Source organism: Aeromonas sp., assembly GCF_050252055.1.
GTDB classification, from domain to species: domain Bacteria; phylum Pseudomonadota; class Gammaproteobacteria; order Enterobacterales; family Aeromonadaceae; genus Aeromonas; species Aeromonas caviae.
In genome coordinates this window covers 1-227,496 of record NZ_JBFWLQ010000007.1, presented here as the reverse complement: position 1 = coordinate 227,496, position 227,496 = coordinate 1, and the positions used below count along the sequence as shown (strand labels likewise).

Sequence of the window (227,496 nt, the reverse complement as noted above, 5' to 3'; positions counted from 1 at the left end):
GCCCCCATCGACTTTTTCAAGACCACCTCAGGGGGCTTTGTGCCCGCCCTCCTGTTTCCTCTCATTCCTCTGGCCGTGCTCGCCATGGTGGCGGGAACAGGGTGGCGCTCACTGTTTCGAACGCCGACGCGGCGGGATTGTCTCTTGATGCTGGCGATTGCCGGCATCAACATACTGGTCTCAATCGCCGTTGCCATGACCATGCAGCACCTGTTCCAGCTGAATGCAAACCCGGTCAACGCCATGCTGGCAGAGGCGTCCAATACGGCGCGCATCCTCTTTTATCTCAAGACGGCGCCCCAGCTCTTCGGCGAGGAGGTGATCTCCATCCTGCCTTTTCTGGCCATCCTCTGGTGTTGTCACCAGAAGCTCGGCCTCACCCGCAAGTCCGCCATCCTCATCGCCTGGCTATCGACTGCCCTTATCTTCGGAGCCCTGCACCTGCCCACTTATGACTGGAATTTTCTGCAATGTTTTCTGGTGATCGGCACGGCCCGCATCGTGCTGCTCAGTGGCTACATCATCACCAAAAACATCTGGGTATCGACCGGCTCACACATCATCAACGACTGGCTGCTGTTTAGCCTGATGCTGCTGCTTGGCAGCCACACAGGCACCTGATGCACGCAATACACAGGCTGGCCATGGATAGAGAGAGCCGTAGGCGTGCCCGCAGCATGGCGGCAGCCTGTTTTCGCGAACGTCTGATTACGCTTCGCTAATCAGACCTACGGCCTCCCCTCACCCTGACCCTCTCCCAAGGGGAGAGGGGATCAGCGCCTGCCAACCTGTAGCCATAGCTGTCACTCCATTTAAAAATTGCTGCGACCCTTCTCCCTTCTCCCCTTGCGGGAGAAGGGTCGGGGATGAGGGGGCCGAAAAATAAAATTACCGACCACCTTGAGGCAATTTTTTTCGCGATCGTTTGATTACGCTTCGCTAATCAGAACTACGGCCCTTCACAAAAACGGATATTAATCTAAATGCTAAAGAGTATGCTTTATTTGAAAAATATACTAACTCACTATCATTTGCCCAAGATTTTATAGTGTTATCACCATGCACATTTTTAGATCTGGCATTGTATATCTTTTTGAAATCGTTAGCATCACTCTCACCTAACGTGGACTTGATAAACTCATAACACTTACTTGAAATACTCTCTTTCCTACCATTATTCAATATATTAACCAACTTATCTTTAACATCCGTATCAATAGTCATAGATCTCACCTCATCCTTAAGATGGTCTATAGCAGTTAAAATACTATTTGATTGTTTTTTCTGTTTTCCTGACAATATCTCTATTACAGTCATTGACAGTATTAATTTTGACTTAGGGAATGGTTCAGATACCGCTAACGTTAATACCGTCAATGCTTCAAAAACATTAGCATCTGCAACATCAATTATTTCTTCACTTAAAATAGATGTCCCCAAATCACTTAGATCAACAGCTCTACCAATTTCCGCTCCATTCCAGCCTTCATTTTTACCTTCTTCATATACTAGTGGCTCATAGCTGTGAACTGCAATAAATTTTCTCGGATAAGATCTATTTAACTTTCTTGTAAACTCCCTAAGGGAAAAATCTAGACAAAACCAATCCAGATGAGGAATTTCTCTTTCAAGAAAAAACATTTTAAATTTAAAAAATTGCTCGTACATTTTTTCACAAGCCACTTCCTCTGTAGGAAAACCATGTTTCTTAAAGAGTATTACACCATCACCCATTTCCTCGACTTCAACTTTATCAAAAGTAAAGTCAAGTCCATTGATTTTCTGATTTATTATTTTTATAGCAAATGAATAAGAGTACATTAAATCATCCTTACATAAAGGGCGCTTTCGCGCCCTTCTATATTAATTACCCTTCCTGATTTTCCCCGACTGCCGGTTCTGCGCCGGCGACGGTTTCAATCTCGATACGATCCACCCGCTGCAAGCCGCGGGGCAGCTTGGCGCCGCGGCGGCCGCGCTCGCCGCGGTAGTAGTCAAGATCAGAGGGCTTGAGGGTGAGCTTGCGCTTGCCGGCAAACAGGGTCACCGACTGGCCCTGGGGGATGACGGCAGCCATCACCACAAACTCCTCCCGCGCCTTCACGCGCGCCGACGGGATGCTGATGAGCTTGTTACCCTTGCCCTTGCCGAGTACCGGCAGGGTATTGAGCGGGAACAGCAGCATGCGACCCTCGTTGGAGATGGCCATGCAGAGATCCGTGTCCGGCGCGCCTATCCTCTGGGGCGCCATGACGATGCCCCCTTCCGGCACGGTCAGCAGCGCCTTGCCGTTCTTGTTCTTAGCCGTCAGGTCATCGTATTGGCAGACGAAGCCGTAACCGGCGTCGGAGCAAATGAGATACGGCTCGCCCTCGTTACCCATCACCAGATGACGCACCTCTTCACCGGCCCCCAGCGCGAAGCGGCCGGTGAGCGGCTCGCCCTGACTGCGGGCGGAGGGCAGAGTGTGGGCCTCCAGGGAGTAGGTACGTCCCAGGGTGGAGAGGAACACCGCCTGCTGGTTGCTGCGGCCATGGGCGTGGGCGAGGTAGTTGTCCCCCGCCTTGTAGGAGAGGCCCTCCACATCCACGTCGTGGCCCTTGGCGGCGCGCACCCAGCCCTTGTCAGAGAGGATCACGGTCACCGGCTCACTCGGGGTGAGCTCCTTCTCAGTCAGTGCCACGGCGGTGGCGCGCTCCACCAGCGGGGTGCGGCGATCGTCGCCGTACTTCTCGGCATCCGCCAGGATCTCTTTCTTGAGCAATGTGCTGAGACGGCGCTCGGAACCCAGGATCAGTTCCAGCTTGTCGCGCTCTTCCGCCAGTTCATTCTGCTCGGCACGCAGCTTGAACTCTTCGAGCTTGGCCAGGTGGCGCAGTTTGAGCTCGAGGATCGCCTCGGCCTGGGTCTCGCTGATATTGAAACGCTCCATCATCACCCGGCCCGGCTCCTCCTCGGTGCGGATGATCTCGATCACCTCGTCGATGTTGAGGTAGGCAATGAGCAAGCCTTCGAGGATGTGCAGGCGAGCCAGCACCTTGTCGAGGCGATACTGCAGGCGGCGGCGCACCGTCTCGCGGCGAAAACTCAGCCACTCGGTGAGGATGGTCTTGAGGTCTTTCACCTGGGGCCGGTTGTCCAGACCCAGGATGTTGAGGTTGACCCGGTAGTTCTTCTCCAAGTCCGTGGTGGCGAACAGGTGGGCCATCAGCCCCTCCACGTCCACCCGGTTGGAGCGCGGCACGATCACCAGACGGGTCGGGTTCTCGTGGTCCGATTCATCCCGCAGATCGGTCACCATGGGCAGCTTCTTGGCCACCATCTGGGCGGCGATCTGCTCCATGATCTTGGCGCCGGAGGCCTGATGAGGCAGCGCCGTGATGACGATGTCGCCATCCTCCTCGCTCCACACCGCCCGCTGCTTGATGGAGCCCTTGCCGGTTTCGTAGATTTTGCGGATGTCGTCGCGGGGCGTGATGATCTCGGCGTTGGTCGGGTAATCCGGCCCCTGCACATGGGCCATCAGGGCATCCAGGCCGGCATTGGGGTTGTCCAGCAGTTCCACGCAGGCATGAGCCACTTCCCGCGCGTTGTGGGGCGGGATATCGGTCGCCATGCCCACCGCGATACCGGTCACCCCGTTGAGCAGGATGTGCGGCAGACGGGCAGGCAGCACCACGGGCTCCTTCATGGTGCCGTCGAAGTTCGGCGTCCACTCCACCGTGCCCTGACCCAGCTCGGAGAGCAGCAGCTCGGAGAAGCGCGACAGCCGCGCCTCGGTATAACGCATGGCGGCGAAGGATTTGGGATCGTCCGGCGCACCCCAGTTGCCCTGACCATCCACCAGCGGGTAGCGGTAGGAGAAGGGCTGGGCCATCAGCACCATGGCTTCATAACAGGCGCTGTCGCCGTGGGGGTGGTACTTACCCAGCACATCACCCACGGTACGGGCGGACTTCTTGTGCTTGGACAGCGCCGACAACCCCAGCTCGCTCATGGCGTAGATGATGCGCCGCTGCACGGGCTTGAGGCCGTCGCCGATATGCGGCAAGGCCCGATCCATGATGACGTACATGGAGTAGTTCAAGTAAGCCTGCTCGGTAAAGGTGCGCATTGGCTGGCGCTCTACCCCGTCCAGACTGAGCTCGATGGCATCACTCATGTGATTATCTCTTTCGGTTCGGGAGCTGGTTGGCGCTCTACTTCATCCAACAGACTGAGCTCGATAGCATCACTCATAAGGTTGTTCTCTTGCTATGGCGCGCCCTCAGAGGGCACGCCGGAAATGCGGGTCGGCAGGGGGCCGACGGTGAATCACAAGCCCCCCTCCCAACCTCCCCCTCCATGAGGGGGAGGAGAGGCTTGGCCCCCTCCCCTTGCGAAGGGGAGGGCCGGGGTGGGGTACTTGCGACTCGCTTTAGATGATGGCGAGGTTGCCCTTCTCTTCCAGCCATTCGCGGCGATCACCGGCGCGCTTCTTGGCCAGCAGCATGTCCATCAGTTGCAGGGTCTCGTCCCCATCTTCCCCTTCTGCCCCTCCTTCCGCGCCCATGGTGAGCTGCACCAGGCGGCGGGTGTTGGGATCCATGGTGGTTTCCCGCAACTGCTTGGGGTTCATCTCACCCAGCCCCTTGAATCGGGTCACCATCACCTTGCCCTTCTTCTTCTCGGCCTCGACCCGTTGCAGCACGCCGTTCTTCTCGTCCTCGTCGAGGGCGTAGAAGACCTCCTTGCCGATGTCGATACGATAGAGGGGCGGCATGGCCACATAGACATGGCCCTTCTCCACCAGGGCGCGGAAGTGCTTCACAAAGAGGGCGCAGAGCAGGGTGGCGATGTGCAGACCGTCCGAGTCCGCATCCGCCAGGATGCACACCTTGCCGTAGCGCAGGCCACTGAGGTCGTCGGAGTCGGGGTCGAGCCCGATCGCCACCGAGATGTCGTGCACTTCTTGCGAGGCGAGCACCTGACCGGCCTCCACCTCCCAGGTGTTCAGGATCTTGCCGCGCAGCGGCATGATGGCCTGAAACTCGCGATCCCGCGCCTGCTTGGCACTGCCGCCTGCGGAGTCACCCTCCACCAGGAAGAGCTCCCCCTGCATGGGATCGGCGCAGCCGCAGTCGGTGAGCTTGCCGGGCAGGGCCGGGCCCTGGGTTATCTTCTTGCGCACCACCGTCTTGGCGGCGCGCATCCGGCGCTGGGCGCTGGAGATGCAGAGCTCCGCCAACTGTTCGGCCAGCTCGGTGTTGCTGTTCAAGTAAAGGCTGAAGGCATCCTTCACCACGCCCGACACGAAGGCCGAGCTCTGGCGGGACGACAGACGCTCCTTGGTCTGGCCGGCAAACTGCGGGTCCTGCATCTTGATGGAGAGGATGTAGGCGCAGCGATCCCAGATGTCTTCCGGGGTGAGCTTGACCCCGCGGGGCAAGAGGTTGCGGAACTCGCAGAACTCGCGCATGGCGTCGAGCAGCCCCTGGCGCAGGCCGTTGACATGGGTGCCACCGAGCGCGGTGGGAATGAGGTTCACATAGGATTCGGCGAGGCATTCGCCCCCTTCCGGCAACCAGCACAGGGCCCAGTCCACCGCCGACTGCTCGGAGCTGAAAGAGCCGACGAAGGGCTGCTCCGGCAGGCAGGTGAACTGTTTGACCGCATCGATGAGGTAATCCTTGAGGCCGTCTTCGTAGCACCACTCCAGCTTGATGCCGGTGTTCTTGTCGAGGAACTTGATGGTGAGGCCCGGGCAGAGTACCGCCTTGGCTTTGAGCAGGTGCTCCAGCTTGGAGACCGAGAAGCGCGGCGAATCGAAGTAGCGCGCCTCTGGCCAGAAGCGCACCCGGGTGCCGGTGTTGCGACGGCCGCAGGTGCCGGTGATGGTCAGATCAGACACTTTCTCGCCCCGCTCGAAGGCGATGTCATAGACCTGGCCGTCCCGGCGCACCGTCACCTCGACCCGATCGGAGAGGGCGTTCACCACGGAGATCCCCACCCCGTGCAAGCCACCGGAGAACTGATAGTTCTTGTTGGAGAACTTGCCCCCCGCGTGCAGCTTGCAGAGGATCAGCTCCACACCGGAGACCCCTTCCTCCGGGTGGATGTCCACCGGCATGCCGCGACCGTCGTCGATCACCTCGAGGGACTGATCCTCGTGCAGGATCACCTCCAGATTGCGGGCGTGACCCGCCAGCGCCTCGTCGACGCTGTTGTCGATGACCTCCTGGCCGAGGTGATTGGGCCGGGTGGTGTCGGTGTACATGCCGGGGCGGCGACGCACCGGTTCAAGGCCATTGAGGACCTCAATGGCATCCGCATTGTATTGAGTGGACATGGAGGGCCTTGCGAATTGACGTTTGGGGGGAATCTTACTCGCTGGGAGGGCCCGGGACAAATGGGGCGCTCGCAAAGGGTGATCCAGAGGGGCTCCGGCCTCCCCGCCCGGGATCAGGCGGGTTCCCCGGGCAGGGCCTGCACAAGCTGGGAGAGGGAGCAGTGGAGTCGCCACACCAGCCCCGCCAGTGCCCGGGCCGCCGGGTCTGCATGTTCCCCCAGCCCCTGGCTGATGCGCTCCAGCTCCGCCAGGGTGCGCCCCAGGGTCTCGTGCTGCACGCCCCCTTCGGTCAGAATGCCTTTCAGGCAGCGCAGACAGCCGTCCCGCACCAGATAGAGGGCCGGATCCCGGCTGCGCCAAAGCCTGAGCTGCCAGACGATGTGGCTGCAATTGAGCAGCACCACGCCCCAGCGCAGCACCCAGAGCCGGGCCCCCTGATCCTGACTCTGGCTGAGCTGGCTCACCGCGTGATAGACCCGGGATTCAAACTCCCCCTCGCTCTGATGCGGGGACGGGGCCAGCTGGTCCACGAAATCCCGCCGCAGACGGTGCATCAGGCGGCGGCTCTTGCGCCGATCCGAGCTGGGCCTCAGGAGCTGGAACGCCAGCCCTGCGCTCATCACCCCCAGTGCCTGCGCGAGGCTGCTGTTGACGAAGGCGAGGTAGTCGTAGCTCGGCGGATTGGTGATGGCGAGGAAGGAGCCGAGCAGCACGATGAGCTGGCCCCAGAGCGCCGCCCCCTGGGGTCGCTGCAATTTCAGCAGTTGCAGGGTGATGAGAGCGGGGAACAGCAGGGCGCAGAAGATCCAGAAGTCGTCGATGCGGATCATCAGCCCGAACTTGACCCCGAAGCAGATAAAGCTGAGCAGCACGATGGCCTTGAGCATGGTCTGGGCCCCCTTGGCAGGGGCCGGGGTGGCGGAATAGAGCACGCAGCAGATGGCGAGCAGGGTCAGGGCCGCAGCGCCCGCATCCCACTGGCTGTGGATCCAGAAGGTGCAGCCCAGCATCACGCAGAGGAAGGTACGCCCCCCGTTGTAGGCCGCCTCCAGGCCGTCGGTGTGGCTGGTCAGAGAGCTGTGGCGCGGCGGCGCCGGCCACTCCTGGCCATCGTGGCGGGCCAGCCTTTCCAGCCAGCGCTGACACTCCAGGTAGCTCCAGCAGAAGTGGCGCAGCCGCAGCCAGAAGGCCTGACAGCGATAATCATCCCCCGAACGGGCCACGAAGGGCGCCATCAGGCGGGCAATGCGCAGCTTGTCGCAGCCCCCCTGTCCCAGCTCCCGCAGCACGGCGGCCAGCATGGGGGCCGGGTCGACGGCGTCCTCTGGCCAGTGTTGCAGCATGCGGCGCAGCCCCGAGATGAGGCTGACCATCCTCAGCTGGCGATGGAGCAGATAGTTCAGCAACTGGTTGTGGCGGCGCAGGCGGTGGTGGCTCCAGACGGCCTGGATGCGCAGCACGTTCAGGGTGAGGATCTGACCGATCACCCCCTCGTGGGCGGTGCGCACATCGGCGCCCGTCTCCCCGAGCCAGAGCAGCTGGGCATGTTCCAGCAGCCGGGTCTGGCTCTTGCCAAGGGAGTCCAGCAGGGTCTCGCCATCGGAGAAACTCGGCAGGATCATCATCATCAGGCCGCCGCAGAGGATGCCGACGATCACCTCGCTCACCCGGGCCTGGGCGATGTCGAAGATATGTTGCGGGTCGGTCAGGTTGACGCAGGAGAAGGCGATGATGGCGGCGGTATAGCCCGCCAGGGCGAAACCGTAGGAGACGTTGTTCTGATGGTGGTTGGAGATGTAGGTGCAACCCCCCAGCCAGAGGGCGATAAGCAGGCTGAAGAGCCAGGGATCACCGATGCCAAGGCCGGTGATCATCACCGCCGCCATGGCGCCGATGAGGCTGCCCACCACTCGCCCCAGGCTCTTGCTGATGACGCCCCCCACGGTGGGAAAGCTCACCACGGCGGCGGAGGTCATGGCCCAGTAGGGAGAGTCGAGTTGCAGCACGAACGCCAGCCAGAGCGACAGGCACATGGCCAGGGCATTGCGCAGGGCGTAGCGCCACTGTCCGCCGTTGGCCTTGCCCCAGGGGGTCTGGCGCCAGAGCGAGGGGATCACTCTAGTCCCCTATGGTGATGGTACAGGTCGTGCCCGCGATCAAGACCAGATCCGGGGGAATCGCCAGCAGCCTGATCCGCACCGGCACCCGCTGGGCCAGGCGCACCCAGGGCACGTTCGGCTTGACGTCGAGCAGCAGCCCCTCGCTGCCTTCCAGGCTCTGATCGTGAATGGCGCGCCCTATGCTTTCCACCTCCCCCCTGAGTACCCGATCCCCGCTGTAGAGCACCACCTCGGCCGGTTTGCCGGGGGCGATGTGCCTGAGCTTGGTCTCTTCGAAATAGCCCTGCACATAGAAGGAGTGGGTGTCTATCAGGGCCACCAGGGGCACCCCGGCGGTGGCGTAGTTGCCGACCCTGGCCTGCAGGTTGGTGATGTAGCCGTCGCTCGCAGCATGGACCTCGGTCCGGGCAAGGGACCATCTGGCCTGCTCCAGATTGGCTTGGGCCACCTCATAGGCCGCCTTCATCGCCTGGGCATTGAGCCTGGATTCATCCACCGCCTCGGCGGAGATGACGGTGCGGGAGAGGCTCTGGCGACGGTTCGCCTCGTGCTCCGCCTTGTCGAGATCCGACTTGGCCTTGGCCAGGGCCGCGCTGGCGTTGTCCAGCGCGATGCGATAGGGCTCGGGATCCAGGGTGAAGAGCAGCTCCCCCGCCTTCACCAGCTGGTTGTCCTTGACCCCTATCCTGACGATCTTGCCCGACACCTGGGGCGTGATGCTGACCAGCTCGGCCCGCACCTTGCCATCCCGGGTCCAGGGCCCCTGCATGTAGTCGTTCCACAGCCACCAGAGCGACACCAGCGCCAGGGCAAAGACCAGCAGGGTGGAGAAGTATTTGAGGGTCGCAAGGGGTGATTTAGCCATGTAGCAATATCCATAGGGCGCCGCTGACGGCGAGGATGAAGAGGGAGAGATCCATCAGCAGGGGGTGCCAGACCTCGCCGCCGTAGAGCCAGTCCCGCAGCAGATGGTGCAGCGGCAGCCAGCCCAGCAGGCCGAGCAGCACGGCCTTGAACAGGGGCGGAAAGTAGAGCGAGGCCCCGAGGATCAGATCCGGCAGCGCTGAAGCAGTCGTCACGGGTGTGCCCCCTGTTGGCAGAGATAGAATGAAGAGAGAGGCCGGGGTCCGCCGGGAGACGGACAGGGCAAGGTTAACACAGCCATTGCGGGGGCTACACCAGCAGATGACCCCCTGAGGCGTCGTCACGGGAGTGGCACGACAACGCCTCGCCCGTCCTCCCCGCCACCCGTCGGGGCAGTCACCTCGCGTTCAATCGGCCACGGTATCTGCCGGGTGATGCACCCCGTCCCGGGTCGGCACCTCTCCCAGATCGAACGGGTTGACCCCCTCCAGACAGGCGAGGTTGTAGCCATATTCCGCCGGATTGGATCGGCGCTGGTGATGGGTGTAGATGCCGCAGACGCTGCAAAAGTAGTGTTTCGCGGTGCGGGTGTTGAACTGGTAGCAGCGAAGCGCCGCCTCCCCTTGCAGGATGCGGATGCCGGAGAGCGGCACCGAGGCGACGATGGCCCCACGCCGCCGACAGAAGGAGCAGTCGCAGCGGCGCGGATCCACCACGCCATCCGGCAGGGTCAGCTCCAGCACCACGGCGCCGCAGTGGCAGCTCGCCTTGTGTTTCTTCTGGATGGGGGTATTGCCGATGCGTGTGATCATGCTGCCTCCTTGCCGCAGTGTCAGGCTGCGAACCGGTTAATCGAACAGGGTATCCCGCCGCCCTTGTAAAAGATGGTCATGCAGGGTGCGTAGCTGGGACGCCACCACCCGGTGGCGGGAGAGTTCGGGCAAGGCGTCGATGGGGAAGTACCTCGCCCCTTTGGTTTCATCGGTGTCGGTAAGCAGAGCGCCCCCCGTCACCTCGCACAGGAAGAACGCCTTGTGGGCGTGGGGCAACTGCGGGGGATGGGGATGCTTGAGCTTGTCGAACAGGGCCAGCAGTTGCACCGCCCGACAGGCGAGGCCGGTCTCCTCGCTCACTTCCCGCACCACGGCGTCCGCAGGCGAATCGCCGATGTCGCACCAGCCCCCCGGCAGGGTCCAGCGCCCGTCACTGCGCTCCTGCACCAGCAGGACATGGCCCGCGTCGTTCTGAATGAAGGCCCGCACATCGAGCTTGGGGGTGGGATAGCCGCTGTCGAGGGCAATCCAGTCGCCGATGGTGTCGGGGGCCAGCTCGCCCTGGCTGGCGATGAGCGTCACCGTGGCCGCTCGCAGCGCCTCGAAGCGGGCGATGTCGAAGGGATCGCGGGAATAGGTGAGCCCCGCCTGGGCCGTGGCCAGCACCTGTTCGAGGAAGGCGGCCAACGGCGGCTGCACGGCTAGAGCCCGAGGAAACGGACGATCTGGGCGGGGTAGCGCTCGAAGCCTGTGAAGGCGTGATCGCCGCCGCACTCCAGGGAGAGACGGGCAAAGCGGTATTCGTCCAGCGCCTTGCGATAGTCGAGCACCTCGTCCTCCTGCTGTTGCAGCACCCAGAGCCGCTCCGGGGCAGTCACCGGCACCGCCAGCGCTCTCAGCTCGTCCATGTGTCCGGGCAACAGTTCATAGCGTTCGCCGCTGTAGGGGTTGGTCTGGGGGCCGAGGTAGTCGCAGAGCAGCTCGTGGGGGCGCACCGCCGGGTTGATGAGGGCGGCGCGGCAACCGTATCGCTCGCTGACCCGGGTCGCCATAAAGCCACCGAGGGAGCTGCCCACGGCGCCCAGTCGCAGGGCGCTGCCGTGGCGGGCCTTCAGGTCGGCGATGGCCTGCTCGATGGCAGCCCAGGCGGCCGCCGGGGTGTTGGGCTGGGCCGGGATCACCACCTCGATATCGGGCCTGTTCTCTGCCACCCAGGCCGCCATCTGCTGCGCCTTGGCCGAGCCGGGGGATGAATTGAAACCGTGCAGATAGAGCAGGACGGGCTTCATGGCAACGCCTCAGTAACCGGTGGCATTGGGGTCGGGCACGAACTGCCCCAGCGGCAGGCGCCACACCTGACTCGCCACCCGGCCATCCGGGTGCAGGGTGAGATAGCGCCAGCCCGGGCCGGATTCGTCCAGTGCGAAACCGTCGGAGAGCGGCTTGAACTGGATGCAGGTAGAGGGGCTGGCGATGAGCCGCACTCCGTGGTGCACCTCGTCAAACTCCTGATGGACGTGGCCGAACAGGATGGTCTTCTGCTGCGGGTGGCGGGCCAGCACGGCGAACAGGTCGTCGGCATTCTTGAGGTTGTGCTGATCCAGCCAGGCGCAGCCCACCGGCACCGCCTGATGGTGCAGGGCGATGAGGGCATGGCGCTCGGGATGCTGGCGCAGGGCCTGATCCAGGGCCGCCAGCTGGTGATCCCCCAGCACCCCGTGGGGTTTGCCGCGCACCTGGGTATCCAGCAGGATCACCTGCCAGTGCTCGCCTACCAGCTGCTTGGCCTCGCTGATGCCGGCCGCATGGAGGTATTCGGTCATCAGGGGGCCATCGTCGTGGTTGCCGGGCAACCAGTAGATGGGGCGAGCCAGGGGCGCCATCATGGAGGCGAAGCGCTGGTAGGACTCCGGGCTGTGATCCTGGGAAAGATCCCCGGTGGCGAGGATGAGATCGAACGGGTGCTCGTTGGCCTGCACCCGCTCCAGCACGGCGGCCAGACTCTGCGCCGTGGGCACGGCCAGCAGCCGCCCCTCGGCACTGGCGAAGAGATGGGTATCGGTAATCTGTAACAGGCGCACACTGCCGTCCGGCGCCTGAGGTAGCTCTGTTTCCAAAATCACGCTTCTTTTTTATGGGTTCGACTAGAGGATGTTAATCAGGCTGGTGCCGTGTTTGAGACAAAATCTCAACCAATCGGCCAAGAATAGATTTACCTGCTCCTTTTCATCCCTGTGATGCATTTTTTGATTGGGATAATCATAACGTGGTTGCAACATTGAAATCTGTTGCGCCGCACACACTTCCGCCATTCGCACATCATGATACAAACGAATCTCTATCCGGGCTTGCAAGTAGCTCGGCAATTCGGGGTTGTGCTGGGCCAGGATCACCTGGCTGGTGAAGCGGCTCTCCTCTGTCACCGTGAGCTGGAACTGCAGGCCGTTGCCGACCTGATAGCGGCGCTCGGCACCCACGCTGCCGCCAGGCGGCAACAGTTTCATCAGCGCCATGTAATTGACCTCGCAGGTACGCTGCAAGGACATCAAATCAGGCACATAGCGCTTCATCGGGCTCTGGACTAATGACATGTCGCGGCTCCCTCAATCAGGGTCCATGAAGGGTGGACCCACTGCACAGTGTTCCAGTCGGACACAGGGCACCTGACCCGGGTCTGAACGAGCGTCACCTCAGCGCCCCGCCAGCCAGCGTGCCCGCAGCTCGCCGTGATTGAGGGCCAGCCACTGCAGGGCGATGACGGAGGCGGCATTGTCGATGCGCCCCTCTTTGAGCCAGGCATAGGCCTGCTCGCGGCTCACCACGTGGACCCGGATGTCTTCCCCCTCTTCCGCCAGACCGTGGATCCCCTTGGCCTGACTGGCATCCACCTCGCCCACGAACACCTCGATGCGCTCGGTGCTGCCACCCGGGCTCACCAGATAGCTGATGGCGTGTTCGCAGCGTCCCACCTCGATCCCTGCCTCTTCCACCGCTTCGCGCCGCACCACTGCCTCGGCGGTCTCCCCTTCATCGATGATGCCGGCCACCAGCTCCAGCAGCCAGGGGGTGGCGCTGGTCTCCATGGCGCCGATGCGAAACTGCTCCACCAGCACGATCTCGTCCCGCACCGGATCATAAGGCAGCAGGGCGGCGGCATGACCACGTTCGAACAGTTCCCGGACGATGGGGGCGTTCCAGCCACCGGCAAACAGCCTGTGTTGCAGGCGGTAGACATTCACCTTGAAGAAGCCATTATATCCAGCTGATTTTTCAATGATTTTCACATCATCGCTGGAGTAGTGGCAGGTTTGAGGCAAGGCTTGCTGTGACATTCGAGACTCCTGCCAGCTTGACTTGGCTTGGTTTGACCATAATATTCGGGGGCATGAATGAACATTCATTCACTCGCTCTCGCCGACGATGAGGGAAGGATTTTAGCAGCCACAGGGCATTTGGCTAGGCGCGTTGCCGAGAAAACTCGCCCCGGACCTTGACGTTTCCGCAGCTGGAAAAGAGACAGTTCGCAATGAAATCTGCTTATAGTAGAGTGGTTAAGCTGAAATCAAGCTTGGTCGGTGACAATCCCCCCTTCATCCAGCGGACAGCTTTGGGTTGATACAAAAGGTTAAAACTATCATATGAAAAGAACACTCTTGTCAGTCATGGTGATGCTGGGTGTGAGCGGCGCCGCTCATGCCGAAAACCTGCTCGATATTTACCAACAGGCCCAGATCAAGGACACCCAGCTGCTGGAATCCAAGGCCAAGCGGGACCAGGCCTTCGAGAAGATCAACGAATCCCGTGCAGCCCTGCTGCCCCAGATCAACCTGGGCGCCGGCCTGAACTACCTGCAAAACAAGAACGACACCATGACCAACACGGGCGCTACTGGCTCCGTGACCCTGGATCAATCCATCTACCGTCGCAGCAACTGGGTCAACCTGGATCTGACCGAGAAGAGCGCCACCCAGTCCGACGTGGCCTACAACCTCGAGTACCAGAACCTGATGCTGCGTACCGCCCAGGCCTACTTCGACGTGCTCAAGGCCATGGATACCCTGGAATTCGTGCGTGCCAACAAGACCGCGGTCGAGCGTCAGCTTGAACAGACCCAGCAGCGCTTCGAAGTGGGCCTGACCGCCATCACCGACGTGCACGAAGCCGAGGCCGAGCGCGATCAGGCGCTGGCGGACGAGATCAATGCCGAAAACACCCTGGACAACAGCTACGAGAGCCTGCGCGAGCTGACCGGTATCGACCACCGTCAACTGGACGTGCTCAACACCGATCGCTTCAGCCCGCAGAAGACCGCGTTCAACTCCGACAAGTGGCTGGAGCTGGCTCTGGACAAGAACCTGGAGCTGCACAGCGCCCGCATCGGCAAGGACATCGCCAAGGAGCAGATCGATCTGGCCAAGACCGGTCATGAACCGACCCTGGATCTGGGCGCCGGCCTGAACGCCGGTTACAACGATTACAAGGACGAGATCCGCAACCCCGAGAGCAACAGCAATCAGGGCAACATCGGCCTGAACTTCAAGCTGCCCATCTACACCGGCGGGGCCACCACCTCCCAGGTCAAGCAGGCACAGTTCAACTACGTTGCCGCCAGCGAACAGCTCGAGCGCAGCTTCCGCTCGGTGCAGAGCACGGTCCGCTCCTCCTACAACAACGTGAACGCCAGCATCGGCTCGGTCCGCGCCTACAGCCAGTCCGTCATCTCCGCCGACAGCGCCCTGAAGGCGACCGAAGCCGGTTACGAGGTGGGTACCCGCACCATCGTCGACGTGCTGGACTCCACCCGCAAGCTGTATCAGGCCAAGCAGAAGCTCTCCGAGGCCCGCTACAACTACATCCTCAGCATCCTCTCCCTCAAGCAGGCCGCCGGCATCCTGGAGCAGAAGGATCTGGAAGAGGTGAACCAGGGTCTGATGCCCGCCGCCCAGGTCACCAAGAAGTCCTGAGCCAGGCGCACACCATGAGAAAAGGCGACCCCGGGGTCGCCTTTTTCATCTCTGTTCGCCGCTGGAAGTGCGTTGGTCGGGGCCTGCCAGGCAGCGGCCATGTCACCGACCCGGCAGCCCCATCAAAAAACCCGGCCTTGGCCGGGTTTTACGCTTATCCGCGCTCGCGGATGGTCTTGATGATGTCGGTGGTGGAGCAGCCGTCCTCGAAGTTCAGCACCCGCACCTCGCCGCCATTGGCGGTCACCTCGGCGTAACCCGCGATCTCTTCGGGCTTGTAGTCGCCCCCCTTGACCAGGAGGTCTGGCAGGATCTCGGCGATCAGACGCTGGGGAGTGTCTTCGCTGAAGGGGACCACCCAGTCCACGGCACCCAGGGCCGCCAGCACCGTCATACGGCGCTCGGTCGGGTTGACCGGGCGACCCGGCCCCTTGAGGCGACGCACGGACTCGTCGGTGTTCACCGCCACTATCAGGCGGTCCCCCAGCTTGCCCGCATTGGCCAGATAGGAGACATGACCCGCGTGCAGAATGTCGAAGCAGCCGTTGGTCATCACCACCTTCTCGCCGCGCAGACGGGCGGCCTGGACAGCCACCTTGAGCTGGGCCTCGGACATGACGCCAAAGCCGGTCTCCTGCTCGGTGTAGAGGGCGTTGGCCAGCTCCACCGGGCTCACGGTGGAGGTCCCCAGCTTGCCGACCACGATGCCGGCGGCGGTGTTGGCCAGGGCGCAGGCCTCATCCAGACTCTTGCCCGCGGCAAGGGAAGTCGCCAGGGTGGAGATGACGGTGTCACCGGCACCGGTGACGTCATAGACCTCGTGGGCCTGGGCCGGCAGGTGCAGCTCGGGCTGCCCTTCGCGGATCAGGGTCATGCCGTTCTCGGAGCGGGTGACCAGCAGGGCATCCAGCTCGAAGCGCTTGACCAACTCCAGCCCCCTGGCGACCAGATCCTCCTCCCCCTTCACCTTGCCCACCACGGCCTCGAACTCGGACATGTTGGGGGTCAGCAGGGTGGCACCACGGTACTTCTCGAAATCGGTCCCCTTGGGGTCGACCAGCACGGGGATACCGGCGGCGCGGGCACGCCGGATCATGCCGGGCACATCGTTGAGGGCGCCCTTGCCGTAGTCGGAGAGGATCATCACGTCCGCCTGGGGCAGCGCCTGCTCCACCTTGCCCATCAGCAGGCTGGCATCCACGTCGTGAAAGGCCTCTTCGAAGTCGAGGCGCAGCAGCTGCTGGTTGCGGGACAGCACCCGCAGCTTGGTGATGGTCGGATAGTCGGTCAGGCGCACGAAATCACAGGCCACCTTGACCCCGGCCATCTGGCTGGCGAGGGCATCGGCGGCTTCATCCTGACCGGTCAGGCCCAGCAGCACGGCCTGGGCGCCGAGGGCGGCGGAGTTGAGCGCCACGTTGGCGGCGCCACCCGGGCGCTCCTCGATGTGCTCGACCTTGACCACGGGGACCGGCGCCTCGGGGGAGATCCGGCCGGTAGGGCCATGCCAGTAGCGATCCAACATGACATCGCCAACGACCAGGATGTGGGCTTTTTCAAACTCGGGCAGGGTGATTTTCATCTGTATCGGCTCTCAAAACCTGAAAAATTCAGCGGCCGATTTTATCACACTCTTTTCCGGGGCGTGAAAAAAGCACGGCCCTGCCCCCTGACGCCCCCTCTGACCAGATGACGGCGATTCGCGCCCACCCCCGCTTTTCGGATAGAATCCTCGACATGCGAGTGACCGCATCCGCGCCGGGCCACCCCACACAGGCCCCCCGGTTCGGTCGGACTCCCCCCTTTGCCTTTGCGAACAAGAGACTCTTCATGGCCCAAGAACACGCTCCCCGCCTCGAACCCCGTCTGTTCCATCCCCGTTACTGGGGGAGCTGGCTGGGCCTCTCCCTGCTCTGGCTGCTGGTGTTGCTGCCCTGGCGCAGCCAGATGTGGCTGGGCCGCCAGCTCGGCACCCTGGCCCGCAAGCTGCTGAAATCCCGTGTCAAAATTGCCCGCCGCAACCTGGAGCTGGCGATGCCCGAGCTCAGCCGGGATGAGCGCGAAGCCCTCCTGGTGCAGAACTTCGAGAGTGTGGGTTGCGCCATCTTCGAGGTGGGCATGGCCTGGTTCTGGCCAGACTGGCGGATGCGCCGCCTGATGAAGGTGGAAGGGGAAGAGCACGTCATCAACGCGATGGAGAAGGGCCAGGGGATGCTGCTGCTCTCCTGCCACTTCCTCACCCTTGAGCTCAATGCCCGCTGCTTCGGCCTGGTGCGCCCCGGGGTCGGCGTCTATCGCCCCAACACCAATCCGGTGCTGGAGTACGCCCAGTACCACGGTCGCTGCGCCTCCAACAAATACCTGGTGGACCGGATGGACGTGAAGGGGATGATCAAGGCGCTGCGCAACGGCGACGCCCTCTGGTATGCACCGGATCACGACTACGGCAGCCATGCCAGCGTCTTCGTGCCCTACTTCGCGGTGGAGCAGGCCGCCACCATCACGGGGACCGCCACCCTGGCCCGGGTGAAGAACACCGTCACCCTGCCCTGCTACAACATCCGCACCCGGGAGGGCTACACCCTGCATATCGGCGCCCCGCTCGCGGACTACCCGAGCGGTGACGACATGGCGGATGCCAGCCGCGCCAACCGCGAGATTGAAGCCGCCGTGCGCAAGGCGCCGGAGCAGTACATGTGGCTGCACCGCCGCTTCAAGACCCGCCCCAATCCGGACGATCCCGGCTACTACTGATGCCCTCCCGCCCCGTCGACCGGGCAAGTCCAGACGACAGGACAGGATGGCACCGCGCCCCATGAAAAAGCCCTCGCACTGCGAGGGCTTTTTTGTTGGCTGCCAGCGTCTGCCTTACTGGCGGATCAGGCGGTAGATGGCGTAGCCGGGGTGCTTGGCGTCATCCATCGGCAGGGTGGACTGGTACGACAGATCCGCCCCCGCCAGGGCCTTGGCCTCGTCGGTCGGCGAGGAGTAGAGGCGCACGTCCACGTTGGCGGGCAGGGCCTTCATGTGCCAGTTGTTGTTGGCCGCCGGGCTGAAGCCAGCCGGGTTGTCCGCAGACTGGGCCTTCAGGTACTGGGCGATGATCTCCCGCGTCTCGAAGGGATCTTCATGGACGATATTGCTGCCGTCGATGCCCGGGAAGTGGCCGCCGCCGCTGGCGCGGTAGTTGTTGGTCACCACGTAGAACTTCTGGGCCGGGTCCACGGGCTGGCCGTTGAAGGTGAGGCCGCTGATGCGCTGGCCGTCGCTCACCTTGACCCCGTCCTTGCTGTAGCGGGCCGGCTGGGTGATGTCCACCTCGTAGCTGACCCCGTCAATCACATCGAAGTTGTAGGTGGGGAAGCTCTCGTTCACCAGCCACTGCACCCCGGTCTTGCCGGTGTCGATCTGGTTGAACTGGCCGGCGCTCATCTCCAGCCACTCCTTGACGGTGGCCCCGTTCACCTCGACCACCTGCAGGGTGTTCGGATAGATGTAAAGGTCGGAGACGTTGCGCAAGGAGATGTCACCCTGAGCCACGTAGGTAAAGTCGTTGATGCCGTTGCGACCGCCACGGAAGGGTGCCGCCACCGAGAGGATCGGGTAGGACTCCTTGAGCAGGCCGTCTTGTTGCAATTGCTCCGCGTGGCGGCGCTGGGCATCGCTCACCAGCTGCACCGAGGGGTCGTCCTGCACCAGGGCGAAGAAGCTGTGGATGGGGGAGGTGATCTTGCCGAGCGGCTCGTCCAGCCACTGGTTGGTGGCGTCGTGATCCGCCTGTACCAGGTCCACCACCCGCTGATCCACCGCACTGCCCTCGCTAGCGTCAATTTTGCGCAGGCTGGCCTGGCTCTGCTTCACCTGCCACTTGCCGTCCACCTGTTCCAGCTTGAGGTCGATGATGCCGAGGTGGTTGCCCCAGTAACCGGGCATCACGGTGGGGATGCCGCTCAGGGTACCGGCCTGGTTGTCCACCTCCGGCAGATCCGGGAAGTCCCCGGGGAAGTTCTTGTGGGCGTGGCCCAGCATCAGGGCGTCCACCCCCTTCACCTTGGCCAGATGCCAGGCGGAGTTCTCCATCATGGCCTCGTAGCTGCTGGCATTGATGCCGGTGTGAGCCACCACCACCACGATGTCGGCGCCCTTGGCGCGCAGCTCGGGCACATAGTGATTGGCGGTCTCGACCATGTCGGCCACCACCACCTTGCCCTCCAGATGACGCTTGTCCCACTGCAGCACCTGGGGCGGGGTCAGACCCAGGATGCCCACCTTGACGCGCTGGCGCTGGCCCTTGTCATCGGTCACCTCGCGCTCCAGCAGCAGATAGGGGGTGAACTTGTTGCCGCTCCAGTCAATCTGTCCCTTGGCATCGCGCTTGAAGGCCCCCGCCTCGAACACGTTGGCGTTCACATAGGGGAAGTCGGCTCCCGCCAGCACCTTGCCGAGGTAGTCCAGGCCGTAGTTGAACTCGTGGTTGCCCAGGTTGCCCGCGTCGTAGCCCAGCTCGTTCATCGCCTTGAACACCGGGTGCGCCTGCTTCTCGAGGTAGCCGGCACCGGACTGCTCGAAGATGTAGTCCGCCAGCGGCGTGCCCTGAATGAGGTCGCCATTGTCGAGCAGCAGGTTGTTGGGGTTCTCGGCGCGGGCGGCGCGGATCAGCAGGGCGGTGCGGGAGAGGCCGAACTTGCGATCCTCCTTGTTCTGGTAGTAGTCGTAGCCCAGCACGTTGGAGTGGATATCAGAGGTCTGGATCAGGCGCAGGGAGACGGTCCCCGGCTGCGCCTTGCTGTCATTTTCGTTGCTGCAGGCAGACAGCAGCACGATGGCGGCAATAGCCCCCAGCTTCATGGTGTTATTCACTGTTTTTTCCCTTTTATTATGAGTAACGCTTTACCAGCGCCGGGAATTTAACAGACGAATATGTCAGCAGATGGCACCGGGACTCATTTTTATGAAGCCCGGCACAAAAATAGCCTCATGAGGCCGGTATGGCACCCAATGCCAGCTTGGCCGCCAGCACCAGCATGATGAGACCTACAACAAGATCAATGGCTTGCTGCACCCGGCCCCTGGCAAGCCAGGGGGAGAGTGCCGCCGCCCCGAACGCCAGTCCGTAGAACCAGACCAGAGAAGCCAGCATGGCCCCCGCCGCGAAGGCTGGCCTCAGATCCTCGGCAAACTGGCTGCCGAAGGAGCCGAGCAGCATCAGGGTATCCAGATAGACATGGGGATTGAGCAGGGTCACCCCCAGCGTCATGGCCAGCACCCCCTTGACCCCCATCAGCTGGGGGGAATCCGCCAGGGCCGCCCCCTGGCCGCGCCAGGCACTGCGCAGGGAACGGATACCGAACCAGCCGAGGAAGAGCACGCCGCCCCAGGTCAACAGGGCCAGGCCGATCGGGCTGGCCGCCAGCAGGTTGGCCCCGCCGAACACCCCGATGCCGATCAGCACGAGATCGCACAGGCAGCAGAGGGTCGCCGTCAGCAGGTGGTGATTGCGGTGAATGCCCCGGCTCAGCACGAAGGCATTCTGGGCCCCGATGGGGATGATCATGGCGAGGCCGAGGGTAAAGCCTTGCAGGGTGGTGGCGAACATGGGGATGCGTTCCTGTGAAAGAGAGAAACGCACTATAAGGGGGCGCGGGTAATCAGAGAAATTCATTCATTTTCTGATGCATTCATAAAACTGATGAAAACCGGGCCGAAACCACACAAAGAAGGTTGTCAATTGCAGGATCTGACAATTGTGGGGTCACAGCCCCGCCCCGAGAATCGGCGGCAGGATGGGACGGCGCAGGACAGCGGTGATGGCGACAGAGGGGATGCCAGGCGACGAGCCGGTGCCGCCGGGCCTGTATTCACTGCAGCAGGGAGGGGAAGTTGGTGACCACCACCTGCTCCAGGTTCGGCAGCAGGATGCCGCTGCTCACCCCCTTGGCGATGGCCTGGTAGCGGTTCATCGACCCCGTCTTGCGGGTGACCTGATTGAGGTGGTAGTTCACGGTGCGCTCCGTGATGCCGAGGATGCAGGCGATCTCCCCCGATGTCTTCCCTTCGCTGGCCCAGAACAGGCACTCGGTCTCCCGCTCCGTCAGGGGCTCCTGGGGATCGTCCTCCCTCATGCTCTGGCGCACGATCCGGATCGCCGCCTCGAAGATGTAGTTGGACATCCAGGAGAGGATGGGCGAGGACTCCAGCATCAGATCACTCGATGCCCGCTCCCGGGTGATGAAAGAGAGTATGCCGTTCTCCCCCGCCGCCCCGTGCAGCGGGAACGAGATGCCGTTGCGCAACCCGAATTCCGCCGCCAGCCCCATCACATCCATGCTCCCCTCTTGCAGGAAGCGCGCCTTCTCGTCCAGCCGGTTCCAGTAGATGGGCAGGGTCTGCCTGCGGGCGAGCTGGATGATGGGATCGCAGGCCAGCATGTTGTTCAGGGTGTAGGCCTGTACCCAGGAGTCGGGGCACTGGTTGAACAGCACCACCTTGGGCCTTTGCATCGACATGGGCAGGATGAGGGCGAAGCGGTAGTAGTCGTAACCCATTCCCAGGGTGAAGCGGCCGATGAGCTCGGACAACCGGTTGCCATCGGTCACCAGCGTGAAATGTTCCAGGTACTCAAGCAGTTGGTCGCGTGTCATAGGCAAGCCTCCCCTGGCCAAGGCCTTGGATTATAGCGCCTAACCATGAAATGGAGAGACATGAATGCTTGTTTTCAAAGGAAAATTGAAAGAACACCCCAGATGGGAGGTCGAAAACGAGCTCTACCGATTTCGCAACCGCGTCTTCTCCGATCGACTCGGTTGGGACGTGGAATCCCGCCGTGGCCTGGAGCGGGACAACTTCGACAAGCCCGACACCCACTGGGTGCTGATTGAAGACAAGCAGGGGCTGTGCGGCTGCATCCGCCTGCTCAGTTGCGCCCAGGATTACATGCTGCCCAGCATCTTCCCCACCGCCCTCGCTGGCGAAGCCCCGCCGCGCGGCAACGACGTGTGGGAGCTGACCCGCCTCGCCATCGACGCCGACCGGGCCCCTCGCCTGGAGAACGGCATCAGCGAACTCACCTGCGTCATCTTCCGCGAGGTGCTGGCCTTCGCCAGGGAGCAGGGGATCCGCGAGCTGGTGGCCGTGGTCAGCCTGCCGGTGGAGCGCATCTTCCGCCGCCTCGGCCTGCCCATCGAGCGCCTCGGCCATCGCCAGGCGGTGGATCTGGGGGCCGTGCGCGGAGTCGGCATCCGCTTCCACCTGGACGAGCGTTTCGACCGCGCCGTCCATCGCCCCCTGCAGGGCCATTACCGGCCGGCGGGGGATGCTCTGCTCGCCGTCATCTGAGCAAAAAAAGTCCCGGGACCGGCCCGGGATTCAAGACGCTCGCTATGGTCCGTTTCCACCCCATGCAAAAACGGACCGGATGAGTATCTTATGAATCTCACGTCAGGACTACTGTCACATCTCACAGGGGCGGCCCCGGGCACGGGCCCCCTCCATGGGGGCGGTCAGGTTGTCCTCTGGCGCTCCCTTGAGTAGCATTCTTGCTGAACTCCCTTTTTTCATAAGGAATGCTGATGAAGACGCTGGACTACAAGCTGCTGCTGGCCCTGGACGCGGTGATCCGGGAGCAAAACTTCGAGCGTGCCGCCCAGCGCCTGCACATTACCCAGTCCGCCATCTCCCAGCGCATCAAGCAGCTGGAGCAGCAGTTTGCGGAGCCGCTCATCATCCGCAGCCAGCCGCTGCAGGCCACGGGGCTCGGCCAGAAGCTGCTGGCCCACTATCGCCAGGTGCGCCAGCTGGAGCTGGAGCTGGCCGGCGAGCTCTCCCCCGACGAGCCCAGGGCCCCCATCCGGGTCAGCATCGCCGTCAATGCCGACAGCCTGGCTACCTGGTTCCTGCCCGCCCTGGCGCCGCTGCTGGAGCAATACCCCATCGAGCTGAACCTGCTGGTGGATGACGAGAGCCGCACCCTGGACCGGGTGCGCGAGGGGCAGGCGTTCGGCGCCGTCAGCCTGCAACCCCAACCGCTGGCGGGCTGCTGCGTCGACGAACTCGGCGAGATGCGCTATCTGCTCACCGCCAGCCCCGCCTTCGTCGCCCGCCACTTCCCGAACGGCCTCACGGCGGCGGCCCTGGCCAAGGCGCCGGCGGTAGCCTTCGATCAGCGCGACGACATGCACATCAGCTACATGGCCCGTCATTTCGCCCTCCCCCCCGGTGGCTACCCCTGCCACACGGTGCGATCCTCCGAGGCCTTCGTCGCCATGGCGGAGCAGGGGCTGGCCTGCTGCCTCATCCCGGAATTGCAGATCCGCCAGCAACTGGAAGAGGGGCGCCTGCTCGATCTCAACCCGGATCACCACCTGGTCGAGCAGCTCTACTGGCACCGCTGGGTGCTGGAGCGGGGGCTGCACAAGCAGATATCCCAGCGCCTGATCCAGCAGGGACGACGGGCACTGCAACCCCGTTGAGGGGGCCATTCACCTTGGCTTTGGGGGGGTAAAAACGTATAGTGCTGGGCGATTAACCATCAGGTCTCCACTCAGGTTCCCCATTTATGTTCCAAGACAATCCGCTGCTGGCCCAGCTCAAGCAACAAATCCGCGAAAACATCCCCAAGAAAGAGGGTGTGATCCGCGCCTCCGATCGGGGCTTCGGCTTCCTGGAGGTCGATGAGAAGACCAGCTATTTCGTGCCGCCTCCCTACATGAAGAAGGTGATGCACGGTGACCGGGTGAGCGCCCTGATCCGCACTGAAAAAGAGAAAGAGGTGGCCGAGCCGGATGCCCTGCTGGAGCAGGCCGTCACCCGCTTCGTCGGCCGCGTGAAGATGTTCCGCGACCGTCTCAACGTGGTGCCCGACCACCCCCTCATCAAGGACGCCATCAAGGCCCGCGCCAAGAAGGGTCTGGACGAGAAGTCCTTCAAGGAAGGGGACTGGGTGGTTGCCACCCTCAAGCGCCATGCCCTGGTGGACGGCAACTTCTCCGCCGAGATCACCCAGCTCATCGCCACCCAGGAAGATCACAACGTGCCCTGGTGGGTGGTGCTGGCGCGCCACAACCTGGCCCAGATTGAACCGGCGGACCTGCCGGAGTGGAAGGTGATCGAAGAGGAAGAGCTGCCCCGCCGGGATCTGACCCAGGTTCCCTTCTTCACCATCGACGGTGCCAAGACCAAGGACATGGACGATGCCCTGGCCATCACCAAGCTGGAGAACGGCTGGGAGCTGCTGGTGGCCATCGCCGACCCGACCGCCTATGTGGCCGAGGGGAGCGAGCTGGACAAGGAGGCCGCCCAGCGCGCCTTCACCGTCTACATGCCGGGACGCAACGTACCCATGATCCCGCGCACCCTCTCCGACGAGCTCTGCTCCCTGAAAGAGGGCGAGGAGCGCAACACCCTGTGCGCCCGTCTGCTCATCGCCGAGGATGGCCTGCTGCTGGAGGAGACCGAGTTCTTCGCCGCCCGCATCGTTTCCCATGCCCGTCTCAGCTATGACGACGTCTCCGACTGGGCCGAGCACGGCAAAGCGCTGGATATCGACGCCGGCGTCCTGGCCCAGCTGCCCCTGATGAAGGCGATGACGGAGGCCCGCATCAAGTGGCGTACCGAGCACGCCCTGGTGTTCCCGGACAGACCCGACTACGACTTCGAGCTGGGTGAAGACGGCGAAGTGCTGGCCATCCACGTGGAGCCGCGCCGCATCGCCAACCGCATGGTGGAAGAGTCGATGATCGCCGCCAACATCTGCGCCGGCCGCGTGCTGGGCAAAGAGGTCGGCTACGGCATCTTCAACGTCCACACCGGCTTTGACGAGGAGTCCCTGGACGGCGCCATCGAGCTGCTCAAGACCGCCGAGGCCCCGTTCGAGAAGGAAGAGATCGCCAGCCTCTCCGGCTTCTGCGCCCTGCGCCGCTGGATAGACAACCTGGACACCCGCTGGCTGGACGGCAAGATCCGCCGCTTCCAGAGCTATGCCCTGATGTCCGCCGAACCGGGCGCCCACTACGGCCTGGGTCTGGATGCCTACGCCACCTGGACCTCCCCCATCCGCAAATACGGCGACATGGTCAACCATCGCCTGCTCAAGGCGGTCATCGCCGGCAAGACCCCGGGTGAGCGCCCCAGCCTGGAGCTGACCGAGCACCTGACCGCCTGCCGCCGCCTGCACCGCATGGTGGAGCGCGACATCGGCGACTGGCTCTATGTGCGCTACCTCAAGGCCGATGCGGGCACCGACAAGGTGTTCAACGCCGAGATCATCGACGTGATGCGCGCCGGCCTCAAGCTGCGCCTGCAGGAGAACGGCGCCGTGGTCTTCATGCCCGCCCGCCATATCCTGGACAACAAGGATCGGCTGGAGTGCAACTGGGACAACGGTCGCGTCTATCTGGACAAGACCGAGGTGGTCTACGAGCTCGGCCAGATCATCGAGGTGAAGCTGACCGAGGCGGTGGAAGAGACCCGCTCCCTCATCGCCAAGCCGGCGGTGGATCTGGTGCCGGGTCCGGCGCCGGTCGCCCCTGCCAGCGAGGCCGATGCCGCGCCTGCCGACGAGGCCCCCAAGGCGCAGTGATCCCCCTGTTTGTCTGCCCTGCAAAAGCCCGCATCCTGCGGGCTTTTTTTATGGCTGCGCTCCGCGGGCAGACGGGATGGGAGACCCGCTCGCAAGCTCCTGCCTGCGTCGCGACCGGCAGGGAGGAGCGAGACGGGAGCGGATCAGGATCCGCCACCCGGGCGTCAAAAGAGGCCTTGTCGGAACCGAACCTCACGGGGGAAAAACTGAAAGTGGGTTACAAAATAAATGATTCATTGGTGATTAACGATGAACTGCGGCATATCCATCGTCATTACTTGCGAATACGAGGCGATAAACTATGACTCATTTGAGTGCAAAATTTTGTTTTGTGATGACGGTCACGTTGACACCGTGTTTGCGCAAACCACAAAACGAGACATCAATCACAAAAAATTGACACCCAGAGGCGAGAAGATCGAAATGTAGCCGAAATACAGCGACTGACTGTGATCGTCATCACTATGCCGGGAGGGGGGAGGTCGGGGTATTTGAGATCCAGGTCACAAGACACCCCGTTTTCAGCCTAATTTGATCACAAGCTGGTAGATTGAAGTTGCTTAGACGACTGGGATGGGAGTTCGGCAAAACTCGTCATCCCGACTACCACTTTTAATCACACAGGCTTAAAACGGGGTCCCGACATGTTATCACCGGATACCAAAGTCAAGATACAGAATTTTGGACGCTTCCTGTCCAATATGGTCATGCCCAACATAGGCGCCTTCATCGCCTGGGGCTTCATCACCGCCCTCTTCATCCCCACCGGCTGGCTGCCCAATGAAACCTTGGCCAAGCTGGTAGGTCCCATGATCACCTACCTGCTGCCGCTGCTCATCGGCTATACCGGCGGCAAGCTGATGGGTGGTGAGCGCGGCGGCGTGGTCGGTGCCATCACCACCATGGGCGTCATCGTGGGGACCGACATCCCCATGTTCATGGGCGCCATGATGGTCGGCCCGCTGGGTGGCTGGGCCATCAAGCGCTTCGACAAGGCGATGGAAGGTCGCGTCAAGAGCGGCTTCGAGATGCTGGTGAACAACTTCTCCGCCGGCATCATCGGCATGTTGCTCGCCATTCTCGCCTTCTTCGTCATCGGTCCCTTCGTCAAGGTGCTCTCCGGCGCCCTGGCCGGTGGTGTCGACTTCCTGGTCGCCCACAGCCTGCTGCCGCTGACCTCCATCTTCGTCGAGCCGGCCAAGATCCTGTTCCTGAACAACGCCATCAACCACGGCATCTTCTCGCCGCTCGGGATCCAGCAAGCCACCGAACAGGGCCGCTCCATCTTCTTCCTGATCGAAGCGAACCCGGGTCCGGGCATGGGCGTGCTGCTGGCCTACATGGTGTTCGGCCGTGGCGCCGCCAAGCAGTCCGCTGCCGGTGCGTCCATCATCCACTTCTTCGGCGGCATCCACGAAATCTACTTCCCGTACGTGCTGATGAACCCGCGCCTCATCCTGGCGGTGATCGCAGGCGGCATGACCGGGGTCTTCACCCTGACCCTGTTCAACGCCGGTCTGGTCTCCCCCGCCTCCCCGGGCTCCATCTTCGCCGTGCTGCTGATGACGCCGAAAGCCTCCCTCATCGGGGTGTTGCTCTCCATCGTCGCCTCCGCCACCGTCTCCTTCCTGGTCGCTGCCGTGTTCGTCCGTGCCCAGCAGCCGGAAGCCGACGAGGCCGATGCCCTGGGTGAAGCCACCCGCAAGATGAAAGCCATGAAGGGTGCCAAGCCAGAGACCACCGCCGCCAAGAAGCCGGAAACCGAGCTGACCGCAGTGCGCAACATCGTCGTCGCCTGCGATGCGGGCATGGGCTCAAGCGCCATGGGCGCCGGCATGCTGCGCAAGCGGGTGCAGGCCGCCGGTCTCGACATCAGCGTCACCAACCGTGCCATCAACAACCTGGACGATCAGGTGGATCTGGTCATCACCCACAAGGATCTCACCGACCGTGCCCGTCGCCATGCGCCGCATGCACAGCACATTTCGCTGACCAACTTCCTCGACAACGCCCTCTATCAGGAGCTGGTGCAGAACCTCAGCCTGGCCAACGCGGCCAACGATGACATCGCCAACCCGCAACTGCTGGTGGCGGCCAACGACGACAGCTACGAGCCGCAGGAGCCGGAAGTCTTCACCCTGAGCCTGCAGGACGTGCACCTGGGCCTCAAGGCCGAGAGCAAGGAAGCGGCCATCGTGACCGCCGGCAAGCTGCTGGCCGAGCGAGGCTATGTGGCACCGGACTACGTCGACGCCATGCTGGAGCGCGAACAGCTGGTCTCCACCTACCTCGGCGAATCCATCGCCGTGCCCCACGGCACCATCGCCGCCAAGGAGCACGTGAAGCGTACCGGCATCGTCATCTGCCAGTACCCGGCCGGAGTCGCCTTCGGCGAGGGCGCCGATGAGGTAGCGCGCCTGGTCATCGGCATTGCCGCCCGCAACGATGAACACATACAGGTCATAACCCGCCTGACCAATGCACTGGATGAGCCCGGTCTCGTCGACCGTCTGGCCAGCACCCAGGATCCCCAGGAGTTCCTGGATCTGCTGGGGGCCGAGCAGGCCGCGTAATCATCCGTCATCGTCTTTGGTTGTAGAGGTTAATATCATGAAAACATTGCATTTTGGTGCCGGCAACATCGGTCGGGGCTTCATCGGCAAACTGCTGGCTGACGCCAGCCATCAGGTCACCTTCGCCGACGTCAACGAGACCCTGATCGACCAGCTCAACCACCGCCAGGAGTACAAGGTGCACGTGGTGGGCACGGATCAGAAGCTGGACGTGGTGCGCAACGTTGCCGCCGTCAGCTCGGCCGGACACGAGGTGATCGCCCGTATCATCACCGCCGATCTGGTCACCACGGCGGTCGGCCCCAACATCCTGGACAAGATTGCCAGCACCCTGGCCAAGGGGCTGCAGGCCCGCTTCGATGCCGGCAACCTGACTCCCCTCAACGTCATCGCCTGCGAGAACATGGTGCGCGGCACCAGCCACCTCAAGGAGGAGGTACTCAAGTACCTGCCGGTCGCGTATCATGCCACCCTCGAGCAGTGCGTCGGCTTCGTCGACTCGGCGGTGGATCGCATCGTTCCACCCGCCGCGGCGAACGACGATCCCCTGGAGGTGACGGTGGAGAGCTTCAGCGAGTGGATCGTCGATCGGACCCAGTTCAAGGGGGAGCTGCCCCAGGTGGCAGGCATGGAGCCCACCGACAACCTGATGGCCTTCGTCGAACGCAAGCTGTTCACCCTCAACACCGGCCACATCGTCACCGCCTACCTCGGCAAGCTCAGGGGCTATCACACCGTGCGCGAGGCGATCGAGGATCCGCTGATCCGCAGCAAGGTGCGCCGCGCCATGGAGGAGAGCGGGGCCGTGCTGGTGAAACGCTATGGCTTCGACCCGCGCCTGCACGCCGCCTACATCGAGAAGATCCTCTCCCGCTTCGCCAACCCCTATCTGGTGGACGAGATTGACCGGGTCGGTCGCCAGCCGCTGCGCAAGCTGGCGGCGGGGGACAGACTGGTGAAGCCGCTGCTCGGCACCCTGGAATACGGCCTGCCGAGCGATCACCTGCAGGAGGGCATCGCCGCCGCACTGCATTACCGCAATGAGGACGATCCCCAGGCGGTGGAGTTGCAGGCCATGCTGGCGGAACTCGGTCCGGCACGGACCCTGGCCCGCGTCACCGGCCTGGATGAGCACAGCGATGTGGTACGCACCATCGTCGCCCGTTACAACAACTTGAAGTGACCTGATGGGGTGGCGTCACACCGCCCGTGACGGACCCCATACGATACAAACCGGGGGAGGGCCTGCTCTCCCCCTGTCAGCCGGACCCGAAGCACTTATGACCACACACCAGGAAGATGAAGTACTGGAGCGACTGAACGAGCAGGATGGCCCCCGCGGCTTCTTTCTCGAGGTCGTGACCATCCTGGAAGAGGCGGTCGACTCCCTGATGCGGCGAGCCTTTCGTCAGGAGGAGTATGCCGTCAAATACGCCATCGAACCCCTGCTCAACCAGAGCGGCCCTCTCGGCCAGCTGGAGGTGCGCCTCAAGCTCATCTTCGCCCTCGGCCTCATCTCCCTCGAGCGCTATCAGGATCTCGAGGCATACCTGAAGATCCGCGACTTTCTGGTACGCGACCCCAAGGATTACCGCTTCAGCGACAAGCCGGTCCGCGATCTGCTCGAGCGCCTGAATGCCATCCAGCAGGGCAGCATGATGCCGCAGGATCCCCCGGCCAACGAGGAGGACTGGCCCCTCTACCAGATGCAGCTCAACCGGCTCGATCAGATGGTGCGCTCCGCCCTGGTGCTGGCGGTGACCGATTGCGTCACCGAACTCCACAAAGAGAGCCCCATCTGATCTGAGCGGCTCTCTCCTGCACGCCTGGCGGGTGTCATCTTGCCCCCCTTCCCCGCTACACTAGGTCCAACCCCATCACCTGTACGAGGTTGGCATGATTGCTCTCTCCCTCGCCGGAATAGCCCTCATCTCCCTGCTCGCCCAATGGCTTGCCTGGTCCGTGCGCGTTCCCGCCATTTTGTTCCTGCTGCTGAGCGGCCTCTTGCTCGGCCCGGTGACCGGTCTGCTCGATCCCGATCAGTTGCTGGGGGATCTGCTGTTTCCCCTGGTCTCCCTCTCGGTCGCCATCATCCTGTTTGAAGGGGCGCTGACCCTGCACCTGACCGAACTCAAGGGGATCGGCAAGGTGGTACGCAACCTCTGCTCCACCGGCATGGTGACCAGCTTTGCCGTCATCGGCGCCGCCAGCTACTTCCTGCTTGGGCTGGACTGGCGGGTCGCCATGGTGCTCGGCGCCGTGCTGGTGGTGACCGGCCCCACGGTGATCGCCCCCATGCTCAACGTGATCCGCCCGGTCCGGGAGGTGGACAAGATCCTGCGCTGGGAGGGGATCGTCATCGACCCCATCGGCGCCCTGTTCGCGGTACTGGTGTTCGAGGCGGTGCGCCTCGGCAGCCAGGGAGATCTGGTCGGTCATACCCTGCTGGCCCTGGCCAAGACGGTGGGAGTGGGGTCGCTCATCGGGGTCGGTGCCGGCTGGCTCACCACCCTGCTCATCCGCAAGGACTGGCTGCCGGTCAGCCTGCACAAGTTCGGGGTACTGGCGCTGGTGCTGGTGACCTTCACCCTGTCTGACTGGCTCAGTCACGAATCCGGCCTGCTGGCGGTGACGGTGTTCGGCATCTGGCTCGCCAACCAGGAGGGGCTGGATCTGGAGGAGGTGCTGGCCTTCAAGGAGGATCTCGCCGTCATTCTCATCTCCTCCCTCTTCATCCTGCTGGCGGCCCGCCTCGATCTGGCCCAGCTCTGGCAGCTCGGCCCCATGGTGCTGGCCCTGCTGTGCGTGGTGCAGTTCGTGGCCCGCCCGCTCTGCATCCTGGTCTCGACCCGGGGGTCGGACCTGCCCTGGCGCGCCCGCGCCCTGCTCGCCTGGATAGCCCCCCGGGGCATAGTGGCGGCGGCGGTCAGCGCCTCCTTCGCCATCAGCATGCACGAGGCCGGCATCGAGGATGCCGACAAGCTGGTGCCCCTGGTGTTTGCGGTCATCATCTTCACCGTGGTACTGCAGAGCCTGACGGCCACGCCATTGGCCAGATTGCTCGACATGCGCCAGAGCGCCCCCAATGTCTGGCTGCTCATCGGCGCCAACTCGGTGGCCCGGGCCATCGGCAAGGCGCTGGCGGATCAGGGGATCCCGGTGCAGCTCTCCGATCCTGCCTGGGAGCACTGCAAGCTGGCCCGCATGAGCGGCCTGCCCTGCTACTTCGGCAACCCCCAGTCGGAGCACGCCGAGCGGCACCTGCCCCTCACCAGCATCAGCACCGTGCTGGCGCTCTCTCCCAGCCGCCACAACAACGCCCTCGGGGTACTGCACTTCGCCCACCTCTACGGGGAGGAGAAGGTCCACTCCCTGCGTTCCAGCGAACAACACGGCAAGGCCAACCGGGAGAGCGCCACCTTCCGTGCCCGCCAGAACCTGTTCGGCGCCGACATCAACTTCGCCAGGCTGAGCGGCCTGCTGAGTCGGGGCGGGCAGATCAAGGCGACCCGCCTGAGCGACACCTTCGACTGGGACCAGTATCAGGAGGCCAATCCCGGCGCCATTCCTCTGTTCGTGCTGGATGCCAAGGCCAGACCCAGGGTGGTCACCGGCCCTGTCACGCCGCTGCCCGGGGAGCTGCTGATCGCCCTGCAACCGCCCCGGGAGGGGGCGACGGGGCCCTGATCCGATGACGGCGCCACCGGGAAGGAGAACTAGACTTGAGGGTGGCGCCATGAGTCATAGGAGGATGTCATGACAGTCAGTGAATTGCGCGCGCTTCACCAGCAGCACAGGTTCAAGGAGGCGGAGATCATGCACGACATCGTCTCCCCCGGCTGGATCGTGGAGTTCAGAGGGCAGGACGGCCACCTCTACGTGATGACGGACACCCTGGGGTGCCCCATGAGCTTCTCGTCCACCGAGGAGGCACGGGACCACATCCACCTGGTGGCCGACTGCCCCGTCCAGGTCGAGCACCTCTACCGCTTCTTCGAACGCTGAACAGCCATCGAAAAAGGCTCCCGAGGGAGCCTTTTCTCATTCCGGCTGCGTGGACTCAGCCTCCTTTCCCTCCAGCCGCCTCACCGGCTTTTGCAGAATAAGGTTGGCCGGATAGGTGACCAGATCGCCGTTGTCATCCCGCACCCGCACGTAGAAGAGGCCGATCTCGGTGATGATGCCGGTGACGGAGTCATCCTTGTCGAGGATGCGGATGCGATCGCCAATCTTGTAGGGGAAGGCGAAGAAGATGGTAATGCTGGCGGTGATGTTGGAGAGGATCGACCACTGGGCCACCATGGCGACCCCCAGTACCGCGAAGAAGGAGGAGGCGAGCACCACCAGCCGGGAGAAGTCGAGCCCCCAGACCCCGGCCAGGATCAGCAAGGTGGCGCAGCCCAGCAGGAAGTGGAATACGTGCTCCACGTAGAGTACCCGGTTCTCGCTCACCTGCCGGCTCTGGCCAAGGGCCATCAGGCTCTTGTGAATGAGGCCGCGCACCAGGGTGTGCCCCAGCAACAGCAGCAGGGTCACGCCAAAAGATTCCCATGTCGTCATGTTCACTCCTTACCACCAGCGCCTGTGCTTGAGCCAGACCGCCAGTCCGGTCGCCAGCACCAGCAGGAAGCCACAGAACACCCAGAAGGCGGTCGGACTCTCGGCCCCGGGGATCCCCCCCAGGTTGATGCCGAACAGGCCGGTCAGGAAGCTGGCGGGCAGGAACAGCAGCGCCATCACCGACATCTGGTAGGCACGGCGGTTGGTCGCCTCCGCCATCAGGTTGTTGATCTCGTCCGCCAGCACGGCGGTGCGCGCCACCCCGGCATCCAGATCGTCGAGCCAGCGCCGCAAGCGGTCGGCGATGTCGAGCAGGCGTCGCCTGTCATCTTCGTCCAGCCAGCTGATCTTCTCGTTGGCCAGGCGCGCCACCAGATCCCGCTGGGGGGAGAGGTAGCGACGGATCATGATGAGCTGCTTGCGGATGCGCGCAAGCCGACCGTTGGCGGGCAGGTCGCGCATCAGCACCATCTCCTCCAGATCCAGGATCTGGTCGTGCAGCTCCTCGACGAACTCCCCGGCCCGGTCGGTCAGGGCGTCGCATATCTCCACCAGCCAGTCGGCGGGTGTGTCGGCACCGCCCCCCAGCGACAGCTGCTCGAACACATCTTTCTCGGAGAGCAGCGGACGACGTCGGCTGCTGATGATGAGATCTGGCGTGATGAAGATCCGCAGGGCCACCATCTCTTCAGGCCTGTGATCCTTGTTGTGGTTGATGCCGCGCAGGATCAGCAGCACCGTCTCCCCCATCCGCACCAGCTTGGGACGATTGCTCTGGCCGAGCAGGGCCTCCCGGGCCGCCTCCCCCAGCAGCGGCGTCTGCAGCAGCCAGCGCGCCGACTCCGGGTTGCCATAGTCCAGATGCAGCCAGCCGGGCTGGGCACAGGGGATCTCGCTACCTTCGGCCAGCGGGGTCATGCCCCCCTTGCCGTCCAGGGTCAGGCCATAAATCACGTCACCGGGCACCCGATCCATCTCGTCTCCTTCTCGTTTCATGTGCAGGCCCCAGCTTACACCAAAGGCGGGGACGACTCAGCCCCGGGGCAGCCGCCCCGCGCCAGCCATGCTAAGATGCGCCACCCGTTCCAGACACAGGAAGCCATGCCATGCCCATCTGGGTTGATGCCGATGCCTGCCCCATCCCGGTCAAGGAGATCCTCTACCGCGCCGCCCACCGCGCCCAGGTGGTGACCACGCTAGTGGCCAACCAGGGGCTCAGAGTCCCCCCTTCCCCCTTCATCAAGACCCAGCAGGTGGAGAAGGGCTTCGATGTGGCAGATCATGTCATCGCCCAGCAGGTCAAGCCCGGCGACCTGGTGATCACCGGCGACATTCCCCTCGCCTCCTGGGTCATCGACGCCGGGGGCGAGGCGCTCAATCCCCGGGGCGAAATCTACACCAGGGAGACCATCCAGGCACGGCTCGGGATGCGCAACTTCATGGAGGAGCTGCGCTCTGCCGGCGTCCAGACCGGTGGCCCTGCGCCCTTCAACGCCGCCGACAAGCAGCGCTTCGCCAATGCGCTGGACAAGTGGCTGGTCAGGGGCAAGCTGAGCTGATCACCCTCTCCCCGGCCCCCTGCCGGGGAGAGCCATTCATTTCCCTTTTCCCTTAATTCTTCCTTAATGCTCCTTGATTAGCCTTGCGACTGTTGACCCAACCACCCGCAAGGAGCAAGCAATGAAACTGACCCCCCTGTTGTTACTGATCCCCCTGTTGAGCGGCGCAGCCCTGGCCGACCCCCAATGCACCCAGGCCGACAAGAGCAAGTGGATGAGCGAAGCCGACGCCCAGCAGCAGATCAAGGCGATGGGCTACGACATCAAGAAGTTCAAGGCCACCAAGACCGGCTGCTACGAGATCTACGGCTGGGACAAGGAGAAGCGCAAGGTCGAGATCTACTTCGACCCGACCGACCTGAAAAAGGTGAAAGAAGAGATCGACGAGTAACGCCGCCCCGGGCCGGTCTTCCCCCGGCCCCCACCATGGAGCCTTGCCATGACACCTGCCTCCGAAGTGAAAGTCTGGGATCCCCTCATCCGGGTGTTTCACTGGGCGACCGTCACCCTCTGCCTGCTCAACTTCTTCGTGCTGGAAGAGGGCAGCAAACCCCACAGATATGCTGGCTACGCGGTGGGCATCCTGCTCATCATCCGCCTGCTGTGGGGGCTGATCGGCCCCTATTACGCCCGCTTCGGCCAGTGGTGGCCAACCCCTGCCCGGGTCCGCTACTACCTGCGCCAGCTCGCCCAGGGGCGCCACCCCTACTACCTCGGCCACAATCCGGTCGGCTCCCTGATGATCTGGCTGCTGCTGCTGTCCCTGGTCGGGACCGTCGTCACCGGCTGGCTCACCACCTGGGATGCCTTCTGGGGCGAGGAGTGGCTGGAGGAGCTGCACGGCATCATCGCCAACACCCTGATGGCCGCCGTTGGCGTCCATGCGGCAGTGGTACTCCTGACCGATCGCCTCACCCGCAGCGATTTGGTCCGCGCCATGGTGCTGGGCAAAAAGCGGGTCCCCGCCAACATCAAGGTGGAAGACCCTCGCGCTTGATGGCCGGGCTGCCGACCAGTCCCCTCCTCTGTTCACCCGCTCATCTGCCCAAAAAAAGACCCCCTGCCAAGGCAGGGGGTCGTCATGAGCAGCGCGGGGGGAGGACCTAGATCATCACACCGGCGATAACGGCGGAGAGCAGGCTCACCAGGGTGGAGCCATAGACCAGCTTCAAACCGAAGCGGGAAACCATGTTGCCCTTCTCTTCGTTGAGCGCCTTCACCGCACCGGCAATGATGCCGATGGAGCTGAAGTTGGCGAACGACACCATGAAGATGGAGAGGATGCCGACGGTGCGCGGGGAGAGCTCGGCGGCAATCTTGCCCAGATCCATCATGGCCACAAACTCGTTGGTCACCAGCTTGGTCGCCATGATGGAGCCGGCCTGCAGCGCTTCACTGCCCGGGATGCCCAGGATCCAGGCAACGGGATAGAAGATGTAGCCCATGACGTGCTGGAAGTTGACGCCGAACGCCGCCTCGAACAGGTAGTTGATGAGGGCGATCAGGGCAATGAAGCCCACCAGCATGGCACCGACGATCACCGCCACGGTGAAACCGGCCATGATGTATTCCCCCAGCATCTCGAAGAAGTTCTCCTTCTTCGGCGTATGGTGCTCGTCACCCTCGGCCAGCGCCTTGGCATCGGTCACGGTATTGTCGGGCTCGTAGGGGTTGATGAGGGAAAGCACCACAAAGGTGCTGAACATGTTGAGTACCAGTGCGGCCACCACGTAGCGCGGCTCGATCAGCTGCATGTAGGCACCGACGATGGACATGGAGACGGTGGACATGGCTGTCGCCGCCAGGGTGTACATCTGCTTCTCGTTCAGGTGCGGCAGTATGTTCTTGAGGGCGATGAAGTTCTCGGACTGACCGACGATCATGGAGCTGATGGCGTTGAAGGACTCCAGCTTGCCCATACCGTTGATCCTGGCCAGCACGGTGCCGATGCCACGAATGACGATGGGCAGCAGACGGATGTACTGCAAAATGCCGATCAACACGGAGATGAAGACGATGGGCATCAGCACCATCAGGAAGAAGGAGAAGGCCCCTTCGTTGACCAGACCGCCGAACACGAAGTCGGTCCCCTGCTTGGCAAACTCCATCAGCTTGGTGAAGCCGGCGGCAAAGCCACCCACCACCGCCAGACCCACTTCGGAGTTGAGCATGAACCAGGCGAGCGCCAGCTCGACCACCAGCAGCTGGCCGATGTAACGCAGCTTGATCTGTTTCCAGTTGCGGCGGTTTGCCAGCAACGCCAATGCCAGGACCATCACGAGTCCGAGCACGAAATGAACGTATTCCATACCAGTAGCACCCATTGAATTGTTATTTTTGACCGGCGCCATCATAAAGAACTGCATATTTAAAAATCAGAGAATCATCACAATCCGCGGTAAAAATATGCATGCGAAATAATACAAACGTTTTTAAATTAATTGCCAAGACACATGATTATTAATCGTCATTGAGAAAGCTTAAAAATAAATCAAAAACAATAAGTTATGCTCTTTCATTAATTTTATTCCTCATTCGTATATATATTTCATAACGGCTATATCCCATATGGCATCCTCCGATGACTCATCATCACCAGGACATGTTTAATTAAAAACGTTTTCTCGCCATTCATCATGATCTGGCCATGACCACCCTGTTCCATTGTGCTCTTTTTACATACCGCAAGCCCGCCAACGCAGACAGAAGCCTCCATCGGCAACCCATGACGCCAACCGTTCAAATATTCACCGCATCCGGCGGCACATTCTGGTATGATGCGCCCCCTTGCGCACCGCGCACCCCCATTTCTGGTTTTCCGACATAGAGTCCTTTTGTGAACAACAGCGAATTTAGCAGCCTGAACCTCTCCTCCGCCCTGCAGGACAACCTCGCCAGCCTGGGCTATCTGCAGATGACCCCGATCCAGGCCCAGAGCCTGCCCCTGGTGCTCGACGGCAAAGATTTGATCGCCAAGGCGAAAACCGGCAGCGGCAAGACCGCGGCCTTCGGCCTGGGTCTGCTGGCCAAGCTGGACGTCAACCGACTGGCCGTGCAGGCGCTGGTGCTCTGTCCGACCCGCGAGCTGGCGGATCAGGTGGCCACCGAGATCCGCCGTCTTGCCCGTACCCTGCCCAACGTCAAGCTGGTGACCCTGTGCGGCGGCACCCCGACCGCACCGCAATCCGCCACCCTGGGCTTTGGCGCCCACATCGCCGTCGGCACCCCGGGCCGGATCCTCAAGCACCTGGAGCAGGGCACCCTTGAGCTCGACGACCTCAAGACGCTGGTGCTGGACGAAGCGGATCGCATGCTGGACATGGGCTTTGGCGAAGACATCAACCGCGTCATCAGCCACGCCCCGCGGGACCGGCAAACCCTGCTGTTCTCCGCCACCTATCCGGAAGGGATCGCCCAGATGAGCCGCGGCGTGCAACGCAACCCGGTGGAGGTGAGCGTGGAGTCCCTGCACGAAGAGAGCGCCATCGAACAGAAGTTGTATGAAGTGCCGGCCGGCCAGCGCCTCGATGCCCTCACCTGGCTGCTCAGCCACTACCAACCGGGCTCCTGCGTGGTGTTCTGCAACACCAAGCGCGCCTGCAACGACGTGGCCGATCACCTGGCCGCCAAGGGCTTCTCGGCGCTGGCGCTGAACGGTGACCTGGAACAGCGTGAGCGGGATCAGGTGCTGGTGCGCTTCGCCAACGGCAGCGCCACCATACTGGTCGCCACCGACGTGGCGGCCCGCGGCCTCGACATCAAGGAGCTGGGCGCCGTCATCAACTACGAGCTCACCTACGACCCCGAGGTGCATGTGCACCGCATCGGCCGTACCGGCCGCGCCGGCCAGCAGGGCCTGGCCCTGAGCCTCTACCAGCCGAACGAGGCCCAGCGCGTCAACTTCATCGAGGAGTACCAGCAGGCCCCCATTCCCCAGGGCGACCTGGCCGGGATCGGCCGCGACATCAAGCCGATCGCGCCGCAGATGGTGACCCTCTCCATCGATGCGGGCCGCAAGAGCAAGGTGCGTGCCGGTGACATCCTCGGCGCCCTGACCGGCGAAGGCGGCATTGCCGGGGCCGATGTGGGCAAAATCCAGATTTCCGAGCAGTACTCCTACGTGGCGGTGAAGCGCCAGGTGGCGAGCGCCGCCCTCAAGCGGTTGCAGGAAGGCAAGATCAAGGGGCGCAGCTACCGTGCCCGCAAACTGGGCTAAGGTATTTCATACGCCCCAGCCAGACCACAGGCGCCTGACAGGCGCCTGTTTCATATCATTCGCCGCCATGCGGCAAGACAGGTGACATGACCCAAGCAATCCAGAGCGATGTGAGCTGCCAGAACTGCGAAGCCTGCTGCTGCCGCCTCGAGGTGATGCTCTTCACCGACACCGGCGTGCCGGACCGCTATATCGAGGAGCGGGAAGGAGAAGTGCCCGTGATGCACAGACTGGAAGATGGCTGGTGCGCCGCCCTCGACCGCAACACCATGATGTGTCGCATCTACGAGGTGCGGCCGCTTATCTGCCGTGAATTCGAGATGGGGGAGCCCGACTGCCTCGACGAGCGGGACAAGTGGTTCATCAGGCTGGAGTAACCGGGATGTTCAACCCGTGCTGACGTGGATCTCCTTGCCTTGCAGCCCCTCGAGGCGCTGTGTCAGCCAGTGGATGGCCTGTGCTTCCTCCTCGAAATAGCGCACCTCCTGAAAGGGAAGCTCGCTGAAGACGTGATCCGCCAGATAACGTTTGAAATCCCCGATCATGACCACCGCCAGAAAGGCGCAGCCATGAGTGGCGCACCAGTTGAACTGGCGACGAAAACGGGCCAGCACCTCGGGGCCGGCGGCCTCGAACTCGGTCGCGACCTCGACGATGCCCCAGGGGGCTCCCTGCAAACGGCTTATCTGCTGGCTGAACTTGCCCTCATAGGCCATGGCGCCTGCCAGGTTGAAAGGGCCGCTCGGCCGACAGATCAGCAGTTGCCCTTGTCGCTGCATCTCAAAATGGCCGTGTGCTTGCACGTTCACCTCCTGCCTTGAGTCCTTCGCTGCGGCTGATATGCCCTGTGTTGCCACAAAGTAAGAATTTATCCCCGAAAAGTCCATGAAGCTCCCCGCATTGTGAACGGAAAGCGCCATTCAACCCCCGTTTTTACCCCGATGGCGGAATGTACATTTCTTCGACATGTTCTGTTGCAGTTAACAAAACGTTGCTGCTATTATCCGCGCCACTCAAAACATTCCACCTACTGAAACCTTTTGGCGTTCACCCAGGGATCAACGATGAAGCAACAAGACGCAAGTTATTACCAACGGATCTGGCGCTGGCATTTCTATGCCGGTCTCTTCGTCGCCCCCTTCCTGATCCTGCTCTCCCTCACCGGCATCGTCTATCTGTTCAAGCCGCAGCTGGACAACCTGCTCTACCCCCAGCTGATGAAGGTGACGCCCGCCACCCAGACCCTGAGTGCCGACCAGCTGCTGGCCAAGGCAACCATCGCCATGCCGGACGCCAGCCTGCGCAAATACCTGCCCCCGGTGGCAGCAGACGCGAGCGCCCAGATAGTCGTGATGCGTGAAGGGCAGGAGCTGACCCTCTTCATGGATCCCGCGAACGGCGCCCTGCTCGGTACAATGGACAACAAGTGGAACCTGCAGGCGGTGGCGCGCGCTCTCCATGCGGAGCTGATGCTTGGCACCACGGGTGATCGCCTGATCGAGCTGGCCGCAGGCTGGGGAATCGTGCTCCTCGTCAGCGGACTCTATCTCTGGTGGCCCCGCAAGGGACCGGGTGTGGGAGGCATCCTCTGGCCGAGAATGCACCAGCGCGGCCGTCTCTGGTGGCGTGATCTGCACGCCGTGGTCGGCTTCTGGGGCGCAGGTTTCCTGCTGCTGCTGCTGCTGACGGGCATGACCTGGACCGGTTTCTGGGGCGGCCAGTTCGCCGACGTCTGGAACCGCTTCCCTGCGGCCATGTGGAACGAGGTGCCCAAGTCGGCCCCCCTCACCCGCAGCCTCAACCAGGCTCACGAACAGACCGTCTCCTGGGGGGCCGAGACCCTGCCCATGCCGAGCTCCCAACCCACGGCAGAGAGCCATGATCACAGCGCCATGACCCATGGCGGCGGACACGAGGGCATGGTCATGGCCAGCCATCGCATTCCGCTGCAACAGGTGGTCGACATCGCCAGCGAGCGTGGGGTCAGCCCGGGTTACAGCATCACCCCCCCGGTCGGTGAAACCGGCGTCTATACCATCGCCATCTTTGCCGATGATCCCCGCAACGACGCCACCCTGCACATCGACCAATACAGCGGCAAGGTGCTGGTCGACGTGCGCTGGCAGGATTACGGCCCGGTCGCCAAGACGGTGGAAACCGGCGTCATGCTGCACATGGGCAAGCTCTACGGCTGGCCGCACCAGCTCGTCATGCTGCTCATCTGCCTGATGATTCTGGCAAGCTCGGTGAGCGGGCTCTGGATCTGGTGGAGCCGCCGTCCCAGTGGTCGCCTCGCCGCCCCGCCCCTGCCCGCCAAGCTGCCTCCCATGAGCGGTGCCATCGCGGTGCTGGTCGTGCTCGGGATCTGCTTCCCGCTGGTGGGGGCCTCCATGGTTGCCATCTGGCTGCTGGACAGTCTCTTCTTCTCTCGCCGCACGGCCGTGGCCCAGGCAAGCTGACCCGTCAGGGGCAAGCCCGCCTCATGCACACGAGGGCTCCCTGTCGGGGGCCCTCGTCGTCTGCATCACCTGGCATCATCCTTCGCCTGGCGGCAGGCTCCTCCCCTGGCGCTCATCACATCGGTCTGATGAACAACAACGCATCGACACATCAACAAAAAGGGCTCCCGTTCGGGAGCCCTTTTCATTGCCAAACGCGTCGGCCTCAGGTGAGCGCCAGCCCGGCGGAGAGCAGCAGGCTGAACAGAAATGCGCTGATGGCGGTCTTCTTGAGGGCGCCGGTCAGCACCTCGCCATCGAAACTCTCTCGCAGGGTACGGGCGGCATCGGTGAGGGGCTTCATGGCGGGCAGGAAGATCCAGGGCCAGAGGCTCGCAGGCTGGGTCAGCAGGAAGGCGATGGTCGCCAGCAGCGCCGCCCCCAGCAAGACCCAGTGATAGGCGATGGCCCGGTTGCGGCCAAGGCGTACCGCCAGGGTGATCTTGCCGCTGGCGGCATCGGTCTCGATGTCCCGCACGTTGTTGATGTTGAGCACGGCAGTCGCCAGCAGGCCGCAGGCGGTGGCAGGCAGCAACAGGTCCCACTCCAGGCGATGGGTGAAGAGGTAGTAGGAACCGAGCACCCCCAGCAGGCCGAAGAACAGGAATACCGAGATGTCCCCGAAGCCGCGATAGCCGTAGGGGCTCTTGCCCACCGTGTAGGTGATGGCCGCGACGATGGCCGCTCCCCCCAGCAGGATGAACGTCAGGATCTGCTGCCACGCCTCCCCGAAGGCACAGACCAGCAGGGAGAGGCCGCTCACCACGGCCGCCAGGGCGGTCAGCCCCATGGCCACACACATCTGGTGCCGGGTGATGAGGCCGGAAACCACGGCGCGCTGGGGACCGATCCGCTCCCCGTTGTCGGCACCGGAGACCGCATCGCCATAGTCGTTGGCCAGATTGGAGAGAATTTGCAGCAGGATGGCGGTCAGCAGGGAGAGTCCCATGATGGTGCCGTCGAACGCTCCCCGGCTGGCTGCCAGCCCCGAGCCCAGCAAGATGGAGGAGCACGCCAGGGGCAGTGTTCGCAAACGCGCCGCCAGCAACCAAACAGAGAAGGTATTTGTCATATTGTGATGGCCAAACAATCAGATATTGATCGTGTTAAGGGTTATCGAACCGGATTTAGGTATACTTGGCTGCGCGGGGGCGTCGGCTCCCCCGGGCAATTTACATGGACGAATGGGCAGATAATATATAGGAAATCGTCGCCCTTTGGCATCAACCTGCGCCATCCTCCCCCGGAGCGATCGCGATTATCCGGCTCAGACTAGACATCCATGTTGGCTCAGACCCACCTCAAGCAACAACTGGACGCCCTGCGTCACAGCACTGTCAGCGGTTTCGTGCGACTGCGCGTGGCCGCTCACGTCGACGTCTTTCCCGGCTGGTTGGCGGCCCAGACGCTCTACCCCCGCATCTATTGGCACGCCAGAGGGCAACAGAGCCCGGAGTACGTGGCGCTTGGCGCCATCCACGAACTGACCCGGCCGGAGGATATCCAGCGGGTCTGCGACCTTGCCGGCACGGCCAGTGAAGACAGCCCTCGCTACTACGGCGGTCTGGCGTTCGACCCGGATCTGCCCGGCTGGCAGGGTTTTGGCCCCTGCCGCTTCGTGCTGCCCCGCATCGAACTGGTACGCCGGGGGGAGTGCACCAGCCTCTGCCTCAATCTCTGGCTGCCTGCCCGGGAAGAGGGTCACGCATTCGAAGCCGAACTCTGCGCCGCCGAGGCGGCGCTCGATGCCCTGCAACCCGAGGCCCCCCTGCCCGCCCTGCAAAAGCGGCCATGGCAGCGCCAGGACCTGCCGGGCCCTGCCCAGTGGCAGACCCTGGTGGAGCAGGTCACGGCCCCCGACTTCCAGGCCCGCACCCCCAAGGTGGTACTGTCCCGGGAGAGCCTGCTCCAGAGCGAGGCGCACGATGCGCCACTCTGCCCCTGGTCCCTGCTGACACAGTGGGCTCGCCACGCCCAGGAGTGCTTCCACTTCGGCTTCCAGTTCTCCCCCGAGCAGAGCTTCATCTCCTGCTCCCCCGAGCGCCTCTACCGCCGGGAGAAGGGCCACCTCTTTACCGAGGCGCTGGCAGGCACCATTCGCCGTTCCGGGGATGAGGCGACCGACGCGGCCCTGGCCGCCGAGCTGCTGGCCGACAGCAAGAACCGGCTGGAGAACCGGCTGGTTCACGCCGACATTCTCAGCCGCCTGGCCCCCCTCACGACCGATGCCACCCTGACAGAGCCGCGCATTCTGAAATTGCGGCTGCTGCAACACCTCAAGTGCGACATCGAGGCCGAGCTCAAACCCGGCGTCTGCGACTGGCAACTGCTGGCTGCCCTGCACCCCACCCCCGCCGTGGGGGGCGCCCCCCGCGAGGCGGCGCTCGCCTTCATCCGTGAATGCGAGCCCCATGATCGCGGCTGGTATGCCGGTGCCTGTGGCATGCTGAGCCGGGAGACCTCGGAGTTCTCCGTCGCCATTCGCAGCGCCCGGATCAGGGGCCCGCGCATCAGCCTGTTCGCCGGTGCCGGCATAGTGGCGGGATCGGAGCCCGCCGCCGAGTGGGCCGAACTCGACAACAAGATCGCCAACGTGCTCTCCCTGCTGGGATAGCGTTTCTTACCGACTCCTCACTGCGAGAGCTTCATGTCCGCCAGCCACGTGTCCGCGCATCACGCCTTTGCCAGCCATCACGCCACCTTCAACCATGTCTGGTCCTCCCTCTTGCTGGAAGAGCTCTTTCGCCTCGGCGTACGCGACATCGCCCTGGCCTCCGGCTCCCGCTCGGCGCCGCTCACCATGGCCGCCGCAGCCCACCCGGGCTTTCGCCGCCACCTGCACTTCGACGAGCGGGGTCTGGGCTTCATGGCGCTGGGGCTGGCCAAGGGGAGCGGCCGCCCGGTGGCGGTCATCATGACCTCGGGCACCGCGGTGGCCAACCTCTGGCCCGCGGTGGCGGAAGCCCAGCTCACCGGGGTACCGCTCATCATTCTCTCTGCCGACAGGCCACCCGAGCTCATCGACAACGGGGCCAACCAGGCCATCGATCAGCCGGGGATCTTCGGTCGCTACCCCGTCTATCAGCAAAATCTGCCGAGCCCCACTCCCGCCATTCCGGCGGCCTTCGTGCTGAGCTCGGTGGATCAGGCCCTGGCCCGACAGGCGCACACCCCGGGGCCGGTGCACTTCAACTGCATGTACCCCGAGCCCCTCTACCCCGGCGACCACTATCTGGACTTTGCCGACTACCTGGCGCCTCTCGGCGACTGGCTGCACTCGGCCAAGCCCTGGAGCCCCTGGCTGGCGGGCGAGCCGGGCTGCCCCGCCCAGCCGGACTGGGAGGAGCTGAAGGGCAAGCGCGGTGTCATCGTCGCCGGACGCATCCAGGATCCGGTGCAAGGCAAGGCGGTGGCCGAGCTGGCCGACCGCCTCGGCTGGCCCCTGCTGGCAGATCTGCAAAGCCAGATCCGCTTCGATGATCGCAACCTCGTCCACACGGATCTCGCCCTGCAACACAGCGACTTCGTGGCCGAGCTGGCCCGCGCCGAGGTACTGCTGCAATTCGGCGCCCGCCTCATCTCCAAGCGCCTCGGCCAGTTCATCAAACAACACCCCTGGCAGGATTACTGGCTGGTGGACCCGCAGCCGGCACGCCTCGACCCCGACTACCGGCTGCGCCGTCGCCTGGTGTGCGACCCCGCCGCCTTTGCGGCTACCCATCCAATCCCCCATTCGCAGCAGCCCTGGCACCAGTTGGCCGCGCGCCAGCAGGCTATCAGCCAGCAGATCCGCACCGCCTGTGATCGCTTCTCGGAGCTCGGGGTGTGCCACCGCCTGAATCAGCTCATCCAGGGTCAGTTGTTCGTCGGCAACAGCATGCCGGCCCGGCTGATGGACATGCTGGGCGAGGTGGGCAAGGGCCCCAGCCGGGTGATGACCAACCGCGGCGCCTCCGGCATCGATGGCCTTATCGCCACCGCATACGGCTTCGCACAGTCGGTCCCGCCTGACAGTCGCGAGCCCACCACCCTGCTGCTCGGGGATCTCAGCGCCCTGCACGACCTCAACAGCCTGGCGCTGCTCGGCAAGGGGAGCCGCCCCCTGGTGGTGATCCTGCTCAACAACGACGGCGGCAGCATCTTCCGCATGCTGCCTGTGCCCACCCAGGACGCCCTGCTGGAGACCTACTACTGCCTGCCCCACGGCCTGCACTTCGAGCACGCCGCCGCCATGTTCGGCCTGCACTACCGGGCCCCCACCACCCTCGACGCATTTGAGCAGGACTATGCCGCAGCCCTGAAAAACGGGGTAACCCTGATTGAAATCAAGGTACCGAGCAGTGAAGTCGCCGAGGATCTCAAGGCACTGGGAGCCGCTATCCGTGGTCTCTGATCCCGCCGTACCACTGGTGCTGCTGCACGGCCTGCTGGGGGACGCCGACGACTGGCGACCTGTCATCCAGGCCCTGCCCGGCGTCCCGTGCCATGCCCTGGATCTGCCGGGCCACGGCCGCAACCGGGCACTGCGGGTGAGCGGCTTTGACGAGGCCCATCGCTGGCTCTGCGCCGAGCTGGCCGCACGGGATATCGCCCACTACCGGCTGGTGGGGTATTCGCTGGGGGGGCGGCTCGCGCTTCATCACGCCAGCCACACCCCGGCGGGGTTGCAGGCCCTGCTGCTGGAGAACTGCCACCCCGGGCTGCCTGCCGGTGAACGTCCGGCCCGCATCGCTCACGATGAAGCCTGGGCCCGGCGTTTCGAGTGCGAGCCCCTGACCTGGGTGCTTGCCGACTGGTACCGCCAGGGCGTCTTCGCCGACCTGGACGACGATGCCCGCACCCGCCAGGCCGCACGCCGCCTTGGCAACGACGGCAAGGCCGTGGCCGCCATGCTGAGGGCCACGTCCCTGGGGCGGCAGCCGGATCTCGCCCCCTGGCTTCGGGATACCCGGCTGCCGGTGCAGTGGATCTCAGGCAACCGGGATCACAAATTCCATGCCCTCGCTTGCCAGTTGGTAAAGCAAGGCTGCAATATCAAACACTTGGCTCTGGATGGCGGACACAATCTGCACACAAGCCAGCCCGATACCTTTGCCCGGCTCCTGCGGGAGTGGGCTCACCAACCAGAAGAGAAGATCCATGATTGAAGCAATGACGGAAGCCGAGCTCTATGCCCCTGTCGAGTGGCACGACTGCTCCGCCGGTTACGAGGACATCCTCTATCACAAGTCCCCAGAGGGCATTGCCAAGATCACCATCAACCGTCCCCAGGTGCGCAACGCCTTCCGCCCCCGTACCGTGAAAGAGATGCTGCAAGCCCTGGCCGATGCCCGCTACGACGACAAGGTCGGCTCCATCATCCTCACCGGCTTCGGCGAGAAGGCCTTCTGCGCCGGCGGCGACCAGAAGATCCGCGGCGACTACGGTGGCTACAAGGACGATGAAGGCACCCATCACCTCAACGTGCTCGACTTCCAGCGTGACATCCGTACCTGCCCCAAACCCGTGGTGGCCATGGTGGCCGGCTATGCCGTCGGTGGCGGCCACGTGCTGCACATGATGTGCGACCTGACCATCGCCGCCGACAACGCCCAGTTCGGCCAGACCGGCCCCAAGGTGGGCTCCTTCGACGGCGGCTGGGGCGCCTCCTACATGGCCCGCATCGTCGGCCAGAAGAAGGCTCGGGAGATCTGGTTCCTCTGCCGCCTCTACGACGCCAAACAGGCCCTCGACATGGGGCTGGTCAACACCGTCGTGCCCCTGGCCGAGCTGGAGCGTGAAACCGTGCGCTGGTGCCGCGAGATGCTGCAACACAGCCCCATGGCCCTGCGCTGCCTGAAGGCGGCCCTCAACGCCGACTGCGACGGCCAGGCCGGTTTGCAGGAGCTGGCAGGCAATGCCACCATGCTGTTCTACATGACCGAAGAGGGTCAGGAAGGGCGCAATGCATTCAACGAGAAACGCCGTCCCGACTTCTCCAAATACAAGCGGAATCCCTGATGACACTCGCCCTCTACCGCTACCAACTACCCTTTACCCAGCCCCTGGCCTTTCACGGTCAGTTGCAGGTAGCGCGCGAGGGCCTGCTGGTACGCATCGACGATGGCTGGGGGGAGATAGCCCCCCTGCCAGGATTTTCCAAAGAGACCCTGGCCGACGCCCAGGCCGAGGCCCTCGACTGTCTGGCGCAGCTGGCGCGGGGACAGACCCCGACACCACAGCTGCCCTCGGTGCAGTTCGGGCTCGACTGCGCCCGTCGTAGCTGGCCCGAGCAGGGTGCCCCCCTGCCCGAGCCCTATCCGCTGATCCAGGGCTCCCCCCAGGAGCTGCTCAAGAACTGGAAACAGTGGTTGCACGAGACCCCCCTCAAGGCCAAGCTGAAGGTAGCCCGCTACCCCATGCGCGACGAGCTGGCGCTGATCCGGCTGCTGCTCGATCGGCGCCCCAATCTCAAACTGGTTCTGGACGCCAACCAGGGCTGGACCCGCGAGGAGGCCTGGGCCTTCTGCGGCCACCTGGATCCGAATCGCATCGAATACCTCGAAGATCTGTGCGCCGACTTCGAGGACATCGCCTTCGTCGCCAGCCGCACCGGCATGCCGGTGGCGCTGGATGAACTGCTGGCCCAGGGCAAGCCCTGGGAGCCCATCCCGCAACTGCGCGCCCTGGTGCTCAAGCCGACCCTGCTCGGCGCCCTCGCCAACAGCGAGGCCCTGGTGGCCCGCGCTCGCGAACTTAAGCTCAAGGTGATCGTCTCCTCCTGTTTCGAGTCCGGTCTCGGCCTCGGCCAGCTCGCCCGCCTCGCAGGGGAGTGGGCGCCGGATCAGGCCCCTGGCCTCGATACCCGCCGCTGGCTGGCCAGGGATCTGCTGGACAAGCAGGGGCAACCCGATCCGAGCAGGATGGCCCCCCTGTTTCACCGTGACTGACCCATGGTGACCCGTCAGATCCCACGGCAGGAAACCTGCCCGGTACGACGCTGGGCGGCACTGGCCCCTCATCGCATTGCCATCCACAGCGGGGAGCCTCTTAGCTACCAGCGCCTTGACCTGCGCCTCAACAGCCTGTGCAATCAGCTCGCCCGGGCCGGGCTGGAACGGGGAGATCATCTCGCCGCCGTGGTGCGCGGCGCCCTGGAGGATGTGTTGCTGGCCTGGGCCTGCGTGCGCAGCGGCATCGTCTTCTGCCCCCTCAATCCCGCCTTTCCGGCAACCAGACACAGCGAACTGGCGAGCCAGCTCGAGGCCCGGGCATTCTGGTCGGCAGGCGAGATCCCGGCGGGCGACTGGCAAGCCCTCAGCCCCGACTTCACGGGCGAGCTGGCCGCAGATGGGGAGTCCCCGCTGGTACCCGACCAGCCGAACAACATGATCCTAACCTCGGGATCCAGCGGTACCCCCAAGGCGGTGGTACACCGCCTCGCCAACCACCTCGCTTCGGCCCGGGGTTCCGCCACCCTGATCCCCCTGGACGAAGCCTGTGGCTGGCTGCTCTCCCTGCCACTGTTTCACGTCGGCGGTTACGCTATCTTGTTCCGGGTCTTCCTGGCGGGAGCCGCCCTGGTGCTGGACGATCGCACCCGGCCCCTCAAGGCGCGGCTCGAGGATCAACCCATCACCCACCTCTCGCTGGTGCCGACCCAGCTCTGGCGCCTGCTGGCACAGGGGTTCGACCCATCCCGCACCCGGGTGCGAGAGCTGCTGCTCGGGGGCGCAGCCATCCCGGCCCCCCTGGTCAACCGGCTGACCGCTCTGGGGCTGGAGCCCAAGGTGAGCTATGGCCTCTCCGAGATGGGCAGCCAGGTCTGCACCGGGCAACCCTGCGCCGCCGGCGTGGTGGGTCGCCCGCTGCCGGGGCGGGAGCTCTGCATCCGCCAGGGGGAGATCTGCGTGCGCGGTGAGACCCTGTTTGCCGGCTATTTCAGGGAGGGCGAGCTGGTGCGCCCCCTCGATGAAGAGGGCTGGTTCCATACCCGGGACAAGGGCCGCCTCACTCCGGGGGGCGATCTGGTGGTGGAGGGGCGGCTCGACAACCTCTTCATCTCGGGAGGGGAGAACATCCAGCCCGAGACCATAGAGCAGCGGCTGGTGGATCACCCCGCCGTGGCCCAGGCCCTGGTGGTGCCGGTGCCGAGCGACGAGTGGGGGCATAGGCCCGCCGCCTTCATCGACTGGCACGGCGAACCAGTCCCCCCTGCCGAGCTGGCCGCCTGGATCAGGCTGTCGTTACCCGGCTTCATGGTGCCGGACCAGTGGCATCCCTGGCCGGATCTCGGCGGCAATCTGAAACCCTCCCGCACCCTGCTCGCCCGCAGCTTGCGACAAGAGGAGTGACGCCTCCCCCATATGGGGCGGAGTCCTTGCTATCAACACAGCCCCCTTTGGGGCTGTTTTTATGTTGTTTGCTCCCGAATGCATCATTTCGCTGCGCCATCTGGCCAATTGATATTCCTTTGGAGCCCAATAACCTCTCTGGTCCCCACGCCTCTCCATCCACCAAAGGGATCATGATGAAGCCTCTCTCTCCCCGGCTGCTGCTCCTGGCAGCCCCAGGCCTGCTCGCCACTTCGGCGCTGGCCAACTACTCCCCCTCCGACTGGCAACAGTATCAACTCAACGGTGAATCCAGCCGTCAGCTGGGGGATCGTCTCACCGAAGTGACCTTTGAACTGAGCGCCCGCAGCGGCGACGCCCCTTATCAGCAGTTGAGGGTGTATCGCCGCTTCGACTGGCGCGATGCCAACCTGGCTGCGCTGGCAGAGCAGCAGTGCGACGAGCCGCAACTCAAGATCGAGCAGGGCTGGCAGATCCGCTACCTCAGCTGTGAAGAGGTGGTACCGGCCGGCAAGGCCGTCCCGGCCAGCAGCTATGACTATGGCTACGGCATGAAGCAGGGCCGCTGGGAGCCGCTGGCGGGCACCCCGACCGCGCCGCGTCAGGATCGTCTGCCGTTGGCTGAGCGGGTCATCCTGGGTCACAGCGAGCAGGAGCTGGATCGCTGTGAGCTCAACGCCGAAGGTCGCTGCGCCGAGCAGGCATGGCAGTACCAGCCGCAAAACTGGCAGCAATTGAAGGTGCTGGAAGAGACCCCCAATGAACGGGATGGTCGCCTCGAGCAGATCTTCTTCCGCCTGCAGCCCATCGCGGGCAGCCAGGCCGCCAAGCAGGTGAGCGAGCTGCACGTCTGGCGCCAGTACACCTGGTTGCTGGACGAGATCAAGGCCCAGCAGGAGTGCGATGAACCCCAGACGCGTCAGGAAGGGGACAAGACCATCAGCTACCGGGTGTGCCGTCAAACCCTGCCCGCTGGCAGCGAAGTGCAGGTGGTCTTGAAGGACACCGGCTATCAATACCCGGTGGGGGGCAGCGAATGGCAGACCCTGCCGGAGACAACCGAGTGGCAGGAGAGCCGGGTGCTCAACCGCCCCATCGTGCTGGCCAGCAAGGAAGAGCTGCTCGACTGTCGCCGTGCCGACGGCCGCGCCTGCTCCGAGCCGGATCTGCCGGGCACCGAGCTGCTGGACGCCGACGCAGCCAAGATAGTGCAGGACGCCAGTGGCCAGCCCGCACCGGTCTGGCAGGAGAACTATGGTCACGATGACACCAAGCTGCTGGCCGTGTCGCGCGGCATCCAGAGCCTGCTGGCGGCCAATCAGCCGGCCCATCCGGCCATGAAGCTGCTGCTGGAATACGTGCGAGCCCACAACTACCACAACTACGGCAAGCACAAGGAAGACGGCCCGGCCGCCGCTGAGGCGCTGGCCGAGGCATTGACCGCGCTGGGTGCCCATCCGCTGCTCTTCCCGGAGCAGGCCAGCGACGAAGTAGGCGCCGTCATGGGTGCCTGGAGCATCGCCCTGCACGGCCAGTTCAAGAGCCCGGCAGTGCAGAGCCGTTTTGGCACCCTGCTCGGCGAGTTCAACCAGATGCTGGCCTACAGCACCCGCCATGTCAGCGAGATCAACGGTCAGCACGCCTGGGCAACCGGCCTGTTCGATCTGCTCAACTTCCTCGACTTCGCCAGCGACTACAGCGACCCCTTCGCCAACGACTTCCGCCAGCAGGATGGCGAGCTGCGCAAGCAGCTGCACGCCCTCGGCATGAGCGAACTCGCGTTGTGGCAAGGAAGGGATGGTGCCGATCTGTTCCTGCTCAACAACGTGCTGGATGCCTACACCCGCCTCTACCGGGTCGCCCGCTATACCCGCCCGGACGAGCTCGACGGCTACCGCAAGCTGCTGGATGACTCCGTCATCGCACTGGTTCGCCACCACGACCTGATCCCCGGTGGTCAGCAGAGTCAGGACCTGCTGGAAGACATGTCACTGACCCTCTCCACCTACTACCTGACCTACACGGACCGCACCAGCGAAGCCTGCATCAGCGGTGACTTCGCCGGGCTCTGCACCCCTGTCCGGGTGGAGGACGTGCTGCCGTTCGAGCACACCTGCTCGCCGACCCTGCGCCTGCGGGCCCAGGATCTGACCATGGCTCAGGCCGAGGGGATCTGCCGTGAACTGGGTACCGAAGAGCAGCAGTTCCACCAGCAGATGGAGACCGGCTGGCAGCCGGTGGCGGACGATCACAACGAGGCGCTGGAACTGGTGGTCTTCAACTCCTCCGCCGACTGGAAACGCTACGGCAGTGCCCTGTTCGGCGGCGTCTCCACCGACAACGGCGGCATCTACCTCGAAGGGGATCCGGCTCGCCCCGGCAACCAGGCCCGCTTCTTCGCCTACGAGGCGGAGTGGAAACGCCCTGCGTTCCAGGTGTGGAACCTGCGCCACGAGTACGTGCACTACCTGGACGGCCGCTTCAACCAGTACGGCAGCTTCGGCCACTACCCGCTCAACCGCACCACCTGGTGGTCGGAAGGGCTGGCGGAGTTCATCGCCCACGGCCAGTGCTTCGCCCGCGGTCTGGACAACGTCACCGGCCGTCCAGCCAGCGATCGTCCGGCCCTGGCCGACATCCTGCACCTGGATTACGACAAGGGCGGCGAGATGGTCTACTCCTGGTCCTACACGGTGCACCGCTTCCTGAATGAGACCGGTCGCGGTGCCAGCTGGCTGGCCATGGCCCAGGCCCTGCGAGGCCCGGTTCGAGAGCAGGCCATGAGCGCCTTCGAAGCCGAGCTGGACCAGCTGATTGCCAATGACAGCGAGGCCTACAAGCAGTGGCTCGGCCGCGAGCTGCTGCCTTGGTGGGAAGCCAACAAGGACTCCGACGAGTGCAAGGCCAACGACTCCTCCCACTGAGGACGAGACGGCTATGACAAGGGGCGGCCATGGCCGCCCCTTGTTTATGGCGCCGTTTGATAAGCCCGGGATCCTGGCGCGCGCTGCGACAACCTCTGCCCGAGTGAGACCCTGCGCCGCCATCAAACCTGACGCGCCACAACAACTTGTAATAGAATGGCCCCCTGTCTTCTCTTACTTCAGACCCGAACCGCACCGCGCATGAAGAAGTTTGCCAAGATCCTGCTCGCCTGCCTCTGCCTGTTGCTGGCCTCCATCGCCGCCCTACTTTGCTACAGCGAGTGGACCGTCTCGGACGCCCGTCACTACACCTACGACGACGTCAATGCGGTGCCCTACAACCGGGTCGCCCTGGTGCTCGGCACCTCCAAATACCTGATTGGCGGCAGCCCGAACCACTACTTCAAATACCGGATCAAGGCCGCCGCCGAGCTCTACAACAACGGCAAGGTGGACTACATCCTGGTCTCCGGCGACAACGCCACCGTGCAGTACAACGAACCGCGCCAGATGCGGCGGGCCCTGATCCAGGCCGGCATTCCGGCCAGCGCCATCTACAGCGACTACGCAGGGTTTCGGACTCTGGACTCCATCGTGCGTGCCAAGGAGGTGTTCGGTCAGGCCCACTTCACCGTGGTCTCCCAGGCCTTTCACAACGAGCGCGCCATCTTCATCGCCCGCCATTTCGGCATCGAGGCGGTCGGCTTCAACGCCGTGGATCCCAGCGCCTATCAGGGCATCAAGACCCGGGTGCGCGAGGTGTTCGCCCGCCTGATGGGGCTGCTGGACCTCTACGTGCTGGACAAGGGGCCCAAGTTCCTCGGCGAGCCCATCGTCATCGGCGGCCCGGTCCCCTGCCAGGCGTTGAGCACCATAGGGGCGAGCCAGCCCTGCCTGCCCATTGCACCGCCCCCTCATCAGCCGAAGGCCAAGCAGGCAACGGCCGTGAGCGCTGCAACCGCCACCAGTGCAGCGGCTGCAACCAGCGGTGCACCAGCCACCAGCGCAGCCGTGCCGAGCGAGCCAACGCCCGTGGATAATCCGGCTGCCAGCAGCGCGCCGACCCCTCAATAGCAGAGACCCGCCAACAGGCGGGTCTCTTTCATCAGGTGAAATGGGGCGTCAGGCCAGCGCCGCCACGTAACGCCGTGCCACCTCGTCCCAGTCGATCACGTTGTAAAACGCGGCTATGTAGTCGGGACGCTTGTTCTGGTACTTGAGGTAGTAGGCATGCTCCCACACATCCAGCCCGAGTATGGGGGTGAGCCCCTCCATCAGGGGGCTGTCCTGGTTCGCGCTGCTCACCACCTGCAACTTGCCGCGCCCATCGACCACCAGCCAGGCCCAGCCGCTGCCAAAACGGCTCAACGCCGCCTGGGTAAAGGCCTGTCTGAAGGATTCCAGCCCACCCAGATCCCGCTCGATCGCTGCGGCCAGCTCGCCGTCCGGCTCGCCGCCGCCCTGCGGACTCATCACCTGCCAGAACAGGCTGTGGTTGGCGTGACCGCCGCCGTGATTGCGCACCGCCCCCTGCACCTGGGCCGGCAGGCTGTCGATACGGGCAAGCAATGCCTCCAGCGGCAGGGCAGCCAGCTCCGGCAGATCGGCCAGGGCGGCATTGAGGTTGTTGATGTAGGTCTGATGGTGACGGCTGTGATGGATCTCCATGGTCTTTGCATCGATATGGGGTTCCAGCGCGTCATAAGCGTAAGGAAGGGCTGGCAGGGTATGGCTCATGTTCATTGTCTCTCCTGTTGGGCTCAATGCAGTTGATGGGCAGAGCCGGTCTGACACAGACATTGACCCAGGCTGCGCTGGATGCCGTCGTGATGACCGTGTTTGCCCAGAAAGGCGAGCAGCTCGGTACGGGTGCTGCGGGCGTGGCGAACAGCCGCCTCCCGCAGGGCAGCGGAACTGGTGGGGGACTGGCTGGTGGCCAGCAGGCAATCATGGATGTGACACAGCAGGTCGGCGGCCCGATCCGGCAGGGTCATGGCCACCAGCAGATCCGCCAGGTTGTGATGGGCCACCACCAGGGCCGCCACCGCTTCGTCGGCATCGTGCCAGTCGGCAAACTGCTGGCGGGCAAGCCACAGCGCCTGCTGATAGCAGTCGAGCGCCCTGGCGTACTCCCCCGCATCGAAATGACGGTTGCCACTCAGGGTCTGCGCCTTCCAGTGCGCCATGCTGCTGTCCGCTCCGGTGGTACCGACCCACCCCTTCACCCAGGTTCCCGTCATGACTCGACCACTCAAATGATAATAATTATTATTTAACTTATTTGATGGGCAGACACAAGGAATAGTTGGTGCCGCCTTTTTTGCCCATATGGGTAGGGTTTTTCTGCAATCCCCGGTTTAGTGATCCCATCCACAGATACATCTGAGTTCAGCCACCATGCTGCCGGTACTGGCATGAGGCCGGTGGCTGCCCCGGTGACGACCAGAATGCAGCCGGTTTTTTCACAAGGACGGTGAAGATGAAAAGATGGCTATTGATGCTGTTGTGCGCCCTGCCCATGCTGGGTCAGGGGGCCGGTTATACCCAGACCCGCTACCCCATAGTGCTGGTGCACGGTCTGTTCGGTTTCGACAAGCTGCTCGGGGTCGATTACTTCTACGGCATCCCCCAGGCCCTGACCCGGGATGGCGCCAAGGTTTACGTGGCCCAGGTCTCCGCCACCCAGAGCTCGGAGCTGCGCGGTGAACAGCTGCTCAAGCAGGTGCAGCAGGTGCTCGCCGTCACGGGGGCGGAGAAGGTGAACCTCATCGGCCACTCTCACGGTGGCCCCACCATTCGCTACGTCGCTTCGGTCGCCCCCGAGCTGGTCGCTTCCGCCACCAGCGTGGGCGGGGTCAACCATGGCTCTGAGATTGCCGACCTGGTGCGGGCCAAGGTGACGCCGGGCTCGGCGGCCGAAGGTCTGGCGGTGGCCGCCGCCTCGGCCCTGTCCGGGGTCATCTCGCTGCTCTCCGGGGGCAGCCAGCTGCCGCAGGATCCCCTCGCCGCCCTCGACGCCCTCACCAGCACCGGCGCCCAACGCTTCAACCAGCGCTATCCGGAAGGGCTGCCGAGCCAGCATTGCGGCGAAGGGCCCATGCAGGCCGCCAACGGGGTCTACTACTTCTCCTGGAGCGGACGCGGCACCATGACCAACATCCTGGATCCGGTAGATCCCGCGCTGGCGCTGACCGGCAGCTTCTTCAAGGAGCCCAGTGACGGCCTGGTCGGGGTATGCAGCAGCCACCTCGGCAAGGTGATCGGTACCCACTACCGCATGAACCATCTGGACGAGGTGAACCAGTCGTTCGGCATTCGCCACCTGTTCGAGACCAACCCGGTCAACCTCTATCGCCAGCACGCCAACCGCCTGCAGAGGCTGGGACTATGAACAGGGCATGGCTGATGGCCGCTCCGCTGGCGGCGGCCCTGCTGCTGGGGGGCTGGCAGTATTGGCCCTCCGCTGACGCAACCGCCCCTTCGCCGCAACATGCCGGGCCCGCTTCCCCTCTGGTCAGGCAGGCCGCACCGCCGTCGGATAAGTCCTCGCTGCAGGCCCGCCATGAAGCCTTTCTCGCGGCCGAGGGCAGCCTGACGGTGCCGACGGATCCGGGCCTGGCCAGCTTGCAGAAGCTGTTCGACGAGCGCGAACAGTTGCGCAGGCAGCGCTTCACCCCGGTCGAGCAGGAGCAGCTGTTTGCCGAGGACAGGCTGATGGAGCAGTGGACCCTGCGCCGCAAGGCGCTGGCGGAGGCCAGCGATGCCGACAAGTCGCTGCTGGCGAGCGAGCTGGAGCTCTGGCTGGCGGAGCAGCCCCAGTGGTTTCGGGAGGCGGAGGCCAACAGCCGCCTGCTGGGCGATCTGCAGGCTCTGGAGCAACTCCCCGCAGCCGGGCGTGACGCAGCACTGCGCGAACAGTTGGGACCGGAGGCGGCAGACCGGTTGCACCAGCTGGCAGAGAGCCAGCAGGGGTTCGAGCAGCAGCTGGCCGGCTATCTGGCAGAGATCAGGCCCCTGCCTGCCGAGGCCCGGGTCAGCCAGCAGCCGGAGATCCTGGCACGCTGGTTCGAGCCCGGTCAGTGGCGACGGGTGGAGGCCCTCACCCGGCTCACCCTGGGCGAGCAGTAACCGGCATGAAAAAGGGGCCCGCAAGTGGGCCCCCATTCTTTGACGCTGCCGCCCTTACTGCGGCTTGTTGGCACCCGGCAGCGGCTGCCAGGTGAGGCGAGTCACCCGGTTGCCCTGCACCTCGCAGGTGAGGCAGAGATCCTGCCACCCCTTATCCTGGCGCAGGGAAACCTCTCCCTTGATGCCCTCTGCACTCCTCTTGAGTTTGGCCGGCTCGAAGGTCACCTTGTCACCTCCGGCGAGCGCCATCAGCTTGCCATTGCAGAGCCACTGGGCGAGCTCGGCCCCCTTGAGCTTGACGCCCCCCTTGTCAGCCTTCTCCTCGGCGGTGCTCGGTGCAAACAACCCGCCCAGCTCGGCCGCCCGTCTGGTCAGCCAGGCTTCCCGCTGCTGCATGCTCATCTTGCTGACAAACTCCGCAGGCTGCCCCTTGTCGTCCAGCCATTGGGTCAGCTTGCCACTGTCATCGAAGGCGAACTGGGCGGCGGGCTCCTTCACCCCGAACAGCTTGCCGCCCTTGAAGTAGTAACGGCTCTCCCCTTCCTGTTTGCCCTGCTCGTTCAGGATGGGCACGGCGATGATGACGGGCGTGCCGTCGACCCAGGCCTTGATGTCAACGCCATCGTGGCTGAACAAGCGGGTATCGAGGGCGCTGTCGGCCCCCTTCTCCATCAAGGTGAACTGCTCGGCCAGGGAGGCGGCAAATGAAGGCAGGGAGCAGAGTCCCAGTCCCAAGCCGAGGCTCAGGGCGATCGCGGTTGTGCGCATAAGTGTCCTGTGGTGGGCCCGAAGGCCGGATTAACTCTCTACCAGCCAGACCCTCAGTCCCTCCCGGTGAGCCTCGCTCAAAGGGATGGACTGCCGGGTCCGGTAGTCAAAATGGATCAGGGTCGTCTCGGCGGTCACCGCCAGCTCGCCGCCCTGCCAGGCTTCCTGCCAGAGCGTGAAGGAGCTGGTACCGATACGCCGCACGCCGGTCTTGATCGACACCATCTGGCCATAGAACAGCTCCCGTTTGAATTGCACCGTGTAGCCCGCGATGATCAGATGCCAGTCATGCACATCCAGCTCGGGCGAGAAGAGGCGAAACAGGGGATCACGGGCCGATTCAAACCAGACCGCCGGCACCGTGTTGTTGATGTGGCCGAGGGCGTCCGTCTCTTGAAAACGGGGTTGGATCTGCATTTCCAGCATGGATGTCGACTCCTTGTCGTAGGACCGCGCACAGGCTAGCGCGCCAACCCGCCCGACTCAAGCGTCCCTGCCTGGGGGTGAGAGCCACCGCCGGTTTCCGGCTCCTGCGCCACCTGCTCGGGCTTTAACCAGGCGCAGCGAAAATCGAACCAGCCGAGGGCCGTCATGCGCACGCCGTGCACGCCGACCCGGCTCTCCAGCTCCAGCCAGTGGTGAAACAGCGGCACAAACCAGCTCTGGCGCTGAACCTCGGCCAGCAGGGCGCGGGGGCCGGGCTCTTCACCATGGGCGCGCCACTGCGTCAATCCCTGCCACAGGGCCTGCTGGCCGCCCCACACCCGGCGCAGCAAGGGGGTGCCCTGAAGCCAGGCGTAAGGGGCGAAGGCGTGCTCATGCTCCAGGTTGAGGGTGCCGAACCAGAGATCCACATCTTCATCCTCCCCGCTCACCCAGCGCCCGTAGTCCAGGGTACGCACCTCGAGCTGGATCCCCTGCTCTGCCAGCAGGCTGCTCATGGCGCTGGCGCACTCGTTGAACTCCAGATGCTGGTTGAAGCAGGCCAGTACCAGCCGCGCTGGCAGGCTGACCGGGCCGGGCGCGGGAAGAGGCAGGCTCTCGCGCCAGTGGGGCAGGAGGCCCAATGCGCTGGTCCAGCCCCGCTGCAGCTCGGGGGCCACCCGGGCCATCAGGGCGATGGGGTTGAGCAGCCGGGTCAGCCACTGGCGCAGGGCCGGGTCCTGCAGGGGGGCCGATCTGTCGTCCTGCAGCAGGAAGTAGCAACCGGATTCCAGTTCTGACTCCCCGCGCATGGAGCCAAGCTCCGGGGTGTCGCTGCCAAGCCTCACGTGGCTCTCCAGCCGTTCCGCCAGCTCCGGCAGCATCCAGATGTCGATCTCGTCGAGCAGGGCCCGCAGCCCGAAGTAGTCGTCAAATGCTTCGAGGCACAGGTGCAGGGGGTCGTTGGCGCTCACCCGATAGGGGCCGGTGCCCACCGGCTGCAGGGCGAAATTCGCCTCCCCCTTGAGCTCCCGCGGCAGGATGGCCGCCACCGGCTCGGCCAGCAGGTGCGGCAGCAGAGGATCCGGGCTGTCGAGATGGATGTCCAGGGTGCGCGGCCAGCGGTTCTCCAGCCGTGCCAGATGGGCGAACAGCGGGCGATCCCGCAAGGCCTGCAGGCTCTCCATCACATCCTCCACCACCAGTTCGCGGCCATGGTGAAAGCGCACCACGGGGCGCAGATAGAAGCGCCAGTGACAGGGGGCCAGACACTCCCAGTGGTGGGCGAGATCCCCCTCTATTTCCCCATTTTCCTCGTTTCGCCGGGTCAGACCGTTGAAGATCTGGCGGCTCAGGTGAATTTCGGAGCGACGCAAGGGCGCGGTGGGCAACAGACCCGGCAGGGGCCGGTAGTAGGGCACCCGCAGGATCTGGCGCCCCTCCCGGGTGGCCTGGCCGAGCTGCTCGATAAGCAGCGGGGTGAGCAGATCCAGGCGATCTTCGGCCAGCCGCACCGCCTGCGCCAGCTGGCCCTGACTCAGCAGATCCCGCAATCGGCGCCGGGTCAGGCTCTCCTGGTTGTCCAGCAGGGTGAGGCGGGAGCGCCGCCCCCGCCCTGCCTCCGCCGTCCAGCACAGCCAGCCCTGCCCTTCCATGCGGCGCAGCAGCAGGCGGGCATTGCGGGGGGTGCAGCAGAGCAGGTCCGCCACCTCGGCGAGGCTGATTTCCCGCTCGTCGCAGCCAAGTTGCTGGGCGAGCCGTTGAAATTGCTGATAAAGGCGGCTAGTAGGCATAAAAGAGGAAATCCATTGGCTGAAAGTCATCAGTTTTTACTTCCGCATTTTAGCTCAATACTGCTGGCGAACGTGAGAACCACAGCACAGGAGCACCATCATGAGCCATGCCACCCCCCTCAAACCGAACCGGATCCAGCAAACCCTCCGTCGCTACTTCCTGAGGATCCTGCCCCGCCCTCTGACGCTGGTCGAAGATCCCATGGTGCAGCTCAACCGCCTGATGCAGTGGGATATGCACCAGATAGACGACAAGGAGTATCGCCGCCGTCTCTGAGGTTGCCGTCACCGACGCCATCCGGTCACCCCCATCCCCCGGCATTGCTTTGCCGGAATGGGTGGTTTACATCGGCGCCAGGACTGCTAGATTGGACGTCTATCCATCCATAATGGTGACATCCAACAAGGAGTGTGTGATGAAAGATGCGACCCTGGCCCTGCACCACGGCTTTTCCAGCGATCCCACCACCAAGGCCGTTGCCGTGCCCATCTACCAGACGGTGGCCTACGAGTTCGAGAGCGCCCAGCACGGGGCGGACTTGTTCAATCTGGCGGTGCCGGGGAACATCTACACCCGCATAATGAACCCCACCAACGATGTGCTGGAGCAGCGGATGGCCGCCCTTGAAGGGGGGATCGCCGCCCTGGTGGTCTCGGCAGGTTCCGCCGCCATCACCTACGCCATCCAGGCGCTGACCGCCGCCGGTGACAACATCGTCTCCACCCCCCAACTCTATGGCGGCACCTACACCTTGTTCGCCCACATGCTGCCAAGTTTCGGGGTCGAGGTGCGCTTCGCCAAGGATGACAGTGCCGAGGCCATCGCCGCCCTCATCGATGACAAAACCAAGGCGGTTTACTGCGAGAGCATCGGCAACCCGGCCGGCAACATCGTCGATCTGGCGGCCTTCGCCAAGGTGGCCCACGCCCGTGGCGTACCGCTCATCGTCGACAACACGGTCGCCACTCCGGTCTTGTGCAAACCCATCGAACACGGCGCCGACATCGTGGTGCACAGCCTGACCAAATATGTCGGCGGCCACGGCAACTCCCTGGGGGGCGTCATCGTCGACTCGGGCAAGTTCCCCTGGGCGGATCACGCCGAGCGCTTCCCCCAACTGACCCAACCCGAGCCTTCTTATCACGGGGTGGTCTACACCGAGGCCTTCGGCCCGGCGGCCTTCATCGGCCGGGTGCGCACCGTGCCGCTGCGCAATACCGGGGCGGCGCTGGCGCCGATGAACGCCTTCCTGCTGCTGCAAGGGCTGGAAACCCTGAGCCTGCGCATGGAGCGCCACGTGGACAACGCTCTGCGGGTGGCCCACCACCTCAAGCACCACCCCAAGGTGGCCTGGGTCAGCTACGCCGGTCTGCCGGGTCACCCCCACTACCCGCTGGCGGAGAAGTACATGGCCGGTCGCCCCTCGGCCATCCTCTCCTTCGGCCTGAAGGACGGCTACGAGGCGGGTGTGCGCTTCTACGATGCCCTCAAGATCTTCAAGCGGCTGGTCAACATCGGCGACGCCAAGTCCCTGGCCTGCCACCCCGCCTCCACCACCCATCGCCAGTTGAGCGAAGAGGAGCAGGCCAAGGCTGGAGTGAAACCTGAGATGATCCGGCTGTCGGTGGGGATCGAAGCCATCGAGGACATACTGGCGGATCTGGATCAGGCGCTGGAGGCCTGAGTCAATCGACGAAGGAGCGGGCACCACGCCCGCTCTTTTTCATCCATAAGTGAACCTGCTGCCGGGGCGATGCGTATCACCGCCTTCCGTCACTGCGTCGAGGTTTTCATGATAGTCCTGCACCACCTGAACAAATCCCGCTCCCAGCGCATCATCTGGCTGCTTGAAGAGCTGGGCCTGCCCTACCAGATCAAGGCCTACCAGCGCGATGCCGCCACCTTTCTGGCGCCGCCCGAGCTCAAAGCCATCCACCCCCTCGGCAAGTCGCCGGTCATCGAGTTTGACGGGCGGGTGCTGGCGGAATCCGGTGCCATCACAGAGTACCTGATTGCCCGCCACGCCCCACAACGGCTGGCACCGGCTCAAGATAGCCCCGACTATGCCGAATATCTGCAGTGGCTCCACTTCGCCGAGAGCTCCGGCATTCTGCCGCTGCTGCTCGACATGTTCGTGCGCAAGGATGGCAGCCCGATGCGCTTCCTGCCGGACTACGCCAAAGCCGAGTGCGCCAAGGTGCTGGGTTATCTCGATGAGGTGCTGGCAAACCGCCGCTACCTGGTGGCCGATCGCCTCACCGGCGCCGACATCCTGAACTCCTTCCTGGTGGATCTGCTGGCCCAGAGCGGCCAGCTGGCCCAGTTCCCGCATCTGCAGGCCTACTGGCAGCGCCTCAACACCCATCCGGCCCGCCAGAAGGCGGCGGCGCTGGAGCGCGAGCTGGACCGCAGCGCCGAATAAACGGCGGTGCCCCGGTGACACCCTGCAAAACGCCCCGATGATCGGGGCGTTCTCTTTTCCGGCCGTCAGCCAGATGATCAAAGCGCGTGGGAAAGGATCCTGGCTACCTTGTCGGGATCAATGTCCTGCTGCTCCCCGAGGGCGGTCAGCCCGAAACGCTTGAGGTTGGAGCAGATACCGGGGATGCAGCTCTCGCTCAGCCCGTAGTCGGCAAGCCGGGTGCCCACCCCCATCTGCTGGAAGAACTGCTCGGTGCGGATGATGGCCTCCTCGATCCGCAGTGCCTTGTCCTCGCGGCTGGAGTGCCATACTCGCTCGGCGAACTGGGCCAGCTTCTCCTGCTTCTGGGCCGATTGCTCGCGCAGCAGGGAGGGCAACACCACAGCCAGGCTCTGGGCATGATCCAGCCCGTGCAGGGCGGTGAGCTGGTGACCGATGGCGTGGGTGGACCAGTCCTGGGGCACGCCACGACCGATGAGGCCGTTGAGCGCCAGGCTGGCCGCCCACATCAGGTTGGCGCGCACCTGGTAGTTGGTGGGCTCCGCCAGCGCGCGCGGACCGTTGTCCACCAGCACCTGCAGCAGCCCCTCCGCCAGCCGGTCCTGCACCTCGCCCCCCACCGGGAAGGTGAGGTACTGCTCGAGGATGTGGACGAAGGCATCCACCACGCCATTGCCCACCTGGCGCGGCGGCAGGCTGTAGGTAGTGGCGGGATCCAGCACCGCAAACACCGGTTGCACCAGCGGATTGTAGAAGGAGAGCTTGGCCTCCCCCCGGCTCACCACGGAGGCGGGGTTGCTCTCCGAACCGGTGGCCGGCAGGGTCAGCACACAGCCGAGCGGCAGCGCCCCCTTGATGGGGGCCTTGTCCCGCAGGATCTCCCAGGGGTCATCCCCCTCGAAGCAGGCCGCCGCCGCCACGAACTTGCTGCCATCCACCACGGAACCGCCACCCACCGCCAGCAGGAAGTCGATGCGCTCGCGCTTGACCAGGGCCACCGCCTCCATCAGCTGATCGTACTGGGGGTTGGCGCCGATGCCGGGAAACTCCAGCCACTCCCGGCCCGCCAGCGCCTGGGTCAACTGCTCATAGACCCCGTTCTGCTTGATGCTGCCACCCCCGTAGAGCACCAGCAGACGGCTGCCGGCCGGGATCAGCTCGGGCAGCCTGGCGATCTGGCCTTCACCAAAACAGATGCGGGTGGGATTGGCATATTGGAAGTTGTACACGGCAGAGCCCTCGGTTGATTGCATGCCGGGGAATTGTGCGCCTGCCGTGCCATCAGGTCAAAAACGGGAGCCTGTCGTCAAAAATACGATGCCAGCCTGCCGATGCCGGGCGCTCCTGCCCGGCTTTGCTATGGTGATAGCGGGAAGACGAGTTCGTCGCCCCCTCAAGCCCCTCCCGGGGTCCCTTTCCCACTCACAGGGTCTCTATCATGAAACTGAAGCACGCCTGGATTGCGGGTGCCCTCACCCTCTGTGCCCCTCCCCTGCTCTATGCCGCAGAGGTCACCACCCATGTGGCCGTGGCCCCCGGACAAGCCAGTCTGGCCGAAGAACTGACCGCCAGGGCAACCGTCACCGCCATCGACCTAGCCACCCGCAAGGTCAGCCTGAAAAATGCCGAAGGGCAGACCCTGGATCTGATCGCCGGGGAGGAGGTGACCAACCTTCCCCAGCTCAAGGTGGGAGATGTCGTAGCCTTGAGATATCTGCAACTGCTGGACCTGACCCTGCTCAAAGGCACCGCCGGGGTGAGAAAACGGGTGGTGGAAGTGGAAGGGGGCAAGGCGGCCGCCGGGGAGAAACCCGCAGCCGGCGCCGGCATGCAGGTAACCATCTATGCCGATGTCATCGACGTGGACAAGGCGCACCAGACCATCCGGGTCAAGGGGGTCGACCACACCCTGACCCTCAAGGTGCAGGATCCGGCCCAGTTCGCCCTCATCGCCAAGGGGGACCAGATCAAGGCCGTGCAGACCACCGCCATCGCCATCGGCATCGCCCCCCAGAGTCCCTGAACCCTGACCACGGCCTGCCAGCCCCGTGGCAAGGGGGCAACCCCTTGCCTTTAACGCACAAGGATTGCCGTTTGAATCACATCATGCCTGGGAGGCGGATTTGCCGGTGAGGCGATCCATGGCCTCCTTGAGCATCGCATCGCGCTGCGCGGCCAGGTCCTTGCTCTGCGTTTCGCGCTCCTCGGCAGAGAGCGTCTTGTCATCCGCTATCCCCTTGAGCTGACGCTCGAGATCGTCAAATTTTTTGCGATCAAAGCCCAGGGCCTTGTCCACCATCTGCTGCACCCGCGCATCCTTGACGCCACCGGTCAGGACTGTGTTCTTGCCGTTCCTGGCCAGATGCTCGTAGGTCAGCGTCTGCTGCGCCTTGCCGGTCAGCACCTGACTGGAGAGGCTGACCTGCTGAGACCAGCCGCTCTGCTTGTCGTCGCTGTCGCTGAGGGTCGCCAGGGCACGGTTCTGGGACGCGCTCTGGGCGAGTTGATGACCATAGGGTTTGATATCCATGAAGGCTCCACGCTCACTGCCGGCCTCGCCGGCTCCGGGGATGGGCTCCCCGCCATGAGCCGGAGACAGCAAAATGCAGGCCAACTTGGGTACCCCCTCTCTCGACGGCTGAGCACGGGGTCGCAGCACGCCTCCTTCTGCACTCCATGACGAGTGCGACCAGATCCATCAAAAAAGGCGCCCGAAGGCGCCTCTTGTGGACAGGAGTCGGCTCGTCATGACATCAGCGACGGCTGATGTGGAGCGGACCGAAGGTCTGGGCCACCGGCATGATCTCGATGCTGTTGATGTTGACGTGGGCGGGCTGCCCGCTGATCCAGAGTACGGTATTGGCGATGTCTTCCGGCAGGATGGCCTGCACCCCCTGATAGACGGTGGCCGCCTTGGCGTCGTCGCCGTGGAAGCGCACGTTGGAGAACTCGGTGCCGCCACACAGGCCGGGCTCCACGTTGGTGACACGCACCGCCGTGCCCGCCAGATCCGCACGCAGGTTGAGGCTGAACTGCTTCACGAACGCCTTGGTCGCGCCGTAGACGTTGCCGCCCGGATAGGGGTAGGTCCCTGCGATGGAGCCGATGTTGATGACGTGGCCGCGGTTGCGCGCCACCATGCCCGGCAGCAGCAACCGGGTGATCAGGGTCAGGCCGCTGATGTTGGTGGCGATCATCTGCTCCCAGTCCTCAAGGTCTGCCTTGTGGGCAGGCTCCAGCCCCAGTGCCAGGCCGGCGTTGTTGACCAGCAGGTCCACCTGTTGCCATTCGGTCGGCAGCGCCTCGATGGCGGCGCGGGTGGCAGCCTTGTCCTGGACGTCGAACACCAGAGGCAGGAACTGCTCGCCCAGATCCTCGGACAGGGCGGCCAGCCGTTCGCCGCGGCGCCCGGTGCCGATCACCCGGTGGCCAGCGCTCACCAGCAGGCGGCTGATGGCCTCACCAAAGCCGGACGAGGCGCCCGTTACCATTGCAATCATGTGAACCTCCATTGTTATTTGTCCTCTTGAAAAATCAGCACGTTATATGTCGCGTTTGCCCAGCTTTCGCCATGCGAACACCGCCAGATGCAGCAGGAAGAGACCCGAGCCCCCCAGCGCAAACAGCAGGCCGGTCAGGGCGTTGACCGAGGTATCGGCGCCGCACCACCACCAGACCAGCCAGCCGACGACCCCGATGAGAAAGGTCTGGGCGGCACAGACCGGGCAGCGCCCGAGCTTGGCTCTGATGGCCGTAGCCAGGCAATCCTCGCAACTCATGATGGCGCCTGCCGCTCATCCCCCAGCGCCAGCACCAGGCGGTGGGCATGCTGGCCGGGCCCGTAATAATCGGGCAGCCGTACCCCGGGGCGAAACCCCAGCCCCTGATAGAGGGTCCTGGCTTCTGGGTTGGCGTCGGCGACCTCGAGGCGAATCGCCCCCCAGCCGGCCTCGCGCCCTTCCCGGATCACCTGCTCCAGCAGGCGGCGTGCCCACCCCTGACGGCGGATGGTCCAGCGGATGGCGAGGGTCTGGATGATGAGACGATCCCAGCCTTTGTGCTCCAGCACGCTCAAATAGCCCATCACCTGCGCCTTCTCGTCTTGCAGCAGCAGGGTGCGCCCCTTGGCCTGATTGAGCAGATAGTGCCAGCGGCTGCGGCCGAAGGCGACCTCGGGGGGAAAACAGTAGCGTTCCAGCTTCACGATGGCGCCCAAATCATCGGCTCGGGCGGCGCGCACGGTCAACACGGGGAGTCCTTGTTCGGTTATTTATCCTCAGCACCAGAAATGCGACTTGTATCACAAGTTACCAAGGCAGAATATTAGGCACTGTAACCTCTTGTTTCCCCTCGCGCCATTGTCGTGCTTGTCGGTGCATCGAAGCCCACTGGGGATCCTGCCGTTTCTGGCAGTCCTTTCTGTGGAGCCTGAAAAAATGAGTACCTATGTCATCGTCGAGGAGCCGGGCGACTGGCCCTGCCATGCCGACTATCTGCTGACCGCCCGCACCTACCTGCAACACGGTCTGCCCACCACAGGGGGGCGTCCGCGCATCATCAACCTCTGCCGCAGCCTGGAACACCTGGGGGCCGGTTATTACTGCTCCCTGCTGGCCCAGGCCCGCGGCCACCACTGCCTGCCGGGATTGCAGGCCATCAGCAGGCTGCAACCCCAGCAGCCTCCCGCCAAGCTGTGGCGCAAATTGCAGGGCTGGCTGGCCCAGCAGAGCGAAGACAGGATCCGGGTGCGCGCCATCTTCGGCCAGTGCGAACAGAGCGAGCTGGCGGGGCTCGCCCGCTATTACTACGGCCTGAGTCAGTTGCCGCTGCAGGAGCTGACCCTCAAGCGCGGTCGCCACGGCTGGTCGGTGCGCCAGCAGGAGAGCCTGTCACCGCTGGCGCTGAGCCCGAGCGAGAAGGCGCTGATGGTGCAGCACGCCCAGGCGCTGGTGGGCACGGGGGACGAGGAGCAGACGGCGCCACGCTACCAGCTCGCCATCCTGGTCGACCCCAACGACGGCCGCGCCAGCAGCGATGCCCTGGCGCTGGAGCGTTTCATCAAGGCGGCCGCTGCCCAGGGGATCCAGGCCGAGATCCTGCCTCCCTCGGCCATCGAGCGGTTGCCGGAGTTCGACACCCTCTGGCTGCGCGCCGAGACCGCGGTCGGTCACTACACCTTCGAGTTTGCCCGCCGTGCCGAGCAGCTCAAGATGCCGGTCATCGACAGCTCCCGTGCCATCCTCGCCTGCAGCAACAAGCTCTATCTCTACGAGCTGATGGTGCGCAGCGGCGTGCCCATGCCCCCCACCACCGTCGTGACCCGCCGCGGCCGCCAGCATGTGGACGAACTGGTGCAGCGCCTCGGTCTGCCGCTGATGGTGAAGATCCCCGACGGCGCCCAGGGGCGCGACCTCGCCATGGCCAGCGATGACATCCAGCTCGCCCGCCTGCTGGACGAGGGGCTGGCCCGCTCCGCCCTGCTGCTGGTCCAGAGCCGGATCCCTGCCGAGTTCGACTGGCGCATCGGCTTTCTCGACGGCTCGCCGCTGTTCGCCTGCCGCCGTTACCGACCCGAACCCGGCAACCGCATCCGTCGCCGCAAACACCCCCTCGACATGAGCCGCATCGAGGCGCTGCCCCTCAGCGAAGTGCCTGAGCGGGTGCTGCAAACCGCCCGCCGCGCCGTGCACCAGCTCGGCAACGGCCTGTTCGGGGTGGATCTGCGCCAGCAGGGTCAGGGCTGCGTGTTGCTGGAAATCATCGACAACCCCTGGATACGTGGCGATATTGAAGACAGGGAGGCAAAGGACCTCTACGAGCGCCTCGCCCGGGCCTTCCGCCAGCGGCTGGAGAACCGGGGGCAGAGCGCGACAGGATAACAAGCATCGCGAGCAGAGGTTGATATGATGACAATGCAGTGGTGGGACATAGCGCCCCTTGGCTGGGAGAACATCCTGGTCTGTCTGGTGTGTGGCACCCTGGTGGGGCTGGAGCGGCAGCTTCGCGGCAAGCCGGTGGGGATCCGCACCTCTTCCCTCATCGTGCTCGGCACCTACTGTTTTCTCGCCATCGGCGCCGCCGTCAGTCCTCAGGGCGCCGATCAGGCGCGGGTGCTGGGTCAGCTCATCACCGGGGTCGGCTTTCTCGGGGCCGGGGTCATGATGACCCGGGATGGTCAGGTGCTGGGGGTGACCTCCGCCGCCGCCATCTGGATGCAGGCCGCCCTCGGCGCCCTCATCGGCATGGACATGCTGCATCAGGCGCTGCTGCTCACCGTCGTCACCCTCTCCATCCTGGTGGGGGTGGACTACCTGGAAGCCAGCTTCAAGAGCCTGCGCCGCGGGGTGCACAACCGGCTGGAACACTGGCGCCACGGGGCCGAGCCCTCGGTCTCTTCCCGCCGGGACGATCTGGGCAGCGGCATTGAGAAGTAAGCCGCCACCATGAAAAAGGGCTCCATCATGGAGCCCTTTCTGTTGTCTGCCTCCCTCAGCGCACCAGCAGGAAGCGGCCGGTGAGGGGCGGCAAGTCCACCGTCACGCTGCTGCCACCGATGGCCAGGTTCTCGCCGCTCTGCAGATCCACCAGGGCGCTGCCGCTGCGCAGCTTGCCGACCGGCACGGCGTAACTCTGGGGCGTGGTGGAGACGTTGAGCAGGTAGACTACTTGCTCGCCAGCCGTCTGCTTGATGTCGCCATAGACGCTCCCCTCGGCCACCAGCTTGACCCGCTCCCCCTGATAGAGGGCGGGGTGGGCGGCGCGCAGGGCCAGCAGCTGGCTGAGCCACTGTTTCAGCTCGCTCTGCTCGCTGCTCGGCACGAAACCGGTGACACCTGGAACCTTGCCATCGCTGCGGGCCACGTGATCATCGCAGAGCCCCTGGGCCGCACAGTCGCCCCCCACCTGACTGGCAAAGCCAGGCACCTCGTCACCAAACTCCTCGCTATAGTAGAAGGTAATGGGACCGGAGCGGGCGGCCATGAAGCTGAAGGCCGCCTTGTGGCGTTGCCAGTAGTCCGCCCCATTGAAGTTTCCCCGCTCCAGCAGATCGCCGAAGCGCACCAGATCGTGGTTGCCCAGCATCAGGTTGGGCATGGCGTGGTCCGGGTAGTTCTCCACCTTGTTCCAGCTGGCGTCGAGCACGCTGGCCCCCTGCCCGCCCTTGCCGGACTCTTCCACCGCCAGCGCCTGTACCAGGCCGTAGCGCAGGGGGAAGTCGAACGCCGAAGAGAGCGCCGGGTTGTCGCTCGGGCCATAGGCCTGGGCGCGGATTTCGTCAGCGCCCTTCCACACTTCCCCCACCATGTAGCCGAGGGTGCCCCACTGCTGGCCGGCGGCCTTGCGCGCCGCGCTGGCCTGGGCCACCTCGCTGCGAATGGCGCGCCAGTCATCCAGCCCCAACTGATAAGCCTGATCGAGGCGCCAGCCGTCGATGCCGTACTGCTCGACCCAGTAACGGGCCACCTCCTTGAAGTAGGCCAGACTCTCGGGCTGGCCGTAATCCACCAGTTGGCCCGGGTAGCCTGCGCCGCCGCTCTTGAGGGCAGGCAGCCGCCCCTCTGGTGAAGGCTTGCTCACCCCCACCTTGTTGACGTGGCCGAACACCCCGTCGAGGAAGACATAGAGCCCGCGCTGGTGCGCCCCGTCCACCAGTTTTTTAAGCTGGGCGTTGCTGCCGAAGTTGGGATCCACGTTGAAGAAGTCGCAGGCGAAGTAGCCGGTGGCATCGAGCTTGTCGTCACCGCCTTGCCCCGCGCAGGAGTCGAACACCGGGGTCAGCCAGATGGCGTTGACGTTGAGGCTCTTGATGTGGTCCAGGCTATCGATGATCCCCTGCAGATCGCCGTTGTGCCGGGAGGGGCCGTAGCCAACGCCGTAGTTGGCGCTGCCATCGCCGTCGACGAAGGACTCCACCATCACCTGGTAGGTGCGCAGGTTGCAGGCTGGCTGATCATTGCCGTAGCAGGCGCGGCTGGCCGACGCGGGGGGCGGATTGACCACCGGGGGCTGGGGGTCACTGCTGCCACCGCCTCCCCCGCTGCCGCAAGCCGTCAGTAACAGGGCGGCCCCGATGAGGCCGCCACGACGCAACGTTCCTTGTTTCATTGTTATGTTCCCGCTGTGGTGGATGGGCGCCCAAAGCGCCGCACTGGGGTCATGATAACGACCTGACCGACGCGGGTCTGTGACTGAAAACGTTACCTGACTCAACGAGTTAGCATGTCAGAAGCGATGCATGTTGCGATCGGGGAAGGCGGCGCGCTCGTCGATGGGCAGGATCAGGTGGTAGACCTCGTGGGCCGCCAGGGTGAAGCCCGAGGGCCACGCCAGTTGATGGCGATGATCGATGAAGACACGGGCGAAGCGACGCTCGGTCTCCATGGCCGCAAACAGCGGCTGGCCGCGCCAGGGGGTGAGATCCAGCACGCCAGTGGTGCCGTCGGAGAGCACCACGAACAGAGACCAGCCCTGCATATATTCCACATCGATGAAGACCGGCATCCCTTCGGCTCCGATTGAGAAATCCGGCGCCATTATAGGCACGACCCTTGTCTCGATGTGCCAGCAGGATCACAGTTTTCCCAGCGTTTTATGCTCTCTTAGATCCCTGCATCCCGTCACAAAAAATCATAAAACGTGCCAACTTCTCCATTTATACCCCATGCCCATGCAACCTTTGCCAGGCGCCACTGTCATACTCCTGCACCATAACAACAATGCGCCCGGGGACTGGGCGCAAACAGGTTTGCAGGAACAATATGACCACCATCAAACAATGGCTGGGACCGGTTTGGCCCATCGCCGTCTTTTCATTGATCGCGCTCATCTCCCTGACTGTCAGCCGCCTTGGCCTGGGCCTCTGGCAACTGGAACGGGTGGATGCCGTCTCTGGCTGGCATGAGATGCTGCTGCAAGGCATTCGGGTCGACGTCGCCACCCTCTGCTGGGTCTGGGGCGTACCCGCCGTCTTGACCCAGTTGCTGGCCGGGCCCCACGCACCGGGGCGGCTCTGGATGCAGCTTATCCGGATCTGGCTCACCCTGGGGCTCTGGCTGATGCTCTTTCTCGAGATCTCCACTCCCGCCTTCGTCACCGAATACGGGGTGCGCCCCAACCGCCTCTATGTGGAGTACCTCATCTATCCGAAGGAGGTGCTCTCCATGCTGTGGGCTGGCCGCAAGGGCGAGCTGCTGCTGGCCGTGATCTTCAGCGGCGCCGTGCTGGGTGGTGGCTGGTGGCTGAGCGGCCGCCTGGTGCGTGACCTAAGCTTCCCCCGCTGGTACTGGCGCCCCGCCTTCGCCCTGCTGATCCTCGCCGTCGGCTTCCTCGGTGCCCGCTCCAGTCTCGGCCATCGCGCCCTGAATCCGGCCATGGTGGCTTTTGCCGACGATCCCCTGGTCAACGCCCTCACCGTCAACTCCGCCTACTCCCTCTTCTTTGCCATCAAGCAGATGGGGGCCGAGGAGGACGCCAGCCAGTTTTACGGCAAGATGGCTGACCATCAGGTACTCGACATAGTCCGCCAGGAGAGCGGTCGCCCTCTCGGCGATTTCACCTCTGCCGATCTGCCGAGCCAGACCTTCAACACGGCCAGCTACCAGGGCAAGCCCAAAAACCTGGTGATCCTGCTGCAAGAGAGTCTGGGGGCCCAGTTCGTCGGCTCCCTCGGCGGCCTGCCGCTCACCCCGAACATCGATGCCTTGTCGAAAGAGGGTTGGGCGTTCGAGCAGCTCTACGCCACCGGTACCCGTTCGGTACGCGGCATCGAGGCGGTGCTCACCGGCTTCACGCCGACCCCGGCCCAGGCCGTGGTCAAGCTCGGCAAGAGCCAGACCAACTTCTTCACCATCGCCGACCTGCTCAAGCAGCGAGGCTATGACACCAGCTTCATCTATGGCGGCGAGAGCCACTTCGACAACATGCGCAGCTTCTTCCTCGGCAATGGCTTCACCACCATCGTCGAGCAGAAGGACTTCAAGAACCCGGTGTTCGAGGGATCCTGGGGCGCCTCGGATGAAGATTTGATGGCCAAGGCCAACGAGACCTTCGCGGCGCTGCACAAGGAGGGCAAACCCTTCTTCAGCCTGGTGTTCAGCTCCAGCAACCACGATCCCTTCGAATTCCCCGACAACCGCATCGCCCTGTACGAGCAGCCCAAGCAGACCCGCAACAACGCCGCCAAGTACGCGGACTACGCCGTCGGCGAGTTCTTCAAGAAGGCCAGGGCATCGGACTACTGGAAGGACACCCTGTTCCTGGTCATCGCCGATCACGACAGCCGGGTCGGGGGAGCCAGCCTGGTGCCCATCCCCCGCTTCCACATCCCGGGGGTCATCCTGGGGGACGGCATAGCACCAAGAAAGGACCCCCGCATCGTCAGCCAGATCGACATGGCCCCGACCCTGCTCTCCCTCATGGGCATCAGTGCCGACTACCCCATGCTGGGCAAGGATCTCACCCGCATGCCCGCCGACTGGCCGGGACGCGCCATTATGCAGTACGACAAGAACTTCGCCCTGATGCGCGGCAAGGACGTGGTGATCCTGCAGCCCGAGCGGGCGCCGGAAGGCTTCATCTACGAGGATGCGACCGAAACGCTCACCCCGGCGCCGCAGCCGGGCGCCATGAAAGATGCCGCCCTGGGGCTGGTCCTGTGGGGCAGCCTGGCCTATCAGCAGGGGCTCTACCGGACGGCGCAGGACAGCCGGCTGGCTCTCAACTGAGGGACCGCCCACAAAAAAACCGCCCTCGGGCGGTTTTTTCTTGCGGCTAGCCCCGTCAGGGGTGGGGGAAGCAGGGAAGCGAGCGGCTGAACCTGTGCTCGAACACCAGGGAGGTCTCGAGGTGCACCACCTCTTCCCGGGAGGTAAAGTGATCGAAGACGAAATTGCGCAGGTGTTCGGTATCGGAGACGCACAGGTGCACCAGGAAATCATCCTTGCCGCCCATGTGGAACAGGCTGATCACCTCGGGCAGGGCCAGGATGGCGTCGCGAAACGCATCGATGATCTGGCGGCTGTGACGGGCCAGTTGCAAGGAGACCATGGCCTGGATGTGACCGCCCAGGGCCTGGTAATCCACCTCGCAGTGCGCCCCCTTGAGCACGCCATCCTGCTGCAGCTTGCGCACCCGCTCCAGACAGGTGGACGGCGCCACCCCGACCAGGGCCGCCAAATCCTTGTTGGTCATGCCCGCATCGCGAAACAGATGGGCCAGGATGTCCAAGTCCAGTTGATCCAGGTTTCTCATCTTTACTCCTTGCATCGCTCGATTTTTTTAGACTCTGCCCGTAAACCGGGCCGAACACAACGCAGATTGACATCGCCTCCGGCCCCTCTATGCTGTGCCGCACCCGCGGGATGCCGATCCCGTTGACCCCGACCACCACGAGGAACCCCATGCTCAGTGCCCATCCCTTCTGGAGCCTGGACGTTCCACGGCTCGACGGCCAGCTCCTGCTCACCCCCTGCCCCGGCAGCCAGCAGGTCCCCATGGCCGACGCCCTTGCACAGTTGCAGCTGGCCGGTGCCGGCGGGGTGCTGACCCTGATGACGGAGGAGGAGCTGGCCCTGTGCGGGCCCCTCTCTCTCGGGCAGCTGGTGCAGGCCAGAGGCATGAGCTGGTTCCATCTGCCCATTGCGGATGACGAGGCACCGGATGCCGCCTTCGAACAGGCCTGGCCCGGGGTGCAACCCCGACTGCTCGCCCTGCTGCGCGAGGGACGGCACCTTGCCATTCACTGCCACGGAGGAAGCGGGCGTACCGGGCTGGCGGCCGCCCTGCTGCTGATGACCCAGGGGCTGCCCCAGCAGGAGGCCATGACCCTCATCCGGGCCAGACGGCCACGGGCCTTCACCCTGGCCTGCCACCGTCACTGGCTCGATACCCGTGGACGGCGGCTGACCGGGGCGGACTGATGGGCTCTATCCCTTGGGCTGCTGGTAGGTAAACACCTTGCCGATGTCTTCCACCTTGTAGCTGGTCAACTGGTAGACGTAATAGTTGAGCCAGTTGGAAAACAGCAGGTGACCGTGGCTGCGCCAGGTGGCGCGCGGGGTCTGGCTTGGATCGTTGTTCGGGTAATAGTTGACCGGAATGACGGGGGTGAGCCCGGCCGCCAGATCCCGCCGGTATTCCCCATCCAGGGTCAGGGCGTCATATTCCGGATGGCCGGTGACGAACACCTGGCGACAATCCTTGGTGGCGGCCAGATAGACGCCCGCCTCTTCCGACTCGGCGAAGATCTGCAGATCGGTGTGGGCGCGGATGAGATCCCCGTCGAAGGCCGCATAGCGGGAGTGGGGCGCCACGAATTCATCATCGAAGCCGCGCAGCAGCGCCTCGTGCTCGTCGAGGCGGTGGTGGCGATAGACCCCGGAGAGCTTCTCGCCGTGGGTCTGCTTTTCCATGCCGTACAAGGCTTTCAGCGCCGCCTGCACCGCCCAGCAGAGGAAGAGGGTGGAGGTGACATGCTGATGGGACCACTCGATGATCTCGACGATGCGTGGCCAATAGACCACCTCCTCGAACTCCACCAGCCCGAGCGGCGCCCCCGTGATGATCATGCCGTCGTAGTTGTTGCCTCTCACCTGCTCGAAGTCGTGATAGAAGTTCTCCAGGTGCGCCTGGGGCGTGTTTTTCGACTCCCGATCGTCGATGCGCAACAGATCCACGTCCACCTGCAAGGGCGAGTTGGAGAGCATCCGCATCAGCTGGATCTCGGTTTCTATCTTCTTGGGCATCAGATTGAGGATGAGCACCCGCAGCGGGCGGATGTTCTGGGTGACGGCCCGGGATTCCGTCATCACGAAGATGTTCTCCTGCCCCAGCACTTCGGCGGCGGGCAACTGGTCCGGGATCTTGATCGGCATGCTGACTCCCTGTACTGCATCGGTAAATATGTCTGGACATCTAGAAGCCTATAATAAAGCGCTCCCGCTGTCATCAGATACCTTTTGTATTCACCCCGCCCTTTGACTAGCATACGGCTCAGTGTGTCCCTCGTGCCCAACCCCATGACAGGAATCAAGATCTCCGTAGAACGGCTGCAAGTCGGCAATTATGTCTCCCTGCCTTTGGGATGGCGTGAGCACCCGTTTCTGTTCTCCAGCTTCAAGCTCAAGAGCGAGGAGGAGATCGAGCTCATTCGTCGCCTTGGCCTCAAGCTGGTGACCATCATTCCCGACAAGAGCGACACGCCGCCCAAGCCCCTCGGCCAGACCCAGCCCCAGGCAGATGAGGTTGAGGGGGAGGGTCTCGTCGCCCGCCAGGAGGAGATGCAGCAGGAGAAACTGCGGCGCATCGAGCAGTTGCAGCGCTATCGCCGCGACCTGCAGCAGTGCGAGAAACAGTTCCGCCAATCCCTGGCCCAGGTGCGCAACCTCATGGGCAAGATCCAGTCCCGCCCCCTCAACGCCATCAGCGAGGCCCAGGAGCTGATCAACGCCATGACGGAGCAGCTCCTCTCGGTGGACGAGATGGTGCTGCACCTGGTCTCAGACAGCGATGATGGCAACAGCCTGCAGTTTCACTCCCTCAACGTCAGCGTGCTCAGCATGCTGCTCGCCCGGGAGTGCAAGTTGCCGGCCGAGGCGATCCGCCAGGTCGGCATGGGGGCCCTGTTCCACGACATCGGCAAGCTGAGGATCCCGAGCCAAATCCTGCGCAAGACGGAGCCGCTGACCAAGCCGGAGCAGAACCTGATGGCCCAGCATCCCCGCTACGGCCTGGAACTGCTGGGGCTGGTCAGCGATTTTCCGGAAGCGGCCAAGCAGATAGTGCAGAACCACCACGAGTACCTGGACGGCACCGGCCCCCAGGGGCTCAAGGGCGATCAGCTCGATCCCCTCACCCAGATCGTCTCCCTCATCAACGAGTACGACAACCTCTGCCACCTGGAGGCCAAGGTGCCCTACGCGGCCCTCGGCAGCCTTTACAAGCAGCGCAAGTCACAGTTCAACGCCGATCACCTCGGCATGCTGATCCGGCTGATGGGGGTCTACCCCCCGGGTAGCGTGGTGCAGCTTTCCAACGGCCAGGTGGGGCTGGTGATGTCGGTCAACGCCTCCCGCCTGCTCTACCCCGCAGTGCTGGTATACGACCCCCGCATTCCGCGCCAGGAGGCAGCCATCATCGACCTCGACGCGGCCGGGCTGACCATCGCCAAGGTGATCCAGCCCAAACGCCTGCCCCCGGCGGTGTTCGAATACCTCAACCCCCGCACCCGGATCAGCTACTACTTCGAACACGGCAAGCCCTGAGAGGGCTGGCCCCACCCAAGGAGTCCCCATGCGCATCGAGATCATCAGCACAGGCGACGAGATAGTGACCGGCCTGGTGGTGGACACCAATGCCGCCTGGCTCAGCGCCCTCTTGCTGGAGCAGGGCTGGCAGGTGCGCCGCCGCGCCACCGTGGGGGATAACCTCGCGGATCTGACAGCCGTGCTGCAGGAGAGCGCCAACCGCGCCGAGGTGGTACTGGTGTGCGGAGGGCTCGGCCCCACGGCGGACGACCTCACCGCCCAGGCCGCGGCCGAGGCGTTTGACCAGCCCCTGACCCTGTTCCCGGACTGGCTCGCCACCATGGCCGAACGCTATGCCAGCCGGGGCCGCACCATGGCCCGGAGCAACACCAAGCAGGCCTGGCTGCCCCGGGACTGCGAGATCCTCGACAACCCGGTGGGCACCGCCTGCGGCTTTGTGGTCTGCCACCCGGCCAGCCACGGCCAGAGCCGGCTCTTCTTCACCCCGGGCGTGCCGTTCGAGTTCAAGCAGATGGTGCGCGAACAGATCATGCCCCGCCTCAAGGTGCTGGCCGGGGAAGAGACGGACACCGAGCTGCGCCGTTTCTACACCTTCGGCGTCTCGGAGTCCGCCCTCAGCGACATGCTGGATGCGGCCCCCTGGCCTGCCGGCATCGAGCTGGGCTACCGCTCCTCCATGCCTCTCATCGAGCTCAAGCTCATCGGCCACGGTGCCAGCACCGCCGACATGGATGCCGCCGAGGCGAGGCTGCTTGCGGCCATCGCCCCCTGGCTGGTGGGGCGTGGCAACGAGGCGCCTGCCAGCCAGATCCTGGCCCTGCTGGGGGAGCGGTCGCTGCACCTGCAGGAAGGGGAGAGCCGGGGCGCCCTGCTGGCCATGTGTCACGGGCACCCGGCCCTGACCGCCGGCTTCAGCCACACCCTGAGCGACGATCTGACTCAACTGGCAGTGCCCGACGCTCCCCTGAGCCTCACCATAGGCCGTGCCGGTCCGGAGGGCGTGCCGCTGCTGCTCTGCGCCGACGGGCAACTGCACGGCCAGACGCTCAAGGTCAGCCATCCGGACCCCGCAAGCGGTCGCCGGATCCTCGCCTTCGCCGCCCTCGACATGCTGCGCCGCCACCTGCTGGGGCTGCCGGTGCTCGCCGATTACCTCACCCTGACCCGAACGGCCAGATGCCAGGAGGGCGCCCGGGGCTAGAAGTGAGCCAAGCCTGCGCCGCCATGGACCCAGTACCCGGCGAGCGCCAGGGTCAGCAGGCAGAAGGCCCTCTCGTAGCCCCCGCCGCTCTTAAGGGGCAGGCCGGGCAGGCGAAAGCGCCGACGCCAGGGCCAGAGCAGGGGAATGCCCATGGGGGTGAGCCAGTCCCCCAGCAGATGGCTGAGATAGCCCACGATGAGAGCATCCTTCACCGCCCCCGACAGCAACCTGGGGGCTTCCACCTGGGCCAGCCCCCAGACCCCCATCCCCACCGCCAGCAGGCTGTGGGTGAAGCCGCGATGGCCGAACAGCCGGGAGAGCGGCCCCGAGATCCAGGGCAGTTGCCGCCCGAGCAGGGAGCGGGGGTGATCGAGATCCGGCAGCAAGGCGCTCGCCAGGGCCATGGGAACGATGTGCCACAGGCTGGCATCGGCCAGGGCCGGAGTCAGTTCAACCTTGTGGGCAAGCAGGACGCAGGTGACGGAAAACAGCAGGTGGCCTTGGGCGGTCATGGGGCTCGTTCGGTTGGACAGAAAAAGGGGCTGATCGGTGGCGACCAAAGTCCTCGCCCTGGGGCGGCGGCAGATTAAAATCCTTCTCTTCCTGCCTGGCAAGGTGATTTGCATCGCCACCTTCAACGTGGTTGACACTCTGGATAGCGAAAGCATAAAAAGTCAGCATATTGCGCTAAAAAACTGCAATGGAACACATGGCATGGCCGGCTCTGCCCCTCTCCCGTCAGCCGATATTTCCTCAACCCGGCTCACCCATTTGCATTCAGATCGTTGACCCGGAAGGAAAAATACCCGAATACTGCGCGTTGGATCCGCCCCGGCGGCATGGGATGCCGGCAAGGAGAGGCCCCGGCATGGGGCAAACCGGACAGGGACAACGAAGGAGGGCCCGGTGTTAAGCAAAGCGTGGTTTCAGCTGTCGGCCGACATGAGCTATGTCTGCCTGCGCATCACCCCGGGCCTCACCGAGCCCATCCAGGAAAGCGACGTCCTGGCCCTGCTGCGACTCTCCAACTGTCGGCGCTACGAACCCCTCGGCGAGGGGATCCGCGAAGCCGTCACCCTGCTCAACGCCCTCATCGCAGAGCCGGATGCCCCCGCGCATCCACCAGTCCCCATTGCCCGGCGCCAGGATGCCAGGCTGCTCATCCAGGTGGACAAGGACCAGATGAGCGCCAGGGCGCAGATCACCGCGGACTGGGGCGGCCAGCCCCTGACCCTGGCCCGGTTGCAGGAGGCCCTGGCGGCCAGCACGGTCAAGCAGGGGGTGAGCGAGCGACTCCTTGCCGCCGCCATCCAGGCAGCGGGTGAGGCGGCCCCCGGTGCCCAGCTCAATCCCGTCATCGCCCTCGGCAAGGCCGCCAGGCACGGCCTGGATACCCGCCTGGAGCGGCTGGTGGAGACCGCAGCCGAGCGGATCCTCAAACCCCAGGAGCGGGATCACGGCAAGGTGGACATGCGCGACCTCGGCACCCTGCTCACCGTCAAGGCGGGGGCGTTGCTGATGCGCAGGCACCCCGCCACCCAGGGCATCGACGGCTTCACCGTGACGGGCCAGACCCTGACCGCTCGCCACGGCAAGGAGAGCGCCATGACGCCGGGTGACGGCACCTGCCTCTCCCCCGAGGATCCGGACCTGCTGCTGGCGACACGCCCGGGACTCCCCTGTCAGGAGCGTGCCGGGATGCGGGTCGACGAGGTGCTCAACGTCAAGCAGGTCGACATCCGCCACGGCCACGTCGAGTTCGAGGGATCGCTGCTGGTCACCGGGGACGTCATGCCCGGCATGCGCGTCAAGACCAGCGGGGACGTGGTGATCGGCGGCTTCGTCGAGGGCGGCTACATCGAATCCGGCGGCACCATCACGGTGCGCAACGGCATCATAGGGCGCAAGCTGGCGGACGACGAATACCTCTGCCACCTCAACGCCGGAGGGGAGATCCACGCCAGCTATGCCCAGTACGCCAGGCTGGAGGCCGATGGCGACATCCATATCCTGAGCCAGCTCAGCCACTGCTATTGCCGCAGCGGCCAGGATCTCAAGGTGGGGGACAGCGCCATGCGCAAGGGGCACCTCATCGGCGGCATCAACATCGCCAACCGGCTCATCATGGCCCCGGTGCTCGGAGCCTCGGCGGCCAACCGGACCCGGTTGCAGATCCTCGGTGGCTATTTCAGCCAGAAGGAGCAGGAGCTGGCGCTGCGCCAGCGCAAACAGACCTGCGCCGAGCAGATAGACAAGCTGCAGGATCTCATCCTGCGGCTGCTGCAACTGCCCCGTGACAAGCGCAATCCCGAGACCCTGCAGAAGATCAAGGCGCTGCGCACCCGCCAGTTCGACGAGAGCAAGAGCCTGGACGAGCAGCTCGCCGAGGCGCAGCGGGAGCTGCAGGCGCTCATGGCCAACATGGACATCATCGCCACCCAGCGCCTCTTCCCCGGCGTCGAGGTGGAGATGGCCCATCACCACAACAGGGTCGACATCGAGCACGGCCCCATCCACTTCGCCATCCGGGAAGATCAGCTGCAACTGACCCCCTACCAGGGCCAGCGCTGAGGGGCAACGTGCCCCCGCTTCGGCAGGCGGCGTGATCCCGGCGGCGATTTTCGCTACACTCGGCCTCCCCATGGCCCCATCGGGCGGGCCGGCCAGACTCAGGTAGTGAGAAGATGTACAAGCTGATCGCATTGGATATGGATGGCACCCTGCTGACCCCAGAGGGCCGAATCTCCCCCCGCACCCAGGCCGCCATCGCGGCAGCCCGCGCCAGGGGCGTGACCGTGGTGCTGGCCTCCGGCCGCCCGCTGGAAGGCATGACCGCCGCCCTGACCGAGCTGGGCCTCACCGGCCAGGATGACTACGTCATCTGCTACAACGGCGCCCTGGTGCAGCAGGTATCCGAGCAACGCATCATCCGCAGCCAGTTGCTGACCGGCAGCGATGCCCGTGCCATCGCCCACCTGGCCTGTGAGCTGGGGGTGAACATCCACGGCTTCTCCGTCCGCCAGGGGCTCATCAGCCCCAGGATCAGCCCCTATACCGAGCACGAATCCCGCCTCATCGGTCAACCCATCAACCTGGTGGACTTCGCCACCCTGCCCGACGACGAGCAGATCATGAAGGTGATGATGATTGACCCAGAGCCCCTGCTCTCCCGTGCCATCGCCCAGCTGCCCGCCGAACTCCACGAGCGCTATACCGTGGTGCGCAGCGCCCCCTACTTCCTCGAGTTCATGAACAAGCGCAGCAACAAGGGCACCGGCGTCGCCGCCCTGGCCGAGCACCTGGGGCTGGATGCCTCCCAGGTGATCGCGGTGGGGGATGCGGGCAACGATCACCACATGATCGCCTACGCCGGACTCGGGGTCGCCATGGGCAACGCCACCGACGAGATCAAGGCGCTGGCACAGCACACCACGGGGCGCAACGATGAAGACGGGGTCGCCCAGGTGATCGAACGTTTCATCCTGAACGCCTGAGTCGACAAGGGGCCCTGTGGGCCCCTTCTACTATCCGGCCGCCCGACCAGATGTTTAATATATCCACCATCAAATCTCTCGCCGCACCAGGCATCCCCCCTCAAGCCCCTTTAAATGGGACTCGCAGCCGCATCTCGACATCAACGGTTAACATAATTGCATCATTTTGTTTGACATATTGAACGGCCTTGGCAGACTGGAGGCAGGATCCAGGCTGTCGTTGCCAAGGCTGACCGACGATTCTGGCACGCTGGCGCGACCCTGATCCCACGACCATGCCTTGAGGCATGCCCTTGCGAGCCGAGGCGGCAAGGGCCTTCCCAAGGCGCAGGATGAGACCGCCAAGGATAGCCAAGGTGACCTATGCCCAACCCCAGTTCCCATAACAAACCCGTCGTGCTGATGACCATGGGGGCCCAGGCCCGCAGTGGCCACGCCTACCAGGTCATGACCCACAAATACATCAAGCCTCTGGTGGAGATCAGCGGCTGCGTGCCGCTGCTGGTGCCCACCTGTTGTGGCACCGAGGATCTGGAGCAGTATCTGGACCTCGCCGACGGGGTCTATCTGAGCGGTGCCGGATCCAACATCGATCCTGCCCTCTATGGCCAGGAGAACCTCACCCCGGAGAAGCCCCAGGACAGGGACAGGGATCTGTTCGATATTCCCCTGGTGCGCGCCGCCCTCGACCGTGGCCTGCCGATCCTCGGGATCTGCCGCGGCATGCAGGAGATCAACGTGGCCCTGGGAGGCGACATTCACCAGAAGGTCTATTGCGAGCCGGGTTATGACGATCATCGGGAGGATGCGGATGACCCGGTGGACGAGCAGTATGGCGAGAGCCATCAGGTCGAGCTGGTGCCCGGTACCTGGCTGGCCGAGCTGATGGAGCAACCGTCGATTCCGGTCAACTCCCTCCACGGGCAGGGGATCAAGACGCTGGCCAAGGGGCTGGCCCCCCTGGCCCATGCCGAAGACGGGCTGATCGAGGCGATCCACGCACCCGCCCTCTCCCCCTTCCTGCTGGCGGTGCAGTGGCACCCGGAGTGGAAGGCCAGCGAGAACCCCCACTCCATCAAGCTGTTCACCGCCTTTGGCGACGCCTGCCGCCGGTTCAGGCAGCAGGTCGGCTAGTCGCCGACCCCTTGCCCTTGAGCCTGGGCAGGGCCTCGTACATCGGGGGCTGCCCAGAGGCATCCGACGTGACGGGCCTGTGACCCCCCCACGCCATCAAGCTATCCACTGCCTTCGGCGACGCCTCCTGCCCGTTCAGGCAGCAGACGGGCTAGTCGCCGAATCCCTTGCCCTTGAGCTTGGGCAGGGCCCCGCGATCAGGACGCAGGGTTCGGCAGACATCCAGCCCCTTGAGGCCCCGCTGGATATGGTCCGGGGCCTGCCCGAGCACCATGCCGTTGCCGCGATAGAGACGGGCATCCTCCAGCTCGAACAGCTCGCCGCCGATGAGCAGTTGCTCCCGGCCATTCACCACCTTGCCCCGTTTCAGGGGCAGGGTCATGTCCACCTGGATCTCGCCGGTGGCACACCCCTCGCGCCAGCGCGCCTCGTTGGAAAACGGGGAGATGGCGATCTCCCGCCAGGATCCGTCCCTGAACTCCATCCGGTAACGGTCTTGCACCAGATCGCATCCCGCCAGCATCACGGGGATCGCCAGCCAGATGACACCCTTCATTCCCTTCACGCCCTTGCTCCCTTGTTATTATTGCCAGATATACATCACGGAATCTGTCCCTCATCCCCAGCTCAGAGCAGCAGGGTGGCCAGATCCTGCAGCTGCCCCAGCTCCACATCCGGCAGCAGCGACAGCGACTGCCAGGACTGACCGCTCTCGTTGAGCCAGGCGGCCCGAAAGCCGTGCAGCCTGGCCCCCAGCACGTCGGTCACCGGGTGATCCCCCACATGGAGGATGCGGCCGGGGGTCAGCCCCAGGGCCTCTTGCACCTGCACGAACATGTCGGGCGCCGGTTTCATTTTGGCTCCCGCTCCCGCCTTGCAGACCAGGGTGAAGTAGCCAGCCAGACCCGCCTGCTCCAGATCCAGGTTGCCGTTGGTGATCACCGCCAGCGGGTAGCGCGCCGCCAGACGAGCCAGCAGGGCGTGAGTCGCCTCGCTCACCTCTATCTTCGAGCGCTCGGCCATGAAGCCGGTGAACACCGCCCGGGCCTGCTGCTCCGCCAGACCGGGCTCCATGCCCCCCTGCACCAGGGCCTCGCGAATGCCCCGCTGGCGCGCCAGGCTGACGTCGTGGCTCAGCGCCGGGTGGTCCAGCAGCAACTGGCGCTTGAGCGCGAGCCAGCGCGGCTTGTCCAGCATGGCGGTAGCCAGGTATTCGCTGCGCAGGTGGTCCAGCATCCACTGTTCCGCCCGCGCGATGGCGGGGCCGTTGTCATAGAGGGTGTCGTCCAGATCGAACGAGATGGCGGCCACCGGCTGCCAGCGACGGTAAAACTGCATGGCTGTTCCTCTTTACTCCTCATCCTCTGGCGTTGCGGGCTCCCGCCTGACCCGGGCGACGTGGAGATTGTCATCCCCGCAGATCGCACACCACATCACTCATCCTCCGGCGTTTCCGGATCCCGCTTCGCCCGCGGGTGGGCACTGTCATATACCTTGGCCAGATGCTGGAAGTCGAGGTGGGTATAGATCTGGGTGGTGGAGAGATCCGCATGCCCCAGCAGCTCCTGCACCGCCCGCAGATCGCCGGAGGATTCCAGCATGTGGGTGGCGAAGCTGTGGCGCAGCTTGTGGGGATGCACGTGGGCATTGAGAGCCTGCTTGTTGCCCCAGCCGTCGAGCCGCTCCTGTACCGAGCGGGCCGAGAGCCGCTGCCTGCGCTTGGAGACGAACAATGCCTCCCCCTCGTCACCGGCCAGCAGGGGGCGTACCTTGAGCCACTTGTGCAACCACTCCACCGCCATCCGCCCGATGGGCAGCACCCGCTCCCGCGAGCCCTTGCCGATCACCCTGAGCTGGCGCTCCTCGAGCTTCACGTCCGCGAGGTTGAGCCCCACCAGCTCGGCAAGGCGCAGGCCGGAGGAGTACATCAACTCCATGATGGCGCGATCCCGCACCGCCAGCGGATCCTGCTCGTCGGTGATGTTGAGCAGCTGGTACATCTCGTCCACGTCCAGGTTCTTGGGCAGGGGCCGCCCCTGCTTGGGGGTGACGATGCCCCGCGCCGGGTTGGCGGTGAGCCGCCCCTGGCGCACCTGCCAGTCGCAGAAGCTGCGCAGGGCCGACACCTTGGTGGCAAGGGAACGGGGCGCCAACCCCCCCTTGTGCATCCGGGTCACCAGGCTGCGCACCTGGCTCGCCTCGAGCCGGGCCCAGTCGTCGACCCCGAGCTTCACCAGCTCGGCGGTCATGGCTTCCAGATGAGCCTGATAGTTGCTGCGGGTGTGGGGGCTGAGCTGGCGCTCGACTCTCAGGTATTCGATAAAGGCGTCCAGTTCCCCCGCCAGTGCGACCGGCAGAGGGTCGGCGGCAGGGAGCACCCTGGCAGGGGATCGGGTCGTTGCCTTAGCCACGGGCCAGCTCGGGCAGACGCAGCTGCAGCAGACGCCCCAGCTGACCCAGCAGCAGGGTGTCGTTGTGGGGGGTGAAGTGGCTGGGATCCGAGCTCGCGAAGGCCAGCACGCCGAGCTCCCCGAGCCGCATCAGGGCCACCGAGTTGACCAGCACATCATTGCCAAACAGCGCCTGCTTCTCGCTCTGGTTGAGGCGGCCGAAATAGTAGTCCGTGCCGGGCAGGCGCTGCCCCAGCAGTTGTTCGAGCTGTTTGCCCTGCGCCAGGAAACGCTGCTCGGGGCCGCTCAGCTGGAAATGCCTGGGATTGAGCCAGAGCCGCAGGCCGGTGAGTCGCAGCCGCTGGACGAAGGCCTTGCCCATCACGGCGCTCAGCTCGAACAGGGTCTGGCAGCCGTAGATCTCCCCGTAGAGATCCGCATAGACCCGGAAGATCCGCTCGTTCTCGCTGGCGACCCCCATCAGTTCGGTGATCTCCTGCTCCAGCTGCTCGATGCGCTCCCGCTGTCTGTCCAGCTGGCGCTCCACCAGGGAGATGGTGCCCTTTTGCGCATGGGGAATGCGGATCTTGTCCAGCATGGCCCCGTGACGCAGGAAAAACTCGGGATAACGGGCCAGGTACTCCAGCACTGTGGCTTCATCCACCAGTGATTCCTGCCGTTTGAGTTCGCTCATAACTTGGTTGATCCATCCGAAAAAGGGGCCAAGGGCCCCGATATGATCCGTTGATGGAGCGGGATCACCCGCTCCTTGTCTACAACTCTATCTGGCCGTCAAAGACGTGCTCGGCCGGCCCCGTCATGTAGACGGGCTGACCCGGTCCCTTCCAGGCGATGGTCAGCTTGCCACCCGGCAGGGTGACGGTGACCCGCTCCTTGAGCTTGCCCTGGCTGATGCCTATCACCACGGCCGCACAGGCCCCGGTCCCGCAGGCCAGGGTCTCCCCCACCCCGCGCTCGAAGACCCGCAGCTTGATCTCGCTGGCGTTGACCATCTCCATGAAGCCGACGTTGACCCGCTCGGGGAAGCGCTCGTGGCGCTCCATGATGGGTCCCAGGGTCTCCACCGGCGCATCGGCCACCGAGGGCACCTCGATGACGCAGTGAGGGTTGCCCATGGAGACGGCACCGCACATCACGGTGTGATCCTGGGCCCGCAGCAGATACGTCTTCTCCGCCTTCTGGGCACGGAACGGGATCTTGCCCGGCTCGAACTGGGGCACCCCCATGTTGACCGTGACCTGGTTCTCCCCTTCCAGCTGCAGAGTGATGCGGCCCCGGGCGGTACTGACCGCGATGCGATCCCGGTTGACCAACCCCTTGAGACGCACGAAACGGGCAAAGCAACGGGCCCCGTTGCCGCACTGTTCCACCTCGCTGCCGTCGGCATTGAAGATGCGGTAGTGGAAGTCGAGCTCGGGGTCATAGGGCGGCTCCACCAGCAACAGCTGGTCGAAGCCGATACCGAAGTGACGATCCGCCAGCTTCTTGATGATGTCGTTGCTGAAGAACACCTTCTGGGTGACGCCATCCACCACCATGAAGTCGTTACCGAGGCCGTGCATTTTGGAAAACTCAATCAACATCGCGCGTTCCTGTCTCACCGTTAATCACGCTCTCACATGGAGGAACGCTGAAAATCCATCCATCACGGCAGCAGGTGCTCGCCACGCCAGAGATCCGCCAACTGCTCCCGCTCACGGATGAGGTGCGCCTGGTCACCGTCCACCAGCACCTCGGCCGCACGGGGTCGGGTGTTGTAGTTGGAGGACATGGTAAAGCCGTAGGCGCCAGCGGAACGCACCGCCAGCAGGGAGCCCTCGGCAATCGCCAGGGTACGCTCCTTGCCGAGGAAGTCGCCGGTCTCGCACACCGGGCCCACCACGTCATAGAGTGCCTTCTCGTGGGTCGCCCGGCTGTCCACCTCGATGATGTTCATCCAGGCGCCGTAGAGGGAGGGGCGCAGCAGATCGTTCATGCCGGCGTCGATCAGGGCGAAGTTGCGAGTCTCGCCGGGTTTGAGGAACTCGACCCGGGTCAACAGCACACCGGCGTTGGCGACGATGGCGCGGCCCGGTTCGAACAAGAGGGTCAGATCCCGGCCCGCCAGCTTCTGCTTGAGCGCCTCGGCATACTCGGTGGGGTGCGGCGGCTGCTCGGCGCCGTAGTTGACCCCCAGACCGCCGCCCACGTCCAGGTGATGGATGTGGATGCCTTCCGCCGCCAGCTCGTCGATGAGCTTGAGCAGCTTGTCCGCCGCCTCCATAAAGGGATTCAATTCAGTGAGTTGCGAGCCGATGTGGCAATCCACCCCCTTGATCTCGATGTGGGCCATGGCCGCTGCCTTGCGGTAGATGGCTGGCGCCTGTTCGATGGGGATGCCGAACTTGTTCTGCTTGAGGCCGGTGGAGATATAGGGGTGCGTGCCTGCGTCGATGTCCGGGTTGACCCGCACCGAGACCCGCGCCTTCTTGCCCATGCTGCCTGCGACCCGGTTCAGGCGCTCCAGCTCGGCTTCGGACTCCAGGTTGAAGCAGAGGATCTCTTTTTCCAGCGCAAGGCGCATCTCGGCTTCGCTCTTGGCGACGCCGGAGAAGACCACCTTGGCCGGATCACCGCCCGCCGCCAGCACCCGGGACAGCTCGCCGCCGGAGACGATGTCAAAGCCCGAACCGAGGCGTGCCAGCAGATTGAGCAGGGCCAGGTTGGAGTTGGCCTTGACCGCATAGCAGATCAGGTGGGGAATGTCGCCAGCCGCCTGGTCGAAGGCATGCCAGTGGCGTTCCAGGGTGGCGCGGGAGTAGACATAGAGCGGAGTGCCGTACTGGTCGGCAAGCTGTTGCAGGGGAAGCTGTTCGGCCTGAAGCTGACCGTCTGCGTCGTAGTTAAAGTGATCCAAGGGGGCGGTTCCTTCCTAGATTATTGCGGCGCGGCCTCTGAGGCCGGTGTAGCGGTCGCAGGCGAGGCGGCTTGCGGTGTACTCTCTGTCTTGGGCTGTGTCTGCTCTGCAGGTGCGGGCTGTTCGGCCGGCGGCATGTAGAGAGGCCCCGTCAGGCCACAGGCGGCCAACCCGAGCGACAGCGACGCGGCAAACAGGCACTTGGTGAACTGGGTAATCATAATGGTTCGCTGCGAAAAAATTTTTGGCCCTCTATAATCGCACTCACATTGTTAAAAGCAACAGGATAAACCGATGAAGGATCACGAGTATCACGCCCTGACCGACGCCTTTTTCCAGTATGTGGAAGACACCATCGACGAGGGGTATCCGGATATCGACTGCGAACGCGCAGGCGGGGTGCTGACCTTGAGCTTCGAGAACAAGACCAAGGTCATCATCAACAAGCAGGAGCCCCTGCACCAGATCTGGGTCGCTACCCGGGAGAACGGCTTCCACTTCGAGCTGCGCGGTGACAGCTGGATCGACAACCGCTTCGGCGACGAGCTCAAGGCCCTGCTGACCCGGGCCTGCACCACCCAGGCCGGCGAGCCCGTGGTCTTCTCATGACGGATCTGCATCCAGAAGGTGCCCGCCATGCGGTGATCTGGCTGCACGGGCTGGGGGACTCCGGCGCCGGCCTCGCCCCCCTGGTGGAGGCGCTGGCCCTGCCCGCCGACCTGCCCGTCCGCCATCTGCTGCCCGATGCGCCCGAGCGCCCCATCACCATCAACATGGGCTACCGGATGCGCGGCTGGTACGACATCAAGAGCTTCGAGGATCCGGCGGATCGCGCCGTGGAGTCCCATGTCAGGGAGTCAGCGGCCCGTATCGCCTCGCTGATCGACCAGTTGGTGGCCGAGGGTTTCACCCCCGAGCGCATCGTGCTGGCCGGCTTCTCCCAGGGGGGCGTCATCGCCTCCTTCACCGCCCTGCGCCATCCGGTGCCACTGGCAGGCCTGCTCTGCATGTCCACCTATCTAGCGGTACCCGATGCCCTGCCCGACGAGATGAGCGAGGCGGCCCGCGCCCTGCCCATCTGCTACATGCACGGCATCTATGACGACGTGGTGAACCTCTCCATGGGCTGGGACGCCAAGAACCGGCTGGAAGCGGCGGGACTCAGCCCCGAGTGGCACGAATACCCCATGCGCCACGAGATCTGCCGCCCCCAGCTGGGCGACATTCGCAGCTGGTTGCTGGCCCGCCTCGGCGCCTGATTGTCGGATAACGGGTAAGACAACGGCCTGCATCAGCAGGCCGTTTGCTTTCATCCCTGACGGCGATGCTCGACGGCATCCCCCACTGGCCGCGGCCCCCTCCACACCAGATTCCCGCACCACGGATACGACAACGGCCTGCATCATGCAGGCCGTTTGCCATCTTGCCGGTGCGGCTATCAGCGCATCATCCTACTTCCCGCGCCGCTCCTGGGGTGTCCCGCTGCGGGCTCTGGCTGCGGTAGGGGATCACATCGAGTTTGTCACCCACCTGCACGATTTCGTAGTACTGGGGCAGGTTGAAGTTGCTGAACTGACCCGCATTGCTGAATCGCTCGTGACCCGAGGTGTAGAACCGGTTCACCCCCTGTACCAGTTCGTCCTTGTTGCCGGCGAAGTGCTGGTAGATCTCCACCCGGTTCGCCTCGTCCAGGATATAGATGTTGGTGCCTGCATCCCGGGTATCGAAGAAGAACTGCACCAGCCCTTCGCTGGCGTAGGCGTCGACGATGCCGGGCAGGTGCTGGCTGTGAGTCTTGTCGAGGCGCAGCGGCAGGTGATCCAGCTTGTTGTGGGAGATGTGACGGTAAAAATCGATGGCGTTTTCCAGCTTTTTGACCGACACCCCGCGCCGCTCGAAGAAGATGCCGTACTTCTCCTTGCCGAGCGCCAGCGTCTTGACCAGCTGCTGCTTGTCCCGGGCCAGGCGCAACTCGATGCATTCAGCCACAAGCTGCTGGAAGCGGGTGCGCACCAGGGAGCGGAAGTGCTGGCTGTAGCAGAACACCTCGATCATCTCGGGGGCCGCGGCGTCCTGGTGCATCTTGCCGAGGATGGTGGTGAGGGCGTCCACCACGGCTTCCTCTCCCTCGAAGTGCAGGGTGCGGATCTCACTCCAGGAGTTGCGATAGACGAGATCCACGGATCCCACCAGACACTCCTGGTTGCGACCGAACGAGAAGACGTCCGCGGCGTTGGCATCGAACTCGATCACCTGCCCCACCCAGTGGCTGGACGGGTCCGTCTCCAGGTTCAGGAAGATGGAGAGCTGGCGGATCTCGCACGGCCGGCTCAGGGCCAGGTTGGTCGCGCGGGGATACTTGACCGGGAAGGTGCCGGAGAGATCGCGACAGAACTGATGCAGGTTGTCGATGTGCAGATCGGAGCCCTGGTTAAACAGGTGCACCCGGGACTGGGGCGTCAGCAGGCCGTTGAAATAGGCCCAGGCCACCAGCTTGCTGATGTAGCCGTTATATTCGAGCGGCGCCCGGCCAATGATGTCGGCGGGTTCGAGGGAATGCTTGTAGAGATACCAGCCTGCGCGATTCAGGCGACCGTGGGGTACCTGTACCAGGCTGAGATCCGGCTCGCCGAGATCCGGCGCAATCTTGAGGTTGATGCGCTGCACCTTGCCCGGCAGGCTCTCGAATGCGGCATAGAGCTTGCGCGACAGGATGCCGATGTCTTCCGGGTTGATGGACTCGCTGATGTTGTTGCGCCGGGCGAACTGGATGAGGTTGCGGTAGCTCTGCATCAGGGCCTCCAGCAACTCGGCGTAGGCCACCTTGACGTCCTCGACCTTCCACTCCTGGCGGTGATCAAGGTGGTAAAGGCGCTCCGGACTCCAACCCCAGTAGGCCACCAGCTGGGCCATCTGCTCCCGACGCCAGTCCGGGGAGTGATCTTCCTTGGGATGGCTCAGCCCGTCGCACACCTTCAGATAGAAGCAGCGACGCACCAGATCGAGGCGCTGCATGTCGCCGATGGACTTGAGATAGTTGGTCACCTTGTCCAGCATCAGGCAGTAGTTGTCGAGGCGGTAGTGCATCCCCTCGTTGTGCTGGAACCAGTCGCGACTGGTCACCGACAGCAGCCGGGTGTTGGGATACTCGTGGGAGTAGGCCTCCATCAGCACCGACTTGAGTACCGCCTTGTAGGGGGAGTCGATCCCCTTGTAGAGCTGCCACAGGGCGGAGCCGAAATACTCCTCGGCAGGAATGCGATCAAAGCCCCCCAGATCGAGCCAGTCATCCTGGCTCAACTTGCCGTGGGCAAACAGGCCGTTGACGTAGTCGTCGTAGTGATCGTCATATTCGGCCGGCACCAGATACCAGAGCAGCCGCTTGCCGGCGATGTGCATGGCGCTGCGGTAGAACTCGTCGAGCAGCAGCAGGTGCTGGGCGCTGCCGCAGCTCTCCCCCTGCATCTGGGCATCGTTGCGCTGGCGGAACTTGTCTTCGGGGATCAGGAAGAAGTTGAGATCGACACCCCGCTGCTCGGCCCACATGGAGAGGTGCTGGCACTTCTGTTCCAGCAGGGCGAGGCGCTCGCTCGACAGACCGGCCACGTGACAGACCCAGATGTCGAGATCCGAGTGGCAGCACTGACCGATGGAGGAGGTGCTCCCCATGGAGTAGAGGCCCTGGATGGACTTGTCGTGGGTACTGAGACCGCCCTGGCAGTTGGCGTTCTGGCAGAGATCCTGGATGAAGGCCTGCTGGGCCTCGTTGGCGACAAAACTCCAGATACCATGAGGCACATCCCCTGCCACATAACCGGGCAACAGGGGGTGATTGAAGTGCAGCATGACAGGCAGCAAGTGGAAAACCTGCTGCCCGTAGCGACTCATGAGATCCAGCGCTCGTTGCGTCTTGAGACGATTGAGTTCGTCGTAGCGCGCCACCAGCGTGTCGAGTTTAACCAGCAATGCCCTACCTATGGGGAAGAGAAATGACGCACCAAAACGGGGAGACGTCAAAAAAGTGTGATCATGTTAACAATGCAAACAGCAGTGGTAAACAAGCCCGCACACAATCACCGGATTATTTCTGACCCCGTTCGTAACGGTATCAGCGGAAAGCAATAAAATTGCTTATTTTCAATGAGTTAAAATCAATTATTGGCTGAATGAAAATAATTTTCAGCCCCCGTTTTTGAGCTTGGCCCCGCTTTTGCGGGCTGCGCCATGAAAGCCCCTGCAAAGGGTGGTAAGATCGTTTTCCTCTCAAAAGATGAAACAACTGATTGATATGGCAGCCCGAACCCTGAGAATTGCCACTCGAAAGAGCCCACTGGCCCTGTGGCAGGCCAATTTTGTGAAAGATCGGCTGGAGGCACTCCATCCGGATCTGCAGGTCGAACTGGTGCCCATGAGCACCCAGGGTGACAAGATCCTCGACACCCCTCTCGCCAAGGTCGGCGGCAAGGGGTTGTTCGTCAAGGAGCTGGAGACTGCCATGCTGGAGGGGCGTGCCGACATCGCTGTCCACTCCATGAAAGACGTACCTGTGGAGTTCCCCGACGGACTCGGCCTACACACCATCTGTGAACGCGAAGACCCGCGTGATGCCTTTGTTTCCAATCATTTCAACCAGATAGGCGAGCTGCCTCAAGGGGCCGTGGTCGGCACCTCCAGCCTGCGCCGTCAGTGCCAGCTGCGCGCTGCCCGCCCTGATCTCGTGATCCGCGACCTGCGGGGCAACGTCAACACCCGCCTCGCCAAGCTGGATGCCGGTGAATATGACGCCATCATCCTGGCCGCCGCCGGCCTGAAACGACTGGAGATGGCCCATCGCATCGCCGCCTTCATCGAGCCCGAGCAGAGCCTGCCCGCCAACGGCCAGGGGGCGGTCGGCATCGAATGCCGCCTCGACGATCACGAGCTGCACGCCCTGCTGGCGCCGCTCGAACACCCCGAGACCCGCATCCGGGTGCTGACCGAGCGCGCCATGAACCGCGCCCTGCAAGGGGGCTGCCAGGTGCCTATCGGGGCCTACGCCCTGGTAGAGGGAGAAGAGGTATGGCTGCGCGGTCTGGTGGGCAGCCCGGACGGTGCCCGCGTCATTCGCGACGAGATCCGCGGCCCCCTGGTAGAGGGTGAGGCTCTGGGCCACACCCTGGCCCAGCGCCTGCTGGCCGCCGGTGCCGACGTCATCCTGGCCGAGGTCTACCGGGCATGAGTGCAGCACGGGCCGGTTCGCGGTCATCTGCCCGGAGCGCCCCCTGATGGTCCCCCTGGTGGTGCGCCCGGCCGCCCAGGCCAACCAGCTGGTGCAGATGCTGCGCCAGCGGGGTCATGCACCGCTCTGCTGTCCGTTGCTGGAAACCCGGCCGGGATGCGACCTCCCTCACCTGGGTGACATGCTGCAAGAGGCGGACCTCGTTATCGCCGTCAGCATGCATGCCGTTCATTTTGCACATTATTTTCTGTTGCAAACTGGTCAGACCTGGCCACATATTGATTACTTTGCAGTCGGCCAGGCGAGTGCGGATGCCTTTGCCGAGGTTGGCATCCAGGCCCTGTGCCCGGTCGATCCCCGCAGCGAAGGGCTGCTGGCCCTGCCGGCACTGCAAGGGGTGAGTGGCCGCCGGGTGCTGATCCTGCGCGGCAACGACGGGCGGGATCTCATCGCCCGGACGCTGGCCTCACGGGGCGCACTGGTGCACTATTGTGCCACCTACGAGCGCCACTACCCCGATCTTGACGGGGACGCATTGACCCGCCACTGGCAGGCAGCCGGGCTCGACAGCCTGCTCATCACCAGTGGCGAACTGTTGCAGCGGTTGCTGGCCCTGGTGCCCGGCCCGCAGCACCCCTGGCTTTATGACCGCCTGCTGGTGGTGCCCAGCCCCCGGGTGGCCGAGATGGCAGAAGGGGCTGGTTTTACCCGTATCGTGATTGCCCAAGGTGCATCCAACCAGGCTCTGGTGGCCGCCCTGGAACTGAGGAAGATGGAATGACTGAACAGCAAGAAGTCCAGCCGAGTGCCGCGGCCACCGTGGCCGACAACAACAAGCCCGCGCCCGGAACGACAGGGAGCAAGAAGGGCAGCTCTGGCACCGTGCTTGGCGGCATCGCCATCCTGCTGGCCCTGGGGCTGGCCGGTGGTCTCTATGTGCACGGACACCAGAACGCCGTTGCCCAGCAGGCCGAACTGGTAGCCCTCAAGCAGCAACTGGCCGACGCCATGACCAGGATTGATCAGGGCAGCAGCAAGGATGCCGAACAGATCGGTGCCCTCGGCAAGAGCCAGCAGCAGTTGCAGGAGGCGCTGGACGCCTTGCAGACCAAGGTGCTGGATCTGGACGACAAGCGCCCCAATGACTGGATGCTGGCGGAATCCGAATACCTGGTGCGCATGGCGGGCCGCAAGCTGTGGCTCGAACACGACATCGTCTCCGCCATCACATTGCTCGGCAACGCCGACGAGCGCATCAAGGCGCTCAACGACCCCAGCCTGATGCCCATTCGCAAGGCGCTGGCGGAAGACATCGCCAAGCTCAAGGGGATGCCGCGGGTCGATCGCGAGGGGTTGACGCTGAAGCTGGCCGCCCTCTCGGACCAGATCGAGCTGCTGCCCCTCTCCACCGTCAGCATGCCGGAAGCCAAGAGCGAGCCCGACCAGACCGTCAGCACCAACCCGGACGAGTGGCAGAGCAACCTGAAGAAGAACTGGGTCAAGTTCACCGAAAACTTCATCACCATCCGTCGTCGCGATGGCGCCGTGGAAGCCCTGCTCTCCCCGCAGCAGGAGATCTTCCTGCGGGAGAACCTCAAGACCAAGCTGCTGCAGGCCCAGCTCGCCGTCTATCGCGAACAGCAGTCCCTCTATATCGACAGCCTGGAGAAGGCCCAGCGCTGGCTGACCCAGTATTTCGATGCCGACAACAGCGCCACCCAGTACATGCAGTCCGAGCTCGACAAGCTCAAAGGCGAGCAGATCCAGTTTGACTACCCGGATCAGTTCAAGACCCAGACCATGCTGGAACAGGTGCTGACCGAACGCCTGCAACGCATCCTGGCCGGCAACTGAGGAGGAGACCATGATTCGTCTGATCGTCATAGTCGCCGTGATGGTGGCGGGCCTCATCTTCGGTCCCGAAGCCTCCGGCAACAAGGGTTATGTGCTCATCTCGCTGGGCAACTACACGGTGGAATCCTCGGTCACCAGCGCGGTGATCCTGGCGGTGCTGTTCTACGGCGCCCTGCTCATCGTGGAATGGGTGCTGGCCCGCCTGTTCGGCCTGCGCCGCAAGACCCAGGGCTGGTTCGGCTCCCGCCGCCGCCGCAAGGCCAACCTGCAAACCGTCAATGCCACCCTGGCCATGGCAGAGGGGCACTACAACCAGGCCGAGAAGCTCCTCATCAAGGGCGCCGACAACAGCGACACCCCGCTGCTCAACTACCTGAGCGCCGCCCGGGTGGCCCAGGCCCGGGGCGATGACGTGCGCCGGGATCACTACCTGCAGAAAGCCCAGGAAGAGAACCCCAAGGCAGAGCTGGCACTGACCCTGATCCAGACCCAGTTGCAGATTGAGCAGGGCCAGTACGACAGCGCCCTCGGTCGCCTCGAGTCCATCTATGCCCTCAACCCGCGCCACCCCATGGTGCTGGATCAGCTGCGTCAGGTGTATCTGGCCCGTGAAGACTGGGCGGCCCTCATCGATCTCGCCCCTGCCCTGCGCAAGGTGGGCAAGCTGACCGCCCAGCAGGAAGAGACCCTGCTGCACCAGGCGTGGTGCGGTCGTCTGGAGGCCGCCAGCGGCTCCCTCGACACCCTGCGCACGGTCTGGCAGGGTCTGCCCCGCAAACAGCGCCAGGATCCCGTGCTGCTGGCCAGTTACGGGGATCGCCTGCGCCGATTGGGGGCCGATGCCGAAGCCGCCGATCTCTGGCTGGAGGCCCTGCGCAAGGATCCCTCCCCCGAGCTGTTCGCCCGCCTGCCCAAGCTCAAACTGGACGACTACCAGCCCATGCTGACCCTGCTCAGAAAGATCCAGGATCAGCCTGGCGCCGAAGCCGCGCTGGCCCGGGTCTGCCTGCTGGCCGGTCAACTGGACGAAGCCCAGCGGCTGCTGGAGCAGGAAGTGGCGAAGGCGCCGGATGCCGCCCTCTACCACGCCCTCGGCCAGGTGATGGACAAACGCCGCCTGACCAACAAGGCCAACGAGTATTACCGCCAGGCATTGCAGCTGGCCGACGTCTGACGCCAGTTCGTCACGAAACAGGAAGAGGCCGCAATTGCGGCCTCTTTTTATTGGTATTTTTTATTGCCATTGTTCCGAATGGTGGCTCTCTTCTCCCCTTGCGGGAGAAGGGGTGGGGATGAGGAGGACAAGCAGACACCCTTTCCCCAAGGGAGAGGGTCAAGGGCTCAGGCGGTCAGCCGCTCCAGCTCGCCGATAAGCCAGATGGCCTCCTGGCGATGGGAGCCGCACACGTCCGCCATGGGGCGAAAGCCGCCGCATACCGCCGGGCGCTCCGGCTGGCCGAAGATCTTGCACCCCAGGTGCGCATCGAGCTGCACACAGGGCACACCGGCGGGCTTGCCATCCGGCATGCCGGGAATGGCACTGCTGATGCTGGGGGCGATGCAGCAGGCACCGCATCCCTGACGACATTCCATGTGATTTTTCCTCTGTGGGGCACCGCAGTGTAGCAAGGAGTCCGGTTTCTCCTAAGCCTTATCCCTGCACGGGCACCCTGGCGCCCTGCAGAGCGCAAAAAGCCCGGCACTGCCGGGCTTTTTGCTGCGGGAGTCAGCACATCACAGGATGATGTCACGTACCACGCTGTCCTTGCGATCCAGGAAGTGGATCGACTTGATGCGACGGCATGAGAGTTCGTGACTTGCCGCCACCGCCATCCTCCTGCTTACAGGATGATGTCCCGTACCACGCTGTCTTTGCGATCCAGGAAGTGGATCGACTTGATACGACGGATGGTGCGCGATTTGCCGCGGATCAGCAGGGTCTCGGTGGTTGCCATGACGCCGTCGCTGGTGATCCCTTCCAGCAGATCACCCTTGGTGATGCCGGTGGCCGAGAAGATGACGTTGTCATTCTTGGCCAGATCTTCGAGCTTGAGCACCTTGCTCACGTCGATGCCCAGCTCCTCGCAGCGCGCGATCTCCTGTTCACCCAGGGCGCGAACCTCGGGGCTGTCACCCTTGACCTGGTGGCGGGGGATCAGGCGAGCCTGCATGTCGCCGTCCAGGGCGCGGATCACCGCCGCCGAGATCACCCCTTCCGGTGCGCCACCGATGCCGTAGAGCATGTCCACTTCGCTGTCCGGCAGACAGGTGAGGATGGAGGCGGCCACGTCACCGTCGGGAATGGCGAACACCCGCACCCCCAGGCCCTGCATCTCCTTGATCGCCTTGTCATGACGCGGCTTGGCCAGAGTGATGACGGTCAGACGGGAGAGGGGCTTGCCGAGCGCCTTGGCCACGGCCTTGAGGTTCAGCTCCAGGGCCTGATCGAGATCGATGGCGCCTCTCGCCTTGGGGCCCACGATCAGCTTTTCCATGTACATGTCGGGAGCCTTGAGGAAGGATCCCTTGTCGCCCACCGCCAGCACGGCCAGGGCATTGGCCTGACCCATGGCGGTCATGCGGGTCCCCTCGATGGGGTCGACCGCGATGTCCACGGCGTCGCCCTGACCCGTGCCCACCTTCTCGCCGATGTAGAGCATGGGGGCTTCGTCGATCTCCCCTTCGCCGATCACAATCTCGCCATCGATCTGGATCTGATTGAGGATGTGACGCATGGCCGCCACGGCCGCGCCATCGGCGATATTCTTGTCACCACGTCCGAGCCACTTGTAGCCAGCCAGTGCAGCCGCTTCCGTCACTCGGGAAAATTCGATTGCCAGTTCACGTCTCATCGCATATCCAACCTTAGGAGCTCGAAAACGGGCGGCATTCTACCACAAGGGCAAACCTTTGCGCGTAAAAGTGGCGACCAGCCACATAAATCCCGGTTTTCATCCCGCTGACATGGAACCGACACGGTTTGTTCATTGCACGGTCACCCGACTGTCATCTGTCACTTCTAGCATGGCCCCGTCTTTTAAAACAAAAGCTTGCAACACAAGGGATCATGATGAAAAAGCTGACAGTAGTAGCATTGGCTCTTACCGCCGCCTTCCAGGCTCAAGCCGTCGAAGTGTACAAAAACGAGAGCACCCTGCTCGACCTCTACGGCCGCATCTACGCCGGCCAGTTCTTCGGCGAGAAGAAAGAGCTGGACGCCAACGGTGACATCAAGAACGAATACAGCGACAAGCAGGGGGCCAACCAGTTTGTCCGTCTGGGCGCCAAGGTAGAGAGCGAGATCAACCCGGGTCTCAAGGCGCTGGCCCAGTACGAACTGCAGATGTACATCAACGACAGCGAGAAGACCGTCAGCGAGAACTCCGACAACCTGCGTACCCGTCTGGCGTTCGCCGGTGTCGGCGCCAACTGGGGAACCGTCACCTTCGGTCGCCAGAAGGGGGCTCCTGGCTTCCTGGCGGACTGGACTGATGTCTCTCTCTCCGACGGTTACGGCAACGAGGCACTGGGCGCCAAGACCGACACCTTCGCCACCAACCGCGCCGGCTCCGTGCTGAAGTACTCCGGTCTGTTCAACGGTTTCCAGGTCGATACCAGCTACAAGTTCGATGGCGGTGACACCGAAGAGACCTCCAGCAAGGACAGCGATGCCGCCTACGGTGCCGCCGTGGCCTACACCTTCCCGTTCAACCTCTCCCTGGGGACCGCCTACAACGTGGGCATCCGCGACAAGAGCGGTGAAGAGGATGCCAAGCTGTGGCTGCTCTCCGCCAAGTACGACAACAAGGCCCTCTACGCTGCTCTGAGCTATGCCGACGGCAGCGACTTCCTGGCCACCGGCAAGGATCACACCGGCTGGGAAGGGGCGCTGGGTTACAACTTCGAGAGCGGCTTCGGCCTGATGGCCCTGTGGAACAAGCAGAAGGTGGAGCAGGCTGGCAAGTCTGACTACGACTCCATCGACTACTACACCCTGGGTGCCCAGTACAAGTTCAACAAGAACCTGCGCGTCATCGGCGAGTACCGCATCAACAACCTCGACAACCATGACAGCGGCAAGCTCAACACCAAGGATGACTTCCAGCTGGCGGCCCGCTACGACTTCTAAGTCGGCAACCACCTGACGACACGGCGCGCAGAGCACTCTGCGCGCCGTTTTTCATTTGGGATGATCGCGTTGTCACTGAGGCTCAGAGCTTCTTCTGCCAGAACATGGCCCGGCCCACCTCGGGATCGAGCTCATAACCCGCAAAGCCGCTGGCGCGATAGGCAGCCTGGGCCACCTTGTTCCCCTCCAGCACCTCCAGGGTCAGCTTGCAGCAACCGAGCTCCCGGGCGAGCCGCTCCGCCTCCGCCAACAGCTGCTTGCCGATGCCGTGGCCGCGATGGGCAGGATGTACCGCCACGTCGTGGATATTGAGCAGCGGCTGACAGGCGAAGGTCGAGAAGCCCTCGAAGCAGGTGGCAACGCCAGCGGGCTCCCCATCGACCCAGGCCAGCAGCACATGGGCACCGGGCCGCGCGGCCAGGGCGTCGGCCAGATTCGCCTTCACCTCGTCCGCCAGTGCATTGCCGCCCCCCATCTCGTCCCTGGCGTATTCGTCCAGCATCGCGATCAGCGCCTCGCCGTGGCGAGGGTTGTGCAGATCCGCCCTGATGATCTCGACCATGTTTCTCTCCCTGTGTGTGCCGGATGGTGCGCCAAGGCGCGAGGCTACCATGGTAGCGTCCCCTCCGAACCGAACCAAGGTTTCCCCCGGCCTTTTCCCCGAGGTTCCAGCCCCCTCAGTGCCTGCCCGCCAATGATCTCTTTTTCTTGCATCTTCTCCTTGCAAGGCAAATGAAAATCAATATCATTAGCAACCTCTCGCGATGAGAGAAATCAATAATTACAAATAAATCAACAAGTTCAGGCCGATTGGTCGACAAAGAGTCACACCCAGATGAACCATTCCAACCCCCCGCGCGCCTTGCTGGGCGTCGCCTTGCTGGCGGTTTGCACCAGCCCCCGTGCCGAAGACGAAACTCTGACCGTGGTCGGCAAACGCAGCCAACATGAAGAGGTCGCCACCGCGACCCGTACCGCCACCCCGGCCAAGCTGGTGCCCCAGAGCATCGAGAGCGTCAAGGCAAGCGAGCTGACCGCCTTCGGCCAGCCCACCCTGAGTGAAGCCCTGACCGGCATCCCCGGCGTCAACGCCAGCGGCGACACCCGCTTTGACGGCGTCACCATCCGCGGTTTCAGCGCCAGCAATGACTTCTACCTCGACGGCCTGCGCGACGACATGCAATACACCCGCGACCTTGGCAACATCGAACGGGTCGAAGTGCTCAAGGGCCCCGCCGCCGTGCTCTACGGCCGTGGCAGCACGGGCGGCATCGTCAACCGGGTCAGCAAGGTTCCCCAGAAGGGGCAGGCCTCCAGCGTCAGCGCCCAGGTCGGCAGCTTCGACAGCCGACGCTTCGCAGCCGATCTCAACGGCGAGGCAGGAGAGCGGGTACAGGTGCGCCTGAACCTGGCCCAGGAGGACAAGGAGAGCTTTCGCGACGACGTGACCAGCAAGCGCACCCTGCTGGCCCCCTCCGTCAACTGGGAGATCACCGACACCCTGAACTGGCTGGTGCAATACGAGCGCAACGAGCACGATCGCACCCCGGATCGCGGCATTCCCGGCGTCGATGGTCGCCCGGCGGATGTCCCCATCGAGAGCGTCTACAGCGACACCCGCCGCGACTTCATCGACGATGTGGCCCAGTCCACCCGCTCCCGCTTTACCTGGGACATCAACGATCAGTGGCAACTGCGCCAGCAGCTCGGCTACACCACCCTCGACAGCCAGTTCGACAATACCTATGTCACCAGCGTCAAGGGTGACAAGGTGACCCGCGCCCGCTGGCAGCAGGATCTCAAGGCCAGCAGCCTCACCAGCAACACCGAGGCGGAAGGCCAGCTGCAAACCGGTCCCATCGCCCATCGTCTGCTGGTGGGCCTGGAGCAGGGCTGGCAGGATCGCACCCCCAAGCTCTACCAGAACGCCAGCCCGATCCCGGCAGGCAACCTCTATGATCCGGGCTCCCTGCCCACCTACGACGGCGCCATGAAACTCTCCAGCGACGCCCATCACAGGGTGCGCGGTGTCGGCCTCTATGTGCAGGATCAGCTCAGCCTGGGCGACTGGCACCTGCTGGCAGGCCTGCGCCGCGACGACTTCACCGTCACCAGCCGCCGCAACGACCTCGACAAGGAAGAGACCCTCTCGGTCACCAGCCTGAGTCCACGCCTGGGGCTGGTGTGGAACCCCATCGAGGAGCATGCCTTCTACACCTCCTACAGCAAGACCTTCACCCCGGTGGGCGGTGAGCTTATCGGCATCACCCCGGGGGACAAGAACAACAACCTGGATCCCCAGCACACCCGGCTCTATGAAGGGGGCGTGAAGAGCGACTGGCTGAACGGCCGCCTCGCCACCACCCTCTCCCTCTACCGGCTGGAGATGTACAACAAGCGCAGCAAGGATCCGCTGGATCCCACTAAGGTGATCCTCACCGGTCTGCAGCGCACCGACGGCATCGAGCTGAGCGCCCGTGCCCAGCTGACCGACGAGATCTATCTGCGCGGCGGCGTCGCCATCCAGGATGCCGAGCAGGTCAAGGCAGACGCGGACCTGCAAGGCAAGCGGCCGATGAACGTCTCCCGCCAGAACGGCCAGCTGTTCGCCGGCTACCAGAGCGGCAAGCAGGGCTGGTTCGGCGAGACCGGGGTGACGGCGGTGGGGGATCGCTTCGCCGACAACGCCAACACCACCACCTTGCCCGGTTACGCCCGCTTCGACGCCCGTGCCGGCTACCGCTGGCCCCAGTGGGAAGCCCAGCTGAGCGTGGAGAACCTGACCGATCACGACTACTTCGTCAGCGCCACCAGCGCGGCCCAGATCATGCCGGGCACGCCCCGTCAGCTGCACCTGACCGCCGCCTACCGCTTCTGATCCTCCCTGTTTACCGACCCCTCTGGCCAGCGTTCGCTGGCCAGATTGTTATGAAGCACCGAACGATGACACGCAGAAAACTCCCCCTGCACAACAACAAGTGGGTGCGCCGCATCCACGCCTGGGCCGGCTTTGCCACCCTCACCCTGATGCTGCTCTACGGCCTCACCGGCCTCTGGCTGCAACACAGGGCCGTGCTGCCCCTGCCCGGTCCCCACACCGCCAAATCGAGTGAAGAGATAGTACTGAGCACGCCGCTGGCCAGCCCGGATGAATTGAAAGCCCTGCTGCAACAGCGTTATGCAGACATGTTCGAGGAGGGGAGACCCCAGATCACCCCGCCCCAGACCCTGCCCACACCATCCGGCGCCCTCACCCTGCCGGCCCGCTGGGAGCTGCGCGGTGTCACCCTCAGCCAGAGCGTGGCCGCCAGCTATGTGGAAGGCACTCTGCTGGTGCGCACCGAGCTGCAGCAGGCCAACTTCGCTGCCAGCCTCAACCGGCTGCACCGTGGCATGGGCACCGGCCTGCCCTGGCAACTGGTGGGCGATCTGGCGGCCCTGGCCATGCTGCTGCTGGCCCTCACCAGCCTGCTGATGTGGAACAAGCTGCACGGCCCCGCCAGTCACGGCATCACCCTGCTGCTGCTGGGCGCCCTGGTCACCGTGCTGGTGGCCCTGCTCTAGCTCTTTTACCGACACCAAAACGGGATCCCGCTCCCGGCGGCGGTAACCTTGCCCGCACCTCGGGTAACAAAGGGTAACCGGCCGCCGATGGGGGTCACAGTTGGCGACCAGGCGGCTGGATAGGGAGCACCTGCGGCTGATAGGGTGCGCCCAGCTCCCGAACGCCGCGAGGAATCATGCGCATCTCCAGCATCGAATGCGGGCGAGTGGTGGCCATCCTGGCCGTGATGACCATCCATCTCTCCCCCTTCAGCAACCCCTTCGACCCCGCCCTGTGGGACGGCACGCCCTACCCTCTGGTCGGGGCCGTCATCAACCAGCTCTGCCGCTTCGCGGTGCCGCTGTTCTTCCTGTGCGCCGGTTACTTCTTGCAACCCGCCCTCGCCGCGGGCCACCCGCTGACCATCGCACTGCGCTACTGCCGACCCCTGCTGGGACTCTGGCTGGCGTGGAGCCTGCTCTACGTGCTGATACCCTTCAACCCGCTCGCGGCGGTGAGCGAGGGCTACCTGCCCGCCATGGCAGGCCAGTGGCAGATGCAGCTCGGGGATCATCTCAACGTCTGGTGGGTGGGCGGCATGATCCACCTCTGGTTCCTGCCCGCCCTGATGGTGGCGGTGCTGATCCTGGGGCTCTGCCAGCAGGCCCGCCTGCCAAGGCTGGCCCTGCTGCTGGGGGCCCTGCTCTACGCCCTGGCCCTGATCGGTGGCTCCTATGGCCCGCTGCTGCCGGGGGGCGAGTGGGCCCTGCTGACCCGCAATGGTCCCTTCTTCTCCTTGCTGTTCGTGGCGCTTGGCGCCGAGCTGCGCCTGCGTGCCTGGCAGCCAGACGCCAGGCGCTGCGCCCTGATGATGATGGCGGGGATGGGGCTTTATGCCCTGGAGGCCGCAGGTCTGCTGCGCGTTGCCGCCGTCCCCCTCGCTCGTCATGATTTCCTGCTGGGTTCGCTCCCCTGGGCGCTGGGGCTGTTCGGCCTGCTGCTGGCCAACCCCGCATGGGGCAAAGGCAGCTGGCTGGAGCGCCAGGCCTCCAAGGTGCTCGGCCTCTACTGTCTGCACATGATGCTGGTGGTGTGGCTGATGATCTTCGGCCCCCAGGGCAAGCAGGTGTGGTGGGAACTCCTCAAGGTACCCGCGCTGCTGGCGCTCACTCTGCTCGGCTACCGACTGCTGGCGGCCACCGCCCTCAGCCGCTGGTTGCTGCGGGCTCGCTAGAAACAGGACCCTGACCAGCCAGCAGGTCGCCGTGGTTCAGCGCAAAATCGTGCATCTGTTGAAGCAGGGGGATCAGGGCGACGCCAAGGGGGCTCAGGCTGTACTCCACCCTGGGCGGTACGTCGGGGTAGAGGGTGCGGATGATGACACCGTCGCTCTCCAGCTCCTTGAGCTGGGCGGTGAGCACCTTCTGGCTCACCTCGGGCAGGCAGCGGCGCAGGTCACCAAAGCGCAGGGTCTGTTCGCGCAGATGAAACAGAATGGCCGGCTTCCATTTGCCGGTCAGCAGGCGCAATACCTGATAGGCGGGACAGGGCAGTGAGGACACGGTATGGCTCGTGAGTGGTTACTTTGCGGTAACTATGCCACGAAAATGTGCCTTCTTGCAGCCAAGATGCCGGCTTCCTATGATGCGGATTCCGTCAATCAACACCCACGAGAGGTTTATGATGCCCAGCCTGCTGCAGATCCATTTCAACTTCCCCGCCGAGATGATGGGACCGGCCCTCACTGCTGCGGCCATGCCGCTGGCCGACTCCATCACCCGGGAGCCGGGCTTCATCTCCAAGATCTGGACCGAGAACCCGCGCACCGGCGAGGCGGGCGGCATCTATCTGTTCGAGGATGAGGGGAGCGCCCTCGCCTACGCCACCATGCACGAGCAGCGGGTGCTCGCCATGGGCGCCAGCGCGGTGCAGTACAAGGTGTTCGACGTCAACGAGCCCCTCAGCCGCGTCACGCGCGGTCTGGTGTGATCCCCTCGCCCAGCAGTAACCGGTAGCTGGTATCCTGCTGCCAGATGAAGCCCAGCCGCTCAAATAGCCGCTGGCTGGGCAGATTGTCCGGTTCGATATCCGCAAGCAGGGTGATGATGCCAAGCTGGCGGGCATAGGCGATCAGGGCGCTCAGCGCCTCCCCCATCAGACCTTGTCCCCAGTGGCTGCGGGCCAGCATGCAGCCCACCTCCGCCTGGCGCAGGCTGGCGCCGGCCGCAAAGCTGTGCAAGCCGCAGGTGCCCACCAGGCGGCCGCTGCCGCGTAACACCAGCCCCCACTCCAGCGACTCGCCGCCAGCCAGCAACCGCTCGACGCTAGCCAGCATCTGCGACACGGTGGCAAGGGAGGGAAACGGCGGCTCCCCGACGAAGCGCATCCCCAGGGGATCCCCGTAGATGGCGAAGAGATCGGCAGCATCCCGCCCATCGAAGGGGCGCAGTCGCCCCCTTGGGGTCAGCAGTACGGGCAGTTCACGGGGCAGGGATGGCACGGAGTCGTATCGCCTTGTCTGGTCAAAGGAGTTCCATCATGAGGCTCAGAACCTCAGGGTCAAGCCGATATTGGCCTGCCACTGGGTGATCAGCTCCCCCCTCACCCGAAAGGCGCAGATCTCGGGGTTGCAGAGAAACTGGCTGTCGTCGTTGACCAGGGCACCATAACCGCGCACCTCGGCCCGCACAGCCAGATGTTCGGTCAGGCGCGGCTGCACCCCGAGGGCCAGGGACATGGAAGGGGCCGTCTCGCTGTCGTAGGCATCGAAGCGGGTGACCCCTATCCCGGCACCGATATAGGGGGCCATCAGGTTGTCCGAGAGAGTCAGGGCCCCGGCAAACTGCAGGGTGTCCACCGTCAGCCTGTCGGGCAGTTCGGGGGACACCCGGGTCGACTGGTGGCTGTAGAGCAGCTCCACCATGCCGGGGTCATCCACCTCCCTGCTGATGAAGAGCCCCCAACTGCCGGAGCGCTCCCCTTGCAGGGTGTCGATGTCGCTCCCGTGCGGCGTGGGGGCCGGCTCGTCCATGGCCCGAAAGTCGATGGCCGAGCTGTATCCCGCAAAGGGAGTCAGCTGCCAGCCCGTCGCCGGGGGCTCGGCTGCCCAGCCCGCCAGGGGCAGCAGCAGCCCCGGCACCATCCCCATCGCTCCTCTCATGTGCTCATCCTTTGGTGAAAAGACCTGCGCAAAGCATATCAGAGCGCCCGTCTCCCACACTGGACGGGGGCTGTACCAGCCCCATTGCCCCGCTTCCGGTGGAAAAATCTGTGCTCCCCGGGGTTATTCATCCGGGATTAACCTCGCCCCCGTAAGCTGGCGGCGCCACAGCGGTGGCATCAACAGACGAGGATCTCAGGAATGGTTGCCGCGCAACTCAACGACCCCCAAAGCACGCTCTCCGATACCCTGAGGGCCACCGCCCACGCCATCGAGGAGAGCCACATCAGCCTGCGCCAGATGCTGGCCCTGGTGGGCGAACAGGGCATGCTGCTGTTTTGCGTGCTGCTCACCGTTCCCTTCCTGCTGCCGGTCTCCATTCCCGGCGTCAGCACCCCCTTTGGCCTGCTGATCCTCTTCATCGGCATCGGCATCACCCTCAACCGGGTGCCCTGGCTGCCCGCCTTCCTGATGGAGCGCCGCTTCGCCGCCGAGCACCTCAAGCCGACCCTGCACAAGGGGGCGGATCTGCTGGCCCGCATCGACCGCTTCATCCGCCCGCGCCTGCTCATCCTGACCGGCAGCGTGACCATCAACCGCTGCAACGGCCTGCTCATCATGCTGGCCGCTCTGCTGCTGATGCTGCCGCTGGGCGCCATTCCCTTCACCAACGCCATGCCCGCCTGGGCCATCCTGCTGCTGGCCATCGGCATGTTGCAGCGGGACGGGCTCTTCGTCGCCCTCGGCTATGCCCTGGTCGCCGCTACCCTGGTCTGGTTCAGCGCCCTGGCCATCGGCCTGCTGATGGCGGGGCAGAATATCTCGACCCTGTTCGGCTGATCTGGCCCGGCCAAATGAAAGAGGGCGACCCCGGGTCGCCCTCTTTCCTGTTCACTGCGCCCCTCAGGGCGCCCCATCGTGGGCCACCCGGTTGCGCCCGCCCCGCTTGGCCCGATAGAGCCACTCGTCCGCCCGGGCCAGCACGGTGCCAAGATCCTCTCCCGGCCGGATCAGGGTGGTGCCCAGGCTCACGGTCACCGGGGCGGGATCCGGCGCCATGGCCGCCACTGCGGCGCGGATCCGCTCCGCCACCTTCAGCAATATCCCCTCGTCGATCTGCGGCAGCAGGATCAGAAACTCCTCGCCACCGCTGCGCACGAAGAGATCCTCCCCCCGCAACTGGGCGGAGACGCACTCGCAGACCCGGCACAGGACCTTGTCACCGGTCTGGTGGCCGAAGCGATCGTTGATCTGCTTGAAGTGATCGAGATCCAGCATGATGAGGCCGGTGAGATGCTGCCCCTGCACCCTGTGGTGATACTGGTCGAAGAAGAAGTGGCGGTTGTAGAGGCCGGTGAGCTGATCCGTCTCCCCGAGCCGCTTGAGCCGCTGTTGCAGCTCGTGCTGGCGGGTGATGCTGCGGGTCATCCAGGCCACCGCCCGCTTCCCCTCATATAAAGAGGGCAAGGGCGCTATCTTGCCCTCGAAACGCTGCATTCCCTGGGGCCCGGCGTCGGCGTCGATGCCGTCCACCTCGGCGGGGGAGAGGTCATACTCCACCACCTGCACCTGGCCGCTGGCGAGGGCCTGAGCCACCTGCGCCATCACCCACTGCGCCTTGTCCTCGGGCAGCACGTCCAGCAGTTGTCTGCCGATCAGCGGGTTGCCGTTCTGGTAGGACTGCAGCTCCATCCCGCCGATGTACTCGATGTAGTAGCCATCTTCGCTGAGGATGAAAACGGGATCCGGCAACTGGGCCATCACTTCGTAGAGTTGTGCCACTGAGAGCGCCATCCGAGCTCCTTGCTATCCGTGGGAGTGGGTCCCTGTACTCCTGTTATACAAGACTCATGGAGTATCGCACAGGGGCAGAAAGCTGCCTGCCGGGCGGGAAGGATGCGGTCGGTGACGTGTTCACCGGACAAGCCTCCGGCAAAGTGAATGGCAGCAATCGGGGATGCTGTCAGAACCAGGGTTGTCAGACAGTCAGGAAGGTTTTTTTGCCTTCAGGCAGTGCGACATGCCAACCCCTGTGACGTCAGGGGCGCCACAGGGGTATTCCCGCCCCCGGACAAGGGGGGCAGGGCCGGATCCCGGTCAAGCGGGATCCGGCGAGCCGACATCAGCGGGCAGCGGATCGACTGGCGTTCCAGAGCAGTTCGCCGCTCTTGAGATCCATCAGGCTCATGGCGAGCCGGTAGCGGCCCCCTTCAGAGAGGAGATCCCCGTAGAGCATGTAACCCGCCCCGGTCTGGCGACCCAGACGCACCAGGGAGGCGGGGTTCATGCCCCCCTGCTGGTATTCGAGCTGACCCGTGATGGCCGCCACCTGGCCCGGGTCTGCGAAACGAAAGCCGCTATTGGCCTGAATGCGCTGGATCATGGCCACCGCCAGGGGCTGGGTGCTGAAGGGCTCACCTGTGCCGTTCTGGGGCGCCATCAGCAGCAGTACCGGGCTGCTGCCCGCCAGTGCCTGCACATCGGCGGCCTTCAGGAAGTCATCGGCCAGGGCGACCGCCAGCCCCGTCGGTGCCACGGGTTTGGGAGCAGGCACCGGCTCGGCCTTGTCAGGCTCGGCCACGGGTTTCTCTGGTTTGGTCACCGGCTTGTCCGGCTCGCCGACCGGCGCAGGCGTCCCCCCATAGGGATTGACCGCACACCCGCCCAGCAGCAGGGCACCCACCATCAACAAGGAACGCAGCTTCATCTTTTCTCTCCGCCAGAAGTGTGCAAGGCGCACTTCGTCCATCATCCATTTTGACGGAGCCAGACTCCGCCGCCCCTCCATGCTAGAGACAAACCCGCCCCGGGTCGATGCGCACATGGGCAGGGGGCGACAGAGACTGGCGAAGCGGAGGGCACAAAAGGGTGGCAAGGCTCCACCCGATTCCGTTAGGGTAGCCAGAGCCCAGACCCCAGAGGAGCCCCCATGCACGGACCCGATCCCGCCAACCCCCACCCCATGAACGGCTTCCCCCAGGTGTGCTTTATCAAGAACACCATCAAGGGACCCAATATCGAGGTGGGTGACTACACCTATTACGACGACCCGGAGGATGCGGCGGGCTTCGAGCGCAACGTCCTCTACCACTTCCCCTTCATCGGCGACAAGCTCATCATCGGCAAGTTCTGCGCCATCGCCCGCAGGGTCAAGTTCATCATGAACGGCGCCAACCACCAGACCTCCGGCTTCTCCACCTACCCCTTCTTTATCTTCGGCAACGGCTGGGAGAGCGCCGCCCCGGCCCCTGGCAGCCTCCCCTACAAGGGGGATACCGTCATCGGCAACGATGTCTGGATAGGCTATGACGCCCTGATCATGCCAGGGGTCCAAGTCGGCAACGGCGCCATCATCGCCGCCCGCTCCGTGGTCACCGGCGATGTGCCCGACTACGCCGTGGTCGGCGGCAACCCCGCCAGGGTGATCCGCTATCGCTTTGACGACGACACCATCGCCCGTTTGGGCGCCCTCGCCTGGTGGGACTGGCCGGTGGAGCGGATCAGCCGGAATTTGAACTTGATCGGCGGCGGGGAAATGGACGAGTTGGACAAGGGGAGTTTATAGAATTCAACCGTGGTAATACTGAGGAAGAAAACCCAAAGACTCTGCCTGTATATCAAAGCTGATACAGCTCACATTATCAGCAACCTCAGCTTCAGATAAAACCTAGCCAAAGGTACACTAACAAAAATTAACGTCCATTGTGTCAATAATGTTAATTTTTAAAAGATACATTCTTCTTTAGCATTTTAAATAGTTCCCAAAACTTTGGTGCAACTCAAAATATATATTAAAGCATCATCTTGCCAAACATTTAAAATGCTAAACAAAACGTCTAGAAAGCACATTCAAAAATGTGTATTTATTAAGTGTTATCAATATACAAATTCCATGACACATGTCATTCAGCAATTCACTATTAATAGGCACTTATTAAAATCGCCAATATTATGGAGATAAAGAATGAAAATAAATTTCTTTTCTGTAAATAATTTCAGAGGGATATCAGGTGGTTTGGAAAGTAACAAAATAACGTTTGAAAATACCAACACCTTATTTATATATGGTCAGAATAATGTTGGAAAGTCTACTTTCTTAAAGGCATATCAGTTTTTCTATCAAAACGAAAAACCATCTAAAAATGATTTTTATAAATGTGAAATAAAAAACAACATTGAATTCGAAATCGAGGTCTCTTTACAACAACTTGATAAGGACCGTATAGAAACCACAGCAGCAAAACAAAAGGAATCGTATAAGAAATATCTCTTCGAGGATAAGATAAAAATCAAGAAAACATGGTTATCTGATGGCAAAGGTGCAATAAAAGAAAAAAATCAGACGTATAACTATATAGATAAAAAGTATGAGGATGTGGGGTATGCCAGTATCGGATTGCATACTGTATTCCAGTCTTGTATGCCGAAGCCCATTTTTATAAAAGCAATGCCGACAGAAGATGAGGCTAAGGAAATATTAAACGTCATTCTAAAAAGCATGGCGGAAAATACCTTGAAATCTGAAGACCTTATTGCATTACACGAGGCCAAAGCAAAGATTCAAGAACTACAAGACAAAATGTATAACCCAGAAGTAATTAAAAGCTATCAAGATTCTGTTAATTCATATTTCTCTCAGATATTCTCAGACACTACACTAATCTTCAAAGAATCAAAGGATCGCTTAGTATGGAGTGAAAATAAACTAGGCAAAGATTTTAGCATTGATTTTTTCAAGACTGACCAAGAAGGCAAACCAGATATATCTATTCCCTCATCTTCTGACACAGTAGGGCATGGAACGATCCGGACTGCAATTTTTACTCTTCTACTAATGAAAGATGTTGCAGAGAAATTTGAACGCCAGCCAGGTAGAAAGGATTACATGGTTTTATTTGAAGAGCCGGAGCTGTTCCTTTACCCTAAAATCATAAAAGAATTGCGAGATTTGATATATAAAGTAAGTATTGATGACCTCCCATATCAAGTCTTGTGCGCATCACACTCACCATCGATGATTGATATATCACAACCAAAATCATCCATTATTAGGCTTACAAAGTCTAACACCGGAACCCTTACTCATCAGATAAATGACTCATTTTTAAAAGAAGCAAAGGGGATTAGTACAAATGAAGAATTAAAACAAGAGATGAATGAAATTCTTCGATTTAATCCTTATATTTGCGAATCTTTCTATGCTGATGAAGTTTTGTTAATTGAGGGGCCCACAGAGGAAATTATTGCTCGAGCATTCCTTCAGGAATATGATTCAGGCAAAGATTTATTTATCTTAAACTGTGGCACAGTTAATAACATCCCATTTTACCAAAAAATATTCTCTAGATTTAAAATAAAATATCATATTGTGTGTGATACCGATGGCAGAGCAATCACCGGCCATGATAAAGAGCAGAACCCTTATTTCTCAACTCACATACAAAAAGCAATAAGCGAACAGTTTGTTGTTGATAAACATTATGGAATAAGTGGTCTAATGAGAGTTCATCACACGACATTTGAACCGGCTCACCAAGATGAAAAGATTCCGGAAGTATTAAGATATAAAGAACAAGCACAGGGCAAGCCACTAAACGCAAATCTCTACTGGAAAAATATCCTTCAACCAAATAGAGAGCATGCTGACTTTGACAAAGTGCCTTTCATGAAATACCTACGTGAGATTATCAACTACTAGAAATAGAGGATTCAGATTCCATCATAGTCTGTTTGTTGGTGGTGCAATGCGCTCCGCCTCTGGCACCCTACGACCACTCCCTGAGGTTATGGTGGGCACTGTTTTGGTGCCCCCTCTTATTCGCAGAGGCGAGCCCGCTTGTCCAGGCCGCGAGACAGGATGTCGAGCGAGCCGCGCCGGGCCATGGGCCAAATCGGAAAAGGGTGAGCGCAGCTCGACCCGATTTGGCGCGAGAACAGGGATGTTCGAAGCGGACTTTGGCCGAAGCCATGGATGGCGAAGGCCAAAGTGCCGTCTGCGGCGGTCCGTCCGACCTTGCTCCTGACTCGAGGGCAACCGCGTAGCGGTCGGATTGGCGGGGGTGGCCGCTCGATTGGTGACTTTTCTTTGGCCACGCAAAGAAAAGTTACTCGCCCAAGCCCGAAGGGCGGGCGAAACCCTTCGAGGCCAGCGGCCTCGCATCCTGCACGGCACAGCCGAGCCATCCATCACACACACCACAAAGCGGACGATTACGCCTGACGGCTAATCGACCCTACGATGGCAATGAAATATCGCATCAAGACCCCTCCCCAACCCTCCCCTTCGCAGGGGAGGGAGCCAAAGCGTCGCCACCAGCAAGGTGTGTGGCCGAACACCGCCCAACCATGCCGGGATGCCACCAGCAAAGGGGCCTAGCCGCCCCTATCGGCCTAAAAACGGTTCCCAGTCCTTGAACACCGGCTGCAACCCCGCCTGTCGCACGGCAGCCGCCACTTCCCCCACCGGGCGGTCGTCGTGGATGGCGAACTGCTCCAGCTCCTCTTTATCCCCCTCGGCATAGCCACCCGGCTGGGTGCGCGACTCGGCCGACATCTGGGTGATGCCAAGGCGCACCGCGCCGTTGCGAAAGGTGGCTGACTCTCGGGTGGAGAGGGACAAGTCCAGGGTCGGCGAGAAGAGGCGCCAGGCGCAGATAAGCTGGGCCAGCTGGCGATCCGACATCACAACCTCCGGCTCCAACCCCCCGGTGCAGGGGCGCAGGCGCGGGAAGGAGAGCGAGTAGCGGCTCTGCCAGTGGTGGCGTTCAAGCCAGGCGAGGTGCTCGGCGACGAAGTAGCTGTCGGCACGCCAGTCCGCAGAGAGACCGATGAGCGCCCCCAGCCCGATCTTGTCGATACCGGCGCGGCCCAGCCGATCCGGCGTGGCGAGGCGCCATGCGATGTCCCGCTTGTTGCCGCGCAGGTGATGGCGGGCATAGGTGGGGGCGTGGTAGGTCTCCTGATAGACCATGACCGAATCGAGGCCGAGGGTTTTCAGCTCGGCGTATTCGTCCTGAGAGAGGGGCTGCACCTCCATCCCCACCGTGCTGAAGTGACGGCGGATGATGGGCAACACCTGCCGAAAATAGGCGAGCCCCACCTTGTGCTCGTGCTCGCCGGTCACCAGCAGCACGCTGTCAAAACCGCGCGCCTTGATGGCCAGACACTCGCGCTCTATCTCCTCGCTATTCAAAGTCTTGCGCTTGAGGCGGTTGCTCATGGAGAAGCCGCAGTAGGTGCAGTCGTTGGCGCACAGGTTCGACAGATAGAGGGGCACATAGAAGCCGATGGTGTTGCCAAAGCGCTGGCGGGTCAGCCGCTCGGCCTCGGCTGCCATCTGCGGCAAATACGCCTCGGCGGCCGGGGAGATCAGCGCCATAAAGTCGGCCAGGGTGCGGCGGGAGGTAGTCAGCGCCCGCTCTACATCGGCGGCGGTCTTGGCGCGGATCTGCATGCCGATATCGTCCCACTCCAGCTCCTGCCATCTATCGAGAAAACTCTCCGACTTTCTCTCAACCCCCTCCCGGCCTCCCCCTTCACAAGGGGGAGGTGTTAATCCGCCCCCCCGATCTCCTACTTCACAAGAGGGCGAAGTCGACACTCCCTCCCCTGGCAAGGGGAGGGTCGGGGTGGGGTCATTGGCATGCTGACTCATAACGCCCCCAGAAAATCGGTAAGCGGGCTGGAGGCTTGCGCCTGCAGGGCGCGGGCGCCGAGGCCCGCCTCATAGGCGCTGCGACCGGCGGTGCAGGCCAGCGCAAAGGCGCGGCCCATGGCGACCGGGTCGCCGCTCACCGCGATGGCAGTGTTGACCAGCACGGCGTCGGCACCCAGCTCAAAGGCGGCGGCGGCGTGGCTCGGCGCACCTATGCCCGCATCCACCACCACGGGCACATTGGCCTGCTCGACGATGATGGAGAGAAACTCCCGGGTCACCAGCCCCTGATTGGAGCCGATGGGGGCGCCCAGCGGCATCACGGCGGCGCAGCCCACCTCTTCCAGCCGCTTGCAAAGCACGGGGTCGGCGCCGCAGTAAGGCAGCACCACAAAACCCTCTTTCACCAGCTGCTCGGCGGCTTTCAGCGTCTCGATGGGGTCGGGCAAGAGGTAACGAGGATCGGGGTGAATCTCCAGCTTCAGCCAGTTCGTCCCCAGCGCCTCGCGGGCGAGATGGGCGGCAAACACCGCCTCGGCGGCGGTCTTGGCGCCGGAGGTGTTGGGCAGCAGCTTGACCCCGAGTTGCCGAAGGGGCGTGAGGATATCGTCGTGGGCCTTGCCCGGTTCGAGCCGCTTGATGGCCATGGTGACCAGTTGGGAGCCGCTCGCCTCGATGGCGGCGGCCATCAGTTCCGGTCGGGCAAACTTGCCGGTGCCGGTAAAGAGACGCGATGAGAAGGTGTGATCGGCAATTGTCAGCATGTCAGCCTCCCGCCACAGTGGTAAGAAGAGATGAAGTTCCGCCGCAAGGCAGAACGCTCGAAGACGGGACTGCGAGCATCATGGGTCAGCCTCCGGCAATGGCGGTGAAGAGGTGGAGTTCGTCCCCGTCATTGAGACGGGTCTCGGCCCAGCGGCTACGGGGCAGCACGGCGCCGTTAAGGGCCACCGCTACCCCCTGAGGGGGAATCTCCTGCACCGCCAGCAGCTCAGTCAGGCGCTGGCCGGTGGGCAGCGTCAGCTCGATATCGTTCAATCGGATCTTCATGGTTAATTCTCCTGAGCCGGGTGGGTGCTGCCGCAAACCGGGCAATCGGGATCGGGAGCCAGCGTGAGGGTCTGCCACTGATGGGTCAACGCATCGAACCGGCGCAATGTGCCCGCCACCGGGCTCGGCATCCCGAGCAACAGTTTCAGTGCCTCCAGCGCCTGCAAAGAGCCCATCACCCCCACCAGCGGGCCGGTGACGCCGCTGGTCTCACAGCTCTGACTCACCTTGGTATCCAGCGGATAGAGGCAGGCGTAGCAGGCGTGATCGCTGCTGGTGCGCGCCATCAGCTGCCCCTGCCAGCCCACTGCGGCGGCACAGACCCAGGGCTTGCCCTGGGCCACGCAGGCGGCGTTGATGGCCTGGCGGGTGGCGAGGTTGTCGCAGCAGTCGATCACCAGATCCACCTCGGCCACAAACTCCGGCAGGCTGGCGGCATCGAGTCGCTGATTGATGGCAATCAGCTCCACCAGCGGGTTGTGGGCGGCCAACCGCTCACGGGCCAGCTCCGCCTTGGAGTGGTTGACCGCCTCGCTATCGAACAGGATCTGGCGCGGCAGGTTGCTGGAGTCCACCGTGTCGCCATCGGCGAGCCACAAGGTGCCCACCCCGGCGCCGGCCAGATAGAGGGCGAGCGGCGAGCCGAGCCCGCCGAGACCGACGATCAGCACGGACTTATCCTTGAGCCGCGCCTGACCGGCTTCCCCCACTTCCGCCAGCATCAGCTGGCGGCCGTATCGCAGATACTCTTTGTCACTAAGAGAAGCGGCATCAGAGCGCATGTTCTGCCTCCCGTATCACGCAGGCCGAGCGTGGCTCATCCCCTGCCCCCACGGCCGCGAGCAGCCGTTCGGTCGCGCCCAGCCAGTCATCGCTCGCCGTGATGGCCGAGACCAGCGCAATGCTGCCGACCCCGCTTGCCTTGACCGCCGCCACCCGCTCCTCGCTGATGCCACCGATGGCCACCGTGGGCCACTGCGCCATCAGGGCGCGGTAGTGGTGCAGCCGCACCAGCCCCTGCGGGCGCGAAGGCATCGCCTTGGTGTTGGTCGGGAAGATATGGCCCAGCGCGATATAGGAGGGGGCAAGCTCGCGGGCCCGCATCAGCTCGAAGTAGCCGTGGGTGGAGATGCCAAGACGCAGCCCCGCCGCCTGAATGGCGGCGAGATCGGCGGTCTCCATATCCTCCTGCCCCAGATGCACGCCCCAGGCGCCCGCCTCGATGGCTTGCTGCCAGTAGTCGTTGATAAAGAGCCGCGCTCCATGGCGGCGACCGAGCGCTACCGCATCACGAATGGCCGGCGCCACCTCTGTGGCGGGCAGATTCTTGATCCGCAGCTGGATGGTCTTGACCCCGGCCCCCAGCAGGCGTTTGAGCCACTTGACCGAGTCCACCACCGGATAGAGGCCGAGGTTGTGTTCGGTCGGCGCAAAGGGGCCCTGCGGCAGACGGGCGCTGCTCGCTTCATACAATCCAAAGCGGCGATCGAGCGGTGAGCCCGCCAGCACGGCACGGGGGAAGTGGGCAAGATCGGCAGGCCAGCCGAGATGGGCGATGGGCCCCGGGCCTGCCCCCACCCCTTGCGCCGCCGCCAAGCCCTGTTGCAGGTAGGCGCGCGCCAGGGTGATGGCGTCCTCCACCGGATAGTCCTGCGCCACCACGGCGGCGATGGCGCTGGCGTAAGCGCAACCGGTGCCGTGACCGTGGCGGGTATCGAGGCGCGGCGCGGCGAGCCAGAATTCGCGGGTCTCATCCTGGTAGTAGTCGAGGCAGAGATCCCCGCCCCATTCAAGGTGGCCCCCCTTGACCAGCACGGCGCGGGCGCCGAGTTCGCGCAGCCGCCGGGCGGCGAGGCGCACCAGCTCGGGACTGGTGGCGGGCAGGCCGGTCAGGGCTTCCAGCTCGGGACCGTTGGGGGTAATAAGCGACAAACGTGGCAACAGCTGTTCGCGCACCGCCACCAGCATGCCGGGCTCCGCCATGGGGGTGCCGGTGCTGGCGATGGCCACCGGGTCGTAGACCACGAAGGGAGCCTCGACGGTCGACAACCTGCGTGCCAGCACCTCCACATGCAGCCGGGTCGGCAGCAGGCCGATCTTGATGGCGGCGGGTGGCAGATCCAGCCCCAGGGCATCGATCTGGGCGGCGAAGGTCTGCATCAGCACGGGGTCGACCATCTTCACCGCCACTGAGTTCTGGGCCGTGATGGCGGAGATGACGGAGCAGCCGTGCACGCCGAGGTCATGCATCGTGTGCAAGTCGGCCTGAATGCCGGCCCCGCCGCCGGAGTCGGACCCGGCTATGGTCCAGACCACGGGGCGGGCCTGCGTCACAGGCGACAGGTCGGCGGGGCTGACAGCCCCGCGCTCGCTGCTCACGCCTCCTCCCCTGCGGCCTGCTTCAGGGTCGCCGCCTGATGGTAGATCTCGCCGCCGGTCTCCTTGAAGGTTTCTGCCATGCGGGCCATGCCGCTCTCCACCTCGGCCACCACCCGCTCCTGCTGACCGTCCATGCCGACCAGCTTGATCTCCACGGCTTCCAGTTTCGCCGCATAATCGCGCACGTCCTGGGTGATCTTCATGGAGCAGAACTTGGGCCCGCACATGGAGCAGAAGTGGGCCACCTTGCCGGACTCCTGGGGCAGGGTCTCGTCGTGGTAGGCGCGGGCGGTGTCGGGATCCAGGGCCAGGTTGAACTGATCCTCCCAGCGGAACTCGAAGCGCGCCTTGGACATGGCGTTGTCGCGGATCTGGGCGCCCGGGTGGCCCTTGGCAAGGTCAGCCGCGTGGGCGGCGATCTTGTAGGTAATGAGCCCCTGCTTCACGTCCTCCTTGTTGGGCAGGCCCAGGTGTTCCTTGGGGGTCACGTAGCAGAGCATGGCGCAGCCGTACCAGCCGATGAGTGCGGCGCCGATGCCGGAGGTGAAGTGATCGTACCCCGGGGCAATGTCGGTGGTGAGCGGGCCCAGGGTGTAGAAGGGCGCCTCGTGGCAGTGCTCGAGCTGCTCGGTCATGTTGCGCTCGATCATGTGCATGGGTACGTGGCCGGGGCCCTCGATCATCACCTGCACGTCGTATTCCCAGGCAATCTTGGTGAGCTCGCCCAGGGTGCGCAGCTCGGCGAACTGGGCCTCGTCGTTGGCGTCGTAGACGGAGCCCGGACGCAGACCGTCACCCAGCGACAAGCTCACGTCGTAGGCGGCGCAGATCTCGCAGATCTCGCGGAAGTGCTCGTAGAGGAAGTTCTCCTTGTGGTGCGACAGGCACCACTTGGCCATGATGCTGCCACCGCGCGAAACGATGCCGGTGAGGCGCTTGGCGGTCATGGGCACGAAGCGCAGCAAGACGCCTGCGTGGATGGTGAAGTAGTCCACCCCCTGCTCGGCCTGCTCCAGCAGGGTGTCGCGGAACAGCTCCCAGGTGAGATCCTCGGCGATGCCGTTGGTCTTCTCCAGCGCCTGATAGATGGGCACGGTACCGATGGGCACCGGGCTGTTGCGCAGGATCCACTCGCGGGTCTCGTGGATGTAGCGGCCGGTGGAGAGATCCATCACGGTGTCGGCGCCCCAGCGGGTGGACCACACCAGCTTCTCCACTTCCTCTTCGATGCTGGAAGTGACCGCCGAGTTGCCGATGTTGGCGTTGATCTTCACCAGGAAGTTGCGGCCGATGATCATGGGCTCCGCTTCCGGGTGGTTGATGTTGCTGGGGATGATGGCGCGACCGGCGGCCACCTCATCGCGCACGAACTCGGGGGTGATGTTCTGGGGCAGTCTGGCGCCAAAGCCCTGACCCGGATGCTGGGTGCGCAGGAGCTCGGAGCGCACTCGCTCGCGGCCCATGTTCTCGCGGATGGCGATAAATTCCATCTCGGGGGTGACGATGCCTTGGCGGGCATAGTGCAGCTGGGTGACCCGGCGGCCCGGCTTGGCGCGGCGGGCCTTATGTTGCGAAGAGTGCAAATGTTCGAAACGCAGGTGATCCAGCCCCTCGTCCGCCAGCCGCTCCTGAGTGAAGGTGGAGCTCAGCCCCTCCAGCGCGTCGGTGTCAGCACGCTCCAGCACCCAGTCTTCGCGCAGGCGCGGCAGACCGCGGCGCACGTCGATGGGGGCGGCCTCTTCCCCATAGGGGCCCGAGGTATCGTAAACCGGCACCGGCTCGTTGGGCTCGAACTGGGGAGCGTCCTTGGTGCCGCCGACGAAGGTGTCGGCCAGCTGGATCTCCCGCAGGGGCACCCGGATATCGGCGCGGGAGCCTTCGATAAAGATGCGGCGGGAGTTGGGGTGAGCCATCCCCTTGAGGTTGTCGATAAAGGTCTGGGCGCTGGAGCGCTGCTCGCGGCGGCTGGATTTGGTGGTATCAGAAACATTGGTAGACATAGCAAAACTCACATTAACTGGTTGAAGTTATGGGTGTTTGCTTGTCTGGAGTTCGAGGAGAAGATGAACTTGCGGCGGGGTGTGCTCGGGGGAGTGAGTCGGGCATGGATCTTCCCTGCTCTGCCGTCCCTCTGCCCTGTGTGGCAGATCCGCAGGCCTGACGGCCCGGCGGGACAACCTCCCCCTGTGCGCCTGTGCCAGCCAGAGGCGGTCTGCCTCCAGCTGGCGGGAAGGTGTGCCTTCCCCGGCGCGGTAACCCGCAAGTTACCCTTGTTTCCCTTCGCAGGTCTTAACCTGATCAGGTTCCACGGATCCCGAATTAACGGTCTCAGCTTAGCGTCGTTCGACGGTCAGCACTCCGACAAGATGTACGCCAGTATAAGTGGGGAAATTTAAAGTACAAGCCATTAACAAGGGGAAAGGGAGAGAGGTCTCACTCTTCGGCGTCGAGGGGATCCTCGGGGTCGGGAATGAGGATATCGGTGAGGCGGCCCTCTTCATCCCGGCTCAGCACCAGGCGGCGACCCGGTTGCAGATCGGCGGCGCTGCCGTTGATCCAGCGAGTGTCAGCATCAAACACCAGCACGCCGAGTTCCTGTAGCAGCAATGCCTGCTGATTGTGGGTGAGCAGTCGATCCTCCGCCCGCCGCCAACTGGCCCCGAGCGCCGGATCCGGCGCCCCGTCGAGCACCCGGATCGTCTCGGCGACGCCGTAGCGGCTCTGGATCGCGAGGTGCATGCCGGGCACGAGCCCGTCCGGCTGCGCCACGCCGTGCAGTTCGGCACTGCCGAGCTCCAGCTCAGCCCCCTGGAATTGCAGGCGCACCCCGTCGTTGTGCTCCAGCTCCACCAGCCAGAGCTCGGCGTCGTCGGCAAAGGTGCAGAAGGGCAACAGCAGCAGGCAGAGTGCGGTTCGGGTCATGGCAGGCGGTCCGGGGTCACGGGGTGAGGTTTAACTATGGCCCCGGACGGGCAATTTTTCCCGGTCCGCCCTGACCGGTCAGTCATCCTCCCGGCACTGGCTCAGGCGCATGCCGTCAAACTTGCACTCCAGCTCCAGCCAGCGTCCCTCAAACGGGGAGAGGCTCCCATCCGAGGTGACATAACCCCAGATCCGCCCCCCTTCCACCGGCCCTTCCAGTTCCATCTCGTCCTCCTCTTCCAGCGCCTCCACCTCGCGAACGAGCCGCCGCGCCCCTGCCGCCGTCTCCTGCACGACCCCTTCCAGATCGACCCAGGTCCCGCCGAGATCGTCCTCATCCAGGCCATCCTTGAAGCGGGTGCGCTCATCGATCACGAAGGGAATGCCGTTGACCATCAACTGGCCAAGCTGCCAGGTGGTGCGGCCCGTGAGCTTGAACTCGGCCGCCTGCACCAGACCAAAAGGCAATAGAATCAATAACCAGAAGGCGCAGAGAGACTTCTTCATCGGGGATCCTCGGGGTTACACTGGCACACAGGATGACCCATCCGGTGTGAAATGGCCGTGAAATAGCGGCACAGACCAGGAGATCAGAGCATGAAAATACTGGTGGTGGAAGACAGTCCCCAGGTGGCGGAGACCATCATGGACTATCTGGCGCTGGCCGGGCACAGGGTGGACTGCGCCTATCACGGCCAGGCCGCGCTGCAACTGCTGGCCCAGGAGCGCTTCGACGTCATCATCATGGACGTCATGATGCCGCGCCTCGACGGCCTGCGTACCGTGGAGCGGCTGCGTGCGGACGGCATCGCGACCCCGGTGCTCTTTCTCACCGCCCGTGACAGCCTGGAGGACAAGCTGGCAGGCTTTCGGGCGGGGGGCGACGACTATCTGGTCAAGCCGTTCGCCATGGAGGAGCTGGAGGTGCGCCTGGAGGCCCTCAGCCTGCGTGGCCCCAGAGGGGACATGGGCGTGCTCGGCTTTGGCGATCTGACGGTGGATCCCGCCAGCGGCCGCGCCACCCGCGCCGGGGTGGAGCTCAAACTCGGCAAGATCCCGTTCCAGATCCTCACCCTGCTGGTGAAGCGCGCGCCCCAGCTGGTGACGCGCCAGGAGGTGCTCGACACCGTCTGGGGCGACGAGGAGCCCGACTCCGACGCCCTGCGCAGCCACATCTATGCCCTGCGCAGCGCCCTCGACAAGCCCTTCCCCACCCCCATGCTGGAGACCCTGCACGGCCAGGGCTACCGGCTGGTGACCCCATGACGAACCCGACGCCGCCCCTTGCCCCCGGTCTGCCGAGCCTGCGCCGGCGCCTGGTGCTGGCGCTGGGAGGGGCCGGTCTGCTGCTGCTGGTGATCCTGAGCCTGCTGATGGTGGTGGCCGAGAACAAGATGGAGGAGCTGAGCCTGCGCCACTGGCTGGAGGCGGAGGCAACCCGCTATGACGACGACTGGTTGCGCCTCGGAATGGCGGCCCCCGCCCCCAGCCCGCGCCAGTTCTCCAGCTACTGGACAGAGGCGGGCCGCCTGCCCGCCTGGCTCAAGGCCTACCAGAGCCCCGGCTTCTTCGAGCATCAGCTGGGCCGGGAGGACAAGCACTTCCTGGTACGCGCCCACCCCTCGGGTCAGGGGCTGCTCTATCTGGTGTTCAACGACGATGCAGACGACTACCTCGACCCTTACGAAGCCAAGCTGCATCTGGTGACCCGCCTCATCGGCCTGGCCCTGCTGCTGGGGAGCCTCGCCTTCGGCATCTGGCTGGTGCGTCACATCACCAGGCCGCTGGAGCGGCTGCGCCAGCGGGTCGCCCACCTGACCCCGGATCAGGGGGACTTCGTGCCCGATACCCCCTGGCAGGAGCTGCGAGAGATAGAGCAGGCGCTGCTGGCGGGCAAGCACGAGGTAGCCGCCGTGTTTGCCCGTGAACAGGAGTTCAGCCGCTTTGCCAGCCACGAGCTGCGCACCCCCAACATGGTGATCCAGGGATCCGCGGCCCTGCTCGGCAAGGTGAATGACCTGCCCGCCCCGGCAGCCCGCGCCGTCAGCCGCATCCGCGCCGCCGCCGACGAGATGGCCCTGCTCACCGAAACCTTCCTGCTGCTGGGACGCAAGGAGGCCGTGGAGCGCCCGCCCCAGCAGGTGGCGCCGCTCATTCGCCGGGAGCTGACCCGCCTCGCTCCCCTGCTGCAACGGGAGACGCTGGACATTCGCCTGCAACTGGACGAGGAGAGCGAGGTGCAGGCCCCCCTCTCCCTGCTCGCCATCGCCCTCGGCAACCTCTTGAAAAACGCCCTGAGCTACGCCGAGGGCCACATCGAGATCACCCTGCACGAGCAGGTGCTCACCATCAGCAACCCCACCGCCGCCGCGCCGGATCAGATCCTCGGCTACGGCTGCGGTCTCACCATCATCCAGCGCATCTGCGAGAAGCTGGGCTGGCAGATTGAGACCCATCTGGTGGAGGGGGTCTTCAGCGCCCGGCTGGTGATGATCCCCGGCGCCCCCGGGGCGGCATAACCCCTTCATTCCCGGCCCTTCTTCCCGGCTGTTCAACACAGTGGGAGAAGGGAGACACTTCCCGGCAAGCCCGCGGCCTTCCAGCCCACCCCCCAGATAGCAACAAGGCGCCCGAGGGCGCCCTGTGTTTACCTGTCTGACACTCGTTTGGGGCTCATTCCGCTGGCTTGTGCTTGCGGCTCGCCTTGAGCTCGAGGAACTCGATGATCTTGCCCGCCACGTCCTTGCCGGAGGCGGCCTCCACCCCCTGCAGACCGGGGGAGGAGTTCACCTCCAGCACCAGCGGGCCGCGGGCGCTACGCAGGATGTCCACCCCGGCCACGTCCAACCCCATGATCTTGGCGGCCTGCACGGCGGTGGCTCGCTCTTCCGGCGTGATCTTGATGGCTTCGGCGGTGCCGCCCCGGTGCAGGTTGGAGCGAAACTCCCCCGGCTGGGCCTGGCGGCGCATGGCGGCCACCACCTTGCCGTTGACCACCAGGCAGCGGATATCGGCGCCGTTGGCCTCGCGGATGTACTCCTGCACCAGGATGTTGTTGTTGGTCTGGATAAAGGCCTCGATGACGCTCTCCGCGGCCTTCTGGGTTTCGCACAGCACCACGCCAATCCCCTGGGTGCCCTCCAGCAGCTTCACCACCAGGGGGGCGCCCCCCACCATGGTGATGAGATCCGGTACGTCGTGGGTGCTGTGGGCATAGCCGGTCACCGGCAGGCCGATGCCGTGACGGGAGAGCAGCTGCATGGCGCGCAGCTTGTCCCGGGAGCGGGAGATGGCCACCGAGCTGTTGAGGGCCATGGTGCTCATCATCTCGAACTGGCGCAGCACGGCGGTGCCATAGAAGGTGATGCTGGCACCGATGCGCGGGATCACGGCGTCATAGCTCTCCAGCTCCCGTCCTTCGTAATGGATGGAGGGGCTGTGGGAGGCGATGTTCATGTAGCAGCGCAGGGTGTCGAGCACCTCGACCTGATGCCCACGGGCCCGGGCCACCTCGACCAGACGGCGGGTGGAGTAGTTGTTGGGCTCACGGGATAAAATGGCAATATTCATGGAAATGGCAGACCTGATAATCGGACTGGAGAGTATAAGGTGCCATGAACGACTGGCAACGCCAATCCTTTCCCCTCACCATGCGCGGTTCTGCAAGAACGGGCAAAAACCGAGAGTGCCGCACTCAAGACGGACCAAAGCCAGAGAGCGTTCTGCAAGACGGCGCCAGCCACCAGCCTTCATGCCGGATGGCGCCAGCGACGTCAATGGGGGCCGCGCAGCCCTTGCTGCAACTCAAGCAGCAGGGCGACCTCCTGCAAACGGCGCGCCGTGGTGTCGGCCCAGCCTCCCAAAGGCACAGGGGCCAGCAGGGTCTGGGCGATGCAGTGGCGATAGAGGGGCCCCTCATGTTGCCAGCCCCGCATCCCGTCGACGTCGTGATGGTGCAGCCACTCCAGGTTGCCGCGGCGAAGCAGTTCGATGCGCCGCCCGCCCTTGAGGTGCAGGCAAAGCCCCTTCTTCTCCACCCCGGGACCAGCATACTTGTCGAGCCAGAGGGTCAGGGGCACCCCTGCCGCCTCGCCACGCAGGCAGGCTCGCCCCTCGGCGCTCTCCAGATCCCCGCGCCGGATGGGCTGCCCCAGCCGGTCGCAGACGCCCTCCGCGATCAGGTGCAGGCGGTCGTCCCCACCCAGGGCCACCAGCAGTTCCCGGATCATCGCCAGCAGATGGGTGCCGATGTCGAGGATGACACCGTCCGGGTGGCGCAACAGCCGCCGATCCGGCTCGCCGGTGGCGAAGTTGAGGGCATAGGGATGCCCCGCCTCGTCCAGGCCGCAGGGTTCCAGCAAAAAGCCCTCCACCGCGCTGATATCGGCGAGGGTGGCCAGCCCGACACCGGCGCAGCCTGGTTCCCGAGGCTGCCAGCCTTCATCCAGTTTGCCGCTCAGCAGCAACTGCTGGACGGCATTGCGGGCCATCCAGTGATCCAGCGCCAGCACCCTGGCCGCGACCTCGGGGTCCGCCAGCAGGGCGTGCAGGCGATCGTGCTGGGCCAGGGTGGCCACCACGGGTTTCTCCACCAGGATGAGGGGAATGGCGCTGGCCAGTGCCTGTTCCAGCACGGGCAGATGCAGCAGGGAAGGCGTGGCGATCACCAGCCGATCCAGGGGTTCGGCCAGCAGTGCTTCCAGGGTCGGCGCAGACATGACGCCGGGCAGGGTGATGGCGGGATCAAAACCCCATATCTCGGGATTTTCCGCCAGTGCGGCGAGTGCAGGTAGATAGGCTGTCTGCACTACGGCCCCCAGACCGACAAATCCAATCTTCATGGCAACCTCGATATGGCGTGCGTACCCGGCGCCTGCCCCGCACCGCGTGAGGCGGGGCAGACGGGGATCAATGCAGGTTGGGCCCCAGCCAGCGTTCGGCCTCTGCCAGGGTCATCCCCTTGCGCATGGCGTAGTCTTCCACCTGATCCTGCTGGATCTGGGCCACGGCGAAATACTTGCTCTCGGGGTGGGAGAAGTACCAGCCCGACACCGCTGCCCCCGGCCACATGGCGTAGGACTCGGTGAGCTGCATGCCGATGGCCTGCTCCACGTCCAGCAACTCCCAGATGCTCCCCTTCTCGGTGTGCTCCGGGCAGGCCGGGTAGCCCGGCGCCGGACGTATCCCCTGGTAATTTTCGCGAATCAGTTCCTCGTTGCTGAGCGCCTCGTCCGGGGCATAGCCCCAGTGCACTTTGCGCACCTGCTCGTGGAGGTATTCGGCAAAGGCCTCGGCGAGGCGATCGCACACCGCCTGGATGAGAATGGCGTTGTAGTCGTCGTGGTCCGCCTTGTAGGCCTTGGCGATGGCCTCCTCGCCGATGCCGCCGGTCACCGCGAAGGCGCCGATCCAGTCGGGCTTGCCGCTCTCTTTCGGCGCCACATAATCCGCAAGACAGTAGTTGGGGAAGCCCTGCTTCTCGCTCTGCTGGCGCAGGTGGTGCAGCACCTTGCGCACCTGGGTGCGGGACTCGTCGGTGTAGACCTCGATGCTGTCCCCCACGGCGTTGGCGGGGAACAGGCCGACAATGCCGGCACAGCGCACGCTCTGATCCTTCTCCAGCTGGTCCAGCATGGCGTTGGCGTCGGCGTAGAGGCGCGTCGCCTCCTCCCCCACGACTTCATCCTCCAGAATGCGGGGGAACTTGCCCGCCAGCTCCCAGCTCAGGAAAAACGGCGTCCAGTCGATGTAGGGGCGCAGCACAGAGATGGTTACGTTTTCGAAGGTCTGCACGCCGGGCTCCCGGGGCGCCGGGGGCTCATAGCCCACCCAGTCCAGCTGATGGCGGTTGGCCCGGGCATGGGCCAGGGAGACCGGCTTGGAGCGCGGCTGCTTGCGGGCATGCTGATCCCGGGCAATCTCGTACTCCTTGTCGATGCGGGCCACGAAGGCGGGCTTGAGCTCCGGGCTCAGCAGGCTCTGGGCCACCCCCACGGCGCGGGAGGCGTTGGAGACATAGACCACGGGCTCGGAGTAGTTCTGCTCTATCTTCACCGCGGTGTGGGCCTTGGAAGTGGTGGCTCCGCCGATGAGCAGCGGCAGCTTGAACCCCTGACGCTCCATCTCTTTTGCTACGTGCACCATCTCGTCCAGGGACGGAGTGATGAGGCCCGACAGGCCGATGATATCGGCGTTCACTTCCCGGGCCGTCTTGAGGATGGTCTCGCAGGAGACCATGACCCCGAGATCCACGATCTCGAAGTTGTTGCACTGGAGCACCACCCCGACGATGTTCTTGCCGATGTCGTGCACGTCGCCCTTGACGGTGGCCAGCACGATTTTGCCGTTGCTGGAACCGCCGGACTTCTCCGCCTCGATGTAGGGCTGCAGGTAGGCCACCGCCCGCTTCATCACCCGGGCCGACTTCACCACCTGGGGCAGGAACATCTTGCCGGCGCCGAACAGATCGCCCACCACGTTCATGCCATCCATCAGCGGCCCCTCGATGACGTGCAGCGGCTTCTCGGCCTGGGCGCGCGCCTCCTCGGTATCCTCCTCGATAAAGTCGGTGATCCCCTTGACCAGGGCGTGTTCGAGCCGCTTGCCCACCGGCCAGCTGCGCCACTCCTGATCCCGCGGATCCTCGGCCTGGGCGCCGGCACCGCGATACTTCTCTGCGATGGCCAGCAGCGCCTCGGTGGCGTTGTCGTTGAGGTTCAGCACCACCGCCTCGACCTTCTCTTTCAGATCGCTCGGGATGTCTTCGTAGATGGCAAGCTGGCCCGCGTTGACGATCCCCATGTCCATGCCGTTCCTGATGGCGTGGTAGAGGAAGACAGCGTGGATGGCTTCGCGCACCGGCTCGTTGCCCCTAAACGAGAAGGAGACGTTGGAGACGCCGCCGGAGATCATGGCGTGGGGCAGGTGCTCCTTGATGTCCTTCACCGCCTCGATGAAGTCCACCGCGTAGTTGTTGTGCTCGTCGATGCCGGTCGCCACCGCGAAGATGTTGGGGTCAAAGATGATGTCTTCCGGCGGGAAGCCGACGCGGTCCACCAGAATGCGGTAGGCGCGCTGGCAGATCTCGAACTTGCGGGCCCGGGTATCGGCCTGGCCCACCTCGTCGAACGCCATGACGATGACGGCGGCGCCGTAGCGGCGCAGCAGTTTCGCCTGCTCGATGAATTTGTCCTCCCCCTCCTTCATGGAGATGGAGTTGACCACCGGCTTGCCCTGCACGCACTTGAGGCCCGCCTCCAACACCTCCCACTTGGAGGAGTCGATCATCACCGGCACCCGGGCGATGTCCGGTTCCCCGGCGATGAGGTTCAGGAAGCGCACCATGGCCGCCTCGGCGTCCAGCATCCCCTCATCCATGTTGATGTCGATGATCTGGGCGCCGTTCTCCACCTGCTGCTTGGCCACGTCCAGGGCCTCGTCGTAGAGCCCCTCTTTTATCAAGCGCTTGAACTTGGCCGAGCCGGTGACGTTGGTCCGCTCACCCACGTTCACGAACATGGAGTCCGCCGTGATGATGAGAGGCTCCAGGCCCGACAACCGGCAGGCCACCGGCAGATCCGGCAGGGCGCGGGGCTTGATGCCCGCCACGGCGTCCGCCATGGCGCGGATGTGGGTCGGGGTGGTGCCGCAGCAGCCGCCCACCAGGTTGAGAAAGCCGCTCGAAGCCCACTCGCGGATATGCTCCGCCATCTCGACCGCGTCCAGATCGTACTCGCCAAACGCATTGGGCAGACCGGCGTTGGGGTGGGCGCTGACATGGGTCTCGCTGATGCGGGAGAGCTCCTCCACGTACTGGCGCAGCTCGTCCGGCCCCAGCGCACAGTTGAGGCCGAAGGAGACCGGTTTGACGTGGCGAAGGGAGTGGTAGAAGGCCTCGGTGGTCTGGCCCGAGAGGGTACGACCGGAGGCGTCCGTGATGGTGCCGGAGATCATCACCGGCAGGCTGTAACCCAGCTCCTCGAACACCAGGTCCACCGCGAAGGCGGCCGCCTTGGCGTTGAGGGTGTCGAAGATGGTCTCGATCAGGATGATGTCGGCACCGCCCTCGATCAGGGCGTGGGTCGATTCGGTGTAGGCGGCCACCAGCTCGTCATAGGTGACGTTGCGCTTGCCCGGATCGTTCACGTCCGGCGAGATGGAGGCGGTACGGTTGGTGGGACCCAGGACCCCCGCCACAAAGCGCGGTTTCGCCGGGTCCTTGGCTGTCCACTCGTCCGCCACGGCGCGGGCCAGGCGGGCCGCCTCCCGGTTTATCTCGGCCGAGAGCGCTTCCATCTCGTAGTCCGCCATGGCGATGCGGGTGGCGTTGAAGGTGTTGGTCTCGAGGATGTCGGCCCCGGCGGCACAATACTGGTCGTGGATCTCGCGAATGACGGCGGGACGGCTCAACACCAGCAGGTCGTTGTTGCCCTTGATGTCGGTATGCCAGTCGGCAAATCGCTCCCCCCGATAGTCCGCCTCACCGAGTTTGTAACCCTGGATCATGGTGCCCATGGCCCCGTCGATGATCAGGATCCGCTCCTTGAGACAGGCTTCCAGCCTGGTTGTGACATCCGCTTTCTTGTTCGACTCTCTGCTCGACACCGCTCGTACCCCTTACATCCATGCAACTGCGTGATGCCCATCCTAGCAGCAATCAAATTAAATGGAAATCTAGCCGTCTATCTGTCCGTGGTGACGATTAAATATAACCATAAATAGGTAATGAGCATGATCTAACCCGGGAGTACCCTATGCCCGTCCTCAAGAGGGATACGTGCTTGCTGTTTACCAAAGAGAAAAATAACTATGAGCGTCTACTACACACTCTGCTTCCTGGCAGCGTTGGCGATCTTCATCGCCTTTGCCAACCAGTATGTTGTGAAGATCCAGACCACCATCGCCATCACTGCGGGCTCCATGCTGATCTCCGCGCTGCTGGTGCTGTTTGGCAAACTGGGTTGGTTCAATCTGGAGCCTCTCGCCATCAAGACCATGGAGAGCATCGACTTCCAGAACTTCCTGTTGAAGGGGATCCTGGGCTTCCTGCTGTTCGCTGGCGGGCTTGGCATCAACCTCAAGGCGCTGCGTAGCCAGAAGTGGGAAATCACCATTCTGGCCATAGCCGCCACTCTGCTCTCCACCTTCCTCATCGGCTACGGCTTCTGGTTCATCGCCAAGCTGCTGGGCTGGGACCTGCCGCTGGTCTACTGCATGTTGTTCGGTGCCCTGATCTCCCCCACCGACCCCATCGCCGTACTGGCCATCGTCAAGAAGATGAAGGCGCCACCCCAGATCGCCATCCAGATCGAGGGGGAATCCCTGTTCAACGACGGTGTAGGTCTGGTCATCTTCGCCACCGTGTTTGCCGTGGCCTTTGGCGGCGTGGAGCCCACCTTCGGCAGCGTGGCCGGTCTGTTCCTGCATGAGGCCCTCGGCGGCATCCTGTTCGGGGCCGTGCTGGGCCTCATCGCCCACGTGATGATCAGCGCCACCGACGACGGCTCCCTGGAGCTGCTGCTGACCCTCTGCATCCCGACCGCGGGCTTCGCCTTCGCCAACATGATCGGCGTCTCCGGCGCCCTGGCCATGGTGGTGACCGGCATCATGATCGGCAACTGGACCCGTCATTCCGGCTTCTCCGAGCAGAGCCAGCACCACCTGGATCACTTCTGGGAGTTGATGGATCAGTTCCTCAACGCCCTGCTGTTCCTGCTGATCGGTCTGGCACTGGTGCTGCTGGATCTGGCCTGGCGCGACTGGATCCTGCTGGTCATCGCGGTGCCGCTCTGCCTCGCCGCCCGCTTCATCAGCGTCTCCCTGCCCTATGTGGCGTTCCGCAAGTTCCGCAGCTACAACACCTTCTCGGTGCGCATCCTCACCTGGGGCGGCCTGCGTGGCGGCCTGGCCATGGCCATGGCCCTGGCACTGCCATCCGGTGTCATGATGATCCCGGAGCACAACGTCGATCTGCGCCAGGTGATCCTGGTGATGACCTACTCGGTGGTGATGTTCTCCATCGTGGTACAGGGCATGACCATTACCCCCATGATCACCGCCGCCAAGAAGGCCTGTGGCGACGCCTGAGCCCGTCCCTGACCGGCAATGAAAAGGGCTCCCTCGGGAGCCCTTTTGCCGTCCCCGTGGCAGTGAAAAACAGGGAATGACAGAGTGAGCGCACAATTAGTGTTTGCTTTTTACACATTTCGAGGAGAGAATGCGCGCCGGCTAGTTAATCAGCCCTGATTATGTTCGCAATGCTTCACCTCACGATGAATCCTGCCAGTACCCGCATAACCTTCTTCTGATTTACTCGCCTTGAGAACCGTTCAGGCTGTCTGCCTGCGTTGCCCGGCTCTCACGGTGCAGACCCGATCTGCCCACTCCCAAGTAGCATCATGCATCCGCGTGGTCCTTGGCGCCTTCCTTGAAAGTGCAGACGCCCCTGAACCGGGCTGGGTATTCCTGCGCGCTCGTCCGCTATCGTGCTGACCGCGCCCATTGACCTGACATTTGCCAATACAAGGAGCAAACACTTAATTTATATAGAGAAATACCATGATGAAACACGTACAGATCCGCAAACCCCTGCGTCGCAGCAAACCCATCAACCTGCCCGTGCAAGAGCACGACGACGATGCGTTCCTGATCCAGTTCAGCACCCGCTTCAGCGGCGGCTTCGCCATCTCCTGTGATGGCATCGCCGGCGAGTTCTCCATCGAAGAGCTCAACTGATCCTGCCTGCCCAGGCAGCGCCCGATGCAGACAGGCCGCAACTCACGGCGGCCTCCTTGCCTGACGTCATAGTCTGCATGGCCCCGCTCCCAGAGCGGTGGCTAGACCCCGCAAGTCTCCTTGTCCGGCGCCTCCAGCAGCAGGCACTCCTCCTCGCCGGCTCCCAGCCTGACCCGTTTGCCCTGACTCAGCCCCAGCTTGGCGAGTAGCCGAACCGAGCGCTCATTGCCCGGGGTGACGATGGCGACCACCCGCTCGATGCCGAGCCGTTCACGGCCATCTGCCATGGCCGCCCGCGCGGCTTCGATGGCATAGCCCTGGCCGCGCCAGGCGGGCAGGAAGGCATAGCCGATGTCTTCACAGGGCAGGGTATCGCGCTTGATCAGACCGCAGATGCCGAGCCTGGCCCCGTCTTCCCGCCGCACCACCAGATAGAGTCCGTGACCGTGGCGGGCATAACTGACCGCAGGCCCCTGCTGGATGTAGTTTTCGGCATCCGCCAGGGTACGCACCCCGCGATCGCCGATGTAGCGGTGAAAATCACCATCGTTGAGCAGTTCGAGAATGAAGGGGGCATCGACAATGGTCAGTTTGCGCAGTTCCAGGCGCTCGGAGAGGATCATGACATGGGCTCGTTCGGCAGTAGAGAGTGTCCAAGACTGCTCCCGCCCCGCTTCCTTGGCAAGACCCGGAGGATATTTTCGCCCCCGGGAGCCGCGTCCCCGCTATACTGCCCACCCCATGGAACAGGCAGGAGAACGGCCATGACCGATACCCCCGAATTTTTTGATGAAGAGACACTGCTGGAGATGGTGGAGAACCAGCTCGCCGACGGCCATCCCCTCCAGGTGAAAGCCACCCTGATGCGCCTGGTGATGAAGGGCACCCCGCGGGAAGAGGCGCTGCAATACATCGCCTGCGCCCTGGGCGCCGAACTCATGGCCATGGAAGCCGAACAGGGCCCCTTCAACCTCGTCCGTTACGGCGAGTTCCTCGACAGCCTGCCCGAGATGCCCTGGGCCGAATGACCCGGGCCGATTAGGCAAGCCCCGGCGCCAGCCATTATCATTACCGCCACCACCAATGATGGGAGTATGGGGATATGCGCTGGCAAGATCGCCGTGAGAGCAACAATGTGGAAGACCGACGCCAGCAAGGCGGCAACGGGGGCGGCGGCCTGCCCATCGGTGGCAAGGGGCGTCTGATCCTGCTGGTGGTGGTCATGGTGGCGGGGTACTACGGCGTGGACCTCGGCCCCCTGCTGCAGGATCCTGCCCCGCAGAGCCAGCCCCAGCGTCAGAACTCGTCCCAGGCTGCAAACGATCCCCTCGCCCGCTTCACCTCGGTGATGCTCGCCTCCACGGAGGACGCCTGGGGTGAGATGTTCCAGCAAAGTGGCAACCACTATCAGGCCCCCAGACTGGTGCTCTATCGCGGTGCGACCCGCACCGGCTGCGGCCAGGGGCAGTCGGTGATGGGGCCCTTCTACTGTCCGGCCGACAGCACCGTCTACATCGATCTCTCCTTCTATCAGGACATGCGCGACAAGCTGGGGGCCGACGGCGACTTCGCCCAGGGCTATGTGATCGCCCACGAAGTGGGCCACCACGTGCAGAACCTGCTCGGCATCTCCACCAAGGTGCGCCAGCAGCAACAGGGGCTGAGCCAGGTCGCCCAGAACCGGTTGTCGGTCAAGCTCGAACTGCAGGCGGACTGCTTCGCCGGGGTCTGGGGCCACTACATGGAAAAAGAGCAGGTGCTGGAGCGTGGCGATCTGGAAGAGGCGCTCAATGCCGCCCAGGCCATCGGCGACGACAGGTTGCAGCAGCAAGGTCAGGGCCGGGTCGTTCCCGACAGCTTCACCCACGGCACCTCGGCCCAGCGCCTCGCCTGGTTCAAACGCGGTTTTGACAGCGGCAAGCCCGCCAGTTGCGACACCTTCGCCGCCCGCTAGACGCCCAAAAGAAGGGCCGGAACCTGACAGGATCCGGCCCTTTTGCCATGCATGGGAACCTCAGTACAGGGAGTTGACGATCACCTCCTCCTCCCATGCGCCAGCCAGCGGCAGGGGCAAGTAGGTGGAGTTGGCCGAACGGCCGGTGACGAAGTAGATGTGATCGCCGCGCGGGAAGTGCATGGCGATGAGCGCCTTGCCCACCTCTTTCGGCACGCTGAACGCGTCCCAGCCGTTGCTCATCTTCTCCCAGAAGGCCGGATTCTTCAGGTAGCTCTCACCATTGGGGGAGAACGCCTGCTTGCCGCGATAGCACCCCGGGCTGGAGAAGAGCAGGGTGTCGTCGATGTCGAAACCCACCGCCATCGGCAGCAGCCCATCCAGGCTCCTGGCAATCTGAGTCACCGACACCCAGTGAAAGGGGCCTGCTGGGCCAGGCTCACCGCAATGACACCGGCGGGGCTGGTCGGGATTTCGACTGCCACGGCGGGCAGGGTCAGGCTGGCGGCAACCAGGGCAAAGCGGGGCGATAAGGACATTAATCCCGATATAAGGTGTTCATGACGAACTCTCCAGGCCCAAGCCCCCCCTACCAGCAGGCTCTTTCGGCACTTCTTGTCCCCCGCTCTCGCCCCGGTGGGCTATAACTGCTGTACGCCTTCTAATGGCATTCAAATCAATTGCACCATTTACCGGAGATGCCATGGACGTGCACACCGCAGCTGCCCATTCGAATACTGTCACTCCCGCTTCATCCCAGGCCAGACTGGAGGCCGTCGACCAGCTGATGGCCCGGCTCGAGATCGCGCCAGACGGATTGATTCTGGATGCCAACCCCCGCTTTCTCGCCATCATGGGATACCAGCTGGCCGAGCTCAAGGGTCAGCACTACAGCATGCTGTTCCCCGCGGAGGCAGAAGAATCCGCCGACGAGGCCGCCCGTTGGCAGGCGCTGCGAACGGGGCAGGCACAGGAGGGAGAGTTTCGCCGCCGGGATCGGCAGGGGCGGGACATATGGCTGCGAGGCAGTTGCAGCCCCCTGCTGGACGAACAGGGCGCGCTGGTTCAGGTCATCGAATACACCATGGACCTGACCGAACAGAAGCAACTGAACGCCAACTTCGAGGGGCAGCTCAACGCCCTGAGCCGGGTCATGGGCAAGGTGGAGTTTTCACTGGATGGCATCATCCTCGATGCCAATGCCCGCTTCCTGGAGACAGTGGGCTATCAGCTGGAAGAGCTGAAGGGCCAGCACCACAGGCTGCTGGTCGATCCCGACTACGCCCAGTCGGCCGACTATCGCACCTTCTGGGAAACCCTGCGCCGCGGTGAATTCCTGGCGGGAGAGTTCTGCCGAATCGGCAAACAGGGTGAAGAGATCTGGATCCAGGGCTCCTACAACCCGGTGCTGGATCTCACCGGCAAGCCCAGCAAGATCGTCAAGTTTGCCACCGACATCACAGCCCAAGTAGAACAGCATCACCAGCTCAAGCGCGCCATGGAGGAGGCGGAAGAGGCCGCTAGGGTGCGCGAGGAGCTGCACAAGTCGCTGCAGGAGATGTCGACCCCGGTCACCCCCATCTGGGACGGGATCCTGCTGCTGCCGCTGGTGGGGATCATCGATTCCATGCGTACCGCCGACGTGATGAACAAATCGCTCACCAAGATTGCCGAGACCCGGGCCCGGGTCTTCGTACTGGACATCGCCGGAGTCGCCACCGTGGATACCGGCGTCGCCAACCAGCTGATCAAGATCACCAAGGCGACCCAGTTCATGGGGTGCGAGGCCATCATCTCCGGCGTCTCGCCGGCCATCGCCCGCACCATGGTGGAGCTGGGGGTCTCTGTCGGCGACATCCGCACCACGGCGACCCTGCGGGATGCCTTCGAGATCGCCCTCAAGCGGGTCGGATCCACCCTCTAGGCCTCTAGGAGAGATGCATGCTGCTCAACAATGATCTGGGCATCGCCGACGTGGCCGACTGCATCGTGGTCAGCATGCGCCCCGACCTTGGTGACGAGGGCATGCAGCAACTGATGCAGGCCCTCTCCCAGCGGCTGATGCTGGGCCGCCAGCACGCGGTACTGCTCGACTTCTCCGGGGTCATGCTGCTCGATCACCACGAATTCAGGCAGGTACGCAAACTGGCCGAGGTGTGCCGCCTGCTCGGTGCCGTCTGCCTGCTGGTGGGGCTGAATGCAGGGATCGCCGCCTTCCTGGCGCTAGCCGATGCAGAGCCCGGGCCGCTGCGCTGCTTTCTCGACATGGATGATGCCTTCGCCCATGTTCGCAGGACGCTCAAGGATGAGGAGTAGCGCATCATGCAGTTGGAACAGAGCCTTCAAGAAGCCAGCTACCCGCTGCGCCACGACATCGACCTGCACCTGACGGTGATGGCGGTACGCCGCCTCCCCTTCATCGCCAACCTGTCCGAGGTGGACCGTGCCATGCTCTCCACCGTGGTCTCCGAGCTTGGCAGCAACATTCTGAAATACGCCGAGCGGGGGGAGATCACCCTCACCCTCCACCATCCCAGCGGGCGTCCCTGCATCGACATCGTCGCCCGCGATCAGGGACCCGGCATTGGGGACGTGCATCAGGCCATGCAGGATCACTACAGCACCTCGGGCACCCTGGGGCTAGGCCTGCCCGGCGTGCGCCGCATGATGTCGGAACTCACCATCAGCACCCCGCCGGAAGGGGGAACTCTGGTGCAGGCCCGCAAGTGGCTGGGCGCGGCCCCTCTGGTATCCAGACCAGTCACTCCTCTCGCCTGCACAGGCCAGCTGCACGCCGGCCTGCAGCTGACATGGGCCAGCGAGACCCGCCCCTGCTATCCGGAACGGGTCTCCGGTGACCTGGCCTTCATCCGGCCGGGGCCGGAGGGGGTATCGCTGATCCTGATCGACGTGAGCGGCCACGGCGCCTCGGCCAACAAGCTGGTACAGGTGCTGGAGGCGGCGCTGCAGCAAACCCGCGAGCAGGAACCGGCCCGCCTGTTGCAACTGCTGCACCAACACTGCATCGGTACCCGGGGCGCCGCCGCCGGCGTGGCCCTGGTCAACGGCGAACGGGGTGAGCTGAGCTATGCCGGCATCGGCAATACCCGCATCTGCCTGCGCGGCCACGAGCCTTGGCGCGGCATCTCCCGCGACGGGGTGCTGGGAGAGCGCTTCCCCACCCCCTTGCTGCAGCGCCAGCCACTCGTCGCGGGGGACGTGGTGATGCTCTATTCGGACGGTATCAGCGAATCCCTCAACCTGCGCGACGGTGCGCTGGATCTGGCCGCCGAGCCCGCCCAGCTGGCACGCCAGGTGATCGCCCACAGTGGCCGCAGCACCGACGATGCCAGCTGCATCGTGCTGCGCGTGCTGGCAGGAAAGGAGGACTAGATGCGGCAACTGATCGGCGAAACCCTGCTGTCAGGCCCGGCGGCGGCACTCACCGCCCGGCGCAAGGTGATCCAGGTACTCACCTGCCTCGACGGAAGCCCCACCTTCGTGGCACCGCTGGCGGGCGCCACCTCCGAGCTGGTACGCCAGCTGGTGGCGAACACGGAGCCGCTGCAACTGCAGTTGTGGCTGGAGCCTAGCACACAGGAGTTGTGGCTCTCGCTCTCGGCTGACGCCCCCATCCCCCCCGAGCCGGACGGCCGCCATTCATGTGGCATCCGATTGGTCGCGCACGCGGACAACGCCATCGCCCTGGTCTACCGCCTGCCCCGCTGGCCCGATGAACTGCTGCTGCAACAGATGCAGCAGCAGTTCGCAGAACCGACCCGGGACGAGCTGTTTGCGGTGATGCAGGCCAAGAACCAGGAGCTGGAAGTGGCCTATGAGCTGGCGGAGGGCGCAACCCGGGCCAAGAGCGATTTTCTCGCCAACATGAGCCACGAGATCCGTACTCCCATGAACGCCATCCTCGGCATGTCCCATCTCGCCCTGCAGACCCGGCTCGATCCGCAGCAGTTCGACTATGTCAGCAAGATCCAGCGCTCGGCCCAGCATCTGCTCGGCATCATCAACGACATCCTCGACTTCTCCAAGATCGAGGCCGGCAAGCTGGATCTGGAGCGGATCGAATTCGATCTCGACCATGTACTGGAGAATCTGACCACCCTGGTGGGCGAAAAGGCGGAAGCCAAGGGCATAGAGTTGCTGTTCGAGGTCGACCACCAGCTCGACACCCTGCTCTATGGCGATCCCCTTCGCCTCGGCCAGATCCTGATCAACTACGCCAACAACGCGGTCAAGTTCACCGAGCAGGGGGAGATCCTGGTCAAGGTCAGCTGCCTGGAGAAACAGCCCCAGGAGGTGTTGCTGCACTGCTCGGTACAGGACACCGGGATCGGCATGAGCCAGGAGCAGCAGCAGCGGCTGTTCCAGTCATTCCAGCAGGCGGACAGCTCCACCACCCGCAAGTACGGCGGTACCGGCCTCGGCCTCGCCATCTCCCGCAAACTGGCGGAGCTGATGGGCGGCGAGGTGGGGGTACAGAGCGAACCAGGCCAGGGCAGCACCTTCTGGTTTACCGCCCGACTCGGTAGGGGCAGGCGCAGATCCCGCTATCTGCCGAGCCTGGATCTGCGCGGGCGCCGCATGCTGGTGGCCGACGACAGTGCCAGCGCCCGCACCATCATGGCCGCCCTGCTGCGCAGCATGAGCTTTGTGGTGGACACTGCCGAGTCGGGCCAGCAGGCACTGCAGATGATCGCTGGCGCCGAGCAGGAGGGACAGCCTTACGAAGTGGTATTGCTGGACTGGCACATGCCGGGGCTGGATGGCATCGAGACCGGTCGCCGCCTCATCGCCCGCGGCATGGGCCCGCGTCCCTATCGGGTCATGGTGACCGGCTACGGACGGGAAGAGGTCTTTCGCCAGGCCGATGCCGCCGGCTTTGATCGGGTGCTGGTCAAGCCCGTATGCGCCTCCGTGCTGTTCGATACCGTCATCGGCCTGTTTGGCCAGCAAACCAGTTCACTCACCTTCAAACCACCGCAGGTGACCCATCGCTACCGCTTCGACGGACTCAGGATCCTGCTGGCGGAAGACAACGAGCTCAATCAGCAAGTCGCGCTGGAGCTGCTGCGGGCGGTCGGTGCCGATGTCAGCATCGCCGGCAATGGTGCCATCGCGCTGGAGATGGTGGCCCAGACCCACTACGACCTGATCCTGATGGACATGCAGATGCCGGTGATGGATGGCCTGGCCGCCACCCGGCTGTTGCGCGAGCGGGAAGGCATCGGGCAACACACCCCGATCCTGGCGATGACGGCCAACGTCATGGCCGGTGACCGCGAACGCTGCCTCGCTGCCGGGATGGACGATCACATTGCCAAGCCCATCGACCCCGACAGGCTGTATGCGGCCCTGCAGCGCTGGGCAACCTCCTTCAGCCGCGAGGTCAACAGCACGCTCACTGCCTCACACGCATCACCCGCCACCGCCTTGCTGCCACAGCTGCAGGCGATCGGGCTCAACGCCGAGCCAGCCCTGCAACGATTGATGCATAACTGGGAGTGGTATCGGGATCTGCTGCAACGTTTCGCCCGCCAGGGGAGTCAGCCGATGGAAACCCTGCTGGCCGCCCTGCAGGCGAATGACCGGGAAGAAGCGCATCGACAGGCCCATACCCTCAAGGGCATAGCCGCAACGCTGGGGGCCGGGTCGCTGCAGGATGTCTCGGCCCGGCTGGAGAGCGCCCTCGCCCGGGGAGACGATGCCACCAGCCTGCTGCCGCTGGCCGAGCTGGGGCTGCAACAGCAGCAGCAACTGGCCGCCAGCCTGCTGACACTGCTGCCGGCCCCTGCCCCCCCCGGCTTGCCGGAGGCTACCCCCGCCGAGCTGGCCCCCCTGCTGCACCAGCTGACCGGGCTGCTGCTGGAAGACGATGCGGAAGCCTTCATCCTGTTCCAGCGCAATCAGGCCAGGCTCGCTCCCCTGCTGGGCGAGGCAGCACCGGCCATGCACGATGCCATGACCCGTTTTCGCTTCGCCGATGCCCTGGCATATCTGCAACAAGTCCGGGCCCTCAGACCCGATCTGTTCAACCAAGAGTGAGGCGCCATCATGCTCAACTTGCTGGATCCCGATACCAAACCCACCCTGCTGGTGGTCGATGACACACCGGAGAACCTCTCCCTGCTCAGCGCCCTGCTCAGCCCCCACTACCGGGTCAAGGTCGCCATCAGCGGCCAGCGGGCACTGGAGATCCTCTCGGCCGGCACCCGGGTGGATCTGATCCTGCTCGACGTGGTGATGCCCCAGATGGACGGCTATCAGGTGATGCAGGCGCTGCAGGAGATGCCGCAGGTGCGGGAGATCCCGGTGATCTTCCTGACCGCCAAGGTGGAGGAGAGTGCGGAGGCGCACGGCCTGGCGCTGGGGGCCGTCGACTACATCCACAAGCCGATCACCCCCGCCATCGTGCTGGCCCGGGTCAGAAACCACCTGGAGCTGAAAGCGGCGCGGGATCTGCTGCACGACCAGAACGCCTTTCTGGAGCAGGAGGTGGAGCGGCGCACCCGGGAGAACGAACTGATCCAGAACATCACCATCCACTCCCTCGCCTCTCTTGCCGAAACCCGCGACAACGAGACCGGCAACCATATCCTGCGCACCCAGCACTATGTGCGGCTGCTGGCGGAGACCCTCTGCGAGCATGCCCGCTTTCGTGCAGAGCTGACCCCCAAGACCATCGATCTGCTGTTCAAATCGGCCCCGCTGCACGACATCGGCAAGGTCGGCGTGCCAGACCGGATCCTGCTCAAGCCTGGCAAGCTGGATGCGGACGAGTTTGCCCAGATGAAGCACCACTCCATTCTCGGCAAGGAGGCCATCGTCCATGCCGAGGAAGCGTTGGGGGTAGAGGTGGAATTTCTGCGACTGGCCAAGGAGATCGCCTGCTACCACCACGAGAAGTGGGACGGCACCGGCTATCCCTATGGCCTGCACGGTGACGAGATCCCGCTCTCGGCCCGCTTGATGGCGCTGGCCGACGTGTACGACGCCCTCATCAGCAAGCGCTGCTACAAGGCTGCCATGTCCCACCAGGAGGTGGTGCCGATCATACTGGCGGGACGAGGCAATCACTTCGACCCCGACATCACGGACGCCTTTGCCCGCATCCACCAGCAGTTCCACGAGATCGCCCTGCGTTACAACGACGACAAGGGCGAGCGGGAGTCCAATCGCGACTAGGCGGTGGCGGGCAGCAGATCGGTGAAGACGAAGCCGTCCCGCAGCACCGTCTCCCCCACCCGGATGGGCAAGGGATGCAGGAACATGGGGCCGTCCCAGGCCAGGGTGTGGAACTCCCCGTTCTCGCCGCAGGGATCCACCCCGGCGGGCAGGGCAGCCAGCAAGGCCGGGCCGAATTCATGACCACCTAACCCGGCGTCCAGCTTGCCCGGATCCAGGGTACAGACCCTGGCCTTGAGCCCGGCGTCGATCATCGCCTGCGCCAGCTCGGTCGTGTCGCTGCCCCAGAGCGGGAAGAGCGGCGTGATGCCGGTCCCCGCCAGTTGCCGCTCCCGATAGGCGCGCACATCCTCAAGAAAGAGATCCCCGAACGCCATGTGGTAAATGTCCTTGGCCTGCACATCGGCGATGAAGCCCGTCATGATGCGCCCATACTCCTCGTTACTGCAGGGCCAGGGCAGGTCGATGGTGGTCAGCGGCAAGCCCACACACTCAGCCTGTGCCAGCAGCAACTGCTTGCGCACCCCGTGCATGGCCACCCGCTCGAACGCCTGGTTGAGGGTGGTGAACAGCCCCACCACCTCGATGGCCGGATCCTGGCGCAGGCGATGCAAGGCCCAGGCGCTGTCTTTTCCGCTGCTCCAGGAGAGCAGTACCTTTTTCTTCGTCATGATCTCTCCAGCTACTTGCAGCACCGTGCTGCAAGACAGTGTTGCGAATTGTGCGATTTACATTGCGGGACACAAAAGCATACCCTCGTGGGTGAGCGTATCCCCGCAGCACACCGGGGAGAATAACTAAAAAAACGATGGGAAACATAAGGATATGAGTAAAGTCAGCACATCGCACGACCACGGTCGCCCCCTCAATCGACAGGATTACAAAACCCTGAGCCTGGCAGCGCTGGGCGGCGCCCTCGAATTCTACGACTTCATCATCTTCGTCTTCTTCGCCGTGGTCATCGGCGAGCTCTTCTTCCCGGCCGACATTCCCGAGTGGCTGCGCCAGTTCCAGACCTTCGGCATCTTCGCCGCCGGCTACCTGGCCCGCCCCCTGGGGGGCATCATCATGGCCCACTTTGGCGATCTCATCGGCCGCAAGCGGATGTTCACCCTCAGCATCATCCTGATGGCCTTGCCGACCTTGCTGATCGGCCTGCTGCCCACCTACGCCGTGCTCGGCATCGCCGCCCCCCTCCTGCTACTGCTGCTGCGGATCCTGCAAGGGGCCGCCATCGGCGGGGAAGTCCCCGGAGCCTGGGTCTTCGTGGCCGAACACGTGCCCGCCCGCCGGGTCGGTGTCGCCTGCGGCACCCTCACCGCAGGGCTGACCGCCGGCATCCTGCTCGGCTCCCTGGTGGCCACCGCCATCAACCGTGGCATGAGCCCGGGCGATGTGAGCGACTGGGGCTGGCGTCTGGCCTTCGTGCTCGGCGGCGTGTTCGGCATCGTCGCCATGTACCTGCGCCGCTGGCTGCACGAGACTCCGGTCTTCGCCGAGATGCAGGCCAACAAGTCCCTGGCCGAGGAGCTGCCCCTCAAGACGGTGCTGCGTGAACACAAGGGCAGCGTCGTCGTCTCCATGCTGCTGACCTGGCTGCTCTCCGCCGGCATCGTGGTGGTGATCCTGATGACCCCGACCTATCTGCAGAAGGTGCACGGCATCAGCCCGGCCGATGCCCTGACCGCCAACTCCCTGGCCATCGTCGCCCTCACCCTGGGCTGCATCGTCTATGGTCGCCTGATCGATGCCATCGGCAGCGGCCCTACCTTCATCCTGGGCTCCCTGCTGCTGGCCGGCGCCACTTATACCTTCTACCACAGCCTGGCGGCGGGCACGGATCAGCTGGTGCCCCTCTACATGCTGGCGGGCTTTGCGGTGGGGATCGTCGGCGCCGTGCCCTACGTCATGGTCAATGCCTTCCCGCCGGTGGTGCGCTTCTCCGGGCTGTCGTTCTCCTACAACGTGGCCTACGCCATCTTCGGCGGCCTCACCCCCATGCTGGTCACCCTCTGGATGAAGGAGGACGTGCTGGCCCCCTCCCACTATGTGGTCAGCCTGGCCGCCCTCGGTTTCGTGCTCGGCATCTGGCTCTGGCTGCGCCAGCGCGGCCAACGCCAGGCCACCCCGCAGGCCGCCTGATCCTTCCCAAGCAAGCCCCGCACTGTCGGGGCTTGTTCTTTGCGGATATCATCGACCGGGTGGCGGTCCGCTGCGGACCTGCCAGCTCACCCCAATCCGTCCACCTGCCCGAGGTCCACTATGTTCTTCCAGGTCATCTTTCTCGCCTTGCTGGCCCTGCTGCCCATGGTCAACCCGCCCACCACGGCCACCCTGCTGCTGGGGCTGAGCAAGGGCATGTCCCGCGAGCACATTCGCCGCCAGATCAACATGGCCGCCCTCTATCTGTTCGCCACCCTGTGCGTCAGCTTCTTCATCGGATCCTCCATCCTGGATCTGTTCGGGATCTCCATTCCCGGCCTGCGCCTGGCCGGTGGCCTCATCATCGCCTTCATCGGCTTTCGCATGCTGTTCCCCTCGCCAAACCAGTCTGCCGGGGTCGAGGCCAACCAGAATATCGCCTTCGTGCCCCTGACCATGCCCAGCATGTGCGGACCCGGCACCATGGCGCTGGTGATCAGCGGCGCGGCCCAGATCGCCGAGCTGCCGGCCGAGGCCGATCGCGTCGTCATCTATGCCGCCATGGTCACCGCCTTCGCCCTGATGAGCCTGATCAGCTGGGGTGTGCTCAAGCTGGCAGATCCCGTGTGCAAGATCCTGGGTGCCACCGGCATCGACGCCATGACACGCATCATGGGTTTCCTGCTGGTGTGCATGGGTATGCAGTTCTGCATCAACGGCGTCAAGGAGGTGGCGCAGGATCCCGTCTTCCATGGTCAGGTGATGGAACAACCCGCTGCCGCCTTGCCGTCCCATGCCGGATCCACCGCCTTCGATCATCTCGCCGTGCCGCGCCAGCCCTGATTGAAAACGGTGTCATTTTTCGTGCAAATCCCTCCTGATCTTGCGCCTGATCATATTGCCTTCATCTTGATGGGGTAGTCTGGTTTTTGTACAGGCAGGGTTCAGAAGGTTGCCGCTAGCGTGGCATGTGCTGAGCCCATTACTTGAGGAGATATGCAAATGGAAAAGATGCTGACCGAGATTGGAAGCTACAGCCTGTTTCATGAGTATCTGAATGTGGTCGGTGCCGCCAGCCCCGCGCTGACCCGGATCAAGACAGGATGGGAGTTCAAGCGAAAGGATCGCCTGCTCGCCCAGATAAGGGTGGATGACCACGGCCACGCCCGCTTCTTCATCGACGCCCGCGCCATTTCGGTCAACTGACCCGAGTCCTTTCCCAGCCCCGGCGCCTGCCGGGGCTTTTTATTGGCTCTCCTTCAGCCTCTCCCCCCTCTAGTGCCATCGGCATCACCCCAGTCCCACCCAACCCTCTCCGTGCAGGAATTATCAGAACTTATAATTAGAAATAAATGGAATAATTAATTATGCGACATTGATCTCATCATCGAAATCAAAAATCGATGATCATGTTCATCATCGAGAGGGATGTTTTACGCCGGGAGTGGCGATGACCTTAAGCAGAGGAAACGATGACCATTGACCTATCAAGCATGATTACCGAGACCCGCAACCCGGCCAGCGTCGAAATCGACCAGCTGTCGACCCTGGAGATGCTGCGCGTCATCAATCAGGAGGATCAGCAGGTGGCGCTGGCGGTGGGCCAACTGCTGCCCGAAATCGCCCGGGCGGTCGATGCCATCGCGGCAGCCTTTGGCAAGGGTGGGCGCCTGGTCTATATCGGCGCCGGCACCTCGGGCCGGCTCGGCATCCTGGATGCCAGTGAATGCCCGCCCACCTATGGCGTCTCTGCCGAGCAGGTGATAGGCCTGATTGCTGGTGGCCACAAGGCCATCTTGCAGGCGGTCGAGAACGCCGAGGATGACGCAGAGCTCGGCGCCCAGGATCTGAAGAACATTCAGTTCTGCGCCAACGATGTGCTGGTGGGCATCGCCGCCAGCGGCAGAACCCCCTACGTACTGGGCGCCATGGCCCACGCCAGCGCGGTGGGTGCCACGGTCTGCAGCATCAGCTGCAACCCCGGCAGCCCGCTGGCCCGGGCCGCCGACATCAGCATGGTGGCGGTGGTCGGCCCCGAGATCGTCACCGGCTCCTCCCGCATGAAGGCGGGCACGGCGCAGAAGCTCATTCTCAACATGCTCTCCACCGGCGCCATGATCCGCACCGGCAAGGTCTACGGCAACCTGATGGTGGACGTGGAGGCGACCAACGCCAAGCTGGTGGAGCGGCAAAAACGCATCGTGATGGAGGCCACCGACTGCGATCGCACCACCGCAGAGCGGGCATTGGCCGAGGCGGACAACCACTGCAAGACCGCCATCGTGATGATCCTGGCTGGACTCACGGCCGATGAGGCCCGCCACCGCCTGCAAAGCAGCAACGGCTTCATCAGCCAGTGCACCCACTGATCGGCCAACCGCACATTGGCCAGGCCAGGGATGGCCATCACATAACGAGAACGGGGTGCCAGGCACCCTGCTGACACCACAGACTGACTGGGTTCTTTATGGCAAAAATAACTGACACCATGATCGGCCAGATCATCCAGGCCATCGGCGGCCGGGACAACATCACCCACTGCGGCCACTGCATGACCCGATTGAGGCTTAGCCTGGCGGACAGCCTGCATGCGGATCGCGATACCATCAAGGGCATCGCCGGCGTCATGGGGGTGATTGAGAGCGACAACCAGTTCCAGATCGTGCTGGGGCCGGGCAAGGCTCAGACCGCCTGCGAGCTGATGAACGGCATGCTGAGCGCAGGACTGGGGGCGCTGGAGGCTCCGGCTGCGGCCCCCACCGAGCTTGGCGACATCGCCTCGGCCAACAAGCAGGCACTCAAGCAGAAACAGAGCAGTGCGGCCCACCGCTTTCTGGCCAAGTTTGCCACCATTTTTACACCACTGATCCCCGGCTTTATCGCCGCGGGGCTGCTGCTCGGCTTTGCCACCCTGATCGAACAGACCCTGCTGCAGGACGGCGCAGCCACCAGCGGCATGCTGGTGGAGCTGGTCGGTTACATGAAACTGTTCAGCAAGGGATTGTTCAGCTTCCTCAGCATTCTCATCGGCTACAACGCCCAGAAAGCGTTCGGCGGCTCCGGGGTCAACGGTGCCATTCTGGCCTCCCTGTTTGTGATGGGCTATGACCCCCAAGCCACCAGCGGCATCTACTCAGGCATCACCGATTTCTTCGGCCACCACATTGATCCCCGTGGCAACATCATCGGGGTGCTGATCGCCTGCATCATCGGCGCCTCGGTGGAACGCCAGGTGCGTCGCTTCATGCCGGACAGCCTCGACATGATACTCACCTCCTGCATCACCTTGCTGATCATGGGGGCCGTCACCTTCGTCCTGATCATGCCCCTGGGGGTGCAGCTCTACAACGGCATGTCCTGGCTCTTCATCCACCTCAACGGCAACCCGTTCGGTACCGCCATCCTGGCCGGTTTGTTCCTCATCTCGGTGATGTTCGGCATTCACCAGGGGTTCGTGCCCGTTTACTTCGCACTGATGGATGCCCAGGGCTTCAACTCCCTGTTCCCCATCCTCGCGCTGGCAGGGGCCGGCCAGGTCGGCGCCGCCCTGGCGCTTTACAGTCGCGCAGCCAAGGACTCCCTGCTGCGCACCCAGGTCAAGGGCACCATCATCCCCGGCCTGCTCGGGGTCGGTGAGCCGCTCATCTACGGCGTCACCTTGCCGCGGGTCAAACCCTTCATCACCGCCTGCTGCGGCGGATCGCTGGGGGGGTTCGTGGTCGGTCTCATCTCCTGGATGGGCCTTCCGGTCGGCCTCAACACCGTGTTCGGCCCTTCCGGCATCGTCGCGCTGCCGCTGATGACCTCGGCCCAGGGGATCTTCCCCGGCATGATGGTCTATGGCCTCGGTCTGGCGGTTGCCTACTTCGGCGGTTACCTCTTCACCCTGCTCTTCGGCTGCAAGAACGTCGATCTGAGCTAACCCTCTCTCCTCTATCCAGCTGGCTATCTGGCCCCGAGCAATCGGGGTCACGGCTTCACTCACCCCGGCTCTGGCACAAGAGCCCACACAGGAAAGACAACAATGAAACAGTCCATGCTTGCCCTGGCCATTCCTGCCCTGTTTGCCGCCGGTACGGCGCAGGCCGCCGTCATCTACCAGGCCGATGACGGCTCCAACGTCGATCTCTACGGTCGCCTCGGCTTCAACGTCTCGGACAAGAAGAACGGCAACAGCCAGGGGGACTTCGACGGTCGCATCGGCTTTACCGCCCGCCAGACTGTCAACGAGCAGGTGGCCGTGATCGGCATGGCCCAGTACCAGGTCAATGCCGCCGAATACGCCAACAACGTGCAGAAGAACAGCAGCGACCTCACCGCCCGTTACGTCTGGGCCGGGATCGATGGCGGCGAGTGGGGCAAGGTGACCGGTGGCCGGGTCTCTTCCGGCCTCATCATGTTCACCGACATCGGCGACGTGTTTGCCGCCTCCGATGTCTCCATGGCGCGCCAGGCCAGCAAAGTGGACTCCACTGCGGTCCAGGTGTTCCGCCAGGACGGTACCCTGCAATACCAGAACACCCTCGGCAATCTGGATGTATCGCTAGCCTACATCCTCGGCAACGGCACCTCGGATCTCGACTACGGCTACAACGGCGCCCTGCGTTACACCTTCGACCTCGGCGCGGCGGGCAAGCTGGCACCGGTCATCGCCTACCAGCAGAGCAAGGCGGCCCAGACCGATGCCAGCAAGGTGGATCCCGACGCCGACCAGTACCGCTTCAGCGGCATCGGCGCCCGCTACACCCTGGGTTCGCTGATGCTGGGCGCCCTCTACGCGAAGGATCAGGTGAGCTATCGCAACGGCCGGGCAGAAAGTGAGGACAAGGTATGGGAACTGACCGCTGTCTACGACATCAGCCAGAAGTGGGCAGCCCGCGCAGGCTATCGTCACCTCGACAACGACGGGGGAGACGGCATGAGTCTGCGGGATACCACCCTGGAGCTGCAGTACAAGCTCACCCCGCGATCCTCCCTCTACAGCGCCTACGTGTTCCGTGATGGCGAGGATGGTCTGGCTGACAACACCATCACCAGCTTTGGCGGCAGCAGCAACAGCGAGAGCTTCTACCACCTCGGCCTGCGCTACGAGTTCTGATCCCCTGCCGGCCTCTGGCCGGCATTTTCTTTCTGCTGGAGCTCCCCATGATCCGCCTCCTGTTCCTCTTCATCCTGCTGCTGCCCATGACCCTGTCGGTCCAGGCCGCCCGGCTGGAGCTGGCAGACACCCTCGTCCTGCTGGCCTCATCCCGGGGCCAGGTCTCCCCCTTCGATCGAGCGCTCACCCTGCCCGCTGGCGACACCCGGCTGCTGGTACGTTTCGACAGCCCCCTCGACCCCGGCTCCACCAACGAGAGCCAGGGGCGCGTCCGCTCCGCCCCGCTGCTGCTGACCCTGACCCTGCCCGCCAGCGGCACCCTGAAACTGACCACTCCGCCGCTGGCCGACTCCCGGGCCATTCGCCACTTTGCCACCCACCCCAACCTGCGGCTTGAGACCCCCGAGGGTAGCCACCCCCTGTCGGCAACCACCCTCCCCCGCAGCCAGGACAGTCTAATGACGGATTATCAGGCGCTGCTGGCCCGTTACGACGGGTCAGCCAGCGCAGCCACCGCCCTGCCAGCCGTCACGCCCGTGCTGCCCGCAGCCACCCCGGGCGCCGTGCCCGTCGACCCCGAACTGCAACGGCGCTACCTCGCCGCCGACGAGGCCCAGCGCAAGGCCTTCCTGCGCTGGGCCCTTGCCCTCTAAGCCGGCACTGGCCCATAAAAAAACCACCCGCAGGCGGGTGGTTTTTCTCTTTCGGCAGGTCTCGGCGTCTGTTGCAGCCGGGCCGCTTCACTCCTTGTTGAGTCGGTCGATAGAGCCACGGGTGCCGTCGATCAGCGCCCAGGCCTCGTCACGGCGCTGCACCAGGCCGAGGAACAGGATATCGGTGATGGTGTTCTGGGCAGTACGCGACGAGATGGAGGAGATGCGCAGCTCGTTCTCGTCGGCCACGGTGTCCAGCACCATGTCGGCCATCTGCCGCAGAGGGGTGTTGCGAAACGAGGTGACCGCGATCAGGGTGGCGCCGTTGCGCTTGGCCAGCTCGGCCGCCGCCAGCACATCCCGGCTGGCGCCGGAATAGGAAACCACCAGCTGGACATCCCCCGGCCCCAGAGTCTGGGCGATGGAGATCTGTACGTGGCTGTCCTGGGCGAACAGGGTGGTGACCCCGATCTTGAGCAGCTTGTACCAGAGATCCTTGGCGGTCAGCGCCGAGCCGCCGATCCCCACCAGCTGGACCCGGCCAGCCTGGTTGATGACGTCCAGCACCTGCGCCAGGGTGGCGTTGTCGAGGGCCTGGGTGGTCTCTACGATGGAGTTGATCTTCTCCTGGGCCAGCTTCTTGGCCATGGTCTCCAGATCGTCGTCCCGGCCGATGCCGTTGTAGAGATCCCCCACGTTGTCGGTCTTGATGGCGTGCTTGCGCCCCAGATCCTCGCTCACCGCCAGCTTGAAGGCGGTGAAGCCCTTGAACCCGATCTTCTGGGTGAACTTCACTATGCTCGACTGGCTGACGTCAGCCTGCTGGGCCAACTCCTGGGAGGAGAAGTGGGTCACCTGCTCCGGGCAAGCCAGGATGTAATCGGCGATCTTGAGCTCGCTGGGGGAGAGCTGACTGCGGATATTGGAAATTTTTGACAGGGTAAGCATGGATTCTCTCTGCTGCTTGTTCTGCGGCCCCTTACTGGGTGCCGCCCACGGTGAGCTGATCCAGCTTGAGGGTGGGCTGGCCGACGCCGACCGGCACGCTCTGCCCCTCCTTGCCGCAGACCCCGACCCCGCGATCCAGCGCGAGATCACGGCCCACCATGGAAACCTGGCTCATCGCCGCGGGGCCGTTGCCGATCAGGGTCGCCCCCTTGATGGGCGCAGTGATCCTGCCATCCTCGATGAGGTAGGCCTCGGAGGCGGAGAAGACGAACTTGCCGGAGGTGATGTCCACCTGGCCGCCACCGAAGTTGGGGGCGTAAATGCCCTTCTTCACCGAGGCGATGATCTCCGCCGGATCGTACTGACCCGCCAGCATGTAGGTGTTGGTCATGCGCGGCATCGGCAGGGCGGCGTAGGATTCGCGGCGGCCGTTGCCGGTGAGCGGCACCCCCATCAGGCGGGCGTTCTGCTTGTCCTGCAGGTAACCCTTGAGAATGCCGTTCTCGATCAGCACGTTGTAACCCCCCGGCGTCCCCTCGTCGTCGATGGAGACGGAGCCGCGCCGACCCGGCAGGGTGCCGTCATCGACGATGGTGCAGTGTTTGGAAGCCACCTGCTCGCCGATGCGCCCGGCAAAGGCGGAGGAGCCCTTGCGGTTGAAGTCCCCCTCCAGACCGTGACCCACCGCCTCGTGCAGCAGCACACCGGGCCAGCCGGCACCGAGTACCACCGGCATGGTGCCGGCCGGGGCGTCGATGGCGTCGAGGTTCACCAGCGCCTGGCGCACCGCTTCGCGCACATAGCCAAACGCCCGGTTCTCCAGTCCGTCCAGCTCGAGGAAGTAGTCGTAGCCGAAGCGGCCACCACCACCGGCACTGCCGCGTTCGCGACGATCGCCCTTCTCGGCGATGACGGTCACCGAGAGGCGCACCAACGGACGCACGTCGGCGGCCAGGGTGCCGTCGGTGGCGGCCACCAGCACCTCTTCATAGACCCCGCAGATGGAGGCCATCACCTGATTGATGGCGGGATCCAGACTTCTGGCAAACTTGTCCATCTGCTCCAGCAGGGCGATCTTCTGCTGCTTGTCGAGGGTCTGCAGCGGATCCAGCGCCGGGTAGAGCAGGTTTGCTTCGGTGCGAGCCCACGCCTTCATCTTGCCCTGCGCACCGGCGGCCGCGATACCACGGGCGGCGGTCACCGACTGCTGCAGCGCCAGCAGGCTCAGCTCGTCAGAGTAGGCGAAGCCGGTCTTCTCGCCGCTGACGGCGCGCACCCCCACCCCCTGATCGATGTTGTAGCTGCCATCCTTGACGATGCCGTCCTCCAGCATCCAGGACTCGTGCCAGCTGCGCTGGAAATAGAGGTCGCCGAACTCCACCTGATGGCTCATCAGGCTGCCGAGCAGCTGCTGCAGTCGCCCTTCGTCGAGATCGTTCGGGGCCAACAGGGAGGCACTAACCTGGCTCAATAGACTCAAATCTTTCTCTCCACTCTCATGCGAGATGTCGTAACGGTTAAATCCACGGCCGCGGGCTCACAGCAGGCGGGCGTGTTGCAGCACCGGCATGGTGCGTTTCAATTCATCGACCAGGGCCCCATCCAGCGGCGCCAGCACAGTGCCCTGCCCCGACGCCCGACAGGCCAGCACCCGGCCCCAGGGGTCGATCACCATGCTGTGGCCCCATGTCTGGCGCCCCGTCTCGTGGGTGCCCCCCTGGTTGGCGGCCACCACGTAGCACTGGTTCTCGATGGCACGGGCCCGCAGCAGAGGCTCCCAGTGCGCCTCGCCGGTGACGGCGGTAAAGGCGGCAGGCACCAGCAGCACCCGGGCACCGGCCCGGGCCAACTGGCGGTACAGCTCGGGAAAGCGCAGATCATAACAGATAGAAAGGCCGAGGGGACCAAAGGGGGAGTCCACCAGCACAGGCTGATCACCCGGGCTGAAGGTCTCCGACTCCCGGTAACGGCCGTGATTGTCCGCCACGTCCACGTCGAACAGGTGGATCTTGTGGTAATGCCCCTTGAGCTCGCCGTCGGGATCAAACACCAGGGTACTGGTGTGGATGTGGTCGGCACCGGCGATGGCGGTGGGCATGGCCCCGGCCACCAGCCAGATGCCGTGGGATTTGGCCCAATCAGATAGTTGCTGCTGGATTGGGCCATTTCCCAATGGCTCTGCCCCGTCCAGATACCCCTGCCGCTCGCCAAAGAGGGCGAAGTTTTCCGGCAGCAGCACCAGCAAGGGGCGCTCCCCGGGCAGACTCGCCAGCTCGGCGGCGATCCGCTCCCGGTTATCCTGCCAGGTACGACCCGATATCAACTGCATGGCGGCTAGCCACATGACGCGCTCCTTCTGTTGGGCGAGCCGGTGACCGGTGACAGAAGGCCTTCTCGGCTCGCGGGGCAATATCTGCACTATGAGGGGTTTGGCGGCCGGGGGAAAGTCCCCCAGCCCGGCGCTGGCCCTCAGCGCTGACCCGAGCCCTGATGCTTGGGATCGAGCAGGAAGGGGGTGACCTCCTTGGCGGGCAGGCCGGGCGCCACCGCATCCACCGCATCCTTCTGGTGCTGGTTGAGCTTGATGCGGGCGCGATCCCGCCCCGCCTCCACCAGCCTGGGTGCGTCCAGCGGGCCGGAGACCCGAAAATCGATGCGGGTCACCACGTCCACCACGGGCTCCAGCAGCTTGGAGAGGGCCAGCACATAGAGCCCGGTGATGGGGGTCAGCGAGAAGGCCGCCACCACCGGCAGGGTACCCCCCAGGTTCGGGGAGAAGCTCAGATCAAAGTCGAGCCGCCAGCGCACCAGATCCGCGATGCCCTTGCCCCGCAGGTTGCCCGCGGCCCCCTTCATGTAGAAGTCGTTGTTCTCCACCACCCCCTGATTGACCTTGGCGGAGGCGGACATGGACTCGAAATAGAAGCCCTTGTCGAATACATCGCGAAAATCGAGGCGCAGCTTGCGCATCAGGGAGTCGAGGCTCAGCAGGGAGAGCAGCCGGGCCCCCTTGTCGTTGACCTCCCGCAGGGTGCCTCCCTCCAGCTGGTAGTCGGCACTGCCCGCCAGAGTCGGCAGGCTCAGGCGATAGGGCACGTCACGCCAGTTCAGATCCAGCGCCAGCTTGCCCGGGGCATCCCCGATGGGCGAGGTGTAGCCAAGCCGCTTGAGCAGCAGCTCGCTGTTGCGGGTCTCGAGGTTCACCCTGGCACGGGTCTGCATCTGGCTGCCACGGGCCAGCCACTCGGCGCTGCCGCGCAGGGTGCTGCCCGCCAGGCGCATCTCCAGCCCCTTGAGATCCAGCCGGTTGGCCCCGGGCAGCAGCTCCCCCTTCACCTCACCCAGGGGCAGCTCGCCGAAGCGGCAATCCACGCAACTGAAGGTGAGCCAGGGAATGGCATTCATGATGGCCCTGTCCTGGCGCTCATCGGGATCCGGGCTGAGATCGGTCCCCTTGCCGGACCAGTAGATGCGGGCAAACTTGGCATCGATGGGGCGCCCATCGGCCACCGGCACCCGCACCACCCCCATCACGTCGGGGCTGTCGATCATCACCTCGGTGGCCTGGTTCACCGGCCCCAGGGTGAAGTGCACCGCCTTGAGGCTGGCACTGCCGATGTCGGCACGGGCCAGCTGGCCATCTACCCACCACTCCTGGGGCAAGAAAGAGGGGCCCACCACCGCATTGTCACTCGGCGCCGAACCGGCCGGCAGCCACTGCTTGAGACGAGCCAGCCAGCCGGCCACGTCCGCCTGCTGCTGGTTGATGGCGAGCAGCATGGGCTTGTCCTGCATCACCCGCGCCCCGGGCTGGCCGATGTTGACCCGCACCCGGCTGAGGTAGGGGACGCCGTCGCCGTACACCAGGCGGCTCTGCATGTCGATGTCCGCCCCCAGCACGGCGCGGATGTCGGCGCTGCCATCCCGCCCACGGGCCGTCACCTTGAGGGGCAGCCGGGTACCCGCCGCCTTGGTCAGGGGCACAGGCAGATCCAGCCCCATGCCCTGCAGGTTGGAGTCCAGCGCCAGCTGGAAGCTGAACGCCTTGTTCTCGGGCAGGGTCAGCCCCAGGGTACCCGACCAGTTGCTGCGCCCCTGGAGCATCTCGAGGGCCGGTATGTCCCGGCGCTGGCGGCGGCTGTCCCACTGCCCCTGGAACTTGAGGTCGGCCTGATAGCCGTGGGGCAGTTGCCGCCCCTGATAATCCAGGGTCAGCGGCTGGTTCCACAGACTGGCCTTGAGGTTGTGAATGCGCGTCTGCTCGTTGTCATACTCGAGCGTCCCTGCGACCCCGTCGAGGGGCAGATCCAGGGAGGCGATCCTCACCTTGTTGTCCTTGAAGCTGGCTTCCCCGCTGGCCTTGACCTCCCCCTCGCCATCCAGCGGTATGTCGAGCTTCACCGTGCCCTTCATGGGGCCGCGGATCTCCACCTCCCGCAGCGCCTGACCGACGGATCCCCCCAGCGGTGAGTCCTGCAAATAGTCGCTGATGGCCTTGCCCTCGCCCTCAACCCTGGCATCCACGTAGAGGTGAGCCCCCGGATAGAGGTCCGGGATCCAGGCGTGCACCGAGTCGGAGCTGGCCTTGCCGAGCTGGGTGGCGCGGCTGTTCATGTCGAGGCTGGCGTTCTGGAACAGCAGATCGATCTGCAGGTCGGTCAGCGGCTGCCAGCCCGGGAAAAACTCGTAGGTGGCCTGTTGCAGCGGCACCGCCACCTGGAAGACGCCCTTGCCGTTGTCGTAGGGGAAGTCACGGAATTCGCCGTACCAGAGCAAGTCTGCACCCTTGGCCTTGCCCCCCTTGATGGCGCCGCTCAGGTAGCTCACCAGCCCCTCATCCATCACCGCCAGGGGGTAGTAGCGATCCGCATGGGCCGCGTTCTTGACGTCGATCCGCCCGGTCAGGGCGAGGAAGGGGTGCTCGAACAGCTCGAGGCGAAACCGGCTGGCGAGGCGCAGATCCGGGTTGTCCAGGGCAATGTCCTGGCCATAGAGCACCCAGCCTTGGGGCGCCCGCCACCAGTCGAGGGCCGCACTCAGGCTGTCCACCGGGATGGGTTCCTTGAAGTGGCGGGCCGGATCCACCTTGCCTTTGCCCAGGATCAGGCGGGCGCGTCCCCCGTTCGGGGTCAGCCAGAAGTCGCCGTCCAGCTTTTGCAGACCGGGCACATCGTGCCAGGCCCGGGTCTCGAAGCCGCGCAGTTGCCCCTGCACAGAGAGCCCCTGCCAGTCCCCGTCGGCCTGCAGGACCAGCTCCTGCAACTGGCCCCTTGGCCGGGTGCGCTTGAGGGTCTCGGTCAGCTCGGGATAGAGGCCGGAGACTAGCTGGCTCAGGTTGGCAATCTGGTCGAGATCGATGGCGGGTACATAACCCTGGATGCGCGAGCCGATGCGCTCGAGCTGCAGGCGGCTGTGCAGCCAGGTGGCGCCATCGAGCTTGAAGATGACGTCGTGGCTGGCGAGCTGCCACGCCTCGCCGTCCCGGCGCAGCTGGATCTTGCCCCCCTGCAGGTCGAGGCGATGCGGCTCTCCCTTGATCTCGTCCTTCCAGATCAGGTGGTTGTTGCCAAAGGCCAGCAGGGAGTTGCCGAGCCTGCCCTTCTCGAACTCGCTCCACAGCTGGAAGTCGAGCTGGCCGCTCACCGGCGGCGCGCCGGCGTGGATCCGGGCCAGCATGGGGCTGATGTCCAGCTCGCTGGCCCCCAGATAGAGCTGGCCCTTGAGGCGGTCGAGCCGCACCTCGGGGGCATCCACATCGATGATGAGGTCCAGGGTGCTCTCTCCCACCCCGTTGATGAGATAGGCCTTGCCGACCCCCTGATGCCGCTTGCCGCGGTTCTGCCAGCGCAACTGGGCGATGTCGAGGGCGCGCACCTCCCCCAGTGCCGTGGTGAGGCTCAGGCGAGTGTCGTGAATGTCGAAGGTGGAGAGCTGGGTCAGCAGGAAGCGCAGCAGGGCCTCCTGCTGGTTCGCGCTCTTCCCGCTGACGGGGGTGGCGGGCTGGGTCATGTCCAGCGCGATGTTGCCGTCGCTCAGGATCAACTGGCCAAACACCGGTCTGAGTTCGTTGAGGGAGCGCCAGAAGTCGAGGTGGGCCCACACCTTGCCAAGGCGCAGGGAGAAACGCCCCGAATCGGGGGCGATGGCCAGTCCTTCCAGCCCGATGGCCGGGCCGCGGGGAGTCCACTCCAGCCCGACGTGATCCACGCTCACCTCGAGCTGACTCTCCCCGAGCAGGGTCCCTATCACGGCCGCCCGGTGCTGGTTGAGCAAAGGGCCGCCCAGTCGTACCACGCTGACCAGAACGGCCAGCAGCACGAAGAAGACTCCGAGGGCCAACCAGCCCCGACTCAGCCAGCGATAGACCAATTACATCATCACCACATCGAACTGTTCCTGCCCACAGAGCGGCTCGGAGACCACCCTGACCTGCTTGCCGATGAAGACTTCCAGCTCCGCCAGACTGTGGGACTCTTCCCCCCGCAGGTAATCGGCCACCGAGGGGGCCGCATAGACGGTGAACTGATCCGCGTCGTAGGCGCGGTTGACCCGGATGATCTCCCGCAGGATCTCGAAGCAGACCGACTCCACCGTCTTGACCCGGCCGCGCCCCTTGCACTCGGGGCACTCGGCGCAGAGCACGTGCTCCAGGCTCTCCCGGGTGCGCTTGCGGGTCATCTCCACCAGCCCGAGCTGGGAGAAACCGTTGACGTTGGTCTTGGCCCTGTCCTTGGCCAGCGCCAGCTCCAGGCTGTGCAGCACCCGGCGACGGTGATCCTCGGACTGCATGTCGATGAAGTCGATGATGATGATGCCGCCGAGGTTGCGCAGGCGCAGGTGACGGGCGATGGCGGCGGTGGCCTCGACGTTGGTGTTGAAGATGGTCTCTTCCAGATTGCGATGGCCGACGAAGGCCCCGGTGTTGATGTCCACCGTGGTCATGGCTTCGGTCTGGTCGATGATGAGGTAGCCGCCGGATTTGAGCTCCACCTTGCGCTCCAGGGCCCGCTGGATCTCGTTCTCCACGTCGTAGAGATCGAAGATCGGCGACTCGCCGGTGTAGTACTCCAGCTTGTTGGCAAGCTCGGGCACGTACTCCTCGGTGAAGCGCTTGAGCTGATCGAAGCTCTGGCGCGAGTCGACCCGGATCTTGTCGAGCTCGGCACCGACGAAGTCACGCACCACCCTGAACGCCAGGCTGGGATCCTCGTAGAGGATCTTGCAGGGGGGGTACTTCTGCTTGCGCTCGAGGATCTTGCGCCACAGGCGCTTCAAGAAGGCGGCGTCCTGCTCCAGCTCCTGCTCCCCCACCCCTTCGGCGGCGGTGCGGATGATGTAGCCGCCCAGTTCGTCCACATAGCCGGCCACGGTGCGCTTGAGGCGCTCGCGCTCCGCCTCGGATTCGATGCGCTGGGAGACCCCCACGTGGGCACTGCCCGGCATGAAGACCAGATAACGGGATGGCAGGGTGATGTCGGTGGTGAGGCGGGCTCCCTTGGTACCGAGCGGGTCTTTGACCACCTGTACCATGATGTCCTGCCCCTGGCGCACCAGTTCGGCGATGTTGCCGGCCTGGAACTGCTCCTTCTCCTTGATCGCCACGCACTCGGTATGGGGGACGATGTCGGAGGCGTGCAGAAAGGCGGCCTTGTCCATGCCGATGTCGACGAAGGCGGCCTGCATGCCGGGCAGCACGCGGCTGATCTTGCCCTTGTAGATGTTGCCCACGATGCCGCGCTTGGCCTGACGCTCCACATGCACTTCCTGCAGCAGACCGTTCTCGACCAGGGCGACCCGGGTTTCGGAGGGGGTGACGTTTACCAGCAGTTCTACCGACATAAGTTACCTTGCCTTTCTAGTTTTGAATTCTGGCACGACGAACAACGGGTAACTCAGCAGCGCACTGCTGACGAGAGGATTACCGGGTCTGCTCGAGGTGCTGCTTGATCAACAGGTCCGTCTCCAGCAGGGGCAGGCCGACCACGGCACTGTAGCTCCCCTCGAGGCGACTGACGAATTTGCCGGCAATGCCCTGGATGGCATAGGCGCCCGCCTTGTCGCACGGCTCGCCGGTGCGCCAGTAGGCTTCGATCTCGGCCTCGTCCAGCTTGCGAAACGCCACGTTGGTGGTGACCAGCCGCACATCGCACCGCTCCGGGGTGGCCAGGGCCACCGCCGTCATCACCTGGTGTACCCGCCCGGAGAGGGCTTCCAGCATGTCCTTGGCGTCCAGCAGGTCGGAGGGTTTCTCCAGCACCCGCTCCCCCAGCACCACTATGGTGTCGGCCCCCAGCACAGGCAGCGCAGTGGGCGCCGCGGCCACACCGGCCATCGCCTTGTCGCGGGCCAGCCGGCAGACGTAATCCTGGGGCTTCTCACCGTCGTTGCGCAGCTCCGGCACATCCAGCTTGAGGACCTCGAAACGGTAGCCCAGGCGGGTCAGAAGCTCGTGCCGGCGGGGGGAGCCCGAGGCGAGATAGAGTTGCAGTTCGTTGTGCTTGTTCATACTTCACTCAATGAGACGATGCGCAGTTACAATGCGTTGTTTTTATTCACATTCACTTGATATTGAAGCGACGCCGCACCTTGCGCAAGACCATAAAAATCCAGGGCCATATTAACATCGTCGTCAACGTCGACCAAAAGTAGGCGAAGTTGAGGCTGGCCCGGCTGAACAGATGCTCCGCCCAGAACACGGTGATCTTCCCCACCAGGGAGAGCAGACCGATGATCAGCGCCTGCTGCCAGAGGGAGAAGTTGCGGATCTTCTGGAACTGGAAGGCCGCCAGGTAGGTGGTGATGGCCATGGCCATGGCCCGCACGCCGAGGGTGCTGCCGAGCAGCACGTCCAGCAGCAGGCCCGCCACCCAGGCGGTGCCGACGTTGGTCCGGTGCGGCAGCGCCAGCGCCCAGTAGATGAGCACCATGGCGAGCCAGTCCGGACGGAAGGGTTCGAATTGAAAGGGAAGCGGCAGGATGGAGAGGCACAGGGCCAGCAGGATCGAACACCAGATCCAGATCCTGCCGCTGGCGGGTTGCAGCATCAGCGCGTCGCCCCCGCCGCCGAGGTTGCCGTGGCCGCCGAGGCGCTCGCCGCAGGCTCAAGGGCATCCTTGTCGTGTACTTCCGGTTTCTTGTCGGTCCACAGCAGCAGCAGGTAGCGCAGACGGTCCAGCGCCACCAGCGGCTTGGCCTCGATCTGGGCGAAGGGCTTGCCCTCCACATAGTCGGAGCGGGTCACGGTCGCCACCGGATAACCTTCCGGGAAGCGGCCGCCCAGGCCCGAGGTGACCAGCAGATCGCCGACCTGGACGTCGGTGTTGCGGGGCAGGTTGCGCAGCTCCAGCTTGTCCAGCTCGCCGCTGCCGGAGGCGATGGCGCGCAAGTCGTTGCGCAGCACCCGCACCGGGATACCGTGGCTGGAGTCGGTGATGAGCAGGACGCGACTGGTGGTGGAGCCCACGTGGAGCACCTGACCGACCACCCCCTGATCGTTGATCACCGGCTGGCCGTTGTAGACGCCATCCAGCGCCCCCTTGTTGATCAGCACCTGATGGCTGAAGGGGTCGGAATCCACCGACAGCAGCTCGGCCACCATCTTGCGGGACTCCTTGTGTACCGGCGACCCCAGCAGCTCGCGCAGACGCTGGTTCTCGTGCTCCAGCTGATCCATCTTGAGCAGGCGCGAGCGCAGGGTGAACAGTTGCTGCTCCTGCTGCTTGGTCTGCTCGATGAGATCGGCGCGGGTCTGCACCTGGGTCGACATGGTGTCGAGCAGGGTGCCGGGGGCGTTGGCGATGTATTGCAGCGGGCTCACCAGGGAGCTCAGATAAACGCGGACATGGCTGAACACACCGAAGCGGGAATCCGCGACGATGGCAGCGACGGAGATGATGACGGCGAGAAACAACCGTAACTGAAGCGAAGGGCCTCTACCGAAGATGGGTTTCATGAGTCGTCAAAAAAGAGCCGGCGCTCGGCCGGCTTTGGGTCTTATTCGTAGTGGAACAGATCGCCACCGTGCATATCGATCAGCTCCAGCGCCTTGCCACCGCCACGGGCGACACAGGTGAGGGGATCTTCAGCCACGACGACCGGGATGCCGGTCTCTTCCATCAGCAGACGGTCGATGTCCTTGAGCAGGGCACCACCACCGGTCAGCACCATGCCGCGCTCGGAGATGTCGGACGCCAGCTCGGGCGGGGATTGCTCCAGGGCCACCATGACGGCGGAGACGATGCCGGACAGCGGCTCTTGCAGCGCTTCCAGGATCTCGTTGGAGTTCAGGGTGAAGCTGCGGGGCACACCCTCGGCCAGGTTGCGACCGCGCACTTCGATCTCGCGCACCTCTTCGCCCGGATAGGCGGAGCCGATCTCGTGCTTGATGCGCTCGGCGGTGGCTTCCCCGATCAGGCTGCCGTAGTTGCGACGCACGTAGCTGATGATGGCTTCGTCAAACTTGTCGCCACCGATGCGCACGGACTGGGAGTAGACCACGCCGTTCAGGGAGATGATGGCCACTTCGGTGGTACCGCCACCGATGTCCACCACCATGGAACCGGTCGCTTCGGAGACCGGCAGGCCGGCACCGATGGCGGCAGCCATGGGTTCATCGATCAGGTAAACCTCGCGGGCGCCGGCGCCCAGAGCGGATTCCTTGATGGCGCGACGTTCCACCTGGGTGGAGCCGCAGGGTACGCACACCAGCACGCGCGGGCTGGGGCGGAAATAGTTGTTGTCGTGAACCTGTTTGATGAAGTGCTGCAGCATCTTCTCGGTCACGTAGAAATCGGCGATCACGCCGTCTTTCATCGGGCGAATGGCGGAGATGTTACCCGGGGTACGACCCAGCATCTGCTTGGCGGCATGACCGACAGCAGCGACCGATTTGGCGTTCCCGCGCTCTTGGCGAATGGCGACAACTGAGGGTTCGTTAAGGACGATCCCTTGATCTTTTACATAGATCAGGGTGTTGGCAGTTCCCAAGTCGATCGACAGATCGTTGGAAAAGACGCCTCTGAGCTTTTTGAACATGGCTACGGGAAATCCTAAGAATTTGGAGGTGCAGAAAACCGGCTAACTTTACCAATGCCCACCCCAATGGGCAAGCGCTCAAACTGTCGCCAATCAATCAGGCGCGACAAAAATGCGAGTCATCACTCACCCGCTCAGGCCGACAAACACTACGAAACAAGGAGATAAGACGCCACTGTACAGCAATGCGTCTATCTCCCCGTGTCAGCCCGGGTGTCAGGGCATCACTTCGCGGCGATAAATAATTCTGTCATTACCCCGATCCCGGCCGAAAATGGCCTCTCCCAGCAGGTGATCCGCCGTGGCCGGATCCGCCAACCAGACGGGTTGGGATGGCTGTTGCTCCAGCACGATCCGATAGGGAATGCGCACCGCCTGATTGGGTGGCGCGAAGTGGAACCGGGTCTCGCCTGCGTCGAAACCGACCTGAGTACCGCCCGGAGCCACATTGCCGAGACCAAGGCGAATGCGGGTACCGTCTTTGAGGATCAGATCCCCCGTCGCGGAGTCATAGCGTTGCTCCGCATCGGTAAAGACGATACCACCTCCCGCCAGGGAGATCTGGGTACAGATATCTTGCGAATTGGCTCGCCACAGGCCCCCTTCGAAATATTGCACCTGCAGGGGCAGCGCCAGCGGGGCGCTATCGACCCCCTGACGGGTGCTGGCGAGCAGCCGGCCGTAGTAGGCGATCATGGTATCGTCCGATCCCTTCGGAATGGAGAGCTGTTTGGCGGTGCAGTTCACCCCGCTCTGGCAAGTGCCGCTGACGGACGGATTCATGTTCCGTCCGCTGAGGAAGCTGGTCTCAGGAGTCTCACCGTCCGTCACTCTGAGCCCTAGTCGCAGGAGCGGCAAGGGCTCTTCCGGTGCGGTCAGGCTAGGGGTCAGTTCGCGCAGCCGCATAAAGCGGGTTTGACCTGACTGCTTGCCTGTTCCTTCGGTCCAGCTGGCGGCCAGCGGCACCAGCCGATTGGATCTGTCCACCCCGTCCTGATTGTTGGCGGCCACCAGGGTGAGGGCCCCCCTGGCAAAGGCATCACGGTAGTTCCTCGTGACACTCCCTTCCTTGTTGCGCGCCTCCACCACCGTCTGTACCCCGAATGGCTGGCTCATATAGCTGAAACCACCGCAGGCCGGGGTGACGGTGCCGCTCGTCATGTTGAAGTCCCAGGGTACGAAGCGCCCCAGCGGCACGCTGGTGACGGGAGGGATGGAGTAACCGAAATAGCCCGTTGATACTGTGCTTCCCTCTGGCGACGTAGCCGCCGGTGGCGTCGCCTTGATCCTGAAGACCCCGACCTCGTTGAGGCTGAGGGCGGGTGTATTGAGGCTGGCACTGGCTGCAACGTGGCTGTACCTGGTCGGAGTGACCTTAGCGGCCACGCCCCCCTGAGGGGCCACCAGCTCGCTGGTCAGGGCGATGTCGGACAACACGAAGTTGGGGGTGGTGCCATTGCCGGTGCAGATATCCCCATCGCTGTCGCTCTGCCACGCCATGGCCTGGATATTGAGCGAGAAGCTGTCTCCCGTCCTCTTGAACACAGGGCAGGTGATATCACCTGCCGCGCAGGCCCCCTGGGTGGGCGTGATGCAGAGCCCCACCGGGCGGCTGACGAACAAATCCGAGCCCGTCATCACCAGCCCTGCGGTATCACCGCTGCCATCGTGGCGGGCATTAAGCCGCATCTGGCCCGCATCCGGGTAGCTCACCGTCAGGGTAGTCTCCCCTTTGCTATCGAAGCTCAGGTTGCTGGTGGTGGACGCCCCCTGCGACGTAGCGATGGCATTGCCGTTGACCGTCACCTTGCTGCCGAAGGTGTTGCTCGCCGGGCGAGCATAGTCGCTCCAGAAACGAACAGGTTTGCTCACACCGGCAAAGCTCGGCACGCACTGCTGGCTGGCATCGTCTTTCTTGACTGCCTTCATCACCACCTGCTGCGGCCTGTTCGCCAGGGTATCCAGCACATCGAACACGAAGCCGCTGTCGGCGAAGCTCAAGGTACAGGCGGCGGCGCTCAGGGCGCCACTGCCGGCGCGGCACAGGGTGGTGCTCAGGGGTTTGGTGGACGGCGTCGAGCCGCTCACTCCCACTGTGATGGCCGTCGCCAGATTGTTGCGTAGCTGCAAGGTGGTCGTGCCGCCGCTGAAATTGACGGTGGCGGTGTTGCCGTTGTAGCTCACCTGGCTGCCGGCTATCCAGCCGTTGCTGCCATTCTTGAGGGGGGTCAGGATGGCGCTCACCGGGTCCGTGAACAGTTGGCTGCAACTGGCGTTGGCGCAGGCCCGAATGGTCAGAGTCTCGGGGTTGCAGGTCAGGGCCTGACCGGAGTGATCGAACTCGAAGTGATCGATCTGGGTCCCCACCGGATTGGATTTGAGGGCGCAGATCCGGACGTTGTCGAGCTCATGGTAGTTCGTCACAGAACCGGTGGAGCCGGTGAGCGACAGCAGGAAGTTGGCGGGCACCGCCGCCTGCCCCGTCTGGTTCACCATATTGATGGGCCCCACCAGCATGGTGTAACCCGAGCCCGTGTTCCGCTCAACCGACGCAAGTGAACTGCCGGCAGTGCGCGAGTCAATGGTGATGCGGTAACGATGGGGGCGGTTGCCATTGGTTCCGCTGTCCACTGCCGGGCTCAGGTTGCTCGCCGTTCCCGCCAGATAGCGATAGCCCGAGGTCCCCGAACTGGCGCCGGAGCCACGAATGGAAACGGCCTGAGGACGAGACCCGGGATTATAGGAGCCCCCCTCGTTGGCATAGTTGCCGTATTCGTCGATACCGACCCCCATCCAGCCGCCGGCAAAACCGCTGATCCCGGTCTTGAAGCCATAACCCAGCGGGCCACCGAAGGCGCCGGGCTGGGGCGTGATCGTCGCATCGGAGAGCACCACCGCCATCCCGTCCGCCCCGCTCGAGCCGGAGGTCTTGTAGGCATACTGATCGAACTCGATAGTCACCAGATTGCTGACCCCCGGGAAGAGGCGCTGGAAGGTCGCAGAGGTGGCCTGGTTGGTCGTATTCTGGGTCAGCCGCAGGCGACCGTTTTGCAAAGAGGGCAAGGTACTGCCATTGCGTTGAGCCACCACCCAGTCGCTGCCAAGGGTGCTGGCGGAGAAGTCGTCGCTGAAACAGGTCAGTGGGTCTTCACACATGCCCGGCCAGTCGCCGTTGAAGGGCTCGTGGATCACCTGGCTGTTGTTGGTCATGGAGACGTTCACCGCCGACACGGCGCCGGTCAGCACGGCCTGGCCACTCATGGCCAGATCCCCGGCGTTCACATAGAGAATGGCGTTGAGTTTGGTGTTGCCGCTCATGGTGACCTTGCCGAAGTGATACATCATCAGGTCGTTGGCCTTGCCCCCCGCATTGACCTCCATCTGGTCGCTCAGGGCCAGATCGCTCTTGATGTACAACCTCGCGGCACTGCCGCTGTCAAAGATCAGCTTGTCGTTCTGACCGAGCTCCATCTTGTCTATCCAGTGGTTGCCGCCACGAAAGTAGAAATTGATGTTGGAGGTGCTCTGGTGTTTGAACGTCTTGAGGTAGCGGGCCTGCAGATATCCGTTGAGAGTGCCGTTGCCACTCACCTCCAGGGTCTGGTGAAGCTGGAGCGTCAGGTCGCTGCGACTCCCTGCGGCGGAGATCCGGCTCTCGTTTTCCATCTTGAGCCCATAGACGGCGAGGGAGCTCTGCCCCTGGAAGGTCATGGCACTGTTGCTCTTCATCCCCAGGCTTTTGATAAACCAGTCCCCTGCCCCCATGAGCACGCTCTGGCCACTGGCAGAGACCTCCATGGTGACCTTGTCCAGGTAGTGCGGCTGGAAGACGGCAGTCCCGGTATTGCCATTGCCCGAGACCTCAAGGGTGCTGTAGACGGTGACCCTGGTGTCATTGAGCTTGCCCTGACCCGTCACCGTCAGATCGTTCACATGAAGATCTCCCGACCCGGTGACGCCACTGTTGTAACCATTCTTGATGGTCATCTTCTGGGCATAGACGGTCGCACCGTTGAGGTTGAGCATCGCCCCTTCGCTGATAGACAAGGTATCGAAGCGATAGGTCTGGCCCGATTTCAGGGTCGCCACGCAGCTGTTGCCCCCCCACGAGGCGTTCTTGTAGTCACCGGCAGCAGGAGAGATGGCCCCGTCGCAAGCGAGATCATTTTTCCCGCTGTAGGAGGGGAAGCCCCCCGGGTTGGCCGGAAACGCGTCGGGATCGCTGATGAAGGTCACATCCTTGAGCACACTGGCAAGGGCGCCGCTGACGTTGCAATTGGAGACCCAGGTGCCGTTGTTCCAGAAACCACCGTTGTTGCAGTTGGCGTTGGGCTGGATGTTTTTGGTCAGGAAGGGGTAACTGGCCCCCACAGTGGTGCTGATGATCTTGCTTTCATTGTTCATGCTCAGCACGCCGGGGGAGGCGTGGCTCTGCACCGGGAAAAGGAAGACTTCGGTACACTGGCTGGCGGCCTGCACCGAGGTGGATCCCAGCAAGATCCACAACAGGGCGCCGCGAAGAGGCTGGCTGGACTTCATGGGGTCTGGCTCCTTGGCAGGGGGCTCATGGCGTCACTCCATCAAAAGCTTCCGCCACCAGGGTGCGGCTGACGGCAAAATCGGGGTTCGGGCCGCTGCCGGCATCGGGTTGGCCACAGCGCCCTTCACTGCTGAATCGGTATCCGGTTTGGGTCCCGCCGGCCGCACTCACCGGCACCTTGTTGCAGGTGACGATGGCCTGACAGCCCGTCAGTCCCGCATCGGTGAAACTGAGACTGGTGCTGGCGGCGCATTGCTGCCCTTGCCACTGGCCATTGGGATAGAGTCGATAGAGGGCAATTTCCAGCCCGCTCTGGGCCGCCATCAGGGCACGCACACCGCGCACCTCCACCGTGTGCTTCTCACTGCTGTCCACCAGGAAACGCCCCATGGCCGCCGCCAGCAGGGCCATGATGACGATGACGAAGAGGGCGATCAGGATGGCGCTGCCCCGCTGAGACCTCACCATGGAGGGAGTGTCAGGGCGCATTGAGGGTCTCCAGTTTGTGGTGGAAGACGACGCGCTCGTCGCGCTGCTCGAACTCCAGCCGCAGCCCCACCTCGCTCTGGTTGAAGGCGGCGGGTTCCCGATAGAAGTAATAGGCGGCGGGACGAATATGCTCCGCCATCAACCGGGTGGTCTCGCTGCTGCTCAGGGGGTCGTCCAGGGGCCTGGCCATGCGCCAGAGGCTGCCCCCTCTCACGCAATAGAGCACCTGCTGGTTCGCAAAATAGATGCGCTGCCCCGGCGAGTCCTTGACGAAACCGTTACTGAGAGTCAAGGGCAGTGCGCCCGATACGTCGCTGCCCACATCGGTGACGCGGGCGGTACAGCTTCCCTGCAGGCAGCCCTGATTCAGGAGGCCCGTGCTCGCGAGGGGATACACGATGGCAAGATCCTCATTTTTCTTGGGGAGCACGGATGGCGTGACTATGCTGAGCCCGGTGCTGACCACAGAGCCCAGATAGCGACTGGCGGTGGCGATGGGCCAGAAGCGCAGACAGGCCCCCTGCTCCAGGGCGCCGCCCCCTTCGTCCTCGACCCGCACCGAGCCGGGGACCGCGTCGCGCACCTCGCGGTTGAGCCGCTCCAGGGCGAAACGGGCATCGCTCATCAGCTGCTCGCGGCGGCTGGCATCTCCGTAAAGCTGGGTGCCGATGCCGATAAACTGGCTGGAAAATGTCGCCATCACTCCGAGCAGCAGGATCACCATCACCAGCTCCACCAAGGTGAAGCCCCCCTCACGCCCGAGTCGGACGCGGTCACGGGCGAGTCTGGCGCATGGGTATTCCCACGCGGCATCACGGGAATGTGGCTTGCCCATCAGTAGTTCCCCCGATAGAGGCCGAAGACCAGCTCACTCCCGTCCGGCAGGCGCACGGTCAGGGTGATGCGCTTGCCGATGGACTCGGCTCCCTCCCCCGCGCTGCCAAAGAGGGTATCCGGCACCACCGCGATCTTCACCTGGTAGCGCCGATACTCCTCTTCGCTGCTCGCGGCCGAGGCCTGGGTAAAGTAGCTGGCGTCCACCCAGCGGCCTGCCGTGTCGAAATCGTCCACGTCGTTGAACGTGTAGGGGCGGGTCTCGCCACCATCGGGGCCATAGTCGGCGCTCGCCGTGCAGGGGGGATAGGTGAAGACGGGCACACCGGCCGTCTCGCCACAGCGAAAACGGCCGCCGTTGTGATCGGAATGCTCGTCGAAAGACTTCTCCAGCATCTCGCCGAGGATGCGCTGGGCGAGCTGGGCGGCGCGTACCTGCTGCACCGGATCCACCGCCTGGGGAGCCTGATTGACAAGCAGCCCCAGGATGCCGGTCAGGGCGACGGCCAGCAGCACGATGCCGACCACGAACTCGACCAGGGTGAAGCCGCGGCAGATCTTAGGGGATCGCATGGATATAGCCTTCCGGCTCGATGCGCAGCCGGGCACTCTCCTGGCCGCTGCTGACCGCCAGTTCACAGCCGTTGATGCAGCCAGGCCACAGGGGCCTGCCGCTGCGCTTGTCGAAATGGAATGTCCCCTGGGGGGAGAATTGCAGGTTGCCGGACGCCTGCACCAGGCGCCCGCGACTCTGCTCATTCCCACGCCAGCCTGAAATGGGGGCAGGCGCACAGCTCGCCCCGGTCAGATGGCCAAAACGCCCCGCCTCCAGCACCAGCTGGGTGCAGCGCGCGTCCCCTTCCTGCATGTTCATGGTCTGCACCAGCCGCAGCCGGGCCACCAGCTCGTCACGCAGGGTATGGGTTTCAAAGCCGCCTTTGCCCAGCCATTTAGGCACGGCAAAGGCGGCCAGAATCCCGAGCAACAGGATCACGATCACCAGTTCAATCAGGGTGAAACCCTTCTGCATAAAGACCCTATTAAATGAAAAATGAACGGGGCAACTAAGATGCCCCGTTCATCTAGACGTTATTTACAGGTTGCCAAAGAACCTGACACAGCGGCAGTCGCTGTAGAGGTGGAGGTGGCTGCGGTATAGACAACATAGCAACCATCACCCTTGGTATTTGTTGGATAGAACTTTGCGATACCACCAGCGTCGGTAGAACCCGCGCCACTGATCGCCCAACCGTCCAGGCTAACCGCTTTCACAATACCGTCAGCATTTGCAGTCGGGTAACCAAACAGAGTGGTGACAGTACCGCCAGCAACAGAGACATTCTTCACGGTAGAGGATGCCTCAACACCTTCCAAGGCAGCCTTGCTGTACACCAGACCAGAAGCACTTTGCAGTGCAGCTTGTACACCCTGTGCCGCAGCGGCCTTGGCATCATCCTGCAGATTCAGGAACTTGGGTGCGGCGGTGACCGCCAGAATGCCCAGAATGATGATCACGATGACCAGTTCGATCAGGGTAAAGCCCGATTGCTTTTTCATTACGTCTTTCCTCGGTTTATCAATTGATATGGGTGGTCACCTGGCCGGAGGCCGGGCGATAACTGAAACTCATGAACGCATCCGTGCTCCCTTGCGGGTCCTGATAACGTCCATCACTTCCCTTGCTCAGGCTGTTGACCAGATAGTAACGGCAGACCGAATCCAGTCCATTGTTGCTCACCGTGGCATAGAACTTCAGGTCATTGCCGCTACCGCGCACCTCGTCAAAGCGGGCAGTAGCCTTGGGAGGATTCTGCAACAACCCCTCCCAAATATTGAGGCAGCGGGCCGCCGTCAGGCTGGCCGGATCCACATCGGGCGTGCCACTTGCTGCCGTGTCCATGGGATACCCGGGAGAGAGCTCGCCATTGCTGACCTGGCTGTCGGTCGGCGTGGTCAGATAGAAACGCGAGCCGTCATAGAGCACGGTGTTGAGCCCATCCTGCCTGGCACGCCCTTCGGCCTCCCACTGGGCACGCACCAGGGACACTCCGGTGGCGAAACCGCCGGACACCCCTTCCACACTCGCCTTCTTCGCCTCGTCGGTCACATCGAGAAAACGGGGCAAGGCGGTGACGGCCAGGATCCCCAGGATCACGATGACGATCACCAGCTCAATCAGGGAAAAACCGGCCATCCGGCCAAGCGCCCGAACGGGTCTCACTCTCTTTGCTGCCATGCTGCCTCCGTAATGGTCCGCATTATTTCATGCGGATAGAAAAAAATCATGTCAATGAAATACTTGAAGCACCCAATCAGGGGAGGGCCACCACCCGGCCATCGGTGAAGCTGTAGTACAGCCAGTGCCCTTCCTGGCCGAATTCACACCCGTCGCCTCCTTCGCTGGCAAGGGCCTGCCAGGATGAGAGCCCCTCATCGTGCCCCAGCAGGGCGAGCCAGAGCTGACGGCAATCGGCCGATGGCGACTGGCGCGGCAACACCGCCAGAGGCCAGCCCCGCTCATCGAACTGCCAGGCTGTGCCCTCGGCATGGAGCACCGACGGACGCCGCTCGTCGAGCCAGCGTCCGTGCAGGCGCTGGGCCCGCTGTGCGAACTGCTCACCGAGCAGGCTGGCGCTGATGGCCAGCGCCTCTTCCCTGTGATTGCGATAGCTCATGACCAGGGTCGTGACGATGACTGCCAGCAGGATAAAGACAACGACCCGCCGATATCCCCCCAGCCAGTGCTCATCCTGCTCGGACTCTCTGCTCATGCTCTTTCATACCTTGTTCTCTGTACCCGGCATGGGCGGCATCCGGATGACCGTGAAGATACTGCCTACTGGCCGCGCACCGCTCTCATCATGTCCCGCCATAAGAGGAGTGAAGATGCTGACCCCTGTCACTGACCGCGCACCACTCTCATCGTGTCCCACCATCAGGGGAGTGAAGATGCTGAATCCTGTCACTGACCGCGAACAGCCCTCATCATGTCCCACCATCAGGGGAGTAAAGATGCTGAACCCTATCACTGGCCGCGAACAGCCCTCATCATGTCCCACATGGGAGTGAAGATGCCCAGCGCCAGCACCAGTACCATGACCGCCACTATGCCGATGAGGATGGGTTCGATGCGGGCGGTGAGGCTCTTGAGGTCATAATCCACCTCACGCTCGTAATACTCGGCCGCTTCGTGCAGCAGCTCGTCCACCTGGCCGGTCTCCTCCCCCACCGCGATCATCTGCATCACCAGAGGGGTGAAGAGGCCGCTGGCCCCGGCGGTGCGCAGCAGGCTCTCCCCCCGCTCGATGCCGCCCCGCATGTCGCGGATCTGCCCCGCCATCCAGGCGTTGTCCACCGCATCGGCCACCAGGGTCAGCGCCGTGTTGAGCGGCACGCCGGCCTTGAGCATCATGGAGAAGCTGCGGGCAAAACGGGCAAGCAGGGAGCGCTCTATGATGGAGCCGACGATGGGCAGCCGCAGCTGCCATCTGTGCCAGGCCAGCCTGCCTTTGGTGGTGGCGACCCAGCGTCGCCAGCCGACGACGGCGCCCACCAGGATGGCGAGCAGCAGCCACCAGTAGTGAACGAAGAAGTGGGAGGTGGCCAGCAGGATCCGGGTCGCCAGCGGCAGCTCCACCCCGAACTTGGCAAACATCCCGGCAAAGACGGGGATCACCATGATGTTGAGGATCACCATGGCGACGGCGATGGCAATCAGCACGAAGGTGGGGTAGCGCATGGCGGTCTTGATCCGCTTGCGGGTCTCCAGCTCCAGATCGAAATAGTTGGCGAGCTGCAGGAAGGCCTCCTCCAGCTGACCCGTGTTCTCCCCCACGTGGATGATGGCCACGAAGAGGCTGCTGAACACCTTCGGGTGCGACTGCATCGCGCTCGACAGCGGCCGGCCGTTGGCCAGATCCTCCCCCAGGGCGTGAAGCGCCCGCTTGAGGGGCTTGCTGTGGGCGCTCTCCTCCAGCCCCGCGATGGCGCGCAGGATAGGGATGCCTGCCCGGGTCAGGGCATACATCTGGCGGCTGAAGACCACCAGCTCCTCCAGCTTGACGCTCCCTTCCAGCAGCAGCGACCAGTCGATGCTGGCAGACCTGGCCTTGCCGGCCTTCAGCTCGGTGGGCATCACCCCGCGGCGCATCAGCTGCTCGGCGGCGGCCAGTTCGCTCACCGCTTCCACCACACCGCTGACGGCCTGGCCCTGGCTGTCACGCCCCTTGTAGGCAAAACGGTTCATGGGCGACCCCGGCAGAGTGATTCAGTACGATCCAGATGCCTCATGCGTTACCCCAGGTCCTCGGCCAGCCGAAGCACCTCGTCCACCGAGGTGATCCCCTCGCGGGCATAGTCGAGCGCCGTCAGGGCCAGGGGGCGGTAGTGCTCGTGCGCCCGTGCCGCCCGGGCAAACCCCTCGGCATCGTTGCGGCGCAGGGCATCCATCATGGATTGATCCAGCTCCAGCAGCTCGTAGACCCCGATCCGGCCCGCATAGCCGGTGAAGTTGCAGCTCTGGCAGCCCCGCCCCTTGCGATAGCGATGCTGGCCCGGCGCTTCACCGGAAAGCACGGATAGCCAGGTGGCCTGCCCCTCGTCAGGCGCCGTCTCGCAGGCGCAGTGTTCACACACCCGCCGCACCAGGCGCTGGGCCACCACGGCCCGCAGGGCGCTCGCCACCAGATAGCCGGGCGCCCCCATGTCGATGAGACGCAGAGCGCTGGTCACGGCGTCGTTGGTGTGCAAGGTGGTCAGCACCAGGTGGCCCGTGATGGCGCCGCGCAGGCCGATCTCCACCGTCTCGTTGTCCCGCATCTCCCCCACCAGCAGGATGTCCGGATCCTGGCGCAGGGTGGAGCGCAGCACCTGGGAGAAGGTGAGCCCTATCTTGGGATTGACCTGCACCTGGCTGATGCGGGGCAGACGGTACTCCACCGGGTCTTCCACCGTGATGATCTTGTGGCTGGCCTGGTTGAGCTCGGAGAGGGCGCCGTAGAGCGTCGTGGTCTTGCCGCTACCGGTCGGGCCCGTCACCAGGATCATGCCGTGAGGACGTTTGAGCTGACGACGGAAGCGGGTCAGGATGGCGGGCGGCATCCCGGTCTCGGCGAGCGACAAGATGCCGGAGGATTGATCCAGCAGCCGCATCACCACGGACTCGCCATACTGCACCGGCATGGTGGACATCCGCACATCCACGTCGCGGCCGCGCACCTTCATGTTGAAACGGCCATCCTGGGGCAGACGCTTCTCGGAGATGTCGAGCCCGGCCACCAGCTTGAGGCGCAGCACCAGCGCCTGGGCGATGCGCACCTCGTTGAGGATGTTCTCGTGCAGCACGCCGTCGATACGCTGGCGAATGCGCAGCACCTTCTCGTCCGGTTCGATATGGATGTCGGAAGCACCCACCTGTACCGCGTCCTCGAACAGGGAGCGCAGCAGCTTGGCCACCGTCGCCTCCCCCTCGTCGGTCGCGGCATTGAGGCTGCCGGCCCCCAGCTCGAAGCCGGTCTCCTGGTGCTCTTCGTGCAGTTGCACCGCGAAGTTCTCTATCTCCCGGGTGCGGCGATAGAGGCGGTCGAAGTACTCCAGCAGCTGGCCTTCACGGGCCACGGCCAGCACCAGCTCCCGCGGGCTGAGCAGGGCAGCGATGGCGTCGAGGGCGCTCAGATCCGCCGGATCCGACATCACCACGGTGACCTTGTCGTCGCTCAGGTTGACGGCCAGCGCCCGGTAGCGGCGCGCCTGCACCTCGGGCAACAGCGCCACGGCCGAGACGTCGATGGTGAGGTTGTTGAGATCGAAGAAGGGCACATCCAGCTGACGGGCGAGGAAGGTCAGCAGTTGCACCTCGCTGATGAAGCCGAGATCGATGAGGGTGGTCCCCAGCTTGCGGCCGGTCTGGCGCTGCTGCTGCAGGGCGAGCTGCAGCTGATCATCCGAGATGATCTGTTCCTGTACCAGCAGGTCGCCTAGGCGCATTTTCAGTCTGGGTTGTGCCATTGTTGCTCCGATCTCTGTTGCTTCACGCCCGCTGCCTGGTCCGATGGCATGGGCTCATCGAACTGCCGCTTTAATCAATGGGTCAGTTGGCCAATTCGTTGTTCAAGCCATTGGGTGGAGGCCTCCCCCAGATTGCCGTGCAACTGGGCATTGCGATAGGCATCCAGTGCCCGCTGACGGTGTCCCTGACCATCCTCCGCCACCCCCAGTCCCAGCCACCAGCGCCCCTGATCCGGCTGCTGGCGCAGCAGCCTGACGTACATCTCGGACGCCTGGACAGGCTGCCCCAGCTCCTGGGCAAGGCCGGCCCAGGTGGCGTAATAATCCAGATTGCTGGCGATATCGGGCTGATAGCCGGTGAGCCAATCCAGCGCCTTCTGCCGATCCCCTCCGCTGATGGCCACACGGGCCAGCAGCAGACGCAGGTCCGCCTGCGCGGGATCCAGCCTCAGCCCCTCTTCCAGCACCTGGGCGGCCTCGGTCAGCCGTCCGGCGCCATAGAGCAGGCCCGCCAGCTGTTCCCGCGCCCCCTGGTTGTGGGGATCGTGGGCCAGCACTTCGTAGTAGCCATCCTGCGCCTCCTGCATCCGTCCCTTGGCCATGGCCGTGGTCGCCTTGCGCTCGGCCAGGGTGGCCAGCTCGGCGTCGGAGAGTTCCACCGTCTCGATCTTCAGGATCCCGGGTTTGCGCGGCGCGGCGGGTGCAGGCGCCTCTTCGGCGCTCTGCTCCGCGGCCAGCTCGGCATAGAGGTCCGGCTGCAGCTCCTCGTCGCTCGGGATCGTCTCGTCCCCCAGCGCTTCCTCCGGATTGCCCTCATCGGCGAGCACGGCCTCATCGGCCGGAGCCTGCTCGGCTGCGGAGGGGGCCACTCTCGCGGCGGTCGACTCGGCACTGGCGGCGGGCACCTTTGCCATTGGCGCGGCAGAGGAGACCGCCTGCGTGGTGGCCACCACCGCCAGGGGCGCGGATGGCGCCACCGCAGGGGCGGTACGGGGGGCCTCGACCTGCGCCGCTGGCAGGGAGGCTCGCTGGCTCTGCTGCCAGAAGATCCAGGTGCGCCAGCCGAGGATCCCCAGGGCCAGGGTACACAGCAGGGTCAGCACCAGCATCCACCAGCCTTGCTGGCGCACCGGCGCCACATAGACGGCGGCTCCCTCGGCCTCTTGCTGACGCCTATCCAGATCTTTCAGCATCTGATTGATCACGCTCATGACCAGACTCCATACGCCAGGGCGGTGCCCAACAACAACAACAGGGGCCACCAGAGGGTCAGACGGCCACGGCGGGCATCATCGGTATCCCGGATGGCGAGCCGGACCAGGGCGCTGTCGATCCGCCGCACACCGCGACCATAGGCCAGCATCAGGCACTTCTGCGCCAGTATGTTGATGAGGCGGGGAATGCCGCGGGATGCGCGCCACAGCCTGAGCAGGGCGCGGCCATCGAACAGGGCGGCCCCGCGATAACCGGACACCTGCAGCCGGTACTCCAGATAGGCCCGGGTCTCGTCGAGCCGCAGCGGCCGCAGGCGGTAGGAAAAACCGATGCGCTGGCGCAACTGGCGAAGACGGGGCTGCCCGAGCCTGGCATCCAGCTCGGGCTGGCCGAACAGCACGATTTGCAGCAGCTTGCTGGATTCGGTTTCCAGGTTGCCAAACAGCCGGATTGCCTCCAGGGTCTCGTCCGGCAGGGCTTGCGCCTCGTCGATCAGCACCACCACCCGACTCCCCTGCCGATGCAGGGAGATCAGATGGCGGTGAATACGATCCGTGAGATCCAGCTCGCTCTCCCCCGCCAGCGTCAACCCCAGCTCCAGGGCCAGGGCCGTGCGCAGCTCCCCCGGAGTGAGATGGGGGTTGGGCAGCCAGGCCAGGCGCACCGGGCAGGCCTCGGAGCCGAGCTCGCTCAGCAGTTTGCGACAGAGCAGGGTCTTGCCGGTGCCGACTTCGCCGGTCACCTTGATGAACCCCTCCCCCTGGGCGAGCGCCCAGTTGAGCACCTGCATGGCCTCCTCGTGGGGGGGCAGGCCGTAATAGAAACCGGTGTTCGGGGTCAGGCCGAAGGGGGCCTCCCGCAGTCCGAAGTGACTCAGATACATGCACCCTCCCGGCCAGAGTCCCGGGCACGCAGCCGCAGACAGCCCCGGATCAGCGACATGGCGCCACCGCCGTCGGGCAGGGCAGAGTGGCGGCAGCCGGGAGGCGCCGCCACATGGGAGAAGGAGTGCTCAACAGGCGCGTCATCCCGGATCAGCCCTTGGGGGGATACCATTTGTCGAGCAGCTCGGAGGAGCGTTGCAGCTCTTTCTGCCAGGTGTCTTTTTCCACCACGGTGGGCTTGAGCAGGATCACCAGCTCCACCTTGCGGTTGCTCTCCCGGCGGTTGGTGAAGGCCTCGCCGACCCAGGGGATGTCACCCAGCAGGGGCACCTTGCTGACGATCTCCTGCCTGTCGGTCTTCATCAGACCACCGATGACGATGATGTCCCCATTGTTGGCCTGCACCACGGTATCGGACTCGCGGATGGAGCTCTTGGCCAGCGGCAACACCAGGGGATCGGCGGTGCCGACGCTGATGGTCTTGCTCTGCTCCTCGGTGTCGATGACGGAGGGGTGGATATGCAGCAATACCTTGCCCTGCTCGTCGATCTGGGGCGTCACGTCCAGGGCTATCCCCGAGAAGAAGGGGGTCAGCTCCACGTTCGGGGTGACGATGGGGGCCGAAGTCCCCGAGGTGGTGGTGGTGGTCGAGGCGTTGGTGACGAAGTATTCATCCGTCCCCACCTTGATCACCGCTTTCTGGTTGTTGGTGGCCGTCACGCGCGGGCTGGAGAGGGTGTTCACGTCCCCCTGGGTCTTGAGCAGGCTGACCGCGACGTTGAAGTTGCCATCGGAGATGGTGAAACCGGCGCCTCCCCCCAGAGCCCGGAAGATCTGGTTGGGGGTCGAAGCGATGGGGCTGTCCATGAGGGAGCCGCCCCCCGTGATGCCCTTGCCGCCGTCCCAGCTTGCGGAGAGACCGCTCCAGTCCACCCCCTGCTCGTAACCCTCGTTGAGGGACACTTCCAGGATCCGCGCTTCCAGCACCACCTGGCGCTTAAGGTGTTCGCCGGACTGATCCAGGAACTCGCGCACCGCCTTGAGCTCCTTGGGATAGGCACGCACTGTGACCAGGCCCGCCTGGGGACTGGTGATGACGGCCCGCCCTTCCCCTGTGCCGATCAGGGTCTGCAGGGCATCCCGCAGATCGGTCCAGTAGTCGTTGTTGCTGTCCGTCTCGATGCGGGTGCCGTTGCTGTTGGTGTTGTTGTCACCGTTGGCGGTGTTGCCCTGGTTGTTGTTGTTGCCGCTGTTGTTCAGGCCGTTGTCGAAGTTGTTGTTATTGCCATTGTTGTTGTCGTTGGCCGTCACCCCGCCTGTGCTCACCGAGGTACGGGAGAGACCGCGCCGGGCCATCATCAGGTAGTTGACCGGAATGGTCTCGGTACGCAGACCGGCGGGATAGACGTGGAACACGTTGCCCTTGCGCTGTACGTCGAAGCCGTACATGTCGCCGACGGTCGCCAGCGCCTCCTGCAGGGTCACATCCTTGAGCTCTACCGAAATGACGCCCGCCACACCGGGATGGACCGCCACGCTGTAGCGGGAGCCCTTGAACAGGGAGCCGAAGAACTCCACCGCGTCCACGTCATGGGCCGCGATGCGCATCCGCTTCTCGGGAATGGTCATCGGCTGCTGGGGACGATTGAGCTGCAACAGCTCGCTCTGCACCGAGGGCGGCAGGGAAGTCAGGGGGGCGGTCGGGCTCTGCTCGCTCATCGCCTGCTTGAGTGCATCTTTGGCCTGTACCGGCTCGGGGTGACGATAGGTAGTGCAACCCGCCACCGCCAGCGCGAGGGGAAGCAGACAAAAATGGTGTTTTTTCATGTTATTCGTGCACCTGACTCGCTATGAAACTCGACAAACCTGGCCCGCACCATCCCGTGCGACACCCACTTCACATCCGGATCTTGCTGCCAAACAGGGTCAGTGTCTGGCGTTTGCCCGCTTTTTCCAGCACCACGCTGTCGGCGCTGATCCCCACCAGCCGGAATCCGTTGACCTGCTGGCCGACCCGGTAGCTTTGACCGTCGAGCACCGCCAGGGCGGGCCCGCTCCCCAGGATGACGCTCTGCAACCTGGGCAGACCGGCCTCCTTGGCGACACTCGCCGCCGAACCGGATCCCGCCAGGGGCATGGTGGGATCCTGCAGCACCTCGGCCTGGGCCTGCAGCGCGAGCAGGCTCCCCCACAGGGCCAGCCAGCGCCAGGATGAGAAGGCAAAAATGCGGGATCCCGTCCCGCCGACATGCCGCTTAACCACGGATGAACTCCTTGCTGGTGCTGAGGGTGTAGATCTCCATCGCTACCGCCGCTTTGGGATGCTCGACCACCCGGTAGTCAAAGCCCTTCCAGTAGAAGTGCCGAGGCAGGGCTTCGAGCGCTTTCAGGTACTGGTAGACATCGAAATAGCCGCCCTCCAGCTGAAGCCGGATGCCGTGCCTGAACAGGTTCACCTTCTGCTCCCCGGCCATCAGCGGCTCGGGCTTGAGGGAGGTGAGCGCCAGCATATGCAGGTTGGCGGAGCGGGACAACAGGGCCTCCAGCACCGCGGGCATTTCGTGGGCGGGGATCAGATCCACCGTCTGAGCCAGCAGCTCGGCATCCATCTGGCGCAGGGACGTCTCGACGCCGGCGAGCTGATCGCGCACCTGGGCATCGGGATCCCGCCCCAGCCTGGCCTGCTTGCCCTGGTTTTCCAGGGTCAGGATCTCCAGATCCCGCTGCGCCGCAGCCAGGGCCTGCCGATCCTGGCCCAGCCGGGTGTCGGCGTCATCCAGCCAGCCATAGATGCCCATGGCCCCGAGCAGCACAACCCCGGTCAACAGAATGAGGATCCGCTCACGCAGGCTGAGGGCTGCGATCTGCTGCGCCCATCCCTGCCATTGTGCCTTCATGTCCATCAGGGAGTCTCCCGCGCTATGCCACTGAGCTGGAAGGCAAGCTGGCCCTCCTTGTCCCGACTCAGGGTGAGCTCGCCAAACTGCTTGCCCGCCAGGGAGGGGGTCTGTTTGAAGCGGTTCACCCAGGCGGGCACGTCCTGACTGCGTTCGGCCACGCCCGCGAGGTTGATGCGCCCGTCGCTTATTTCGATCCGTTGCAGGGAGAGGCGGGGATCCCGCAGGCGGGCAAGGTCCGCCATCACCCCCGCATAGCCCTGGGATTTTTGCAGGGAGAGGTGGCCAAGCTGCTGCATCAGCTCCTGTTTGGCCCCCAGCTCTTCCCGCTTGTCGGCCAGTTGCCGCTGCAAGTCTGCATTCGCCAGATGGCGCGCCAGCTCCGCATCGAGACGCCTGGCCTCGCCGCGCTGCACGTCGAGCTGTGCCCGTACGCCAGCCAATTCACGATCGAGGCCCTGCTGTTGCCAGCCATAGAAGAGGGTGGCCCCCAGCAGCAGCACCAGGACGCCGCCCCAGACCAACGCCATCTGGGGCAGGCTGGCCCACAGGCGTCTTGGCCGGAATTCGGCGCCATAGAGGTTGATATGGTGTTTCATCAGTCGCTCCTGCCCAGGGCCGCGCCATAGGCACTGAGGTATTCGACTCCTGCCAGTACCGCCTTGTTTGCCATGGCCGACACCGGGAAACCGAATGTCTGTTCCAGGTGACGCACCAGTACCCCCATGGCGGAGGAGGCGATGGCCAGTTGCAACTGGCCGGGCTCGGGCAGCTTGAGATGGCCGGCCAGATAATCGATGGATCGCTGGATCTCCAGCGCCAGCGCGTCGAGCTGGTCGGCATCTGGCTCATGGCTGCCGGTGAGGCTCGCAAATCCGCGCAACTGGCGGGAGAAACAGAGTCCGCCCCGATGAAAGACCAGTAGTTGCAGCTCCTGCCCCCGCGGTTGCCAGAGCAGCATGCGCACCATCTGGTCCGCCTCGTAGAGGGCCGTCATGGCCAGTTCGTCACTGACGATGGCCTCCAGGGTCGCCGCGCCGTTGACCGCATCCGCCACCTGCTGCACCCGGCTCTTGGGCATGCAGACAACGTTGATGCGCGGACGCCCGGCAGGGGGAGTCGGCAGGTCCACATAATCCATGGCGAGCTGCAACACCGGCTCGTTGACGAAATCCTTGATGGCCCAGGGCAGGGCCCCCGCCATCTCGGCATCGGGGACGGCAGGCTTGTCGATCTGGATCTGCTGATAAAGGCTGGCCGCGAGGGCCACCCGCACCTTAGACTTGGCCAGACCGTGCCGGGAAAACAGCTCGGCCAGGGCCTTGGACCAGTCGTGGGGGCCGTTGACAGGCTGGCTGGCAAACACGGGAACGGGGTCCACGCAGGCCAGCAGAATGCGATCGCTGGCCAGCAGGATCCCGACCTGATGGCTGGAGGGAGAACGTCTGAACAGTGACTTCATCTGGATCTTCACCTGGCCGCGTAAAACGGACTAAACCTTAACATAAACAGGCTATTAGCCTCCAACTTTATGACAAACGACGCATCGACGGCCACGCTGACACCCACGGGAGACGATCCCATGGCTCCCCTTCAGCTCCCCTCCCCCCTGCACCGGATCCGGCATCCTCTGCTGGCAGCCCATGACGTCACGCTCTGGTGCAAGCGGGACGATCTGATCCACCCGACCCTCTCCGGCAACAAGTGGCGAAAGCTCAAATACCATCTGCAACAGGCACAGATGCTGGGCAAGGGCCACATCCTCTCCTTTGGCGGCGCCTACTCCAATCACATCCACGCCCTGGCCGCAGCAGGACTCAGACTGGGACTGCGCACCACGGGCATCATACGCGGTGAAGGGGATACCGTCAGCAATCCCACCCTGAAAGCGGCCAAAGGCTGGGGCATGGATCTCGTTTTTGTCGACCGGCAGGACTATCGCCGGCGCCAGGATCCCGAATGGCTTGCCCGGTTCGAGGATGACGACACCCTGCTGGTACCGGAAGGAGGCAGCAGCCCGCTGGCCATCCCCGGGGTGGCCGAGCTGGTCGACGAGGTGCCCTTCTCGCCGGATCTCTGGGTGCTGCCCTGCGCCAGCGGCGGCACCCTGGCGGGGCTCATCGCGGGCAAGCGGGCGCAGGAGCAGATCCTGGCCATCGCGGTGCTCAAGGGGGCCGACTTCATCACCGGCGAGGTATGCCGGTTGCATCCGGCGGCGGCCACCATCCCGGGCTGGCGCATCGCGCTGGATCACCACGACGGCGGCTATGCCAGGTTCAGTCCGGCACTCTGGCAATGGGTGCAGGCATTCAGTGCCGAAACCGGCTTGCCGCTGGAACCCATCTACAGTGGCAAGGCGATGTGGGGGCTGTTTCGCGAACTGGCGGCAGGCCGCATTGCGCGCGGCAGCAAGATCATCTTCATCCACACCGGTGGCTTGCAGGGGCTGGCGGGCTTGCAGGAGCAGGGCCGCCTGTCACCCCGGCCGGGGCGCTAGTCAGGCAGGTTGAGGGGCTCGGGGTCGGCAAACCAGGGACCTTGACCGGCATGCACGCCCAGGTGTCGCAACATCTTCCACTCGTCGCCACTCTCCACCCCCACCGCGATGACCCGGGTCTGGGTATTGGCACAGCCCCCCACCAGACTGCGTACCGCCATCTGGTTGACCTGGCGCAGGTGGATCTCCCGCACCAGGCTGGGGTGCAGCTTGAGGAAGTGGATCTCGAACTCCTTGATGTACTGGGTGCTCACCACGTCCTGGCCCGCATGATCGATGGCCAGCCTGCACCCCAGCATGCGCATCGCCCGAAGCGGCCGCTTGAGGGCTTCGTAGTGGCGGGTCACCTGGGACTCCGACAACTGCAGGATCAACCCCTCGTTGGTACTGCGCGGCAACTGGAACAGCTCGAAGAAGAGCTCGCGCTGGAACTCGCGGGTGAGCAGGTTCTGGGCGCACAGAGAGAGGCTGATGGGGCAGCTCGATGCCGGTCGCTGGCGCAGCAGTCGCAAGGCTCGGGCCACCACCAGCCTGTCCAGCGGCAGCAGCAGACCGGCCTTCTCCGCCATGGGCATGAAGACCCCCGCCTGCAGCTCCCGGCCCTGTTCGTCGTGAAGACGGATGAGCAGCTCCTGCTGCAACACCACCTGATCCCGCTCCTGCTGCACAGGCTGGACGTAGAAGTCGATGCCCTGCTCCTCGATGCGACGGCTGATCAGGGTGCGCCAGCGCACCGTTCCCTTGCTGCTCGCCTCCTCGTTGAGGGATTTCTCGAACAGGAACCAGCCGCTGTGTCCTTGCAGGCGCGCGCTCTTGAGCGCCAGCTCCGCCTCTTCCTGCACCTTGAGCAGGGAATCCTGTGCCTGATAGCAGACCGCACCGAGATAGACGGCGGTGTCGGCATTGACCGCTTCGGGCCAGTGCAGTCGTTGCAGACTCTTGAGCAACTGGCTGGCGCCGTCCACCATCTCGCTCTCTGACATGTTCGGCAGCAGCACGGCAAAGACCTGACCGGCATAGCGCGCCTGCAGGGCTCCGCTGTGCTTGCGCACGAAGGCGGCGATGGTGGCGCTCGCCTCCATCAGGAGTTCCTGGCTCGGGCGCCCGCTCAGCTCGGGATCCAGCTCCTCCAGACCGGCCAGCTCGATCAGCAGCACACCGCCGCTGATCACGCTTGCTTCCATGATGGCGCTCTCCAGCCGGTTGTCGAAGAAGAGGCGGTTGCCGATGCCCGTCGTCTTGTCAACGAAGGCGTTGCTGCGGATGAAGTTGTCGAAGCGGCTGCGCTCCTTGCGGGCGTCGGCCAGCTCGGTCAGCAGATGGGTGAGGGCCTGACTGGCCGAAACAGGCCACTCTTCGGCAGGGTCATGGGCCAGCTTGGTCAGCTTGCCATCCAGGATCAGCTGGGCACGCTCCGCCAGCAGCTCGGCACCGCGCAACTGCAGACGCAGCCAGCGGATGGAGTACCAGAGCCCGAACACCACGATGAAGATACCCAGAGAGATGCCGAACATCGCCTTCATGGAGTACTCGAACTCCTTGAACGGCCTGTCCAGCTTGAAGTCGGCCCGCATCCCGGCCTGATTGGGGATCGCCTCGCTGTAGGCGATCAGCAGGCTCTCGTCCGTCTGCTGCTGCACATCGCGAAACCAGTAGACCCGCTGCTTGTCCTGACGGATCTCCAGCTCCACCACATGGGAGGCCCGCAACAGGGAGGGCAGCCACCGGGCAAGGGCTTGCTGGTCATCGGTAACCCCGAGCTGCTTGTCGATGATCTCCACCAGGGAGTCGACCCGGTTCTGCTGCAGCTCCATTCCCATCTGGCGGAAACTGAAGACCCCGCCGAGCATCACCATGGCCATGGCCGAGATCACGCACAGCGTAATAAAAGAGACGAGTTGAGTGGTCAGTTTCATGTGCCTTTCCGTAGCCGACAGCATCCATAGGGCATCATGGTATCAGCCCAGACCAAACGCCGCCTATGGATGAAGATCCCGCTTCTGCAAATAAGCGGGCGGATGCGTCATGCGGCGCCGTTGTGCGGGCCGCAAAAGAGGCATCAAGGGAGAGAACGAGGGGACACAGGCTGAGGAGCGGACAGAAAAATGGTCCCACAACGGGGACCAAAAGAAACACTCATATCAAAACTAACACTCTGTGCTACTGACAAAAATAGATACAGGAGTATTGAACACACGGTGAGTCAAACCGCACCGCTACTTTAGCCACTTCAGATAAGCTGGACAATTGTCATTTATGACAGGTCAGCGATTGAATCTTGTTCAGGTTTGTAGCCATATCCTTTATTTATCAATTAATTATCGTTTTTGTTCCAAGTGTGACCAACTTGGCTCAAATCGATGCAGCTAATGCTATGATGCTTGAGTCTCAATCGAGTTGTTTCATTTCAGGGAAGAAGGGTGCTCACCATGTCTGCACGATCTCCGTTATGGATTCCTCTGGGCCTCTTCTGTTTGCCCCCGCTGCTGATGCTGTTGCTCACCCCCCTGTTGAGCGACAAGCTGGCTCACCACCTGTTGCAGACAAAGGAAAGGGCTCTGCTCGACTACCAGCAGGAGCGCAACCAGCTCCTGGATCACGATGTCCCCGCTCAACTCGCCCACTTTGCCTTCGATTGCGGCCCCAAAGACATGGCGCTGCTGCGCTCACCCCAGTATTACAACCGCCATATTCGCCTGGCCGGCCTGCAGCTTGCCAACGGGAGCGGCTGCTCCACCCTGGGCCCCGCCCTGCCCCAGCTTGCCGACGCCGGCATACCGGTCTCCCCCGACTTTCATATTTCCAGCACGGCCCCCATGTTCGATACCGAACGCGAAACCCTGGTCTATGCGAGACGCAACGGCAATCTGGCCTATTGGGTGCTCGACAGCAGCTGGAGCCATGAGCTGCTGCGCACCCCCTGCAACGACTGTTTCTACCTGGAGTTCAACCACAAGCACCCGACCCAGTCCGGGCTCTTTTTCCCCCGTGGCAACAAGCACATTCGAGAAGAGGCAAACCCGATGCGGCTGCTCAGTTTCGACCCCCAGCGTCAGGTGGAACAGACCCTCTGGGCTGGCGAGGCACTGAAACGCTACGCCCGCTCACAGATACACCGCGATGGCCTCTGGTCGGCCGGGGCGCTGGGGGCGCTGCTGGCGGCCCTCTACTGGGGCCTTAGAAACTACCGGCGCTCCCTCAAAGGATTGCTGCAAAGAGGGCTGGCTCGGCGGGAGTTCATCCCCTTCTATCAGCCCATAGTGGACAGCAGAAACCGAAGGGTAGTGGGATTCGAGGCCTTGCTGCGCTGGCAGCGAGGACGGGATCTGGTGTCGCCAGGCACCTTCATCGCCTATGCGGAAGAGCAGGGGCTCATCCTGCCGATGACGGATCAACTGCTGGAGCGCATCCTGGCGGATCTCCCCGTCCTGGCCCCGCATCAGTGGGTCAGCGTCAATCTGGTGGCGGGCCATATCGAGCAACCTCGTCTGCGCACCCAGTTGCAGCGCCATGGCTGGCCCTCGCCGGCCCGCCTCACCTTCGAACTCACCGAGCGGGATCCCATCAAGCACATCCAGGGGGCCATGGCGGAGATCGCAGCTCTGCAGGAGAGGGGCTATCACTTCAAGCTGGATGACTTCGGCACCGGCTATGGCGGCTTTGCCTACCTGCAACGGCTCGGCATTCGCCAGATCAAGATCGACAAGATGTTCGTGGATACCATAGGCACGGACGACCTCAAACGCAGCGTGCTGGATGCCACCATCGCTTTCGGCCTCAAATCGGGCATGGAGATGATCGCCGAAGGGGTCGAAACCCAGGAGCAGGTGGATTATCTGCATCGCCACGGAGTCCACCTGATCCAGGGCTACGTCTATGCCAAGCCCATGCCCCTGAGCAAACTGAAGATCTGGCTGATGGCATGGCAAGAGGGCGAGACAACCAGCCCCTCCGACCCGCACTGAGGCGGTATATGCCCCGCCTCTCACCCTCTACAACAAAATGATGCTCCGCATGAGGAGCATCTCCCCTTATCATGGGTCTGTGCACCTTGGGTGCACCAAGTCGCTCCATACCCCGTCGGCCGAGGCCGCCCCGAGATGAGAACCACTGCCTATGAAGTCTTTTATCCGACAAGAGATTGCTCTGCCTGCCGGTCTGCTGACCCTGCTCTTCTTCAAAACCCTGGGGAGCGACCTGCTGGCAGAGACAACCCCCCTTGCGGTCTACCTGCCGGTGTCGCTGGCCCTGCTTGCCATCGTGACCTGGGCCATCTTCTCCGTCGTGCGTCACTCTGACGCCCTCGCCATCAAGCTCGGGGAACCCTTCGGTACCCTGATCCTGACCCTCTCGGTCATCTCCCTGGAAGTGGTGATGATCTCCTCCGTCATGCTGACCGGCGATCCCAATCCCACCATGGCCCGTGACACCATGTTCGCGGTGGTGATGCTGGTCACCAACGGTCTGGTGGGCTTCACCCTGCTGTTTGGCGGCTGGCGCTATCACACCCAGAACTTCAATCTGGACGGGGTCAAATCCTATCTGGTGGCCATCATTCCCCTGGCTCTGCTCTGTCTGGTCCTGCCGAACTTCACCCAGGGCGGCACTCTGGGCAGCCTCTCCAAGGCCATGTCATGGATGCTGATCATCATCTCCATCCTGCTCTATGGTGTCTTCCTGCTGATCCAGACCCGCAGCCACAGCCACTTCTTCGTCGACAGCGATCACGAGGATCTCGAGGATCACCACGGCCCGCTGCAGAGCAACGTCTATCACACCCTCTTGCTGCTCGCCTACCTGGTGGTGGTGATCCTGCTGGCCAAGACCCTGGCCATCCCCATCAACTACGGGGTGCACGTGATGGAAGCCCCGATGGCGCTGGGTGGTTTCATCGTCGCCTGTATCGTACTGGCCCCCGAAGCGGTCGGCGCCATCAAGGCGGCCTTCAACAACCAGTTGCAGCGGGCAATGAATCTCTACTTCGGCTCCGTGCTGGCCACCATCGCCCTCACGGTACCCTCCGTGCTCTTCATCGGCTCTCTGATGGGGCAGGAAGTGCGCCTGGGCCTCTCCCCTGCCGACATGGTGCTGCTCATCACCACCCTCATGGTCTGTAAAGTGACCTTCAGCAGCGGCCGCACCCACGCCCTGCACGGCGCCACCCATCTTGTGCTGTTTGTCGTTTACCTGTTCCTGATGTTTGAACACGGATAAGGCTGCCAGCACTCACCCCGTGCTGTTCGTGGTTTATCTGTTCCGGATGTTTGAACACGGATAAAGCCGCCGCCTCTGTCTGCTGCCACTCTGCGCAGCGCGCTTCCGATGGCCCCGACGCGAGGCGCGGGAGACGGAAATGAAAAGACCGCCCCATGGGCGGTCTTATTTACGGTTTGCTCAGACTCGGGGTCAGAGGCTGGGCAGAGTCCCGGCCGGGATCAGGTCGTTGTAGCTGGCACGGCCCAGCAGGGCGGCCGCCGCCTCGATGTCCGGTGCAAAGTACCTGTCCTTGTCATAGAAGCTGACCTCTTCCCGCAGACGGCCCTTGGCCAGCTCGATGAGCTCGGTGGAGCGCAGGGGAGCGCGGAAGTCGAGCCCCTGGGCCGCTGCCAGCAGTTCCACCGCCAGGATGCCACGGGTGTTCTCGGCCATGTCCGCCAGCCGGCGACCGGCGAAGGTGGCCATGGAGACGTGGTCCTCCTGGTTGGCCGAGGTGGGCAGGCTGTCCACCGAGGCCGGGTGGGCCAGGGTCTTGTTCTCGGAGGCCAAGGCCGCCGAGGTGACCTGGGCGATCATGAAGCCGGAGTTCACCCCGCCGTTGTTCACTAGGAAGGCCGGCAGGCCGGACATGCGCGAGTCGATGAGCAGCGCCATGCGCCGCTCGGACAGCGACCCGATCTCGGCGATGGCCAGGGCCAGGTTGTCGGCGGCAAAGGCCACGGGTTCTGCGTGGAAGTTGCCGCCGGAGATGATCTCCTCATCCTCGGCAAACACCAGCGGATTGTCGGAGACCGCGTTCGCCTCGCACACCAGCACCTCGGCGGCCTGACGGATCTGGGTCAGGCAGGCACCCATCACCTGGGGCTGGCAGCGCAGGGAGTAAGGATCCTGCACCTTCTCGCAGTTGTGGTGGGACATGCCGATCTCGCTGCCGTCCACCAGCAAGTGGCGGTAGCAGGCGGCCGCATCGATCTGGCCGCGCTGACCGCGCACCTCGTGGATGCGGGCATCGAACGGCCGGCGGCTGCCCAGCGCCGCTTCAACGCTCATGGCCCCTATGGTGATGGCGCCGGCGTAGAGATCCTCGGCATGGAACAGCCCTTCCAGCGCGAAGGCGGTGCTCGCCTGGGTGCCGTTGAGCAGGGCCAGCCCCTCTTTCGGCGCCAGGGCGATGGGCTCCAGCCCGGCAATCTTCAGGGCAGTGGCGGCGTCGATCAGCTCGCCCTTGTGACGGGCCTTGCCTTCACCGATCAGCAGGCAGCTCATGTGGGCCAGGGGCGCCAGATCGCCGGAAGCGCCGACGGAGCCCTTCTTCGGCACCACGGGGTAGACCTCGGCGTTGATAAGGGTCATCAGGGCCTCGAGCACCGTCAGCCGGATGCCGGAGAAGCCACGGGCGAGCGAGTTGACCTTGAGCACCATCATCAACCGCACGGTGGCATCATCCATGTACTCGCCAATCCCTGCCGCATGGGAGAGCACGATGGAACGCTGCAGCTCGTCCAGCTGCTCCACCGGGATCCGGGTATTGGCCAGCAGGCCAAAGCCGGTGTTGATGCCATAGACCACCCGGTTTTGCTCGATCACCTTGGTGACCACGGCGGCGGAGGCGTGGATCCCCGCCAGGGCAGCCGGATCCAGGCTGACGTGTACCGGCTCGCGGCTGACACGGCGCAGGGTGGCGAGGCAGAGTTTGCCCGGTTGCAGATTGAGTTCGAACATCTTATTTCACCCCTTTGCCGGTGGCGTCGATCATCGGCAGATCCAGTTTCGCCTCATGGGCACAGTTGATGGCAATCTCATAGCCGGCGTCGGCGTGACGCATCACCCCGGTGGCCGGGTCGTTGCGCAGCACGCGGCCGACCCGCTTGGCGGCATCGTCGGTGCCGTCACAGACGATCACCACGCCGGAGTGCTGGGAGAAGCCCATGCCGACCCCGCCACCGTGGTGCAGGGAGACCCAGGTCGCGCCGCCGGCGGTGTTGAGCAGGGCGTTGAGCAGCGGCCAGTCGGAAACGGCGTCGGAGCCATCCATCATCGACTCGGTCTCGCGGTTCGGGCTCGCCACCGAGCCGGAGTCAAGGTGGTCACGGCCGATGACGACCGGTGCCTTCAGCTCGCCATTCTTCACCATCTCGTTGAAGGCCAGGCCCAGGCGCACCCGATCCTTGACACCGACCCAGCAGATCCGCGCCGGCAGGCCCTGGAAGGCGATGCGCTCGCGGGCCATGTCGAGCCAGTTGTGCAGGTGGGGATCGTCCGGGATCAGCTCTTTCACTTTCTGATCTGTCTTGTAGATGTCTTCCGGGTCGCCGGAGAGCGCCACCCAGCGGAACGGGCCAATGCCCTCGCAGAACAGCGGGCGGATGTAGGCCGGCACGAAGCCCGGGAAGTCGAAGGCATTCTTGACCCCCTCTTCCAGCGCCATCTGGCGGATGTTGTTGCCGTAATCGAGCGTGGCGGCGCCGCGGGATTGCAGGGTCAGCATGGCTTCGACCTGACGGGCCATGGAGCGGCGAGCCGCCACGTTGACCTCATCCGGTGCGCTCTTTTGCAGATCGCGCCATTGGGCCACGCTCCAGCCCTGGGGCAGGTAGCCGTGTACCGGGTCATGGGCGGAGGTCTGGTCGGTCACCACGTCCGGCGTGATGCCGCGAGCCACCAGCTCGGCGAAGACGTCGGCGGCGTTGCCGAGCAGGCCGACGGAGACGGCGGTACCGCTGCGTTTGGCCTCCTCGACCATGGCCAGCGCCTCATCCAGGCTGTGGGCCTTCTTGTCGACGTAGCGGGTACGCAGACGAAAATCGATACGGGTCTCGTCGCACTCCACGGCGATCATGGAGAAACCGGCCATGGTGGCGGCCAGAGGCTGGGCGCCGCCCATGCCGCCGAGCCCGCCGGTCAGGATCCATCGCCCCTTGGGCTCGCCATTGAAGTGCTGGTTGGCCACCGCGAAGAAGGTCTCGTAGGTGCCCTGCACTATCCCCTGGGTGCCGATGTAGATCCAGGAGCCGGCGGTCATCTGGCCGTACATCATCAAACCCTTCTTGTCGAGCTCGTTGAAGTGCTCCCAGTTGGCCCAGTGGGGCACCAGGTTGGAGTTGGCGATGAGCACCCGCGGCGCATCCTTGTGGGTCTGGAACACCCCGACCGGCTTGCCGGATTGTACCAGCAGGGTCTGATCGTCCTCGAGCCGGGTCAGCACCTCGACGATCTTGTCATAGCAGGCCCAGTTGCGGGCGGCGCGGCCGATGCCGCCGTACACCACCAGGGACTGGGGATGCTCGGCAACATCCGGATCCAGGTTGTTCATCAGCATCCGCAGTGGCGCTTCGGTGAGCCAGCTCTTGGCGGTCAGCTGGGTGCCGTGGGGAGCACGGATCACGCGGCTCGGATCGTGGCGGGGATCCTGGTGTTGTACAGACATAGACACTCCTTGTTTAGCGATGCAGTCAGGCGGCGCGGTGCGCCACTACTTGGTCAACTGGTGAACCAGGCGCGCGGCCACGCGGGCACTGCGGTTGTCCTGATCCAGGTTCGGGTTGTACTCGGCCAGATCGGCGAGCCTGAGCTTGCCGCTGGCCCGGATATGGGCGATGAGCGGTTCGATGACCGCCAGCTCCACGCCGCGAGCGGCGGGAGCGCTGACTCCCGGCATCACTGCCGCCGGCAGCACGTCGAGATCGATGGTGAGATAGAGGTGGTCGCAACGGGCGATGAAGGCATCCAGCCCGCAGAGCAAGGCTGGCAGCTCGGTCGGCGCCATCGCCTCGTCCAGCACGTGCCAGACTCCCAGCGCCTCGGCGCGGGCAAAGAGCGCCGCGGTATTGGCGGTTTCGGCCACCCCGAGACAGGCATAGTGAAAGGGGGTGCCCTGGGCAGCGCACTGCTCGGCAATCTGGAAGAAGGGGGTGCCCGAGCTCGCCTGCTCCTGTTTCATGCGCAGATCGAAGTGGGCGTCGAAATTGATGATCCCGACCCGTCCTTCGCCGCCAAGATGACGGTTCAGGCCGCTCCAGCTACCGAACGCCACCTCGTGGCCGCCTCCCAGCACCAGGGGGAAGTGCCCCTGATCCAGCGCACTCGCGACCCGCTCGGCCAAGCGCCCGTGGGCGGCATCGAGATCGCCGTCCTCACAGGCCAGATCCCCGCCGTCATAGACGGGGGCGCCCAGATGCCAGGCCGTGTTGGCCAGCAGCTTGCGCACCGCCAGCGGTGCACCGGCCGCGCCGACCCGCCCCTTGTTGCGGCGCACCCCTTCGTCACAGGCAAAGCCGAGCAGCACCACGCCGGGTTCGCGATTCCCCTGCCAGGGTTGCACCCTGTCGTGCCAGCGCAGGGCCAGCTCGCCGTCTTCGGGATCCTGACGCCCCTGCCAGACCGACATGTCGATCCCGTTGAACTTATCCATGAAGGGTTTCCTCCCCGTTGACCACACGGCTCACCAGCTGATCGACGCCGATGAGGTAGCTGAGCTCGGCCGGATGGCCGCAGTTCCAGACAAGGAAATCCGCCAGCATGCCGACCTTGAGCTGCCCCAGCCGTTCCTGCTCGCCAAGCGCCCTGGCGGCGTGGCGGGTCACCCCGGCCATGGCCTCCACCGGGGTCAGACCAAACAGGGTGCAAGCCATGTTCATGGCCATGCGCAAGGAGACGATGGGGGCCGTGCCCGGGTTGATGTCGGAAGAGACAGCCATGGGTACCCCCGCCTTGCGCAAGGCAGCGATCGGGGGCAGCTTGGTCTCCTTGAGGAAATAGAAAGCGGTGGGCAGCAGGGTGGCGACCACGCCACGGTGGGCCAGCGCCTGGATCCCGTCCTGATCCAGATATTCCAGATGATCCACCGAGAGGGCACCGAAGTGGGCGGCCAGCGTGCTGCCCCCCAGGTTGGAGAGCTGATCCATGTGCCCTTTCACCGCGAGGTTGTACTGATCCGCCGCCAGATAGACCTGCTCGGTCTGGGCAAGGGAGAAGCCGATGTGCTCGCAGAAGACATCCACCGCATCCGCGAGACCTGCCTCGGCCGCCGCCGGGATGATCTCCTGGCAGATGGTCTCGACCCAGGAGTCGGGATCGTCGCGATACTCCGGCGGCACCGCATGGGCCGCCAGCAGCGTGGTCTTGACCCGGATGGGCTGCGTCTCTCCCAGACGACGGGCCACCCGCAACATCTTGAGCTCGTCTTCCAGGGTGAGGCCGTAGCCGGACTTGATTTCGACTGTGGTGACCCCTTCCCGGATCAGGGACTTGATCCGCGGCAACGCCAGCTCATAGAGCCGCTCCTCGCTGGCTGCCCGGGTGGCGCGCACCGTGCTGATGATACCGCCCCCCTTGCGGGCGATCTCCGCATAGGGGACTCCCTTCTGGCGCAGCTCGAACTCTTCGGCGCGGCTGCCGGCGAAGATGAGGTGGGTGTGGCAATCGATGAGACCGGGGGTGACCAGCTTCCCCTTCATGTCCTGCCAAGAGGCGGCATAGGGGCCCTTGAGATCCTGCATGGGGACCAGAGCGTGGATCTTGCCATCCCGCACGCCAAGGGCATGGGGCTCCAGCAGGCCGTAGTCCGCCAGATCGGGGCGCAGGGTGGCGGGTGTCACGTTGAGCCAGACCCGCTCGCAGTTCAACAGTTCCTTGTTCATACCGACCTCTAAATGTATATACAATAATTTATAGCCGATCTCTGAAAAGAAAGGAAGGATCAAGTTCACATCTTGATAACAGCGGCTTTATTAGAGTGTAAGCACAAAAAAGCCCACCGAGAGGTGGGCTTTTAAATGCTTAATTTGTATATACAACTATGCGAGACGCGTCTTGGAGCTCAGCTTGTAGCGGGAACCCGGCGACAACAATCTGGCATAGGAGACCAGACAGCCGTCTGACCAGGTGCGCCGGTGCAGCAGCAGGCAGGGGGTGTCGACCCTCACTTGCAGCAGTCCGGCTTCACCAGCACTCGGCAACACGGCTTCTACCACGTGCTCCATCTCGGAGAGAGGGCAGATCTCCATCAGATAGCTGTTTGGCGTCTGCTGGGTGAAATCCTGCTCGCCATAGCCGGGCAGTCGCTCGGCATCGACGAAGCGCTCCTCCAGTTGCAGCGGCTCCCCATCGGCCTGATGGACGATGAGGCTGTGAAAGGTGGGCGCCCCGACCCGCAGGCCCAGACGCACCGCTACTTTCTCGTCGGCGGCCTGACGTTGCAGCCGGATCACCCGCGCGCTGTACTCGCTGCCCCGCTCGGCGATCTCGTCTGCAATATTGCGAATCGCCAGGAGCGGCGACTCGGTACGCCTGTCGGCCACGAAACTGCCGGATCCGGCGGTGCGCACCAGCCAGCCTTCGGCCACCAGCTCACGCAGCGCCTTGTTCACCGTCATGCGGCTCACGGCAAACTGCTCGCACAGGGCGGCCTCGGTCGGGATCCGGTCGCCCGCCTGATAGTGGCGTTCGCGGATCCCGTCCAGGATGTGCTGCTTTATCTGAAGGTAGAGCGCTGGAGCCACCGGATGGTCCTCAGCGGCGACGGTGGGGCGGACGCATGTCCGGCCAGGCGCGATAGACGTCCGGGATCTGGTCAGGGCCGCTGATGCAGAGATCGAGATCGTGCAGCAGGCCATCCTTGATGCCGTAGATCCAGCCGTGCACCGCCAGCTCCTGCCCCTTGCGCCAGGCATTCTGGATGATGGTGGTGTGGCAGACGTTGGCGACCTGCTCGGCCACGTTCAGCTCGCACAGGTAGTCGAAGCGCTCGTGCTCATCCTCGATGGCTTCGAGCTGTTCGCCGTATTTGAAGTAGACGTCCTTGATGTTGCGCAGCCAGTTGTCGATGAGACCCAGCTCCTGGTTCTGCATCGCAGCCTTGACGCCACCGCAGCCATAGTGGCCGCAGACGATGATGTGCTTCACCTTGAGCACCTCCACCGCGTATTGCAGCACCGAGAGGCAGTTGAAATCGGTGTGCACCACCAGGTTGGCGACGTTGCGGTGGACAAAGACGTCCCCCGGCAAGAGCCCCATCAGCTGGTTGGCGGGAACCCGGCTGTCGGAACAGCCGATCCAGAGGTACTCGGGTGCCTGCTGGGCGGACAGGGTAGCGAAGAAATTGGGATCCTCGGCCTTGATCCGTTCCGCCCACTCGCGGTTGTTGGTAAACAAGTCGTTCAACAGTTTCACTTCTGCTCTCCCTACTGTGGCAGTGGCGGCAACATACCATACACAAGGGTAACCAAGGCAAGGCCGACCAGATCCCCGCAAAACAAAAACAGGGCCATCAGGCCCTGCTTCTTACCGGAGGAGGCCGTCAGGCATCCATGGCATCTTTCAGCTTCTTGAGCGCGTTTTTCTCAAGCTGGCGCACCCGCTCGGCCGAGACGCCGTAAGTATCGGCCAGCTCCTGCAGGGTGGTCTTGCTCTCGTCATCAAGCCAGCGGGCACGGATGATGTGCTGGCTGCGCTCGTCCAGGGTCGCCATGGCCGCACTCAGACGACGGGTGGCATGGCTGTCCCAGTTGTCGTTCTCGATGTTCGCGGCGAGATCGGAAGATTTGTCTTCCAGATAGTGCACCGGCGCGAAGCCACCCTCGTCTTCATCGTCACCGACCAGATCGAAAGCCTGATCGTAATTGCTCATGCGCGCTTCCATCTCGGTGACGTCGGCAGCGGATACCCCGAGGTCGGCAGCCACGGCCTGCACCTCTTCGTGGTTCAGCCAGCCCAGACGCTTCTTGGACTTGCGCAGGTTGAAGAACAGCTTGCGCTGGGCCTTGGTGGTCGCCACCTTGACCATGCGCCAGTTGCGCAACACATATTCGTGGATTTCGGCCTTGATCCAGTGTACGGCGAAGGAGACCAGACGCACGCCCACGCTCGGGTCGAAGCGTTTGACGGCTTTCATCAGGCCGATGTTGCCTTCCTGCACCAGATCGGCCTGAGGCAGGCCATAGCCGGAGTAGCTCTTGGCCACGTGAACGACAAAACGCAGGTGCGACATAACGAGCTGGCGTGCAGCTTCGAGATCGCCATCCTGCTGCAGACGCATCGCCAGTTCGCGCTCTTCCTCTGCGCTCAGCACAGGGATCGAGTTGACGGCCTGGATATAGCCTTCCAGACTGCCTTGCGGAATCAGAGCCATAGTGCGTTGCAATGAAGTTCCCATGTTCTACCTCTTACTTTTCAATCGAATCAGTCTAACACCCTGAGAAGACGTGTCTACCGACCAGGTATCATTCTGCGTGCTGCATCATACATCACCCCAGCATGAACCCGGCCTATCTTAGGCTGACGGCATGAATCATAAATGAACAGTCAAAAAAAAGGGGTCACAGTAAAGGACCCCTGAAAAGTAGCATGCTAAGTCCATTGTTGCGGAGCTCGCAACCTTCACATGCTTGCCAAGTCAGACGAGCAAGGCATAGGGGCCATACCCGTATTCATTCTGCTGCAGTCAATAGACCATTGATAAATCAAAAGGTTCAGAGGATCCACATATGATCCTCGGCGCAGACACCATTCAGATTACTCTGAGAAAGTGGCCCGTGCCAGAAACGGGCCACTCTTTTACTTGATCCAGTTCGCAAAATCCAGCGCTTTAAAATGCTGACAAATTAATCAGGACGGTTCTATGTCGCGAATGTGCCTGTGCACCGAGAACCAGGAGGCGATCAACCCCAGCAGGGCGCCCAGCAGTATGAGATTGAAGCCGTCGAACGCCCCCATCCCCACCAGACGGAAGTTGCTGTTGTAGAGCCCCGCCAGCTCCTTCACCACCCCCTCGCTCCAGATCACCATCACCTCGGTCAGCCACCAGGCCAGCATGCCGCCGATGACCCCGAACCAGATGCCCGTATAGAGGAAGGGACGGTGGATGAAGGCATCGGTCGCGCCCACCAGCTTGAGTACTTCAATCTCGGAACGCTGGTTCAGGATATTCAGGCGCAGGGTGTTGCCCACGATCAGCAACACGGCGGAGAGCAGCAACACCGCGATACCTGTAATGGTGTGGCGCAGCAGGTTCATGATCCCCTGCAACCGGGTCAACCACTGCAGATCCAGCTTGCCCTGCTCGATACCGGGCTCGTTCTCCAGCTTGACGAGCAGCTCGGCGGCCCCTTCGGGATTCTGCCAGCGCGGATCCGGGATCACGCTCAGCACCGGCGGCAGCGGGTTGCTGTCCAGATAATCCAGGGCATCACCGAAACCGGAGATCTCCCGAAATTCCCTGAGCGCCTCGTCACGGTTCATATAAGTGACGGACTCCACCTCCGGATAGAGCAGGATCCGCTGCTTCATGTCGAGGATGCTCTGCTCCGGCAGATCCTTGCGCAGATAGAGAGAGATCTGGGAGCTGGTCTGCCAGCTCCCCTCTACCACTTCGGCATTCTTCAGCAATACGTGGAAACAGGAAGGCAGCGCCAGACTCACGCCAAGCACCGCCAGGGTCATCAGGGAGGCGAGCGGGTTGCGCCACAGCTCACCCAGGCTGGCAAAGGCCTGACGCACATGATCCACACCATACATCATCAAACGACGCAACGGCGGCTGTTTATGACGAACAATAGCCATCAGCGATCCTCCCCGGACGAATACATGCGACCCGCCTTGAGGGTCAGGGTGCGGTAGCGCATCCGGGCGATCAGCCCCAGATCGTGAGTGGCAATCAGCACAGAGACGCCGAAGCGGTTGAACTCCTCGAACAGACGCATGATGTCCATGGAAAGCTGGGGATCCAGGTTGCCGGTCGGCTCGTCCGCCAGCAGCAGCGGTGGTTTGTTGACGATGGCGCGGGCGATGCCGACCCGTTGCTGCTCACCACCGGAGAGCATGCGAGGCTGGTAACGCTCCTTGCCGAGCAGCCCGACCTTGTCCAGCGCCGCCGCCACCCGCTTGTTGATGTCCCCATGGCTGTAGCCATCGATCACCAGGGGCAGGGCGACGTTGTCGAACACGGTACGATCCATCAACAGGCGGTGATCCTGGAAGATCATGCCGATCTGGCGGCGCACGTAGGGGATCTGACTGCGCTGGATGTGGCTGACGTCATCGCCGTGGAAGAAGACGCGGCCGTCGGTCGGTCGTTCCATCACGCTGATGAGCTTGAGGAGGGTACTCTTGCCCGCCCCCGAATGGCCGGTCAGGAAGGCCATCTCCCCCTTGCGCAGGTGAAAACTGACCTTTTGCAGCGCTTGATGACCGCCACTGTAGACCTTGCTGACCTTGTCAAAACGAATCATAACGGTTCCCTGAGATTGACAAACCCCGACCGGGATAAAGCATGGGGCGCTCACTCCCCCGTACCGGCACAACACCTGGATGACAACACCGGTCACAACCATGCCACATGTCATCCTTGTCCGGATGAGCCATGCCTGTGCCCTCATAGTGACATACCCCGACCGGAGTCGGGGTATGGAACACATGCTTGTCACGGCCGGGCCGGCTCATGTCAGCCGGATTTATTCTTCGCGGCTGAAGAGCGCCTCGATGAAGTCGTTGGCGACGAACGGGCGCAGATCGTCGATCCCCTCGCCCACCCCGATGTAGCGGATCGGGATCTGGAACTTGTCGGCCACCGCGAAGATGACGCCACCCTTGGCGGTACCGTCCAGCTTGGTGAGGGTGATGCCGGTCAGGCCCACCGCCTCGCTGAACAGCTTGGCCTGGCTCAATGCGTTCTGGCCGGTGCCTGCGTCCAGGGTAAGCATGATCTCGTGGGGCGCCGTATCGTCCAGCTTCTTCATCACCCGCACCACCTTCTTGAGCTCCTCCATCAGGTTGCTCTTGTTCTGCAGGCGGCCGGCGGTATCGGCGATCAGCACGTCAGCCCCGCGGGAGCGGGCAGCCTCGATGGCGTCATAGATGACGGAGGCGGAGTCGGCACCGGTGTGCTGGGCAATCACCGGAATGTTGTTGCGCTGACCCCACACCTGCAGCTGCTCGACCGCAGCGGCACGGAAGGTATCGCCAGCGGCCAGCATCACGCTCTTGCCCTCGGCCTGGAACTGTTTGGCCAGCTTGCCGATGGTGGTGGTCTTGCCGACGCCGTTCACACCGACCATCAGGATGACGTAAGGCTTCTTGCTGGTGTCGATCACCAGGGGCTGCTCGACCTTGGCCAGCATCTCGCCCATGTCCTGTTTGAGCAGACCGTAGAGCGCCTCGGCATCCTTGAGCTGCTTGCGGTCCGCGTGCTGTACCAGCCCCTCGATGATGCGGGTGGTGGTGTCGACGCCAAGATCGGCGGTCAGCAGCTGGGTCTCCAGCTCTTCGAACAGATCGTCATCGATCTTCTTGCCGCTGAACAGGCCGAAGAAACCGGAACCGATATTCTCCCTGGTACGCACCAGGCTGCGCTTGAGGCGGGCAAAGAAGCCCTCCCGCTGCGGCTTCTCCTGAGTGACGTCGTCCACCTTGTCTGCCAGCGGCAGAGCGGCCAGCGCGGCGGCCTCAGCCTCCATCGCGGCGACCAGACGCAAATCTTCCGCTCGCTGGGCCTCTTTGGCGACACGGGCTTCCTCGGCAGCCTGAGCTTCGGCGGCAACACGGGCTTCTTCCGCAGCGCGAGCCTCGGCGGCAATACGGGCTTCTTCCGCGGCACGGGCTTCGGCAGCGATGCGAGCCTCTTCTGCAGCGCGAGCCTCGGCGGCAACACGGGCCTCTTCTGCGGCGCGGGCTTCGGCGGCGATGCGAGCCTCTTCCGCAGCGCGGGCCTCGGCGGCAATACGCGTCTCTTCTGCGGCGCGTGCCTCGGCGGCAATACGGGCTTCTTCTGCGGCGCGGGCCTCGGCGGCAACACGGGCCTCTTCTGCGGCGCGAGCCTCGGCGGCAACACGGGCCTCTTCTGCGGCGCAGGCCTCGGCAGCAATACGGGCTTCTTCTGCGGCGCGGGCTTCGGTAGCGATGCGAGCCTCTTCTGCGGCGCAGGCTTCGGCGGCAATACGGGCTTCTTCTGCGGCGCGAGCCTCTGCGGCAATACGGGCCTCTTCCAAAGCGCGGGCTTCGGCGGCGACAATGGCTTCTTCTGCGACCTGAGCTTCGGTTGAGATCAAGGCCTCATTGACGATGACGGGCTCAAGCTCGCCCTCCGGCTCTTCCACAACCAGGGGGCCTTCGTCAGGGCCGCTCAGCGGCGCTTCGGGCTTGGCGGTAGGGGCATCAGCCGGGGCAACATCGGCGACAGGCGCGGGAACAGCGGCGGCCTCCGACTCGACGACCGCCGGGGTAGCGTCGGGCGCCTGCGATGGAACGGCCTCAGCCTCTTCTTTCTTGCGGCCGAAACCCAGCCAGGAAAACAAACCTTTTGCCATCTAAAAATACTCACATCAAAGGCTGACTGCTAAGATAGCCGTCCCTCGGCGGGTCGGCATAAAAATGAACCGCCTTATACTATCACTTTATTTTCTGACGACGAAACGCGATGCCCAGAGTGAAATCCAGCCGTAACAGCCCGAGCAAGAGCCCGGCCCCCCAGGGGCGAGCGGGCGTGGTACGAATCATCAGCGGTCAATGGAAGGGGCGCAAACTCCCCGTCAGGGATGTGGAAGGGCTCAGACCCACCACGGATCGCGTCAAGGAGACCATCTTCAACTGGCTGGCTCCCCACGTGCGCGGTACCCGCTGCCTGGATCTGTTCGCCGGCAGCGGCGGGCTGGGGCTGGAAGCCTTGTCCCGCTATGCCGAACAGGTCACCCTGATCGAGATGGACAGAGGCGCCGCCGACCAGCTCAAGAAGAACCTGACGACCCTGGGCAGCAGCCAGGGGCAGGTGATCCAGGCTGATGCCGTGAGCTGGCTGCAAGGCCCGGCCACGCCGTTCGATCTGGTCTTTCTGGACCCACCGTTTCGTCGCGAGCTGCTGCCCCAGGTGTGCGAGCTGCTCGAGCAGCGCGGCTGGCTGGCATCCGATGCCCTCATCTATCTGGAGCGGGAAAAAGAGATGGCCGATCTGACGCTGCCCGCAAGCTGGAAACTACTCAAGGACAAGCAGGCTGGTCAGGTCTGCTATCAGCTCTATCTGCGGGACACCAAGCATGACGCTGCTGTTTAAAGGGGAGATGGGCACAGTCCCCTTCTCCGTCAATTTGGACAACGGCTCAAGGACAAGCAGGTCGATCACATCAGGCCTGCTATCAACTCTATGTACGGGAGGTAAACGATGAAGCGGGTGTTTAATCTGTTGGCGATGGGGGTGCTGCTGTTCTTCTGGTTCGGTGTGGCACTCGCCCTGCTGGGCACCCTGCCGGGCAAACTGAACGGCTTTCTGCCGGTGTGCGGCGTCATCGTGATATTGATGCACTGGGTACAGGCCAGCATGATCAAGGCGGCATGCAAACCCTACTTCGCGGTCACTCGTCTCGAATTCACCCAGGTGCTGATCTTCGGGGTGTTCGGCATGATGGATATCCGCACCAAGCTGCAGGCCATCATAGACGCCAGGAAGCAGGGAGAGATCCCCCCCAGGGCCGACTAGGCCACCCCCGGCCCGACCAGAAGGAGTGATTCGTCACTCCTTCTGCGTTTTTCCAAGGCTGATTCCCAGCTTGATGGAGAGAGCGGCGAGCAGCAGCAGCATGGCAATGAGGGAGAAGAAGTTGCTGCCAAGCTCGGGGTACTGCACCTTGACCAGGGCAGAATGGCCGAACACGCCGATAAAGAAGCAGAGCAGAATGCAGCTGGGTGTGTTGCCCACCATGGGCTCATGGCGATAGTGCTGATAGAGCTGGCTGGCCGCCAGCAACAGGGCGATGAGGGGGTAGAAGGAGAAGGGGACGACCGGCTCCGTCAAGGCCGACAGGAAGGCATCGCCACAGATACCGATCAGCAGGGCCAGCACCAGGGGCTTCTTCGGAATCGCGTTCGGTTCATGCATGAGGCTGTCCATCCTTGCGTTATGTGAGAGATTCGTGGCGCTTGCGGTTCTGCACCTCGGCGCCCATGGCGATCATCCGCAGCTGGCTGATGGTGCGCTCCGACAGTGCCTTGCACTCTTCCGGGGTCATGTCGAGGGCGTCTGCACCAGCGCTGAAGACAATGGTCACCATGGCCTCGGCCTGGATATAGGCCTCTTCCCGTGGCGCCTGCGTGGTGGCTTCCAGATAATCGGTCAGCTCGGCGATGAAGTGCTGGATCTCCCGGGCCACCGCCTGACGGAACGCAGCCGAGGTGCCGGAGCGCTCACGCAGCAGCAGCCGGAAGATGTTCGGGTTGTTTTCGACGAATTCCATGAAGGTCTGCACCGAGGTGCTGATGACGCTGCCACCACCGGCAATGCGCTGGCGCGCCTGGCGCATCAGTTGGCGCAGGGTCAGCCCTCCCTCGTCCACCAGCGTCAGCCCCAGCTCTTCCATGTCCCGAAAGTGGCGATAGAAGGAGGTCGGCGCTATGCCCGCCTCTCTGGCCACTTCCCGCAGGCTGAGGTTGGAGAAACTGCGGTTGGCGCAGAGTTGACTGAACGCCGCCTCGATCAGCGTACGCCGGGTTTTTTCTTTTTGTTGCGCGCGAATACCCACGAAAACAGTCACCTTGAGATTAGCGAGGCCAGATGATAACCCGAAGGCAGGGCCGGGATCAGGTTTGTCTCCGACTTTTTTACCATTGACCCGCATTCCGGCTCAATGGAGAATAGTGAACAGCTGTTCGCTGAAAGGAGCCGAGTGAAATGGACCGCCCCCCGATCATCATGACCAACACCCTGCTGTTCGCCCTCTCCGGGCTGACGGCACTGATAGCGGTCCCCTGGTATGGACTGAGCCAGGGCTACGACCTATGGCAGTGGCTCTGCTTCCTGCTGCTGTTCTGCTATTGCGGCATCTCCATCACCGCCGGCTACCACAGGCTCTGGTCCCACAAGGCCTACAAGGCACACCCGGCCCTGCAATGGGTCTTCGCCATCGGAGGCGCGCTCGCCCTGCAGAACTCGGCGCTGCACTGGTCCTCGGATCATCGTCGCCACCACCGCCACGTGGATGACAACCAGAAGGATCCCTACAGTGCGGGTCGCGGCTTCTGGTACTCCCACATCGGCTGGATGCTGCGGGAATACCAGCGCGATACCTACCACGACTACAGCAATGTGCGCGACCTGCAAAACAACCCCGTGGTCGCATTCCAGCACAGGCACTATCTGGCCCTGGCTCTGGTCACCAACATCGGCATTCCGCTGCTGCTCGGCCTCTTGCACGGGGATCTGCTCGGCATGATGCTGCTGGCCGGGGTGCTGCGCATGGTGATGACCCATCACACCACCTTCTTCATCAACTCCCTGGCCCACATCTGGGGCAGCCAGCCGTTCACGGATCGCAACAGCGCCCGGGACAACGGCATCCTGGCCTTCTTCACCTTTGGCGAGGGCTATCACAACTTCCATCACCTGTTCGAGAACGACTACCGCAACGGCATCCAGTGGTGGCAGTTCGATCCCACCAAGTGGCTGATCCGCACCGCCGCCTGGTGCGGGCTCGCCAAAGACCTGAGATCCTGCCCGGAGGAACGCATCGAACAGGCCAGGCTGGAGATGCAGCTCAAGCGCGCCCAGGCCAGAGTGCACAAGCAGGATGACAGGGAACGCTGGCAGGCACTGCTGCAGGAGGAGTACGACAAGCTGAGCCTGCAGATCCAGCACTACTATGCCAGCCGCAAGTCACTGCTGGAGCAGCGCAAGCGCACAGCCCTCGCACGCTACGACAGGCTCAGGCTGCAACTGGAGTACCGCACATTGCGAGACGGTTTCCTCGTTGCCAAGCGCAACTGGAGTCGTCTGCTGGCGGGCCTCGCCTGATCGCCGAGACATCACGCAAAAGACCGCCAGCAGGCGGTCTTTTTGATTGGGCAAACGGACGGCAGGCATAAAAAAATGGGGCAACATTCGCATGTCACCCCCTCGCAAATAGCATGTTCCATATTGGGCTCCCGCAACCACGGGGTCTGTCTGGCATCACGGGTTTCCGCTCCCGATCTGCCTCGCCTGCCGGAGCAATCCGGTTGGCCCATTTCCCCTGTTGCCGTCACCCACACGGCAGACCAGCCACCGTGTTTGTCCTTGCACTCGAGATACTACGCAGTTAAATAAAATAAAAAACCGTTCTACACGCACCTCTATGCAGTCGAGGAGCCTGGATTGTTACGGCGCCCTTAATATAAATCGATTAAAAACAATACGATGCAATCCAGTCCCGTTTTTGGATGGCAAACGTTATCCTCGAAGACGCACAAGGCTTTGCGAGATCTCGCACAAGGCGGATCCCACTCACAACCAACGATGCAAAGGTAACCAATCGCTCAATTGCGCCAGCAGGCGCCGCCATGCAGAGGGGGACGCCGCCACCGGGTGCACGGCCTGCTGCAACCAGCCATCAATGAGTTGCTGCAACTCGTCGCACAACCTCGGGCTATGGAGGTGCAGCATCAACTCGGTGTTGAGCATCAGGGAGCGGGGATCCAGGTTGAAACTGCCGAGCAGCGCCTCCTCCTTCCCCATCAGGATCAGCTTGGCATGCAGACTGAACGCCTCCGTCGTCAGCTCGAACAGGTTGACCCCCTGACGCTCGAGCCAGGGGCGGTGACGTCGATAGGCGCCATAGACCAGGGGCACGTCCGTGCTGGCCAGGGAGTTGGTCAGGATCTCGATGTCGACCCCCTGCCGTCGCTGCCCCTTGAGCCGGCGACGCAGCCCCCGTGTCAGGATCAGGTAAGGGCTCACCAACCTCAGGGCCCCCTGATTGCTCGCCAGCATGCGTCCCAGCCGGGGCGCCGTGGTCGGCCGGGCGACCAGTCCCTTGCCGGGGCGATCGAACCAGCACTGCCCTCGCCCGGGATGCCAGCAAAGGGGAACGGAGCACTCATCAAACAGAGTGGCCGGCAGATCATAGGCGGCCGCCATGGCGGGGTCGGTCAGGGTCAGCAGGAAATCGTTCAGGGCCCGGGTTTCGGCTGGCAGCAAGGGGCGTCTCAACAGGCGACGGACCGGGTGGCTCCAGCGACTGTGCCAGAACAGCGCGAATCCCTGCTCGGCCTGCTGACAGAGGGGGCCGCGGCAGACCAGATCCAGGTCGATGAAGTGAGGCGGCATCCCCAGCCCGAAGTAACGATCACCAATATTGCGCCCGCCGATCACCGCCTGGCTGCCATCCACCAGCAGCAGCTTGTTGTGCATCCGGTGATTGATGCGGCGAAAGCTCAGCACCCCTTCCAGCAGCAAGGTAAGGGGACGCCAGCCCCGCAGCCAGAAGGGGTTGAACAGGCGCACCTCGATGCCCGGTTCCGCCGCCACCGCCTCCAGAAAGCGGTTCTCCCCGCCGTAGAGATCATCGATGAGCAGTTGCACTACCACTCCGCGCCGGGCCGCCCGCACCAGCTCCGCCAGCAGCAGCTTGCCGCTGCCGTCCTCTTCCCAGCTGTAATACTGGGCGAGGATCCGGTGGCGAGCCTGGCGGATCAACTGGCATCGGGCCTTCAGGGCGGCGCCGGGATCGGCGAGCAAGGCAAAGTCGGCGGGGATCAAGGGTCATCTCCCTGTCATCTGGTGGTGGCATAACCCAGACAACCGCCCCGATAGCCCAGTGTCAAGGAGCCGATGATGGAACTGCGCGACCACCCCTCCCTCAGTCAGAGACCTCATGCCAGCCAACCGGATCCCACCCCGGCCAGGCTGTTGATGCCCTGGTACCAGCAGCACCGGGATCTGGGCTGGGAACCCCTTGCGCAGCATCACGAGGATCCCCTCCCCGGCCAGCATTGACAGGCTCAGGGCTGCACCGCCTCGATGGCCTCTGACTTGCCCTCCAGCTGGGGCAGGCTGAAACGGTAAGCCACGTAGTATTTGTAGATGGTGCCAACGTAGTTGATGGGCCCCTGGCCCACGTCGTTGGCCACCAGCTGCTCCACATTGCCGAACCAGACGTTCGGATCCAGCCCCTTGTCGGCCGCCTTGGCCTGCAATGCCTGGACCCGGTTCGGACCCGCATTGTAGGCGGCCAGGGCGAACAGATGGCGATTGAGCCTGTCCATCCCGGGATCATTGAAGTAGGTGTCCAGGATGAGTCGCATGTAGCGACAGGCCGCCTCCACATTGCCCTCCAGACTGGTGAGTCTGGCACCGCGGATCCCCACCTCCTTGCCGGTGCTCGGCAGCAGTTGCATGATGCCGACGGCCCCCCGGTGAGAGCCGACATTGGGATTGAGCCCCGACTCCTTGTAAGCCAGCGCGGCCAGCATCAGCCAGTCCAGCTGATACTTGTCCGCCTGAGCCTCCAGTACCTTGCGAATGGTCGACAGTCGCCCCAGCGGATCCGGCGCCAGTATGTTGCTCATGCGGTCGCTCTGCGCCAGCAGGCGGCGCAATGTCATGTCACTGTAGAGGGTCCGCTTGCTCGACTCCGAGATGTAGGCGTTCACCGCCTTGAGCAGCTCCGGGCTGTTGTTGCGCAGGGCCCAGGCGCTGCGCCCCTTGTCCCGCAGCGGTATCAGCCTGTGGGCCTTGAGACCGCCAATCATGTCGAGCCAGATCCGCCCCTTGAAGCTGTCGGTGACCGTCAGCGGAATGATCCCGGCTGACACCATCTCCAGCAGGTCCCCGTCCTGCAGGTATTCGGGAACCGTCTCGATGTAGACCGGGGGCAACCCCAGCTCCCGAAACAGCCAGTTGAGCTGGTGCAGGCTCTCGAAATAACTGGAGCTGGCGCGCACCCAGATCCGCCGGCCGGACAGCTGGGTGATGCGATTGAAGGCAGGGAGCTCCCGCTGGCTCACCACCCACTCCTCGATGGGGGCGATCAGCGGCTGGGAGAAGGTCACCTGCTCGCGCCGGGTGGGGGTGACCGTCAGGTTGGCGGCCACCAGATCCCCGCGCCCCTCGGCCAGATAGTCCAGCAGCTTGTCCTGGCGCACCGGGATATAAATGATCTTGAGCTTGAGCTTCTCCTTGGCCAGGTAGGTCTGGTTCAACCAGCGCTCGAATCCCTGAAGCTGATTGACCAGGATGCCGTACTGGGCTCCCTTGTCGAAAAAGAAAAACCCCCGCTCATAGACCACCAGGGCCCTGAGCTCTTTTTTTTGCAGGATGTGTTCGAGATCACCGGCCTGGGGCAGCAACTGCGGCTTGAGATCCGCCGCCAGCAAAGGGAGAGAGCAGAGAGCCAGCAGGGCCCAGATCCATCGCCGCATCATGATTTAACCACCTCGCTGTGGGCCGGTGCGCACCGTCGGGTCTGTCAGAGAAGGCGCCTGCGCCAAGTCATGGGGCGTCGCGGGATCTTCTGCCGATCGGCGCATGCCGGACGGAAAACGGATCGTCCGTGGGATAACTCACTATACAACGCAAAGGGAGGGAAAAAGCGAGGGGCAGAGCAAGACGGCAGGCAAGCCTGCCGTGTCATCACGATCTCAGAGGGAGCGGGCGCGCATCTCGAAGATCAGCTTCTCGGCGGTGCAGGTGAATTGCAGGCGGGCCTTCAGGATCACGCCATCCGGGCCCCGGCTCAGCTCGCTGCTGCTTTTGGCGTCGGCAGTGACCTGCTTGGCCAGCGCCTCGTAAGCTGCAAATTTCTCACGGGCGTCGGCTTCTGCAGCGGCCTCGATCACCAGCTCCATGACGTCGTCACCTTCGCCGATGATGGTGCCGATTTCGGCAAAACAGCCACAACTGTCACAGGTCTCGTTCAGTTCCACTTTCTCGTCTACAGACATACGTTCACTCCTACTTATTCCGGATATTGTCATCGTCGCGCAAGGCGTTGCGAAAATCCCTGATGGCAGTGCCCAGATCCTCACCGGCGCCAGCCAGGCGTTTGCTGCCAAACACCACGACGACGACCACGAGCAGGATCAGCAGATGCCAGATATGAATGCCACCCAGTCCCATAGGGAGACTCCTGACTGTTAGATACCTGGAGGTTGTATCAAAAGAAAGCGTATCGATTGTTGGGCAAAATCAAGGCAGGTGCAAGTTGGCGAAAAAATCGCGCAAAAACGGCGACGAGGCGCAAAAAAATACGGCGACCATGGGCCGCCGTATGAGTCGGTGCTACTTGTCCCCTCAACCGCTACATCCTGTACCAGCCGCCACCAGGGCGAGAGACCCGACGAGCATAGGATCGCCAAGATATGAAAACAAATGGTATATATTCATCTAGGAATTGAAGAGGATTCATATCATGTTGCTGGAGCAGCTTGCACGCATAGACCTTAATTTGTTGATAATCCTGCAAGTCTTGCTGGAAGAGCGCAACGGCAGCCGGGCTGCACGCCGTTTGCACCTGAGCCAGTCCGCCGTCAGCAAGGCCCTCGGACGGTTGCGGGAGACCTTTGACGATCCCCTGTTCGTGCGCTCGGCCTACGGGATGGATCCCACTCCCCGCGCCCTGGATCTCCAGCAGCAACTACAACCCATACTGCTCTCCCTGGACAACCTGATCCAGCCGCCGGACTTCGATCCCGCCAGCACGGAGCGGGAATTCGTCATTGCCAGCATGGACAGCGCCTTCACCCTGTTTGCCCCCCTCTACCTGAGCGAACTGAAGCGTCAGGCCCCTGGCATCCGCCTGCGCTACGAGGAGTGGACCGAGCACAGCCTGACCGAGATGAGCCAGGGCCAGGTGGATATCGCCTTCACGGTGCGGGAGAACTGCATCAATTCGGATTTTCGCCTCGACACCCTGCCCAACGCCATCTGCCAGCGGTTGCTCACCATCGACGATCTCACCTGCCTGGTGCAGCGGGATCACCCTGCCTTGCAGGAGCCCGAGTGGGATCTCGCCCGTTACCTCGCCTACCCCCACGTGCAGACCTACTGCGAGGGGCGGGATCGCTGGATGCTGGATCACAAGCTGGCGGAGCAGGATCTCTATCGCCGGATCGAGGCGACCGTGCCCTCCTTCGAGGCGGCCCTGCGCATGGGCATGCACTCGGACATGATAGTGACCCTCTCCCGCCTCTACGCCCGCCACGCCACCCAGGTCTATCCCCTGGTGCCGCTGCCGCTGCCCATCGCCCTGGACAGCATCTCCCACCTGCTCATCTGGCATCAGCGCCACGAGGAGGATCCGGGCCACCGCTGGCTGCGGGAGACCCTGCTCGCCCTCATCATGGGCAAGCTGGAAACCTCGGCGGACGGCCCGGCCGCTGCCGCCTGACGCGCAAAAAAAACGGGGCTCAAGAAGCCCCGTTTCACGTTGACATCAGCATTCGCCCCGTCAGTTCTGACCCGTCACCGCCAGATAGTGGTGTACCCCGTCCAGCAGCATCTGCACCGAGATCATCACCAGCAGCATGCCCATCAGCCGCTCCACCGCGGTGAGTCCTCGCTCACCCAGCAGCTTGTTGAACAGCTCGTAGAACATCAGGATCACGGCGCTGGCCCCCCAGGCCATCAGCAGGGCCAATGACCAGTCCACCATCCGGGTCGGCTCCTGGTTGGCCAGAAGCAGCAGGGAAGCCAGGATGGAGGGGCCCGCAATCATGGGGATGGCCATGGGCACCAGGAAGGGCTCCTCCCCCGCCGCCAGCCCGGTCACGCCACCGGGGCTCGGGAAGATCATCTTGATGGCGATGAGGAAGAGGATGATGCCCCCCGCGATGCTGACCGCCTCCTGACGCAGGTTGAGGAAGCTCAGGATCTGCTGACCGGCGAACAGGAAGCCCATCATGATCACCAGCGAAAACAACAGCTCCCGCAGCATTACCTTGCGTCGACGCTTGGGGTCGACATGGCGCAGGATGGAGAGGAAGACCGGCAGGTTGCCCAGCGGATCCATGATCAGAAACAGCATGACGGCAGCGGAGAATGTGTCCATAGAGCGCCCGGGCAGAACCTTTCAACAAGAGGGGAAGGAGGGCGAAATATAACAAAGGTGGCGGGATTCGGCGAGGGCCCCACCGCGCTCGCCACTGGCGATCATCCGTGGTTGCAGATCTTGTCGGCGCGGGTCTGGAACCCTGACTCCGAGTCGATGAACTTGCCGCGCCTGGCCAGGAAGTCGATCAGGGCGTCAGCGTCCATCTCGCTGGCGCTGCAGGTGTGGAACCGGGCCTCGGCACCGAAGCGCGAGGCGATCGCCGCCCTGAGGCTGGCCCGGGTAAACGGACTCTCCTGCTCCAGCATCATCTCCATCACTTCGTGACCGTGTATCGATTGGGGCATCTCAAACCTCTTTAATCATCATGTCAGATGACAATTAAAGCCCGAAGCCCGGAGAGGGTTCTTGATATAGGCCAACAAAACGCCTTTTTTAACGCCAGCGGGCTGGTCGTGAGCGCCGCTTTGTCGATAATGTGGCAACCTGACGGGGGGATGGCTACACTGTCGCCCCTTTTTGCCACCGCAGACAGAAAATAAGGACATTGGCGTCATGCTGTTCCATGGATTGGTCTTCAAACCCTGGCGGATCTGGACCCGTCGCCCGCTCTGGTTGAAGACCCTGCTCGGCATGCTGACCGGGATAGGTCTGGGGCTCTGCTTCAGCGAGCAGGCCCTGCTGCTCAAGCCCATCGGCGTCCTGTTCGTCAACACCATCCAGATGCTGATGGTGCCCCTCATCTTCTGTTCCGTCCTGGCAGGCCTCACCGCCCTGCTCAAGGGCAAGCGGCTCGACCGCATCGCCGGCAAGGCCATCGGCTTCTATCTCTGCTCCACCGCCGTCGCCATCTGCATCGGCCTGATGATGGGCTGGCTGCTGGAACCGGGCATGGGCGCCAACATGGGTCCTTATGAACGGGGCGCCATGGCACAGCAACCTACCCTGGCCAGCGTGCTGAGCCACCTGGTGCCGCGCAACCCGGTGCAGGCCATGGGCGATGGCAAGATATTGCAGGTGATCGTGTTCGCCGTGGCCCTCGCTCTCGCCCTCAACGCCACCGGACGACGCGGCCGCCCCGCCATCCTGTTCTTTACCTCCCTGGCAGAGGGAATGTTCAAGCTGACCCAGATGGTGATGGCGCTGGCCCCCTATGGCGTCTGCGCCCTGATGGCCTGGATGACCGGCAAGTACGGCGTCAGCCTGCTGTTGCCGCTGCTCAAGGTGATCGGCGCCGTCTACCTCGGCTGCCTGCTCCACGTGCTCGGCGTCTACAGCGGCCTGCTGCTCCTGATGGCGCGCCTCAACCCGTTGCACTACTTCAAGAGCATCGTCGATGCCCAGGCGGTGGCCTTCACCAGCAGTTCAAGCAGCAGTACCCTGCCCATCAGCCTGGCCTGCGCCGAACGCAGGCTCGGGGTCTCCCCCGCCATCACCGCCAAGGTGCTGCCCATCGGCGCCACCATCAACATGGATGGCACCGCCCTCTATCAGGGGGTCACCGCCCTGTTCGTGGCCCAGGCCTTCGGGGTGGATCTGCATCTGGTGGACTACCTGACCATCATCAGCATCGTCACGCTGGCCAGCATCGGCACGGCGGGCACACCCGGTACCGGGCTGATGTTGCTGACCCTGACCCTCACTGCCGTGGGACTGCCTCTGGAAGGGGTGGCGCTCATCGCCGGCATAGACCGGATCCTCGACATGGCGCGCACCACGGTCAACGTCTCCGGCGACATCCTGGTCTCCGTGCTCATCGCCCGCAGCGAGAAGGAGCTGGATCTCGCCACCTACCACGATGCCCATGCGGGGGATGACATCGACTTCACCCTGCGCTGAGGGCGCGAGGGGCGTTCAATGATCCTGGGGATCGTGATGGCAGCGCCAGCAGATATCGAAGTTGGCGCCGTTCTCCTCCCCGCACTGGCCGCACAGCCAGCCGTTGCCCTGGCGCTGCTGGTAGCGCTCGATGATCCGGCCCGCCCGCTGACGATCCCGCTCGTTCACCATCAGGGTCACTTGCAGCAGATCCACCGGCAGCTCCCCGAGCGCGCCGGAGAGCCCTTCGCCGCTGAGGCGCACCCTGACTCCCTCTACCTCCAAGGCCCCTTTCAGGGCATGCGCCTCCAGGGAGTGAGAGGCGCGATACAAGTTAATCCACTGATCCATACGTTGTCCTCGAAACCCTTGCCAGTGTCGTCATCACCAGCACTACCATCATTCCAGGGCGAGCATCTTCCGGGAGCGAGATGCCCGATACAGATTCATCCACCGCTCCATACGTTGTCCTCGAAGCCCTTGCCAGTGCCGTCATCACCAGCACTACCATCATTATTCCAGGGCGAGCATCTTCCGGGAGCGAGATGCCCGATACAGATTCATCCACCGCTCCATACGTTGTCCTCGAAACCCTTGCCAGTGCCGTCATCACCAGCACTACCATCATTCCAGGGCGAGCATCTTCCGGGAGTGAGATGCCCGATACAGATTCATCCACCGCTCCATACGTTGTCCTCGAAACCCTTGCCAGTGCCGTCATCACCAGCACTACCATCATTCCAGGGCGAGCATCTTCCGGAAGCGAGATGCCCGATACAGATTCATCCACCGCTCCATACGTTGTCCTCGAGACCCTTGCCAGTTCAATCATCGCCGCATCGGGCTCTTCACAGCAGCTTGTCGATGCCGTAAGCCGGGCCGTTGGCCACCAGAAAATCGATGAATGCCCTCAGCTTGCGCGGCATCAGGCGCCGCTCGGGAAACAGCAGGTAGATGGGTACCCTGGGTTGCTGCCACTCCGGCAGCAAGGAGACCAGCGTCCCGTTCGCCAGCTCATCATGGCACAGCATGGCGGGCAGGGAAGCCAGCCCCAGCCCCGCCTTCGCCGCCTCCCTGGCACAGGTGATGTTGTTGACCTGGAAGCGGGACGGGGGATCCACCAGCACTTCGCGATCATCCAGCTCGAAACACCAGTGCGAGGCGAGGAACCCCGTGCTGACCGCGATCCGCTCGTGATGCACCAGATCGGCGGGCCTCTGGATCACCGGGTGGCGCGCCAGATAGTCCGGGCTGGCGCACAGCAGCCGCTCGGTGCTCCAGAGACGCCGCGCCGCCAGGTTGGAGTCGCTCATGTCGCCGACCCGCACGATGGCATCCAGCCCCTCGCTGATGGGATCCACGATGCGGTTGGTCAGCTCCAGCTCCACCTTCATGCCCGGATAGGCTTGCAGGAAGTTCGCCACCAGCCTGCCCACCACCAGCTGTCCCGTCTCGATGGGCACCGCCAGCTTGAGGGTCCCCGTCACCTCCTGCTGGCTGGCACTGAGCATCAGCTCGGCCTGGGCCAGCTCCTCCACCGCCTTGCTGCAGCGTAGATAATATTGTTCACCGGCTTCCGTCAGGGTGAGCTGCCGGGTGGAGCGATAGAGCAGCCGTGCGCCGAGACGCTGCTCCAGCTCGGCGATGCGGCGGCTCACCGTCGCCTTGGTCATGCCCAGCTCCTGGGCTGCGGCGGTAAAGGAGCCCTTGTCGACGATACGAACGAGGATTAAGGCAGCATTCAGGTCCATTGTTTCACCAGTGAAACTGTATATCTCATGAATGGATACTAATCGAAACAGTTGCACGATGTTAGCCTGCCCGCCACAGTTCAGGAAAACCAATATCATGAGTCAACACAAGAAGATCCCCCTGCTGGCCGCCCTGGTGCTGGCCCTGCTCGGCCTGCTGTTTGCCGGTTACTGGTATCTGCATGGCCGCTACTTCGAAAGCACCGACAACGCCTACCTGCAAAGCGAAGTGACCGGCATCGGCTCCAAGCTCTCCGGCTACATCAGCGAAGTGCTGGTGACCGACAACCAGGCGGTGAAGGCCGGCCAGCTCATCGCCCGGCTCGACGACCGCGAATACAGGACCAAGGTGGCGGAGGCCGAGGCCGATCTGCACCTCAACCAGGCGACGGCGGATAACCTCGCCGCCACCCGTATCCAGCAGTTGAGCCTCATCCGCCAAGCCGAGGCAAAAGTCAGCTCGGCCAATGCCGAGCAGGTCCGGGCCCAGCAGCAGGTGCGCCGGGTCAGCCAGCTCAATGAGCGTCACTACAGCTCCCAGGACAGCCTTGACGAGGTGCGTGCCGGCTTGCAGGTCAACCAGGCCCAGGCACTGGAGGCCAAGGCCGCCCTGCAGGCCGCCCGCGAGCGGCTGCTGGTGCTGGATGCCGAAGCCAAGCAGAACCAGGCCAGGCTGGCATTGAGCGAGGCCCAGCTTGAACAAGCCAGGCTGGAACTCGGCTACACCGAGCTGCGAGCCCCGGCTGACGGCATCATCGGCAAGCGCAGCCTGCGGGAAGGGCTCTACGTCCAGTCCGGTATGCAGGTGGCCAGCCTGGTGCCACTGAGCCAGGTGTGGGTCGAGGCCAACTTCAAGGAGACCCAGTTGCAGCACATGCAGCCGGGCCAGAAGGTGGAGGTGATCCTGGATGCCTATCCGGATCAACCGGTCGAGGGGATCATCGACAGCCTCTCTCCGGCCACCGGCGCCAAGTTCGCCCTGCTGCCGCCGGAGAACGCCACCGGCAACTTCACCAAAATCGTGCAGCGGGTACCGGTCAAGATCCGTATCCCGGATCCGGGCGCCCTGGCGGGCAAGCTGCTGCCCGGCCTCTCCACCGAGGTGATCGTCGACACCCGCACCCCTGATCCCGTGGTGGCCGCCCACTGATGGACGCCATACCACGCCGCAACTGGATCGCGGTCATGGGGGGCCTCATCGGCGCCTTCATGGCCATCCTCGACATCCAGATCACCAACGCCTCCCTGAAAGACATTCAGGGGGCACTCTCGGCCACCCTGAGCGAGAGCTCCTGGATCTCCACCTCCTATCTGGTGGCGGAGATGATCGCCATACCGCTGAGCGGCTGGCTGAGCCGGGGACTGAGCGTGCGGCGCTACCTGCTGTGGACCACGGGCGCCTTCATCGTCGCCTCCGTGCTCTGCTCGTTCAGCTGGAACCTCACCAGCATGATCGTCTTTCGGGCGCTGCAGGGCTTTACCGGCGGGGCCCTGATCCCCATGGCCTTCTCCCTCATCGTCAGCCTGCTGCCGCTGCACAAGCGAGCCACCGGCATGGCGCTGTTCGGCCTGTGCGCCACCTTCGCCCCCGCCATCGGCCCGACCCTGGGGGGCTGGCTGACGGAGCAGATGTCCTGGCACTACATCTTCTATCTGAACGTGCCGCCCGGTCTGCTGGTCATGGCCATGCTGGCCCACGGGCTGGACAGGAAGCCCGTGGACTGGGAGGTGATCAAGCGGGTGGATCTCATCGGTATCCTCACCATGGCGGTGGGTCTCGGCCTCCTGGAGGTGGTGCTGGAAGAGGGCAACCGGGAGGACTGGTTCGGCTCGAGCTTCATCGTGCGGCTCACCGTCATCTCGGTGGTGGCCCTGGTGTTCTTCGTCATCAGCCAGTTGCTGCGCCGCCACCCCCTGGTCAACCTGCGGCTGCTGCACAACCCGCGCTTCGCCCTGGCCTGCTTCGCCTACCTGGTACTCGGTATGGGGTTGATGGGCTCCATCTATGTGCTGCCCCTCTACATGACCCAGATCCACAATTACAACGCCCTGGAAATCGGTGAAGTGCTGATGTGGATGGGGTTGCCCCAGTTGCTGGTGCTCCCCCTGGTGCCCAAGCTGACCCACAAGATAGATCCGCGCTATCTGGTGAGCTTCGGTTTTCTGGTCTTCGCCATCAGCTGCTTCATGAACGTGAACATGAATGCCGACTACGCCGGGCCCCAGCTGATCCAGTCCCTCATCGTGCGGGCCCTGGGGCAGCCCTTCATCATGGTGCCCCTCTCCCTGGTGGCGACCGCCAGCCTGACGCCGGACGAGATCCCCTCCTCCTCGACCCTGCTCAACGTGCTGCGCAACCTGGGGGGCGCCTTCGGCATCGCCATCATCGCCACCCTGATCGACAACGACACCCGGACTCATGTCAGCCAGATCGGCAGCACCCTGGCCGCCACCAGCATCGAGGGGCAGGCCTATCTGATGCAGTTGGCCCAGACCATGATGGCCCAGGGAGCCGGGCCGGAGCAGGCCCAGTTGCAGGCCCGGGCCATGCTGTCGAACACCATCAGCCGCGAGGCGGCCATCATGGCCTACAACCAGGTGTTCTACGTGATGGGTATCTTCCTGCTGATCGCCAGCGCCCTGATGCTGCTGCTCAAGCAGCCTGCCCCGAGGGCCCCTGACGCAGAACCGGTCGAGGCGTGAAAGGTGGGGATCACATAGCAAAACGGGCCAGAAGGCCCGTTTTTCATGGCTGCCCGCCGGTCAGCCCGCCAGGGAGGCGGCGATCAGGAACTGTGCCGCGAAGTAGCTGCTCATGATCCAGGCCGTGGCATGGGGGAAGGGGCGGCGGAATCTGTCCAGCGCCAGCATGCTGTCGGAGAAGAGGAACATCAGCGCCCCCACCAGGGCGGCGGCGCTGCCGGCAGTGAGAGAGGCATGCCAGGCACCGGCGGCCACCCAGGCCATGGCGATGATCACCAGCATGTAGCAGAAGACGGGGATCCTCATCTCGCCGAGCTGGCCCCACAGGAGCCCGAACACCATGCCGGCCACCAGCAACAGCAGCAGGCCGTCCACCAGCTTGAGCACCAGGGGCCCCTGGGCGAAACCGACGATGTAGCAGAGGTGAGCGACAAAAAATGCCGCCAGCCCCTGGATGAAGCGATCCCGTGGCAGCATCAGCAGCACGTCCCCCGCCAGCGACAGGCAGAGACCGAGCAGGATCCAGGCGTGGGAGCCGTTGTGATCGTCGCTCTGGTAGCCAAACGCCAGGGCGATGATGAACAGCATGGTCAGGGGTTTGCTGATGTAGAACTGACGGGAGTCTGAGCCGTAAGCCGCGCGGATGTGCCACCAGCCCGATGCGATGATCAAGAAACTCAATAACATGCCCTGCTCCTCACCGGCTGCTCACCCTGGGGCGGCAACCTCTTTAGTGCCCGCAAGAGTAGCAAATTCCCCCGGCCAGTGGCAGAGGCTGAAGCAGATGGCACCCTACACCTAAAGTCTAATTGCCCCCATCCCCGCCCTCGGGCATAAGAGACAGTTCTGGAGGATCACCATGGAAGACGCTATGACCAACTACCTGCCCGCTATCGACATCATGATGTGCCATCTTGGCATCAGCTTTGAACAGGCCTGCGAGCAGCTTGGCCTCAGCCCGCAGGAGCAGCAGACCCTCGACCAACTGCAAAAACAGAAGCAGACCCAGTCCAACTGATGCCCTGGACTGATGGCCCGAAGCGGCCGGCATCACAGCCCAGCATAAAAAACGGCGCCCGAAGGCGCCGTTTTTTATTGGGTGATGATCAGGGTCGAGCGACCCGGCGGCGTTGCAGCCAGACCACGGCCCCGAACAGCAGGAAGCCCGGCAGCCACATCAGCTCCTTGGGCCAGCGCTCGGTGGGCGCCTTGACGCTCAGGATCTGCTGATCCATCTCCAGCCCCAGATCGGCGGCCTGGCTGCCGAAGGTGACGGTGTCGATCAGGATCTTGCCGTCCTGCTCATAGGTCTGGATCCCCAGCTTGGCCAGACGGTCCTCACCACTGACGCCCGAAGGCACCGGCAGCAGCACGGTGAAGCGGCGCAACTTGCCCACCGCATCTTCCCCTTCCATGCGCAGGCGCAGGGTGCTTTCAGCCTCCACCTGCCCCATGGTCTGGACCAGCTCGGCCGGGGCGGTGTCGCGATACGGGTCGTGCAGCAGATCCATCCAGAAGCCAGGACGGAACAGGGTGAAAGCCACCAGCAGCAGCAGCACGCTCTCGTACCAGCGGCTCTTCACCAGGAAGAAGCCCTGGGTGGCGGCAGCGAAGATCAGCATGGCGATGGTGGCCACGATGAAGATCAGCACGCCATGGGCGAAGTCCACGTTGATGAGCAGCAGATCGGTGTTGAAGATGAACAGGAACGGCAGCGCCGCGGTACGCAGGCTGTAGTAGAACGCCGTGATCCCGGTCTTGATGGGGTCGCCCTTGGAGACGGCGGCCGCGGCGAACGAGGCCAGCCCCACCGGCGGGGTCACGTCCGCCATGATGCCGAAGTAGAAGACGAACAGGTGCACCGCGATGAGCGGCACGATGAGGCCGTTCTGCTGACCCAGGGTGACGATCACCGGCGCCAGCAGGCTCGATACCACTATGTAGTTGGCGGTGGTCGGCAGCCCCATGCCGAGGATGAGGCTCAGCAGCGCGGTGAGGATCAGCATGAGCAGCAGGTTGCCCATGGAGAGGAACTCCACCAGATCCGCCAGTACCAGGCCGACGCCGGTCTGGGAGACGGCCCCGACGATGATGCCGGCAGTGGCGGTGGCAATGCCGATGCCGATCATGTTGCGGGCACCGGCAATCAGCCCCTCGCGCAGGTCCACCACGCCATCGGTGAAGGAGCCGTAGTCATGCTTGCCGTCGGTGCGCAGCCAGTTCAGCAGCGGTCGCTGGGTCAGCAGGATGATGATGAGCATCACCGAACCCCAGAAGGCCGACAGGCCGGGGGAGAGGCGCTCCACCATCAGACACCACACCAGCACCACCACGGGCAGCAGGAAGTGCAGGCCGGAGAGCAGCACGGCGCGGGTCTCGGGCAGCTCGTCCAGCGGCTTGTCCGGGTCTTCCGCCGGCAGCGGCGCGTTGCTGGCGGCGATCTTCAGCAGTCCGAGATAGGCGACGGCCAGCAGCACGCTGATCCCCGGCAGGGCATAGTCACCCAGTACCGGCTTGAGCCAGCCCAGACCGTAGTAGACCGCCATGGAGAGGCCGCTGATGAGGGCGGCACCGAAGGCGAAGCCGGTCAGGCGACGCAGCCAGGGGCGCGGCTGACGGTTGCCGATGGGCTGCATCCCGAGCTTGAGTGCCTCGAGGTGCACGATGTAGAGCAGGGCGATGTAGGAGATGGCCGCCGGCAGGAAGGCGTGCTTGATGATCTCCACATAGGGAATGCCCACGTATTCCACCATCAGGAAGGCCGCAGCCCCCATGACCGGCGGCATGATCTGGCCGTTGACCGAAGAGGCCACTTCCACCGCGCCGGCCTTCTCCTTGGAGAAACCGACCCGTTTCATCATGGGGATGGTGAAGGTGCCCGTGGTCACCACGTTGGCGATGGAGGAGCCGGAGATGACGCCGGTCAGGGCCGAGGCGACCACGGCCGCCTTGGCCGGGCCGCCGCGCAGGTGACCCAGCAGGCTGAAGGCGAGCTGGATGAAGTAATGGCCCGCACCGGCGCGCTCGAGCAGGGCGCCAAACAGCACGAACAGGAAGACGAAGCTGGTGGAGACCCCAAGGGCGATGCCGAACACCCCTTCGGTGGTGATCCACTGGTGGTTGGCCAGCGCATGCAGGCTCACCCCGCGGTGGGCCAGCAGGGAAGGCATCCAGGGACCGGCCAGGCTGTAGGCCAGGAAGACGATGGCGATGACCGCCAGGGCCGGGCCCAGGGCGCGGCGGGCCGCTTCCAGCAGGAGCGGAATGCCGACGCAGGCCACCGCGAAGTCCATGGTGGTCAGGTTGCCGGGACGCTGGGCAAGCTCCTGGTACATCACGAACAGATAGCTGGCGACGGCGGCACCGACGAGGCCGAGGGCGATGTCGGCAAGGGGAACCCTGTCTCGCGGCGAGCTGCGCATGGCGGGGAACACCAGGTAGGCGAGCAGGATGGCGAAGGCCAGGTGAATCGAGCGTGTTTCAGTGTCGTTGAGGACGCCGATGCCGAGGGAGAAGGGCAGCGGCGAGGCAATCCAGAGCTGGAACAGGGACCAGATCAGCGCAAGACCCGCGATGATCCAGCTCATGGGGCCGACGGGCAGCCTGGCGCCGACGTCCTGGGCGATCAGCTCCTCGGCCGAGAACGCCTCTTGTTGTTGTGTTTGCTGCATAGTGTGACTCTGTAGGTACTGCAATAAATGAGACTCGCTCCCCCGAAGGAGGAGCGAGTCCGGGGCACATCCGAAGACGCAGCCGGATTACATCCAGCCACGTTCCTTGTAGTAACGCACAGCGCCTTCATGCAGCGGAGCGGAGAGACCCACCTTGATCATGTCGGCTTCTTTCAGATCCGCGAAGGCCGGGTGCAGGCGCTTGAAACGGTCCAGGTTGTCGAACACGGACTTGACCAGCTGGTAGACCACTTCCGGGTCAGCCTTGGCGCTGGTGGAGAGCACCGCCTTGCCACCGATGGACGGAGTCGGGTTCGGGCTGCCCTTGTAGAGACCACCCGGGATCTCGGCCTTGCTGTAGTAGCTCTTCTCGGCCAGCAGCTTGTCGATCTCGGGGCCGGTGACCGGCACCAGCACGGTGTCCGTGGTGGTGGAGGCTTCCTGGATGGCGCCGTTCGGGTGGCCGACGAAGTAGCTCATGGCATCGATGTTGTTGTCACCCAGGGCAGAGGCCTGCTCGGCGGGTTTCAGTTCGGAGACCAGGCTGAAGGCGGATTTGTCCCAGCCCTTCACGGTCATGATCTCTTCAAAGGTGTCACGCTGACCGGAACCCGGGTTGCCGATGTTGACGCGCTTGCCCTTCAGGTCGTCGAAGCTGGCTACCTTGGCGTCCTTGCGGGCCAGGATGGTGAACACTTCGCTCTGCAGGGAGAAGACGGCGCGGATGTCATCCATCGGACCTTCGGCCTTGAACGGCTCGACGCCCTTCATCGCCTTGTACTGGTGGTCGGACTGCATGATGCCGAAGTTGAATTCGCCGGAGCGGATGCCGTTGACGTTGGCAACACCGCCGCCACTGGCCGGGGCGTTGCACTTGATCTGGTGATCGGCGGCGCCACGGTTGAGGAAGCGGCAGATGGACTGGCCCGCCACGTAGTAGACGCCGGTCTGACCGCCGGTGCCTATGGTCACGAAGCGCTCCTGCGCTTGCACCGGACCACCAAACGACACACCGACCAAAGCCGCCGACAAGGCGCACGCCAAGGATAATCCTTTCATGTTCTTCATCCTTTTCATTGATTTATTTCACCCGTTTCCCGGGAGAATATGAGGCAGACCCGCATCAAGACTGGGTTCGCCTATACGACCTCGTACGAGGAAATGGTCGAGCAGCACGCGCCCTTCCAGAAGCCACCATCATCCTGCGGTGAGATAATCAGCGTCATGCCGATCGGAGGTGATCTGACCAGAAACGGGTCAGTTCAAAAGCATTAACGCTCCGATTAAGCACATAACACCAACATAAATCAAACAAAACAGCAAAATGGCGGATTTAAATAGCGAGAAGTTTGAAGCGGATCATTCATTTCTCAAGGGCAGATTAATTACATGAACTATCAAAGGGAAGCAATAAAAAGCACGCCCAGATTCTTTCGCAACCCTTGACTGGCAAGGATTAGAAACCTGGTCCGTTATATTGCGAAATGCATACTGAACAGCATAAACACGACGTTAATGACGCTTTTGTCGCCAAGATGCAAAAACCCCGATCCGGGGCTGCCGGAACGGGGTTTGGTAACAAGCTGATTTCATTTGGGCCCGGCCATCACGCCTTGCTGCCAGCCAGCTCCAGAATGAAGGCGAACTCCAGGGCGATGTCCTCATAGGCCTTGAAACGGCCCGACTTGCCGCCGTGACCGGCCTCCATGTCGGTGCTGAGCAGCAACTGGTTGTCGTCCGTCTTCAGCTCACGCAGCTTGGCCACCCACTTGGCCGGCTCCCAGTATTGCACCTGGGAGTCGTGCAGCCCCGTGGTCACCAGCAGATTCGGGTAGGCCTGGGCCTTGACCTGATCGTAGGGGCTGTAGGCCTTCATGTAGTCGTAGTAGCGCTTCTTGTTCGGGTTGCCCCACTCGTCATACTCCCCTGTGGTGAGGGGAATGGACTCGTCCAGCATGGTGGTGACCACGTCGACGAAGGGCACCTGGGCCACCACGCCGCGATAGAGCTGGGGCGCCTGGTTGATGACGGCCCCCATCAGCAGGCCGCCGGCGCTGCCTCCCATGGCATAGACCTGATCCCTGGCGCCGTAGCCTTGCGCCACCAGCGCCTCGGTCACGTCGATGAAGTCGTTGAAGGTGTTCTGCTTCTTGAGCAGCTTGCCCTCTTCATACCAGGTGCGGCCCAGCTCCTCGCCACCCCGGATATGGGCGATGGCGTAGACGAAGCCCCGGTCCAGCAGGCTCAGGCGTGAGCTGCTGAAGTCCGGGTCCATGCTGGCGCCGTAGGAGCCATAGCCGTAGACCAGCAGGGGATTGGTGCCTGCACCACCCCCTGCCTTCTTGAACTTGTCCTTGCGATAGACCAGCGACACCGGCACGGCCACGCCATCACGGGCGGTGATCCAGAGCCGCTCGCTGGCATATTGCGCAGGCACGAAGCCCGCCACCGGCTGCTGCTTGAGCAGAGACCGCTTGCCGCTGTCCATGTCCAGCTCGTAGGTGGAGGACGGCGTGGTCATGGAGGAGTAGCCGTAGCGCAGGGCGCTGGTGTCCGGCTCCGGGTTGTAGGCAAGCCAGGTGACATAGGCGGGATCGTCGAAGGCGATCTCCTTCTGCTCGCCGCTCTGCCAGTTGACCTGGCGCAACCGGGTCAACCCCTGGCTGCGCTCCTCCAGCACCAGCCAGTCCCTGAACAGGGCGTAGCTCTCCAGCAGCACGTCCGGATTGGGGGCGATCACCGCCTTCCAGCGATCCACCGGGCTCTCCTTGGTCTCATAGAGGCCGAAGTTCTTGCCGTCCTTGTTGGAGCGCACATAGAAGCGGCCGCGGTAGTGATCCAGGCTGTATTCGTGATCCACCTGACGGGGCAGGAACAGGCGTGGCGTCTGGCCCGGCACATTGGCATCGATGAGGCGCGCCTCGCTGGTGGTGGTGCTGGAGAGGTAGATGACGATGAAATCTTCCGAGGTGGTGGCGTAGAGGCTCACATAGAAGGAGTCGTCCTTCTCCTCGTAGACCAGGGTGTCCTTCGCGGGATCCGTGCCCAGCTCGTGGCGATAGACCTGGTAGGGCAGCAGGGTCTTGGGGTGCTTGCGCACGTAGAAGACCGTCTTGCTGTCGTTGGCCCACACCAGGTTGCCGGAGGTGTTCTCGAGGGTGTCGGCGGCCCAGGCGCCGCTCTCCAGATCGAGGAACTGGATCCTGTATTGACGGCGGGAGAGATAATCTTCCGCCACCGCCAGCCAGCGGTTGTTGCGGCTCACCTCGAGCGCCCCCAGGGCATAGAACTCGTGGCCTTCGGCGCGCTGGTTGCCATCCAGCAGCAGGGCGGGCGCCCCGTCCCCTTCCACCTTGCTGCGGGAGTAGATGGCGTACTCCTTGCCCGGCTCGTAACGGGTCTGATAGCGGTAGCCGTTCTTCACATAGGGGACAGACTCGTCCTGCTGGGGAATACGGGCCACCATCTCCTTGTAGAGCTGCTCGCGCAGCGGCTTGATCGGTGCAAGCATGGCCTCGGTGTAGGCATTCTCGGCCTTGAGATAGTCCAGCACCTCGGGCTTCTGCCGCTCGTCGTCACGCAGCCAGTAGTAGTTGTCGACGCGCGTGTCCCCGTGTTTTTTCAGGGTATGGGGGTGCTTGGCAGCCACCGGGGGGACAATGACAGGCTGGATGGAAGTATCGCTTGTAGGCATGGCGGACTCTTCGTTGGCATGGGAACAGGGCGCAGCAAGCAGGCAAGCCAGCAGCAACCCCCGGGAAAAGGTGAACATGTCGCATCCTTTGCGCTGTCACAGGGCAGCCCCTCCCGCTGGTGCTGCACGCATCCAGACGGCACACCGGCATGCAGCGGGAAAAGCGTCCCTGAGAAAATAAAAATTGGCGATCAATCTGCCCCTTGTCGCCCTGGGTTGCAAGGGCTCCCCGGACATTACCCCCCAAATCGACGAAAAAGGGCCGCCATCTCGCGATGGCGGCCCTCCTCCCTGACCGTAGGCGACACGGGTTCGCTCAGGTGTGCCTCACATGATGGAAGTGTGTCTGCTCACGGTCAGCATCCATCAGCCGGGGTAGCTCGACCAGACTTTGGTCGCGCCCTCGTCACTGATGCTCAGCACCCGATAGGGCTGACCCGGAATATCCATGCCCGGCGCACTCTGGGGCATCCCCGGAATGGTCAGACCGCGGATCGCCGGTTTTTCCTTGAGCAGCTTCTGCACGTCGGCAGCGGGCACATGCCCCTCCACCACATAGCCATTCACCACCCCGGTGTGGCAGGAGGCCAGCTGCGGGGTGATGCCATGCTGCTGCTTGATCGGGTCAAGCTGCTCGGTTTCCACGACTTTGACCTCAAAGCCGTTCTCTTCCATGTGCTTGATCCAGGTCTTGCAGCAACCGCAATACTGGGACTTGTAGACGGTCATCTGCCCGGTTGCCAGAGCAGAAACACTGACGGTACCGGCCAGCACGGCCAGTAACAGGGACTTGTACATATCTCACCTCGGTTAAGAAGAAATGCCCGGAAAGGGAAACTCGACTCAGCCGTGGTGACGGGGCGGACGCTCGAGACGCTTCAGGGGCGCCTCCGGCATGAACAGAGAGGGAGAGAGGTACGTCGGCCTGTCGGGCTCAAGCCGGGCAACCGTCAGGCTGTCGCTGGTGAGCACCGTCATGGCGAGCGCCGAGGTGAAGCTGCCGCAGGGCATGGCTTTTTCCAGGGAACGCTCGCTCTGGCTGCAATGGGGCGTCAGGGTACAGAGATCGGTGGCCGCACGGCTGCCAAACGACATCAGCACCAGCACCAGACTCCACAGGGGGAGCCAGCGGCGGGCGCGAGCGAGTTGGCGACGGGTCAGGACCATGAGACGACTCAATGACGAAAGAGGGCCTATGGTAACCCTTGGCCCAGGGGGAGGGTCAACCCCTCCCCCGTTTGCATCAGGGTTGCTGACGGGTGGCTGCCAGCACGATCTCCCGCACGCAGACGTTGGCCGGCTGGTGCCAGGCGTAGAGCACGGCGTCGGCGATCACCTCGGGTGCAATGACGCCTCCCATCTGATCCTTCCAGTCGTGATAGCCCGCCTTGATGCTCTCGTCCGTGGTGTGGCTGAGCAGCTCGGTCTCCACCGCGCCCGGAGCGATGGTCACCATCCGCACGCCGACATCGGCCACCTCTTCCCGGATATTCTCGGTCAGGGCGTGAACGGCGAACTTGGTGGCGCAGTAAGCGGCATGGTTCGGGAAGGTCTTGCGACCGGCGATGGAGCTGATGTTGATGATGGTGCCGCTGCGGCGGGCCTTCATGCCGGCAAGTACCGCATGCACGCCATTCAGAACCCCCATCACGTTGATGTTGAGCATCTGCTGCCACTCGGCGGGATCCTGCACGTCGGCCTGTCCCAGCAGCATGACGCCGGCATTGTTGACCAGACATCCCACCGGGCCGAATTGCGCCTCCGCCTGCGCCACGGCGGCCTTCATGGCGGCGGTGTCGGTGACATCGACCCCGATGCAGAGGGTATCGGGCAGGTTCAGCGCCTGCATGGGCTCGACCCGGCGGGCCAGCAACAGCAGCGGATGGCCGGCGGCGGAGAAGGCGCGGGCAATGGCGGCACCGATCCCGGCGGACGCGCCGGTGATCACCACGAGGGACTTGGACATGGAGTTTTCCTTCTGATGCGTTGAAATGGGCGTCAAACAAGGGCTGGCCAGCACGGGACCCAGTCACTATAGTCGCTACATCCATCGGCGATAAATATAGTTTTCCGCTGGTTATCATCTGAATTAACTATGGTATCCCCATGCTGGACCTGAGATTGCTGCGCTTCTTCATCGCCATCTATGAAGAGAAGAACATCACGGCGGCGGCAGCCCGCTGCCACGTGAGCCAACCCTCCCTCTCCGCCGGCCTTCGCCAGCTCGAAGAGAGCCTGGGGGACAGCCTCTTCATCCGGGGCAAGAAGGGGGTGGAAGCGAAGGATCCGGCCCACTATCTCTATCCCCACGCCGTCAAGCTGGTGGAAGAGGCGCGTCGCCTGCCGACTCTGTTTCGCCAGAAGGCGACGCGTGCGAGACTCAACATGGCCATCATGCCCGACCTCAGCCGCCGTCGGCTGGCGGGATTGCTTCGGCGGGTGCAGGGGGTGCTGCCCGAGCTGGATCTCACCCTCTCCGATTACGGCACCCCGGCCGACTGCCGGCTGACCCTGGATGCCCTGCGCCGGGAGGACGAGATCTTCCTGCCGCTCTGGGAAGAGGAGTACGTGTTGTGCGTTCCCAGGGGACACCCTCTTGCGGGCAGGGCGCGTATCGAGCTGGCTGAGTTGCAACACCATGATTTCATTGAGTGTCCCCCCTGCGAAGCCCATCAGCAAACCATAGGCCTGCTGGCCTGTGACCGGCTCACCCTCAATCTGGTGGCCAAGGCCGAGAGCAAGGGGCTGGTGATGGCGCTGGTGCTGGCCGGAGTGGGCATCAGCTTCCTGCCCGACGGGCTGGTGGAGGACGAAGCGGGCCTGTGCACCCTGCCCGTGAGCGGCCCCCGGATGTTCCGCCGCATCGGCCTCTGCTACCCCGCCCACCAGACCCTGAATCCGGCGCTGCGCGCACTGATCCCGGAACTGGCGGGCCAGGGAGCTTCTTGATAACGTTTCAGCTCACAGTCTGTCGCATGTGCCGGCAGCAGACCCTCTTCAGGAATCCCATGAAACGCATTCTGGTCATCTTTTCACACCCGGCGCTACAGAGTTCCCGGGCCAACAAACAACTGCTGCACGCCATCGAGGGGCTGGAGGGGATCACCCTGCACGATCTCTGTCAACGCTATCCGGACATGTTCATCAACGTGAAACGGGAACAGGCCCTGCTGGCGGAGCACGACATCATCGTCTTCCAGCACCCCTTCTACTGGTACTCCTGCCCGGCCATCATGAAAGAGTGGATGGACCTGGTGCTGGAGTACGGCTATGCCTACGGCCCCGAGGCCCATGCCCTCAACGGCAAGCAGTGGCTCAGCGCCATCACCACGGGGGGCGGCCCTGAATCCTACTGCCGCGCCGGCTACAACCAGCGCCCGCTGCTCGACTTCCTGCTCCCCTTCCAGCAGACCGCACAGCTGTGCGGCATGCGCTGGCTGCCCCCTTTCGTGCTGCACTCCTTCCACAAGCTCGAGGATCCCGAGGCGCTGCGCCGCTGCGGCCAGGACTATCGCCAACTGCTGTGCGCCCTGCGTGACGAGCAGCTGACCCCGGCCCAGCTGGCCGAGAGCCCCTATCTGCGCGATCTGCTGGGGGTACTCCCATGACACACACTCGATCCGGGCGCAGGCCCGGCCAGCCCTCACCGGCATTCATCATGTTAAGGAGGAGCCGCTGATGGGACATGGATTGCTGTTTGACGCCCTGATCTACCTCTCGGCGGCGGTGATCGCCGTCCCGCTGGCCAAGCGGTGGGGGCTGGGCTCCGTCCTTGGCTACCTGCTGGCGGGGATCATCATAGGTCCCTTCCTGCTTGGTCTGGTGGGCGAGCAGAAAGACGTGATGCACTTCGCCGAGTTCGGGGTGGTGCTGATGCTGTTTCTGGTCGGTCTGGAGCTGCGCCCGGCCCTGTTGTGGCAACTGAAAGGGCCCATCCTCGGCACCGGTGGCCTGCAGGTGCTGCTCACCAGTGTCGCCCTGACCGGGGTGGGTTATCTTTTGGGTCTGCCCTGGCAGCAGGGGCTCGCCATCGGTCTCATTCTTGCTCTCTCCTCCACCGCCATCGTGCTGCAGAGCCTGCAGGAGCGCAAACTGATGCAGAGCGAGAGCGGCCGCTCCGCTTTCGCCGTGCTGCTGTTCCAGGACATCGCCGTCATCCCCATCCTGGCGATCCTGCCGCTGCTGGCCATCGCACCGGTCGCCAGCAGCGGCAGCTCGGAGCTGGCAGGCTGGCAGCACGGCCTGCTGGTGGTGGCCGCCATCGCCGGCATCGTGCTGGGTGGTCATTACCTGATGCGGCCGGTGTTTCGCGCCATCGCCCAGTCCCACATGCGGGAGATCTTCGTCGCTGCCGCCCTGCTGCTGGTGATCGCCATCGCCGTGCTGATGGAATCCGTCGGCCTCTCCCCCGCCCTCGGCTCCTTCCTCGCCGGCGTGGTGCTGGCGGACAGCGAATACCGCCACGAGCTGGAAGCAGACATAGAGCCGTTCAAGGGGCTGCTGCTCGGCCTCTTCTTCATGTCGGTGGGTGCCGGCATCGACTTCAGCCTCTTTGCCGCCCATCCCCTGTTGATCCCGGCACTGGTGATCGGTCTGATGGTGCTCAAGTGGCTGGTGCTGATGGGGCTCGGCTTTGTCATTCGCCTCTCCCCGAACCAGCGCTGGACCTTCGCCCTGGCCCTGGCCCAAGGCGGTGAGTTCGCCTTCGTGCTGTTCTCGTTCGCCGCCCAGAACAAGGTACTGCCGGGCAGCACCATCTCACTGCTGACGCTGGTCGTCGCCCTCTCCATGGCGCTGACACCGCTGCTGCTTATCCTCAACGATCGGGTGATCCAGCCCTGGTTCGACTACCGCAACCAGAGCGACACCCCCGAACACGAACAGCCCGAGCTGGTGGAACACCCGGTCATCATCGCCGGCTTCGGTCGCTTCGGTCAGATAGTGGGGCGTCTGCTCCACGGCCATGGTATTGGCACCACCATCCTGGAGCAGGATGCCAGCCAGATAGAGATGCTGAGAAAGTACGGCTACCAGGTGTTTTATGGGGATGCCAGCCGACTCGACCTGCTGCACGCGGCCGGCGCCCACAAGGCCAAACTCCTGGTGCTCTCCCTCAATGACCCGGCCACCTCCCTCGAAGTGATCGAGATGGTGAAAAAGCACTTCCCGCACCTCAGAATACTGGCCCGTGCCCAGGACAGACCCCATGCCCACGAGATCCTGCGCCACGGGATAGACAGCGTGCACCGCGAAACCCTGGGATCGGCCGTGGATCTTGGGGTAGAAGCACTCACCCTCTTGGGATTCAGGGCCAATCAGGCCTGGCGTGCGGGGCAGATGTTCAAGCAGTATGACAACCGGCTGCTGCGGGAACAGGTCAACTACCTGGACGACGAGCACACCTATATCAACAAGAGCCTGCAATACCGCGACATCCTCTCCGACCTGCTGCAAGACGATCAGGAAGGACAGGAGCGTACCCACGCCCATCAATGGAACAGCGGTCTGCCCGACAACGACAAGGAAGCAACATGATTGCCTATTACCCCATGCTCAAACACCTTCACATGACCCTGGCCCTGGTCAGCCTGCTGCTCTTCCTCTACCGCTGGAGCCTGGCGCTGGCGGGCAGCGGGCGGCTGCAACAGAAATGGTTGAAGGTGCTGCCCCACATCAACGACACCTTCCTGCTGCTGTTTGGCGTGCTGCTGGCGGTGACCCTGCAGATGAGCCCTGGCCAGCAGCCCTGGTTGATGGCCAAGCTGATTGCCCTGGTGATCTACATCGGCCTGGGCGTCATGGCGCTCAAGCGCCCTGCCCGCGGTCAGAAGCTGGTGGCCGGAGTGGCCGCTCTCGCAGTATTCGGCTACATGGTGGGCGCAGCTATCACCAAATCAGCCTGGTCCTGGCTGGCATAACGACGTGTCGAGGTGGGGCCCGTCCCCCACCTCCTTCCCACCTCCCCCTCCTTACTGCTTCCATTTCCTTCCTGTCACCCTGGTCGCGAGCATCCTCGCAAGGCTTGTTTTCAATAAAAAAAGGGCTCAAACAACCCCTTTTACTTGTTGTTTTGTTCTATTTATCAATGACTTGATTCTTCATGTATGAAAATGGCGACAGTTGTCGCAGCAAAACTTGCGACATAGACTGTCGCAGGTCATGGCTAGGATACACTCAACGCTAAACCAGTGAAGGCATGCACCATGAGTAAGAAGCTGTTACGACAACTGACCTTGGCGCGTTGCATCCCGCACCGCCCTTACAAGCTGACCGCCAGCCAACTCCAGGTAAAACTGGAAGAGGAAGGCATTCACGTCAGTCTCCGTACCGTGCAACGGGACCTGGAAGAGATGTCCGGCATGGGACTGTTCGACCTCACCTCCGATGAGCGCAGCAAGCCTCATGGCTGGTGCTTCGAGCGCCATGGTCTCAATGACTTTGCCAACATCATGCCGCTCTCGCTGGCAGTGGCCCTGAAAACCTGGAGCGACCAGGCGAGCCAACTGTTGCCGGCAAGCGTGCTGACCGAATTGAACCCGCTGATCGACAAGGCTGGTCAGGTGATCCGCGACAGCCAGAGCGAACTGGCCGAGCGCTGGCTGGAGAGCGTGCACCAGTCACCTCGCCCCTTCGCCGGCAATCCGGAGATCCGCCGCAGCACCCTGATCCGCGACGCCCTCTGGCGTGGCCGCAAATTCAGCGCCGAGATCCAGCGTGTCATCAAGGAGCGTACTGTCTGGCTCTGCTATGACCGAATCAATCCCCTCGGTATCCTGAACCAGCCCGATGGCCCCATCCTGCTCTGTACCCTCTCCGAGCTGGATCCCAAGGTCTACGGCATTCCGTTCGATCACATCAAGAACGTGGAGTTGACCAACTTCAGCGCGACCCAGCCGAAGGACTTCAATATCCAGAAGCTGATCCGCGACCAGGGTTATCAGGACGTCAGCGGTCCGATCCGCTTCGTCGGGCGCATCGATGCCAACTGCCCGACTCTGATCGATGGACAAATCCCGGGGCATAACCCGCGTATGACCCGTTACGACAAGCGCAGCGTGGTGGTGGAGACCGAAGTGCAGGATACGCCCGAGTTCCGCTCCTGGCTGAACAACATGAGCGGCAACCTGGAGGTGCTTGCACCCGAATCACTGCGCAAGGCCTACCCGACTCCTGGGACAAGGGTCAGCTAAAGAAACCAGCAGACAAAAGCCGAGATTTATCTCGGCTTTTGTCTACTTTTAAAGCATAAGTATTCAATTAATTTTGAACTCTTACACCCCTGATTGAAGCGGCTGTACCATCGTTTTCCTACCGATTTCTGCTTGTAAGAGATCTGCCATTCCCCCTGTAAGACCCCTCAGTGTTGAACCGTACGTGAAGCCATCCCGCACTGGGTATGCTTTCCACGGAAACTATCTAAATAACTGATAAACATAGATAATATTCCACGCCAGCCCATTTCTGTACCACATGTCACGGAGCTCAATCCGATTGCACACCTTGTTCGAGCCTGCAATTGCCTTAGTATGGGTCTCACAAGGACGAGCTGATTCGGCAGGATGCAGAAACAGCGCATAAACAAGGAATAGCCTGCAGGATGTGGGCAAGGAACACCTCGGGATGGGGTTGATAGCCAGGATGGTTATCACAAGGATCGACAGGACAACCGCAGGATGCGGTAGTTGGATACCTCGGGATGAGGTTGAGTGGCACGGATTGTCGCTCATCAAGGATGAAAGGACACCGCAAGACGCGGTCAGGAACAGCTTCAAGATGAAGCGTGATAGCCAGGATGGTTATCAGTCAGGATGACGCAGGAACACCACGGGATGTGGTAATGGACACCTCCAGGAAGGAGAGGGTGAAGCAATCAGGACAGATTGCCAGGCTAGGAAGGCCACAGGACACCCCAACGGATTGGGAAGGGGAATTTCCAAAGGAAAGGATAGCGTCAAGGATTGCAGGGAGCATGGCAGTTCAGGGAATGGACGAAATGACTTGAGGGGACAGCATCTGCTGTCCCCTTTTCTTTTGTGCACCCCATGCCCGCGACACAACAGAAAATGGAATCAGCCTGAGCGATCCTGCCTACATCACGCCATCTGCATCACTGATAACCTGTTTGTATACCCACCAGAGGCAGCCACAGTAGCGCTCCTTGCCTTTCCTCCGCCCTCCCTCATCTATACTCAGCGATATCCACTAGGCCCTCAGAGCGCAGCAGATCAGCCGCGGCCAACCAGCCAGAGTGCTCCTGGCGACTGATTCCAGGTAACAATGGCCACTGGCTTCTGCTCCGCCAGGCAGATTGTTGAGCCATCCCTGAACTGTCTATATGTGTGACCACGAATGAAGCGTGGATGCCATTCGGCAAGGCGGAGATGGTCGTGTAGGGAAATGAGGATAACCCGGCCAAGCCACCTGGCACTGAGGATGAGGGATTGGGTAAATGTCAGAAAGCAAAAAGGCCTTCCCGATAGGGAAGGCCTTTCAATTTAGTGGCGGAGCGGACGGGACTCGAACCCGCGACCCCCGGCGTGACAGGCCGGTATTCTAACCGACTGAACTACCGCTCCGCATTCGGTTAGCTTTCGCTAAATCTTTT

The 227,496-nt window shown here is 63.5% G+C and carries 212 protein-coding genes, 1 tRNA gene and 1 riboswitch (1 of these 214 only partly in view); of the genes, 90 read left to right on the top strand and 123 right to left on the bottom strand.

What is annotated here, in order from left to right:
- Positions 1–621, top strand: partial view of a type II CAAX endopeptidase family protein gene (locus tag AB7E19_RS14455; protein WP_336582728.1) — the 3' portion only. Its footprint begins 174 nt before the window's first position; the window shows 621 of its 795 coding nt (coding positions 175–795); the start codon falls outside the window, past its left edge; it ends in the stop codon at positions 619–621.
- Between the two features lie 318 nt (positions 622–939).
- Here AB7E19_RS14455 and AB7E19_RS14450 read toward each other — a convergent pair whose 3' ends face one another.
- The 12 genes from AB7E19_RS14450 to nudF form a co-directional block, all read right to left on the bottom strand.
- The gene (locus AB7E19_RS14450; RefSeq protein WP_427935705.1) at positions 940–1,821 is read right to left on the bottom strand and encodes a hypothetical protein; all 882 of its coding nucleotides are present in this window, start codon (positions 1,819–1,821) and stop codon (positions 940–942) included.
- Positions 1,822–1,867: 46 nt separating this feature from the next.
- Complete coding sequence (parC, locus tag AB7E19_RS14445; RefSeq protein ID WP_427935703.1) at positions 1,868–4,162, bottom strand: DNA topoisomerase IV subunit A; 2,295 nt, start codon at positions 4,160–4,162, stop codon at positions 1,868–1,870.
- A gap of 255 nt (positions 4,163–4,417) precedes the next feature.
- Positions 4,418–6,328: a DNA topoisomerase IV subunit B gene (parE, locus tag AB7E19_RS14440; protein WP_128345312.1), complete on the bottom strand. Its 1,911-nt coding sequence runs from the start codon at positions 6,326–6,328 to the stop codon at positions 4,418–4,420.
- A gap of 113 nt (positions 6,329–6,441) precedes the next feature.
- Complete coding sequence (locus tag AB7E19_RS14435) at positions 6,442–8,445, bottom strand: FUSC family protein (RefSeq protein WP_288212575.1); 2,004 nt, start codon at positions 8,443–8,445, stop codon at positions 6,442–6,444.
- 1 nt (position 8,446) lies between these two features.
- A complete protein-coding gene (locus AB7E19_RS14430; protein WP_069651983.1) occupies positions 8,447–9,313 on the bottom strand; it encodes an efflux RND transporter periplasmic adaptor subunit in 867 nt (288 codons plus the stop codon).
- Entirely contained in the window at positions 9,306–9,548 is a 243-nt protein-coding gene (locus AB7E19_RS14425) for a DUF1656 domain-containing protein (protein WP_039039819.1), read from the bottom strand. Before AB7E19_RS14425 ends, AB7E19_RS14430 begins: the two co-directional genes overlap by 8 nt.
- Before the next feature lie 171 nt (positions 9,549–9,719).
- Positions 9,720–10,124: a GFA family protein gene (locus tag AB7E19_RS14420; RefSeq protein ID WP_039039754.1), complete on the bottom strand. Its 405-nt coding sequence runs from the start codon at positions 10,122–10,124 to the stop codon at positions 9,720–9,722.
- Positions 10,125–10,160: 36 nt separating this feature from the next.
- The gene (locus AB7E19_RS14415; RefSeq protein ID WP_427935700.1) at positions 10,161–10,784 is read right to left on the bottom strand and encodes an NUDIX hydrolase; all 624 of its coding nucleotides are present in this window, start codon (positions 10,782–10,784) and stop codon (positions 10,161–10,163) included.
- Positions 10,785–10,786: 2 nt separating this feature from the next.
- Positions 10,787–11,374 carry a YqiA/YcfP family alpha/beta fold hydrolase gene (locus AB7E19_RS14410; protein ID WP_041214383.1) on the bottom strand — a complete coding sequence of 196 codons (588 nt, stop codon included), beginning with the start codon at positions 11,372–11,374 and terminating at the stop codon, positions 10,787–10,789.
- A 9-nt stretch (positions 11,375–11,383) separates the two neighbouring features.
- On the bottom strand, positions 11,384–12,202 hold the full coding sequence (cpdA, locus tag AB7E19_RS14405; protein ID WP_041214382.1) for a 3',5'-cyclic-AMP phosphodiesterase: 819 nt from the start codon (positions 12,200–12,202) through the stop codon (positions 11,384–11,386).
- Positions 12,203–12,229: 27 nt separating this feature from the next.
- Positions 12,230–12,676: a DUF1249 domain-containing protein gene (locus AB7E19_RS14400; RefSeq protein ID WP_039039758.1), complete on the bottom strand. Its 447-nt coding sequence runs from the start codon at positions 12,674–12,676 to the stop codon at positions 12,230–12,232.
- Positions 12,677–12,775: 99 nt separating this feature from the next.
- Entirely contained in the window at positions 12,776–13,417 is a 642-nt protein-coding gene (gene nudF, locus AB7E19_RS14395; RefSeq protein ID WP_010672772.1) for an ADP-ribose diphosphatase, read from the bottom strand.
- Positions 13,418–13,723: 306 nt separating this feature from the next.
- On the opposite strand from nudF, the gene tolC reads away from it, so the two are divergent.
- Positions 13,724–15,049 (top strand): outer membrane channel protein TolC, encoded by a 1,326-nt coding sequence (gene tolC / locus AB7E19_RS14390; RefSeq protein ID WP_029313618.1) that lies wholly within the window; start codon positions 13,724–13,726, stop codon positions 15,047–15,049.
- A 154-nt stretch (positions 15,050–15,203) separates the two neighbouring features.
- Here the strand turns inward: tolC and hldE are convergent, their stop codons facing one another.
- A complete protein-coding gene (gene hldE, locus AB7E19_RS14385) occupies positions 15,204–16,631 on the bottom strand; it encodes a bifunctional D-glycero-beta-D-manno-heptose-7-phosphate kinase/D-glycero-beta-D-manno-heptose 1-phosphate adenylyltransferase HldE (RefSeq protein WP_103243796.1) in 1,428 nt (475 codons plus the stop codon).
- A 248-nt stretch (positions 16,632–16,879) separates the two neighbouring features.
- Here hldE and lpxL point away from each other — a divergent pair, with 248 nt between their 5' ends.
- Positions 16,880–17,803 carry an LpxL/LpxP family Kdo(2)-lipid IV(A) lauroyl/palmitoleoyl acyltransferase gene (gene lpxL / locus AB7E19_RS14380; protein ID WP_010672769.1) on the top strand — a complete coding sequence of 308 codons (924 nt, stop codon included), beginning with the start codon at positions 16,880–16,882 and terminating at the stop codon, positions 17,801–17,803.
- A 114-nt stretch (positions 17,804–17,917) separates the two neighbouring features.
- On the opposite strand, the gene AB7E19_RS14375 is transcribed toward lpxL, so the two are convergent.
- The 3 genes from AB7E19_RS14375 to AB7E19_RS14365 form a co-directional block, all read right to left on the bottom strand.
- Positions 17,918–19,897, bottom strand: coding sequence for a bifunctional 2',3'-cyclic-nucleotide 2'-phosphodiesterase/3'-nucleotidase (locus tag AB7E19_RS14375; RefSeq protein WP_043153994.1), 1,980 nt, complete (start codon positions 19,895–19,897; stop codon positions 17,918–17,920).
- 127 nt (positions 19,898–20,024) lie between these two features.
- Positions 20,025–20,645, bottom strand: coding sequence for an L-lysine exporter (gene lysE, locus AB7E19_RS14370; RefSeq protein ID WP_408776288.1), 621 nt, complete (start codon positions 20,643–20,645; stop codon positions 20,025–20,027).
- 262 nt (positions 20,646–20,907) lie between these two features.
- Positions 20,908–21,690, bottom strand: coding sequence for a LuxR family transcriptional regulator (locus tag AB7E19_RS14365; protein WP_010672766.1), 783 nt, complete (start codon positions 21,688–21,690; stop codon positions 20,908–20,910).
- A gap of 64 nt (positions 21,691–21,754) precedes the next feature.
- Between AB7E19_RS14365 and AB7E19_RS14360 the strand changes: the two genes are divergently transcribed.
- The 8 genes from AB7E19_RS14360 (at position 21,755) to AB7E19_RS14325 (ending at position 32,203) form a co-directional block, all read left to right on the top strand.
- Positions 21,755–22,384 (top strand): acyl-homoserine-lactone synthase, encoded by a 630-nt coding sequence (locus tag AB7E19_RS14360; protein ID WP_029313613.1) that lies wholly within the window; start codon positions 21,755–21,757, stop codon positions 22,382–22,384.
- 233 nt (positions 22,385–22,617) lie between these two features.
- Positions 22,618–23,517 carry a LysR family transcriptional regulator ArgP gene (locus AB7E19_RS14355; RefSeq protein WP_010672764.1) on the top strand — a complete coding sequence of 300 codons (900 nt, stop codon included), beginning with the start codon at positions 22,618–22,620 and terminating at the stop codon, positions 23,515–23,517.
- A gap of 86 nt (positions 23,518–23,603) precedes the next feature.
- On the top strand, positions 23,604–25,625 hold the full coding sequence (locus tag AB7E19_RS14350; protein WP_103243799.1) for an exoribonuclease II: 2,022 nt from the start codon (positions 23,604–23,606) through the stop codon (positions 25,623–25,625).
- Positions 25,626–26,269: 644 nt separating this feature from the next.
- Positions 26,270–28,198 carry a PTS mannitol transporter subunit IICBA gene (locus AB7E19_RS14345; protein ID WP_427935693.1) on the top strand — a complete coding sequence of 643 codons (1,929 nt, stop codon included), beginning with the start codon at positions 26,270–26,272 and terminating at the stop codon, positions 28,196–28,198.
- A 37-nt stretch (positions 28,199–28,235) separates the two neighbouring features.
- Positions 28,236–29,381, top strand: a complete 1,146-nt coding sequence (locus AB7E19_RS14340; RefSeq protein WP_042015428.1) for a mannitol-1-phosphate 5-dehydrogenase — start codon at positions 28,236–28,238, stop codon at positions 29,379–29,381.
- A gap of 97 nt (positions 29,382–29,478) precedes the next feature.
- Entirely contained in the window at positions 29,479–30,000 is a 522-nt protein-coding gene (locus AB7E19_RS14335; protein ID WP_010672759.1) for an MltR family transcriptional regulator, read from the top strand.
- Positions 30,001–30,094: 94 nt separating this feature from the next.
- The gene (locus AB7E19_RS14330) at positions 30,095–31,885 is read left to right on the top strand and encodes a cation:proton antiporter (RefSeq protein WP_041214376.1); all 1,791 of its coding nucleotides are present in this window, start codon (positions 30,095–30,097) and stop codon (positions 31,883–31,885) included.
- A gap of 69 nt (positions 31,886–31,954) precedes the next feature.
- Entirely contained in the window at positions 31,955–32,203 is a 249-nt protein-coding gene (locus tag AB7E19_RS14325) for a hypothetical protein (RefSeq protein WP_010672757.1), read from the top strand.
- Between the two features lie 36 nt (positions 32,204–32,239).
- Here the strand turns inward: AB7E19_RS14325 and AB7E19_RS14320 are convergent, their stop codons facing one another.
- Together AB7E19_RS14320 and zntB are read right to left on the bottom strand one after the other, a co-directional pair.
- Positions 32,240–32,758: a mechanosensitive ion channel domain-containing protein gene (locus AB7E19_RS14320; protein ID WP_039039767.1), complete on the bottom strand. Its 519-nt coding sequence runs from the start codon at positions 32,756–32,758 to the stop codon at positions 32,240–32,242.
- A 9-nt stretch (positions 32,759–32,767) separates the two neighbouring features.
- Complete coding sequence (zntB, locus tag AB7E19_RS14315; RefSeq protein WP_174213885.1) at positions 32,768–33,733, bottom strand: zinc transporter ZntB; 966 nt, start codon at positions 33,731–33,733, stop codon at positions 32,768–32,770.
- A 131-nt stretch (positions 33,734–33,864) separates the two neighbouring features.
- On the opposite strand from zntB, the gene AB7E19_RS14310 reads away from it, so the two are divergent.
- The 3 genes from AB7E19_RS14310 to AB7E19_RS14300 all read left to right on the top strand — a co-directional run bounded on the left by AB7E19_RS14310 (position 33,865) and on the right by AB7E19_RS14300 (position 35,314).
- Complete coding sequence (locus tag AB7E19_RS14310) at positions 33,865–34,317, top strand: YaiI/YqxD family protein (RefSeq protein WP_039039769.1); 453 nt, start codon at positions 33,865–33,867, stop codon at positions 34,315–34,317.
- Between the two features lie 121 nt (positions 34,318–34,438).
- Positions 34,439–34,708 carry a PepSY domain-containing protein gene (locus tag AB7E19_RS14305; RefSeq protein ID WP_010672753.1) on the top strand — a complete coding sequence of 90 codons (270 nt, stop codon included), beginning with the start codon at positions 34,439–34,441 and terminating at the stop codon, positions 34,706–34,708.
- Positions 34,709–34,756: 48 nt separating this feature from the next.
- A complete protein-coding gene (locus AB7E19_RS14300; protein WP_103259422.1) occupies positions 34,757–35,314 on the top strand; it encodes a cytochrome b/b6 domain-containing protein in 558 nt (185 codons plus the stop codon).
- Positions 35,315–35,420: 106 nt separating this feature from the next.
- Here AB7E19_RS14300 and AB7E19_RS14295 read toward each other — a convergent pair whose 3' ends face one another.
- Positions 35,421–36,626, bottom strand: a complete 1,206-nt coding sequence (locus AB7E19_RS14295) for a NupC/NupG family nucleoside CNT transporter (RefSeq protein ID WP_041214374.1) — start codon at positions 36,624–36,626, stop codon at positions 35,421–35,423.
- A 527-nt stretch (positions 36,627–37,153) separates the two neighbouring features.
- Between AB7E19_RS14295 and dbpA the strand changes: the two genes are divergently transcribed.
- Both dbpA and AB7E19_RS14285 read left to right on the top strand, forming a co-directional pair.
- Positions 37,154–38,533 (top strand): ATP-dependent RNA helicase DbpA, encoded by a 1,380-nt coding sequence (dbpA, locus tag AB7E19_RS14290; RefSeq protein ID WP_039039771.1) that lies wholly within the window; start codon positions 37,154–37,156, stop codon positions 38,531–38,533.
- Positions 38,534–38,619: 86 nt separating this feature from the next.
- Positions 38,620–38,910, top strand: coding sequence for a YkgJ family cysteine cluster protein (locus AB7E19_RS14285; RefSeq protein ID WP_039039772.1), 291 nt, complete (start codon positions 38,620–38,622; stop codon positions 38,908–38,910).
- A gap of 9 nt (positions 38,911–38,919) precedes the next feature.
- Here AB7E19_RS14285 and AB7E19_RS14280 read toward each other — a convergent pair whose 3' ends face one another.
- Entirely contained in the window at positions 38,920–39,312 is a 393-nt protein-coding gene (locus AB7E19_RS14280; protein ID WP_200164893.1) for a hypothetical protein, read from the bottom strand.
- 285 nt (positions 39,313–39,597) lie between these two features.
- On the opposite strand from AB7E19_RS14280, the gene AB7E19_RS14275 reads away from it, so the two are divergent.
- Positions 39,598–40,992, top strand: a complete 1,395-nt coding sequence (locus AB7E19_RS14275; protein WP_322131310.1) for a PepSY domain-containing protein — start codon at positions 39,598–39,600, stop codon at positions 40,990–40,992.
- 205 nt (positions 40,993–41,197) lie between these two features.
- Here the strand turns inward: AB7E19_RS14275 and AB7E19_RS14270 are convergent, their stop codons facing one another.
- The gene (locus tag AB7E19_RS14270; RefSeq protein WP_039039775.1) at positions 41,198–42,103 is read right to left on the bottom strand and encodes a 1,4-dihydroxy-2-naphthoate polyprenyltransferase; all 906 of its coding nucleotides are present in this window, start codon (positions 42,101–42,103) and stop codon (positions 41,198–41,200) included.
- Between the two features lie 210 nt (positions 42,104–42,313).
- Between AB7E19_RS14270 and AB7E19_RS14265 the strand changes: the two genes are divergently transcribed.
- The 8 genes from AB7E19_RS14265 to AB7E19_RS14230 all read left to right on the top strand — a co-directional run bounded on the left by AB7E19_RS14265 (position 42,314) and on the right by AB7E19_RS14230 (position 53,362).
- Entirely contained in the window at positions 42,314–43,645 is a 1,332-nt protein-coding gene (locus AB7E19_RS14265) for an isochorismate synthase (RefSeq protein WP_043154006.1), read from the top strand.
- A gap of 33 nt (positions 43,646–43,678) precedes the next feature.
- Positions 43,679–45,424 carry a 2-succinyl-5-enolpyruvyl-6-hydroxy-3-cyclohexene-1-carboxylic-acid synthase gene (gene menD, locus AB7E19_RS14260; RefSeq protein ID WP_263308783.1) on the top strand — a complete coding sequence of 582 codons (1,746 nt, stop codon included), beginning with the start codon at positions 43,679–43,681 and terminating at the stop codon, positions 45,422–45,424.
- Complete coding sequence (gene menH, locus AB7E19_RS14255; protein ID WP_043154011.1) at positions 45,414–46,178, top strand: 2-succinyl-6-hydroxy-2,4-cyclohexadiene-1-carboxylate synthase; 765 nt, start codon at positions 45,414–45,416, stop codon at positions 46,176–46,178. Before menD ends, menH begins: the two co-directional genes overlap by 11 nt.
- Entirely contained in the window at positions 46,171–47,031 is an 861-nt protein-coding gene (menB, locus tag AB7E19_RS14250; protein WP_039039779.1) for a 1,4-dihydroxy-2-naphthoyl-CoA synthase, read from the top strand. Before menH ends, menB begins: the two co-directional genes overlap by 8 nt.
- The gene (gene menC / locus AB7E19_RS14245; RefSeq protein ID WP_103858691.1) at positions 47,031–47,960 is read left to right on the top strand and encodes an o-succinylbenzoate synthase; all 930 of its coding nucleotides are present in this window, start codon (positions 47,031–47,033) and stop codon (positions 47,958–47,960) included. The genes menB and menC overlap by 1 nt, the downstream gene beginning before the upstream one ends.
- Before the next feature lie 3 nt (positions 47,961–47,963).
- Positions 47,964–49,364: an AMP-binding protein gene (locus AB7E19_RS14240; RefSeq protein WP_322131312.1), complete on the top strand. Its 1,401-nt coding sequence runs from the start codon at positions 47,964–47,966 to the stop codon at positions 49,362–49,364.
- Between the two features lie 176 nt (positions 49,365–49,540).
- The gene (locus AB7E19_RS14235) at positions 49,541–52,288 is read left to right on the top strand and encodes a collagenase (protein ID WP_322131313.1); all 2,748 of its coding nucleotides are present in this window, start codon (positions 49,541–49,543) and stop codon (positions 52,286–52,288) included.
- Positions 52,289–52,444: 156 nt separating this feature from the next.
- Positions 52,445–53,362, top strand: a complete 918-nt coding sequence (locus AB7E19_RS14230) for a SanA/YdcF family protein (RefSeq protein WP_322131314.1) — start codon at positions 52,445–52,447, stop codon at positions 53,360–53,362.
- Positions 53,363–53,410: 48 nt separating this feature from the next.
- Here AB7E19_RS14230 and AB7E19_RS14225 read toward each other — a convergent pair whose 3' ends face one another.
- Positions 53,411–54,025 (bottom strand): superoxide dismutase, encoded by a 615-nt coding sequence (locus AB7E19_RS14225; RefSeq protein ID WP_042880836.1) that lies wholly within the window; start codon positions 54,023–54,025, stop codon positions 53,411–53,413.
- A gap of 23 nt (positions 54,026–54,048) precedes the next feature.
- Positions 54,049–54,474 carry a hypothetical protein gene (locus AB7E19_RS14220; RefSeq protein ID WP_029313599.1) on the bottom strand — a complete coding sequence of 142 codons (426 nt, stop codon included), beginning with the start codon at positions 54,472–54,474 and terminating at the stop codon, positions 54,049–54,051.
- A 293-nt stretch (positions 54,475–54,767) separates the two neighbouring features.
- Here AB7E19_RS14220 and AB7E19_RS14215 point away from each other — a divergent pair, with 293 nt between their 5' ends.
- Positions 54,768–55,679 carry a lipase family alpha/beta hydrolase gene (locus tag AB7E19_RS14215; protein ID WP_045523070.1) on the top strand — a complete coding sequence of 304 codons (912 nt, stop codon included), beginning with the start codon at positions 54,768–54,770 and terminating at the stop codon, positions 55,677–55,679.
- Positions 55,676–56,416, top strand: a complete 741-nt coding sequence (locus AB7E19_RS14210) for a lipase secretion chaperone (protein ID WP_045523069.1) — start codon at positions 55,676–55,678, stop codon at positions 56,414–56,416. The genes AB7E19_RS14215 and AB7E19_RS14210 overlap by 4 nt, the downstream gene beginning before the upstream one ends.
- A gap of 54 nt (positions 56,417–56,470) precedes the next feature.
- Here the strand turns inward: AB7E19_RS14210 and AB7E19_RS14205 are convergent, their stop codons facing one another.
- The 3 genes from AB7E19_RS14205 to sgrR are packed head-to-tail and all read right to left on the bottom strand — an operon-like array spanning position 56,471 to position 59,400.
- The gene (locus AB7E19_RS14205; RefSeq protein ID WP_045523067.1) at positions 56,471–57,184 is read right to left on the bottom strand and encodes a hypothetical protein; all 714 of its coding nucleotides are present in this window, start codon (positions 57,182–57,184) and stop codon (positions 56,471–56,473) included.
- 30 nt (positions 57,185–57,214) lie between these two features.
- Positions 57,215–57,610, bottom strand: coding sequence for an acyl-CoA thioesterase (locus tag AB7E19_RS14200; protein WP_010672731.1), 396 nt, complete (start codon positions 57,608–57,610; stop codon positions 57,215–57,217).
- Between the two features lie 35 nt (positions 57,611–57,645).
- Positions 57,646–59,400 (bottom strand): HTH-type transcriptional regulator SgrR, encoded by a 1,755-nt coding sequence (gene sgrR, locus AB7E19_RS14195; protein WP_322131315.1) that lies wholly within the window; start codon positions 59,398–59,400, stop codon positions 57,646–57,648.
- Positions 59,401–59,500: 100 nt separating this feature from the next.
- Here sgrR and AB7E19_RS14190 point away from each other — a divergent pair, with 100 nt between their 5' ends.
- The 3 genes from AB7E19_RS14190 to AB7E19_RS14180 all read left to right on the top strand — a co-directional run bounded on the left by AB7E19_RS14190 (position 59,501) and on the right by AB7E19_RS14180 (position 61,823).
- Entirely contained in the window at positions 59,501–59,677 is a 177-nt protein-coding gene (locus AB7E19_RS14190; RefSeq protein ID WP_129146620.1) for a hypothetical protein, read from the top strand.
- Positions 59,678–59,816: 139 nt separating this feature from the next.
- On the top strand, positions 59,817–61,085 hold the full coding sequence (locus AB7E19_RS14185; protein ID WP_322131316.1) for an O-acetylhomoserine aminocarboxypropyltransferase/cysteine synthase: 1,269 nt from the start codon (positions 59,817–59,819) through the stop codon (positions 61,083–61,085).
- 108 nt (positions 61,086–61,193) lie between these two features.
- The gene (locus tag AB7E19_RS14180) at positions 61,194–61,823 is read left to right on the top strand and encodes a glutathione S-transferase family protein (RefSeq protein WP_322131317.1); all 630 of its coding nucleotides are present in this window, start codon (positions 61,194–61,196) and stop codon (positions 61,821–61,823) included.
- A 77-nt stretch (positions 61,824–61,900) separates the two neighbouring features.
- Here AB7E19_RS14180 and AB7E19_RS14175 read toward each other — a convergent pair whose 3' ends face one another.
- Positions 61,901–63,076 carry an iron-containing alcohol dehydrogenase gene (locus AB7E19_RS14175; RefSeq protein ID WP_322131318.1) on the bottom strand — a complete coding sequence of 392 codons (1,176 nt, stop codon included), beginning with the start codon at positions 63,074–63,076 and terminating at the stop codon, positions 61,901–61,903.
- A gap of 185 nt (positions 63,077–63,261) precedes the next feature.
- Between AB7E19_RS14175 and AB7E19_RS14170 the strand changes: the two genes are divergently transcribed.
- Complete coding sequence (locus tag AB7E19_RS14170; protein WP_041212267.1) at positions 63,262–63,846, top strand: hypothetical protein; 585 nt, start codon at positions 63,262–63,264, stop codon at positions 63,844–63,846.
- Between the two features lie 81 nt (positions 63,847–63,927).
- Here AB7E19_RS14170 and AB7E19_RS14165 read toward each other — a convergent pair whose 3' ends face one another.
- From AB7E19_RS14165 to AB7E19_RS14150, 4 genes are all read right to left on the bottom strand, one after another.
- Positions 63,928–64,353 carry a hypothetical protein gene (locus AB7E19_RS14165; RefSeq protein ID WP_202041283.1) on the bottom strand — a complete coding sequence of 142 codons (426 nt, stop codon included), beginning with the start codon at positions 64,351–64,353 and terminating at the stop codon, positions 63,928–63,930.
- A 223-nt stretch (positions 64,354–64,576) separates the two neighbouring features.
- Positions 64,577–65,323, bottom strand: a complete 747-nt coding sequence (locus AB7E19_RS14160) for an SDR family oxidoreductase (RefSeq protein ID WP_427935682.1) — start codon at positions 65,321–65,323, stop codon at positions 64,577–64,579.
- Positions 65,324–65,365: 42 nt separating this feature from the next.
- Entirely contained in the window at positions 65,366–65,602 is a 237-nt protein-coding gene (locus AB7E19_RS14155) for a DUF3624 domain-containing protein (RefSeq protein ID WP_041212265.1), read from the bottom strand.
- Entirely contained in the window at positions 65,599–66,072 is a 474-nt protein-coding gene (locus tag AB7E19_RS14150; RefSeq protein WP_201969662.1) for a GNAT family N-acetyltransferase, read from the bottom strand. Before AB7E19_RS14150 ends, AB7E19_RS14155 begins: the two co-directional genes overlap by 4 nt.
- 187 nt (positions 66,073–66,259) lie before the next feature.
- On the opposite strand from AB7E19_RS14150, the gene AB7E19_RS14145 reads away from it, so the two are divergent.
- Together AB7E19_RS14145 and AB7E19_RS14140 are read left to right on the top strand one after the other, a co-directional pair.
- On the top strand, positions 66,260–67,702 hold the full coding sequence (locus tag AB7E19_RS14145; RefSeq protein ID WP_041212263.1) for a RimK family protein: 1,443 nt from the start codon (positions 66,260–66,262) through the stop codon (positions 67,700–67,702).
- A gap of 24 nt (positions 67,703–67,726) precedes the next feature.
- Positions 67,727–68,257: an MgtC/SapB family protein gene (locus AB7E19_RS14140; RefSeq protein ID WP_427935679.1), complete on the top strand. Its 531-nt coding sequence runs from the start codon at positions 67,727–67,729 to the stop codon at positions 68,255–68,257.
- Positions 68,258–68,312: 55 nt separating this feature from the next.
- Here the strand turns inward: AB7E19_RS14140 and AB7E19_RS14135 are convergent, their stop codons facing one another.
- The gene (locus AB7E19_RS14135; protein WP_427935677.1) at positions 68,313–69,929 is read right to left on the bottom strand and encodes an alpha-amylase family protein; all 1,617 of its coding nucleotides are present in this window, start codon (positions 69,927–69,929) and stop codon (positions 68,313–68,315) included.
- 117 nt (positions 69,930–70,046) lie between these two features.
- On the bottom strand, positions 70,047–70,325 hold the full coding sequence (locus AB7E19_RS14130; RefSeq protein ID WP_043154040.1) for a DUF2442 domain-containing protein: 279 nt from the start codon (positions 70,323–70,325) through the stop codon (positions 70,047–70,049).
- 257 nt (positions 70,326–70,582) lie between these two features.
- Between AB7E19_RS14130 and AB7E19_RS14125 the strand changes: the two genes are divergently transcribed.
- Positions 70,583–72,547: an LTA synthase family protein gene (locus tag AB7E19_RS14125; RefSeq protein ID WP_427935675.1), complete on the top strand. Its 1,965-nt coding sequence runs from the start codon at positions 70,583–70,585 to the stop codon at positions 72,545–72,547.
- Between the two features lie 55 nt (positions 72,548–72,602).
- On the opposite strand, the gene AB7E19_RS14120 is transcribed toward AB7E19_RS14125, so the two are convergent.
- Positions 72,603–73,073, bottom strand: coding sequence for an Lrp/AsnC family transcriptional regulator (locus AB7E19_RS14120; RefSeq protein WP_010672715.1), 471 nt, complete (start codon positions 73,071–73,073; stop codon positions 72,603–72,605).
- Positions 73,074–73,222: 149 nt separating this feature from the next.
- On the opposite strand from AB7E19_RS14120, the gene AB7E19_RS14115 reads away from it, so the two are divergent.
- Positions 73,223–73,741 (top strand): tyrosine-protein phosphatase, encoded by a 519-nt coding sequence (locus AB7E19_RS14115; RefSeq protein WP_119197223.1) that lies wholly within the window; start codon positions 73,223–73,225, stop codon positions 73,739–73,741.
- 6 nt (positions 73,742–73,747) lie between these two features.
- On the opposite strand, the gene metA is transcribed toward AB7E19_RS14115, so the two are convergent.
- Entirely contained in the window at positions 73,748–74,695 is a 948-nt protein-coding gene (gene metA, locus AB7E19_RS14110) for a homoserine O-acetyltransferase MetA (protein ID WP_010672713.1), read from the bottom strand.
- A 144-nt stretch (positions 74,696–74,839) separates the two neighbouring features.
- Between metA and AB7E19_RS14105 the strand changes: the two genes are divergently transcribed.
- Together AB7E19_RS14105 and AB7E19_RS14100 are read left to right on the top strand one after the other, a co-directional pair.
- Positions 74,840–76,084, top strand: a complete 1,245-nt coding sequence (locus AB7E19_RS14105) for an HD-GYP domain-containing protein (RefSeq protein ID WP_029313584.1) — start codon at positions 74,840–74,842, stop codon at positions 76,082–76,084.
- A 28-nt stretch (positions 76,085–76,112) separates the two neighbouring features.
- Positions 76,113–77,288 carry a competence/damage-inducible protein A gene (locus tag AB7E19_RS14100; RefSeq protein WP_427935671.1) on the top strand — a complete coding sequence of 392 codons (1,176 nt, stop codon included), beginning with the start codon at positions 76,113–76,115 and terminating at the stop codon, positions 77,286–77,288.
- Here the strand turns inward: AB7E19_RS14100 and AB7E19_RS14095 are convergent.
- The gene (locus AB7E19_RS14095; RefSeq protein ID WP_427935669.1) at positions 77,285–77,800 is read right to left on the bottom strand and encodes a metal-dependent hydrolase; all 516 of its coding nucleotides are present in this window, start codon (positions 77,798–77,800) and stop codon (positions 77,285–77,287) included. The two genes, AB7E19_RS14100 and AB7E19_RS14095, sit on opposite strands and share 4 nt — an antisense overlap.
- A 37-nt stretch (positions 77,801–77,837) precedes the next feature.
- Here AB7E19_RS14095 and AB7E19_RS14090 point away from each other — a divergent pair, with 37 nt between their 5' ends.
- The 4 genes from AB7E19_RS14090 to AB7E19_RS14075 all read left to right on the top strand — a co-directional run bounded on the left by AB7E19_RS14090 (position 77,838) and on the right by AB7E19_RS14075 (position 81,916).
- The gene (locus AB7E19_RS14090) at positions 77,838–78,077 is read left to right on the top strand and encodes a hypothetical protein (protein WP_427935667.1); all 240 of its coding nucleotides are present in this window, start codon (positions 77,838–77,840) and stop codon (positions 78,075–78,077) included.
- A gap of 117 nt (positions 78,078–78,194) precedes the next feature.
- On the top strand, positions 78,195–79,859 hold the full coding sequence (locus tag AB7E19_RS14085; RefSeq protein WP_042864529.1) for a DUF342 domain-containing protein: 1,665 nt from the start codon (positions 78,195–78,197) through the stop codon (positions 79,857–79,859).
- 113 nt (positions 79,860–79,972) lie between these two features.
- A complete protein-coding gene (yidA, locus tag AB7E19_RS14080) occupies positions 79,973–80,782 on the top strand; it encodes a sugar-phosphatase (protein ID WP_041214347.1) in 810 nt (269 codons plus the stop codon).
- A gap of 363 nt (positions 80,783–81,145) precedes the next feature.
- Positions 81,146–81,916 (top strand): gamma-glutamyl-gamma-aminobutyrate hydrolase family protein, encoded by a 771-nt coding sequence (locus AB7E19_RS14075; RefSeq protein WP_214002857.1) that lies wholly within the window; start codon positions 81,146–81,148, stop codon positions 81,914–81,916.
- Between the two features lie 151 nt (positions 81,917–82,067).
- Here the strand turns inward: AB7E19_RS14075 and AB7E19_RS14070 are convergent, their stop codons facing one another.
- The 7 genes from AB7E19_RS14070 to lptM all read right to left on the bottom strand — a co-directional run bounded on the left by AB7E19_RS14070 (position 82,068) and on the right by lptM (position 87,444).
- Entirely contained in the window at positions 82,068–82,472 is a 405-nt protein-coding gene (locus tag AB7E19_RS14070) for a hypothetical protein (protein WP_043154050.1), read from the bottom strand.
- Positions 82,473–82,543: 71 nt separating this feature from the next.
- The gene (locus AB7E19_RS14065; protein WP_319873639.1) at positions 82,544–83,254 is read right to left on the bottom strand and encodes an HAD-IA family hydrolase; all 711 of its coding nucleotides are present in this window, start codon (positions 83,252–83,254) and stop codon (positions 82,544–82,546) included.
- 95 nt (positions 83,255–83,349) lie between these two features.
- Entirely contained in the window at positions 83,350–84,327 is a 978-nt protein-coding gene (gene xerC / locus AB7E19_RS14060) for a tyrosine recombinase XerC (protein ID WP_322131324.1), read from the bottom strand.
- Entirely contained in the window at positions 84,320–85,000 is a 681-nt protein-coding gene (locus tag AB7E19_RS14055; RefSeq protein WP_010672702.1) for a DUF484 family protein, read from the bottom strand. Before AB7E19_RS14055 ends, xerC begins: the two co-directional genes overlap by 8 nt.
- 79 nt (positions 85,001–85,079) lie before the next feature.
- Complete coding sequence (gene dapF / locus AB7E19_RS14050; protein WP_029313578.1) at positions 85,080–85,910, bottom strand: diaminopimelate epimerase; 831 nt, start codon at positions 85,908–85,910, stop codon at positions 85,080–85,082.
- Between the two features lie 62 nt (positions 85,911–85,972).
- Complete coding sequence (gene lysA / locus AB7E19_RS14045; protein WP_039039806.1) at positions 85,973–87,223, bottom strand: diaminopimelate decarboxylase; 1,251 nt, start codon at positions 87,221–87,223, stop codon at positions 85,973–85,975.
- Between the two features lie 20 nt (positions 87,224–87,243).
- Positions 87,244–87,444, bottom strand: a complete 201-nt coding sequence (gene lptM / locus AB7E19_RS14040) for an LPS translocon maturation chaperone LptM (RefSeq protein ID WP_010672699.1) — start codon at positions 87,442–87,444, stop codon at positions 87,244–87,246.
- 73 nt (positions 87,445–87,517) lie between these two features.
- Here lptM and cyaY point away from each other — a divergent pair, with 73 nt between their 5' ends.
- Both cyaY and AB7E19_RS14030 read left to right on the top strand, forming a co-directional pair.
- Entirely contained in the window at positions 87,518–87,832 is a 315-nt protein-coding gene (cyaY, locus tag AB7E19_RS14035) for an iron donor protein CyaY (protein WP_010672698.1), read from the top strand.
- The gene (locus AB7E19_RS14030; RefSeq protein WP_322131325.1) at positions 87,829–88,482 is read left to right on the top strand and encodes an alpha/beta hydrolase; all 654 of its coding nucleotides are present in this window, start codon (positions 87,829–87,831) and stop codon (positions 88,480–88,482) included. The genes cyaY and AB7E19_RS14030 overlap by 4 nt, the downstream gene beginning before the upstream one ends.
- Before the next feature lie 187 nt (positions 88,483–88,669).
- On the opposite strand, the gene AB7E19_RS14025 is transcribed toward AB7E19_RS14030, so the two are convergent.
- The gene (locus AB7E19_RS14025) at positions 88,670–91,189 is read right to left on the bottom strand and encodes a class I adenylate cyclase (RefSeq protein ID WP_042879398.1); all 2,520 of its coding nucleotides are present in this window, start codon (positions 91,187–91,189) and stop codon (positions 88,670–88,672) included.
- A gap of 322 nt (positions 91,190–91,511) precedes the next feature.
- Here AB7E19_RS14025 and hemC point away from each other — a divergent pair, with 322 nt between their 5' ends.
- The 4 genes from hemC to AB7E19_RS14005 are packed head-to-tail and all read left to right on the top strand — an operon-like array spanning position 91,512 to position 95,469.
- Positions 91,512–92,441 (top strand): hydroxymethylbilane synthase, encoded by a 930-nt coding sequence (hemC, locus tag AB7E19_RS14020; RefSeq protein ID WP_427935660.1) that lies wholly within the window; start codon positions 91,512–91,514, stop codon positions 92,439–92,441.
- A gap of 46 nt (positions 92,442–92,487) precedes the next feature.
- Positions 92,488–93,222, top strand: coding sequence for a uroporphyrinogen-III synthase (locus tag AB7E19_RS14015; protein ID WP_427935658.1), 735 nt, complete (start codon positions 92,488–92,490; stop codon positions 93,220–93,222).
- Positions 93,219–94,295, top strand: a complete 1,077-nt coding sequence (locus tag AB7E19_RS14010) for a uroporphyrinogen-III C-methyltransferase (protein WP_268451483.1) — start codon at positions 93,219–93,221, stop codon at positions 94,293–94,295. The genes AB7E19_RS14015 and AB7E19_RS14010 overlap by 4 nt, the downstream gene beginning before the upstream one ends.
- 10 nt (positions 94,296–94,305) lie before the next feature.
- Positions 94,306–95,469 carry a heme biosynthesis HemY N-terminal domain-containing protein gene (locus AB7E19_RS14005; protein WP_010672692.1) on the top strand — a complete coding sequence of 388 codons (1,164 nt, stop codon included), beginning with the start codon at positions 94,306–94,308 and terminating at the stop codon, positions 95,467–95,469.
- Between the two features lie 167 nt (positions 95,470–95,636).
- Here AB7E19_RS14005 and AB7E19_RS14000 read toward each other — a convergent pair whose 3' ends face one another.
- Entirely contained in the window at positions 95,637–95,888 is a 252-nt protein-coding gene (locus tag AB7E19_RS14000) for a YkgJ family cysteine cluster protein (RefSeq protein ID WP_010675884.1), read from the bottom strand.
- Between the two features lie 248 nt (positions 95,889–96,136).
- Positions 96,137–97,147: a class II fructose-bisphosphatase gene (gene glpX / locus AB7E19_RS13995; protein ID WP_039040467.1), complete on the bottom strand. Its 1,011-nt coding sequence runs from the start codon at positions 97,145–97,147 to the stop codon at positions 96,137–96,139.
- A 218-nt stretch (positions 97,148–97,365) separates the two neighbouring features.
- Between glpX and AB7E19_RS13990 the strand changes: the two genes are divergently transcribed.
- Positions 97,366–98,424 carry a porin gene (locus tag AB7E19_RS13990; protein WP_322131328.1) on the top strand — a complete coding sequence of 353 codons (1,059 nt, stop codon included), beginning with the start codon at positions 97,366–97,368 and terminating at the stop codon, positions 98,422–98,424.
- Between the two features lie 82 nt (positions 98,425–98,506).
- Here AB7E19_RS13990 and AB7E19_RS13985 read toward each other — a convergent pair whose 3' ends face one another.
- Positions 98,507–98,986 (bottom strand): GNAT family N-acetyltransferase, encoded by a 480-nt coding sequence (locus AB7E19_RS13985; protein ID WP_049637272.1) that lies wholly within the window; start codon positions 98,984–98,986, stop codon positions 98,507–98,509.
- A 273-nt stretch (positions 98,987–99,259) separates the two neighbouring features.
- Here AB7E19_RS13985 and AB7E19_RS13980 point away from each other — a divergent pair, with 273 nt between their 5' ends.
- The 3 genes from AB7E19_RS13980 (at position 99,260) to AB7E19_RS13970 (ending at position 103,202) form a co-directional block, all read left to right on the top strand.
- Entirely contained in the window at positions 99,260–101,302 is a 2,043-nt protein-coding gene (locus AB7E19_RS13980) for a TonB-dependent receptor (RefSeq protein ID WP_161469866.1), read from the top strand.
- A 65-nt stretch (positions 101,303–101,367) separates the two neighbouring features.
- Positions 101,368–101,988, top strand: a complete 621-nt coding sequence (locus AB7E19_RS13975) for a PepSY-associated TM helix domain-containing protein (protein WP_322131329.1) — start codon at positions 101,368–101,370, stop codon at positions 101,986–101,988.
- A 176-nt stretch (positions 101,989–102,164) separates the two neighbouring features.
- Positions 102,165–103,202, top strand: coding sequence for an acyltransferase (locus AB7E19_RS13970; protein WP_322131330.1), 1,038 nt, complete (start codon positions 102,165–102,167; stop codon positions 103,200–103,202).
- On the opposite strand, the gene AB7E19_RS13965 is transcribed toward AB7E19_RS13970, so the two are convergent.
- On the bottom strand, positions 103,174–103,530 hold the full coding sequence (locus AB7E19_RS13965; RefSeq protein ID WP_124814449.1) for a winged helix-turn-helix transcriptional regulator: 357 nt from the start codon (positions 103,528–103,530) through the stop codon (positions 103,174–103,176). The two genes, AB7E19_RS13970 and AB7E19_RS13965, sit on opposite strands and share 29 nt — an antisense overlap.
- A gap of 121 nt (positions 103,531–103,651) precedes the next feature.
- On the opposite strand from AB7E19_RS13965, the gene AB7E19_RS13960 reads away from it, so the two are divergent.
- Positions 103,652–103,957 carry a monooxygenase gene (locus AB7E19_RS13960; RefSeq protein ID WP_039040460.1) on the top strand — a complete coding sequence of 102 codons (306 nt, stop codon included), beginning with the start codon at positions 103,652–103,654 and terminating at the stop codon, positions 103,955–103,957.
- On the opposite strand, the gene AB7E19_RS13955 is transcribed toward AB7E19_RS13960, so the two are convergent.
- Positions 103,938–104,468 carry a GNAT family N-acetyltransferase gene (locus AB7E19_RS13955; RefSeq protein WP_427935652.1) on the bottom strand — a complete coding sequence of 177 codons (531 nt, stop codon included), beginning with the start codon at positions 104,466–104,468 and terminating at the stop codon, positions 103,938–103,940. The genes AB7E19_RS13960 and AB7E19_RS13955 overlap by 20 nt on opposite strands.
- A gap of 45 nt (positions 104,469–104,513) precedes the next feature.
- Positions 104,514–105,128: an outer membrane beta-barrel protein gene (locus AB7E19_RS13950; RefSeq protein WP_042864545.1), complete on the bottom strand. Its 615-nt coding sequence runs from the start codon at positions 105,126–105,128 to the stop codon at positions 104,514–104,516.
- 201 nt (positions 105,129–105,329) lie between these two features.
- Between AB7E19_RS13950 and AB7E19_RS13945 the strand changes: the two genes are divergently transcribed.
- Entirely contained in the window at positions 105,330–105,968 is a 639-nt protein-coding gene (locus tag AB7E19_RS13945) for an exopolysaccharide biosynthesis protein (protein ID WP_010672675.1), read from the top strand.
- A 63-nt stretch (positions 105,969–106,031) separates the two neighbouring features.
- Here AB7E19_RS13945 and AB7E19_RS13940 read toward each other — a convergent pair whose 3' ends face one another.
- Complete coding sequence (locus tag AB7E19_RS13940; RefSeq protein WP_161653050.1) at positions 106,032–106,922, bottom strand: sensor domain-containing diguanylate cyclase; 891 nt, start codon at positions 106,920–106,922, stop codon at positions 106,032–106,034.
- Between the two features lie 328 nt (positions 106,923–107,250).
- On the bottom strand, positions 107,251–107,835 hold the full coding sequence (locus tag AB7E19_RS13935; RefSeq protein ID WP_010672673.1) for a hypothetical protein: 585 nt from the start codon (positions 107,833–107,835) through the stop codon (positions 107,251–107,253).
- A 222-nt stretch (positions 107,836–108,057) separates the two neighbouring features.
- Between AB7E19_RS13935 and AB7E19_RS13930 the strand changes: the two genes are divergently transcribed.
- Together AB7E19_RS13930 and AB7E19_RS13925 are read left to right on the top strand one after the other, a co-directional pair.
- Positions 108,058–108,693, top strand: coding sequence for a Vat family streptogramin A O-acetyltransferase (locus tag AB7E19_RS13930; RefSeq protein WP_427935649.1), 636 nt, complete (start codon positions 108,058–108,060; stop codon positions 108,691–108,693).
- Between the two features lie 399 nt (positions 108,694–109,092).
- Positions 109,093–110,826, top strand: a complete 1,734-nt coding sequence (locus tag AB7E19_RS13925) for an ATP-dependent nuclease (protein ID WP_427935648.1) — start codon at positions 109,093–109,095, stop codon at positions 110,824–110,826.
- A 684-nt stretch (positions 110,827–111,510) separates the two neighbouring features.
- Here AB7E19_RS13925 and thiH read toward each other — a convergent pair.
- The 8 genes from thiH to AB7E19_RS13885 form a co-directional block, all read right to left on the bottom strand.
- Complete coding sequence (gene thiH, locus AB7E19_RS13920) at positions 111,511–112,782, bottom strand: 2-iminoacetate synthase ThiH (protein ID WP_427935645.1); 1,272 nt, start codon at positions 112,780–112,782, stop codon at positions 111,511–111,513.
- The gene (locus tag AB7E19_RS13915) at positions 112,779–113,546 is read right to left on the bottom strand and encodes a thiazole synthase (RefSeq protein WP_323888600.1); all 768 of its coding nucleotides are present in this window, start codon (positions 113,544–113,546) and stop codon (positions 112,779–112,781) included. Before AB7E19_RS13915 ends, thiH begins: the two co-directional genes overlap by 4 nt.
- Positions 113,547–113,631: 85 nt before the next feature.
- Positions 113,632–113,832 carry a sulfur carrier protein ThiS gene (gene thiS, locus AB7E19_RS13910; RefSeq protein ID WP_041212233.1) on the bottom strand — a complete coding sequence of 67 codons (201 nt, stop codon included), beginning with the start codon at positions 113,830–113,832 and terminating at the stop codon, positions 113,632–113,634.
- A 2-nt stretch (positions 113,833–113,834) separates the two neighbouring features.
- Complete coding sequence (locus tag AB7E19_RS13905) at positions 113,835–114,614, bottom strand: HesA/MoeB/ThiF family protein (RefSeq protein WP_207137679.1); 780 nt, start codon at positions 114,612–114,614, stop codon at positions 113,835–113,837.
- On the bottom strand, positions 114,604–116,211 hold the full coding sequence (thiE, locus tag AB7E19_RS13900; protein ID WP_427935642.1) for a thiamine phosphate synthase: 1,608 nt from the start codon (positions 116,209–116,211) through the stop codon (positions 114,604–114,606). The genes AB7E19_RS13905 and thiE overlap by 11 nt, the downstream gene beginning before the upstream one ends.
- Positions 116,208–118,211, bottom strand: a complete 2,004-nt coding sequence (thiC, locus tag AB7E19_RS13895; protein ID WP_427935640.1) for a phosphomethylpyrimidine synthase ThiC — start codon at positions 118,209–118,211, stop codon at positions 116,208–116,210. The genes thiE and thiC overlap by 4 nt, the downstream gene beginning before the upstream one ends.
- A 257-nt stretch (positions 118,212–118,468) precedes the next feature.
- A riboswitch (TPP riboswitch) is annotated at positions 118,469–118,582 on the bottom strand.
- Positions 118,583–118,644: 62 nt separating this feature from the next.
- Positions 118,645–119,133, bottom strand: coding sequence for a hypothetical protein (locus tag AB7E19_RS13890; RefSeq protein ID WP_103244130.1), 489 nt, complete (start codon positions 119,131–119,133; stop codon positions 118,645–118,647).
- A gap of 78 nt (positions 119,134–119,211) precedes the next feature.
- Positions 119,212–119,640, bottom strand: a complete 429-nt coding sequence (locus AB7E19_RS13885) for a hypothetical protein (RefSeq protein WP_029313554.1) — start codon at positions 119,638–119,640, stop codon at positions 119,212–119,214.
- 90 nt (positions 119,641–119,730) lie between these two features.
- On the opposite strand from AB7E19_RS13885, the gene AB7E19_RS13880 reads away from it, so the two are divergent.
- Together AB7E19_RS13880 and AB7E19_RS13875 are read left to right on the top strand one after the other, a co-directional pair.
- A complete protein-coding gene (locus AB7E19_RS13880; protein WP_049637286.1) occupies positions 119,731–120,399 on the top strand; it encodes a response regulator transcription factor in 669 nt (222 codons plus the stop codon).
- Positions 120,396–121,652: a sensor histidine kinase gene (locus AB7E19_RS13875; protein WP_427935637.1), complete on the top strand. Its 1,257-nt coding sequence runs from the start codon at positions 120,396–120,398 to the stop codon at positions 121,650–121,652. The genes AB7E19_RS13880 and AB7E19_RS13875 overlap by 4 nt, the downstream gene beginning before the upstream one ends.
- Positions 121,653–121,806: 154 nt before the next feature.
- Here the strand turns inward: AB7E19_RS13875 and rimK are convergent, their stop codons facing one another.
- The 3 genes from rimK to metH form a co-directional block, all read right to left on the bottom strand.
- Positions 121,807–122,703 carry a 30S ribosomal protein S6--L-glutamate ligase gene (gene rimK, locus AB7E19_RS13870; RefSeq protein WP_010672657.1) on the bottom strand — a complete coding sequence of 299 codons (897 nt, stop codon included), beginning with the start codon at positions 122,701–122,703 and terminating at the stop codon, positions 121,807–121,809.
- 203 nt (positions 122,704–122,906) lie between these two features.
- A complete protein-coding gene (locus AB7E19_RS13865; protein ID WP_427935634.1) occupies positions 122,907–123,974 on the bottom strand; it encodes a Gfo/Idh/MocA family oxidoreductase in 1,068 nt (355 codons plus the stop codon).
- 67 nt (positions 123,975–124,041) lie between these two features.
- Positions 124,042–127,737: a methionine synthase gene (metH, locus tag AB7E19_RS13860; protein ID WP_427935632.1), complete on the bottom strand. Its 3,696-nt coding sequence runs from the start codon at positions 127,735–127,737 to the stop codon at positions 124,042–124,044.
- 204 nt (positions 127,738–127,941) lie between these two features.
- Between metH and AB7E19_RS13855 the strand changes: the two genes are divergently transcribed.
- Together AB7E19_RS13855 and AB7E19_RS13850 are read left to right on the top strand one after the other, a co-directional pair.
- Positions 127,942–129,219 (top strand): cation:proton antiporter, encoded by a 1,278-nt coding sequence (locus AB7E19_RS13855; RefSeq protein ID WP_042880492.1) that lies wholly within the window; start codon positions 127,942–127,944, stop codon positions 129,217–129,219.
- A 471-nt stretch (positions 129,220–129,690) separates the two neighbouring features.
- Positions 129,691–129,867 (top strand): hypothetical protein, encoded by a 177-nt coding sequence (locus tag AB7E19_RS13850; RefSeq protein ID WP_010672653.1) that lies wholly within the window; start codon positions 129,691–129,693, stop codon positions 129,865–129,867.
- A gap of 101 nt (positions 129,868–129,968) precedes the next feature.
- Here the strand turns inward: AB7E19_RS13850 and AB7E19_RS13845 are convergent, their stop codons facing one another.
- Positions 129,969–130,490, bottom strand: coding sequence for a GNAT family N-acetyltransferase (locus AB7E19_RS13845; RefSeq protein ID WP_042015334.1), 522 nt, complete (start codon positions 130,488–130,490; stop codon positions 129,969–129,971).
- A gap of 141 nt (positions 130,491–130,631) precedes the next feature.
- Between AB7E19_RS13845 and AB7E19_RS13840 the strand changes: the two genes are divergently transcribed.
- Both AB7E19_RS13840 and ypfJ read left to right on the top strand, forming a co-directional pair.
- On the top strand, positions 130,632–130,895 hold the full coding sequence (locus AB7E19_RS13840) for a hypothetical protein (protein ID WP_039040440.1): 264 nt from the start codon (positions 130,632–130,634) through the stop codon (positions 130,893–130,895).
- 74 nt (positions 130,896–130,969) lie between these two features.
- Entirely contained in the window at positions 130,970–131,821 is an 852-nt protein-coding gene (gene ypfJ, locus AB7E19_RS13835; protein WP_261999905.1) for a KPN_02809 family neutral zinc metallopeptidase, read from the top strand.
- Between the two features lie 60 nt (positions 131,822–131,881).
- Here ypfJ and AB7E19_RS13830 read toward each other — a convergent pair whose 3' ends face one another.
- Positions 131,882–132,226, bottom strand: a complete 345-nt coding sequence (locus AB7E19_RS13830) for an HAD family acid phosphatase (protein WP_311697492.1) — start codon at positions 132,224–132,226, stop codon at positions 131,882–131,884.
- Complete coding sequence (locus AB7E19_RS13825; RefSeq protein WP_223953987.1) at positions 132,223–132,360, bottom strand: hypothetical protein; 138 nt, start codon at positions 132,358–132,360, stop codon at positions 132,223–132,225. The genes AB7E19_RS13830 and AB7E19_RS13825 overlap by 4 nt, the downstream gene beginning before the upstream one ends.
- A gap of 164 nt (positions 132,361–132,524) precedes the next feature.
- Here AB7E19_RS13825 and AB7E19_RS13820 point away from each other — a divergent pair, with 164 nt between their 5' ends.
- The 5 genes from AB7E19_RS13820 to AB7E19_RS13800 are packed head-to-tail and all read left to right on the top strand — an operon-like array spanning position 132,525 to position 139,021.
- On the top strand, positions 132,525–133,745 hold the full coding sequence (locus tag AB7E19_RS13820; RefSeq protein ID WP_043154643.1) for a PAS domain-containing protein: 1,221 nt from the start codon (positions 132,525–132,527) through the stop codon (positions 133,743–133,745).
- Positions 133,746–133,762: 17 nt separating this feature from the next.
- Positions 133,763–134,137, top strand: a complete 375-nt coding sequence (locus AB7E19_RS13815) for an anti-anti-sigma regulatory factor (RefSeq protein ID WP_043154645.1) — start codon at positions 133,763–133,765, stop codon at positions 134,135–134,137.
- A gap of 6 nt (positions 134,138–134,143) precedes the next feature.
- A complete protein-coding gene (locus AB7E19_RS13810; protein WP_322131255.1) occupies positions 134,144–135,214 on the top strand; it encodes an ATP-binding SpoIIE family protein phosphatase in 1,071 nt (356 codons plus the stop codon).
- Positions 135,215–137,881 carry a response regulator gene (locus AB7E19_RS13805; RefSeq protein WP_322131254.1) on the top strand — a complete coding sequence of 889 codons (2,667 nt, stop codon included), beginning with the start codon at positions 135,215–135,217 and terminating at the stop codon, positions 137,879–137,881.
- A 9-nt stretch (positions 137,882–137,890) separates the two neighbouring features.
- Positions 137,891–139,021 carry an HD-GYP domain-containing protein gene (locus AB7E19_RS13800; RefSeq protein ID WP_043154351.1) on the top strand — a complete coding sequence of 377 codons (1,131 nt, stop codon included), beginning with the start codon at positions 137,891–137,893 and terminating at the stop codon, positions 139,019–139,021.
- Here AB7E19_RS13800 and AB7E19_RS13795 read toward each other — a convergent pair.
- A complete protein-coding gene (locus AB7E19_RS13795; RefSeq protein WP_045522934.1) occupies positions 139,018–139,692 on the bottom strand; it encodes an ATP-binding domain-containing protein in 675 nt (224 codons plus the stop codon). The genes AB7E19_RS13800 and AB7E19_RS13795 overlap by 4 nt on opposite strands.
- A gap of 154 nt (positions 139,693–139,846) precedes the next feature.
- Between AB7E19_RS13795 and AB7E19_RS13790 the strand changes: the two genes are divergently transcribed.
- The 7 genes from AB7E19_RS13790 to AB7E19_RS13760 all read left to right on the top strand — a co-directional run bounded on the left by AB7E19_RS13790 (position 139,847) and on the right by AB7E19_RS13760 (position 146,914).
- Positions 139,847–141,163, top strand: coding sequence for an MFS transporter (locus AB7E19_RS13790; RefSeq protein ID WP_039040437.1), 1,317 nt, complete (start codon positions 139,847–139,849; stop codon positions 141,161–141,163).
- Positions 141,164–141,283: 120 nt separating this feature from the next.
- Positions 141,284–142,006, top strand: coding sequence for a MarC family NAAT transporter (locus tag AB7E19_RS13785; protein ID WP_045522936.1), 723 nt, complete (start codon positions 141,284–141,286; stop codon positions 142,004–142,006).
- A gap of 159 nt (positions 142,007–142,165) precedes the next feature.
- Positions 142,166–142,369, top strand: a complete 204-nt coding sequence (locus AB7E19_RS13780) for a hypothetical protein (protein ID WP_041212219.1) — start codon at positions 142,166–142,168, stop codon at positions 142,367–142,369.
- Positions 142,370–142,635: 266 nt separating this feature from the next.
- Positions 142,636–143,532, top strand: a complete 897-nt coding sequence (gene murQ / locus AB7E19_RS13775; RefSeq protein ID WP_223937745.1) for an N-acetylmuramic acid 6-phosphate etherase — start codon at positions 142,636–142,638, stop codon at positions 143,530–143,532.
- 98 nt (positions 143,533–143,630) lie between these two features.
- Complete coding sequence (gene murP / locus AB7E19_RS13770) at positions 143,631–145,085, top strand: PTS N-acetylmuramic acid transporter subunit IIBC (protein ID WP_322131253.1); 1,455 nt, start codon at positions 143,631–143,633, stop codon at positions 145,083–145,085.
- A gap of 102 nt (positions 145,086–145,187) precedes the next feature.
- Complete coding sequence (locus tag AB7E19_RS13765; RefSeq protein ID WP_151027566.1) at positions 145,188–146,261, top strand: porin; 1,074 nt, start codon at positions 145,188–145,190, stop codon at positions 146,259–146,261.
- Between the two features lie 47 nt (positions 146,262–146,308).
- Entirely contained in the window at positions 146,309–146,914 is a 606-nt protein-coding gene (locus tag AB7E19_RS13760; protein ID WP_286700929.1) for a DUF2057 family protein, read from the top strand.
- Positions 146,915–147,001: 87 nt separating this feature from the next.
- On the opposite strand, the gene AB7E19_RS13755 is transcribed toward AB7E19_RS13760, so the two are convergent.
- From AB7E19_RS13755 to AB7E19_RS13630, 26 genes are all read right to left on the bottom strand, one after another.
- Positions 147,002–147,862 (bottom strand): SIS domain-containing protein, encoded by an 861-nt coding sequence (locus AB7E19_RS13755; RefSeq protein ID WP_427935624.1) that lies wholly within the window; start codon positions 147,860–147,862, stop codon positions 147,002–147,004.
- A 31-nt stretch (positions 147,863–147,893) separates the two neighbouring features.
- Positions 147,894–149,342, bottom strand: coding sequence for a metalloprotease TldD (gene tldD / locus AB7E19_RS13750; protein ID WP_427935622.1), 1,449 nt, complete (start codon positions 149,340–149,342; stop codon positions 147,894–147,896).
- 57 nt (positions 149,343–149,399) lie between these two features.
- The gene (locus AB7E19_RS13745; RefSeq protein WP_043154366.1) at positions 149,400–150,206 is read right to left on the bottom strand and encodes a carbon-nitrogen hydrolase family protein; all 807 of its coding nucleotides are present in this window, start codon (positions 150,204–150,206) and stop codon (positions 149,400–149,402) included.
- Between the two features lie 125 nt (positions 150,207–150,331).
- Entirely contained in the window at positions 150,332–154,231 is a 3,900-nt protein-coding gene (locus tag AB7E19_RS13740; protein ID WP_427935620.1) for a YhdP family protein, read from the bottom strand.
- Positions 154,232–155,701, bottom strand: coding sequence for a ribonuclease G (gene rng, locus AB7E19_RS13735; protein ID WP_010672637.1), 1,470 nt, complete (start codon positions 155,699–155,701; stop codon positions 154,232–154,234).
- A 79-nt stretch (positions 155,702–155,780) separates the two neighbouring features.
- Positions 155,781–156,368, bottom strand: a complete 588-nt coding sequence (locus tag AB7E19_RS13730; protein WP_010672636.1) for a Maf family protein — start codon at positions 156,366–156,368, stop codon at positions 155,781–155,783.
- A gap of 52 nt (positions 156,369–156,420) precedes the next feature.
- Complete coding sequence (mreD, locus tag AB7E19_RS13725) at positions 156,421–156,906, bottom strand: rod shape-determining protein MreD (protein ID WP_010672635.1); 486 nt, start codon at positions 156,904–156,906, stop codon at positions 156,421–156,423.
- On the bottom strand, positions 156,906–157,814 hold the full coding sequence (gene mreC / locus AB7E19_RS13720; RefSeq protein ID WP_029313545.1) for a rod shape-determining protein MreC: 909 nt from the start codon (positions 157,812–157,814) through the stop codon (positions 156,906–156,908). The genes mreD and mreC overlap by 1 nt, the downstream gene beginning before the upstream one ends.
- A 41-nt stretch (positions 157,815–157,855) precedes the next feature.
- Complete coding sequence (locus AB7E19_RS13715; protein WP_005308111.1) at positions 157,856–158,896, bottom strand: rod shape-determining protein; 1,041 nt, start codon at positions 158,894–158,896, stop codon at positions 157,856–157,858.
- A gap of 216 nt (positions 158,897–159,112) precedes the next feature.
- Complete coding sequence (locus AB7E19_RS13710; protein WP_427935616.1) at positions 159,113–163,435, bottom strand: DUF6701 domain-containing protein; 4,323 nt, start codon at positions 163,433–163,435, stop codon at positions 159,113–159,115.
- A 25-nt stretch (positions 163,436–163,460) separates the two neighbouring features.
- Complete coding sequence (locus AB7E19_RS13705) at positions 163,461–163,925, bottom strand: MSHA biogenesis protein MshP (protein WP_069652312.1); 465 nt, start codon at positions 163,923–163,925, stop codon at positions 163,461–163,463.
- Positions 163,915–164,760, bottom strand: coding sequence for a PilW family protein (locus tag AB7E19_RS13700; RefSeq protein ID WP_202043015.1), 846 nt, complete (start codon positions 164,758–164,760; stop codon positions 163,915–163,917). Before AB7E19_RS13700 ends, AB7E19_RS13705 begins: the two co-directional genes overlap by 11 nt.
- Positions 164,760–165,332, bottom strand: a complete 573-nt coding sequence (locus AB7E19_RS13695; RefSeq protein ID WP_261999892.1) for a prepilin-type N-terminal cleavage/methylation domain-containing protein — start codon at positions 165,330–165,332, stop codon at positions 164,760–164,762. The genes AB7E19_RS13700 and AB7E19_RS13695 overlap by 1 nt, the downstream gene beginning before the upstream one ends.
- Entirely contained in the window at positions 165,319–165,789 is a 471-nt protein-coding gene (locus tag AB7E19_RS13690; protein ID WP_045522946.1) for a pilus assembly FimT family protein, read from the bottom strand. The genes AB7E19_RS13695 and AB7E19_RS13690 overlap by 14 nt, the downstream gene beginning before the upstream one ends.
- 59 nt (positions 165,790–165,848) lie before the next feature.
- Positions 165,849–166,316: a prepilin-type N-terminal cleavage/methylation domain-containing protein gene (locus AB7E19_RS13685; protein ID WP_045522947.1), complete on the bottom strand. Its 468-nt coding sequence runs from the start codon at positions 166,314–166,316 to the stop codon at positions 165,849–165,851.
- A gap of 19 nt (positions 166,317–166,335) precedes the next feature.
- A complete protein-coding gene (locus tag AB7E19_RS13680; protein WP_041212210.1) occupies positions 166,336–166,995 on the bottom strand; it encodes a type II secretion system protein in 660 nt (219 codons plus the stop codon).
- 76 nt (positions 166,996–167,071) lie between these two features.
- Positions 167,072–167,530, bottom strand: a complete 459-nt coding sequence (locus tag AB7E19_RS13675; protein WP_049637308.1) for a hypothetical protein — start codon at positions 167,528–167,530, stop codon at positions 167,072–167,074.
- Between the two features lie 254 nt (positions 167,531–167,784).
- Entirely contained in the window at positions 167,785–169,005 is a 1,221-nt protein-coding gene (locus tag AB7E19_RS13670) for a type II secretion system F family protein (protein ID WP_048208884.1), read from the bottom strand.
- Positions 169,006–169,052: 47 nt separating this feature from the next.
- Entirely contained in the window at positions 169,053–170,765 is a 1,713-nt protein-coding gene (mshE, locus tag AB7E19_RS13665) for an MSHA fimbrial ATPase MshE (protein ID WP_043154387.1), read from the bottom strand.
- A gap of 74 nt (positions 170,766–170,839) precedes the next feature.
- Positions 170,840–171,976, bottom strand: coding sequence for a tetratricopeptide repeat protein (locus AB7E19_RS13660; protein WP_427935611.1), 1,137 nt, complete (start codon positions 171,974–171,976; stop codon positions 170,840–170,842).
- Entirely contained in the window at positions 171,973–172,863 is an 891-nt protein-coding gene (locus AB7E19_RS13655) for an ExeA family protein (protein ID WP_427935609.1), read from the bottom strand. Before AB7E19_RS13655 ends, AB7E19_RS13660 begins: the two co-directional genes overlap by 4 nt.
- Before the next feature lie 151 nt (positions 172,864–173,014).
- The gene (gene mshL, locus AB7E19_RS13650; RefSeq protein WP_263309439.1) at positions 173,015–174,691 is read right to left on the bottom strand and encodes a pilus (MSHA type) biogenesis protein MshL; all 1,677 of its coding nucleotides are present in this window, start codon (positions 174,689–174,691) and stop codon (positions 173,015–173,017) included.
- Between the two features lie 70 nt (positions 174,692–174,761).
- The gene (locus AB7E19_RS13645) at positions 174,762–175,091 is read right to left on the bottom strand and encodes a SctD/MshK family protein (protein WP_045522999.1); all 330 of its coding nucleotides are present in this window, start codon (positions 175,089–175,091) and stop codon (positions 174,762–174,764) included.
- 28 nt (positions 175,092–175,119) lie between these two features.
- On the bottom strand, positions 175,120–175,767 hold the full coding sequence (locus tag AB7E19_RS13640) for an MSHA biogenesis protein MshJ (protein ID WP_041212204.1): 648 nt from the start codon (positions 175,765–175,767) through the stop codon (positions 175,120–175,122).
- The gene (locus AB7E19_RS13635; protein ID WP_322131244.1) at positions 175,767–176,360 is read right to left on the bottom strand and encodes a PilN domain-containing protein; all 594 of its coding nucleotides are present in this window, start codon (positions 176,358–176,360) and stop codon (positions 175,767–175,769) included. Before AB7E19_RS13635 ends, AB7E19_RS13640 begins: the two co-directional genes overlap by 1 nt.
- On the bottom strand, positions 176,360–177,223 hold the full coding sequence (locus AB7E19_RS13630) for a hypothetical protein (protein ID WP_041214302.1): 864 nt from the start codon (positions 177,221–177,223) through the stop codon (positions 176,360–176,362). Before AB7E19_RS13630 ends, AB7E19_RS13635 begins: the two co-directional genes overlap by 1 nt.
- 120 nt (positions 177,224–177,343) lie before the next feature.
- On the opposite strand from AB7E19_RS13630, the gene AB7E19_RS13625 reads away from it, so the two are divergent.
- Positions 177,344–178,258, top strand: coding sequence for a 1-aminocyclopropane-1-carboxylate deaminase/D-cysteine desulfhydrase (locus tag AB7E19_RS13625; protein WP_161469768.1), 915 nt, complete (start codon positions 177,344–177,346; stop codon positions 178,256–178,258).
- Here AB7E19_RS13625 and AB7E19_RS13620 read toward each other — a convergent pair.
- The gene (locus AB7E19_RS13620) at positions 178,255–180,174 is read right to left on the bottom strand and encodes an EAL domain-containing protein (protein ID WP_041212201.1); all 1,920 of its coding nucleotides are present in this window, start codon (positions 180,172–180,174) and stop codon (positions 178,255–178,257) included. The two genes, AB7E19_RS13625 and AB7E19_RS13620, sit on opposite strands and share 4 nt — an antisense overlap.
- 513 nt (positions 180,175–180,687) lie before the next feature.
- On the opposite strand from AB7E19_RS13620, the gene AB7E19_RS13615 reads away from it, so the two are divergent.
- Both AB7E19_RS13615 and AB7E19_RS13610 read left to right on the top strand, forming a co-directional pair.
- On the top strand, positions 180,688–182,223 hold the full coding sequence (locus AB7E19_RS13615; protein WP_322131243.1) for an EAL domain-containing protein: 1,536 nt from the start codon (positions 180,688–180,690) through the stop codon (positions 182,221–182,223).
- Between the two features lie 151 nt (positions 182,224–182,374).
- Positions 182,375–183,472 carry a calcium:proton antiporter gene (locus AB7E19_RS13610; RefSeq protein WP_010672612.1) on the top strand — a complete coding sequence of 366 codons (1,098 nt, stop codon included), beginning with the start codon at positions 182,375–182,377 and terminating at the stop codon, positions 183,470–183,472.
- A 192-nt stretch (positions 183,473–183,664) separates the two neighbouring features.
- Here AB7E19_RS13610 and hutH read toward each other — a convergent pair whose 3' ends face one another.
- The 10 genes from hutH to ftsY form a co-directional block, all read right to left on the bottom strand.
- Positions 183,665–185,197, bottom strand: a complete 1,533-nt coding sequence (gene hutH, locus AB7E19_RS13605) for a histidine ammonia-lyase (RefSeq protein ID WP_010672611.1) — start codon at positions 185,195–185,197, stop codon at positions 183,665–183,667.
- Between the two features lies 1 nt (position 185,198).
- Positions 185,199–186,902 carry a urocanate hydratase gene (hutU, locus tag AB7E19_RS13600; protein WP_104455120.1) on the bottom strand — a complete coding sequence of 568 codons (1,704 nt, stop codon included), beginning with the start codon at positions 186,900–186,902 and terminating at the stop codon, positions 185,199–185,201.
- A 45-nt stretch (positions 186,903–186,947) separates the two neighbouring features.
- On the bottom strand, positions 186,948–187,886 hold the full coding sequence (gene hutG, locus AB7E19_RS13595) for a formimidoylglutamase (RefSeq protein WP_322131242.1): 939 nt from the start codon (positions 187,884–187,886) through the stop codon (positions 186,948–186,950).
- Positions 187,879–189,114 carry an imidazolonepropionase gene (gene hutI, locus AB7E19_RS13590; RefSeq protein WP_010672608.1) on the bottom strand — a complete coding sequence of 412 codons (1,236 nt, stop codon included), beginning with the start codon at positions 189,112–189,114 and terminating at the stop codon, positions 187,879–187,881. The genes hutG and hutI overlap by 8 nt, the downstream gene beginning before the upstream one ends.
- Positions 189,115–189,270: 156 nt before the next feature.
- A complete protein-coding gene (gene hutC / locus AB7E19_RS13585; protein ID WP_041212197.1) occupies positions 189,271–189,975 on the bottom strand; it encodes a histidine utilization repressor in 705 nt (234 codons plus the stop codon).
- Between the two features lie 10 nt (positions 189,976–189,985).
- Positions 189,986–190,645, bottom strand: a complete 660-nt coding sequence (gene can / locus AB7E19_RS13580; RefSeq protein WP_010672606.1) for a carbonate dehydratase — start codon at positions 190,643–190,645, stop codon at positions 189,986–189,988.
- Between the two features lie 127 nt (positions 190,646–190,772).
- Positions 190,773–191,627 (bottom strand): RNA polymerase sigma factor RpoH, encoded by an 855-nt coding sequence (rpoH, locus tag AB7E19_RS13575; RefSeq protein WP_029313526.1) that lies wholly within the window; start codon positions 191,625–191,627, stop codon positions 190,773–190,775.
- 452 nt (positions 191,628–192,079) lie between these two features.
- A complete protein-coding gene (gene ftsX, locus AB7E19_RS13570) occupies positions 192,080–193,033 on the bottom strand; it encodes a permease-like cell division protein FtsX (RefSeq protein ID WP_069785479.1) in 954 nt (317 codons plus the stop codon).
- Positions 193,033–193,701, bottom strand: a complete 669-nt coding sequence (gene ftsE / locus AB7E19_RS13565) for a cell division ATP-binding protein FtsE (protein ID WP_010672603.1) — start codon at positions 193,699–193,701, stop codon at positions 193,033–193,035. Before ftsE ends, ftsX begins: the two co-directional genes overlap by 1 nt.
- Before the next feature lie 222 nt (positions 193,702–193,923).
- Positions 193,924–195,774, bottom strand: coding sequence for a signal recognition particle-docking protein FtsY (gene ftsY, locus AB7E19_RS13560; RefSeq protein ID WP_427935599.1), 1,851 nt, complete (start codon positions 195,772–195,774; stop codon positions 193,924–193,926).
- Positions 195,775–195,884: 110 nt separating this feature from the next.
- Between ftsY and rsmD the strand changes: the two genes are divergently transcribed.
- Together rsmD and AB7E19_RS13550 are read left to right on the top strand one after the other, a co-directional pair.
- A complete protein-coding gene (gene rsmD, locus AB7E19_RS13555) occupies positions 195,885–196,514 on the top strand; it encodes a 16S rRNA (guanine(966)-N(2))-methyltransferase RsmD (protein WP_201887946.1) in 630 nt (209 codons plus the stop codon).
- A 108-nt stretch (positions 196,515–196,622) separates the two neighbouring features.
- Positions 196,623–196,937 (top strand): DUF1145 domain-containing protein, encoded by a 315-nt coding sequence (locus tag AB7E19_RS13550; RefSeq protein WP_202044502.1) that lies wholly within the window; start codon positions 196,623–196,625, stop codon positions 196,935–196,937.
- Between the two features lie 33 nt (positions 196,938–196,970).
- Here AB7E19_RS13550 and AB7E19_RS13545 read toward each other — a convergent pair whose 3' ends face one another.
- A complete protein-coding gene (locus tag AB7E19_RS13545; RefSeq protein WP_161653186.1) occupies positions 196,971–197,336 on the bottom strand; it encodes a YijD family membrane protein in 366 nt (121 codons plus the stop codon).
- 19 nt (positions 197,337–197,355) lie between these two features.
- On the bottom strand, positions 197,356–197,976 hold the full coding sequence (fabR, locus tag AB7E19_RS13540) for an HTH-type transcriptional repressor FabR (RefSeq protein ID WP_010672598.1): 621 nt from the start codon (positions 197,974–197,976) through the stop codon (positions 197,356–197,358).
- A gap of 149 nt (positions 197,977–198,125) precedes the next feature.
- Between fabR and AB7E19_RS13535 the strand changes: the two genes are divergently transcribed.
- Entirely contained in the window at positions 198,126–199,244 is a 1,119-nt protein-coding gene (locus AB7E19_RS13535; protein WP_109422016.1) for a fatty acid desaturase, read from the top strand.
- Between the two features lie 468 nt (positions 199,245–199,712).
- On the opposite strand, the gene AB7E19_RS13530 is transcribed toward AB7E19_RS13535, so the two are convergent.
- Positions 199,713–200,966: a phospholipase D-like domain-containing protein gene (locus tag AB7E19_RS13530; protein ID WP_427935595.1), complete on the bottom strand. Its 1,254-nt coding sequence runs from the start codon at positions 200,964–200,966 to the stop codon at positions 199,713–199,715.
- Between the two features lie 75 nt (positions 200,967–201,041).
- On the opposite strand from AB7E19_RS13530, the gene AB7E19_RS13525 reads away from it, so the two are divergent.
- Complete coding sequence (locus AB7E19_RS13525; RefSeq protein WP_010672595.1) at positions 201,042–201,203, top strand: hypothetical protein; 162 nt, start codon at positions 201,042–201,044, stop codon at positions 201,201–201,203.
- A gap of 5 nt (positions 201,204–201,208) precedes the next feature.
- On the opposite strand, the gene AB7E19_RS13520 is transcribed toward AB7E19_RS13525, so the two are convergent.
- From AB7E19_RS13520 to tatA, 3 genes are all read right to left on the bottom strand, one after another.
- Entirely contained in the window at positions 201,209–202,630 is a 1,422-nt protein-coding gene (locus AB7E19_RS13520) for a lytic transglycosylase F (RefSeq protein ID WP_010672594.1), read from the bottom strand.
- Positions 202,631–202,846: 216 nt separating this feature from the next.
- The gene (locus tag AB7E19_RS13515; protein ID WP_053288055.1) at positions 202,847–203,149 is read right to left on the bottom strand and encodes a YfcZ/YiiS family protein; all 303 of its coding nucleotides are present in this window, start codon (positions 203,147–203,149) and stop codon (positions 202,847–202,849) included.
- A 10-nt stretch (positions 203,150–203,159) separates the two neighbouring features.
- The gene (gene tatA, locus AB7E19_RS13510; RefSeq protein WP_010672592.1) at positions 203,160–203,324 is read right to left on the bottom strand and encodes a twin-arginine translocase TatA/TatE family subunit; all 165 of its coding nucleotides are present in this window, start codon (positions 203,322–203,324) and stop codon (positions 203,160–203,162) included.
- A gap of 292 nt (positions 203,325–203,616) precedes the next feature.
- Between tatA and AB7E19_RS13505 the strand changes: the two genes are divergently transcribed.
- Complete coding sequence (locus AB7E19_RS13505; RefSeq protein WP_010672591.1) at positions 203,617–204,594, top strand: LysR substrate-binding domain-containing protein; 978 nt, start codon at positions 203,617–203,619, stop codon at positions 204,592–204,594.
- Between the two features lie 60 nt (positions 204,595–204,654).
- Here the strand turns inward: AB7E19_RS13505 and AB7E19_RS13500 are convergent, their stop codons facing one another.
- Complete coding sequence (locus AB7E19_RS13500; protein ID WP_010672590.1) at positions 204,655–205,254, bottom strand: YhgN family NAAT transporter; 600 nt, start codon at positions 205,252–205,254, stop codon at positions 204,655–204,657.
- A gap of 101 nt (positions 205,255–205,355) precedes the next feature.
- A complete protein-coding gene (locus AB7E19_RS13495) occupies positions 205,356–205,601 on the bottom strand; it encodes a YecH family metal-binding protein (RefSeq protein ID WP_045522984.1) in 246 nt (81 codons plus the stop codon).
- Positions 205,602–205,809: 208 nt separating this feature from the next.
- Here AB7E19_RS13495 and AB7E19_RS13490 point away from each other — a divergent pair, with 208 nt between their 5' ends.
- Complete coding sequence (locus AB7E19_RS13490) at positions 205,810–207,093, top strand: dicarboxylate/amino acid:cation symporter (RefSeq protein ID WP_128271424.1); 1,284 nt, start codon at positions 205,810–205,812, stop codon at positions 207,091–207,093.
- 15 nt (positions 207,094–207,108) lie between these two features.
- Here AB7E19_RS13490 and AB7E19_RS13485 read toward each other — a convergent pair whose 3' ends face one another.
- From AB7E19_RS13485 to AB7E19_RS13475, 3 genes are read right to left on the bottom strand one after another with little or no spacing between them, the layout of a single operon-like run.
- Complete coding sequence (locus AB7E19_RS13485; protein ID WP_010672587.1) at positions 207,109–207,423, bottom strand: DUF2007 domain-containing protein; 315 nt, start codon at positions 207,421–207,423, stop codon at positions 207,109–207,111.
- The gene (locus AB7E19_RS13480; RefSeq protein WP_427935590.1) at positions 207,407–207,904 is read right to left on the bottom strand and encodes a hypothetical protein; all 498 of its coding nucleotides are present in this window, start codon (positions 207,902–207,904) and stop codon (positions 207,407–207,409) included. The genes AB7E19_RS13485 and AB7E19_RS13480 overlap by 17 nt, the downstream gene beginning before the upstream one ends.
- A 16-nt stretch (positions 207,905–207,920) precedes the next feature.
- Entirely contained in the window at positions 207,921–208,823 is a 903-nt protein-coding gene (locus tag AB7E19_RS13475; RefSeq protein WP_010672586.1) for a LysR family transcriptional regulator, read from the bottom strand.
- A gap of 97 nt (positions 208,824–208,920) precedes the next feature.
- On the opposite strand from AB7E19_RS13475, the gene AB7E19_RS13470 reads away from it, so the two are divergent.
- Together AB7E19_RS13470 and AB7E19_RS13465 are read left to right on the top strand one after the other, a co-directional pair.
- Positions 208,921–209,973, top strand: coding sequence for an HlyD family secretion protein (locus tag AB7E19_RS13470; RefSeq protein ID WP_039040403.1), 1,053 nt, complete (start codon positions 208,921–208,923; stop codon positions 209,971–209,973).
- Positions 209,973–211,526, top strand: coding sequence for a DHA2 family efflux MFS transporter permease subunit (locus AB7E19_RS13465; RefSeq protein WP_041214289.1), 1,554 nt, complete (start codon positions 209,973–209,975; stop codon positions 211,524–211,526). Before AB7E19_RS13470 ends, AB7E19_RS13465 begins: the two co-directional genes overlap by 1 nt.
- A 60-nt stretch (positions 211,527–211,586) precedes the next feature.
- On the opposite strand, the gene AB7E19_RS13460 is transcribed toward AB7E19_RS13465, so the two are convergent.
- Complete coding sequence (locus AB7E19_RS13460) at positions 211,587–212,213, bottom strand: lysoplasmalogenase (protein ID WP_010672583.1); 627 nt, start codon at positions 212,211–212,213, stop codon at positions 211,587–211,589.
- 172 nt (positions 212,214–212,385) lie between these two features.
- Here AB7E19_RS13460 and AB7E19_RS13455 point away from each other — a divergent pair, with 172 nt between their 5' ends.
- Complete coding sequence (locus AB7E19_RS13455) at positions 212,386–212,544, top strand: hypothetical protein (protein ID WP_005332188.1); 159 nt, start codon at positions 212,386–212,388, stop codon at positions 212,542–212,544.
- A gap of 88 nt (positions 212,545–212,632) precedes the next feature.
- Here the strand turns inward: AB7E19_RS13455 and AB7E19_RS13450 are convergent, their stop codons facing one another.
- The 6 genes from AB7E19_RS13450 to AB7E19_RS13425 all read right to left on the bottom strand — a co-directional run bounded on the left by AB7E19_RS13450 (position 212,633) and on the right by AB7E19_RS13425 (position 220,857).
- Positions 212,633–215,197 carry a TRAP transporter permease gene (locus tag AB7E19_RS13450; RefSeq protein ID WP_113978373.1) on the bottom strand — a complete coding sequence of 855 codons (2,565 nt, stop codon included), beginning with the start codon at positions 215,195–215,197 and terminating at the stop codon, positions 212,633–212,635.
- A gap of 87 nt (positions 215,198–215,284) precedes the next feature.
- Positions 215,285–216,256, bottom strand: coding sequence for a TAXI family TRAP transporter solute-binding subunit (locus AB7E19_RS13445; protein WP_029313514.1), 972 nt, complete (start codon positions 216,254–216,256; stop codon positions 215,285–215,287).
- 547 nt (positions 216,257–216,803) lie between these two features.
- Positions 216,804–218,969, bottom strand: coding sequence for a S9 family peptidase (locus AB7E19_RS13440; RefSeq protein ID WP_322131962.1), 2,166 nt, complete (start codon positions 218,967–218,969; stop codon positions 216,804–216,806).
- A gap of 288 nt (positions 218,970–219,257) precedes the next feature.
- Positions 219,258–219,689 carry a DUF411 domain-containing protein gene (locus AB7E19_RS13435; RefSeq protein ID WP_319907164.1) on the bottom strand — a complete coding sequence of 144 codons (432 nt, stop codon included), beginning with the start codon at positions 219,687–219,689 and terminating at the stop codon, positions 219,258–219,260.
- Between the two features lie 45 nt (positions 219,690–219,734).
- Entirely contained in the window at positions 219,735–220,058 is a 324-nt protein-coding gene (locus tag AB7E19_RS13430; protein ID WP_322131985.1) for a hypothetical protein, read from the bottom strand.
- Positions 220,059–220,134: 76 nt separating this feature from the next.
- Complete coding sequence (locus tag AB7E19_RS13425; RefSeq protein WP_042881944.1) at positions 220,135–220,857, bottom strand: SDR family oxidoreductase; 723 nt, start codon at positions 220,855–220,857, stop codon at positions 220,135–220,137.
- 140 nt (positions 220,858–220,997) lie between these two features.
- On the opposite strand from AB7E19_RS13425, the gene AB7E19_RS13420 reads away from it, so the two are divergent.
- The 5 genes from AB7E19_RS13420 to AB7E19_RS13400 all read left to right on the top strand — a co-directional run bounded on the left by AB7E19_RS13420 (position 220,998) and on the right by AB7E19_RS13400 (position 226,081).
- Positions 220,998–221,840: a LysR family transcriptional regulator gene (locus AB7E19_RS13420; protein ID WP_041212185.1), complete on the top strand. Its 843-nt coding sequence runs from the start codon at positions 220,998–221,000 to the stop codon at positions 221,838–221,840.
- 59 nt (positions 221,841–221,899) lie between these two features.
- Entirely contained in the window at positions 221,900–222,499 is a 600-nt protein-coding gene (locus AB7E19_RS13415; protein WP_041212184.1) for an NAD(P)H-dependent oxidoreductase, read from the top strand.
- Positions 222,500–222,569: 70 nt separating this feature from the next.
- Entirely contained in the window at positions 222,570–224,426 is a 1,857-nt protein-coding gene (locus AB7E19_RS13410; protein ID WP_010672573.1) for a monovalent cation:proton antiporter-2 (CPA2) family protein, read from the top strand.
- Positions 224,423–224,809 carry a SirB2 family protein gene (locus AB7E19_RS13405; RefSeq protein WP_039040394.1) on the top strand — a complete coding sequence of 129 codons (387 nt, stop codon included), beginning with the start codon at positions 224,423–224,425 and terminating at the stop codon, positions 224,807–224,809. Before AB7E19_RS13410 ends, AB7E19_RS13405 begins: the two co-directional genes overlap by 4 nt.
- A 285-nt stretch (positions 224,810–225,094) precedes the next feature.
- On the top strand, positions 225,095–226,081 hold the full coding sequence (locus tag AB7E19_RS13400) for a helix-turn-helix transcriptional regulator (protein ID WP_029313511.1): 987 nt from the start codon (positions 225,095–225,097) through the stop codon (positions 226,079–226,081).
- A gap of 1,309 nt (positions 226,082–227,390) precedes the next feature.
- On the opposite strand, the gene AB7E19_RS13395 is transcribed toward AB7E19_RS13400, so the two are convergent.
- Positions 227,391–227,467: transfer RNA gene (locus AB7E19_RS13395), tRNA-Asp, on the bottom strand.
- Between the last annotated feature and the right edge of the window lie 29 nt (positions 227,468–227,496).

Coding starts and splice junctions, on each gene's coding strand:
- AB7E19_RS14155 (WP_041212265.1), bottom strand. CDS start 65,602: ATGAGTTGCGAGGATTGCCTGGCTACGGCCATCAGAGCCAAGCTCGGG.
- AB7E19_RS13405 (WP_039040394.1), top strand. CDS start 224,423: ATGATTGCCTATTACCCCATGCTCAAACACCTTCACATGACCCTGGCC.
- AB7E19_RS14145 (WP_041212263.1), top strand. CDS start 66,260: ATGAGTACCTATGTCATCGTCGAGGAGCCGGGCGACTGGCCCTGCCAT.
- AB7E19_RS14275 (WP_322131310.1), top strand. CDS start 39,598: ATGAAGCAACAAGACGCAAGTTATTACCAACGGATCTGGCGCTGGCAT.
- AB7E19_RS14375 (WP_043153994.1), bottom strand. CDS start 19,897: ATGAAGCTGGGGGCTATTGCCGCCATCGTGCTGCTGTCTGCCTGCAGC.
- AB7E19_RS13675 (WP_049637308.1), bottom strand. CDS start 167,530: ATGAGCAGAGAGTCCGAGCAGGATGAGCACTGGCTGGGGGGATATCGG.
- AB7E19_RS14330 (WP_041214376.1), top strand. CDS start 30,095: ATGATTGCTCTCTCCCTCGCCGGAATAGCCCTCATCTCCCTGCTCGCC.
- murQ (WP_223937745.1), top strand. CDS start 142,636: ATGACCATTGACCTATCAAGCATGATTACCGAGACCCGCAACCCGGCC.
- AB7E19_RS14320 (WP_039039767.1), bottom strand. CDS start 32,758: ATGACGACATGGGAATCTTTTGGCGTGACCCTGCTGCTGTTGCTGGGG.
- AB7E19_RS13635 (WP_322131244.1), bottom strand. CDS start 176,360: ATGAAACACCATATCAACCTCTATGGCGCCGAATTCCGGCCAAGACGC.
- AB7E19_RS14345 (WP_427935693.1), top strand. CDS start 26,270: ATGTTATCACCGGATACCAAAGTCAAGATACAGAATTTTGGACGCTTC.
- hutH (WP_010672611.1), bottom strand. CDS start 185,197: ATGTTCGAACTCAATCTGCAACCGGGCAAACTCTGCCTCGCCACCCTG.
- AB7E19_RS13950 (WP_042864545.1), bottom strand. CDS start 105,128: ATGAGAGGAGCGATGGGGATGGTGCCGGGGCTGCTGCTGCCCCTGGCG.
- AB7E19_RS13730 (WP_010672636.1), bottom strand. CDS start 156,368: ATGAACAAGCACAACGAACTGCAACTCTATCTCGCCTCGGGCTCCCCC.
- AB7E19_RS14120 (WP_010672715.1), bottom strand. CDS start 73,073: ATGAGAAACCTGGATCAACTGGACTTGGACATCCTGGCCCATCTGTTT.
- AB7E19_RS13825 (WP_223953987.1), bottom strand. CDS start 132,360: ATGTCCTTATCGCCCCGCTTTGCCCTGGTTGCCGCCAGCCTGACCCTG.
- AB7E19_RS13715 (WP_005308111.1), bottom strand. CDS start 158,896: ATGTTCAAAAAGCTCAGAGGCGTCTTTTCCAACGATCTGTCGATCGAC.
- AB7E19_RS13980 (WP_161469866.1), top strand. CDS start 99,260: ATGAACCATTCCAACCCCCCGCGCGCCTTGCTGGGCGTCGCCTTGCTG.
- AB7E19_RS13875 (WP_427935637.1), top strand. CDS start 120,396: ATGACGAACCCGACGCCGCCCCTTGCCCCCGGTCTGCCGAGCCTGCGC.
- AB7E19_RS13505 (WP_010672591.1), top strand. CDS start 203,617: ATGTTGCTGGAGCAGCTTGCACGCATAGACCTTAATTTGTTGATAATC.
- AB7E19_RS14350 (WP_103243799.1), top strand. CDS start 23,604: ATGTTCCAAGACAATCCGCTGCTGGCCCAGCTCAAGCAACAAATCCGC.
- AB7E19_RS13670 (WP_048208884.1), bottom strand. CDS start 169,005: ATGAACCGTTTTGCCTACAAGGGGCGTGACAGCCAGGGCCAGGCCGTC.
- AB7E19_RS14055 (WP_010672702.1), bottom strand. CDS start 85,000: ATGAGCGAACTCAAACGGCAGGAATCACTGGTGGATGAAGCCACAGTG.
- AB7E19_RS14335 (WP_010672759.1), top strand. CDS start 29,479: ATGACCACACACCAGGAAGATGAAGTACTGGAGCGACTGAACGAGCAG.
- AB7E19_RS14125 (WP_427935675.1), top strand. CDS start 70,583: ATGACCACCATCAAACAATGGCTGGGACCGGTTTGGCCCATCGCCGTC.
- AB7E19_RS13815 (WP_043154645.1), top strand. CDS start 133,763: ATGCTGCTCAACAATGATCTGGGCATCGCCGACGTGGCCGACTGCATC.
- AB7E19_RS13915 (WP_323888600.1), bottom strand. CDS start 113,546: ATGCTGACAATTGCCGATCACACCTTCTCATCGCGTCTCTTTACCGGC.
- AB7E19_RS14265 (WP_043154006.1), top strand. CDS start 42,314: ATGTTGGCTCAGACCCACCTCAAGCAACAACTGGACGCCCTGCGTCAC.
- metA (WP_010672713.1), bottom strand. CDS start 74,695: ATGCCGATCAAGATCCCGGACCAGTTGCCCGCCGCCGAAGTGCTGGGG.
- AB7E19_RS14410 (WP_041214383.1), bottom strand. CDS start 11,374: ATGAAGCCCGTCCTGCTCTATCTGCACGGTTTCAATTCATCCCCCGGC.
- AB7E19_RS13410 (WP_010672573.1), top strand. CDS start 222,570: ATGGGACATGGATTGCTGTTTGACGCCCTGATCTACCTCTCGGCGGCG.
- AB7E19_RS14235 (WP_322131313.1), top strand. CDS start 49,541: ATGAAGCCTCTCTCTCCCCGGCTGCTGCTCCTGGCAGCCCCAGGCCTG.
- lpxL (WP_010672769.1), top strand. CDS start 16,880: ATGGCCCAAGAACACGCTCCCCGCCTCGAACCCCGTCTGTTCCATCCC.
- ftsE (WP_010672603.1), bottom strand. CDS start 193,701: ATGATTCGTTTTGACAAGGTCAGCAAGGTCTACAGTGGCGGTCATCAA.
- AB7E19_RS13975 (WP_322131329.1), top strand. CDS start 101,368: ATGACACGCAGAAAACTCCCCCTGCACAACAACAAGTGGGTGCGCCGC.
- menC (WP_103858691.1), top strand. CDS start 47,031: ATGACACTCGCCCTCTACCGCTACCAACTACCCTTTACCCAGCCCCTG.
- AB7E19_RS14225 (WP_042880836.1), bottom strand. CDS start 54,025: ATGAGCCATACCCTGCCAGCCCTTCCTTACGCTTATGACGCGCTGGAA.
- AB7E19_RS14205 (WP_045523067.1), bottom strand. CDS start 57,184: ATGCGCACAACCGCGATCGCCCTGAGCCTCGGCTTGGGACTGGGACTC.
- AB7E19_RS14185 (WP_322131316.1), top strand. CDS start 59,817: ATGAAAGATGCGACCCTGGCCCTGCACCACGGCTTTTCCAGCGATCCC.
- AB7E19_RS14075 (WP_214002857.1), top strand. CDS start 81,146: ATGCCCAACCCCAGTTCCCATAACAAACCCGTCGTGCTGATGACCATG.
- menB (WP_039039779.1), top strand. CDS start 46,171: ATGATTGAAGCAATGACGGAAGCCGAGCTCTATGCCCCTGTCGAGTGG.
- zntB (WP_174213885.1), bottom strand. CDS start 33,733: ATGGATCGGGTGCCCGGTGACGTGATTTATGGCCTGACCCTGGACGGC.
- AB7E19_RS14170 (WP_041212267.1), top strand. CDS start 63,262: ATGAAACTGAAGCACGCCTGGATTGCGGGTGCCCTCACCCTCTGTGCC.
- AB7E19_RS13465 (WP_041214289.1), top strand. CDS start 209,973: ATGGACGCCATACCACGCCGCAACTGGATCGCGGTCATGGGGGGCCTC.
- yidA (WP_041214347.1), top strand. CDS start 79,973: ATGTACAAGCTGATCGCATTGGATATGGATGGCACCCTGCTGACCCCA.
- AB7E19_RS13810 (WP_322131255.1), top strand. CDS start 134,144: ATGCAGTTGGAACAGAGCCTTCAAGAAGCCAGCTACCCGCTGCGCCAC.
- AB7E19_RS13460 (WP_010672583.1), bottom strand. CDS start 212,213: ATGTTATTGAGTTTCTTGATCATCGCATCGGGCTGGTGGCACATCCGC.
- AB7E19_RS13885 (WP_029313554.1), bottom strand. CDS start 119,640: ATGAAGAAGTCTCTCTGCGCCTTCTGGTTATTGATTCTATTGCCTTTT.
- lysE (WP_408776288.1), bottom strand. CDS start 20,645: ATGTTCGCCACCACCCTGCAAGGCTTTACCCTCGGCCTCGCCATGATC.
- AB7E19_RS13820 (WP_043154643.1), top strand. CDS start 132,525: ATGGACGTGCACACCGCAGCTGCCCATTCGAATACTGTCACTCCCGCT.
- mshE (WP_043154387.1), bottom strand. CDS start 170,765: ATGGCACAACCCAGACTGAAAATGCGCCTAGGCGACCTGCTGGTACAG.
- AB7E19_RS13940 (WP_161653050.1), bottom strand. CDS start 106,922: ATGGCGCTCTCAGTGGCACAACTCTACGAAGTGATGGCCCAGTTGCCG.
- AB7E19_RS13640 (WP_041212204.1), bottom strand. CDS start 175,767: ATGGACATGAAGGCACAATGGCAGGGATGGGCGCAGCAGATCGCAGCC.
- hemC (WP_427935660.1), top strand. CDS start 91,512: ATGGCAGCCCGAACCCTGAGAATTGCCACTCGAAAGAGCCCACTGGCC.
- AB7E19_RS13970 (WP_322131330.1), top strand. CDS start 102,165: ATGCGCATCTCCAGCATCGAATGCGGGCGAGTGGTGGCCATCCTGGCC.
- AB7E19_RS13780 (WP_041212219.1), top strand. CDS start 142,166: ATGGAAAAGATGCTGACCGAGATTGGAAGCTACAGCCTGTTTCATGAG.
- hldE (WP_103243796.1), bottom strand. CDS start 16,631: ATGAAAATCACCCTGCCCGAGTTTGAAAAAGCCCACATCCTGGTCGTT.
- AB7E19_RS14305 (WP_010672753.1), top strand. CDS start 34,439: ATGAAACTGACCCCCCTGTTGTTACTGATCCCCCTGTTGAGCGGCGCA.
- AB7E19_RS14360 (WP_029313613.1), top strand. CDS start 21,755: ATGCTTGTTTTCAAAGGAAAATTGAAAGAACACCCCAGATGGGAGGTC.
- AB7E19_RS14310 (WP_039039769.1), top strand. CDS start 33,865: ATGCCCATCTGGGTTGATGCCGATGCCTGCCCCATCCCGGTCAAGGAG.
- AB7E19_RS13625 (WP_161469768.1), top strand. CDS start 177,344: ATGGCTCCCCTTCAGCTCCCCTCCCCCCTGCACCGGATCCGGCATCCT.
- AB7E19_RS13480 (WP_427935590.1), bottom strand. CDS start 207,904: ATGATTGAACTGGCAAGGGTCTCGAGGACAACGTATGGAGCGGTGGAT.
- AB7E19_RS14010 (WP_268451483.1), top strand. CDS start 93,219: ATGACTGAACAGCAAGAAGTCCAGCCGAGTGCCGCGGCCACCGTGGCC.
- AB7E19_RS13525 (WP_010672595.1), top strand. CDS start 201,042: ATGGAACTGCGCGACCACCCCTCCCTCAGTCAGAGACCTCATGCCAGC.
- AB7E19_RS13500 (WP_010672590.1), bottom strand. CDS start 205,254: ATGGACACATTCTCCGCTGCCGTCATGCTGTTTCTGATCATGGATCCG.
- AB7E19_RS14165 (WP_202041283.1), bottom strand. CDS start 64,353: ATGGATATCAAACCCTATGGTCATCAACTCGCCCAGAGCGCGTCCCAG.
- AB7E19_RS13470 (WP_039040403.1), top strand. CDS start 208,921: ATGAGTCAACACAAGAAGATCCCCCTGCTGGCCGCCCTGGTGCTGGCC.
- AB7E19_RS14400 (WP_039039758.1), bottom strand. CDS start 12,676: ATGTCATTAGTCCAGAGCCCGATGAAGCGCTATGTGCCTGATTTGATG.
- ftsY (WP_427935599.1), bottom strand. CDS start 195,774: ATGGCAAAAGGTTTGTTTTCCTGGCTGGGTTTCGGCCGCAAGAAAGAA.
- AB7E19_RS14015 (WP_427935658.1), top strand. CDS start 92,488: ATGGTCCCCCTGGTGGTGCGCCCGGCCGCCCAGGCCAACCAGCTGGTG.
- AB7E19_RS14240 (WP_322131312.1), top strand. CDS start 47,964: ATGGTGACCCGTCAGATCCCACGGCAGGAAACCTGCCCGGTACGACGC.
- lptM (WP_010672699.1), bottom strand. CDS start 87,444: ATGATTACCCAGTTCACCAAGTGCCTGTTTGCCGCGTCGCTGTCGCTC.
- AB7E19_RS13760 (WP_286700929.1), top strand. CDS start 146,309: ATGATCCGCCTCCTGTTCCTCTTCATCCTGCTGCTGCCCATGACCCTG.
- AB7E19_RS13485 (WP_010672587.1), bottom strand. CDS start 207,423: ATGGATCAGTGGATTAACTTGTATCGCGCCTCTCACTCCCTGGAGGCG.
- sgrR (WP_322131315.1), bottom strand. CDS start 59,400: ATGCCTACTAGCCGCCTTTATCAGCAATTTCAACGGCTCGCCCAGCAA.
- AB7E19_RS14210 (WP_045523069.1), top strand. CDS start 55,676: ATGAACAGGGCATGGCTGATGGCCGCTCCGCTGGCGGCGGCCCTGCTG.
- AB7E19_RS13925 (WP_427935648.1), top strand. CDS start 109,093: ATGAAAATAAATTTCTTTTCTGTAAATAATTTCAGAGGGATATCAGGT.
- AB7E19_RS14100 (WP_427935671.1), top strand. CDS start 76,113: ATGCGCATCGAGATCATCAGCACAGGCGACGAGATAGTGACCGGCCTG.
- AB7E19_RS13695 (WP_261999892.1), bottom strand. CDS start 165,332: ATGCGATCCCCTAAGATCTGCCGCGGCTTCACCCTGGTCGAGTTCGTG.
- AB7E19_RS13890 (WP_103244130.1), bottom strand. CDS start 119,133: ATGACCCGAACCGCACTCTGCCTGCTGCTGTTGCCCTTCTGCACCTTT.
- AB7E19_RS14295 (WP_041214374.1), bottom strand. CDS start 36,626: ATGGAATACGTTCATTTCGTGCTCGGACTCGTGATGGTCCTGGCATTG.
- AB7E19_RS13785 (WP_045522936.1), top strand. CDS start 141,284: ATGTTCTTCCAGGTCATCTTTCTCGCCTTGCTGGCCCTGCTGCCCATG.
- AB7E19_RS13685 (WP_045522947.1), bottom strand. CDS start 166,316: ATGAAAAAGCAATCGGGCTTTACCCTGATCGAACTGGTCATCGTGATC.
- hutG (WP_322131242.1), bottom strand. CDS start 187,886: ATGGATAAGTTCAACGGGATCGACATGTCGGTCTGGCAGGGGCGTCAG.
- AB7E19_RS13435 (WP_319907164.1), bottom strand. CDS start 219,689: ATGTACAAGTCCCTGTTACTGGCCGTGCTGGCCGGTACCGTCAGTGTT.
- AB7E19_RS13805 (WP_322131254.1), top strand. CDS start 135,215: ATGCGGCAACTGATCGGCGAAACCCTGCTGTCAGGCCCGGCGGCGGCA.
- AB7E19_RS13905 (WP_207137679.1), bottom strand. CDS start 114,614: ATGCGCTCTGATGCCGCTTCTCTTAGTGACAAAGAGTATCTGCGATAC.
- parC (WP_427935703.1), bottom strand. CDS start 4,162: ATGAGTGATGCCATCGAGCTCAGTCTGGACGGGGTAGAGCGCCAGCCA.
- AB7E19_RS13425 (WP_042881944.1), bottom strand. CDS start 220,857: ATGTCCAAGTCCCTCGTGGTGATCACCGGCGCGTCCGCCGGGATCGGT.
- AB7E19_RS13615 (WP_322131243.1), top strand. CDS start 180,688: ATGTCTGCACGATCTCCGTTATGGATTCCTCTGGGCCTCTTCTGTTTG.
- AB7E19_RS13710 (WP_427935616.1), bottom strand. CDS start 163,435: ATGAAGTCCAGCCAGCCTCTTCGCGGCGCCCTGTTGTGGATCTTGCTG.
- AB7E19_RS14005 (WP_010672692.1), top strand. CDS start 94,306: ATGATTCGTCTGATCGTCATAGTCGCCGTGATGGTGGCGGGCCTCATC.
- AB7E19_RS13700 (WP_202043015.1), bottom strand. CDS start 164,760: ATGGGCAAGCCACATTCCCGTGATGCCGCGTGGGAATACCCATGCGCC.
- AB7E19_RS14280 (WP_200164893.1), bottom strand. CDS start 39,312: ATGCAGCGACAAGGGCAACTGCTGATCTGTCGGCCGAGCGGCCCTTTC.
- AB7E19_RS13990 (WP_322131328.1), top strand. CDS start 97,366: ATGAAAAAGCTGACAGTAGTAGCATTGGCTCTTACCGCCGCCTTCCAG.
- hutU (WP_104455120.1), bottom strand. CDS start 186,902: ATGTCTGTACAACACCAGGATCCCCGCCACGATCCGAGCCGCGTGATC.
- AB7E19_RS13400 (WP_029313511.1), top strand. CDS start 225,095: ATGAGTAAGAAGCTGTTACGACAACTGACCTTGGCGCGTTGCATCCCG.
- AB7E19_RS13630 (WP_041214302.1), bottom strand. CDS start 177,223: ATGAAGTCACTGTTCAGACGTTCTCCCTCCAGCCATCAGGTCGGGATC.
- thiH (WP_427935645.1), bottom strand. CDS start 112,782: ATGAGTCAGCATGCCAATGACCCCACCCCGACCCTCCCCTTGCCAGGG.
- AB7E19_RS13855 (WP_042880492.1), top strand. CDS start 127,942: ATGAGCGTCTACTACACACTCTGCTTCCTGGCAGCGTTGGCGATCTTC.
- glpX (WP_039040467.1), bottom strand. CDS start 97,147: ATGAGACGTGAACTGGCAATCGAATTTTCCCGAGTGACGGAAGCGGCT.
- rng (WP_010672637.1), bottom strand. CDS start 155,701: ATGTCGGTAGAACTGCTGGTAAACGTCACCCCCTCCGAAACCCGGGTC.
- AB7E19_RS14220 (WP_029313599.1), bottom strand. CDS start 54,474: ATGGCGCACTGGAAGGCGCAGACCCTGAGTGGCAACCGTCATTTCGAT.
- AB7E19_RS14200 (WP_010672731.1), bottom strand. CDS start 57,610: ATGCTGGAAATGCAGATCCAACCCCGTTTTCAAGAGACGGACGCCCTC.
- AB7E19_RS13880 (WP_049637286.1), top strand. CDS start 119,731: ATGAAAATACTGGTGGTGGAAGACAGTCCCCAGGTGGCGGAGACCATC.
- AB7E19_RS14270 (WP_039039775.1), bottom strand. CDS start 42,103: ATGACAAATACCTTCTCTGTTTGGTTGCTGGCGGCGCGTTTGCGAACA.
- AB7E19_RS14325 (WP_010672757.1), top strand. CDS start 31,955: ATGACAGTCAGTGAATTGCGCGCGCTTCACCAGCAGCACAGGTTCAAG.
- AB7E19_RS13490 (WP_128271424.1), top strand. CDS start 205,810: ATGCTGTTCCATGGATTGGTCTTCAAACCCTGGCGGATCTGGACCCGT.
- AB7E19_RS14420 (WP_039039754.1), bottom strand. CDS start 10,124: ATGATCACACGCATCGGCAATACCCCCATCCAGAAGAAACACAAGGCG.
- AB7E19_RS14190 (WP_129146620.1), top strand. CDS start 59,501: ATGAGCCATGCCACCCCCCTCAAACCGAACCGGATCCAGCAAACCCTC.
- AB7E19_RS14300 (WP_103259422.1), top strand. CDS start 34,757: ATGACACCTGCCTCCGAAGTGAAAGTCTGGGATCCCCTCATCCGGGTG.
- AB7E19_RS13960 (WP_039040460.1), top strand. CDS start 103,652: ATGCCCAGCCTGCTGCAGATCCATTTCAACTTCCCCGCCGAGATGATG.
- AB7E19_RS14000 (WP_010675884.1), bottom strand. CDS start 95,888: ATGGAATGTCGTCAGGGATGCGGTGCCTGCTGCATCGCCCCCAGCATC.
- thiS (WP_041212233.1), bottom strand. CDS start 113,832: ATGAAGATCCGATTGAACGATATCGAGCTGACGCTGCCCACCGGCCAG.
- AB7E19_RS14230 (WP_322131314.1), top strand. CDS start 52,445: ATGGCCCCCTGTCTTCTCTTACTTCAGACCCGAACCGCACCGCGCATG.
- AB7E19_RS13930 (WP_427935649.1), top strand. CDS start 108,058: ATGCACGGACCCGATCCCGCCAACCCCCACCCCATGAACGGCTTCCCC.
- AB7E19_RS13610 (WP_010672612.1), top strand. CDS start 182,375: ATGAAGTCTTTTATCCGACAAGAGATTGCTCTGCCTGCCGGTCTGCTG.
- AB7E19_RS13840 (WP_039040440.1), top strand. CDS start 130,632: ATGACCGATACCCCCGAATTTTTTGATGAAGAGACACTGCTGGAGATG.
- AB7E19_RS13800 (WP_043154351.1), top strand. CDS start 137,891: ATGCTCAACTTGCTGGATCCCGATACCAAACCCACCCTGCTGGTGGTC.
- AB7E19_RS13705 (WP_069652312.1), bottom strand. CDS start 163,925: ATGCGCCCTGACACTCCCTCCATGGTGAGGTCTCAGCGGGGCAGCGCC.
- ypfJ (WP_261999905.1), top strand. CDS start 130,970: ATGCGCTGGCAAGATCGCCGTGAGAGCAACAATGTGGAAGACCGACGC.
- AB7E19_RS14215 (WP_045523070.1), top strand. CDS start 54,768: ATGAAAAGATGGCTATTGATGCTGTTGTGCGCCCTGCCCATGCTGGGT.
- tatA (WP_010672592.1), bottom strand. CDS start 203,324: ATGGGACTGGGTGGCATTCATATCTGGCATCTGCTGATCCTGCTCGTG.
- AB7E19_RS13765 (WP_151027566.1), top strand. CDS start 145,188: ATGAAACAGTCCATGCTTGCCCTGGCCATTCCTGCCCTGTTTGCCGCC.
- AB7E19_RS13660 (WP_427935611.1), bottom strand. CDS start 171,976: ATGAGCGTGATCAATCAGATGCTGAAAGATCTGGATAGGCGTCAGCAA.
- AB7E19_RS14340 (WP_042015428.1), top strand. CDS start 28,236: ATGAAAACATTGCATTTTGGTGCCGGCAACATCGGTCGGGGCTTCATC.
- cyaY (WP_010672698.1), top strand. CDS start 87,518: ATGAAGGATCACGAGTATCACGCCCTGACCGACGCCTTTTTCCAGTAT.
- AB7E19_RS13865 (WP_427935634.1), bottom strand. CDS start 123,974: ATGAAGATTGGATTTGTCGGTCTGGGGGCCGTAGTGCAGACAGCCTAT.
- AB7E19_RS13515 (WP_053288055.1), bottom strand. CDS start 203,149: ATGTCTGTAGACGAGAAAGTGGAACTGAACGAGACCTGTGACAGTTGT.
- ftsX (WP_069785479.1), bottom strand. CDS start 193,033: ATGGCTATTGTTCGTCATAAACAGCCGCCGTTGCGTCGTTTGATGATG.
- AB7E19_RS14030 (WP_322131325.1), top strand. CDS start 87,829: ATGACGGATCTGCATCCAGAAGGTGCCCGCCATGCGGTGATCTGGCTG.
- AB7E19_RS13535 (WP_109422016.1), top strand. CDS start 198,126: ATGGACCGCCCCCCGATCATCATGACCAACACCCTGCTGTTCGCCCTC.
- AB7E19_RS13415 (WP_041212184.1), top strand. CDS start 221,900: ATGAAACGCATTCTGGTCATCTTTTCACACCCGGCGCTACAGAGTTCC.
- AB7E19_RS13790 (WP_039040437.1), top strand. CDS start 139,847: ATGAGTAAAGTCAGCACATCGCACGACCACGGTCGCCCCCTCAATCGA.
- mreC (WP_029313545.1), bottom strand. CDS start 157,814: ATGAAACCCATCTTCGGTAGAGGCCCTTCGCTTCAGTTACGGTTGTTT.
- AB7E19_RS13935 (WP_010672673.1), bottom strand. CDS start 107,835: ATGAAGCTGCGTTCCTTGTTGATGGTGGGTGCCCTGCTGCTGGGCGGG.
- AB7E19_RS13620 (WP_041212201.1), bottom strand. CDS start 180,174: ATGAAACTGACCACTCAACTCGTCTCTTTTATTACGCTGTGCGTGATC.
- tolC (WP_029313618.1), top strand. CDS start 13,724: ATGAAAAGAACACTCTTGTCAGTCATGGTGATGCTGGGTGTGAGCGGC.
- menD (WP_263308783.1), top strand. CDS start 43,679: ATGTCCGCCAGCCACGTGTCCGCGCATCACGCCTTTGCCAGCCATCAC.
- AB7E19_RS14430 (WP_069651983.1), bottom strand. CDS start 9,313: ATGGCTAAATCACCCCTTGCGACCCTCAAATACTTCTCCACCCTGCTG.
- AB7E19_RS13420 (WP_041212185.1), top strand. CDS start 220,998: ATGCTGGACCTGAGATTGCTGCGCTTCTTCATCGCCATCTATGAAGAG.
- AB7E19_RS13550 (WP_202044502.1), top strand. CDS start 196,623: ATGAAGCGGGTGTTTAATCTGTTGGCGATGGGGGTGCTGCTGTTCTTC.
- AB7E19_RS13495 (WP_045522984.1), bottom strand. CDS start 205,601: ATGCCCCAATCGATACACGGTCACGAAGTGATGGAGATGATGCTGGAG.
- AB7E19_RS13655 (WP_427935609.1), bottom strand. CDS start 172,863: ATGTATCTGAGTCACTTCGGACTGCGGGAGGCCCCCTTCGGCCTGACC.
- hutI (WP_010672608.1), bottom strand. CDS start 189,114: ATGAACAAGGAACTGTTGAACTGCGAGCGGGTCTGGCTCAACGTGACA.
- AB7E19_RS13545 (WP_161653186.1), bottom strand. CDS start 197,336: ATGCATGAACCGAACGCGATTCCGAAGAAGCCCCTGGTGCTGGCCCTG.
- AB7E19_RS14095 (WP_427935669.1), bottom strand. CDS start 77,800: ATGACCGCCCAAGGCCACCTGCTGTTTTCCGTCACCTGCGTCCTGCTT.
- murP (WP_322131253.1), top strand. CDS start 143,631: ATGGCAAAAATAACTGACACCATGATCGGCCAGATCATCCAGGCCATC.
- mreD (WP_010672635.1), bottom strand. CDS start 156,906: ATGCTGCAACCCGCCAGCGGCAGGATCTGGATCTGGTGTTCGATCCTG.
- AB7E19_RS14450 (WP_427935705.1), bottom strand. CDS start 1,821: ATGTACTCTTATTCATTTGCTATAAAAATAATAAATCAGAAAATCAAT.
- AB7E19_RS14180 (WP_322131317.1), top strand. CDS start 61,194: ATGATAGTCCTGCACCACCTGAACAAATCCCGCTCCCAGCGCATCATC.
- AB7E19_RS14135 (WP_427935677.1), bottom strand. CDS start 69,929: ATGAAACAAGGAACGTTGCGTCGTGGCGGCCTCATCGGGGCCGCCCTG.
- AB7E19_RS13475 (WP_010672586.1), bottom strand. CDS start 208,823: ATGGACCTGAATGCTGCCTTAATCCTCGTTCGTATCGTCGACAAGGGC.
- rsmD (WP_201887946.1), top strand. CDS start 195,885: ATGCCCAGAGTGAAATCCAGCCGTAACAGCCCGAGCAAGAGCCCGGCC.
- AB7E19_RS14070 (WP_043154050.1), bottom strand. CDS start 82,472: ATGAAGGGTGTCATCTGGCTGGCGATCCCCGTGATGCTGGCGGGATGC.
- dapF (WP_029313578.1), bottom strand. CDS start 85,910: ATGTTGATTGAGTTTTCCAAAATGCACGGCCTCGGTAACGACTTCATG.
- parE (WP_128345312.1), bottom strand. CDS start 6,328: ATGTCCACTCAATACAATGCGGATGCCATTGAGGTCCTCAATGGCCTT.
- AB7E19_RS13745 (WP_043154366.1), bottom strand. CDS start 150,206: ATGTGGCTAGCCGCCATGCAGTTGATATCGGGTCGTACCTGGCAGGAT.
- AB7E19_RS13850 (WP_010672653.1), top strand. CDS start 129,691: ATGATGAAACACGTACAGATCCGCAAACCCCTGCGTCGCAGCAAACCC.
- AB7E19_RS14140 (WP_427935679.1), top strand. CDS start 67,727: ATGATGACAATGCAGTGGTGGGACATAGCGCCCCTTGGCTGGGAGAAC.
- AB7E19_RS13520 (WP_010672594.1), bottom strand. CDS start 202,630: ATGATGCGGCGATGGATCTGGGCCCTGCTGGCTCTCTGCTCTCTCCCT.
- AB7E19_RS13690 (WP_045522946.1), bottom strand. CDS start 165,789: ATGCAGAAGGGTTTCACCCTGATTGAACTGGTGATCGTGATCCTGTTG.
- AB7E19_RS14105 (WP_029313584.1), top strand. CDS start 74,840: ATGACAGGAATCAAGATCTCCGTAGAACGGCTGCAAGTCGGCAATTAT.
- AB7E19_RS14065 (WP_319873639.1), bottom strand. CDS start 83,254: ATGCAGTTTTACCGTCGCTGGCAGCCGGTGGCCGCCATCTCGTTCGAT.
- AB7E19_RS13755 (WP_427935624.1), bottom strand. CDS start 147,862: ATGCTTACCCTGTCAAAAATTTCCAATATCCGCAGTCAGCTCTCCCCC.
- AB7E19_RS13445 (WP_029313514.1), bottom strand. CDS start 216,256: ATGAAAGGATTATCCTTGGCGTGCGCCTTGTCGGCGGCTTTGGTCGGT.
- AB7E19_RS14160 (WP_427935682.1), bottom strand. CDS start 65,323: ATGATTGCAATGGTAACGGGCGCCTCGTCCGGCTTTGGTGAGGCCATC.
- AB7E19_RS13945 (WP_010672675.1), top strand. CDS start 105,330: ATGGTTGCCGCGCAACTCAACGACCCCCAAAGCACGCTCTCCGATACC.
- AB7E19_RS14115 (WP_119197223.1), top strand. CDS start 73,223: ATGCTCAGTGCCCATCCCTTCTGGAGCCTGGACGTTCCACGGCTCGAC.
- AB7E19_RS14175 (WP_322131318.1), bottom strand. CDS start 63,076: ATGCAATCAACCGAGGGCTCTGCCGTGTACAACTTCCAATATGCCAAT.
- rimK (WP_010672657.1), bottom strand. CDS start 122,703: ATGAATATTGCCATTTTATCCCGTGAGCCCAACAACTACTCCACCCGC.
- AB7E19_RS13450 (WP_113978373.1), bottom strand. CDS start 215,197: ATGCAGCAAACACAACAACAAGAGGCGTTCTCGGCCGAGGAGCTGATC.
- AB7E19_RS13845 (WP_042015334.1), bottom strand. CDS start 130,490: ATGATCCTCTCCGAGCGCCTGGAACTGCGCAAACTGACCATTGTCGAT.
- AB7E19_RS14365 (WP_010672766.1), bottom strand. CDS start 21,690: ATGACACGCGACCAACTGCTTGAGTACCTGGAACATTTCACGCTGGTG.
- AB7E19_RS14130 (WP_043154040.1), bottom strand. CDS start 70,325: ATGCCGGTCTTCATCGATGTGGAATATATGCAGGGCTGGTCTCTGTTC.
- thiC (WP_427935640.1), bottom strand. CDS start 118,211: ATGTCTACCAATGTTTCTGATACCACCAAATCCAGCCGCCGCGAGCAG.
- AB7E19_RS14355 (WP_010672764.1), top strand. CDS start 22,618: ATGAAGACGCTGGACTACAAGCTGCTGCTGGCCCTGGACGCGGTGATC.
- AB7E19_RS14285 (WP_039039772.1), top strand. CDS start 38,620: ATGACCCAAGCAATCCAGAGCGATGTGAGCTGCCAGAACTGCGAAGCC.
- mshL (WP_263309439.1), bottom strand. CDS start 174,691: ATGAAAAAACACCATTTTTGTCTGCTTCCCCTCGCGCTGGCGGTGGCG.
- AB7E19_RS13440 (WP_322131962.1), bottom strand. CDS start 218,969: ATGTTCACCTTTTCCCGGGGGTTGCTGCTGGCTTGCCTGCTTGCTGCG.
- rpoH (WP_029313526.1), bottom strand. CDS start 191,627: ATGGGAACTTCATTGCAACGCACTATGGCTCTGATTCCGCAAGGCAGT.
- AB7E19_RS13795 (WP_045522934.1), bottom strand. CDS start 139,692: ATGACGAAGAAAAAGGTACTGCTCTCCTGGAGCAGCGGAAAAGACAGC.
- AB7E19_RS13985 (WP_049637272.1), bottom strand. CDS start 98,986: ATGGTCGAGATCATCAGGGCGGATCTGCACAACCCTCGCCACGGCGAG.
- AB7E19_RS13680 (WP_041212210.1), bottom strand. CDS start 166,995: ATGGCAGCAAAGAGAGTGAGACCCGTTCGGGCGCTTGGCCGGATGGCC.
- AB7E19_RS13430 (WP_322131985.1), bottom strand. CDS start 220,058: ATGGTCCTGACCCGTCGCCAACTCGCTCGCGCCCGCCGCTGGCTCCCC.
- AB7E19_RS13455 (WP_005332188.1), top strand. CDS start 212,386: ATGGAAGACGCTATGACCAACTACCTGCCCGCTATCGACATCATGATG.
- nudF (WP_010672772.1), bottom strand. CDS start 13,417: ATGTCACAGCAAGCCTTGCCTCAAACCTGCCACTACTCCAGCGATGAT.